Origin of the sequence: Paenibacillus sp. SORGH_AS_0306 (genome assembly GCF_030819345.1) — a bacterium.
GTDB classification, from domain to species: domain Bacteria; phylum Bacillota; class Bacilli; order Paenibacillales; family Paenibacillaceae; genus Saccharibacillus; species Saccharibacillus kyungheensis.
Genome location: NZ_JAUTBP010000001.1, coordinates 2,018,502 through 2,249,187, shown reverse-complemented (window position 1 = coordinate 2,249,187; position 230,686 = coordinate 2,018,502). Strand labels below are relative to the sequence as shown.

At 38.4% G+C, this 230,686-nt stretch carries 198 protein-coding genes and 3 pseudogenes (2 of these 201 only partly in view); 157 read left to right on the top strand and 44 right to left on the bottom strand.

Going from position 1 to position 230,686, the window contains the following annotated elements; all coding sequences use genetic code 11:
• Window positions 1-878, top strand: partial view of an ABC transporter substrate-binding protein gene (locus QE450_RS09660; RefSeq protein WP_307298877.1) — the 3' portion only. 85 nt of this gene lie to the left of the window's left edge; only the last 878 of its 963 coding nucleotides appear in the window; its start codon lies off the left edge, out of view; it ends in the stop codon at window positions 876-878.
• Window positions 879-1,020: 142 nt separating this feature from the next.
• On the top strand, window positions 1,021-1,833 hold the full coding sequence (locus QE450_RS09655) for a sulfotransferase family protein (RefSeq protein ID WP_307298874.1): 813 nt from the start codon (window positions 1,021-1,023) through the stop codon (window positions 1,831-1,833).
• Between the two features lie 62 nt (window positions 1,834-1,895).
• Here the strand turns inward: QE450_RS09655 and QE450_RS09650 are convergent, their stop codons facing one another.
• Entirely contained in the window at window positions 1,896-2,726 is an 831-nt protein-coding gene (locus tag QE450_RS09650) for a carbohydrate ABC transporter permease (RefSeq protein ID WP_273612601.1), read from the bottom strand.
• The gene (locus QE450_RS09645) at window positions 2,726-3,610 is read right to left on the bottom strand and encodes a carbohydrate ABC transporter permease (RefSeq protein ID WP_307298870.1); all 885 of its coding nucleotides are present in this window, start codon (window positions 3,608-3,610) and stop codon (window positions 2,726-2,728) included. Before QE450_RS09645 ends, QE450_RS09650 begins: the two co-directional genes overlap by 1 nt.
• A gap of 150 nt (window positions 3,611-3,760) precedes the next feature.
• On the opposite strand from QE450_RS09645, the gene QE450_RS09640 reads away from it, so the two are divergent.
• From QE450_RS09640 to QE450_RS09630, 3 genes are all read left to right on the top strand, one after another.
• The gene (locus QE450_RS09640; protein WP_307298867.1) at window positions 3,761-5,668 is read left to right on the top strand and encodes a sensor histidine kinase; all 1,908 of its coding nucleotides are present in this window, start codon (window positions 3,761-3,763) and stop codon (window positions 5,666-5,668) included.
• A gap of 1 nt (window position 5,669) precedes the next feature.
• A complete protein-coding gene (locus tag QE450_RS09635; protein WP_307298865.1) occupies window positions 5,670-7,322 on the top strand; it encodes a response regulator in 1,653 nt (550 codons plus the stop codon).
• Between the two features lie 154 nt (window positions 7,323-7,476).
• Entirely contained in the window at window positions 7,477-8,778 is a 1,302-nt protein-coding gene (locus tag QE450_RS09630) for an extracellular solute-binding protein (RefSeq protein WP_307298861.1), read from the top strand.
• Window positions 8,779-8,922: 144 nt separating this feature from the next.
• Here QE450_RS09630 and QE450_RS09625 read toward each other — a convergent pair whose 3' ends face one another.
• The 3 genes from QE450_RS09625 to QE450_RS09615 form a co-directional block, all read right to left on the bottom strand.
• Window positions 8,923-10,158, bottom strand: coding sequence for an MFS transporter (locus tag QE450_RS09625; RefSeq protein WP_273612597.1), 1,236 nt, complete (start codon window positions 10,156-10,158; stop codon window positions 8,923-8,925).
• A 129-nt stretch (window positions 10,159-10,287) separates the two neighbouring features.
• Window positions 10,288-11,394 carry a glycine-rich domain-containing protein gene (locus QE450_RS09620; protein WP_307298859.1) on the bottom strand — a complete coding sequence of 369 codons (1,107 nt, stop codon included), beginning with the start codon at window positions 11,392-11,394 and terminating at the stop codon, window positions 10,288-10,290.
• Between the two features lie 178 nt (window positions 11,395-11,572).
• Window positions 11,573-12,745, bottom strand: a complete 1,173-nt coding sequence (locus QE450_RS09615) for a M20 family metallopeptidase (protein ID WP_307302656.1) — start codon at window positions 12,743-12,745, stop codon at window positions 11,573-11,575.
• 235 nt (window positions 12,746-12,980) lie between these two features.
• Between QE450_RS09615 and QE450_RS09610 the strand changes: the two genes are divergently transcribed.
• The 11 genes and pseudogenes from QE450_RS09610 to QE450_RS09560 all read left to right on the top strand — a co-directional run bounded on the left by QE450_RS09610 (window position 12,981) and on the right by QE450_RS09560 (window position 24,486).
• The gene (locus tag QE450_RS09610) at window positions 12,981-14,471 is read left to right on the top strand and encodes an ABC transporter substrate-binding protein/permease (RefSeq protein ID WP_373461967.1); all 1,491 of its coding nucleotides are present in this window, start codon (window positions 12,981-12,983) and stop codon (window positions 14,469-14,471) included.
• Window positions 14,458-15,180: an amino acid ABC transporter ATP-binding protein gene (locus tag QE450_RS09605; RefSeq protein ID WP_307298857.1), complete on the top strand. Its 723-nt coding sequence runs from the start codon at window positions 14,458-14,460 to the stop codon at window positions 15,178-15,180. Before QE450_RS09610 ends, QE450_RS09605 begins: the two co-directional genes overlap by 14 nt.
• A gap of 292 nt (window positions 15,181-15,472) precedes the next feature.
• Window positions 15,473-16,501: an NADH:flavin oxidoreductase/NADH oxidase gene (locus tag QE450_RS09600; RefSeq protein WP_307298855.1), complete on the top strand. Its 1,029-nt coding sequence runs from the start codon at window positions 15,473-15,475 to the stop codon at window positions 16,499-16,501.
• A gap of 361 nt (window positions 16,502-16,862) precedes the next feature.
• Entirely contained in the window at window positions 16,863-18,539 is a 1,677-nt protein-coding gene (locus QE450_RS09595; RefSeq protein WP_307298853.1) for a copper amine oxidase N-terminal domain-containing protein, read from the top strand.
• A 370-nt stretch (window positions 18,540-18,909) separates the two neighbouring features.
• Window positions 18,910-19,582: pseudogene (locus tag QE450_RS09590) on the top strand (PspA/IM30 family protein).
• A gap of 205 nt (window positions 19,583-19,787) precedes the next feature.
• Window positions 19,788-20,192, top strand: coding sequence for a DUF350 domain-containing protein (locus tag QE450_RS09585; RefSeq protein WP_273612593.1), 405 nt, complete (start codon window positions 19,788-19,790; stop codon window positions 20,190-20,192).
• Window positions 20,193-20,216: 24 nt separating this feature from the next.
• Window positions 20,217-20,723 (top strand): DUF4178 domain-containing protein, encoded by a 507-nt coding sequence (locus tag QE450_RS09580; RefSeq protein WP_273612592.1) that lies wholly within the window; start codon window positions 20,217-20,219, stop codon window positions 20,721-20,723.
• A 12-nt stretch (window positions 20,724-20,735) separates the two neighbouring features.
• The gene (locus QE450_RS09575) at window positions 20,736-21,497 is read left to right on the top strand and encodes a DUF4247 domain-containing protein (protein WP_307298849.1); all 762 of its coding nucleotides are present in this window, start codon (window positions 20,736-20,738) and stop codon (window positions 21,495-21,497) included.
• 574 nt (window positions 21,498-22,071) lie between these two features.
• The gene (locus tag QE450_RS09570; protein WP_307298846.1) at window positions 22,072-23,379 is read left to right on the top strand and encodes a molybdopterin molybdotransferase MoeA; all 1,308 of its coding nucleotides are present in this window, start codon (window positions 22,072-22,074) and stop codon (window positions 23,377-23,379) included.
• A gap of 4 nt (window positions 23,380-23,383) precedes the next feature.
• Window positions 23,384-23,947 (top strand): molybdopterin-guanine dinucleotide biosynthesis protein B, encoded by a 564-nt coding sequence (mobB, locus tag QE450_RS09565; RefSeq protein WP_307298843.1) that lies wholly within the window; start codon window positions 23,384-23,386, stop codon window positions 23,945-23,947.
• Window positions 23,944-24,486, top strand: a complete 543-nt coding sequence (locus QE450_RS09560; RefSeq protein ID WP_273612588.1) for an NADPH-dependent FMN reductase — start codon at window positions 23,944-23,946, stop codon at window positions 24,484-24,486. The genes mobB and QE450_RS09560 overlap by 4 nt, the downstream gene beginning before the upstream one ends.
• 281 nt (window positions 24,487-24,767) lie before the next feature.
• Here the strand turns inward: QE450_RS09560 and xerS are convergent, their stop codons facing one another.
• Window positions 24,768-25,850 (bottom strand): tyrosine recombinase XerS, encoded by a 1,083-nt coding sequence (gene xerS / locus QE450_RS09555; protein ID WP_307298840.1) that lies wholly within the window; start codon window positions 25,848-25,850, stop codon window positions 24,768-24,770.
• A 167-nt stretch (window positions 25,851-26,017) separates the two neighbouring features.
• On the opposite strand from xerS, the gene QE450_RS09550 reads away from it, so the two are divergent.
• The 27 genes from QE450_RS09550 (at window position 26,018) to QE450_RS09420 (ending at window position 51,695) form a co-directional block, all read left to right on the top strand.
• Window positions 26,018-26,515 (top strand): GNAT family N-acetyltransferase, encoded by a 498-nt coding sequence (locus QE450_RS09550; protein ID WP_273612586.1) that lies wholly within the window; start codon window positions 26,018-26,020, stop codon window positions 26,513-26,515.
• 42 nt (window positions 26,516-26,557) lie between these two features.
• Window positions 26,558-27,331: an SDR family NAD(P)-dependent oxidoreductase gene (locus tag QE450_RS09545; protein ID WP_307298838.1), complete on the top strand. Its 774-nt coding sequence runs from the start codon at window positions 26,558-26,560 to the stop codon at window positions 27,329-27,331.
• Window positions 27,332-27,426: 95 nt separating this feature from the next.
• A complete protein-coding gene (locus QE450_RS09540) occupies window positions 27,427-27,723 on the top strand; it encodes an MbcA/ParS/Xre antitoxin family protein (RefSeq protein WP_307298835.1) in 297 nt (98 codons plus the stop codon).
• Between the two features lie 77 nt (window positions 27,724-27,800).
• Window positions 27,801-28,142, top strand: a complete 342-nt coding sequence (locus QE450_RS09535) for a hypothetical protein (protein ID WP_307298832.1) — start codon at window positions 27,801-27,803, stop codon at window positions 28,140-28,142.
• Between the two features lie 118 nt (window positions 28,143-28,260).
• Entirely contained in the window at window positions 28,261-29,157 is an 897-nt protein-coding gene (locus QE450_RS09530) for a GIY-YIG nuclease family protein (protein WP_301262467.1), read from the top strand.
• Between the two features lie 53 nt (window positions 29,158-29,210).
• The gene (locus QE450_RS09525) at window positions 29,211-29,873 is read left to right on the top strand and encodes a DUF2625 family protein (protein WP_307298829.1); all 663 of its coding nucleotides are present in this window, start codon (window positions 29,211-29,213) and stop codon (window positions 29,871-29,873) included.
• A gap of 240 nt (window positions 29,874-30,113) precedes the next feature.
• Window positions 30,114-31,175 carry a carbohydrate-binding family 9-like protein gene (locus QE450_RS09520; protein ID WP_307298826.1) on the top strand — a complete coding sequence of 354 codons (1,062 nt, stop codon included), beginning with the start codon at window positions 30,114-30,116 and terminating at the stop codon, window positions 31,173-31,175.
• An 86-nt stretch (window positions 31,176-31,261) separates the two neighbouring features.
• Window positions 31,262-33,928 (top strand): transglutaminase-like domain-containing protein, encoded by a 2,667-nt coding sequence (locus QE450_RS09515; RefSeq protein WP_307298823.1) that lies wholly within the window; start codon window positions 31,262-31,264, stop codon window positions 33,926-33,928.
• A 150-nt stretch (window positions 33,929-34,078) separates the two neighbouring features.
• On the top strand, window positions 34,079-34,315 hold the full coding sequence (locus QE450_RS09510) for a DUF3953 domain-containing protein (RefSeq protein WP_273612577.1): 237 nt from the start codon (window positions 34,079-34,081) through the stop codon (window positions 34,313-34,315).
• A 65-nt stretch (window positions 34,316-34,380) separates the two neighbouring features.
• Complete coding sequence (locus QE450_RS09505) at window positions 34,381-34,995, top strand: YdcF family protein (protein WP_307298818.1); 615 nt, start codon at window positions 34,381-34,383, stop codon at window positions 34,993-34,995.
• A 30-nt stretch (window positions 34,996-35,025) separates the two neighbouring features.
• A complete protein-coding gene (locus QE450_RS09500; protein ID WP_307298816.1) occupies window positions 35,026-35,667 on the top strand; it encodes a hypothetical protein in 642 nt (213 codons plus the stop codon).
• A gap of 6 nt (window positions 35,668-35,673) precedes the next feature.
• Window positions 35,674-36,336 carry a hypothetical protein gene (locus QE450_RS09495; protein WP_307298813.1) on the top strand — a complete coding sequence of 221 codons (663 nt, stop codon included), beginning with the start codon at window positions 35,674-35,676 and terminating at the stop codon, window positions 36,334-36,336.
• A 61-nt stretch (window positions 36,337-36,397) separates the two neighbouring features.
• Entirely contained in the window at window positions 36,398-37,294 is an 897-nt protein-coding gene (locus tag QE450_RS09490; RefSeq protein ID WP_307298809.1) for an aldo/keto reductase, read from the top strand.
• Between the two features lie 354 nt (window positions 37,295-37,648).
• Window positions 37,649-38,626, top strand: a complete 978-nt coding sequence (locus QE450_RS09485; RefSeq protein ID WP_307298806.1) for a LacI family DNA-binding transcriptional regulator — start codon at window positions 37,649-37,651, stop codon at window positions 38,624-38,626.
• Window positions 38,627-38,737: 111 nt separating this feature from the next.
• Window positions 38,738-39,643, top strand: coding sequence for a ribokinase (gene rbsK / locus QE450_RS09480; protein ID WP_307298804.1), 906 nt, complete (start codon window positions 38,738-38,740; stop codon window positions 39,641-39,643).
• Window positions 39,643-40,053 (top strand): D-ribose pyranase, encoded by a 411-nt coding sequence (gene rbsD / locus QE450_RS09475; RefSeq protein ID WP_307298801.1) that lies wholly within the window; start codon window positions 39,643-39,645, stop codon window positions 40,051-40,053. The genes rbsK and rbsD overlap by 1 nt, the downstream gene beginning before the upstream one ends.
• Before the next feature lie 58 nt (window positions 40,054-40,111).
• Window positions 40,112-41,593 carry a sugar ABC transporter ATP-binding protein gene (locus QE450_RS09470; protein WP_273612569.1) on the top strand — a complete coding sequence of 494 codons (1,482 nt, stop codon included), beginning with the start codon at window positions 40,112-40,114 and terminating at the stop codon, window positions 41,591-41,593.
• 1 nt (window position 41,594) lies between these two features.
• Window positions 41,595-42,563: an ABC transporter permease subunit gene (gene rbsC / locus QE450_RS09465; RefSeq protein WP_204823919.1), complete on the top strand. Its 969-nt coding sequence runs from the start codon at window positions 41,595-41,597 to the stop codon at window positions 42,561-42,563.
• A 34-nt stretch (window positions 42,564-42,597) separates the two neighbouring features.
• Window positions 42,598-43,524, top strand: a complete 927-nt coding sequence (gene rbsB, locus QE450_RS09460; RefSeq protein ID WP_307298798.1) for a ribose ABC transporter substrate-binding protein RbsB — start codon at window positions 42,598-42,600, stop codon at window positions 43,522-43,524.
• Window positions 43,525-43,715: 191 nt separating this feature from the next.
• Window positions 43,716-44,066, top strand: a complete 351-nt coding sequence (locus QE450_RS09455) for a MerR family transcriptional regulator (RefSeq protein ID WP_307298795.1) — start codon at window positions 43,716-43,718, stop codon at window positions 44,064-44,066.
• 2 nt (window positions 44,067-44,068) lie between these two features.
• On the top strand, window positions 44,069-44,779 hold the full coding sequence (locus tag QE450_RS09450) for an SDR family oxidoreductase (RefSeq protein ID WP_274172759.1): 711 nt from the start codon (window positions 44,069-44,071) through the stop codon (window positions 44,777-44,779).
• A gap of 144 nt (window positions 44,780-44,923) precedes the next feature.
• Window positions 44,924-46,063: an SLAC1 family transporter gene (locus QE450_RS09445; RefSeq protein WP_307298791.1), complete on the top strand. Its 1,140-nt coding sequence runs from the start codon at window positions 44,924-44,926 to the stop codon at window positions 46,061-46,063.
• Between the two features lie 190 nt (window positions 46,064-46,253).
• Window positions 46,254-46,700: a hypothetical protein gene (locus QE450_RS09440; RefSeq protein ID WP_307298789.1), complete on the top strand. Its 447-nt coding sequence runs from the start codon at window positions 46,254-46,256 to the stop codon at window positions 46,698-46,700.
• A complete protein-coding gene (locus QE450_RS09435; protein WP_307298787.1) occupies window positions 46,697-49,123 on the top strand; it encodes a molybdopterin-dependent oxidoreductase in 2,427 nt (808 codons plus the stop codon). The genes QE450_RS09440 and QE450_RS09435 overlap by 4 nt, the downstream gene beginning before the upstream one ends.
• Before the next feature lie 94 nt (window positions 49,124-49,217).
• On the top strand, window positions 49,218-50,327 hold the full coding sequence (locus QE450_RS09430; RefSeq protein ID WP_307298785.1) for an SLAC1 family transporter: 1,110 nt from the start codon (window positions 49,218-49,220) through the stop codon (window positions 50,325-50,327).
• A gap of 160 nt (window positions 50,328-50,487) precedes the next feature.
• On the top strand, window positions 50,488-51,216 hold the full coding sequence (locus QE450_RS09425; protein WP_273612565.1) for an SDR family oxidoreductase: 729 nt from the start codon (window positions 50,488-50,490) through the stop codon (window positions 51,214-51,216).
• Window positions 51,217-51,245: 29 nt separating this feature from the next.
• Window positions 51,246-51,695 carry a MerR family transcriptional regulator gene (locus QE450_RS09420; RefSeq protein WP_307298783.1) on the top strand — a complete coding sequence of 150 codons (450 nt, stop codon included), beginning with the start codon at window positions 51,246-51,248 and terminating at the stop codon, window positions 51,693-51,695.
• A 167-nt stretch (window positions 51,696-51,862) separates the two neighbouring features.
• On the opposite strand, the gene QE450_RS09415 is transcribed toward QE450_RS09420, so the two are convergent.
• The 3 genes from QE450_RS09415 to licT all read right to left on the bottom strand — a co-directional run bounded on the left by QE450_RS09415 (window position 51,863) and on the right by licT (window position 56,579).
• Complete coding sequence (locus QE450_RS09415; protein WP_307298781.1) at window positions 51,863-53,323, bottom strand: glycoside hydrolase family 1 protein; 1,461 nt, start codon at window positions 53,321-53,323, stop codon at window positions 51,863-51,865.
• 253 nt (window positions 53,324-53,576) lie between these two features.
• A complete protein-coding gene (locus QE450_RS09410; RefSeq protein ID WP_274172761.1) occupies window positions 53,577-55,463 on the bottom strand; it encodes a beta-glucoside-specific PTS transporter subunit IIABC in 1,887 nt (628 codons plus the stop codon).
• Window positions 55,464-55,721: 258 nt separating this feature from the next.
• Window positions 55,722-56,579: a BglG family transcription antiterminator LicT gene (licT, locus tag QE450_RS09405; RefSeq protein WP_273612562.1), complete on the bottom strand. Its 858-nt coding sequence runs from the start codon at window positions 56,577-56,579 to the stop codon at window positions 55,722-55,724.
• 354 nt (window positions 56,580-56,933) lie between these two features.
• Between licT and QE450_RS09400 the strand changes: the two genes are divergently transcribed.
• From QE450_RS09400 to QE450_RS09360, 9 genes are all read left to right on the top strand, one after another.
• Window positions 56,934-57,278, top strand: a complete 345-nt coding sequence (locus tag QE450_RS09400; RefSeq protein ID WP_273612561.1) for a hypothetical protein — start codon at window positions 56,934-56,936, stop codon at window positions 57,276-57,278.
• Complete coding sequence (gene yidC / locus QE450_RS09395; protein WP_301262455.1) at window positions 57,221-58,150, top strand: membrane protein insertase YidC; 930 nt, start codon at window positions 57,221-57,223, stop codon at window positions 58,148-58,150. Before QE450_RS09400 ends, yidC begins: the two co-directional genes overlap by 58 nt.
• Before the next feature lie 171 nt (window positions 58,151-58,321).
• Window positions 58,322-58,756 carry a CidA/LrgA family protein gene (locus QE450_RS09390; RefSeq protein WP_307298776.1) on the top strand — a complete coding sequence of 145 codons (435 nt, stop codon included), beginning with the start codon at window positions 58,322-58,324 and terminating at the stop codon, window positions 58,754-58,756.
• Window positions 58,753-59,442 carry an LrgB family protein gene (locus tag QE450_RS09385; protein WP_273612558.1) on the top strand — a complete coding sequence of 230 codons (690 nt, stop codon included), beginning with the start codon at window positions 58,753-58,755 and terminating at the stop codon, window positions 59,440-59,442. Before QE450_RS09390 ends, QE450_RS09385 begins: the two co-directional genes overlap by 4 nt.
• A 216-nt stretch (window positions 59,443-59,658) precedes the next feature.
• On the top strand, window positions 59,659-61,071 hold the full coding sequence (locus QE450_RS09380) for a cytochrome ubiquinol oxidase subunit I (protein ID WP_307298774.1): 1,413 nt from the start codon (window positions 59,659-59,661) through the stop codon (window positions 61,069-61,071).
• Window positions 61,058-62,074 (top strand): cytochrome d ubiquinol oxidase subunit II, encoded by a 1,017-nt coding sequence (gene cydB / locus QE450_RS09375; protein WP_307298773.1) that lies wholly within the window; start codon window positions 61,058-61,060, stop codon window positions 62,072-62,074. Before QE450_RS09380 ends, cydB begins: the two co-directional genes overlap by 14 nt.
• Before the next feature lie 2 nt (window positions 62,075-62,076).
• On the top strand, window positions 62,077-63,828 hold the full coding sequence (gene cydD, locus QE450_RS09370) for a thiol reductant ABC exporter subunit CydD (RefSeq protein ID WP_307298770.1): 1,752 nt from the start codon (window positions 62,077-62,079) through the stop codon (window positions 63,826-63,828).
• Window positions 63,825-65,648 carry a thiol reductant ABC exporter subunit CydC gene (cydC, locus tag QE450_RS09365; RefSeq protein ID WP_307298768.1) on the top strand — a complete coding sequence of 608 codons (1,824 nt, stop codon included), beginning with the start codon at window positions 63,825-63,827 and terminating at the stop codon, window positions 65,646-65,648. Before cydD ends, cydC begins: the two co-directional genes overlap by 4 nt.
• A 204-nt stretch (window positions 65,649-65,852) precedes the next feature.
• A complete protein-coding gene (locus tag QE450_RS09360; protein ID WP_307298766.1) occupies window positions 65,853-66,719 on the top strand; it encodes an alpha/beta fold hydrolase in 867 nt (288 codons plus the stop codon).
• Between the two features lie 49 nt (window positions 66,720-66,768).
• Here QE450_RS09360 and QE450_RS09355 read toward each other — a convergent pair whose 3' ends face one another.
• Window positions 66,769-67,509 carry an SDR family NAD(P)-dependent oxidoreductase gene (locus QE450_RS09355; RefSeq protein ID WP_307298763.1) on the bottom strand — a complete coding sequence of 247 codons (741 nt, stop codon included), beginning with the start codon at window positions 67,507-67,509 and terminating at the stop codon, window positions 66,769-66,771.
• A gap of 170 nt (window positions 67,510-67,679) precedes the next feature.
• On the opposite strand from QE450_RS09355, the gene QE450_RS09350 reads away from it, so the two are divergent.
• Window positions 67,680-68,546: a LysR family transcriptional regulator gene (locus tag QE450_RS09350; RefSeq protein WP_307298762.1), complete on the top strand. Its 867-nt coding sequence runs from the start codon at window positions 67,680-67,682 to the stop codon at window positions 68,544-68,546.
• A gap of 142 nt (window positions 68,547-68,688) precedes the next feature.
• Window positions 68,689-69,699, top strand: coding sequence for a cation diffusion facilitator family transporter (locus QE450_RS09345; protein WP_274172770.1), 1,011 nt, complete (start codon window positions 68,689-68,691; stop codon window positions 69,697-69,699).
• A gap of 145 nt (window positions 69,700-69,844) precedes the next feature.
• Here QE450_RS09345 and QE450_RS09340 read toward each other — a convergent pair whose 3' ends face one another.
• Window positions 69,845-70,156, bottom strand: coding sequence for an ArsR/SmtB family transcription factor (locus tag QE450_RS09340; protein WP_273616311.1), 312 nt, complete (start codon window positions 70,154-70,156; stop codon window positions 69,845-69,847).
• A 297-nt stretch (window positions 70,157-70,453) separates the two neighbouring features.
• Here QE450_RS09340 and QE450_RS09335 point away from each other — a divergent pair, with 297 nt between their 5' ends.
• The 3 genes from QE450_RS09335 to QE450_RS09325 all read left to right on the top strand — a co-directional run bounded on the left by QE450_RS09335 (window position 70,454) and on the right by QE450_RS09325 (window position 73,848).
• Window positions 70,454-70,843, top strand: a complete 390-nt coding sequence (locus QE450_RS09335) for an ArsR/SmtB family transcription factor (protein WP_373461966.1) — start codon at window positions 70,454-70,456, stop codon at window positions 70,841-70,843.
• The gene (locus tag QE450_RS09330; RefSeq protein ID WP_307298759.1) at window positions 70,833-73,064 is read left to right on the top strand and encodes a heavy metal translocating P-type ATPase; all 2,232 of its coding nucleotides are present in this window, start codon (window positions 70,833-70,835) and stop codon (window positions 73,062-73,064) included. The genes QE450_RS09335 and QE450_RS09330 overlap by 11 nt, the downstream gene beginning before the upstream one ends.
• Before the next feature lie 313 nt (window positions 73,065-73,377).
• Window positions 73,378-73,848, top strand: coding sequence for a C40 family peptidase (locus QE450_RS09325; RefSeq protein WP_273612548.1), 471 nt, complete (start codon window positions 73,378-73,380; stop codon window positions 73,846-73,848).
• 116 nt (window positions 73,849-73,964) lie between these two features.
• Here the strand turns inward: QE450_RS09325 and QE450_RS09320 are convergent, their stop codons facing one another.
• Window positions 73,965-74,456, bottom strand: coding sequence for a DinB family protein (locus QE450_RS09320; protein ID WP_273612547.1), 492 nt, complete (start codon window positions 74,454-74,456; stop codon window positions 73,965-73,967).
• A 157-nt stretch (window positions 74,457-74,613) separates the two neighbouring features.
• On the opposite strand from QE450_RS09320, the gene QE450_RS09315 reads away from it, so the two are divergent.
• Both QE450_RS09315 and QE450_RS09310 read left to right on the top strand, forming a co-directional pair.
• Window positions 74,614-75,171, top strand: a complete 558-nt coding sequence (locus tag QE450_RS09315) for a CGNR zinc finger domain-containing protein (protein WP_307298754.1) — start codon at window positions 74,614-74,616, stop codon at window positions 75,169-75,171.
• 111 nt (window positions 75,172-75,282) lie between these two features.
• Window positions 75,283-76,218, top strand: coding sequence for a class I SAM-dependent methyltransferase (locus tag QE450_RS09310; protein WP_307298752.1), 936 nt, complete (start codon window positions 75,283-75,285; stop codon window positions 76,216-76,218).
• A 62-nt stretch (window positions 76,219-76,280) separates the two neighbouring features.
• Here the strand turns inward: QE450_RS09310 and QE450_RS09305 are convergent, their stop codons facing one another.
• Entirely contained in the window at window positions 76,281-77,168 is an 888-nt protein-coding gene (locus QE450_RS09305; RefSeq protein ID WP_274172774.1) for a LysR family transcriptional regulator, read from the bottom strand.
• A gap of 293 nt (window positions 77,169-77,461) precedes the next feature.
• On the opposite strand from QE450_RS09305, the gene QE450_RS09300 reads away from it, so the two are divergent.
• From QE450_RS09300 to QE450_RS09290, 3 genes are all read left to right on the top strand, one after another.
• Window positions 77,462-78,910: an HlyD family secretion protein gene (locus QE450_RS09300; RefSeq protein WP_307298751.1), complete on the top strand. Its 1,449-nt coding sequence runs from the start codon at window positions 77,462-77,464 to the stop codon at window positions 78,908-78,910.
• Between the two features lies 1 nt (window position 78,911).
• The gene (locus tag QE450_RS09295) at window positions 78,912-80,123 is read left to right on the top strand and encodes an ABC transporter permease (protein WP_307298749.1); all 1,212 of its coding nucleotides are present in this window, start codon (window positions 78,912-78,914) and stop codon (window positions 80,121-80,123) included.
• Between the two features lie 599 nt (window positions 80,124-80,722).
• Window positions 80,723-80,950, top strand: a complete 228-nt coding sequence (locus QE450_RS09290; protein WP_273612541.1) for a DUF896 domain-containing protein — start codon at window positions 80,723-80,725, stop codon at window positions 80,948-80,950.
• Window positions 80,951-81,047: 97 nt separating this feature from the next.
• Here the strand turns inward: QE450_RS09290 and QE450_RS09285 are convergent, their stop codons facing one another.
• Complete coding sequence (locus QE450_RS09285; protein ID WP_307298747.1) at window positions 81,048-81,944, bottom strand: hypothetical protein; 897 nt, start codon at window positions 81,942-81,944, stop codon at window positions 81,048-81,050.
• Window positions 81,945-82,107: 163 nt separating this feature from the next.
• Entirely contained in the window at window positions 82,108-82,926 is an 819-nt protein-coding gene (locus QE450_RS09280) for an SDR family NAD(P)-dependent oxidoreductase (RefSeq protein ID WP_273612539.1), read from the bottom strand.
• A gap of 221 nt (window positions 82,927-83,147) precedes the next feature.
• On the opposite strand from QE450_RS09280, the gene QE450_RS09275 reads away from it, so the two are divergent.
• From QE450_RS09275 to QE450_RS09250, 6 genes are all read left to right on the top strand, one after another.
• Window positions 83,148-83,420: a hypothetical protein gene (locus QE450_RS09275; RefSeq protein WP_274172779.1), complete on the top strand. Its 273-nt coding sequence runs from the start codon at window positions 83,148-83,150 to the stop codon at window positions 83,418-83,420.
• Window positions 83,421-83,432: 12 nt separating this feature from the next.
• Entirely contained in the window at window positions 83,433-84,242 is an 810-nt protein-coding gene (locus QE450_RS09270) for a prolipoprotein diacylglyceryl transferase (protein ID WP_307298743.1), read from the top strand.
• A gap of 165 nt (window positions 84,243-84,407) precedes the next feature.
• The gene (locus QE450_RS09265; protein WP_204823946.1) at window positions 84,408-85,820 is read left to right on the top strand and encodes a radical SAM protein; all 1,413 of its coding nucleotides are present in this window, start codon (window positions 84,408-84,410) and stop codon (window positions 85,818-85,820) included.
• Between the two features lie 218 nt (window positions 85,821-86,038).
• Window positions 86,039-86,773: a DUF7832 domain-containing protein gene (locus QE450_RS09260; protein ID WP_307298740.1), complete on the top strand. Its 735-nt coding sequence runs from the start codon at window positions 86,039-86,041 to the stop codon at window positions 86,771-86,773.
• 67 nt (window positions 86,774-86,840) lie between these two features.
• Window positions 86,841-87,479 carry an NAD(P)-dependent oxidoreductase gene (locus QE450_RS09255; protein WP_307298739.1) on the top strand — a complete coding sequence of 213 codons (639 nt, stop codon included), beginning with the start codon at window positions 86,841-86,843 and terminating at the stop codon, window positions 87,477-87,479.
• A gap of 337 nt (window positions 87,480-87,816) precedes the next feature.
• Window positions 87,817-89,811, top strand: a complete 1,995-nt coding sequence (locus tag QE450_RS09250; protein ID WP_307298737.1) for a stalk domain-containing protein — start codon at window positions 87,817-87,819, stop codon at window positions 89,809-89,811.
• Window positions 89,812-89,887: 76 nt separating this feature from the next.
• Here QE450_RS09250 and QE450_RS09245 read toward each other — a convergent pair whose 3' ends face one another.
• A complete protein-coding gene (locus tag QE450_RS09245) occupies window positions 89,888-90,364 on the bottom strand; it encodes a DUF5301 domain-containing protein (RefSeq protein WP_307298736.1) in 477 nt (158 codons plus the stop codon).
• Window positions 90,365-90,453: 89 nt separating this feature from the next.
• Here QE450_RS09245 and QE450_RS09240 point away from each other — a divergent pair, with 89 nt between their 5' ends.
• The 5 genes from QE450_RS09240 (at window position 90,454) to QE450_RS09220 (ending at window position 95,216) form a co-directional block, all read left to right on the top strand.
• Window positions 90,454-90,915 carry a hypothetical protein gene (locus QE450_RS09240; RefSeq protein WP_307298734.1) on the top strand — a complete coding sequence of 154 codons (462 nt, stop codon included), beginning with the start codon at window positions 90,454-90,456 and terminating at the stop codon, window positions 90,913-90,915.
• A 30-nt stretch (window positions 90,916-90,945) separates the two neighbouring features.
• Entirely contained in the window at window positions 90,946-91,473 is a 528-nt protein-coding gene (locus QE450_RS09235; protein WP_307298733.1) for an SMI1/KNR4 family protein, read from the top strand.
• Window positions 91,474-91,566: 93 nt separating this feature from the next.
• Window positions 91,567-92,346 carry a hypothetical protein gene (locus QE450_RS09230; RefSeq protein ID WP_307298731.1) on the top strand — a complete coding sequence of 260 codons (780 nt, stop codon included), beginning with the start codon at window positions 91,567-91,569 and terminating at the stop codon, window positions 92,344-92,346.
• 138 nt (window positions 92,347-92,484) lie between these two features.
• The gene (dhaK, locus tag QE450_RS09225; RefSeq protein ID WP_307298729.1) at window positions 92,485-94,248 is read left to right on the top strand and encodes a dihydroxyacetone kinase subunit DhaK; all 1,764 of its coding nucleotides are present in this window, start codon (window positions 92,485-92,487) and stop codon (window positions 94,246-94,248) included.
• A 338-nt stretch (window positions 94,249-94,586) separates the two neighbouring features.
• Window positions 94,587-95,216: a flavin reductase family protein gene (locus QE450_RS09220; RefSeq protein ID WP_307298727.1), complete on the top strand. Its 630-nt coding sequence runs from the start codon at window positions 94,587-94,589 to the stop codon at window positions 95,214-95,216.
• Window positions 95,217-95,379: 163 nt separating this feature from the next.
• Here QE450_RS09220 and QE450_RS09215 read toward each other — a convergent pair.
• Window positions 95,380-97,095 (bottom strand): annotated as a pseudogene (locus tag QE450_RS09215) (alpha-amylase family glycosyl hydrolase); the annotation flags it as partial.
• 503 nt (window positions 97,096-97,598) lie between these two features.
• Between QE450_RS09215 and QE450_RS09210 the strand changes: the two are divergent.
• Window positions 97,599-97,727: a hypothetical protein gene (locus tag QE450_RS09210; protein ID WP_307298726.1), complete on the top strand. Its 129-nt coding sequence runs from the start codon at window positions 97,599-97,601 to the stop codon at window positions 97,725-97,727.
• A 120-nt stretch (window positions 97,728-97,847) separates the two neighbouring features.
• A complete protein-coding gene (locus tag QE450_RS09205; RefSeq protein ID WP_307298723.1) occupies window positions 97,848-98,768 on the top strand; it encodes an NAD(P)/FAD-dependent oxidoreductase in 921 nt (306 codons plus the stop codon).
• A 100-nt stretch (window positions 98,769-98,868) separates the two neighbouring features.
• Here the strand turns inward: QE450_RS09205 and QE450_RS09200 are convergent, their stop codons facing one another.
• The gene (locus QE450_RS09200) at window positions 98,869-99,747 is read right to left on the bottom strand and encodes a LysR family transcriptional regulator (RefSeq protein WP_273612524.1); all 879 of its coding nucleotides are present in this window, start codon (window positions 99,745-99,747) and stop codon (window positions 98,869-98,871) included.
• 359 nt (window positions 99,748-100,106) lie between these two features.
• Here QE450_RS09200 and QE450_RS09195 point away from each other — a divergent pair, with 359 nt between their 5' ends.
• The 13 genes from QE450_RS09195 (at window position 100,107) to QE450_RS09135 (ending at window position 114,971) form a co-directional block, all read left to right on the top strand.
• Window positions 100,107-101,822, top strand: coding sequence for an NAD-dependent malic enzyme (locus tag QE450_RS09195; protein WP_307298720.1), 1,716 nt, complete (start codon window positions 100,107-100,109; stop codon window positions 101,820-101,822).
• A gap of 108 nt (window positions 101,823-101,930) precedes the next feature.
• Entirely contained in the window at window positions 101,931-102,893 is a 963-nt protein-coding gene (locus QE450_RS09190; protein WP_137221734.1) for an AEC family transporter, read from the top strand.
• A gap of 178 nt (window positions 102,894-103,071) precedes the next feature.
• Window positions 103,072-103,416 carry a hypothetical protein gene (locus QE450_RS09185; RefSeq protein WP_307298717.1) on the top strand — a complete coding sequence of 115 codons (345 nt, stop codon included), beginning with the start codon at window positions 103,072-103,074 and terminating at the stop codon, window positions 103,414-103,416.
• Window positions 103,413-103,916 (top strand): GNAT family N-acetyltransferase, encoded by a 504-nt coding sequence (locus QE450_RS09180; RefSeq protein WP_307298715.1) that lies wholly within the window; start codon window positions 103,413-103,415, stop codon window positions 103,914-103,916. The genes QE450_RS09185 and QE450_RS09180 overlap by 4 nt, the downstream gene beginning before the upstream one ends.
• Before the next feature lie 19 nt (window positions 103,917-103,935).
• On the top strand, window positions 103,936-104,589 hold the full coding sequence (locus tag QE450_RS09175) for a hypothetical protein (protein WP_307298714.1): 654 nt from the start codon (window positions 103,936-103,938) through the stop codon (window positions 104,587-104,589).
• On the top strand, window positions 104,590-105,420 hold the full coding sequence (locus QE450_RS09170) for a S66 peptidase family protein (RefSeq protein WP_307298712.1): 831 nt from the start codon (window positions 104,590-104,592) through the stop codon (window positions 105,418-105,420).
• Between the two features lie 332 nt (window positions 105,421-105,752).
• The gene (locus QE450_RS09165) at window positions 105,753-106,268 is read left to right on the top strand and encodes a hypothetical protein (RefSeq protein WP_273612518.1); all 516 of its coding nucleotides are present in this window, start codon (window positions 105,753-105,755) and stop codon (window positions 106,266-106,268) included.
• 135 nt (window positions 106,269-106,403) lie between these two features.
• Window positions 106,404-107,330, top strand: a complete 927-nt coding sequence (locus tag QE450_RS09160; protein WP_273612517.1) for an aromatic alcohol reductase — start codon at window positions 106,404-106,406, stop codon at window positions 107,328-107,330.
• A gap of 106 nt (window positions 107,331-107,436) precedes the next feature.
• Window positions 107,437-108,627: a sensor histidine kinase gene (locus QE450_RS09155; RefSeq protein ID WP_307298709.1), complete on the top strand. Its 1,191-nt coding sequence runs from the start codon at window positions 107,437-107,439 to the stop codon at window positions 108,625-108,627.
• Complete coding sequence (locus QE450_RS09150) at window positions 108,617-109,270, top strand: response regulator (RefSeq protein ID WP_273612515.1); 654 nt, start codon at window positions 108,617-108,619, stop codon at window positions 109,268-109,270. Before QE450_RS09155 ends, QE450_RS09150 begins: the two co-directional genes overlap by 11 nt.
• Before the next feature lie 179 nt (window positions 109,271-109,449).
• The gene (locus QE450_RS09145; protein ID WP_307298705.1) at window positions 109,450-111,018 is read left to right on the top strand and encodes an efflux RND transporter periplasmic adaptor subunit; all 1,569 of its coding nucleotides are present in this window, start codon (window positions 109,450-109,452) and stop codon (window positions 111,016-111,018) included.
• Entirely contained in the window at window positions 111,011-114,124 is a 3,114-nt protein-coding gene (locus tag QE450_RS09140; RefSeq protein ID WP_307298704.1) for an efflux RND transporter permease subunit, read from the top strand. Before QE450_RS09145 ends, QE450_RS09140 begins: the two co-directional genes overlap by 8 nt.
• A 109-nt stretch (window positions 114,125-114,233) precedes the next feature.
• Window positions 114,234-114,971 (top strand): TetR/AcrR family transcriptional regulator, encoded by a 738-nt coding sequence (locus QE450_RS09135; RefSeq protein ID WP_307298701.1) that lies wholly within the window; start codon window positions 114,234-114,236, stop codon window positions 114,969-114,971.
• Between the two features lie 116 nt (window positions 114,972-115,087).
• Here the strand turns inward: QE450_RS09135 and QE450_RS09130 are convergent, their stop codons facing one another.
• Entirely contained in the window at window positions 115,088-115,933 is an 846-nt protein-coding gene (locus QE450_RS09130) for an AraC family transcriptional regulator (protein ID WP_307298699.1), read from the bottom strand.
• Between the two features lie 174 nt (window positions 115,934-116,107).
• Here QE450_RS09130 and QE450_RS09125 point away from each other — a divergent pair, with 174 nt between their 5' ends.
• The 3 genes from QE450_RS09125 to QE450_RS09115 all read left to right on the top strand — a co-directional run bounded on the left by QE450_RS09125 (window position 116,108) and on the right by QE450_RS09115 (window position 122,393).
• Window positions 116,108-118,156 carry a beta-galactosidase gene (locus QE450_RS09125; RefSeq protein WP_307298697.1) on the top strand — a complete coding sequence of 683 codons (2,049 nt, stop codon included), beginning with the start codon at window positions 116,108-116,110 and terminating at the stop codon, window positions 118,154-118,156.
• Window positions 118,157-118,380: 224 nt separating this feature from the next.
• Window positions 118,381-121,506: a GNAT family N-acetyltransferase gene (locus QE450_RS09120; RefSeq protein ID WP_307298695.1), complete on the top strand. Its 3,126-nt coding sequence runs from the start codon at window positions 118,381-118,383 to the stop codon at window positions 121,504-121,506.
• Window positions 121,507-121,520: 14 nt separating this feature from the next.
• Complete coding sequence (locus tag QE450_RS09115; RefSeq protein ID WP_307298693.1) at window positions 121,521-122,393, top strand: amidohydrolase family protein; 873 nt, start codon at window positions 121,521-121,523, stop codon at window positions 122,391-122,393.
• A 165-nt stretch (window positions 122,394-122,558) separates the two neighbouring features.
• Here QE450_RS09115 and QE450_RS09110 read toward each other — a convergent pair whose 3' ends face one another.
• From QE450_RS09110 to QE450_RS09100, 3 genes are all read right to left on the bottom strand, one after another.
• The gene (locus tag QE450_RS09110) at window positions 122,559-123,134 is read right to left on the bottom strand and encodes a YdeI/OmpD-associated family protein (RefSeq protein ID WP_307298691.1); all 576 of its coding nucleotides are present in this window, start codon (window positions 123,132-123,134) and stop codon (window positions 122,559-122,561) included.
• 22 nt (window positions 123,135-123,156) lie between these two features.
• Window positions 123,157-123,672: a DinB family protein gene (locus tag QE450_RS09105; RefSeq protein ID WP_307298689.1), complete on the bottom strand. Its 516-nt coding sequence runs from the start codon at window positions 123,670-123,672 to the stop codon at window positions 123,157-123,159.
• Window positions 123,673-123,749: 77 nt separating this feature from the next.
• Window positions 123,750-124,667: a helix-turn-helix transcriptional regulator gene (locus QE450_RS09100; protein ID WP_307298687.1), complete on the bottom strand. Its 918-nt coding sequence runs from the start codon at window positions 124,665-124,667 to the stop codon at window positions 123,750-123,752.
• A gap of 372 nt (window positions 124,668-125,039) precedes the next feature.
• Between QE450_RS09100 and QE450_RS09095 the strand changes: the two genes are divergently transcribed.
• Window positions 125,040-125,780 carry a sulfite exporter TauE/SafE family protein gene (locus QE450_RS09095; RefSeq protein ID WP_307298685.1) on the top strand — a complete coding sequence of 247 codons (741 nt, stop codon included), beginning with the start codon at window positions 125,040-125,042 and terminating at the stop codon, window positions 125,778-125,780.
• A 116-nt stretch (window positions 125,781-125,896) separates the two neighbouring features.
• Here QE450_RS09095 and QE450_RS09090 read toward each other — a convergent pair whose 3' ends face one another.
• Window positions 125,897-126,940 (bottom strand): SIS domain-containing protein, encoded by a 1,044-nt coding sequence (locus QE450_RS09090; RefSeq protein ID WP_307298684.1) that lies wholly within the window; start codon window positions 126,938-126,940, stop codon window positions 125,897-125,899.
• 281 nt (window positions 126,941-127,221) lie between these two features.
• Here QE450_RS09090 and fba point away from each other — a divergent pair, with 281 nt between their 5' ends.
• From fba to QE450_RS09045, 9 genes are all read left to right on the top strand, one after another.
• Complete coding sequence (gene fba, locus QE450_RS09085; RefSeq protein WP_307298682.1) at window positions 127,222-128,088, top strand: class II fructose-1,6-bisphosphate aldolase; 867 nt, start codon at window positions 127,222-127,224, stop codon at window positions 128,086-128,088.
• A complete protein-coding gene (locus QE450_RS09080; protein WP_307298680.1) occupies window positions 128,085-129,017 on the top strand; it encodes a 1-phosphofructokinase family hexose kinase in 933 nt (310 codons plus the stop codon). Before fba ends, QE450_RS09080 begins: the two co-directional genes overlap by 4 nt.
• 118 nt (window positions 129,018-129,135) lie before the next feature.
• A complete protein-coding gene (locus QE450_RS09075) occupies window positions 129,136-129,915 on the top strand; it encodes a DeoR/GlpR family DNA-binding transcription regulator (protein ID WP_307298678.1) in 780 nt (259 codons plus the stop codon).
• Between the two features lie 146 nt (window positions 129,916-130,061).
• A complete protein-coding gene (locus QE450_RS09070) occupies window positions 130,062-131,339 on the top strand; it encodes an ABC transporter substrate-binding protein (protein WP_307298676.1) in 1,278 nt (425 codons plus the stop codon).
• Window positions 131,340-131,355: 16 nt separating this feature from the next.
• Window positions 131,356-132,294, top strand: coding sequence for a carbohydrate ABC transporter permease (locus tag QE450_RS09065; RefSeq protein ID WP_273612498.1), 939 nt, complete (start codon window positions 131,356-131,358; stop codon window positions 132,292-132,294).
• Between the two features lie 15 nt (window positions 132,295-132,309).
• On the top strand, window positions 132,310-133,134 hold the full coding sequence (locus QE450_RS09060; protein ID WP_307298674.1) for a carbohydrate ABC transporter permease: 825 nt from the start codon (window positions 132,310-132,312) through the stop codon (window positions 133,132-133,134).
• A 42-nt stretch (window positions 133,135-133,176) separates the two neighbouring features.
• A complete protein-coding gene (gene melA, locus QE450_RS09055) occupies window positions 133,177-134,478 on the top strand; it encodes an alpha-galactosidase (RefSeq protein WP_307298673.1) in 1,302 nt (433 codons plus the stop codon).
• A gap of 2 nt (window positions 134,479-134,480) precedes the next feature.
• Window positions 134,481-135,437 carry a carbohydrate kinase family protein gene (locus tag QE450_RS09050; RefSeq protein WP_307298671.1) on the top strand — a complete coding sequence of 319 codons (957 nt, stop codon included), beginning with the start codon at window positions 134,481-134,483 and terminating at the stop codon, window positions 135,435-135,437.
• Between the two features lie 150 nt (window positions 135,438-135,587).
• Window positions 135,588-137,099 (top strand): right-handed parallel beta-helix repeat-containing protein, encoded by a 1,512-nt coding sequence (locus QE450_RS09045; protein WP_307302649.1) that lies wholly within the window; start codon window positions 135,588-135,590, stop codon window positions 137,097-137,099.
• Window positions 137,100-137,350: 251 nt separating this feature from the next.
• Here the strand turns inward: QE450_RS09045 and QE450_RS09040 are convergent, their stop codons facing one another.
• Complete coding sequence (locus QE450_RS09040; protein ID WP_307298669.1) at window positions 137,351-138,847, bottom strand: DUF4179 domain-containing protein; 1,497 nt, start codon at window positions 138,845-138,847, stop codon at window positions 137,351-137,353.
• Window positions 138,837-139,367 (bottom strand): sigma-70 family RNA polymerase sigma factor, encoded by a 531-nt coding sequence (locus QE450_RS09035; RefSeq protein ID WP_307298667.1) that lies wholly within the window; start codon window positions 139,365-139,367, stop codon window positions 138,837-138,839. The genes QE450_RS09040 and QE450_RS09035 overlap by 11 nt, the downstream gene beginning before the upstream one ends.
• Before the next feature lie 858 nt (window positions 139,368-140,225).
• Between QE450_RS09035 and QE450_RS09030 the strand changes: the two genes are divergently transcribed.
• From QE450_RS09030 to QE450_RS09005, 6 genes are all read left to right on the top strand, one after another.
• On the top strand, window positions 140,226-140,441 hold the full coding sequence (locus QE450_RS09030; RefSeq protein WP_273612490.1) for a hypothetical protein: 216 nt from the start codon (window positions 140,226-140,228) through the stop codon (window positions 140,439-140,441).
• Window positions 140,442-140,738: 297 nt separating this feature from the next.
• On the top strand, window positions 140,739-141,098 hold the full coding sequence (locus QE450_RS09025; RefSeq protein WP_273612489.1) for a hypothetical protein: 360 nt from the start codon (window positions 140,739-140,741) through the stop codon (window positions 141,096-141,098).
• Between the two features lie 339 nt (window positions 141,099-141,437).
• Window positions 141,438-143,042 carry a PucR family transcriptional regulator gene (locus QE450_RS09020; protein WP_307298665.1) on the top strand — a complete coding sequence of 535 codons (1,605 nt, stop codon included), beginning with the start codon at window positions 141,438-141,440 and terminating at the stop codon, window positions 143,040-143,042.
• A gap of 205 nt (window positions 143,043-143,247) precedes the next feature.
• The gene (locus QE450_RS09015; protein ID WP_307298663.1) at window positions 143,248-144,555 is read left to right on the top strand and encodes a purine-cytosine permease family protein; all 1,308 of its coding nucleotides are present in this window, start codon (window positions 143,248-143,250) and stop codon (window positions 144,553-144,555) included.
• A gap of 33 nt (window positions 144,556-144,588) precedes the next feature.
• The gene (locus tag QE450_RS09010; RefSeq protein ID WP_307298661.1) at window positions 144,589-145,773 is read left to right on the top strand and encodes an S-methyl thiohydantoin desulfurase family protein; all 1,185 of its coding nucleotides are present in this window, start codon (window positions 144,589-144,591) and stop codon (window positions 145,771-145,773) included.
• Window positions 145,701-147,287 carry a hydantoinase/oxoprolinase family protein gene (locus tag QE450_RS09005; protein WP_307298659.1) on the top strand — a complete coding sequence of 529 codons (1,587 nt, stop codon included), beginning with the start codon at window positions 145,701-145,703 and terminating at the stop codon, window positions 147,285-147,287. Before QE450_RS09010 ends, QE450_RS09005 begins: the two co-directional genes overlap by 73 nt.
• Window positions 147,288-147,513: 226 nt before the next feature.
• Here QE450_RS09005 and QE450_RS09000 read toward each other — a convergent pair whose 3' ends face one another.
• A complete protein-coding gene (locus QE450_RS09000) occupies window positions 147,514-148,467 on the bottom strand; it encodes an alpha/beta hydrolase (protein WP_274172825.1) in 954 nt (317 codons plus the stop codon).
• Between the two features lie 248 nt (window positions 148,468-148,715).
• Here QE450_RS09000 and QE450_RS08995 point away from each other — a divergent pair, with 248 nt between their 5' ends.
• Window positions 148,716-149,660, top strand: coding sequence for a tyrosine-type recombinase/integrase (locus QE450_RS08995; RefSeq protein ID WP_307298657.1), 945 nt, complete (start codon window positions 148,716-148,718; stop codon window positions 149,658-149,660).
• 121 nt (window positions 149,661-149,781) lie between these two features.
• On the opposite strand, the gene QE450_RS08990 is transcribed toward QE450_RS08995, so the two are convergent.
• A complete protein-coding gene (locus QE450_RS08990; RefSeq protein WP_307298655.1) occupies window positions 149,782-150,759 on the bottom strand; it encodes an arsenic resistance protein in 978 nt (325 codons plus the stop codon).
• A 281-nt stretch (window positions 150,760-151,040) separates the two neighbouring features.
• Here QE450_RS08990 and bcaP point away from each other — a divergent pair, with 281 nt between their 5' ends.
• From bcaP to QE450_RS08970, 4 genes are all read left to right on the top strand, one after another.
• Window positions 151,041-152,447, top strand: coding sequence for a branched-chain amino acid transporter BcaP (bcaP, locus tag QE450_RS08985; protein ID WP_273612481.1), 1,407 nt, complete (start codon window positions 151,041-151,043; stop codon window positions 152,445-152,447).
• 151 nt (window positions 152,448-152,598) lie between these two features.
• A complete protein-coding gene (locus QE450_RS08980; RefSeq protein ID WP_307302647.1) occupies window positions 152,599-153,291 on the top strand; it encodes a GntR family transcriptional regulator in 693 nt (230 codons plus the stop codon).
• Window positions 153,288-154,268, top strand: a complete 981-nt coding sequence (locus QE450_RS08975; protein WP_307298652.1) for a DMT family transporter — start codon at window positions 153,288-153,290, stop codon at window positions 154,266-154,268. The genes QE450_RS08980 and QE450_RS08975 overlap by 4 nt, the downstream gene beginning before the upstream one ends.
• A gap of 92 nt (window positions 154,269-154,360) precedes the next feature.
• The gene (locus tag QE450_RS08970) at window positions 154,361-155,461 is read left to right on the top strand and encodes a DUF3900 domain-containing protein (protein WP_307298650.1); all 1,101 of its coding nucleotides are present in this window, start codon (window positions 154,361-154,363) and stop codon (window positions 155,459-155,461) included.
• A gap of 161 nt (window positions 155,462-155,622) precedes the next feature.
• Here QE450_RS08970 and QE450_RS08965 read toward each other — a convergent pair whose 3' ends face one another.
• Window positions 155,623-156,558, bottom strand: coding sequence for an L-lactate dehydrogenase (locus QE450_RS08965; RefSeq protein WP_273612478.1), 936 nt, complete (start codon window positions 156,556-156,558; stop codon window positions 155,623-155,625).
• A 248-nt stretch (window positions 156,559-156,806) separates the two neighbouring features.
• Between QE450_RS08965 and QE450_RS08960 the strand changes: the two genes are divergently transcribed.
• The 3 genes from QE450_RS08960 to QE450_RS08950 all read left to right on the top strand — a co-directional run bounded on the left by QE450_RS08960 (window position 156,807) and on the right by QE450_RS08950 (window position 159,481).
• Window positions 156,807-158,123: a WD40/YVTN/BNR-like repeat-containing protein gene (locus QE450_RS08960; protein ID WP_273612477.1), complete on the top strand. Its 1,317-nt coding sequence runs from the start codon at window positions 156,807-156,809 to the stop codon at window positions 158,121-158,123.
• Window positions 158,124-158,327: 204 nt separating this feature from the next.
• The gene (locus QE450_RS08955; protein ID WP_273612476.1) at window positions 158,328-158,504 is read left to right on the top strand and encodes a hypothetical protein; all 177 of its coding nucleotides are present in this window, start codon (window positions 158,328-158,330) and stop codon (window positions 158,502-158,504) included.
• Window positions 158,505-158,734: 230 nt separating this feature from the next.
• Entirely contained in the window at window positions 158,735-159,481 is a 747-nt protein-coding gene (locus QE450_RS08950) for an SDR family NAD(P)-dependent oxidoreductase (RefSeq protein WP_273612475.1), read from the top strand.
• Window positions 159,482-159,651: 170 nt separating this feature from the next.
• Here QE450_RS08950 and QE450_RS08945 read toward each other — a convergent pair whose 3' ends face one another.
• Entirely contained in the window at window positions 159,652-160,845 is a 1,194-nt protein-coding gene (locus tag QE450_RS08945; RefSeq protein WP_273612474.1) for an LLM class flavin-dependent oxidoreductase, read from the bottom strand.
• 250 nt (window positions 160,846-161,095) lie between these two features.
• On the opposite strand from QE450_RS08945, the gene QE450_RS08940 reads away from it, so the two are divergent.
• The 3 genes from QE450_RS08940 (at window position 161,096) to QE450_RS08930 (ending at window position 163,246) form a co-directional block, all read left to right on the top strand.
• Complete coding sequence (locus tag QE450_RS08940; protein WP_273612473.1) at window positions 161,096-161,560, top strand: MerR family transcriptional regulator; 465 nt, start codon at window positions 161,096-161,098, stop codon at window positions 161,558-161,560.
• A gap of 104 nt (window positions 161,561-161,664) precedes the next feature.
• Complete coding sequence (locus tag QE450_RS08935; protein ID WP_307298645.1) at window positions 161,665-162,636, top strand: SDR family NAD(P)-dependent oxidoreductase; 972 nt, start codon at window positions 161,665-161,667, stop codon at window positions 162,634-162,636.
• 199 nt (window positions 162,637-162,835) lie between these two features.
• Window positions 162,836-163,246, top strand: a complete 411-nt coding sequence (locus QE450_RS08930) for a spore coat protein GerQ (protein ID WP_273612471.1) — start codon at window positions 162,836-162,838, stop codon at window positions 163,244-163,246.
• Between the two features lie 141 nt (window positions 163,247-163,387).
• On the opposite strand, the gene QE450_RS08925 is transcribed toward QE450_RS08930, so the two are convergent.
• From QE450_RS08925 to QE450_RS08915, 3 genes are read right to left on the bottom strand one after another with little or no spacing between them, the layout of a single operon-like run.
• On the bottom strand, window positions 163,388-164,776 hold the full coding sequence (locus tag QE450_RS08925) for an ABC transporter substrate-binding protein (RefSeq protein ID WP_273612470.1): 1,389 nt from the start codon (window positions 164,774-164,776) through the stop codon (window positions 163,388-163,390).
• Between the two features lie 54 nt (window positions 164,777-164,830).
• Complete coding sequence (locus tag QE450_RS08920; RefSeq protein WP_301262390.1) at window positions 164,831-165,655, bottom strand: carbohydrate ABC transporter permease; 825 nt, start codon at window positions 165,653-165,655, stop codon at window positions 164,831-164,833.
• Window positions 165,652-166,602, bottom strand: a complete 951-nt coding sequence (locus QE450_RS08915; protein WP_373461965.1) for a carbohydrate ABC transporter permease — start codon at window positions 166,600-166,602, stop codon at window positions 165,652-165,654. The genes QE450_RS08920 and QE450_RS08915 overlap by 4 nt, the downstream gene beginning before the upstream one ends.
• 317 nt (window positions 166,603-166,919) lie before the next feature.
• Between QE450_RS08915 and QE450_RS08910 the strand changes: the two genes are divergently transcribed.
• The gene (locus QE450_RS08910; protein ID WP_307298641.1) at window positions 166,920-168,245 is read left to right on the top strand and encodes a hemolysin family protein; all 1,326 of its coding nucleotides are present in this window, start codon (window positions 166,920-166,922) and stop codon (window positions 168,243-168,245) included.
• Window positions 168,246-168,609: 364 nt separating this feature from the next.
• A complete protein-coding gene (locus QE450_RS08905; RefSeq protein ID WP_307298639.1) occupies window positions 168,610-169,962 on the top strand; it encodes an MATE family efflux transporter in 1,353 nt (450 codons plus the stop codon).
• A gap of 215 nt (window positions 169,963-170,177) precedes the next feature.
• On the opposite strand, the gene QE450_RS08900 is transcribed toward QE450_RS08905, so the two are convergent.
• Entirely contained in the window at window positions 170,178-170,957 is a 780-nt protein-coding gene (locus QE450_RS08900; RefSeq protein ID WP_307298637.1) for a TraR/DksA C4-type zinc finger protein, read from the bottom strand.
• 173 nt (window positions 170,958-171,130) lie between these two features.
• Here QE450_RS08900 and QE450_RS08895 point away from each other — a divergent pair, with 173 nt between their 5' ends.
• Window positions 171,131-172,273: a zinc-dependent alcohol dehydrogenase gene (locus tag QE450_RS08895; RefSeq protein ID WP_273612464.1), complete on the top strand. Its 1,143-nt coding sequence runs from the start codon at window positions 171,131-171,133 to the stop codon at window positions 172,271-172,273.
• A gap of 219 nt (window positions 172,274-172,492) precedes the next feature.
• The gene (locus QE450_RS08890) at window positions 172,493-173,344 is read left to right on the top strand and encodes a hypothetical protein (protein ID WP_274172836.1); all 852 of its coding nucleotides are present in this window, start codon (window positions 172,493-172,495) and stop codon (window positions 173,342-173,344) included.
• Window positions 173,345-173,378: 34 nt separating this feature from the next.
• Here the strand turns inward: QE450_RS08890 and QE450_RS08885 are convergent, their stop codons facing one another.
• Entirely contained in the window at window positions 173,379-173,966 is a 588-nt protein-coding gene (locus QE450_RS08885; protein WP_307298632.1) for an imm11 family protein, read from the bottom strand.
• A gap of 169 nt (window positions 173,967-174,135) precedes the next feature.
• Window positions 174,136-175,368, bottom strand: a complete 1,233-nt coding sequence (locus QE450_RS08880) for an aminopeptidase (RefSeq protein ID WP_273612461.1) — start codon at window positions 175,366-175,368, stop codon at window positions 174,136-174,138.
• Between the two features lie 236 nt (window positions 175,369-175,604).
• Between QE450_RS08880 and QE450_RS08875 the strand changes: the two genes are divergently transcribed.
• Window positions 175,605-176,285 (top strand): serine/threonine protein kinase, encoded by a 681-nt coding sequence (locus tag QE450_RS08875; protein WP_069328818.1) that lies wholly within the window; start codon window positions 175,605-175,607, stop codon window positions 176,283-176,285.
• 103 nt (window positions 176,286-176,388) lie between these two features.
• Here QE450_RS08875 and QE450_RS08870 read toward each other — a convergent pair whose 3' ends face one another.
• A complete protein-coding gene (locus tag QE450_RS08870) occupies window positions 176,389-178,089 on the bottom strand; it encodes a methyl-accepting chemotaxis protein (protein ID WP_273612460.1) in 1,701 nt (566 codons plus the stop codon).
• Window positions 178,090-178,115: 26 nt separating this feature from the next.
• A complete protein-coding gene (locus QE450_RS08865) occupies window positions 178,116-179,819 on the bottom strand; it encodes a methyl-accepting chemotaxis protein (RefSeq protein WP_307298622.1) in 1,704 nt (567 codons plus the stop codon).
• Window positions 179,820-180,260: 441 nt separating this feature from the next.
• On the opposite strand from QE450_RS08865, the gene QE450_RS08860 reads away from it, so the two are divergent.
• The 17 genes and pseudogenes from QE450_RS08860 (at window position 180,261) to QE450_RS08775 (ending at window position 204,364) form a co-directional block, all read left to right on the top strand.
• A complete protein-coding gene (locus tag QE450_RS08860; RefSeq protein ID WP_307298618.1) occupies window positions 180,261-181,682 on the top strand; it encodes an aldehyde dehydrogenase family protein in 1,422 nt (473 codons plus the stop codon).
• 525 nt (window positions 181,683-182,207) lie between these two features.
• Window positions 182,208-183,806 carry a M4 family metallopeptidase gene (locus QE450_RS08855; RefSeq protein WP_273612458.1) on the top strand — a complete coding sequence of 533 codons (1,599 nt, stop codon included), beginning with the start codon at window positions 182,208-182,210 and terminating at the stop codon, window positions 183,804-183,806.
• A 324-nt stretch (window positions 183,807-184,130) separates the two neighbouring features.
• Window positions 184,131-185,201: a class II fructose-bisphosphatase gene (gene glpX, locus QE450_RS08850; RefSeq protein ID WP_273612457.1), complete on the top strand. Its 1,071-nt coding sequence runs from the start codon at window positions 184,131-184,133 to the stop codon at window positions 185,199-185,201.
• Between the two features lie 138 nt (window positions 185,202-185,339).
• A complete protein-coding gene (locus QE450_RS08845) occupies window positions 185,340-186,140 on the top strand; it encodes a (2Fe-2S)-binding protein (RefSeq protein ID WP_307298614.1) in 801 nt (266 codons plus the stop codon).
• Window positions 186,141-186,638 (top strand): metallophosphoesterase family protein, encoded by a 498-nt coding sequence (locus tag QE450_RS08840; RefSeq protein ID WP_274172841.1) that lies wholly within the window; start codon window positions 186,141-186,143, stop codon window positions 186,636-186,638.
• Between the two features lie 349 nt (window positions 186,639-186,987).
• The gene (locus QE450_RS08835) at window positions 186,988-187,632 is read left to right on the top strand and encodes a pectate lyase (RefSeq protein WP_273616306.1); all 645 of its coding nucleotides are present in this window, start codon (window positions 186,988-186,990) and stop codon (window positions 187,630-187,632) included.
• Window positions 187,633-187,955: 323 nt separating this feature from the next.
• On the top strand, window positions 187,956-190,166 hold the full coding sequence (locus QE450_RS08830) for an ArnT family glycosyltransferase (protein ID WP_307298610.1): 2,211 nt from the start codon (window positions 187,956-187,958) through the stop codon (window positions 190,164-190,166).
• 267 nt (window positions 190,167-190,433) lie between these two features.
• A complete protein-coding gene (locus QE450_RS08825; RefSeq protein ID WP_273612453.1) occupies window positions 190,434-191,384 on the top strand; it encodes an NAD(P)/FAD-dependent oxidoreductase in 951 nt (316 codons plus the stop codon).
• 124 nt (window positions 191,385-191,508) lie between these two features.
• Window positions 191,509-193,131 carry a sensor domain-containing diguanylate cyclase gene (locus QE450_RS08820; protein WP_273612452.1) on the top strand — a complete coding sequence of 541 codons (1,623 nt, stop codon included), beginning with the start codon at window positions 191,509-191,511 and terminating at the stop codon, window positions 193,129-193,131.
• A 241-nt stretch (window positions 193,132-193,372) separates the two neighbouring features.
• On the top strand, window positions 193,373-193,705 hold the full coding sequence (locus QE450_RS08815) for a M20/M25/M40 family metallo-hydrolase (RefSeq protein ID WP_307298604.1): 333 nt from the start codon (window positions 193,373-193,375) through the stop codon (window positions 193,703-193,705).
• Window positions 193,689-194,588, top strand: a complete 900-nt coding sequence (locus tag QE450_RS08810) for a M20 metallopeptidase family protein (protein ID WP_307298601.1) — start codon at window positions 193,689-193,691, stop codon at window positions 194,586-194,588. Before QE450_RS08815 ends, QE450_RS08810 begins: the two co-directional genes overlap by 17 nt.
• Window positions 194,589-194,676: 88 nt before the next feature.
• Window positions 194,677-196,323: an ABC transporter substrate-binding protein gene (locus QE450_RS08805; protein ID WP_307298598.1), complete on the top strand. Its 1,647-nt coding sequence runs from the start codon at window positions 194,677-194,679 to the stop codon at window positions 196,321-196,323.
• A gap of 11 nt (window positions 196,324-196,334) precedes the next feature.
• Window positions 196,335-197,264: an ABC transporter permease gene (locus QE450_RS08800; protein WP_273612449.1), complete on the top strand. Its 930-nt coding sequence runs from the start codon at window positions 196,335-196,337 to the stop codon at window positions 197,262-197,264.
• A gap of 33 nt (window positions 197,265-197,297) precedes the next feature.
• Window positions 197,298-198,209, top strand: a complete 912-nt coding sequence (locus QE450_RS08795; RefSeq protein WP_307298596.1) for an ABC transporter permease — start codon at window positions 197,298-197,300, stop codon at window positions 198,207-198,209.
• Between the two features lie 193 nt (window positions 198,210-198,402).
• Window positions 198,403-200,434 (top strand): annotated as a pseudogene (locus QE450_RS08790) (Na+/H+ antiporter).
• A 368-nt stretch (window positions 200,435-200,802) separates the two neighbouring features.
• Window positions 200,803-201,765: a hypothetical protein gene (locus QE450_RS08780; protein WP_307298592.1), complete on the top strand. Its 963-nt coding sequence runs from the start codon at window positions 200,803-200,805 to the stop codon at window positions 201,763-201,765.
• Between the two features lie 466 nt (window positions 201,766-202,231).
• The gene (locus QE450_RS08775; RefSeq protein WP_307302645.1) at window positions 202,232-204,364 is read left to right on the top strand and encodes a glycoside hydrolase family 6 protein; all 2,133 of its coding nucleotides are present in this window, start codon (window positions 202,232-202,234) and stop codon (window positions 204,362-204,364) included.
• Window positions 204,365-204,479: 115 nt separating this feature from the next.
• Here QE450_RS08775 and QE450_RS08770 read toward each other — a convergent pair whose 3' ends face one another.
• Entirely contained in the window at window positions 204,480-206,147 is a 1,668-nt protein-coding gene (locus QE450_RS08770; protein WP_307298590.1) for a GGDEF domain-containing phosphodiesterase, read from the bottom strand.
• Between the two features lie 206 nt (window positions 206,148-206,353).
• Here QE450_RS08770 and QE450_RS08765 point away from each other — a divergent pair, with 206 nt between their 5' ends.
• Window positions 206,354-207,118 (top strand): SDR family NAD(P)-dependent oxidoreductase, encoded by a 765-nt coding sequence (locus tag QE450_RS08765; protein WP_273612444.1) that lies wholly within the window; start codon window positions 206,354-206,356, stop codon window positions 207,116-207,118.
• Window positions 207,119-207,230: 112 nt separating this feature from the next.
• Here QE450_RS08765 and QE450_RS08760 read toward each other — a convergent pair whose 3' ends face one another.
• The gene (locus tag QE450_RS08760) at window positions 207,231-208,562 is read right to left on the bottom strand and encodes an MATE family efflux transporter (protein WP_307298587.1); all 1,332 of its coding nucleotides are present in this window, start codon (window positions 208,560-208,562) and stop codon (window positions 207,231-207,233) included.
• A 203-nt stretch (window positions 208,563-208,765) separates the two neighbouring features.
• Between QE450_RS08760 and QE450_RS08755 the strand changes: the two genes are divergently transcribed.
• The 8 genes from QE450_RS08755 to bshB2 all read left to right on the top strand — a co-directional run bounded on the left by QE450_RS08755 (window position 208,766) and on the right by bshB2 (window position 216,224).
• Window positions 208,766-210,724 (top strand): glycoside hydrolase family 127 protein, encoded by a 1,959-nt coding sequence (locus QE450_RS08755; protein ID WP_307298585.1) that lies wholly within the window; start codon window positions 208,766-208,768, stop codon window positions 210,722-210,724.
• Window positions 210,725-210,906: 182 nt separating this feature from the next.
• The gene (locus tag QE450_RS08750) at window positions 210,907-211,158 is read left to right on the top strand and encodes a YolD-like family protein (protein WP_204824052.1); all 252 of its coding nucleotides are present in this window, start codon (window positions 210,907-210,909) and stop codon (window positions 211,156-211,158) included.
• Between the two features lie 88 nt (window positions 211,159-211,246).
• Entirely contained in the window at window positions 211,247-211,678 is a 432-nt protein-coding gene (locus QE450_RS08745; protein WP_273612441.1) for a MarR family winged helix-turn-helix transcriptional regulator, read from the top strand.
• Window positions 211,679-211,776: 98 nt separating this feature from the next.
• Window positions 211,777-212,868 carry a YhgE/Pip domain-containing protein gene (locus QE450_RS08740; protein WP_307298581.1) on the top strand — a complete coding sequence of 364 codons (1,092 nt, stop codon included), beginning with the start codon at window positions 211,777-211,779 and terminating at the stop codon, window positions 212,866-212,868.
• A gap of 171 nt (window positions 212,869-213,039) precedes the next feature.
• On the top strand, window positions 213,040-213,468 hold the full coding sequence (locus QE450_RS08735) for a universal stress protein (RefSeq protein ID WP_274169905.1): 429 nt from the start codon (window positions 213,040-213,042) through the stop codon (window positions 213,466-213,468).
• Window positions 213,469-213,719: 251 nt separating this feature from the next.
• Window positions 213,720-214,886 (top strand): rhamnogalacturonan acetylesterase, encoded by a 1,167-nt coding sequence (locus tag QE450_RS08730; RefSeq protein ID WP_373461964.1) that lies wholly within the window; start codon window positions 213,720-213,722, stop codon window positions 214,884-214,886.
• A gap of 301 nt (window positions 214,887-215,187) precedes the next feature.
• Window positions 215,188-215,532 carry a YojF family protein gene (locus tag QE450_RS08725; protein ID WP_204824056.1) on the top strand — a complete coding sequence of 115 codons (345 nt, stop codon included), beginning with the start codon at window positions 215,188-215,190 and terminating at the stop codon, window positions 215,530-215,532.
• The gene (gene bshB2, locus QE450_RS08720; RefSeq protein ID WP_273612437.1) at window positions 215,532-216,224 is read left to right on the top strand and encodes a bacillithiol biosynthesis deacetylase BshB2; all 693 of its coding nucleotides are present in this window, start codon (window positions 215,532-215,534) and stop codon (window positions 216,222-216,224) included. The genes QE450_RS08725 and bshB2 overlap by 1 nt, the downstream gene beginning before the upstream one ends.
• Before the next feature lie 75 nt (window positions 216,225-216,299).
• Here the strand turns inward: bshB2 and QE450_RS08715 are convergent, their stop codons facing one another.
• Genes QE450_RS08715 through QE450_RS08705 form a run of 3 tightly spaced genes read right to left on the bottom strand, consistent with a single transcriptional unit; the run spans window position 216,300 to window position 219,015 of the window.
• On the bottom strand, window positions 216,300-217,211 hold the full coding sequence (locus QE450_RS08715) for a glycine betaine ABC transporter substrate-binding protein (protein ID WP_307298576.1): 912 nt from the start codon (window positions 217,209-217,211) through the stop codon (window positions 216,300-216,302).
• 26 nt (window positions 217,212-217,237) lie between these two features.
• Window positions 217,238-217,891 carry an ABC transporter permease gene (locus QE450_RS08710; RefSeq protein WP_273612435.1) on the bottom strand — a complete coding sequence of 218 codons (654 nt, stop codon included), beginning with the start codon at window positions 217,889-217,891 and terminating at the stop codon, window positions 217,238-217,240.
• Complete coding sequence (locus QE450_RS08705) at window positions 217,891-219,015, bottom strand: ABC transporter ATP-binding protein (protein WP_273612434.1); 1,125 nt, start codon at window positions 219,013-219,015, stop codon at window positions 217,891-217,893. The genes QE450_RS08710 and QE450_RS08705 overlap by 1 nt, the downstream gene beginning before the upstream one ends.
• Window positions 219,016-219,422: 407 nt before the next feature.
• On the opposite strand from QE450_RS08705, the gene QE450_RS08700 reads away from it, so the two are divergent.
• The 7 genes from QE450_RS08700 to QE450_RS08670 all read left to right on the top strand — a co-directional run bounded on the left by QE450_RS08700 (window position 219,423) and on the right by QE450_RS08670 (window position 228,368).
• The gene (locus QE450_RS08700; RefSeq protein ID WP_301262373.1) at window positions 219,423-219,734 is read left to right on the top strand and encodes an L-rhamnose mutarotase; all 312 of its coding nucleotides are present in this window, start codon (window positions 219,423-219,425) and stop codon (window positions 219,732-219,734) included.
• Window positions 219,735-219,817: 83 nt separating this feature from the next.
• Window positions 219,818-220,711 (top strand): fumarylacetoacetate hydrolase family protein, encoded by an 894-nt coding sequence (locus tag QE450_RS08695; protein WP_307298572.1) that lies wholly within the window; start codon window positions 219,818-219,820, stop codon window positions 220,709-220,711.
• Window positions 220,712-220,749: 38 nt separating this feature from the next.
• Window positions 220,750-221,547, top strand: a complete 798-nt coding sequence (locus QE450_RS08690) for a helix-turn-helix transcriptional regulator (protein WP_307298570.1) — start codon at window positions 220,750-220,752, stop codon at window positions 221,545-221,547.
• Between the two features lie 186 nt (window positions 221,548-221,733).
• On the top strand, window positions 221,734-222,786 hold the full coding sequence (locus QE450_RS08685) for an aldo/keto reductase (RefSeq protein WP_307298569.1): 1,053 nt from the start codon (window positions 221,734-221,736) through the stop codon (window positions 222,784-222,786).
• A gap of 154 nt (window positions 222,787-222,940) precedes the next feature.
• Window positions 222,941-223,954 (top strand): AI-2E family transporter, encoded by a 1,014-nt coding sequence (locus QE450_RS08680; RefSeq protein WP_273612429.1) that lies wholly within the window; start codon window positions 222,941-222,943, stop codon window positions 223,952-223,954.
• Window positions 223,955-224,149: 195 nt separating this feature from the next.
• Window positions 224,150-225,262: an NADH:flavin oxidoreductase gene (locus tag QE450_RS08675; RefSeq protein WP_307298566.1), complete on the top strand. Its 1,113-nt coding sequence runs from the start codon at window positions 224,150-224,152 to the stop codon at window positions 225,260-225,262.
• A gap of 265 nt (window positions 225,263-225,527) precedes the next feature.
• A complete protein-coding gene (locus tag QE450_RS08670) occupies window positions 225,528-228,368 on the top strand; it encodes a chitinase N-terminal domain-containing protein (protein ID WP_373461963.1) in 2,841 nt (946 codons plus the stop codon).
• 139 nt (window positions 228,369-228,507) lie between these two features.
• Here QE450_RS08670 and QE450_RS08665 read toward each other — a convergent pair whose 3' ends face one another.
• Window positions 228,508-228,876 carry a DUF423 domain-containing protein gene (locus QE450_RS08665; RefSeq protein ID WP_273612427.1) on the bottom strand — a complete coding sequence of 123 codons (369 nt, stop codon included), beginning with the start codon at window positions 228,874-228,876 and terminating at the stop codon, window positions 228,508-228,510.
• A gap of 36 nt (window positions 228,877-228,912) precedes the next feature.
• On the bottom strand, window positions 228,913-229,842 hold the full coding sequence (gene coaA, locus QE450_RS08660; RefSeq protein ID WP_273612426.1) for a type I pantothenate kinase: 930 nt from the start codon (window positions 229,840-229,842) through the stop codon (window positions 228,913-228,915).
• 391 nt (window positions 229,843-230,233) lie between these two features.
• Between coaA and QE450_RS08655 the strand changes: the two genes are divergently transcribed.
• Window positions 230,234-230,686, top strand: the start of a protein-coding gene (locus tag QE450_RS08655; RefSeq protein ID WP_273612425.1) for a GGDEF domain-containing protein. The gene runs 1,215 nt beyond the window's last position; only the first 453 of its 1,668 coding nucleotides appear in the window; it begins with the start codon at window positions 230,234-230,236; the stop codon falls past the right edge of the window.

Sequence of the window (230,686 nt, the reverse complement as noted above, 5' to 3'; positions counted from 1 at the left end):
CTAATCAAGCGGCTACGACTAGTATGAATACCGCCAACGCGATTACAATTCAAGATACAGTCGGTACAACGACTTTGCCAGCACCTGCACAAAAAGTTGTTGCACTGGAATGGTCATTTGCAGACGATCTATTGGCACTTGGGATAACACCTGTAGGGATTGCTGATGATGATAAGCCAGAAGCGATGACCAAATTAGCAGGTAAAGCATTTGAATATATGCCTTTAGGTAAACGTGAGACCCCTCATTTGGAAAAGATTACTGAAGCTTCGCCTGATCTAATTATTGCAGATAGCGACCGCCATACCAAAATTAAAGATCAATTGGATCAGATCGCACCTACGATTGTATTGAATAGCCGTAAAGGTTCTTATGCTGAAAGTATTGATGATTTCAAAGTCATTGCCAAAGCTGTTGGTAAGGAAAAAGAAGCAGAAGCACGTGTCAAACAGCATGATCAAATAATGGCTGATCTCAAAAAACAAGTAGAAGCGATGGGAAGTAAAAAAGTATTAATTGGTGTTGCACGTAAAGACGGATTTGATGTACATACATCTGATTCTTATGCAGGTCAGGTCATGACAGAAATGGGCTTCCAAAATGCTATCTCTAATACTGACGAACCTTATGTAGAGCTAAGCTTAGAGACGCTTACTACGCTTGATCCAGATGTGATCTTTATAGCAACGGATGATTCTGAAGCAATCACGAATAAGTGGAAAGAAACACCAGTCTGGAAAAACTTGAAAGCTGCTAAAAACAACCAAGTCTTTATGGTAGATCGTGATATCTGGACTCGATTCCGTGGCATCACACCTGCTGAGAAAATTGGACAAAATGCATTGGACTTTATCAATGGTAAAGTGAAAAGCCAATAATTGAAGTGATTGAGCTAATCACAGCAACAAAAGCTATACTTGACAGAACCCTGTTGAGTGTAGCTTTTTTGTATTATAATACTATTACAGTTAAAGGTATTTTTAGACGGTACAAATTATATATATTGGGGAGGAAAAATAAGTGGGTTTTACTGGTAAAGTTCCTTTGTTTAGAGAAGGTCATATTTTAACTAATGATAACCAATATACACTACCTTCTTTTCTAATTATAGGAGCACAAAAAGCAGGTACTACCTCTTTATATCATTATTTGATTCAGCATCCTCAGATTGAACCCGCTATTGTAAAAGAAGTTCATTATTTTGATGAACAATGGCGAAATGGAGTAGAATGGTACCAATCTCATTTTCCTTATCTGAAATTTACAGAAAGTATAACTGGTGAAGCTACACCTTATTATTTATTTCATCCTCAAGCCCCTAAGCGTGTATATCATATGCTACCAGACGTCAAACTTATTATTTTATTACGTAATCCTATAGATCGTGCGTATTCTCATTATCAAATGATGGTAAGACGTGGAATAGAAAATTTATCTTTTGAAGAAGCGGTAGCATCAGAATTGGAACGAACTGAATTAATTTATTTACAAATGATGGCAGACTCTAATTATCATAATGGTGATCTAGCAAGCTACTCGTATGTACGCCGAGGGCAATATATAGAACAAATTCGTCGTTGGTTAAAATGGTTTTCTATGGATCAGATGTGCTTTATAAATAGTGAAGAATTATTTACTAATCCTGAACAAACGTATCAAAAAGTCACTCGGTTTTTAGAACTCCCGGATGTTCAACTCGAACAGTATGAGCATTTACATGAAGGTGGTTATGACCATAAAGAAAATGAAGCTATTCGTCATACTCTTCAGCAACATTTTAAACCGTACAATGAAAGATTGTTTGAGTATTTAAATGTTTCTTATCCTTGGTAAAAAAGAGTATTCCGTATAATAACTTACGGAATACTCTTTCTTTATTTGGTATAGAAAAGATATTATCCTTTCACAGCACCAGCTACAACACCTCTAACAATATACTTTTGCAACAGAACAAATACGATAATCGAAGGCATAACTGCCATGACCATAGCCGTCATCGCATATTGCCAATCCGAGGTATACTGCCCGACAAATGTATAAGCAGCAAGCGTTAATGTTTTGGTGGCAGGTGAACCATTTACCATCAATAATGGCAATAGAAAGTCGTTCCAGATCCACATTACATCAATAATAATGATCGTAGTAGTTACCGATTGAAGTAGAGGGAAGATAACTAAGAAAAATAGTTTGAAGCCAGAAGCACCATCAATGGTAGCACTCTCATCTATTTCCCGCGGAATTCCTTTCACAAATCCATGATAAATAAATACCGCTAGTGGTGCACCGAATCCCCAATACAAAATGCCTAATCCCCATGTGCTATCTGACAAATGAAGATTTTTAGCTAATTGCAATACCGTTAACATAATCGACTGAAATGGGATTAACATCGGTATAATACAGAGCAAATAGATCATATTGCTCCACTTGGACTGGGTACGAGATAATTTGTAAGCCGCAACGGATGAAAATAAAATAATCCCAATCAGACCAATCAAAGTAATAATCGTATTATTGATAAATAAACGCGGATAATTGATATATTTCCATACATACGCATAGTTATCGAAATTAAACTGTTGGGGCATCGCAATCACATCACTCATCACTTCGGAAAAGCTTTTAAAAGAGTTGATAATTGCCAGAATAAGCGGATATAAAAACAAAAGCGACAGAATAATCATCACTATTTCTAGAATCAAGCGACCTGTTTTGGCGGATGTCATCAGGCTTCAACCTCCCTGCGTTTAAAGATACCAAGTTGAATAAATGTAATTACAAGTACCGCTATAAATAACACAAGTGCTTTGGCAGTTCCATAGCCGTATAAGTTGTTCTGGAACGTATCACGATAAATATCATAAGCGACACTGTAGGTTGTTCCACCCGGTCCACCACCGGTAAGTGATAGAATCACATCGAACACTTTGATCGAGTTCGTGAGCGCCATAAAGACCGAGATCGTAATCGATGGAGCGAGTAGAGGTAAAGTAATACTGAAAAATTTGCGAAATGCGCCTGCACCATCCACAGTAGCGGCTTCTTTGAGATCTTCAGGTACAGCCTGCAATCCTGCGATATAGATCACCATATAAAATCCAACCGATTGCCAGACCGACACACCTAGAATCGAGATAAAAGCAAGCCCGGGTTCACCTAACCAGCTCATCGCAAATATCCCCCAGCCTGTAGTGGCTCCCAGCGATTCAAATCCTTGCATAAAAATAAATTTCCAGATAAAGCCCACAATAACAAGACTCAGAATATAAGGGACAAAAAATGCCGCTCGTAGCCATGTAGTAGAACGTAACTTCATATCCAAAATCAATGCCAGTACAATCGCCAGCACATTGACCAGTACAATATACAGCACCATATATTTGATCGTGAACCATGCGGCGCTACTGAAATTCGCATCCCCTGTAAAAATTTGATGGAAATTATCCAGCCCTACAAATTTGGGATGCTTGGCGATTCCATTCCATTTGGTCAATGAATAACGTACAGTCATCACAAATGGAATATAAAAAGCAACCGCAATACAGATCAGCACCGGTAAAGTAAATATGCCAAATTGCAATCGATCAGACCATTTTCGCCCCATTTTCATTAGTTATACCTCTTTCCCGAAAATAATATCCGATATCATATTCTAGAATAAAGCGGTTACATAAAATGTATAGCTTTTTCTGATACTTGTATTATAGAATGGCGTTACGCTCTTCAAAATGGATTTAAGAAAACAGTTAAGGGTAAAAAGGTGAACAGCAAAAGAAATATCATTACAGGAGATGAACAGCAAATGGGGAGAAAAGGGAATCGTCTGCCGGTCACGAAACATCCCTATTTGGGTAGATATGTAAAGGTTACAAAGTTAAAAATAACAGCGATCTGGCATGTCTTATCCAGTCGCTTGTTGTATAAGCTAGTGATCTTATTCACATCTATTATTATTTTGGTGGTCACTTCTTTGACAGTAATCTCTTATCAGATGATTCGCAAAGAATCAGTTAAGCATAGTATTGAGAGTACAGCGAATAATCTACTGCTGGTCAATCGCAATTTACAAGATTATATGGATGGAATCGCTCAATATTCTTTGCCACAACTACAATATGATGATCTGATTCATGCGATTATGAATGAGAAGCAAGAGTATGCTTCACGTATGTATCTGGAAAATTATTTACGACGACTGTATTTTGGTCGCAGTGATCTGGATGGTATTTCTCTATATATTGTGCAAGAACAGAAGTATTATTCAGTTAGTCGTGAATCGTATAATATTGCTTCTCGTTCTGGATATGATCGAGATATTGCCAATCAACCGTGGTATAACACAGTGCTTCATCGAACCGATAATCAATACTTTCAATCCCTAGCTTTGACTCCAGCAGACAATAATCATTTGGCTCAGCCCGATAGTTTTATGGCATATCATCGTGTATTACGCTCTATCGCTTCTCGTCAACCACAAGCGATCTTAACCTTCTATGTCAATCCTTCTGCGCGAGATACGATTTTGCAAGATACTTCGATAGATGCAGGTGAACATCTTATTTTTACCGATGCCAATCATATTCCTTTTTATGTAGACGATCCTCTTTTTTATCAATCTATGTTAGCAAGTGGACTGATCAAGCAATTGCAATACCAGACTAGTGACCCTTTAACATGGACGATAGATCAGCAACGGTATATGGTCATGTACAATACATCGACTTCTAATCAATGGACATTAATGAAGCCTATTTTATATAGCCAGATTTATGAAGTGGCTAATACTACCCGTAATCTCAGTTACTTGATCGGTGCAGGATTTTTGCTACTTTCATTTGCATTAGTGACTGTATTAGCGAATGAAATCACTCGACCTTTGGGGCATTTGTCCAAGCAAATGAACCGATTTAGCAGTGGAGAATTTGAGATTGAAGCTACTGTAAAAGGACAAGACGAGATTGCTCATCTCACCAAACATTTTAACGATATGGTGCGCAATACCAATGAATTAATCAATGAGCGTTATCGAATGAAATTAGTCGAGCAAAATGCAATTTTGAAAGCGCTTGAAGCAGAGCTTAATCCTCATTTTCTGTATAATGCGTTGCAAGCAATTTCAACCAAAGCACTGCGTAGTGGCAGACTGGATATAGCGGATATGGTTGATAATCTAGCGCAGACGCTTCGTTATTGTATCGGTGGCAAAGACATTGTTATGGCAAGCGAAGAACTCAAACATATAGAACGTTATCTATCTTTGCAAAAAGCACGCTTCGGCAGTCGTTTACAGATGACAGTTCATTGGGATGATTCGTTACTTCAATTACCTATTCCCAAATTATCGATTCAATCTTTGGTCGAAAATTCAATCAAGCATGCAGTCGAACAAGTATCCGAGCCGGTTATGATTACAATTACAGCCCATTTAACAGATCAAGATGTGTTGATTACTGTACGCGATAATGGACCCGGTATTTCGCCAGATCGGTTGGAGCAGGTATTGGCATCATTTAAACAAACATTTATTGAGCGTGAAGGCAGTCATATCGGTCTTCAAAATCTGCATACCCGATTACAAATTTTATATGGTGAACAAGCGGGTTTACTGATTGCTAGCGATAAGACAGGTACCGAGTTAAGTATGCATATACCACAAGGGGGAAAGTAACATGTATCACATTTTAATTCTGGATGATGAAGAACCGTTGCGTGAAGCGATTCGTATCCTGGGAGAATGGGACAATCTGAAGATTAGTGAGATCTATGAAGCAATTAATGGACAAGAGGGATTGTCTATTTTACGCGAACATCATATTGATCTTATTATGGTCGATATGAAGATGCCAGGAATGAACGGTGTTGAATTTTTGAAAAAAGTGAAGCAGGAATATCCTGATATGCTGACCATTGTGATTAGTGGATATAACGATTTCGAATATACACATCAAGCGATTCGCTCGAACGTATTAGATTATTTGCTCAAACCTGTCAATCGACATGAATTAAACGATACATTACGCAAAGCGGTTCATCTATTGCAAGAACGTCAGCAACAGCATCAGCAGAAGATTCAACAACACCGTGCACTGCATGTGTCTTTACCCAAATTAAAAGAAAATATCTATCAATCATTAATCGACAAACGATTCAAAAAGCAAGGCAATGAAGATATGCTCGCTATGATTGGAGCAGAAGATGATACTTGTTATCATGGAGCTGTTGTTTTACGTATTCTTAATATAGAGCAAGTGCGCCGTCAGCGCTTTTATGGAGATACCAGTCTGTTATACTTTGCTATCGCTAATGTGCTGAATGAATGTACAGAAGATGATATTCAATATTTTTGTTTTGCTAATCAGCGCTTAGAACGTGAAATGATTCTGATCTATCATGCAAGACATCGTTATCCACAAGAACTTGGTTTTGCTGTACAACAACGGGTACGAAGCTTGATTCAGACTTTAGAGCATTTATTAGATCTCTATATTATAGCAGGATCAGGCACACCTTCGAATGATATTCAACAATTAGCGACAGCGTATGAGCAAGGTAAACATATGATTGAGCAAATGAATATCCTGGAGCTGAATCGCTCAATGATTATCCCTTACGAACAGCGTAATGCTATCGCAGAATCTCATAGTCTCTGTTCACGTATGCCACAGATACGCACTTTACTTGAAAATGGACATTTCCCGCAAATCCACCGCATAGCAGATGAGTTGATCGCGATGATTAAGCAGTCTCCTTATTTGAGTATGCATATGGCTGAATACAGTCTGCATGATTTTGAAGGTCAATTATATGAGATCACCAGAGAATTAGATCAGCGATTATTAGCAGATGAACCAGCTATTACGAATGCTAGAAAAGAGCGAATACAGATTCATACTCTGGATATGATGAATATTGCGCAGTGGGAGCAACATGTACACGATATTATTACGTATTATGCAGAAATGGTACGGAAATCAGGAGGGAGTCGCCAATCTTTTCATATCAGTGATATTCGAGCTTATATCGATCAGCATTACTTTGAAGAAATCAAAATTTCGATGTTCACCGATAAATATTATCTTAGTCGTGAATACCTGATGAAGTTATTTAAGCAAGAGTATCAGATGGGGATTCATGAATATGTACAGCAACTGCGAATGGACAAAGCCAAAATATTACTGAATGAAGAAGGACTCAAAATACAGGAAATTTCAGAGATGCTAGGGTATAAAGATAAAAATTATTTTAGCAAAGCTTTTCGCAATTATTATCAATTATCGCCTTCTGAATATAGAGCGCAACGATCAGCAATATCAAATAAGTAAGCGTATTCATAAATTCACTTTTTTACCCTTAATAGATTACTTATCTACATTTTTATCTGAACCGAGTTTCACTAGAATAAGATTATACAGTATAGCAGAGGCATTGGTTGATCAATGCTTGGGGCTGACTAATTTGAAATATGGGGGCATATACATGTTCAAAAAGATGATGGTCTTACCCATTACGCTTGTGCTGAGCTTATCCATGTTAGCAGCTTGTGGTAACAGTACAGATACAACAGACAAGAGCGCTTCTTCAGGTGGAAGTACAGATGGTGCTGTAACAATCAATATGTTTACCGCTTCTCCAGAGTATACAGATGCATTCAATGCTTATATCGAAGAATACAAAAAAGTAAAACCGAATGTCACGATTAATCTTGAAATTATGCAGGCTGATTACAATACAATTCTTAAATCTCGGATCGCTGCTGGAAGTACACCGGATGTGTTCCAGACTACAGCAGGAGGAGATATTGATACGTATGCTGATTACAGCGCAGACTTGACCAATGAACCGCTAGCAGCAGCTATGACAGATGCTGTGCGCACGAATATGACGTCTACAGATGGTAAAGTATTAGGCTTGCCAGTTAAAGGGAATCTATTTGCACTGATTTATAATAAAGAGTTATTTGCCAAAGCAGGCATTACCGAACCGCCTAAAACGATTGCTGAAATGGATGAAGCTATCAAAAAGCTAGAAGCTAAAGGAATCAAACCTTTTGCGAACGCTTACAAAGAGTGGTGGGTATGGAAACATATTTTCCAACATTATGTAGATGCAGCTGCACTTGATGCAGGTATGAGTTCCAAAGACTTGGTGAACAAATTTATCGCAGGTGAAACAACGATTAAAGAATATCCTGCACTATACAATAACTTCTTTGCTTTTATCGATACAACCGTACAATATGGTACAGACAAGCCGTTAGAACGTGATAGCAATGCTGAAGTAAGTGATTTTGCTTCTGGTAAAGCTGCTATGATGACAGGTAAAGGGGCTTGGGATGAAGAAGCGATTATCAAGATCAATCCTGATTTCAAAATGGGAATTATGGGTTACCCTGTGAGTGATAAAGCCGATCAATCGATGATTATTACTGGCGCAGATCAAGCATTACGTATTAACGCGGACTCTCCTGTAGCCAAAGAAACAATCGAATTTTTCAACTGGTTGTATACATCAGATTACGGTAAAAGTTGGTTCTCTCAAGTAGCAAAAGTCATTCCACCGATCAAAGACGCTCCACTTCCAGACTTGCAAATGCCTAAAGAAATGGAAGAAATCTTAAAAACCGAAAAATCTGGCGATCTATCTGTTAACTACTCATTAGATACATTCCACCAGAAATTCGGCGAGATCATGCAAGCCTATATCGGTAAAAGCAAAACCAAAGATCAAGCTGTCGAAGAAATTCAACAAGCATGGATTCAGTTAGGATCAGCCCAGTAATATAGATTGAAAAAAAGCATCTTCTTTCTCTGTTATTAATATGCAGAGGAGAAGATGCTTTTTGTAGTGGAAATAAGGTGCTTTTAGTACGTGTAAGCAAAAAGATATTTTGTATATCTAATCAAGTCCCTTTGTAATACATATTTATACTGCACGTATACGCTTAACACTTTGACGATACATTAAAATTAACAAATACGAACCGACAAAAGCACCGGTAATGAGCCAGATTGGAATACGTGGATCAAGTGTATACGCCCAACCACCGATAATGCCAGCAGGTGAAGTGAAAAGTAGGATCAATACAGACAACATAGAGAAAATTTTAGCACGTTTTTCATCATCAATCGCATTGGCTACAGCCGTTTCTAGATAAGGCGAGCTAATCATCATACCAACGGCTGCTAGAATCGTACTGATTCCAATCCAGAGTAGACTGTGCACAGGGCCGAAGACAAGCATAATATTGGAAACAACAGACAATGCAAAACCAGCCATCATCGACCGATACACAGCACCTTCCGGTATACGCGGAGTCAATAACCATAAAGTCAGCAACATAATCAATGACGAAATAGCAGGGACGAGCGAGATAATACCATCGTCAATATGTAAATAATCGGCTAGATATAGGGAAAGATATGTCGTTTTCAATGTCGTCTGAAAGTTAAACAAAATATATACGCTAAAAATCAATAACAATCCTTTACTTTGCAAAATATCATGAATCGCACCACTGTAGTCAACCAGACTTTGCTTGAGTCCCAGTTCACGTGTTTCTTTCATTTTGCGATAACCCATCTCTGTCTCACGTGTAGTTAGATGGCGACCAATAAATTGAAAAGTCATTAACACAAAAGCGATGACGTACATAATTCGCATTCCTGGAACTAATCCATATTCATATACCAACAGACCGCCCAAAGGAGCAAACAACCCGCCAATTACACCGATAATCTGAAGTAATGTAAAAATGTATGTTCGATCTTGAGGTTTCGTATCTTCGACGAGTAAGCAATAAAAAGAAGTCGCAGGAACCCGCTGAAATCCATTAATAATTGCAGCGACAAGGAAAAACCAAAAGTTTTGCGATACTGCCCATACTAGAGTAGCTACACTCCAACTAAATATATCGAAATAGAGCAGTGCTTTTTTACGCCCCATACGATCTGTCAAATAACCGCTAATAAATGAAGAAAATACTTGAAATACCAGACTGATTGTCGTGATCCAACCAATATTGGTTTCACTGATGCCTAGCTGATACATATATAATGTCGCATACGTAGCAAACATACTATAAGGAATCAGAAAAAAAGGTTCAAAGGCAAGACAGCCGCGGCTGTTGCCTTCCAAGCGTGAAAAAAAAGAACGAGCCATACAATAATCCTCCACCATATCATCTGTTTATTTTTTATTTTCTACAAATGTTTTATAAAGCGCTCTCACAAATAAAGATACAGACCCAGTCTGTATGCAACGTATGGCTCACACCCAAGATCAATGTAATTAATCTCCTCCGCCACCGCCACAACTACTTCCAGAACTATCACTACTGCAAGAACTACTGCTTGAATCGTTTCCGCTATGACTGTGAGAAGAATCATAAGAATCGCTTCCATGACTGTGATGCCCTGATCGTCCTGAACCAGAGTCTGTAGACATATATCCTGTACCACAAGAAGAACTAGCATTATACGATTGCAACGTCTGCACATCTGCTGGCAAATACTGATTCACTGCCGGGCAGAAGTGTTGTACATCATTTTGCGAATAATATACAGCAGCACAACCGGACAGACCCAGACCATAATTATCACTTGGCGAAGTGTAATTTCCGTTATCGTAGGTATGATGTTTACTTTGTTTGTTATACCGCGCCGGTGGTGTTTTTTGCAATGCTTGTTGATTGTGATCCTGAAATTGTTTGCTCAAATATAAAATGGCTGTTTTGGCTTCAGGAATATAGTTAAATGTATGACGGTTAAACAGACTATGATCGATACGATACTCATTAAAAGAATATAAGTTATTCATCGTTGAAAGTGCCAACGGATAATTGAAAAATCCATTCCACAATCTAGAGTTGGGACGAGTAATTGGGAACAGTTGCGAATACGCCCAGTCAAATAAAGCCCGTTGATCTGGCTGTGATACCGATTGTCCATGTGGAGAATGATGCAACATATATCCAAAAAAGCGATCACAGAACTGCTGATACTCACGCGTAAACATCAACATTTCATGCCAGATATCATCGACTTTACTGCTGAACATCGGCATTTGATTGAAAAGCGCACAGATCAAAAAGTAACGACGCATTTCGACCCAGCGCCAATTCCATTCTTCCTCTGTCATATCAGGATGTTCTGTCATCACACGCTGTCTTAATTGATGAGCATAATCAGCAGGCAAAGCATTTTCTAATCTAAGAACTAACGGTACACAAGGATGACCAGCAGGCACAATCGATGTAGGTGCCGCAACAGCAGACCGGAAAAAGCGCTGATTCGCTTTGATTGACCAAGAATCGCCTTGATGTCTACGAGCGATTCTACGGAACATAACAATAAACACAATAATAAAAGCTATTAATAATAAAAGATCAAAGGACATTTACAACCACTCCTGTCTTTTACAATCAGCCGATTATAAAGTTATTTTGTAGAAAACGATCTCTATAAGAAAATCATTTTTGCATTACAGTTAAGCAGACAGATACCTAGTATTATCTCTAAATGAATAAAATAATAGCTAATTACAATGTTAGAGTCCGACTGGAAATGATTACATCTTAACGTGCTGCAAATTCTTGCTTAATCTGTTGTAATAGTTCAGGTTGACTTATCACATCATACGCCGTTCCAGCCAAAATCTTGCCTCCGAATATCATCGCATCTAAAGCTTCAGGTTGCTGGGCACGATCACGGAATCCGATACTGTGCAATTCATGCTTTTCTGTAGTGACTTGAATATAAGGATGAATCGCAGGGCAGTGTGTAGATACATTTCCCAGATCAAGTGACCCAGCGTCTTTGCCACTATGAATATCAGAGCGTGCTACTCCATGCGAGACGAGATTATTAGTAAATACCTCGGATAACGTAGTGTTGGTAATTAATTCATCATACGAATATTCATAATTCGACACTTTTAAAGTACATCCTGTTTGCAAAGCAGATCCTTCAGCAATACGTTTTACTTTTTCTACAAGTTCATTGGTATATTCACGACTAGCAGAACGAACATAAAATTGAGCAGAAGCGTAGTCCGGTATAATATTAGCAGCTACTCCGCCTTGATTAATAATGCCATGAATCCGCGTGTCACTTCGTGTCTGTTGACGAAGAGCATTGATTCCATTAAACAATTGCAAAACACTATCTAGTGCATTGATACCGTGTTGTGGGCTAGCTGCGGCGTGAGCAGATTTGCCAAAGTATTCAAATTGCAAAGCATCCATCGCTAAAGAAATGCCTGATTCTTCATAGGCATAATAAGGATGTGCCATCATCGCAAAATCACAATCATCGAACAAGCCAGCTTCTGCCATCGGCACTTTAGCACCACGTGTTTCTTCTGCTGGTGTACCATAGACTCGAATCGTGCCACCGTACTCATCAACCACAGCTTTTAATCCTACTGCTGCACTGACACTCATCATACAGATGAGATGATGACCGCAAGCGTGTCCAATTTCAGGTAACGCATCATATTCGCATAACAATGCGACAACAGGTCCTGACTTTTGAGCAGTGTAAGTAGCAATAAATGCAGTCTCGATCCCTAATATAGGCGCTTCAATAGTAAAGTTATGGAATAGCAATTCTTCTTTTAATCTGGCAGATGCTTTGAACTCTTCATTACCTAGTTCAGGATTATCTCCTATATATGTAGAAACTGCTTTGAAACGTTCGGCATGTTGGTCAATCGTTGTTGCTATTTGTGATTTGAGGTTGGATGTAATAGACAATAGTATCGTCTCCTTTAGAAGTTATCATATAATGTTTCGACCAAAGTAGTATATCATAAAGTGGAACTAAACTTACGATAAAATGATTGAATAATCATACATATTCATTTATAATAACCCGGTTAGACTTTTTAATAAGGTTTCTGTAATGGATATGATTGTAGGTCAACTTACTTCGATCCGGTAGACTGGTCAAGTCTACGTGTATAATATGGAAGGGGATAAAAAATTGAAAGTATGTAAATCGTTATTTGCGGTTTGCTTTAGTGTGCTGATTGTATTTTTAGCAGTAGCACCGATAGCATCGGCTGCACAAGACACAGGTAAAAAAGTAGTTGTAGGTTTAAGTGCAGATTTTGCACCTTATGAATTTCGTAAAAATATAAATGGTAAAGATGAGATTGTAGGATCAGATATTGAGATCGCTAAGCGAGTCGCTGCTGCCGATATGGGAGCAGAACTGCAAATTCAAGATATTGCGTTTGACAGTTTGTTACCCGCGCTAGATAGCGGACGGATTGATATGATTATTTCAGGGATGACACCTACAGACGAACGTCGTCAAAATGTAGATTTCTCAGATACGTATTATATTTCTCGTCAAGTGATTGTAACTCGTGCAGAAGACAAAACGAAATATAAAACGATGGATAGTCTGAAAGGGGCTGCGATCGGTGTACAAAGAGGTTCGATTCAACAAGATATCGCAGAAGGTATTCAAGGAGCTAAATTATCTCCAGTTGATAAAGTATCTGATATTATGTTGCAGTTGGAATCGAATCGTGTAGATGCAGCAGTGATGGAAGGCCCTGTAGCAGAAGGTCAGGTGCTCAATCATCCTGATCTTGCAATCACCGATATTCAAATTCCAGATAGCGATACACCAATGGCGATTGCTGTACAAAAAGGAAATACTGAATTATTAGGTCAAATTAACAAAACATTAGCAGAACTCAAAGCTAATGATGAAATTGATAAATTCGTAGAAGCAGCTTTCAAGCTTAATTCAGGTGAAACTGATGGTGAAACAGCAGAGCAAATCAAAGATAAACCGAAGCCGAATATTTTCCAGATTTTCTGGGATTATCGTAGTTACTACTGGCAAGGCATTCAATACACATTGTTCTTATCAGCGATGGGTGTATTGTTCGGATTTATTATTGGATTGATTGTATCATTGTTACGTTTATCACAAATCTCTGTATTCCGTTGGTTAGCAATGACCTATATTGAGATTTTGCGTGGTACACCGATGCTTGTTCAATTGTTAATTATTCACTACGGTATCGCACAAGCCTTTAATATTAACTTTACCGTCTTAGAATCTGGTATTATCACATTATCCATTAATAGTTCTGCTTATCTAGCTGAAATTTTCCGTGCAGGTATTCAAGGCGTGGATCGTGGACAGACAGAAGCAGCACGTTCACTAGGTATGTCTTATGGTGCAACGATGCGTCATATTATTATTCCACAAGCGATCAAAAGTGTATTGCCAGCGATCGGTAATGAATTTGTCGTCATTATCAAAGAATCATCAATCGTTTCCTTTATCGGAGTAGCTGACTTGATGTTCCAGGCACAAGCAGTTCGTAGTATTACGTATTCTGCATTGAGCCCGTTGATTATTGCGGCAGCGATTTACTTTGTTATGACATTTATATTGTCCAAACTACTAGGTATTGTAGAACGGAGGTTGAGTGCAAGTGATCAACGTTAAAGGTCTTAAAAAGTCATACGGTAAAAATGAAGTATTAACTGGCATCGATATGGATATCGCTCAAGGTGAAGTGGTTGTTATTATTGGACCGAGTGGATCGGGTAAAAGTACATTTTTACGCTGTCTCAACTTGTTAGAGCAACCGACCGCAGGCGAGATTCATTTTGAAAATGAATTAATTACAGCGCGTAAGCATGATATTGATAATACTCGTAAAAAAATGGGAATGGTGTTCCAGCACTTTAACCTTTTTCCACATAAAACGGTATTGCAAAATCTAACGATCGCACCGATCAAAGTGAAAAAAATGAATACCAATGCGGCTAATAAAATCGCAGAAGATCTGTTACACACGGTAGGGTTAGCAGATAAATACAATGCTTACCCAAGTCAGTTATCCGGTGGACAAAAGCAACGTATTGCGATTGCGCGTGCACTGGCGATGCAACCTCATGTGATGTTGTTCGATGAACCTACATCAGCCCTTGATCCTGAGATGGTTGGTGAAGTGCTAGAAGTAATGCAGAAGCTTGCTCATGAAGGTATGACAATGGTCATAGTTACCCATGAAATGAACTTTGCGCGTGAAGTGGGCGACCGTATTATTTTTATGGATGCAGGGCAAATTGTAGAGCAAGGTACACCGGAAGAAGTATTCAGAGCTCCAAGTCATCCACGTACCCAAGACTTTTTGAGCAAAGTATTATAAATCAATAACTGTAACCTTATAAGTAAGGTGAAAATAAGCAAATGAGAAAGAGCTGATATATTTATCAGCTCTTTTTTCTGTTCATCATAGAAATAAGAAATACAGAAACTTCTCGTAAGAATGATATCAATTATTTGTTGGAACAACTTTATGAAGATTTAGTGAAAATAGCTAATATTAGTTTTGCGATGTTTTGTTGTGTTCATTTTAGTATATAATAATAAGTATGTTATTATTTATTACGATAAATTTGGCATAATACAGATCATCATATACTGTTGGAGGGAAAATAATGACTAATCTATTTACACCATACACATTCAAAAATTTAGAGCTTAAAAATCGGGTAGTTATGCCACCGATGTGTCAATATTCTGTAGATACTAAAGATGGCATGCCAAATGATTGGCATAACGTTCACTATATTAGCCGCGCTGTAGGCGGTACAGGACTTATTATTGTTGAAATGACTGCTGTACATCCAGACGGACGAATTACAGACAACGATACAGGGATCTGGGACGATTCTTTTATTCCTGCTTATCGCAAAATTGTTGATGGAGTACATCAATATGGAGCGAAGATCGGTATTCAATTAGGTCATGCTGGTCGCAAAGCAGAAGATGCTAATCCACCTGTGGCACCTTCGGCTGTTCGTTATGATGGAGATGGTTACAAAACACCTCATGAACTGACAACAGCAGAAGTTGAAGACATGATCGAAGCGTATCGTCAAGGTGCACGTCGTGCTGTAGAAGCTGGATTTGATACTGTTGAAGTGCATGGAGCACATGGTTATTTGATTCATCAATTCCATTCTCCACTTGTCAATCAACGTCAAGACGAATACGGTCAAGATCTTGCATTGTTCGGTGTACGTGTAGTAGAAGCGATTCGTGAAGTTATTCCTGCTGAGATGGCTGTAATTATGCGTGTATCTGCACGTGAATACGTTGATGGTGGATACGGTATCGATTATATTACTGACGTTTGCCGTCGTTACCAAGAAGCAGGAGTAGATATGATGCATATTTCTTCTGGTGGTGAAGGCCCTGTCGGTTCTGGTGGTATGCAAGTAGGTCCGGGATATCAAGTAGAATTAGCAACTCATATCAAAAAAGCGTTAAATATGCCTGTGATTGCGGTAGGTCTTTTGGATGAGTATGAAGTTGCTGAAAAAGTGATCGAAAACGATCAAGCTGATCTTGTAGCGGTAGGTCGAGCTATGTTACGTGATCCATACTGGGCAACACATGCTGCCAAAGAACTTCAATTAGAAGTAGAAGTTCCGGTACAATATGCACGTGGATATCATAGATAATTATACTTAAATATGTATATTTACCAAAATATTGATTATCATGTCATTGTATTTTTTGAACAATAATAAAAATTTTTTGACGCTAGATAACTGTTATGTAGAAAAAGAATAACGAATTATAAGTCATCATTTTAAAAAGCCTGTACCCTTTGTACATCAAGGGATACAGGCTCTTTTTTTGCTTAAAAGTAATAGCGGAATGCATCGTACATAGGCTGACATTCGATTATTGAAACGCTCTATTTTTGAAATCTATTTCTAAAAATTAAAATAACAAAGTGATCCAAAAATGAATCTCTTCCGTTCATCTGTGTAAGGACGACAACAAAAACTAAAACAAACACATAAAGGAGTTTTGATGATGAAAATGAAAAAATTAATAGTGCCGGTACTTAGCTTATCTTTGTTAGTTCCCACTACAGGTGCTTTTGCCGCAGATGCGACTTCAGCATCAATGCCAACTGTAAGCACCAAAGCAGCAGACCTTCGTTCGGATCTTGATTATCTATTATCTGAACATTTTGCGCTAGCTGTTGTAGCGATGACCAAAGCATATGAAGGTGCTCCTGATGCTGCACAAGCGTTAGACGCATTGGATAAAAATGCATTAGATATGCAACCTGCTATTGAGTCTTTGTATGGTAAAGAAGGCGCAGCTGAATTCGAAAGAATCTTCCGCGCTCATAATCAATACACCGATGAATTGGTAAAAGCGACCAAAATGAAAAATGAAGATGCAATCAAAGCCGCAGAAGCAAAAGTACAAGGATTTGTAGATGAATTTGCCAAATTCTTATCTACAGCAACAGGCGGTAAATTACCTGAACAAACCGCTGAAAATGCTCTTCGTCTCCATGAAGATCAAGTACAAGATGTATTTGAAAAATATGTAGCCGGTGATTATACAGGTGCTTACACCGAATATCGTGAAGGTTTGGAAACGATGTTTACCGTAAGTAAAGCGTTATCCGGTGCGATTGTAACTCAATTCCCTGCTAAATTCGATAACACTTCTGTCGACACACCAGCAGCAGATTTGCGTTCAGCACTTAATCATCTAGCAGCAGAACACTTTGCATTATCTGTACTACAAATGCAAAAACAATATAACGGTGAACCTGATTCTGATGCATTAATCGCAGCTGAAGCAGGCAATACAGCAGACTTTAAAGCAGCTATCTCATCAATCTATGGTGCAGAAGGTGCTAACCAATTTGAAAAAATTTGGGTGACCAATCATATCAAAGCACAAAGCGATTATGTAGATGCACTCAAATCAAATAACCAAACTTCTTTACAAGCTGTCAAAGATCGTATTACTGACTTCACTAAAGAATTCTCTACATTTTTAGGTACAGCTACAGCAAACAACTTGCCAGCAGATGCAGCATTAGCAGCATTACGTACACATGAAGATCAAGTGCAATCTGTGATCGATCAATATGCAGCTAAAAACTATGCAGGTGCATATACAGCAGATCGTGAAGGATACAAAACGATGTTCGGTATTGGTAAAGCATTGGGTGGTGCGATCGTAGCGCAATATCCAGATAAATTTAAAACAGCAGCAACAACACCTATGCCTACAGCGCCAACCACACAAACACCTGCACCAACACAACCAACAACAACTGCTCCTACAACATCGAATGATTCAATGATGATGGTATGGATGAAGTTGAATAGCAAACAGCTCAAAATTGGTGACAAAACAACGATGATGGATACAGCTCCAGTCGTTAAAAATGGCACAACGTATATCCCACTTCGTTACCTGGGTGAAGGAATCGGTGCTAAAGTAAGCTGGAATAAATCTGCCGGTCAAGTAACGGTAATGGCAGGCAGTGATACAATGAAATTCTGGATTAATAACAAAAAAGTAGATGTAAATGGAACTACTAAAATGTTAAGTGCAAATGCTATGGTGAATAGCGATGGCAGAACACTAGTACCTTTACGTTCGATTACTGAATTATTAGGTTGGGACGTAAAATGGAACAAAGCAGATGGTTCGATTACGTTAACAAAATCGATGTAAGATAGCGTTCACTACTAGTGAGATATTCGGTTATGCCCATAGCCAACCCATCTCGGTGTGATTGACGCCTATATAAATAAAAACACTCTTGGTCTTATCGACCGAGAGTGTTTTTTTAGTTTCAAATATGTTTAATTTTATATGTATAGATTGCAATGAGCAGGGTGATATAGACGAAAGACCCATAATCCCGTAAAATAGGTAGTATAAGGAACCTATTGGTGTTTATATGCAGTCATATAGTCAGAATATAGAACGATGAATAGCGGTCAAATTACAAATTATTGAAACGTTAAATATCATGCTTCGTATTATGATCTATCATTGACACGACAATAGTGATCAATTATTAAATTGGAGGTAATTATTTATGTCTATTTTCAAAAGATTACGTGATCTAACTTTATCCAATGTGTTTGCTTTGATTGAGAAGGCAGAAGATCCTATTAAAATGACAGATCAATATATTCGTGATATGTCTGCTGACCTTGAAGATGCAGAGAAAGCTGTTGCATCACAGATCGCTATTGAGAAACGTTTCAAACAATCGTATGAAGAGCAAGAAGCATTGGTCAAAAAACGTGAAGAGCAAGCACATATGGCTGCTCAAGCGCAAAATATTGATCTGGCTCGTCGTGCACTAGAAGAAAAGAAAAAACGCTGAAGCCAAACGTGATGAGTTCAAAGCGAACTATGAGCAAAACAAAGCTTCTGCTGATAATCTTCGTGCCAAATTAAATGAAATGCGTAAGCAATTGACTGAAATGAAAAACAAACGTGATACATTAATCGCTCGTTATCAAGCAGCCAAAGCGCAAAAAGAAATCAATCATGCAATGAGCGAATTTAGCTCTGACTCTGCAACATCTGGCTTGAAACGTATGGAAGAAAAAATGCTACAAATGGAAGCTCAAGCACAAGCGAGTGAAGAAGTGAATGGTCAGAACAAATCACTAGATGATGAGTTCGCATCGCTTGGTAAAGACAAAGCTGTTGAAGATGAATTAGCAGCATTGATGAAACAATACGAAAACAAATCTTAATTTCATCCCAATATAAATTAGGCTATTCTTATATCTTATTACAAAGCGAAGGTCGGAACGATACAGCTTGTTCTCCTTCGCTTTTTGTATGGATTTTTGATGAATCGTGATTGGTTGATGATGTTAATTGATATGCCGAAAATAGTACACGCTTTAATACGCTACAAATAGTTTTACAATGTTGAATATGTGGAGGATGTCTAGTATGAGTTGGAACATTTTAGGGTCAATCGCGGTATGGACAGCAGTAGGAGCAGTACTTTTATTTGTTTTGATGTATGTCGATTCCTTATTTACCAAGTACAAAGATATTGCAGAAATTAAAGCAGGAAATAATGCAGTCGCAACTCGTTTGGTTATGAAGTTATTTGCTCAAGGGTATATCTTATCGGTAGCGATCGGTACATCATGGAGTCTTGGCGAAGCTGTTCTTGTGTCTGTGGTATCATTTGTAATCTTATTAATCTTAGAATTAATCGTACGCTTCTTATTGAAACAAATGATGGGTCTTGATCTAGATGAAGGCACTAAGCAAGGTCAAATCGGTTACGGTTTACTTGGCGGAGCATTGCAAATTGTAGGTGCATTGATTATTTCAGCTTCATTATAAAAGATCACGAAAGGAAGAGTGACGATGGGATTGTGGAAAAGACTTACAAACCTCGTATCAAAGCCTGAACCGGCTAAAGTTGAAAAAAGCCCGATGGACTTGAGTGTTGGGGATATTTGTGAAGTATCATTGGTTACATATGAAGTTAAAGGAAGCGTTCGTAACCGCGCTCGTAATGCAGTGGTTCTTACGATACAAGATGGCAATGCGATTGCTTATCTGCATATCGAAGAGCGAGAAACGGTACGCTATGCTCTGTATTATCCAATTGATGGCGGTCTTGAAGATTCAAGTCAAGTACCTAGCCATATTGAAATGGATGATACCGATTATTACTTAGAAGAACAATATGAAGGAACAGTGATATCTACAGGCAGAACACCAGCGTTACAAAGTGGAGATCAATCGGTATGGCAATATCAATCAGATGATCGTAAATTACTTCGTGTCGAATGGCAAGCTGGACGTTTTACTTTGTATGAAGGAGAATTCGTACTTAACGGAGACGTTCATGTTATCCGTGCTAGTTAGGAGCGAAGAAGAATGAAACAACGTGCATCATGGTTGCTCAAAATCGCAATAATGCTTGCCTTATTAACTTCATTATTATCAGGCTGTGGTAATTCCAAAGTTGAAGTCAATTATCCACTGGAATCTGTAAGTAGAGATGGCGATTCGACTTCATACGTATACCGGGCAGCAGGAGAGACCGTTCCTGTAGTTGCAGAGCAATTATCGGATCAACGCACACCGCAAGAGATGAGTGTACAAGATCCTGAGCGGATGTTTTTGGTCTATGATAATGAATTGATCCAAGTTCAACAAGACCCTGAGAAAAAAGAAGATACTTTGATAGAAGTCGATTCGGACAAATATGTTGCTCGAAATTATGATTCTAGCTTTTTACAAGGGTATCTTACAGCGAGTATTATCAGTAATTTATTTAACTCATTCGGTGGATATCATTATGGTGGCAGTTATCGTGGATATACAACGTACAACACCTATAAGCCCACGATCCAATACAAAAAACCAACCGCTCAAGATATCAAACAAGCTCCACCTTTAACAGTGAACAAATCAGGTTCTATCTTCAAGCGTGGCACATCTTCTAGTTCCAAGCGTTCTAAAGATAGCGGTAGTATTTTCAATCGTGGTTCCTCTTCTTCCAATGGATCAAGTGGAACAATCAATCGAGGCAGCCGCTCAGATTCGTCAGGTGGTGGATTCTTTTCTCCTTCACGTAGCAGTAAACCGAAGACCAGCTCAGGATCAGGCAAAATACGCAAGCGAGGTCGAAGGTAGTCTGTCAAACGTATAAGTGTAGAAATAGGATGATCGATACAAGCTCCACCTTTTATATTATTGTATATTTCATCTGCTAAAAGACCGTATCCATATTATGGGGTACGGTTTTTTTGACTTTTTTGACTTTATTGAATGACTGTATAGCTATCCTATTGTAGGTAAACTATCTATAATCTTCAACTAGATAAATCTACAGGTAAATCTAAATAAAGATTATTTTAGTAGGGGTATATGATTTGGTAGTATTAAATGACTTATTTTTTATACGGAATGATAAAATAAAATATCATTACATGAAAAATTCATAATAATAAATCAAAAAAAGATCTCAACCCCAACCCTATAAACCTTAAATGCCAAACCAAGTTCTCGTATCAAAGGATTTCTATATAAAATAAATATCTACTATAAATGATTCAATAAATAACGTGGAGTGAATATACATAATAGCTCTATTGATCTGCTTTTAAATGAACAACAAAACTTGCATGATCTTTGATGTTAGTCTATAAAAGAAAAGAATAGAAAAGTATATACATGCCAAATAGCTACATACAGGAGGAACATCGATATGAAGGAACCACAATCATCGTTATTCGATAAACAGGAAAGTTCAAATCCTGTTGACCATAATCCAGCTAAATTTAACCGTAAGCCTATTACTCCAGCAACTGCACAACAAAAGATTGCTGATTATGTACGTATAATCGATACAGAAAAAGTATCAATTTATACAGCAGGCGGGCGATTTTTGGCGGAAGATGTACAAGCTCCTCATCCATATCCGCATTTTCGACGTTCAGGGATGGATGGGTATGCAGTGATTGCTAGTGATATTGCTCAAGCTTCAAGTGACCATCTAATCTGGTTACAAGTGATCGATAATATTCCTTGCGGACAGACACCATCGGTGCAATTAGTACAGGGCACAGCCGCACGTATTATGACTGGAGCGATGGTTCCAGACGAAGCAGATACAGTTGTAATGTTAGAAATGACAGAGACAAAACAAGCAGAAGGGCAAGAGTGGGTAGGCTTTAAGCGCTCGGTGGAGCAGGGGCGTAATATTACGCCGATTGGACTTGAAATCGAAGCAGGAGATATTTTATTAACCAAAGGTGCACAGATTAGCGCAGGAGAAATTTCGGTATTAGCTACATTTGGTGTGCATGAAGTTAAAGTGTATCGCCGTCCGCAAGTCGCTATTTTTTCAACAGGTACAGAATTATTATCTGTAGAAGAACCTATTGAACCTGGCAAAATTCGCAATAGTAATTCATACATGTTAGCTGAACAAGTCAAAGCAGCAGGCGGAGAGCCACATGTACTAGGTGCTATTATGGATGATCTGGAACTGGCACGCACTACAATGTTACATGCTTTATCTTCTTACGATATTGTGATCTCAAGTGGTGGTGTGTCTGTAGGCGATTATGATGTTATGGGTGATCTGGTACGTAGTGATGAAGTAGAGATGTTATTTAACAAAATATCTATGCGTCCGGGTAGTGTCACTACGGGTGCAGTCAAAGACGGCAAGTTATTATTTGCCTTATCGGGTAATCCAGGCGCTTGTTTTGTGGGTTGCGAATTACTGGTACGTCCAACGATTCGTCAAATGATGAACTCCAAGCAAGATTATTTACCAGAATGGACAGCAACATTAGGGCACGATTATCATAAAATCAATAGCTTTACCCGTTATGTACGTGGAACTATAGCTGTAGAAGAAGGTAAGATTGTTGCTTATCCGGCTAGTTTAGATGAATCAAGTGTAATGGTCACGATCAAAGATAGTGATTGCTTAATCGTCATTCCACCTACGAGCGAAGTACTGCCAGCAGGAACGACGGTATCTGTATTACGTCTGAGTCGTTGATATTATGACAGATACTATGTTCTCATCTAATGATCATTCTGTACGTTTGCCGATAGTTATTCAAATTGTAGGTTACAAAAATTCGGGCAAAACTACATTAATCGGAGCACTGTTGCAACACTGGTCTACGCAAGGAAAAAAAATTGCTGTTATCAAACATGATGCTCATGAATTTGACATGGATCATGCAGGTACAGATACGTATGCTCATACCCAATCAGGCGCCGCAGCGATAGCGATTAGTTCAGCTACACGAACAGCAATCATAGAGCAACAACCTTCATCATTAGAACAATTAATCGCTAGATTTGCTGTTGGATATGACTTGATTCTGGTAGAAGGATTCAAGCAAGCTCATTATCCCAAAATTGTGATTGTTGCCGATCAAGAAGGCATTTCTTTACCTGCTGAATTATCGCATGTGAAATGGGTTTACAATCGGTATGATTCATTTATATCTTCAAATTTGAAAGAAATGACTTTTATAGATGCTAAAAAAGATGGTATTATAACGATAATCCATGAATTGGAAAATTACATTGAAGCTCAGGGGGAACATCAGAAATGAAAATCACACTTATCGCCGGCAGTAATCGTCCGGACGCATCAACTACTTTACTTAGCCAGTATATTGCCCGTCTGCTTCAAGAGCATGGACATGAAGCAGAAGTATTTAATTTGTACGAACACCAATTGCCGTTATACGGACCAGGTGAAGCGTATGGACATGAAGAAGTACAGAAGCTTGCACAAGCTGCGAAGTCTGCGGATGCTCTTGTATTAGCGACACCTGAATATCATGGTTCGATTTCAGGCGTACTCAAAAATGCATTAGACTTCTTGGGTAGCGATTATTTTAATAATAAAGCTGTGTTATCTGCGAACTCAGCAGGTGGATTGATCGGTACAGCTTCTTTGTTACATTTACAGACTATTGTTCGTAATGTACATGGTATTAACTGTCCGGAATGGATCTCGATTGGTGGATCACAGCGTGAATTTAATGAAAACGGAGAACCGATCGATGAAGGAACAGAACTGCGTATTCGCAAAGCAGTTGAAAACTTTATTGAGCTAGCATCCAAATTAAGTAGTGCGTCTGCATAAGCTGATTTTAGTATAGCTGTACTATTTTGACCATATACTTATACAGAATGAAATAGATTGTAAAGCAATATTAAGTTTGCTGTTTGGATACACAAGCATAAGTATTGTATTCAACAACGCATTGAAATAACAAAATCCCCTTACTAACAGCATGGAACTTACTCCTATAGTGAGTATTCGCTGACATAGTAAGGGGATTTTGCTATAGATATTATTTGTTGCTAATTTATAAGATTGTTATACAGTGTGATAAGAATGGGCATATAGTTACAATCTGAACACTACAAATCTGTTCTTTTTTCGATCGCTTCGGACATCGTTTTATCGGTAAGATGCGCATAAATTTCTGTTGTTTCGGTAGAAGCATGACCTAACTGTTCTTTTGTTTTGTAAATATCATTCTGTAAATAATAATCGGTTGCAAACGAATGACGTAATTTGTGCACCGTAAGATAAGGCTTGCCAAAGCTTTTAGCATATTTCATAATCATCGCTTGAATCGCCCGCTTGGTCATTCGTTTGCCAGAAGACTGTCCATTGGGACGGGCGACAAATAAGGCCGTTTCTTTTTTCGGTGTGCGATAACGAGTCTCACGTAATTGTAGATAGGTTTGAATCTCGTCTTTGGCTTGCTCACGAAAATAGATAGGCGTTTTAAATGTCTCGTCGTTGTTCCCTTTACGCGATACATACATTAATTTCTGATTGAGATCAAGATCGATTAAGTTAAGGTTGACCACTTCTGATACACGCAAGCCTGAGTTCAAAATTAAGCTCGTAATACAAGCATCTCGCTCACGATTAAGTTCATATGAATACAGTGCTTGTTTGTTAGTAGCAATATCTTCACGATATCCTTCCAGAATATAACCGACAAATTCCAGCAGTTCTTCATCTTCCAAAATCTTACCTTTTAATTTGGCGGCAGTATCTTTGGGTTTGTGCATCCGTTTCACTTCAACTTTTGCCATAATATTACGTCTAAGCAAAGGATAAAAATCATCATCTTCAGCAATCTGGCTCAAATAATGAAATAGCGAGCGAAGAGAAGATAATTTACGAGATACAGTTACCCGCGTATTGGTGCCTTCGGTTCGAGTCGTTAAATGAAGACGATAATTCGTAATATCTTCCATCCGTAACGTTTCCAATTCTAGTAATTGAATTTGTTTGTAATCAGCGGCTGTAGATAATCCTTCTACGATCATCCAACCGAAAAAAGACTCGTAATCTCGTATGTACTCCAGCAATGTAGATGGAGAAAGATCAGGTAATTTATAATTGATAAATTGCTCTACAAACCATGGCATAGAAGGCAATTTTTCGTCTAATTTCAATCGATCTGCTATTTTTTGTACACTCATGTTGATATTCACCTCTTATCCGATTGTAGCACAAATAGGAGTAGATCATCTGTTTCTTCAATTGGAAATGATTTGCTTCTTTTAGAGAGAAAAGTATATAGTAAAAGGAAAAGAAAAACGTACATGTGCAACGCTAAACGACCTGACTTCGGTGATGGAGGTTCATCATGAGATTAAAGCTTGAGCAAGTGCCACGTAGTCGCAGACGTGTAATCCGGGAAATGATGCAATTGTATCTTTATGATTTTACATATTATTTGAGTATTGATCTTGATGAGAAAGGTCGCTTTCCAGAATACCCGGGGTTAAATCAATATTGGAGTCAACCTGGTAAAAAGTTTCCATTTTTAATTTATGTCGATTCGTATATTGCTGGCTTCGCTCTGGTCGATCGGTTGAAAGATCCTTTAGAAGCAGATTATTATATGACCGAATTTTTTGTGTTAAAAAAATACAGGCGTACAGGAGTCGGTAAGTGGGCTGCTCATCAATTGTTCTCACGATATGCAGGCACATGGAAAGTAACTCAAGTCCAGACTAATCGTCCGGCACAGCTATTTTGGCGTCAGGTGATTGGAGAGTATACAAAAGAGCAGTATCGGGAAGTGGTTCATCCACACTATGGAAATCCCAGTCAGTATTTTGATACACAACAAGCTGAATAATATCATTTGCACCTAATCACAGCATAGAGAGGAAGACACATTATGTATTTACCATCATTTTCATTATCTAATAAAAAAGCTATCGTAACCGGAGCAGGCAAAGGCATCGGGCAAGCTCTGGCTGTTGGACTTGCTCAAGCTGGAGCAGATGTAGGATTGATCGCTAGAACAGGATCAGATCTAGAAGTGACCAAGCAATTAATTGAAAAGCATAGCAGTCGCAAAGCGATCTGTATCACTGCTGATGTAACAGATCGTGAGCAAATGCAAGCTGCTTTTGATCGGTTTGAGTTGGCTTTTGGCGCACCAGATATTTTAGTTAATAATGCAGGGATGAATATTCGTTCCAAAGCGCTGGATGTCACTGACAGTGAATGGCATACGATTGTAGAAACGAATTTACATTCAGCGCTAATCGCTTCACAAATAGCTGCACATTTAATGAAAGAACATGGTGGAGGCAAAATTATTAATATTGCTTCTGTCGGTGGGCATACTGCTTTGCGTACAGGTGTGGTCTATGGCGCAACCAAAGCAGGTCTCATCCATATGACCAAAATTCTAGCTATGGAATGGGCACAATACGGCATCCAAGTCAATGGTGTAGGCCCCTGGTATTTCCGTACTCCTCTTACCGAGACGATCTTAGCAGATAAACAGTACATGCAAGACATTCTGGATCGCACTCCTATGAAACGTGTAGGTAATCTAGAAGAAGTCGTAGGGCCGGTAGTCTTTTTAGCTTCGGAAGCGGCAGGGTATATTACAGGACAAACGATTATGGTAGATGGTGGAATGTCTGTATTTGGATTTTAGAGAACTTGTTATTAACTATCATTCTTAATACACTAAGTATACATGCTTAGTGTATTTTGGTATGTTATACATTTTACTTTATAAGGAGAACAGATATGTCTGATATATACGATATTTATGGTGAAGAATACAATAAAGACAGTTGGCAAAAATTTGTGGAAATTCATCAAGAGTTATATGATCCTATTGATCCTTTATTAAAAACAAAAATGAGCCAGACTACTCTTCCAAAAGATATTCAAATCGTATTGCTTGCTAAGTTAGGTGAATATACATTTCAATGGATTGAACGGACTATCCCAGCGTTAGATCACAAAACACCGCTGTCTTATTTGCAAACTGAACAAGGCACGAATGCACTTAGAGCAGCTATCATGCGCATGCCTAATTAATAGACCGCAAAAATTTTCTCTGCAAGGTATTTACGAACAGAGATTCAGTAGTGAATATAATTAAAGAGAGTTAGATAATGGGATACAATATCTATATTACCAGAGCAGAAGATATCTATGAAAATGAAGATTCTCGAATTTCATTAAAAGAATGGAAGGATATTATTCGTGCAGATAATGAGTTAGAAGCTATAGACAAATTAGAGACAACTTTACCTAATGGATTGATATTGTCTCAAGAACAAGAAGGAATGGCAATTTGGGAATATACAATTGAAAACGAAAAACAAAAAATATATCTACTTTATAGTGATGGTAATATTTTTTCTAAGTATGGCGATATGATGATTAACAAAATGAAAAAAATAGCAATTAAATTACAAGCAAAAGTTATTGGAGAAGAAGGAGAAGTATATTAATTTATAGATAAAATACTGAGTATATAATTGTTATTAGATTTGATTATGTGTTTGAGTTATTTCAAAAACAATAATTAATAAATATAGAATATGAGCGGATTGAATTCAGGGGGCTGTTATGAGAGGGAGAACCATTAAACTCTATACAATGAGTGAACAATATAAAAATTTGCAAATAGCTGAGTTAGGCAATTGGACAGGAAAAGTATACATTGGAGAAAGAAAACATGTACAACTTTTGAAAAAGTTTGAAGAATTATTTGCGCCTGGTATATATTTTTTAATATCTGATATTGAAGAATCATACTTGAAACGTATATATATAGGAGAAGCAGATGAGGTAAACCAAAGATTACAAGATCATTATAAGTCTAAAGAGTGGTGGAGTACATTTGCTATTTTTATTAGTAAAGATAATAATCTGACCAAAGCACATGTACGCTATTTAGAAAAAGAATTATATATTGTAGCTAAAAATAATACAACTACTGTAAAAGTAGATAATACAAATATACCTACTGGTTCTAAAATGCCTCAATCAGATCGAGAAGATATGGATGAATTTAGTGAGAATATAACATTTGTTTTAAAAAATTTAAGAATTATGGATTTTACTAAAACAAGTAGTACAGATATTAATAATTTAGAACATTCTAATTTAAATCGATTACCTGTATCAGATAGTCCCATTTTTAAAATAAATATAGCTAAAAAACAAGCTAAACTTCAAATTGTAAATGGAATATATAAGTTATTAAAGGGCTCTTATATTAGAAAAGAACATAATCGAGGATTTATATCACATAACTATTCTAAATTACGTAAACAATTAGAAGATGAACACTATTTTACAGTATCAGAAGATACTGACTTTTATATATTGTTAAAAGATATTGATTTTAAATCACCATCTGCTGCAGGAGCTATTGTAAGAAATAGTTCAACGAATGGAAGAAAGGACTGGAAGTTAGACAATGGAACTAGTTTAGATGACTATGAAAATAATTTACCATAAAAGAAAATAACTATAACATCTATTTTACTTTGACAATAGAGAGGAAGCTCAATATGAAATCAATTGAACAATTGGTCAATACACAGGAACATGCTTGGCAAGAAATACAGGATGTTTTGAATCAAGGGGAAACGCCGTATACTATTTTGCCCAAACAAGATCTACAAGCACAATCGACATTGTTGCAGATGCAAATTACAACGAAATCGTATCTTGGTTGTATTGCATATGAAACTGGCGGCATTTTATTTGATCAAGGTTGGATTAAGCTATTAGGTTCAGGTAACGAACGAATTTATGGAGATTTGTTATCATGGAATGGACAATCTCAAGCCGAACAGTCTAATACAATACAACCGATCGCCAAAGCCTTAGTAGTAGCTTACGATGTGGTAGGAGGATTTTTTGCTTTAAATGGTGGAGGATTAGGTGAGGAACCTACTATCTATTATTTTGCTCCAGACACATTAGAATGGGAAGATACCGAGTTATCTTATTCTGAATTTGTGATCTGGTTAGCTTCTGGACGATTATCTCAATTTTATGAAACGATGCGCTGGAACAGTTGGCAAGAAGATATCTCGAACTTAGCGCCTGATTGTGCGATTCATTTTTATCCACCTCTTTGGACGCAAGAAGGATCGTCTGATCAAAGTAGTAAAAAAGCTGTTCCGATCGCCGAGTTTTGGAATATGCATATCAGTCCTTCTCAATAAAATAAAGCAACACAAGCATAAAGCTTCAGTATACGCTATCCACGTATACCGGAGTTTTTTTGCTATTGTTTGTAAGCATCTTTGACTATTATCTGTACAAATAACGCTGTTTTATACTATTTTAGTCATCATAAAGACAAATACGACATATATTGAAGTGTATAAATGCCATATTTACGAACATTATGATCTATTTTAGAATAAATGTAAGAATTGCTGACAAACAAAGGAGATGACATCGTGCATAAGCTATCTACGGTTCCTGAACCTCATATTCAATACCAACCCAAACATTATGTATGTAAACAAGCAGAAGGACAAAGCGACTGGAGTGGGAAATTAGACCAGCCTTTTTGGGAGCAAACCAGTTGGACAGATTCATTTGTAGATATTGAAGGCGACTTGAAGCCATTACCTTCCAAGCAGACACGTGTCAAAATGCTTTGGGATGATGATTATTTTTATATAGGTGCAGAATTAGAAGACAATGAAATATGGGCAACACAGACAGAGCGAGATTCTGTTATTTTTTATGATAATGATTTTGAAGTTTTTATCGATCCTGATGGAGATACACATCAGTATTATGAGTTTGAAATCAATGCGCTTAATACAGTCTGGGATTTGTTGCTGGTGAAGCCGTATCGAGATGAAGGGCCTGCAATAAATGGATGGGATATGAGCGGACTACGGACAGCCGTTTATATTGATGGAGAGTTGAACAATCCGCTAGCTACCAATCGTAAATGGAGTGTAGAGATTGCCATGCCATGGTCGATTTTGAAAGAGTGTTCGCTACATAAACGTGCTCCGATAGCTGGTGAGCACTGGCGTGTTAATTTCTCACGTGTACAATGGCAAGTAGATATTATAGATGATCAATATGTCAAAAGAATTGATCCAGCGACAGGTCGTTCTTTTCCAGAAGACAACTGGGTATGGAGTCCAATGGGAATTGTAAATATGCACTATCCTGAGCTATGGGGATATGTAATCTTTACAGATGAGCAGAACGTCAATCATACCGAACACCAACTGCATCTGACTACGGTTGAACAGTACAAATGGTTATTACGACAGCTCTATTATCGTCAGCGTCAGTATGCAAGTGAACATCAACAGTATTGTGATCAACTGGCAACGATATATCAGACTTTACCTCAAGACATTCAAAGTATTGCAGACATAGAACAACTTCAATTGGAGACGACAAGTAGTATGTTCCAGATTTCTATCAAAATACCTGATGAGCAGACTCGCCTCTGTATTCGTCAAGATGGATGGGTATGGCAAGAAGCTTGATTAGTATTGGGAATGAATATTGCTAAATAAGGAAAATACTACAATCATAATGGTACAGTGATCATTATGAATCGGGAGGTATATTCATGACAGTCAATACAGCTTATGGACTCAATATGGATGTAATCGAAGAAAAGTTTGCTTGGAAAAAAGAACAAGCTCAAGGACGCGAGGAATCATTATTTGCTGTATTTGAACAAGACCTTTCAGAGCAGGAAAAGCAGTTGCTTCAATTTCTATATGCGTATATGCCATTACATGATCTGGCTGATTATGATGGTGCTTTTTTTCTAAACCATATTCGGCAAGTGCTACAAGTACAAGCAGATATGCCTTGGGGCGCACGTATCCCTGATGAAATTTTTGTAAATTATGTTTTGCCTTATCGAGTAAATAACGAGAATATCGATCACAGTCGGTCAGTGATTTACGAGGAATTAGCAGAGCGGGTACAGCATTTATCTATGACGGATGCTATATTGGAAACGAATTATTGGTGTCATGAGCGTGCAACTTATATTGGAACAGATATACGCACTGTTTCTCCGCTTACAATCATGAGGACTGCACTCGGCCGTTGCGGGGAGCAATCGACCTTGACTGTAACTGCACTGCGTAGTATTGGAATTCCTGCTCGTCAATGTTATACACCACGCTGGGCACATTGCGATTCTAATCATGCATGGGTAGAAGCATGGGCAGATGGAGAATGGCACTTTCTAGGAGCGTGTGAACCGGAACCTGTACTTGACGAAGGATGGTTTCGCTTACCTGCTAAGCGTGCAATGTTAGTACACACACGTGTATTTGCAGATTACAATGGCCCTGAAGAAGTAACAACAACACATCCCTGGTATACCGAAATTAATTTGTTGGCTCATTATGCAGATGTCAAAACGATTCATATTCATGTAACCGATGAAGCAGGAAAGCCTATAATAGCCGAAGTTCAATTTCAATTGTACAACTCGGCTGAATTTTATCCTTTGACTTCGTTAATGACCGATGATCAAGGACATGCTTCGTTAACAACAGGATATGGTGACTTGTTTATTCATGCGTATACATCTTCTGTATGGGGAACAGTTTTTCTAAATACGAATACATCATCTGAAATAACATTAGTATTAAAAAGGTATAACACTTCTGTATATGCAGAACAGACTACCACTAATACAAGTCCAACGGTTGTAAGAGAAGAATGGAAAATGACTCCACCTGTTGCTCCTGTTATTGATAGTGGAACGAAAGTAGACGAATCTACTGCTCATCAACATGTACAAAGAATCAAAGCAGGCACAGCGATTCGTACTGCTTTTGAACACACATTTATAGATCAAGAACAAGCGCGTCAATATGCAAAAGAATGGCAGTTACCGCCAGATCGGGTGTGGAATATACTGCAAACAGCGAAAGGAAACGGAGAGGAGATTGCTGCTTTTCTTGGCGAATGTACTCTGGCTGAACGTGCATTAGGGTTGCGTTTATTAGAATCGTTACGTCCTAAAGATCTAACAGATACGTTCCGACCAGTATTACACGATCATCTGCAAGGTGTTATATCATTAGACGAAGCATCTCATATCTATTCAAGTGATTGGGATCAATACGTTCTATGTCCACGAGTCCATTTTGAAATGCTTACACCGTATCGTAACTATTTCGCTGATCAATGGAATACAGAGCAACAACAGGCATTCCGCTCTGATCCTATGCTATTAGCTACTGTACTGGAACAAGAGATCGCAGTTAATAATCATATAGATCGTTATACAGGAATGGCAACACCTGCGGCGGCTCATCAATTAGGAGTGACTGATTCGGTAAGTCGTGATATTGCTTTTGTAGCGGCTGCACGTAGTCTTGGTATTGCGGCGCGTTTAGAACCACTAAATGCTATTCCCCAATATCAGTTACAAGGTACATGGCATTCAGTTAAATGGAAGCAAGAGCAATCTACATTTGTTGAGGATAGTGTATTGGCTTCGGCTACGGGTCAAATACAATTTGTACGTGCTTCAGATGATGTAGAAGTGGTTGCAGAATATCAGCATAATTTTACGGTCGCTATTTTTGAAAATGGTATTTATCGCACATTGGATATTCCTTATGGCGAAAAAGAGGTGTACCAGCAACCGTATGATGTATTAGCAGGGGATTATCGTTTGACAACAGGAACCCGTCTTGAAGATGGGAGTGTGTTAGGTACCTTTGCTTACTTTAATGTACAACCTGATCAGCAAATAGAAGTAGAGTTAGTATTCGGTACAGAACAGCAACAGATACCTGTTCTTTTGGAAACATTGCCAGAACCTTTACAACATCATATTTATTCGTTGCAACCAAACGATGAAAAAGAGGATAGAAAAGAAGGTCATATTCTAGCATGGCTAGAGCCTGAACGTGAACCGACCAAGCATTTATTACGTGAATTGGCAGAACTGCGAGCAGAATTGGAAATATGGGCGGGTGATATTCAGTTATTGATTGCAGATGAGCAAGAATATGGAGCGGTTATTTTAGATCCTTTGCCAGCTCAGTCTCAGATTGCAATCGATTCAAACTACCAATTTCTAGAACAATGGTCAGAGTGCCTCACTTCATTAGGAGGAGATCAACTACCTGTTGTGATCGTTGTAGATGCACAACAACGAGTTCGATACTGCTTGCAAGGATACAAGTTAGGTACAGGGAAAGAATTATTACGTATTGTAAATGGTATGAACAAAGAAATACATCAAGAAAAGAACTAAACAAGTACAAGAATTGCTTTGTCAAAGACTCCACTGTTGCTCAAGTAGCAGTGGAGTCTTTTTGATAGTTTTGATTTGCTGTACATTTAGCATACATTTCGCAAACATCTGTAATGATGTTATAATTTTAAAAAAGAAAGGAGGGATATGATGTTACGTAATAAATTATCTTTTAAAATCATTACTATTGTTTTGGTAGTATTAGTTATTGGTCTTTCTATTTGGGAATTTGTCACAAAAAAATATACTGGCTATACTTATTTGTTTCTTGGATTGATGATGATTTCTGCAGGGATATCTCTTTTTAAAGAACAACGAAAATCTTTAGCCTATATGTATTGGGTAACAGCCATACTTATTTTGATTGCTTTTGCAGTAGGAATTTAAAAAATTAAAAAATAGAGTAGATCATCGGTTCAATAGCAATTCGCTTGTACATAAGGAGAACAATCATGTTAAAACGTTTGAAAAAGATAGGCAGTCATGACATATTCAAAAGAATGATCGTTACAGTAATTTTTGTAGTTGTACTTTCATTTGCAATTATTGAATCTATGATCATATCTGGTTTTAAAATCAATGATACACAAGCTTCTCATGTAGATTATATGATTATTTTGGGTTCAGGGCTGAAAGGTTCACAGTTATCGATTATTTTGCAACAGCGAGTTGATACAGGGATTGTTTATTTGAAGCAACACCCTCATATGCCTGTTATCGTATCCGGTGGTCAAGGCCCGGGGGAAGATATTACAGAAGCGGAAGCAATGAGTCGCTATCTGGTTAGTCAAGGCATTGATCAGACTCGTATTATTCAAGAAAATCGTTCGACTAGCACTTTTGAAAATTTGAAGTTTTCTCAAGATATTTTGCAAGCACGAGGTATCCATCAACCTTCGAATATGATCGTGACGAGCAATTATCATCTGTATCGTGCAGAAATGATCGCTTCTACACTTGGCTTCAAAGTGCATGGTATAGCAAGCCCGTCACTAGGGTATTTATTGCCTCAAAATATGTTGCGTGAATACCTAGCCATGATCAAAGCCATGTTACAGCTTCCATAAAAAAGTTCTAATACAATAAGGAGTTGCCTAATGAGTGAATATACGATTGGACATTTGATTCAGCGCAAACATAGTGAGTTATTGGAAGATTTTAATCCTCTTTTTACAGGTCATCTTAATGAACATTGGACTTTGTTTTTTATGAAAGATACCAGTTTTAAGAAAAAAGTTCCTGACTCTATTTATCAGATTTCCAATACGGTACCTGTGCTCCATTTTGATCATGCAGAAGATCATGGATGGAGTTATGAAATTATATCGAACGGCATATCAAAAGCTCACTTTGATTATAATTACGAATTAGAAGAAATATCTTTGCATCAAATGGCACTGGATCGTTACCCTGAAGAAGATCCAGTAGAGCTGTTATATACTAATCCTGATTTTGAAGGAGTTCGTTCACAATTGCTGACTGAATTACATCAGAATCCGGCATACCAAGAACAACTCCAACAGCTATTTCAAAATTGTCATGTAGAGCAATTTACTCTATTTGAAGTGAGTCCAGAACAGATTGAGCAATTAAAGCAGATTATGACTCAAAAGCATCTAGATCAGTTAGATTTTATGCATGATTTGGTGGATCAATTTAAAGAAATACTGAATCTTCAAAAAATGAGCTGGATCAGTCCAGAACGTTTAGAAGATGATGAATTTGATTTGGAGTTATGAACAATTATGCCTGAATACTCTCAAGTTCAACTGTATATAGAATGTGCTGAAACAGACTTTAAAGAGGTCAGAGATCGTTTTATACGATGTTTATCTGAATATGGATTTGAACATAGTTATCTACAAACGTATTTTGGTACGATTGAATGGGAGCTATCTGATAATTTTTTTATGTATACAGGTTGTAATGCAGAACGTACTTCTCTTTTAAAAAATAATACATGGGTAAGCGTTTGGCCTGCTTTGATAGGATTAACACCGTATGTTTTTACAGAACTTCAAAAGAATGTCGTCGAACTTGCTTTATTTTTTGAGAGTGATCATATTATAGATGATTATATAAATGCTCATTTAAAAAAAGAATGGCAACCGTTAATTTGGGACGTTATATGTCTTTTTCATAAACATTTTAGTGAGACGGCGATATATTTTACGGATGAAGCTACAGATGGACAACCTTGGGAAGCACTGATCAGTAAGCAAATTCAAAGCAATTACTGGTCATTTGATGCAGCTATTATACCGAATCAATTGGATATGGATAATATACAACCTCCGCAATCTACGTTTTATACTGAAACTAGAATAGATCACACTGTATTTGCACGAAAAGTAGTCTGGGATCAACCTCCTTGGAATCATCCAAATCAATATTTTCCAATAAAGTGATTACGCTTACAGCTGAAGGGTAATAAATTAGCGAATCAAGATGACCAGGGAGGCTACAATCATGGAGAAGCGCAAGTATGGTAAAACAGATATGGAAGTCAGTGTACTGGGATTTGGTGGTTCTGAAATAGGCAGTGGAGTCAGCGAAAGTGATGTTAAACAATTACTGAATAGCGCATTAGATGCTGGCTTAAATGTAATTGATACTGCTGAATGTTATGGAAAAAGTGAAGAATTAATTGGAAATACACTGTCTCATCGTCGGGATGATTATTATTTATTTACTAAATGTGGTCATGCCGCAGATTTTGATGCACCAGACTGGGACCCTGTGATGTTAAAGCAAAGTATCGATCGCAGTCTGAAGCGACTCAAAACAGATTATGTAGATGTTATACATTTACATAGTTGCTCTGAAGAAGTGCTTCGTCGTGGCGAAGTGATTGAAGTACTACAACGTGCCAAACAAGCAGGCAAAACGCGCTATATCGGTTATAGTGGTGATCATACTAATGCCCTGTATGCTATCAATACAGGTGTATTTGATAGTCTTGAAACATCTGTTAATATTGCTGACCAAGAAGCGATCGCTCTTACTATTCCAGAAGCACGCAAGCAAGGAATGGGTATTGTTGCCAAGCGTCCTATTGCTAATGCTGCATGGACATTTGAAACGGTCGGTGCGCAAGAATATCCATTTGTATATTGGAATCGATTGCGTGATCTGAATTATGGATTTTTGCAAGATGAAGAAGTGCAAAAAAGTATCGAACGTGCACTACGTTTTACATTGAGTATTGAAGGAATAGATACAGCGATTGTTGGAACAACAAAGCCAAGTCGTTGGACAGAAAATGCTGCTTTATTAAAAGAAGGAGCGCTATCCAAAGAACATTTCGAAGCAATACGCAGTCGCTGGCAAGAAATTGCGGAACCAGAATGGGTAGGACAAACGTAATATAGATTCGATTGATATAATAAACACATCTATTTTCATCATAAATAGGAGCTATCTTCTTAGAAATTATAGAAGGTAGCTTTTTTGTGCGATAAGGTTAGTACAATATAGCCTTTATCAACTCTATTTTACTAAATTTCATCATATGAAAAATTCATAATAATAAAATAAAAAATATACTTTGCTACTACACATATCATCCATACTTCTAAGGTATCCAAATGCAAAATGTAAAAAGGAAGAGGTGACTCCATTATCCCCATCAACATATAAAATCTAAAATAATAGTTGTCAAAACGAAAAACATATGATAATTTATACCTGTAACCGGTTACACATCGAGGTGAAAAGAAAATGACAACGATAAAAGATGTAGCACGCCATGCAGGTGTATCTGTTGCTACTGTTTCACGAGTGATCAATGAAACAGGTTATGTGCATGAAGATACGCGGCGTAAAGTAGAAGAATCTGTTCAACAATTGAACTATACACCTAATGAAGTAGCACGTTCTTTATATAAACGTAAATCCAGATTAATTGGTCTGTTGCTACCTGATATTACGAACCCTTACTTTCCTCAATTAGCTCGTGGGGTAGAAGATCGGATGCAGGAAAGTGGATTCCGCTTAATTTTTGGCAATAGTGACGAAAGTCAAAAGAAAGAGCAAGATTACATACAGACTTTTGTCCAAAACAATGTTGTCGGTGTGATCTCATCTACCAATGATCCAGGTACAGCTTCATATCGTTCACTCAAAATTCCGGTCGTTTTTTTGGATCGTATATCTAGTGATCGTCCTGCTGTATATGCAGATGGTCGAGAAGGTGGACGACTTGCAGCCCAGCAAATGATTCAGCGTGGAAGCCATCATATTACAGTGATGCAAGGACCTATTCATATTCGCCCTGCACAAGATCGTTTTCAAGGAGCGATAGAAGTGTTACAAGATATGGGGATCGATTATCATACGACACAGACTTCATCTTTTTCATTTACCGATGCAGATCGCTGGGCAAAAGAGCTGTTTGAACAATATCCTAATACAGATGGTGTGATTGCAAGTAATGATATTGTAGCGACAGCAGTAATACAAGAAGCCTATCGTTTGGGCAAAAAAGTACCGCAAGATGTGCAGATTATCGGATTTGATGATATTCCTTTAAGTAGTCTGTTATCGCCAGCATTATCTACAATTCGTCAACCAGCCTATGATATGGGCAGAGCGGCGGCAGATTTATTAATTCAATTGATTGAAGGTACAGCAGGGGAACAACGAACGATTCAGATGCCTGTTCAATTTATAGAACGCGAGACAACACGTAAGCTGTAATCTATTATTTTTGTATAAGATATCATTGTTAAGTACAGTTAATTGATACTAAATATAAAATAGCATGTCTTGATTGCCCAATAAAAAGAAGTAGAAAGGTGGAAATTTAATATGTCTCAATCTCAGCATCATTCTTCTAAAGCTAAAATTTGTGTTATTGGTAGTTGTTCGATGGATTTAGTAGTTACTTCTGAGAAGCGCCCGGGTGCAGGAGAAACCGTTCTTGGAGAAAGTTTCAAAACGGTTCCCGGTGGAAAAGGAGCTAATCAAGCTGTAGCCGCCGCACGATTAGGAGCAGAAGTGATTATGATCGGTCGTGTGGGTGATGATTATTTGGGAACAACGATTTTACAAAACTTCAAAGACAATAATGTAAATGTAGACTATGTGGAACCGGTTACAGATATGGAGAGCGGTACAGCACATATTATTTTAGCTGAAGGAGATAACAGTATTATTTTCGTGAAAGCAGCTAATGATCATGTAACTCCAGCGTATGTAGCTCAAGCGATTGATGTGATTAAAGCTTCCGATATTGTAATGATTCAGCAAGAAATTCCAGAAGAAACGGTAACGTATGTTAGCCAAATATGCGCTGATGCTAATGTGCCTTTATTGTTAAATCCAGCACCGGCTCGTCATGTTAACGAGACTGTGATCAACAATCTTTCTTATATTACGCCGAATGAACATGAAGCAGGAATTGTGTTTGAAGGGCTGACATTAGAAGAAGCATTACGTCAACATCCCAACCGTTTGTTCATAACCGAAGGTAGTAACGGTGTTCGTTATTATGATGGGCAACAAGAAGTCGTTGTGCCGACGTACAAAGTAGACGCTGTAGATACAACAGGTGCAGGAGATACGTTCAATGCGGCTTTTGGGGTGGCATTAGCAGAAGGTCAGTCTTTGCAAGATGCACTACGTTTTGGCAATCGCGCAGCTTCTCTTTCAGTCACTAAATTTGGTGCACAAGGCGGAATGCCTACACGTCAAGAAGTAGAGGAACAATTGTAATGAAGAAAAGTGGAATTTTGAATAGTCATATTGCTAAAGTATTGGCTGATCTTGGACATACGGATTATATTGTGATTGCTGATATAGGATTACCTGTACCGGATGGAGTGCCTAAAATTGATCTTGCTCTTACGTATGGAGTGCCTAGCTTCCGCGATGTCGTTCATGTGATCTCAGAAGATATGGAGATCGAACAGATTACAATCGCAGAAGAGATGGTACAGCAGAATGAAGATACATTTTTATATATGCAAGATAAGTTCGCAAGTATTCCATTGTCCAGATGTAGTCATGAAGAGTTCAAGCGTTACTGTCAAAAAGCAAAAGTAATTATTCGTACGGGTGAATCCAGACCCTATGCTAATTGCATTTTGCATGCAGGTGTTCATTTTGGAGCAACACAGCAGTAAAAGAACAGCATGAGCAGCAAGCATAAATAGCATAACAGATTTAAAGGAGGCATTGTCTATGCAGATTCAAATGAATGGTATTTACAAATCCTTCGGTACAAACCAAGTCTTGAGCGGAGTCGATTTTGATCTCCGCGCAGGCGAAGTTCATGCACTGATGGGTGAAAATGGAGCTGGCAAGTCAACATTAATGAATATTTTGATTGGTCTGCATGAGCGCGATCAAGGCACAATTGTAATAGATGGACAGGAAACCTATTTTGATAATCCCAAAGTCGCTGAACAAAAAGGGATCGCTTTTATCCATCAAGAGCTTAATATCTGGCGTGATATGACCGTACTTGAAAATTTATTTATCGGTAAAGAGATGACATCCAAATGGGGTTTACTCAATACCAAACAAATGAAAACGCTAGCAAAAGAGCAATTCCGCAAATTAGCAGTCGATTTACCTTTGCAAGGTGAAGCAGGAGATTGTTCTGTAGGACAACAACAAATGATTGAGATCGCCAAAGCTTTAATGACAGATGCGAAAGTAATCGTTATGGATGAACCAACTGCTGCACTAACCGAGCGTGAAATTCAAAAGTTATTTGAAGTGATTATGGCGCTCAAAAAAGAAGGTGTGTCGATTGTATACATTTCGCACAGAATGGAAGAAATATTTGCGATTTGTGATCGAATTACAATTATGCGTGATGGCAAAACAGTCGATACCAAAGAAATTCCACATACTCATTTCGATGAAGTAGTCAAAAAAATGGTAGGTCGTGAATTGACAGAACGTTATCCTGCCCGTACACCGCAACCTGGTGAAGTGATTTTGGAAGTGAAAAATGCTAGCAAAAAAGGTCAATTCCAGAATGTGAGTTTTACGGTTCATGCAGGAGAAATTGTAGGTTTCTCCGGATTGATGGGTTCGGGACGCACAGAGATTATGCGTACGTTGTTTGGACTAGATACGCTCGATAGCGGAGAAATCTGGATACGTGGTAAAAAAGTAAATATTCGCAGACCGGATGATGCAGTGAAGCATGGTATAGGCTTTATTACCGAAGATCGTAAAGACGAAGGATTAGTACTTGATTTTTCAATTCGTGAAAATATGGCGCTACCTAACTTATTTAGTTTCTCTTCGAAAGGATTTATTTCTAGTAAAAAAGAAGCGGAGTTTGTAGATACATTAATCAAACGATTGCAAGTAAAAACTCAATCTGCGGAGACACCTGCACGTAGCCTTTCCGGTGGTAATCAGCAAAAAGTCGTAATTGCGAAATGGATTGGTATTGGCCCAAGCGTATTGATTTTGGACGAACCGACACGCGGGGTAGATGTAGGAGCGAAGCGTGAAATTTATCAATTGATGAATGAACTTACCGATCGTGGTGTAGCGATTATTATGGTGTCCTCTGAATTGCCAGAAGTACTTGGAATGAGTGACCGTATTGTAGTTGTCCATGAAGGTAAGATTAGCGGAGAATTATCCAGTCAAGAAGCTACGCAAGAAAATATTATGACGTTAGCTACAGGAGGACAGTAATATGACAACCATAACGAAAGAAAAACCAGAGAAAAATTTCAAATTATCGAATGTAACACAAAAGCTCGGTCCGTTGCTTGGATTTATTATTCTAGTCATTATTGTATCGGTATTGAATCCAGACTTTTTGGAACCGCTTAATATTTTGAATCTGTTGCGCCAGGTGGCGATTAATGCGTTAATTGCATTTGGTATGACTTTTGTTATTTTGACAGGTGGTATTGATCTATCGGTTGGTTCGATTCTGGCTTTGTCCAGTGCATTTGTAGCGAATCTGATGTTAGCAGGGGTTGATCCGATCTTAGCAATTATTATCGGATGTGCAGCAGGTGGCGTTATGGGTATGGTCAATGGACTGATGATCACCAAAGGTAAAATGGCTCCATTTATTGCTACACTAGCGACAATGACTATATTCCGTGGACTCACTCTCGTATATACCAATGGTAATCCTATCACAGGGCTTGGCGACAGTATGGCATTTCAATTATTCGGACGTGGATATTTCTTAGGGATTCCTGTACCGGCGATTACGATGGCAATTACATTTATCGTACTATGGGTGATCTTGCACAAAACACCATTTGGTCGTAAAACATATGCGATTGGTGGTAATGAGAAAGCAGCTATCGTATCCGGTATTAAAGTACCACGCGTTAAAATTATGATTTACTCTTTAGCAGGTGCATTATCTGCATTAGCAGGCGCAATCTTAACATCTCGTCTTAATTCTGCGCAACCAACAGCAGGTACATCATATGAGCTGGATGCTATTGCAGCAGTCGTACTAGGCGGAACCAGTCTTTCGGGTGGACGTGGACGTATTGTAGGTACACTGATTGGTGCATTGATTATTGGTACATTGAATAACGGTCTGAATTTGCTAGGGGTATCTTCTTTCTATCAGATGGTTGTAAAAGGGATCGTTATTGTTATAGCGGTATTGATTGATCGTAAAAAATCTGCATAATACATTGATTTTAAAAGGAAAAGAGGAATCCAGTATGAAAAAAGGTATATCGCTACTTGCAGTTATAATGACTGTGATCCTATTAGCAGGATGTTCACTTCAACCTCCAGCATGGGCCAAATCCAAAAAATCAGCAAATGCAGGCGAGATTAAGATTGGTCTCTCTGTATCTACTTTAAATAATCCATTTTTCGTATCACTCAAAGACGGAGTCGTGAAAGAAGCGAAAAAGCTAAATATCCAAGTGATCGTTGTTGATGCTCAAAATGACTCTGCCAAACAAAGTAATGATGTGGATGATTTGATTCAGCAAGGGGTAGACGCACTGTTAATCAACCCGACTGATTCAGCAGCGATCTCTGCGGCGGTTCAATCTGCAAATACACTAGATATTCCTGTTGTGACGTTAGATCGTTCTGCGGACAAAGGAGATGTCAAAGCATTGGTCGCTTCCGATAATGCTAAAGGTGGTAAAATGGCGGCTGAATATATTGTCAAACAATTAGGCAAAGATGCTAAAGTGATCGAATTACAAGGCGTACCTGGTGCATCTGCTACTCGTGAACGTGGTAAAGGTTTTCATGATATCGCAGATAAAGAATTAGATGTAGTCGCTAGTCAGGCAGCAGATTTTGACCGTACTAAAGGTCTAACCGTTATGGAAAATCTACTTCAAGGAAATCCAGATGTACAAGCGGTATTCGCTCATAACGATGAAATGGCACTCGGTGCGATAGAAGCGATCCAAAGTTCAGGTAAAGACATTCCTGTGATCGGCTTCGATGGTAATGAGGATGCGCTCAATTCGATCAAAGACGGCAAATTGACAGCTACAGTCGCTCAACAACCTGAATTGATCGGACAAATGGCAGTCGATGCTGCTCGTGATGTATTGCAAGGGAAAACGGTCGAGAAATCTATTCCAGCTCCTCTGAAATTAGTCACAAAAGAAGATCAATAATTATAAAGTTCAAAAGTGGAATAAAAGAAATAAGCAAAAGGAGACCATTTATAATGGATCTCCTTTTTTTATGTTTGATATGTATTTTATCTGGATTAATTTACATTATACAAAATTAAAAATAGAAGCTTGACCCGGAGTGAACTCAGGGCTGTAGTATACATATGTAGAGAAAAGAAGGTGGTGATAAGATGCATACAATGAATACTTTGAAACAAACTTCAGATATGACTGGGATAGGAAAAGATACTATTCTTTATTATGAAAAAATCGGACTGATTCCACCAGTTATGCGTAATGACATTGGTTATCGAATATATAATTCAGAATTTGTGGATATGCTCAACGTCATAGCTTGTCTAAAAAAAACGGGAATGTCATTAGAAAATATAAAAAAATACATGCAACTAGATACATCTGAAAGCAGATATAACATGCTTCAAGATCATCAGACAACACTAGAGCAACAAATGATAGAACTTCAAAATATAATTACGATCAAACTTAAAAAAATTAAACCTGCGAAAAAAATGGAGGAGTAAAAATGGAATCTAAAACAGTTGCGCTTGTTACAGGTGCTAATAAAGGAATCGGAAAAGCTATTGTAAAAGGTCTGGCGAAAAAAGGGATCACTGTACTACTGGGATCTAGAAATGTAGAACGTGGACTAGAAGCTGTAAATGATCTGAAAAATGATGGAGATATTCATCTACTAGAAATTGATGTGACTAATGCTGATTCTATCAAAGCAGCCTATCAAAAAATAGAGAGTATGTATGGGCATTTGGATATTCTAATTAATAATGCAGGAGTTGCAGCATCTAGAACTAAACCAGGAGAAGCAGATGTCAATGAATTTAGAACTATTTATGAAACAAATATATTTGGAGTTGTTGCGGTCACAAATGAAATGTTACCTTTAATTAGGAAATCGTTGTCTGGACGAATTGTGAATATATCTAGTTTGAGAGGATCGCTTGGTAATGAAGGAGCTTTTGTTGGACAGCCTTCGATCTCATACTCTTCTTCAAAAACTGCACTGAACGCACTAACGGTCCATTATGCTAGAGAGCTAGAAAACGAAGGCATCAAAGTAAACTCAGCAGCACCTGGTCATGTAGCAACAGATTTTAATGATTTCAAAGGTAAACGTACACCTGAACAAGGAGCTGATATTGCTATTCATCTAGCAACTCTTGATAATACAGGACCTAATGGTGGATTTTTTGATGATAATGGCATGATAGAATGGTAACTAAGTAGAAAGACATTTTTAATATATATGCCATTATGATTATTATCGAAATCTGTATAATTGAAGTGATTAACCAATTTTGATGCTAAATGAAGTATAATGATTAGTAATATATAGCAAATAGTAAAAAGGAGATCAATAGAGATGCTGATTATTTTGATGCTCGCTTGCATCATTGTAGGCTTAATGACTACACATACGTATAGGCGAAAGTCTGATATGCCTACTGCTGCAGGAAGTATACTGATGGTCGGAGGTATTTTTATACAAGGAGCATGGAGTGAAATTACAGGATTATCTGTGTATTCTTATGCGACTTCTATCTTTGTAATCATATTGATTGCTATTTGGATTTACTTATTACTGGGTTATATTACTTCTATTCGTAAAGATGAATTTTTTAATATACATTTGGCTGATCCAGTCGGACGCTTTGCGATAGGGACATGGATTGCAGGAACATCAATTTTGTTGATTACGATTTATACTTCGTTTCCATCTTCATGGGTATATGAGACCGTGTTGATCTTAGCAGTAATGACGATAGGATTATGGGTCTTTTTTATGTATTGGGTTGGTAAAAGCATGATTGATATCGCTCGAATGCAAGGTGGACGACATGTGCACGGGATTGTATTGCTCGCAACAGTAGCTACTCAATCGATTGCGATGTTGTTGTATGATATTTTTGGACATAGTGAAGCGATGTTGATCATTTGCCGTTTGTTGATTGGTTGGGGATTGATTCTATATGTCGTATTAGCCAGCTTAATGATCTATCGTTATGTACGGTATGCCTGGAATACAGCAGATCAGTCACAAAGTAACAATGTGATGATGTATGGAGCATTGGCGATTACAGGTGTAGCTGTTATTGAAACGTCCAGTTGGACATTGGGTACTGTATCTGTATTATGGTGGGTGACATTCGCTATTTTACTTGTCGTGGAATGTATTGAAATGATTCGTGCTGTAATGAGAATCAGACGAAATGGCTGGAAAACAGCGGTTGGTACGTATGATGTGACCCAGTGGAGTCGAATATTTACACTGGGAATATTCAATCTATTTACATGGCGTCTGGTTATGATCGATGTAAGTACGTTTGTTCATCAGTCGGCATTGTCTCTACAGAATGGAATAGTGATTATCACAGCATGGATTACCGTATTATTATTGCTCTGGCAGTGTGTGCTATCGATCGAAGCTTATAGACATCGTTCTATAGTAGTAGAAGTGCCTGTTCAACGAATACCTCATGTACATTCTCGAAAAGTAAAATAATTGCAAAAAGCGTATCGACTCTTTTCTAACGAAGGGGATCGATACGCTTTTTTTATATTTAGATCAAATTATTTATAAAAATTTACATATAGATCGGAAGATAGATCAATGATTGTGGGTAATAATAAAGAAATTAAGCAAATATTATTTTAAAAAGGCAAGCAAAGCCATATCATGATGGAGGGAAATAATGAACTTTTTAACAATACATCTAGAAAAAATATCTGAAGATATTGATCAAATATTAGCCAAAACAGAATCTATGCAACATCCACTTATCGAATTGATTCGCTATACAACTAATGAACAGCGAGAAGCAATGGATAAGTTAATAGCAATACAACAGAAAGATGATGCATCTGATAATTTATCCCATCCACCTGAATTAGACGAAATTCGTCCTCATTTAGCTATTATTTATCAAAATAATGAAGTGAGTGAGCCGACGATGCGGGCTTGGGTGCGAGCGGTAGAATGGATGCCTTCTTTTGAGACTGAATATGTTGAAGAGATTGAATCGTTATATCGTAGTATTCGAGAACAGCTTAACAAGATAGCCGATCTGATGAAACAACATTACGGTGAAGCGGCTATTAAATATCTGATTCCATCTTTTTATCTGGGGGTGCAAGCATGAGCTGGCAAGGCGAACGTATAGATATGAATGTATATTCGCAAGGCGAAATTGATCGTTGGGTATACAGTACATGTAATATTTGCTCGATTGGTTGTGGCTGTCATGTCGCTGTCAAAGACAATCAGATTGTCGGTATCAAAGGTAATGGTAATCATCCCATTAATCGTGGAAGATTAGGACCTAAAGGTGAAAATCAGTGGTATGCCAATAATAGTACAGACCGATTATTAACACCATTGATTCGCAATAGCGATGGACAATTGGAACCAGCAAGCTGGGAAGAAGCGATGGAACTCATCGTTGCCAAAGCACGTCAATCGATAGCAGATCAAGGTGGTAATAGTATAGCGATTTATTCAACCGGTCAAGGATATCTAGAAGATTACTATACAATTGCCAAAATGGGTCGTGCAGGACTGCATACTCATCTGTTAGATGCGAACACACGTCTTTGTACAGCAACAACAGAATTTTGTTTGTTGCAATCTTTTGGAGCAGATGGGACACCAGCTTCTTTTGACGATGTAGATATAACAGAGACATTGATGTTATTCGGACATAATGTTGCTGAGACTGGCACCGTCTTGCATGAACGTATTATGCAACGTAAAGAGCGTGAAGGTAATCCTTATATTATCGTTGTTGATCCACGTCTTACATTAACAGCTCGTAATGCTGATTTGCATTTACAACTTCGCCCCGGTACCAATGTAGCATTATTAAATGGACTAACCCATATATTGATTCGAGACGGTTATGTAGATCGTTCATTTATTGATCAATACACTATCGGTTATGATGAGATGGCAGCGGCAGTTCAAGATTGGACACCGGAACGTGCTTCTGAAGTCACAGGTATTCCTGTAGAGCAACTAGAAGAAGCTGGGCGTGTGATTGGTCAGACTTCATCTATGGTAACAACAACATTGCAAGGTACTTTTCAAAGTGCAGATGCAACGACTGCTTGTGTAGCTATTAACAATATGCACTTGCTTCGCGGGCTTATTGGTAAGCCTGGCTGTGGTCCTTTACATATGGCAGGACAGCCAAGTTCATCTGCGAATCGAACTGCTGGTGGTGTAGGTACTTATCCTGCGCAACGTAATCCTATGAATCCCAAGCATATTGAAGAAATGGCGGACTTATGGAATGTAGAACCACATACATTACCAACAGGGCCGGAAAAAGGAATAGAAGAGCAGATCGATATGATCGAGCAGGGGAAAGTTACATTTTTTTGGAATATAGGTACTAATCCGATGGTGTCACTGCCGAACCGTCGTCGTGCACGTCAAGCATTAGAAAAAATCTTTGTAGTAGTACAAGATCCTTTTTTGACAGAAACAGCTAAAGTAGCAGACGTTATTTTACCTGTAGCCTTATGGGGAGAAAAAGAAGGCACGATGGAAAATGCTGATCGTACTATTAATATTTTGCGTAAAGCCGTCGAACCACCTAAAGGGGTCAAAAGCGATCTAGAGATTTTGTTGGATTTTGCCCGGCGGATGGAATTAAAAGATAAAGACGGTCAGCCGTTAATTGGTTACTCTACACCTGAAGAGTGTTTTGAAGAATGGAAAAAAGTATCGAGCGGTCGTCCATGTGATATGACAGGGATGACTTACGATAAGCTAGAACAACATAACGGATTACGCTGGCCTACCAATGACCAACATCCAGAAGGAACACCGCGATTATATAGTGATTACAAGTTCCCGACTTATGCAGATTATGCTCAAAGCTATACGAAAGACCAGTTCAGTGGTCGTCCGTTGTCTCATGATGAATTTGTCAAAAAAGAAGCTAATGGTCGTGCTATTCTGCATGCGACGCGCTATCTACCACCAACAGAACAGCCCAATAAAGATTATCCAATGTGGCTGACAACAGGGCGATTAGTCTGGCACTGGCATACCCGTACCAAAACAGCTCGTGCTCCACATTTACAAATGGCTGCTCCCCATGGTTATGTAGAAATACATGAAGAAGATGCCAAAGCGATGTCTATTGTGCAAGGAGAAGTAGTTCGGATTCAATCCCCTCGTGGATGGATTGAAGTGCCTGCACGTATTGGGAAATCTGTACAAAAAGGATTAGTCTTTGTTCCGTTTCATTATGGGAGTTGGGAAGGCAATCAGGCTGCTAACGAACTAACGGCTGATTTTACCGATCCTTTATCCAAACAGCCTACATTTAAGCAAGCTGCTTGTCGGATAGAGAAGTTGCGCAAAGAGCATATTGTAATAGGAGAAGAATCGGCTGATTATATTGCAGAACAATACAATATGACAGTAGAGCATCTGTTACAAGCGAACCGTCTTACTACCCCTTATGATATTCAGATGGGGCAGAGATTAGAAGTACCAATCTCAGTGTTAAATACACCGATTCCACCGTATATTCCGCAACGAGGTCGAGCATAACTACGTTATGTTAATAGTGAATAGCGTTTTGATATTGGATGAATATCGAACAAGGAATATGAATACATGGAATAATCGATAAAGGAGATTCATTATGGTTATTATTTTGCTACTGTGCTGTATGGTTGTAGCTTCGATTGCATGGAGTAGCAAAAGGACACTACCTGTCGCTCCAACTGCGGCAGGTAGCATTGTTATGGCGCTTGGTATTTTTATACAAGGAGTATGGCATGATCTATCAGGACAAAGTCCAGATAGTCTATCGACACGTTGCTTCGTCATTATAACTGCCTGTATATGGATCTATTTATTCATACATTATATTCGCTCCATTCGTCGTGGTCGCTTTGTTCAAGAGCATCTGGCTGATCCTGTTATGCGCTTTGCGATGGGAACATGGGTAGCAGCAACATCTACCTTATTGATTGCAATTCATGCATCCTTTGATATATCTTGGGTACAAGCAAGTATTCGTATAATGGCTATATTCAATATAGGATTGTGGTTGTTGGTATTATATGTAATGTGTCTAGGATGGTATCAAATCATACATCAATCTCAGATCAAACGTGTACATGGTACAATATTATTATCTACCGTATCCACCCAGTCTATTGTACTCATGTTAAATCAAGTCTATGCAACAAGCGATATACCATCATGGATTAATCAGATCATGATTATACTAGGGTTAATCTTTTACCTATTCAGTCTGGTATTGATTGTATACCGATACTGGTATCATCGTGATCATATGGTTCAAGATTGGACAGATACTAATTGTATTTTGTATGGAGCACTGGCTATTACAGGTGTAGCTGTTCAAGCGAGTCATATCTGGTCTACTACAGCTCTTATCTTTTTGTGGTGGATTACATTTACGATATTACTAGTAGTCGAAGTGATCGAATTGATTCGTGCGGTGCAGCGTATTGTAGACAAAGGTTGGCGTTATGGTATAGGTATTTACAATATAGTACAGTGGACGCGCTTGTTTACATTGGGTATGTTCTATTTGTTCACTATGCGTTTGAGTATGTTGGATCATCCCTATACACAACTGGAGTGGGTGATAAAGCTTCATCATTGGATTTTGAATAGCGGAGTATGGATTATAAGTGTATTGCTAGTTATTGAAGTGATATTCTGGGTGCGAGCTATGCTAAATCGTCGTTCAGCCAGCGAAAAATCTGCTAAAGTATAAACGGTAAAACGAGAACAGAAGATTCATCAATATCTAATTTTCTTTTTCTAATAGGCTTTAAAATATTCATTTTCCAAAAGATATGATTGACTTGGAGTATACTCCAAGTTGTACAGTAGATGTAGCACAATTAATCTAAATCAGAAAAGAGGCTACATTCATGAGTCATGCTAAAACAGTTTTAATTACAGGAGCTAATAAAGGAATTGGTTATGAGACGGCACAACAATTAGGTCGTCAAGGGTATATTGTATTTATAGGAGCTCGTGATGAGTCTCGTGGACAGACGGCTGTGGATCAATTGTTACAACAAGGAATAGAAGCCCATTTTGTATTATTAGATGTTACTGATTCTTCAACAATCCAATCTGCTGTTCATCAGATCGAACAACAATCAGGATCATTAGATGTATTGATAAATAATGCAGGTGTGTCAATCGACGAGATGTCGCCACCTAGTCAATATAAAGTAGAAAATATGCGCAAGGTGTACGATACTAACGTATTCGCCGTCGTTGAATTAACACAACAATTGTTGCCTTTATTACAAAAATCTTCAGCAGGACGTATCGTCAATGTATCCAGTGGACTGGGCTCACTGACTCAGAACAGCGATCCTAATTATGAATATGCAGCGTTTAACGGACTCGCTTATTCTAGTTCCAAAGCAAGTTTGAACGCAGTAACTGTGATGTTTGCCAAAGAATTTAAAGATACCGCACTCAAAATCAATGCTGCTGATCCAGGATATACGGCTACTGACTTTAATGGTAATACAGGGCCTCGTTCGGTAGAGCAAGCAGCTACGATTATTGTAAAACTTGCTACATTAGATGAAAATGGACCAACAGGACAATTTTTTGATGAAAATGGAATTGTTCCTTGGTAATATCCAATCTACATCAAGGAGATCACAATATGAGTACAATCGATAATACTGAACAATATACAACGATTAAACAGGCTTCTGAATTAACAGGTCTAAGCGAAGACACGATTCGGTATTACGAAAAATTGGGGTTATTGCCTTATGCAGATCGTCAGCCGAATGGACATCGAACGTATAATAAGCAGCAAATTCAAGGGATTATCTTTTTGACCCGCTTGAAAGCAACAGGGATGACGTTAGAACAGATGAAGCAGTATCGGGAATTAGCAGTCACCGGTGACAGTACATTAGATACAAGATTACAGATACTTAAAGAACATCATCTTAAAGTACAGGACAGTATTACGCAATTACTGGAAACCCAGCGTTTTTTGGAATATACGATTGAACATTATATGGAAACAGCGCAAAATCCCGATCGCAATAGTCATGAATGTGATGCGGTCGTTAGCGAACGAATGTTAGCCCGTCACACGTAAAAGTATATTTGCATATAAAAAAAGACGTATCCTCTATGCAGAGAAGATACGTCTTTTTTATGACTTTGTCACACTCTTTCTTGTTAGTTACCTGAAGATTGATGATCTAGTCAGCTAATCGCTCAGAAAGAGTGCAATCATAGTACCATATGAAGTGTGTTGCTGTTTTACAGTTCTGCTCCATTCGTAGCAATTACATTTTTGTACCACTCGAAAGAATCTTTTTTGGAACGTTTGAGTGTACCATTACCATCGTCATCTTGATCAACATAGATAAATCCATAACGTTTAGACATTTCAGAAGTAGACATACTTACAAGGTCGATAGGGCCCCAGCTTGTGTAACCCATCAATTCTACACCGTCGGCAATTGCTTCACGCATTTGCTCGATATGTTTGCGCAAGTATTCGATACGATACGTATCATGGATAGAACCATCTTCTTCTACTTTATCAAATGCACCCAGACCATTTTCAACGATAAATAATGGTTTTTGGTAACGATCATAGAAGTTGTTCAATGTTACACGTAGACCGATTGGGTCGATCTGCCATCCCCAATCTGAAGCTTCCAAATAAGGATTTTTTACACCGCCGAATAAGTTACCAGCCGCTTTGTCACCATCTGCTCCTGTAGTTACAGTGATCGACATGTAGTAGCTAAAGGAAATATAATCGACAGTATATTTTTTAAGAATTTCATCATCGCCATCTTCTTTTTGAATCACGATATTATTTTCAGCAAAATAACGGTTCATGAATCTTGGATATTCACCACGTGCATGAACATCAGTGAAGAATAGGTTCATCTGGTTATCATGTTGTGCCTGGCGAATATCTGCTGGATTACTGCTGAACGGATATGTCTCCATACGAGCTAACATACAACCGATTTGAGAACCCGGAATAATTTCGTGACACAATTTAGTAGCGATAGAACTAGCTACAAATTGGTGATGCAACGCTTGATACATTGCTTGTAGTTTGTTTTCTTCGCGATCGATAACAACGCCGCCGCCTGTAAAAGCACTGATCGTCAATACGTTGATTTCGTTAAACGTTAACCAGTATTTTACTTTGTCTTTATAACGAGTAAATACCGTTTCTGCATAACGAGCAAAATGATCAACGACTTCACGATTTACCCAACCGTTATACTTTTCAGTTAAACCGAGTGGAGTCTCATAGTGAGAAAGAGTTACCAAAGGCTCTATATTATATTTACGCAACTCATCGAATACATTGTCATAGAATTGAAGACCTGCTTCATTCGGTTGCTCATCATAACCATTAGGGAAAATACGTGACCAATGAATCGAAAGGCGGAACACTTTGAAGCCCATTTCTGCAAACAAAGCAATATCTTCTTTGTAACGGTGATAAAAGTCGATCCCGTCACGTTTAGGGAAGCGTGCTTCAAATTCACCACTTAGAATTTGTGCAATACGTTCTGAAGAAACTTCCATAGCATGGTTGGTAATTCCGCGTTCTTCTTTTGGAATATAAGCGATCATATCCGCACTGGATAGACCTTTACCATCTACATTATATGCGCCTTCTAGTTGGTTCGCTGCGGTTGCTCCGCCCCATAAGAAGTCTTTAGGAAATCCTTGTTGTACATTCGTCATGTTCATTACCTCTTTCGTCATAGAGTATAAAATTATAATTGAGAATTATGATGATCAGGCGAAAATACCCTATAAAACAACAAAAACCTAAACAGAAAATGAAAGGAAGTCTCCACGTAAGAGTACCTTTACATCATCCATTTAGGTTTTGCCTGCATGACCAGTCACAATCCTGAGTTATTTATTTATCTTTTCTTATTGTAATACACAAGAATAGCGTTTTCAAGCACCTGCCATAAATCTAACGTGAATCTTAGACAACAGCGGTTAATAGATAGTCTTGATTGTTGACTTCGGATTCAGATGTTTTGAGTACATCTAGATAACTAGCTGCATTGGTGACAATAACAGGTGTAGACAGAACATAACCAGCGGCGCGAATCTGCTCAATATCGAATTTGAGCAACAATTGTCCTTGCTCTACGATATCGCCTTCTTTGACCATTTTCTCAAAAAATTGACCTTTCAAACGAACGGTATTCATACCGACATGAATTAACATTTCAGCGCCATCGTTAGATGTGATACCTATCGCATGTCCGGTAGGGAAAACAGTCGTTACTGTACCATTTACAGGTGAAGTCAGTAGACCTGAAGTAGGTTCTATCGCAATACCTTTACCCATAGCACCGGAAGAAAAAGCTGGATCTTCAAGTGACTCTAGTGGCATTGTTGTTCCTTGTAATGGGCTAATAATAACTTCTTTCGCAATAACAGAAGCGGTTGTTGCAGTAGTCGTAGCTGCATTTCCTGTTGGAGCAGGAGCATCATTGGCTGTAACGACTGTAGCTTCTTCTTTGAATCCAAGAATATATACCAACAGAGCAGCTAGAACAAAAGCAACTAGCAGTCCAATCACAACAGCGGCAAATCCTGTACCGATATACGTAGGAAGAGCAAGCAAACCAGGTAGAGCAAAAGCAATCGCTCTTGAGCCACCAGCACCGATAATTGCGCCACCTACAGCACCAGCGATACAAGCATAAATAAATGGTTTTTTCAATTTCAATGTAATCCCGTAAATCGTTGGTTCAGTGATCCCGAAGATTGCAGCAAGTGTAGAAGAACCGGCTAATGCTTTGGTATCTTTATTTCTTGATTTGAAAAATACACCTAAAGTTGCACCCGCTTGAGCCATAACCGCAGCTGTTAACATCGGCAACATTGGATCAAATCCATTAGCTGCAATATTTCCAAGCATAATCGGAACAAAGCCCCAGTGGACGCCGAAAATAACAAATACTTGCCAGAATGCCCCTGCGATACCACCTGCTAGAATAGGGCTCAAATTATAAATCCATGTGAATCCTGATGCTAATCCTTGACTCACTAAATGACCTACAGGACCGAATACAAGGAATGTTAGAGGAATAACAACTAACAAAGCCACCATAGGCACCAAAATATTTTTAACAGATTCATGAATAAATTTGCTTGCAAATCGTTCTACATACGATTGTACCCATACTGCCAAAATAATCGGAATAACGCTGGATGTATAGTTAACCAGTACAATCGGAATATTCAGAAAGCTTAAACTGATCCCACTATCTAATGCTGTCAAAATCGTAGGATAGACTAACGCGCCTGCAATTGCAATCGATACAAACTGATTGGTTTTGAACTTACGCGCAGATGTAACCGCTAGGAAGATCGGTAAGAAATAAAATACACTATCTGATGCTGCATTCAGAACAAGATAGGTGCCTGATGTGTTATCTAGCCAGTGAAGTGCTAGAAATAAAGCAACTAATCCTTTTAATACCCCTGCACCTGCCAAAGCTCCAAGTAGAGGAGAGAAAATACTAGAAATAATATCGACTGCTTTACCTAGTATATTGGTATCTTTATCTGTAGCCGTCGTTGACGCTTCAGTCGATTTCTCTACATCTTGCAAATTCGTTTCCGCCATAATTTTATCGTACACCTGACTAACAGAGTTGCCGATAACGACTTGAAATTGTCCGCTATTTTCGACGACTGTAATCACACCCGGTGTTTTTTCGAGCGTTGCTTTATCTGCTTTACTGGAATCTTTTAAGCTGAAGCGTAGACGTGTTGCACAATGGAATACCGAATTGACATTCGATTCTCCGCCGACCAGATTAATAATTTGTTTGGATAAATCTTGATTACTCATGATTGATAGCTCCTTTATGAATAAATACATCGATTAGTACAAGATCCTCACGACATGTTGGCCGACATGGGTGAAAGGAAAGCTTTACTGTCAATAAAAGAACAAAGAGAAATTGCCGGCACTCTTTATTTTCTTTTATAAACAAGAAAAACCTAAACTCGTGGTGAAATAGACAGCGAACTAGCGCGTCCTTTTCACCATCAGTTTAGGTTTTGCCTGCATAACCAGTCACAATCCTAATGGATGGAATGTATTTAATTATGATTGTTCTTCTTCAATCGTTGTTCGTTCGGTTACCCGGTGAATATGAATAGTGAGATAGACATATTCATCTTTACTCAATGATTGATCATACGTTTTTTCTAAATAATCATTGATTTTGGAGACACATTCAAATGCTTTACTATATGCTGTTTTGACTTGATTATAAAGGAATTCTTCTCCACTATAATGAATCTCTTTGCGTAACAACCGCATCGCAAAATATTGCAGATGAGTAACAAAGCGAGAATAGTTAAGTGACGATTCATCCAATACAATTCCATAATGATAAGTCACGATATTGAGTACATGCTGTACGATCTCTGTCATTTTGATCGTAGCTTGCATTTCATTACCATCCATACGAGCATTTACAATATGAAGAGTGATAAACCCAGCTTCGTCTTCGCCTAATGAAATACCAGTACTGTCTTTGATCATCTGTAAAGCATCTTGACCGACACTGTATTCCTTTTTGTAAAAGCGTTGAATTTCAAAAAGTAACGCATTTTTGATATGAAGTTGTTTCTCATAACGCTCTAATGCAAAATGAATATGATCTGTCAGTGTCAAATAAATATTATCGCTCAATGTTGTGCCTAGCACCGCATTGGCATGATTTACAATTTGATTGACTAGTTCTAGATGGGAGACAGGAATCTCATTCAACAACTCGGTTAACTTGGCTGTGAATTCGTTCTCATTTAACATAAAGATTTTATCTATTTTGGTATCATCTACCGGATCACCAATCACTTTATTAAAAGAAATACCTCGACCCATTACAATAATTTCTTTGCCTTTTTGATTTTTGGTCAGTAGTACATTATTATTTAATATTTTCTCTATAATCATAATCTTCCACCTACAATTCTAAAATGAACGGGGGTTATTTTATAGAAAATATACAGCAATACATGTATATAAATATAAAAAATGCCCGAAATCATTCCAATACCATTTTTCTACAAAATGATATTACAATAATCTCAGGCATTGCCCGCTTAACCGGTCACAATCCTTTAACTAACTTTATTGTAGTATATAATAAAAGCGATTACAAGAGTGATTTGCAGATTTTTTCTAATGTTTATCCATTATTCGTCAAATCATATTATAATTGTCGTAATTTGTCTTATGTAAAAAGGATCGAGTAGTGTTATAATTAACATATTAACTATCTTATGATAGTCAGAGGGGGTGAATACCTTGTTTGAAATGCATGATTGGATACCGTATTTATTTTCGATTGGTCTGTTAATTACAGTGAGTTATGGATATATTGCTCATTTGTATTGCGGAATCACCGAATTTTGGATCAGTAACCGGCAACTTCGTGGACATTATGATCTACCTTTGATCATTTTCAAAACGATACATCATACACCGATAACACTGGCACGAATCATACGCCGTAAAGAAGCTCCTGATGAAGATGCAGGAGATTGCCTATCCTCGTTGAGCCATAAGCAACAACATCAACGAGGAGGAACAACATGCAATTATTCAAGGGATTCACTTTTACGGGAAAACAAGGTCGTATTTACGGTTTAATACTAGGTTTAATGATGATGGTATTATTAGCAGGATGCGGTACCTCATCTGTACAAGAAGTCAATTCATCCACACCCGGCTTTTTTACTCATTACGTTGTCTTTCCATTAACCTATAGTATGCAGCATATTGCAACTTGGTTCGGTGGAAGTTACGGGCTGGCTATTATTACTTTGACACTGGCAGTACGGTTTGCTTTATTCCCATTGATGATGCGTCAAGCTAAAGGTCAACAAGGCATGAAGCGTAAAATGAGCATTATGCAACCTGAACTTGATCAGCTCAAAAAGAAATATGAGAATAAAACCAGTACCGAAGACAAACAAAAGCAACAACAAGAAATGATGGAGATCTACAAAAAGCATAGCTTTAATCCATTAAATATCGGTTGTCTGCCTATTTTGATTCAATTGCCTATTTTATCAGGTATGTATACAGCGATTCGTGCTACACCGGAACTGGCTTCTCATTCATTTTTGTGGTTCAAATTAGGAGAGCCTAACTGGATTATGGCGATTATTGTAGCATTACTGTATATGCTTCAAGCCAAAGTCTCACAGTATAATATGACACCTGAGCAACAAAAACAATTTGCAATTATGGGGTATTTGTCTCCAATTATGATGGCATTTTTCTCATTTAGTGCACCGGCAGCGATGCCTTTATACTGGATGGTGAGTGGATCGTTCTTATTAGTACAGACTTTATTATTCCGCAAAATGTATCCGAATAGTATTCCTGTTCAGACCGCACTTGAAATTGAAGTCGAACCTGAACCTGAAACGTTAGAGCCTGTAGCCATAAGTAACACAAAAGCCAAAAAGCTGGCTCGCCAAGCCAATCAAAGTAAAAATAAGTCTGCAAAAGCATAACGCTTATATGTGTCAGGTAAGATAAGATTTTACATCACAAAAGATCATCACTCTTAAAAAGAAGAGGATGATCTTTTTGATGTGATCTTGCTATAAGGGTAAAACTTGGAGAGGTTTTACACCAAAAGAGATATAGAGATAGAGAGTGAAAGACAAAGGAGAGCTATACGTATGAAGATTATTAAAATGGTGCTTCAAATTGCTGTATTATACCTATTTTACATAATTGGAACGTTAATTCAGCAATATTTTCATTTGTTTATACCGGGCAGTGTGCTAGGAATGTTGTTGTTATTTGCTTTATTAATGTTAAATGTTTTTCCTGAAAAGTGGATTCAGACAGGAGCCAATACTTTGCTGTTCTATTTACCGTTGTTTTTTATCCCGGCGACAGTAGGAGTTATAGAGCATCTCGATTTATTTGCAGGTAAAGGACTATTATTGATTCTAATTGTTGTTATTAGTACATTGTTTACGATCGGCATTACAGGTTTTGTAGCGCAGTGGTTTATTACACTGGCTGATCGATCCAAATCTAATGCACAATCGCCTGCTCTTATACCTGAACACAAATTGATCTATGAAAGTAGAGATCAGCACAAATGAATATAGGTATAGCTTTATTAATGATTGTGATGACGTTGGCGTTATATGTTGTAGCTAGTCTATTGTACAAACATGTACGGATATCAATTCTAATTCCTGTACTAACAACCACTTTTATGATTGTTGTTATTTTACTACTTACGCATACTTCGTATTCTACTTATATGATCGGTGGAGAATGGATCAGTAAATTAATGGGGCCTGCTGTGGTAGCTTTAGCTTATCCGCTGTATCGACAACGACATTTGTTCAAGCAGTACGGGTTATCTATTCTGGGAAGTTCATTAATTGGTGTTGTCGTAGGAATGCTGAGCGGAGTGGGGATGGCTTTGGTATTGGGATTCAGTGAACCTTATATTATTTCTATTATTCCTAAGTCTGTTACGACACCTGTCGCTCTTCAAATTTCGAATAATTTAGGTGGAGAAGCTTCGCTTACTTCTGTCTTTGTAATGATTGCTGGCTTTACAGGGGTTATTTTGGGGCTTGGTTGCCTGAAATTATTTCGGGTTAAAAATGCGATTAGTGTCGGCATTGCGCTAGGTGTCTCATCCCATGCACTGGGAACAGCTAAAGCGTTAGAACATGGAGAAATCGCGGTCTCGATGGGATCATTAGCATTAACAATCAGTGCGATTGTGTCTTCTTTTATCGGGCCATTAATATTAGTAGCGATCTATCATTAAGTTGTTATCATGTAAATAAATAATATAAAAGTAGTGATCTCAAAGTCGATGAATTTCATCGGCTTTTTTTATTTTGTGATCTCAATCACATTTTGTCACTTTTTGTTACATTTTTAAAGAAAATTTGTGATTTTAATCACAATCGTATCTATGACTTTTTGACTACAATGTATTTAGTTTTTTAATCAATTTTCAGAAAAGAAAGGAAGTTATCGGATGGATGTTCTTATGCTATCCCGGATTCAGTACGCGCTAACGACCGTATTTCACTTTTTCTTTGTACCGGTATCGATTGGGCTCGTATTGTTGGTAGCTATTATGGAAACGATGTATGTTATCACTAAAAAAGATCAGTACAAAGTAATGACCAAGTTTTGGGGCAAGCTGTTTTTGATCAACTTTGCTGTTGGAGTGGTTACAGGGATTTTTCAAGAATTTCAATTTGGCATGAATTGGTCTAATTATTCACGTTTTGTAGGTGATGTGTTTGGTGCACCACTTGCAGTAGAAGCTTTATTTGCCTTTTTTCTGGAGTCTACGTTTATTGGATTATGGATCTTTGGTTGGGAACGCTTGTCTGCCAAAGTACATTTACTCTGTATATGGTTAGTAGCGTTCGGAACAACATTATCTGCATTCTGGATATTAACAGCGAACTCATTTATGCAACATCCTGTCGGATTCACGATCAATAATGGACGTGCCGAAATGAATGACTTTTTTGCTCTTATTACCAATGGTCAAGTGTTGGTTGAATTTCCACATACCGTATTTGGTGCTTTTGTTACTTCAGCCTTTCTTATGGCAGGAATCAGCGCATATAAAATGCTGCGGCGTGAAGATATTGAAGTATTCCGCAAGTCATTTCAAATTGCGATTATTGTAGGCATCGTATCATCGTTAGGAGTAGCTTTTAGCGGTCACTCTCAAGCTCAATATCTAGTAGAAACGCAACCAATGAAAATGGCTGCTGCTGAAGGGGTATGGAACACTACTGCTGAAAAAGCACCCTGGATGTTAGTAGGTGGAATTGATACCAAGATGCAACAAAATACATTCGAGATTAACTTTCCACTTAAAGGATTACTCAGTTATCTATCATATGGAAAATTCACAGGTTCTGTGACAGGGATGAAAGAACTTCAAGCTCAGTATGAGCAAAAATATGGCGAAGGCAATTACATACCACCTGTCAAAACAACATTTTGGAGTTTCCGTATTATGGTAGCTAGCGGCATGTTAATGATCGCTTTATCTGCTTATGGTGTGTATCTAATGTTCCGACGCAAAGTAGAACAAGCACCGAAATGGTATTGGTATGCGATGATGTATGGGATTGCGTTACCTTTTATCGGCAATACATCCGGTTGGATTATGACAGAAGTGGGTCGTCAACCATGGACAGTATTTGGACTCATGACTACCGCAGATAGTGTATCACCAAGTGTATCCGCAGGTTCTGTGTTATTTTCGACGATTACGTTTACTCTGGTCTATACCGTTCTTGGAGCAATCACAGTGGTTTTATTTGTTCGTGAAATAAAAAAAGGCCCAGGTGATGAACATTCGCATGACGATCATTCCAATGATCCGTTTGAAATGGAGGAGTTGAAACATGCTATCTCTTAATGAAGTATGGTTTGTATTGATCGCTGTATTGTTTGTTGGTTTTTTCTTTTTAGAAGGTTTTGATTTTGGTATCGGTATGTCTACGCAGTTGTTAGCTCGTAATGATATGGAACGTCGTATGCTAATTAACTCAATTGGGCCTTTCTGGGATGGTAATGAAGTATGGTTAATTACAGCAGGCGGAGCGATGTTCGCGGCATTTCCGAACTGGTATGCGACAATGTTTAGTGGCTTTTATCTTCCTTTTGTAGCCTTATTGCTGGCTTTGATCGCTCGTGGTGTTGCTTTTGAATTTCGTGGTAAAGTCGGTCATTCTGCATGGAGCAAGACGTGGGATATGTGTATCTTTTTCGGTAGTTTGTTACCGCCTTTGTTATTCGGTGTGGCTTTTGCAACGATGCTCAAAGGATTACCAATAGGAGCAGATATGGAGATGCATGCAGGGTTTGGAGATATTATTAATCCTTATTCTCTTGTAGCAGGTGTAACAACGGTTATGCTCTGTATCGTGCATGGTTTAATGTTCGCTGCACTACGCACTACAGGCGATATTCGAGTACGAGCAAGTGTAATGGCACGTAAATTGCTGATCCCACTTGCAGGATTGTTGGTCTTACTTGCTATCTTGACCTCTGTATATACAGATGTTTTTACTGTACGTGGTCCGATTCTAATCGCTATAGCAGTCGTAGGTGTGATTGTATTTATACTTGCAGGATATTTTATGAAACAAAAGCGCGAAGGATGGGCGTTCGGTATGACAGGCGGATTGATTATTTTATCGATTGCTTCTGTTTTTATCGGCTTGTTCCCGCGTGTAATGGTCAGCTCGCTAGGAGCCATGTATGATCTGACTTTATACAATACAGCTTCCGGGCATTATTCGTTAAAAGTAATGACGATTGTAGCCTGTACATTATTACCGTTTGTACTTGGTTATCAAATCTGGACATATTTTGTGTTTCACAAACGTCTACACGAAAAAACACATTTGGAGTATTAATCATGGGTAAAGGGCTAATCCAACTACAAGGCATCAAACCGATTATGGCATTAACAGGTCTATTCACATTCGTGCAGACAATCGTTATTATTATGCAGTCGTTATGGTTGGCAGAAGCGGTCTCCGGTTTATTTACCGGGGATTCTCTTCATCATCAGCTTGGTCATGTCTTCGGATTCGTAGGTGCTCTGGTTGTTCGACAATTATTATCAGTAATCATGCAAAAAATAGCATATGATTTCGCAGAGCGGACAGGCAGAAGTATGCGCAAGCTGATGATGGATCAATTATTTGAACTTGGACCTACATTTGCAATGGGACAGGGGACAGGTAATCTTGTAACACTTGTGCGTGAAGGTGTATCCAAGTATAGAACATATCTGGAGCTGATTATTCCGCGTATGATGTCTAATAGTCTCACTCCGTTATTGATTGGGATTTTTATTTTAAAGTTAGATTGGATCTCGGCACTGATTCTGGGAGCTGTATTTCCGTTATTGATTATTTTTATGATTTTACTTGGCTTGGCTGCGCAAAAACAAATGGATAAGCAATGGGCAACATATCGCGTATTATCTAATCATTTTGTCGATTCATTAAGAGGGCTTGAGACTTTACGCTTTCTCGGTCGGAGTCGTGCGCATGAAGAAACGATAGGACGCACCAGTGAACGTTATCGTAAAGCAACGATTTCTTCGATGCGTGTTGCTTTTTTATCTTCATTTGCTTTGGATTTCTTTACGATGTTATCTGTTGCTTGTGTAGCGGTGAGTCTGGGGCTTCGCCTTGTCCATGGCACTATTATTTTAGAACCGGCGTTAACGATTTTGATACTTGCACCTGAATTTTTTGTACCTATTCGTTCATTAGGAGCGGACTATCATGCCACGATGGATGGCAAAGAAGCTGGTGAAGATATTCAGCGTATTATCCATACCTCTACCACGATCGGTACAGTAGATGCACAGAACACTAGCGATATGCATCGTTCTAAGCCTGTATGGTCAGCTTCCAGTCAGATGGTATTGAATCAGCTTTCTGTACAGCATGATGCAGAAAGTAACTTCTCTCTTGAACAGCTTAATCTTCGTATTGGAGGTTATTGCAAAATTGGTATTATTGGTGAAAGTGGAGCAGGCAAATCAACACTGATCGATGTATTAAGTGGGTTTCTTACACCTACACAAGGAGAAATCCTATGGAAGGATAGTCTAGGAGAAAGTTATCCGCTCAATTCTAATGTCTGGCGTCAACAAACGACATATATTCCACAGCATCCTTATCTATTCAGTGGCACATTAGCAGATAATCTTAGATTGTATGAACCTGAAGCAACCGATGAGCAATTATGGCAAGTCATTCGTGATACAGGATTATATGATCTGGTCAGCCAATTGCCTCAAGGTATCGAAGAACCGGTTGGAGGAGCTGGACGCACACTCAGTGGAGGTCAAGAACAACGTGTTGCGCTTGCACGCGCTTTGTTAGGGCAACGGCAGATTATGTTATTAGATGAGCCGACAGCACATTTAGATATAGAAACAGAGTATGAATTAAAGCAGACTATGTTAGAGCTTTTTAATAATCGATTTGTGATTCTAGCTACTCATCGCATGCACTGGATGGTGGATATGGATTGGATTATTGTATTAGAACATGGACAGATTGTAGAGCAAGGCACTCATGAACAATTACTAGCACGTCAAGGTGCTTATTGTCGTCTGATTGATAGTCAATGGGGGGAGAGCGCATGAGCAGTCAGGGATGGGTAATGTCTTATATGCGTGTTCATGCGTTTCGATTTGCAGGTATTATTGCTATTGGCGCATTGACGCTACTGTCAGCAGGGATGTTGACTTTTACATCAGGATTTTTAATTTCCAAAGCAGCCTTATGTCCAGAAAATATACTGATGTTATATGTACCGATTGTAGGAGTACGCGCATTTGGGATAGGCAGATCGGTGTTGCGCTATGTAGAACGTCTGCAAGCTCATGATGCGGTACTGCGTGTATTATCCAAAATGAGAGTGCGTCTATATCGAACGTTGGAGCCTCAAGCATTACAACTGAAGTCACGTCATCAGACAGGCGATCTATTAGGCATGATGTCTGACGATATCGAATCTCTGCAAAATATGTATGTTCGTACTATTTTTCCAGGTATCACTGCACTGATTATGTATGGAGCGGTTGTCTGTGCGCTCGGTTGGTTTGATATGTCTTTTGCAATGTTGATTGCTGTGTATATTTTGATTCTGATTGTGATTGTACCGATCTTTTCGCTTCTGATGACACGTACATTTCAGAAAAGACTTAAAAGTAACCAATCTGCGCTCTACCGTCACTTAACCGATGCTGTACTTGGACTAAGCGATCTGATGATTAGTGGACGAGCAAGTGAATTTGTGAATCAGTATGAAGAGAGTGAACGTCAGGCAGCCGTATATGAACGTAAATTAAGCCGTCACAAACGTTATATCGGTCTAATTACTCAGACAGTTATAGGATTGATTGTCGCACAGATGGCAATCTGGGCAACGTCACAAGTAGGCGAAAATGGAATGGATGCGACATTATTAGCTGCTTTTATTCTAGTCGTTATTCCACTTGCAGATGCGTTTATCCCTGTGACTGATGCGGTGCAGCGTATTCCTGTATATCAAGAATCACTTCAACGTTTAGCACAGATCGAACAATCAACAGTTTATCCCAATAAAGAACATGCTCAATCTTCTCAAAACTTCACATATCTTGCTAGCATCAATGATTTTTCCAATGATGATCAATTCTTTATTGAGAAAGCTACTAGACCACCTGCTATTACATTAAAAGAGATTTGTTATAGTTATCATGAGCCAAATGAGTATGCAGTCAACAATATAAGTATAGAAGTAAAGTCCGGTCAAAAAATAGCTATTATCGGTCGCAGTGGAGCAGGCAAGTCGACCTTGCTTAAATTAATACAGGGCGCTTATCTTCCTCAGCAAGGGCAGATTTATATTCAAGGTAAAACGATAGCAGAGTGGGGCGATCAGATTACAGAACAAGTATCTGTACTGAATCAGAAACCTTATCTCTTTGATACCAGCCTACTAAATAATATTCGTCTTGGTCGTCCAACAGCGACAGAAGAGGAAGTCAGACAGGTGATAGAGCAAGCACAATTAAGCGAGCTGATTGCTTCTTTACCAGAAGGAGATCAGACTCCAATGCGTGAAGCCGGTCAGCGCTTCTCAGGAGGAGAACGTCAGCGTATTGCTCTTGCACGTGTATTGTTGCAAAATACGCCGATTGTGATTCTGGATGAGCCTACAGTCGGTCTAGATCCACGTACGGAACGTGAACTTATTCGTACGATACTGCAAAGTTTACAGGGCAAAACATTGATCTGGGTTACCCATCATCTGCTTGAAGTACAACAGATGGATCATATTATATTTATGGATCAAGGAAAGATTGCGATGCAAGGGACTCATGAATACTTAATTGATTCTTCTGAGCGTTATCACAGATTATATCAATTAGATCATCCCCAGTGGCGACAACGTACACTAGAGAAAGTATACACATAATATAAGTAAGATATAAAGTTTTTAAATGATGATGCACCATAATAAAAAGCAAAAAGGCTGTCTACTGATCTATTCGGTAAACAGTCTTTTTGCTATGTATTGTAGAATGTGTCTCATTATTGGGTAATGCTTAAAGAGATATGTTGAAAAAGATATATTAGCAAACATCACAGTAATATATACCGCTAAGGAGGCAAATTAGATATGGCTCATCAAGTAGAAAATGTTATCGAACATCGATTTGCTGAAGTGAATGGAGTGAAATTGCATTATGTGATCGGTGGAGAAGGTCCTACGGTTATGTTATTGCACGGATTCCCGGATTTCTGGTATACATGGAAAGAACAGATTCCAATGTTAATAGAAGCGGGTTATCGTGTGGTGGCTCCTGATCTGCGTGGATACAATCTTTCTTCCAAGCCAGAAGGTGTCGATCATTACAGTATCGATACATTATGTGCAGATGTCAATGGATTAATTGAGCATTTAGGCGAAGAGCAAGTGTTTCTGACAGGGCATGATTGGGGTGGCAATATCTCGTGGTATTTTACAATGATGTATCCGCATCGTGTGCGCCGTTTGGCGATACTCAATATGCTCCATCCTGAGCGTTTGCAGACAGGATTGCGTACATTACCGCAACTGCGTAGAAGCTGGTATATGTTCTTTTTCCAGATTCCCAAGTTGCCTGAGAAAGCTCTAGCACGAGATAACAATCATATGTTACGAACTATTTTCAAAAAAGAACCGAAAGAGCCTTTTTCCGATCAAGAAGTGCAAGTGTATCTCAAAGCTTTTGAGCAAAAAGAAACGCTTAGTGCGGCTATTAATTATTACCGGGCTATGTTCCGCCGTTCAGCAGAAACCAAAAAAGCACAGATGCGGAAAATTGAGCAACCTGTACTTATTTTATTTGGCGATCTTGATCCACATTTATCTAAAGACCTTGCTGATCCACTACCGGAATGGGTACCAAATACCGAGATTCATCATTATGACGATGCAACACACTGGATACAGCATGATAAGCCAGCAGAAGTAGGCAATCGATTGATACAATTTTTTAGATAACGTTTTGCAAATCATACTTAAATAAAAAGAAATCTTTTATATAGACAACTTATAACGTTTGCCCATTATCGACAGTCACTAGCTGACCGGTCATTGATTCTTGTTGTAAAATAGCACAGATTAATGAAGCAATATCAGCAGGAGTCGATATTCGTTCTAACAATAACTGTGTTGTCAAACGTTTCATTTTGTCTTCATTTCCAATCCACCAACGTGTATCTACTGCACCTGGAATAATGCAATTAACGCGTATATGTGGAGAAAGTGCTCTTGCTAACGATTTGGTTAACGTATGAACAGCACCTTTGGAGACAGCATAAGGAAGCGAAGAACCGTAGCCTGTACTGCCTGCAATACTACCTAGATTGATAATAGATCCTTGCTGTGCCTTTTTCATCCATGGGGCTACCGCTTGAGCACAATAAAACATTCCTTTGACATTAATATTGTATAGCTCATCCCAGATATCATCAGTGATCTGTTCCAAATCAGCAAAAGGCAGTTGTCTGGTTATACTGGCGTTATTCACCAAGCCATCGATTCTACCATACGTATGGATAACTTCTGTAATCATATCTTGTACTTGATGTTGCCTAGATACATCAGCTTGAATCGTGATAGCTTGTCCACCATTTTGTGTAATTTGTAGAGCAGTTTCTTCTGCTTGTAGTTGTGAACGGGAGTAATTGATAACTACTTTTGCTCCTTGTTCAGCAAGTTGTAAGCATGTTGCCTGTCCTATTCCTGTACCCCCGCCTGTAACGATAACGACTTTGTCAATCCAGTCCATGTTTAGCGCTCCTTTAGCTTTATACTCGTTTGTTATTTCTTTGTATAGTGTAAAAGAAGATAAAAGGTCTGTATAATAGTTAGAAATGATACTGGGTATTAAAAATAATGATATCCAAATGAACTGTGTTATACATATAAGAAAAATAGTAAAGAAAGGTGGCAATGGGTTTGGAAAGTAGTGATTTGCGTATTTTTCGGATTGTAGCTCAAGAGCAGTCTATTTCCAAAGCAGCACTGAAAATGGGATATGTACAGTCGAATGTTACATTACGTATTCAGAAGTTGGAAAAAGAACTGGGTCAATCTCTATTCGATCGTAGTAATAAAGGCATAACAATTACAGAAGCAGGGCAACAATTGTGGAGCTATGCTGATCAGATTGTAGATTTATTAGATGAAGCTACTCGCGTTTTGAAAGTAAAGTTGCCGTCATATCAATTACAATTAGGAGCGACACCGACTGTGGCGGCTTCCAGATTACCGCAGTGGTTACTTGCTTATTATGAAGAAAATAGGGATGTAGACGTATCTATTCAAACGCATGGACAGATTGAACTAATGAATCAAGTTGTTAATCATAAGTTGGATGGAGCTTTTATTAGCAGTCAATACCATCATCAAGATATTCAATCGGTCTTTGAATACAATGAACAATTAGTTATTGTATCTGCTGATCATATTCATACCGAATCAGAATTACTCCAACAACGGTTAATCGTTAATACATTTCCTGATTGTCCGTATCGAAAATGTTTAGAAGAGTGGTATCACACTAAGAGTAAAAGTCATTCCCTTCAACAACTACCTCGTGTAATAGAAGTAGATACAGTAGAAGCTATTATTCGTGGAGTCACTGACGGACTAGGTATATCCTTATTGCCAGAGCGGATCGTTCGTTCTTATCCACAACTTCATAGTCATACGTTACCAATACCGTTGCAACAAGCGCGTATTCAATTTGTGGTTTCGAAGCAGACCCCACTTTCTATAACGTTATCTGCATTTATCAATCTGCTAATCCATAGTGAACATTAATTGATGATTTAGTGAAATAATGTCCTATTCACTTTGCAGAACTTGCAGATTAGATGTAGGTAAACTATAATATATGAATAAGTGCTCATATGTTATTTTAATCAATATAATATCTATTAATAAAGAATAGAGGTGCAGGTCAATGAGTAGTAAAAGTCATACCCATGAAGAACATACTGCATGCGACCACGATCATGAAGATCATCAACATTCTAAAGGGAAAAAGCATAGTCATTCGCACAGTCATGGACATTCCCATGGACACGGACATTCACACTCCCATGGACATGGTGCTAACAAAAATGCGTTGAAATTATCGTTCTTTCTGATTGCAAGTTATATGATCGTCGAAGTTATCGGTGGACTTATGACTAACAGTCTTGCTTTGTTATCGGATGCAGGGCATATGCTTAGTGATGCAGCGGCTCTTGGACTGAGTTATCTAGCGATGACATGGGGTCAGAAACAAGCGAGTAAATCCAAAACGTTCGGTTACAAACGATTCGAAGTGTTAGCTGCTTTTATTAACGGTCTAGCTTTGTCAGTGATTTCTATTTATATTTTCTGGGAAGCTTTTCAACGGTTTGCGAATCCTCCAGGGGTTATGAGTGGGGGGATGTTAACGATTGCTGTTATTGGATTGCTGGTTAATATCGCAGCGGCATTTATATTAATGAAAGGCGATACTTCGGAAAACTTGAATGTACGCAGTGCTTTTCTACATGTGTTAGGAGATCTACTGGGGTCAGTCGGGGCGATTGTTGCCGCTTTGTTAATTATGTTCTTTGGTTGGAATCTAGCTGATCCGATTGCAAGTGTAATTGTAGCAGTATTGGTAGTGCTTAGTGCGTATCGTGTGACCCGCGATTCGATCCATATTCTAATGGAAGGTACACCTGTTACTATCAACACCGATGAGTTAGAACAGTCTTTGCTTCGTATAGACCATGTTGTAGAAGTACATGATCTGCATGTATGGGCGTTATCTTCAGATATTATATTGTTGAGCTGTCATATCGTTACTGAAGATCAGGCTTATCATAGTGTCGTTATGCAGCAAGCACAGAAATTAATTAAAGAAGATTATGAAATTAAGCATATTACTATCCAGATGGATACACCAGGTATTCAGTGTAATATTGCGCATCAATAGCCGATGAACATCAAAAAGGGATCTACACTGTCATGGTGTAGATCCCTTTTTTGTATAGTGATAATCGTAAGCTATAAAGTAAGCCGAAATATCAAAACTTCTATTTCAGTCGCTTACATTAGCTTGTGTATACATCAAATTGCTTTTATTTATGGGTTAAATGTTCATGGGTCTGTAGAAAGATTTCTTCTACATGATAATCATCTAATGAATAAAAAACCGTTTTACCAACTTTGCGTCGCTTCACAATACGCATATTACGTAAATAACGCAATTGATGCGAAATAGCAGACTGAGTCATATCTAATACACTGCACAGATCATGAACACATAACTCTTTTTGCGACAGAGCATAGATTAATCTAATGCGTGTTGGATCTCCTAATGCTTTGAACAATTCAGCCATATCGACAGCAGTTGTACCGTCAATAAGCTCATCTTTTATTTGTGCAAGCATCTGTTGTGAAGCTTCACTGCTATGGTTACACTCGTCTATAATAGCATCCGACTCCAATATGCTCACCTTCCTAACACGAAGTAATAAAGTTGTATAGAATCTTTTTCGTACATCTAGTATACCAAAGATCGTTGAGATTACGAATAGCATAATATTTATAATAAATAGCAGAGTAAGAAGATGGGTGAAAAATAGAACGTATCACAAAAAATAACCTTCTATTATCAAACGTATTAGTCTATACTAATATATAACGTATCAGTGTAGACTAATATGATAATGAAAGGATGTACAATAATGGAAACTAAAATGGAAAATAACAATTGTATCGAAACCAAAACATCGCTAGATACTCGCACTAAATTTATACGTGGATTTTCAGATAAAACACGTCTGCAAATACTAGATTGCTTATTGGAAGAAGAAAAAACAGTAAGCCAAATTGTAAATGCTATTCAGGGAAATCAATCAAATATTTCTCAACATTTATCTTGCCTTAAAGGATGCGGCATTATTACAGGGCGACAAGAAGGAAAATACGTCTATTATCAGCTAGCAAATCAAAAAATCAAATTATTATTGGCTATGTTCGACGAAGCCTTAGAAGAAGTTGAATCTAAAGTAGCTTGCTGTGAACAAAATGAAACATTGCTTCCTACACAGGGCGGTGTAGAGCATGGAGCATAAAGAAGAAACCAAGTCATGTTGTTCTACAGCGTCTACGTGTTCAAGCAAGATCAGTGCTACAGATCAAGAGCGTGCTAATGATACTGTGTCTCTCAGTGCATCTCCTCCTTCTTTTCTAACGGTAAATGGAATACCGTCTACTGAATATGCTATTCAAGGTATGGATTGTCCTTCTTGTGCAATGACGATTGAGAAAAGCCTTAAAAAATTAAAAGGCGTGCAATCGGTTCAAGTTCATTTCTCTACAGGCAAAATGAATATTGCGGCGACTACTGAACCTGATCGAATCATGCGTGAAGTGAAGCGAGTAGGCTTTGGTATAGCTCCTACAGCAGAAGACCAGATATCGAATCAGCCTACATTTTGGCAAAGTTGGCTACCTACATTATTATCTGGAGGATTGCTAATTATTGCTTTTATCTGTACATGGTTATCGGTTTTACCGATGATCGCAACGATATTATATGGTGCTGTTCTTGTGATCGGTGGATACAAACCGGTTAAAAGTGCTTTTTTTGCAATCAAAAGTGGATCGCTTGATATGAACGTATTAATGTCGGTAGCCGCGCTAGGTGCTGTATGTATTGGACAGTGGGGCGAAGGGGCAACAGTGGTCTTTTTGTTTGCACTAGGAAACACGTTGCAGCAGAGGTCATTAGAACGTACCCGTCATTCTGTCAAAGGATTACTAAATCTGGTTCCTGCCTCTGTATGGATCATGCAAGGGGAGAAGATGATCCAACGTTCTGTAGACGATATAGCGATCGGTGAGACCATTATCGTCAAAGCAGGCGACAAAATTCCTTTAGACGGAATTGTTACTACAGGAGAGTCGCATGTAAATCAAGCACCGATTACAGGAGAATCACAGCCGGTAATCATGCAAAATGGAGATATTGTATATGCAGGTACATTAAATGAAGAAGGATTGTTAACGATTCAGGTGACCACTACGGTCAAAGATACTGTAGTAGCGCGTATGATTCATATGGTTGAAGAAGCACAAGCTAACAAATCTCCACTACAAGCACTGGTAGATCGATTTGCCAATAGATATACACCGATCGTTTTTGGATTAGCGATTATTGTGTCGGTTGTGCCACCTTTAGTATGGAATGCCAGTTGGTCAGAATGGTTTTATCGCGGATTGGAATTGTTAGTGATTGCATGTCCTTGTGCATTAGTGATCTCAACCCCGGTTGCGATTGTATCGGCGATAGGAGTTGCAGCCAAGCAGGGAGTGTTAATCAAAGGTGGCTCTGCGTTGGAAGCGATAGCAGGCTTGCAGATGATAGCCCTGGACAAAACAGGCACATTAACAGAAGGCAGACCTCATGTAGTGAACACGTATCCTCCTGTAGCCGTTACAGAAGCAGAATTATGGAGTATTGCCAGTTCGATCGAACAGCAATCGTCTCATCCTATTGCTCTGGCGATTACATCGTATGCAGAACAACATCATATTCCGCAATTACCTGTAACTTCTGTACAGACTATCGCAGGAAAAGGTGTACAAGCTTGTATAGATCATCAGACGTATTATGTAGGACATTACGGATGGTTAGAAGAGATAGGCGCCCCGGTACAATATATTACAGAGCACATGCAACAACTTCATGATAAAGGTGTATCTATTATGGTTGTTGGTTCTATCGAACGTATTCTAGGTATTATTACTGTTGCTGATCAAGTTCGCTCTACAGCGTCAGAGACATTGCAACAATTAAAATCAGCAGGAATCGAATCAACAGTAATGTTAACAGGAGATCATGAACATATTGCTTATCAAGTGGCTAGTGCAACAGGAGTAGATCAATATTTTGCTCATTTACTACCCGCCGATAAAATGAATCATATCAAAAGCTGGCAACAAACAGGTAAAAAAGTAGCGATGGTAGGCGATGGAATCAATGATGCGCCTGCACTCGCAACAGCTGATATCGGTATAGCGATGGGCGGAGCAGGAGCAGATACAGCGATTGAGACGGCGGATATCGTACTGATGGCAGATCATTTAGAAAAATTACCTTATGCAATCAATCTAAGTCGTCAGACATTACGTATTATCAAACAAAATATTTGGTTTTCGATAACGATCAAATGTATAGCTTTATTATTTATTTTTCCCGGTTGGCTCACATTATGGGTAGCTGTATTAAGTGATACAGGGGCAGCATTATTAGTGATTTTAAACAGTTTAAGAGTACTCAAAAGTAAGTAAAAAGAACAGGAGCCTTCGAAGTTAGATGAAGGCTTTTTGATTTTGAAACAGTTTTTTGTAAAATAATTGATGACAATAAATTTACTATTGTCATCTTTTTTATTGTAAGACTGTCACCTTAAAAACTGGCGAAAATCACGAAATATACACATTTTTAGCGAAAAACAAGCAAAAAAGTTTGTTATAAAGTTTGACAAGATACATCCTTATGCCTTAAAGTGGTCAATAGTTACAAAATATTAATATTTGCCGAGTTTCAAATTTGAATTCCAAATTGATTTACTCTATAGGCATCGAAGGGAGAATTTTTTTAGTGAAGAAAGTCGTATTATCGCTACTTGGCGCTGCAATCATTTTCTCAGCTCAGCCAACAAATACTTTTGCTAGCACATCTAATCTTGATCAAGCCGTTAGCGGTGTAATGGGAACACCTTACGTTTGGGGAGGTACAACAACCAACGGATTCGATTGTTCCGGTTTTACACGCTACGTTTTTAATAAATTCGACATAGAATTACCGCGCACAGCTAGTGTGCAAGCGAAAATGGGTACATACGTATCAAAAAGTAATTTAAGTGCTGGTGATCTTGTTTTCTTTAATACAAGTGGACGTGGAATATCTCATGTAGGCGTTATGGTAGATGGTAGAAATTTTGCACATGCTTCAACAAGTCATGGTGTAACGATCAGCAGTCTGTCTGAAGCTTATTTCCAAAATCGTTATGTAACGGCAAGACATGTTGTAAGTCAATGGGCATATCAAAGTATGATGGAAGAAAAATAAAAAAAGACCGCGATTATGATCGCAATCCTTTTGAACGTTATACGTATATTTATCACATAAGCTGTGAATATTCCAAATCCCTTGGTCATCATAAGGGATTTTTATTTTGTCTATGATTAGATTCTCCAGCTTCCTTGCAATCTGCGGATAAGTACAATTTGACCGGCATGATAAGCATCATGAGGAAGCCAACGCGCAATAGCTTGTCCCCACGTCTGATCGCCAGCAGGGCGAATCTCCTGTAATTTTATTTCATCCCATTTGGCAAGTTCTAACTCAATCGCTCTGGCAAGTCGTCTGATCTCTTGAAGAGCTTGTTGCCATTGTTCTTCATGGTCTGCACTATCATGGTACTCAAAAGTTTTATTGTTATTTTCGGCACGAGGGCCTGGATCAATATTTTGCATATGACATAATAATTCATGATTGTAATAATTCATATGATGTACCAATTGCCAGATACTATTGCCGCCACCAGGTGGAATCCATGCGGCTTGTTCACTTGTAAGACCTTCTAACGCTACAGATAAAGGAACAATCCAATCTTCGTGTTCCCAAATATCTTTTTTCTGCAAAAGAAGTAGATCTAACATGTTCGTATTCGTCATAAGATCCTCCTAATTGCCAGTAGATGTAACTGGCTAATGATATACTAAAGCGTTACAATACATATACCACAAAACAAAGCAATGTAACCATCTTTTTGTGATAAAGGTCGTTACTGATTATCGAACATCAAGAAAAAGGCAAAAGGAGTACAGGTCAATGGATACTTTATGGACAGATTTTATCAACAGCGATTGGCATGATTTTCGAGAAAGTGGTAAGCATGAAGATAGATTGGTACTGACTTCATGGCAACAACGTTTTGTAGAGGATTGGAAATTAACAGCATCTGTTCCGGCATCCACAAGCGAGTTACAGTCATTACACTCACTGCGAAAATTACTGCATGATTATGCAATAGCGCTTGCCAACGGTTCGTCAGCAGATCAGATCAACTGGGATCAATTGAATAAGATTATGGCACAAGTTCCTGTGATTAGACAGTGGAATAATAGTGATGGAAGCAGACAGTTAGCCTATGTACCGTTAACTGGGGATTGGAATAGCGTGATGGCTGATATTGTATCGGATTTCGTGCATACTGTGCTAGATCAAGATATTCATCGTATTCGTATCTGTGATAATCCAGACTGTCGCTGGGTCTTTTATGATGATACACGTAGTCGTACCAAGCGTTATTGTGAAGATAAAACATGTGGGAATTTAATGAAAGTTAGACGATTCCGCGCCAAAAAAGGCTCTCAAGCACCCAAATAAAGTCATATTTTTACATTCAAATCATTATAATCATTGACAAAAGCATCTATTACATACATTATAGATATTATATATCTGTAATAGACTTTGAATAATGAAAGAGGGATATCAATGACAAACGATATATCAAATGATTTATTTCATCCGTTAGTATGGGAGCAAGCATGGGCGAATGATTCGTTTACAGCGGTGAAACAAATGAAAGCAGCAGGCATAGACCCTGCTCATTCCTTTGATACCAAAGCAGTCTCATTTAACAAAGACGTATTCTCAGCAGAAGGTCAACAAAGAACTACACGAATCCTAAATTGGATTCAAGGACAAGGCGTTCCATTTGAAAATGCTTCTATTCTTGATATTGGAGCAGCATCTGGTGGATTTTCGATTCCGTTTGCTCAGCGAGGTGGAATTGTTACATCGGTTGAACCTTGTGTTCCTTTACAACAATTGTTACAAGAAAATGCAGATCGTATGGCTTCAGGTAAAGTCACGATTGTGCCAGAAGAATTTCAAGATATTGATGTTGCAGCTAAAGGGTGGAATCAAGCTTTTGATCTAGTATTTGTCTCGATGTGTCCGGTCATCTATGATTGGCCAAGTGTAGAGAAAGTACTACAATGTGCTAGTCAATTCTGTTATATTAGTTCAACTGCCGGGCCAAGAGAAAACAGTCTGGTGAATGAAGTGTTACCGCTGGTCAGTGAAGATAACCAACCGATACAACATCATGGCTCAGATATGGGGTATTTACTTCATTTGTTATATCTAAAAGGGTATGCATACGAGTCAATTGTTACGCATGAAATGAAAACAGTTGAAATGTCCAAGCACGATGCGTTACAACATGTGATGATGATACTTCATTTACATCAGGTCAATATACGTGCAGATGCTAAGCAATTGATCTCCGATTATTTAGATCAACAATATCCTTCAGGTATCGTATCGATTCAAGAAGGCGGACGTTTTGGCAAAGTATTGATACGACTGCAAGATCGCAGCATGTATACGATGGAAGTCCCAGCAAATATATCTACTCAATCATAACTTTAAAAGAATGATCCTTCATTAATAAAGGGATCATTCTTTTTGTATTGCAGAGTATCTACTTAAAGGAGTAATAGATTTTTGACTCTTTTGACAAATAGCTGCTCTGCTTCAGACGCTGTATTATTACGCGAGGTGACAGACCATAGATAAGAAGGGTCTTCCGCTGATATTTCAAAAGGTATTGTGACAATCCCTCGATTTTGAGACATCGTATATCCGCGAAACGAATAATCGGTACCGATCGTTACTGCTATATCTTCTTTGACGGCTTTGAGAATAGCTTCTACGTTATTACTTTGAAATAAAATATCTGGCTTATCTAACGTATTAACAAAAGCGATAATATATGGATCGTTATATAGTACAAACGGATAGTCTTTCAAATCTTGCAAAGTAACTGAGGATTGGTTGGAGAGAGGACTGTGTACACTAACACCCAGCACCATATTATCTTTCATTAACGGCTCAAATATCAGATCTGATGTAGCCGGTAAATGATGTTCTTTTAAAAGAAAAAAGCCGATATCACTACGTTCATGCTCCACATCATCAATTACAGCATCTGTACTATTTTCTTTAATTTCTATACGGCTATTTGGAAATTCTTTTTTGAGTTCAGTGATTACATCTATTAATAAAGAGATCGGTCCGGGAATCGTAGAAATGCGTAATTTGGCATTATTCATTTCTCGATAACTTTGCGCTTCTGATTTGAGTTCTTCGATTTGCTTGAGAATTCGACTCGCTTTGGTAATGATGCTTTGTCCTTCAGGAGTCACAGTAGTTCCCGAGCGAGAACGTATAAATATTCGCATACCGATTTCTTGTTCAAATAAAGAGATCGCACGACTGACTCCGGTTACTGTAATATGACAATTTTCAGCGGCTTTGGTTAATGATCCGCATTTGGCTACTTCAATAATATATTCCATTTGCTCTATATTCATATGTAATCCTCTCTTTTTTCGGCTTCCATATTGTTGATGACTGTTAATAATAATAGTTGATAATCATTAGCTTAATTTTAAGTGAACTAAAAGATTATACAAGTCTACTTATGGTAGATATAGTGTACTACAAGTATATGTTATATTGAGACTACATAGCTATTCTTTTCGTTATTCGTTGGAATCTAGATCCCTATACAAGCGAATAATCCTAACCAACCTATGCGTACACAGGTTGGTTTATTTACGAGTTAACCTTAATTTACAACTACAATCTACAGGAGGAGTCTTACATGAAATTTAAAAAATACGCTATATACAGTGTGATTGTGATCGCAATCTTGCTTTGCTTTTATGCGGTGTTTACATGGGGAAAACAAGGTCATTTATTAAATGCAGAAGCATCGACTTCTACACCAACTGCTTATGTCGAATCAGATGTCATTAATGCTAGCTTCAAAGTAGCTGGTAGAGTGGATCAATTGTTAGTACAAGAAGGACAGCAAGTGAAAAAAGGGCAGATTATTGCTCGTCTTGAAAGTAAAGAATTGCAGAATAAAGTAGCGCAAGCTCAAGCTGCGGTTGAGACAGCCAATGCTAATGTGTCTCAAGCCCAAGCCGGTGTTGAACAAGCTCAAGCTGGAGTAACTCAGGCACAAGCAGGCAAAGTACAAGCGAGTGCAAGTGTGACCGAAGCCCAAGCCGCAGTGAATGCTGCACAGGTGAAAAAAAGTCAGGGCGAAATGACAGTTGATGTGACAGCGAATACCGCTTCTAGTAAATTACAAGAAGCTCAAGCTGCTGCCAAAGCCGCTAAAGCCAAATGGGAAGCGCTCAAAAGTGGAGCCAGACCTGAAGAGATTCAACAAGCGAAAGTGAATATGCAAATAACTAAAGAAGCACTGGCAACTGTGAATAAAAGTCTCAAACGTGTGCAGCAATTACATACCAACGGGTTAGCTACCGAAGCCGCACTCGATCAAGCCACTATTGAACAAAAACAAGCACAGGCGAAATATGATGCGGCAGTCCAACAACTCCAATTAGTACAAAAAGGAAGTCGTCCACAAGAAATTGCGGCGGCGCAAGCGCAATATGAACAAGCATTAGCAAGTATAAAAGAAGCGGAAGCCGGACAAGGGCAAGTGGCTTTGCAACAAGAAGGAGTCAAAGCGGCAACAGCAGGCATTGATCAAGCGCAAGGCGCTGTAGCTCAAGCTCAAGGTGCTGTTGCTCAAGCCCAAGGCGCTATCGAACAAGCAACAGCTACACTCACCCAAGCCAAATCCAAAGTCAAAGCAGCCCGTTCACAAGTGAGTCAGGCGAAAGCCGCTTTGCAAGAAGCCCAAACATATTTTAGCTATACCGTATTGCGTGCTTCTGTCGATGGAGTAATACAATCCAAGTCATTAAATGTTGGTGAAATGGCAAGTGCAGGCTTCCCGGTCTATGCACTGGAGACTACTAGCCAACGCTGGGCGAAATTTTACGTAACCGAAACCGATCTGAATGGACTGCGAGTAGGTGATCCTGTTCAAGTGACTTTACTTTCTGGAAATACAGTCGTTAAAGGAAAAGTAAGTGTCATTGATGCCGCGGCTGACTTTGCGATTCAAAAACCAAGTCAAACTTCTGGTGATACAGATATCCGTTCATTCGGAGTCAAAGTAGAATTGCTCAATCTGCCTGCTACAGTACCTACAGGTTCGACGGTTATTTTCCATGGTAAAGGAGTTCAGTAATATGGAACGGCTTACGATAGGAAAAGTATTCCGCGAAGAATTGGGATTGATGCTTAAAGACAAAAAGCTGATTATTATTTTATTAATTACACCGATTTTATATTCTGTATTATTTGGATTTTTATATTCACATGAACGGATTACAGAAATTCCGATCGTTGTCTATGATGGCGACAATTCGCAATTAAGCCGGCAAATTATTCAAGCATTCGATGCTACTGATACCTTTGCGGTTACCAAGCAAAGCTGGAATCAAGATGATATTGTCCAGCAAGTCGAAGAAGGGCAATTTAAAGTAGGATTGATTATACCTAATGACTTTTCAGCGTCACTCAAGCATGGTGAAAATGTTCCGATACTGACAGTGATTGATGGTAGTAATCTAATGTACTCCAACAGCGCTAGTCGAATTGCAAATCAGGTCATTAGTAGTGTGAGTGCAGGGGCATCAATGAAAGCATTGGAGCAAAAAGGAATGAATAGCGATCAAGCCAATTCTGTTTTTAGCACGATTCCTTTTCGTTCACGTGTATTATACAATCCGGTGTATAATTACAAATTATTTATGCCGATCGGTGTTATCTCTACAGCGCTTCAGCAATGTTTATTGTTAGGTATTGCTTTATCATGTACAAGAGATAAAGAGCTTGGCACATGGAGTCGGTTTTACCACTGGCGACATACCCCGTGGAGACTTGCGATTGCGAAGCTTACACCTTATTTTCTAGCCGGAATGGTCAATGTGATCACCGTATTCAGCATAGCGGCGTTTGCATTTCATATTCCATTCAAAGGACAGTTGTTGCCTTTTCTTCTCATTTCGATTGCTTTTAATCTAGCCTTATGTGGATTAGGATTTTTGTTCAGTCTGTTCTCACGTACCAAAGTCGATGCTACCCAGACATTGATGCTTATCGCTGTACCTTCCTTTATGTTATCTGGTTATACATGGCCGTTAGAAGCGATGCCTACGTTTTTGCAAATGGTTGCTAAAGCGTTACCGTTAACTTATTATCTGGACGCAGTACGAGCTATTACGCTAAAAGGTCAGGGCATGTCCGCTATTGTGCAAGATATATTGGCACTTAGCTTGATAGGATTGATCAGCTTATTGATTGCCCTTATTGCTTATCCATTAGCATTCAAAAAGTCTGAACAACAAGCAGGAGAAGTTATCCAAGTAGAGCAGACAACTGTAGAATCAAAATACTAATAGTATTTGCTCCATAAATATAGACATGGTAGAATAAGAAAAATTCAATATGACCAAACGCGAAGCACGCGCCATCCTTAACAGGGTAGCGCGTGTTTTTTTTTGTTTGGGAAATACAAAGGAGAATAATAATATGTTAGAACAGAGTGTAACCAGAGAGTATCCCAGGTTGGTAGTATGGAGAGTGATAGCTATCCAGGCTTTTGCCAATCTTATTGGATTTTATATGGTATATATGCCTATTATGTTGGGGTTTGTTATGGCTAGGAATCAATTATTTAGCGTTCTATAGTAATCAAAAACAGTTTAAAGTTTACAAAGATCATAAAAATCAGAAATACTTCAATACGATTGTATGTATAAGCGGTATCTTGATCAGCTTTTGTATGTGTTCTTATGTAATCCTTAATCACTTCTAAGCAAAAACTTGTATTAGCAACAAATATATAGTATATTATATTTATCTTAACATTAAGATAAAAGGTTATCGTTAATATCAAGAGAATCAGATACTTCCAATAGATATACAATTATACAATTTCGCTAATCACATGTGTTTGTGTATAATAGGAACAAGGAAGTGAAAGGAGAGAGTACAAATGATAGTAAGTTTGAATCGTATTAATGAATTGGCTAAAAAACAGCGTGAAGAAGGTCTGACTGCTGAAGAGAAAGCGGAACAGCAAGTCTTGCGTAAAGAATATTTAAGCGAAATCCGTGGACAGGTACTGAGTACTTTCTCAGGTTTGACTGTTGTGGATGAATTAGGAAATGATGTTACACCCGATAAAATTCGCATGGAAAAAGAACAAGGTAAACATCAATAAGATATGATTGGCTTTATTTATAATAAATATTCTACTGGTTAACAAAAGAACCTGCCTACTTTAGAGAGTGGCAGGTTTTTTTCTGTATTTATTCTTTTTATAAATAAGCTCCGAATAATAGACGTGCTTGATCCCAATTGACTCCTAATTTGCCTTCCCAAGCTGCCCAGGGCATCTCCATATCGGAACGACCTTTGGTATTGTTGAGATTCACCTCAGGATCTACCATATCTTCAAATGAAGTCCATGTTAACGGGTCAAGTGATATCTGTGAATTAGGTAGAATCCCTGCGATTGCTAACGTTTGTAAAATATCTCGCCTTGTGCCTGCATTTCCTTTGATTAATTTGGTAGCAGTAAGACGCTTTTCATATGAACTAGGAGTCTCATCTTCATGGGCTTGATCCAAATGATGGAGTAGATTGCGAAAAACATTGATATCTTCTTCTGTAGGCGAGACAGCAGGTAAGGTGAGCCTTTCTTGTAGATCGGTATAAACACCGATTACGGAATGGTACAGTCTACCTTGATACAACGAGTTCCGTATAGAAGCAATATTACTCCAATGTCCATCATGCGGTGTTGCATTGGAAGTTGAAAATCCACACACTCCACATGCTATCAGGCGACGTGCTGGTTGATAATCATGCTCAGGTACGGTTTGTGCAAAAAGTGTACTATGTAAAGTGGTCATTCCACGAGGGTAACTGCCACCTACAGCCGCTATAAATTCAGCGCTAGCACGTTCTAGCGATAACTGTTCATCTTGTCCCCAGACTCTAATAGATTCAATAAGCGTATTATGATCGATCGATATAATCTCGTTAATTTTCCAGTGATCTTGTTGCAATCGTTCACGTTCATCTGGTGTTAATGCTTCTTCACGATAAATAATGACCTGACGTGTAGCATCATAATCACTGTTTTGATAATGATATAACTTTTTCAATATTGTTAGTTTTTGTTTGTACAATTTGTTGTTATTCGTAGTCATTGTATAATCCTTTCTACTTCAAATGAGCTGTATATTACATTTACTATAGCTATTTTATAGAGTCACTTCAATATAAAAAGACGATCTTCTATACACAGAAGATCGTCTTTTTTGAATAACATAAGTACTGGTATTACACTTTATAGAAAACAGTAAGTATCGATTACACTTGATCTTTGGATTGGTATGGTTGGTCTTTTTGCTTGATCGAAGCATAGACAATAACACCAAGACCTGCAACAGCAAGAGAAGATAAAATAGGGTGTTTGCTTTCTTTTACATACACAGGAATATCTTCTTTAGGATTTTGAGCGGCATAGATAATATTTTCAGCAACAGAACCTGCTGGATAGACCATAACTTTATGTTTTTTCATCGTTTCGTTATATGGAGTTACTGCTTTGCCCGGATGAAGAAGCGTAATAGATACAGGAACTTTATCTTTAGCAACCTCTGCTCTTAGATTATCTGTCCATTCTTTTACAGAAAAATTAGAAGCGGAAGAAGGAACAGGAATCACTGTACCACGATCACTCCAGACAGCACTCATATTGATCAATGCGCCAGGAACGCCACGTTCTTTGAAATGATTGATAGCAATCTTCGAACTATAAATAATTCCGCGATAATTCATATTGAACATACGCTTGATATCGTCTTGAGTTGCTTCTGTAGAATCGCCAAGTAAAGAGACATCAGAGCTGTTCACCCAAGTATCAAACCGTCCAAATGTACGAATAGCGGCATCGGCAATCTTGTGAACATCTTCTTCTCTTCCAATATCTGCGGGAACCCATGTTGCTGGATATCCTTTAGCACGAAGTTCTGTAGCTAATTGGAGGAGCGCATCTTCATTTTTAGAAGTAAGTAGAACTTTTGCGCCTTTAGCTGCTGCCATTTTAGCTGTAGCAATACCAACTTTACTTGAAGCACCTGTAATAACGATAACTTGATCTTTTAATTTTTTAAGTGAAATAGACATAACGATGGTTCCTCCTTGAAATAGTCTCATTACCATTTTACCCTATCAACCGTATCGGCAATCATTTTGTTAGGAATGAATCATTTATATAGAAGCTAAATACATACTAATACTACACCAAATCAATAAAAATTAGAAATTTAGCGAGTCTATAAGGTTTTTGATGGCTCAATTAAGTATCAACGCTTACAATAGAAATAAATGACAAGGGAGGTGCTCAAATGGAAGAATTTCATTGTATGAATCATCCAGATCGTGCAGCGGTTCATCAATGTACAAGGTGTGGAAAGCCATTATGTGATGAATGTTATAACCCTGAGATGCAGACCTGTCGTGCGTATTGCAATAAACCTGCTACCGCAAGCACTGTAGAACCTCAACAACCTCAACCTAAAAATACATTCTGGCAAATTGTTGTAGCTTTACTGGCGATTGTGGGAGCATTGGCTTTACTGTTAGCAGCGATCTGTGGAGCGATGATCTATTCTTACTAAAGGAGTGCTTGAATGGAGTTTCCTGTCTATTTTTATTTAGGGTCATGGCGTATTCATCCCCATGTGTTGTTTGAATCGTTAGGTTATTTTTTAGGATTTCGTCTCTATTTGTGGACACGTCGACCTAGTGAAATGTCCAAGCTGATGAGTCTGCAAATATTAGCAGGTACGATTCTCGGAGCGGCGTTAGGTGCTAAATTATTATTCTGGTTCGAAAATCCAGTAGCAACATGGGAACAATTACGTCAGTTTCACTTGTTGCGGGGTGGCAAAACGATTGTCGGAGGATTGTTAGGAGGGCTGATCGGTGTAGAATTGACCAAGCGCTGGATCGGTTGGAAAAGCTCTACAGGAGACGATTTTGTCTATCCGCTAATACTTGGTCTGGCGCTAGGGCGAATAGGATGCTTTTTGACCGGATTGGATGATCATACGTATGGGATAGCAACAACATGGATAACAGGTGTAAATTTTGGTGATGGAGTTATGCGTCATCCGACGCAATTATACGAGATTGCTTTTCTAATTATACTGGCAGTCTGCTTGATTCCGTTATATCGTCAAAGTCGTCTATTATCTGTATTATCGTCTGAAGGTCAGACATCCACATCGTACACTTCCTATGTATCCGGTCGAATGTTCCAGTGGTTTATGGCAAGTTATCTGTTATTTCGATTTGTAATTGAATATATCAAGCCTACTTTGCATCCTTACTGGGGACATAATAATATTCAGTTGGCTTGTGTGGCTGGATTAATTTATTATAGCTGGCTGATCTGGGGCAAACGTAGAAATAATTCTCAACAGGTAAAAGCAATATAGTGCAATATTTGATCAATATATTGAAAGCAAATTAATCATTATCCTTACACTTACATTCTACTAAGCTCTACATATTATGATTACAACCAACCTATCAGACAATGCTGTATATACTTGTTACGTCAATATATTTTAGGATCTCTACCATAAAAGGAGCGATATATTATGCCTAAAAATCGACCGTATCTATATCATGAATTGACAAATAGTATCTGTACGACTTGTTACCGCAAAGTCGAAGCCAAAATTATTGAAGAAGATGGACGAATATATATGCTCAAGCGTTGTCTTGTACATGGGCCTGAAAAAGTACTTATTTCTACAGATGTAGAGTATTATCATCGCACACGAGAATTTATTAAGCCTTCAGAAATGCCTTTAGTCTGGAACACACCGATTAAGTACGGTTGTCCTTATGATTGCGGGTTATGCCCGGATCATGAGCAACATAGCTGTCTTACTTTACTAGAGATTACTGATCATTGTAATCTGCAATGCCCTATTTGCTTTGCTGAATCTTCACCTCATCGTACTTCTTATCGTTCGTTAGAACAGATTGCATTTATGTTAGATCGGATTGTAGAAAATGAAGGCGAACCGGATATCGTACAGATTAGTGGAGGAGAGCCGACAACGCATCCACAATTTTTTGAAATTTTAGATATGTGCAAAAGCCGTCCAATTCAACATATTATGCTCAATACAAATGGGATTCGGATTGCGCAAGATCGTGAGTTCACCAAGCGATTAGCTTCGTATATGCCAGGCTTTGAAATCTATTTGCAATTTGATAGCTTTGAAGCTGATGTATTGAAAGAACTACGTGGTGCTGATCTTAGGCGTATACGAGAAGATGCGATTCGTCATCTCAATAAATATAATTTGTCGACCACTCTGGTAGTGACGCTAAAAAAAGGATTAAACGATACAGAAATCGGTAAAATTATTCAATATGGACTCAAACAAAAAGCTGTTCGTGGTGTCACTATTCAACCGATTCAAGCAGCAGGACGCTTAGAAGGATATGATCCGGCGACAGATCGCTTAACCGTAAGTGAAGTCAGACAAATGATTATCGATCAATCAGAAGTATTTCAAGAAGATGATATTTTACCGGTTCCTTGTCATCCTGATTGTCTGGCAATGGGTTATGCACTCAAATTAGGACGTGAAGTGTTACCATTAACACGTATGATTGAGCCTTCAATCTTGTTAGAAGGGGATAGCAATACGATTGTATTTGAACAAGATCCGGTGATTCGTGGTAAATTATTTGAGCTATTATCGACGGGTCACTCACCGATTTCTTCGGCACTATCGCTCAAAAGTCTGTTATGCTGTCTACCTCTTGCAGCAGTACCGAAAGAAATTAACTATGATAATGTATTCCGCGTCATTATTATGCAGTTTTTAGATGCTTATAACTTTGATGTTCGGTCTGTCAAAAAATCATGTGTGCATATTGTCCATCCAGATGGGCGCATTATTCCTTTTGATACGTACAATCTATTTTATCGTGATGACAAAGAAAAGCTGTTAGAAGAACGAAAACAAGAGATTGCTACAGCTTGGGATTAATATGATTTGTAATTAGAACTATGATCATTGCTCAAAAAGGTCCGTTATATCATTGATGGGAAAACCTAGAGTTACTATGAGTGTGTATGGCACTGGTAGTGAGTCTAGGTTTTTTATTTGGAAATAGTGATAACGAAGTAGAAGAGAAGGGTGTAGATATCAAAAATAAATAAAAAAGAGTATGCTATACAAAAAGGTATTATGGAGTGAATAAGCTTATGGAATATAAAACAGAACTCGAAAATTTTCTGACTAAAAGTGGTGAGAAATCGACCCAATATATGCATTTGAGATTAGAAAGATTGTCTTATCAAAGTATTCTCTATATTGTAAAAGGGCGTATGCTTGAACGAATAAGAACAAAGAGAGAAAACATTGAACAGTATAAGGATTTTAAAGAAGCACAAGTTCGTGTAGACGAATTGATTGAACAGCTAATAAAAGAAGGATTTACAAAACAAGATACGAAAATTTTACAAGATACAGATATAAAATATGCTAATTTAAGTAGAAGAGAAAAAGCTTATGTATATGACAAAGCGAAATGGCACTATGATGGGGACTATCCCAAAACATTATTGCCTTTCCAAGCTTATATACATACTGGAATGTTTGTCACTTGGCTTATAATAAATAATCTACTGACTCAGAAAATTGTAGATCAATATCAAACAAGTATAAATCTAGTAAAGCAGGGTGAAATGAGCGGTGCACATTTTTTTGGGGAATATCTTGATGGTTCACTTAGTTCAAATGATCTATTAGAAGAAGGAAATGCATTTGCACGTCAATATCTAAATAAAGATGATAATCTATATTTAGCAGATTATATCGATTGTTTGGCAAGTTCGTTACCTAGTGAATACCATGTGCAGGATTCTTTAGAGAATTATAAGAAATTAGAACCTATGATCAACCAACGATACAGTAAATTTAAAAATTTCAACATATGAAAAATTCACAATAGTGAAACCTAAAAAATAAATACAAAATGAATACCATTCTAAAGGAGTGAGATCAATGAATATTATCATTTTTGGAGCCACAGGCAAAACAGGTCTTGAACTGGTGAAGCAGTCGTTAGAGCATGGGCATCAAGTCACTGCATTGGTACGTCATCCGGAAAAACTAACTATTAGTGATCCTAAGCTGATCATCGAAAAAGGGGACTTATCCCATTATGATGATATTGATCGAGTTATGAGAGCACATCCATATGACGCTGTTTTCTCAGCTTTAGGAGCGAAGACTCCTTTTCAAAGAGATCCTGTACTTACCGAAGCGACCAAAAACATTATCAAAGCAGCTCAAGCCAATCAGATAAGCAAATTTATTCATGTTTCCTTTATAGGTGTTCGCAAAGAATCGTCTCAATTAGGAGCACTATACAAATATATCGTCCCACTAGCGATGAAGAACTTAATCGCAGATCACCGAGAAAAAGAAGCTTTTCTCGCCAGCAGTGGGCTGGACTGGATATCAGTTCAACCTCCGATTCTAACATCAGGAGCGAAAACAGGAACTTATATCCATGAGCCACACATCAATAAAGGCACTTCCAGTAAGAAAAAGCTATCTCGTGCTAATCTAGCTGATTTTATGATTGATCAACTGCATACTTCTGTATACCATCAACAAGGTGTTTTTGTAACCGAATAATAAGTAAAAACATAATAAGTAACAACGAAAAGGATCCTATTTTGGTCCTTTTTTTGTGCCCAAAATAGCGAGGGAAGCGGCAACAAATATTTCATATTTCTATAACCATACTATCACTAAAATTAAAATTTCAACATATGAAAAATTCACAATAATAACATCAAAATCATGAAAAAAGAAAATTATAAACATCTCAACCCCTTTGTCAAATAAAATATGGCGCATGTATTTCAAACAAAATTACAAATTATTCACTGATATGCCGATATAAAGAAGGGCTTACATTAGATATAGGCTTTATACAACACATCAAATACATAGAAAAAGGGGTTATAACATGCTTGAGAAAAAAATTCCATTGGCTAAATGGGTAATATCATCAACGCTAGTAGTAGGAATATCTTTAGGAAGTAATGCACCATTGTTTTCTCCTATATTAAAGGTATCGGCAGCAGAAACTAATCATTCGAATCTTCAAATTGTAAGCGTTATTGATAAAGATCATTACTTATTATCTGATGGTTCAATGTGGGCGATGTCTATGAAAGGACCCTGGCATTCTGAATATCAATTTGAAGGGATTAGCGTAGGATCGAATCATCAATATTATGGTTGGACGACAAGTGGACAAGCTATGGGATGGGATGATATCACTCAACAAATCGAAGTGATTGCAGGAATGAATAATGTTGCTCACATCTCAGGGAATGGAATTGTATTACATAAAGATGGCAAAGTGGATATGATCGGATCAGGCAAACCAGATACTTTACCGAACAGCGTGAAGTTACTTGATGCATTTAATGATTCGTATGCCATACTCAAGCAATCTGGAGATATTTTATATTATAACAATTATCAAAATGGTCTAGGTCGTAAAATTGGATCTTATCCTGATGCTGTATCGATAAAACAAGATGAAATAGCAATAGCTGTTCTACGTAGTGATGGTAGCGTGACTTTGCTTGATCTGTTATCTGGTGATGCGCCTCAAGTCATTGCAAATGATGCAACATCTATAGAATGGCAAGGATCTAAACGTTCATTACTGGTAGTGAAAAAAGATGGATCGGTATGGTCATATAGTCGTTCTAATGGCTTTGCCCCTCAACAGATCAGCGAACTCGCCAATATTGCGAAAGTGGTCTATTCACCTAACGGAATATATGCTCAAACCAAAAATGGCGATTGGGTAGAAGATGCTAACAAAACAGTAACTCCACTTCAAGCACCATCTATTAGCGAGTTGAAATTGATTTTATCCAAAACCAACGCTTCAGTAGGAGATAAAATAAATGCACAGATTCAAGAAGTGTATTCTAACGGCTCTATAAATACTCGTCCGGCTAGTGCCAATGAATTGAGTGTAGCTCCGTCTCCTATTGCGGAAATATTAAGCGATGGTACGATCAAAGTAAAAGCGATCGGGAATGCTACGATTACTTTAACAACAGATACATTAACAGCTCAATCTCCATTAAATGGAACAACAGAAGAAGCTTTAACAGGCGCAGTAATGATCGATGGTTCAGTCTATCTACCTTTACAGACTGTATTCAAAGCGATGGGTAGTACGATTCTAGTCGATGGCAATCAATTCAAAGTTAACTGGGGAACTACTAGCATAGTATTAAATAAAAATAGTGCAGTTGCTCAAGTTAACAATCAAGCAGTGAAGATGAAAGGTAAAGTTCAAACTTCTGGAAATCAGACTGTATTTCCAGCCACCTTATTATCAAGCATTTCCAAAGACGCTAAAGTTAATTGGGATACGAAATATCAACAGGCTCTGGTACAAGTAAATGGTTCAACGATTGCGATTCAATCAGATAAAACTTTAAAGTTAATCAAACAAGAAGAGATTGGCAATTTAACAAGGCTACTTGGTAAGTCATACTGGGTAAATTATTATCATAAAGCTGGTGAGCGATTTAGCAAAGTAACGATCAAAGATATTAACGCAGAAAAAGATGCTTATAATAGAACACGATTTGTGATCCAATTTGGCGATCGTAAAGGTAAAGAATATTTATCTGACCGATTAACCGGTGCAGAGATTACAAGCTTATTATCAGATACAGAGCAATTTTTTAATTACGATATTCGCAGTAAATACAACTGGTCACAAGCAACATGGAATCGCATTATTAATGCTGAAGTTGTAGAGGGAATGACTAGCAGACAAGTATTATTATCCTGGGGAAATCCTGATAAAAAGACAGTCACTAAAGATAATGGACATACGATCGAAATCTGGTCTTATATCGGTGAAAATTATCTGAATATGCTAGGTATTGGTGACGGCGTTGTATATGAAATATTTAGTATTTAAATAAAAGAAGTATATAGTTTCGATATAAAAACAAGCCAACACATTAGACTTAATCTCGTGTTGGCTTGTTTTTTTCTTATGTATTATGGGATAGAGCTGCATACAAATGATCAATCTGTTGTATAGAATAAGGAGACTTTATTTGATAGGTTAATCCGTTATATTTATCGTTGCGTTCAAAATCATAAATACTGATATAATTGTTACTATACAAAATAAGACCGTACCGTGCCCGACTATGCTGGTTATCTCCGACTTTAAGATGAATATAATAAGAATAGGTACCTTGTAGATGGGGTGACTGGACTTTGACTAATTCCGTTGTAGATAAGTTATCCATAATCTGATGAATCTGAACAGGATCTTTGATTTTTATCTGCTTCTCACTTGATGATTTTGTAAGAGAGAGGGATACAACAGGTTCGCTAGCTGTCATTCGTTCGGTTACTAATTCTGCAAACGTATGATTACGATTAGCTACATATACAATTAAAGGGATAACGATCAGAGCTGTTACAATCGACAAGAACAAATACTTTTCCCATTTCTTCATCTGCTTCTCCTTTCTTACATAATAGCAATACCAGCTTTTTAGTCTACTATAAAATGTATTATTTTGTAAACGAAAGGATATTATTAGATATGAATACATTACAAGTTAACATACAAGAAAGTATATATATCAATCTACCTCATCCATGTATTTTGATTGATGGATTAGAACTAGATGTATGGTTAGATAGACTTTATCCTGATCAAAATTATCTTGGACTTATTCCTTTTATCTATGATTGGATCAGTACAGAGGCAGAACAACAATTAGTCCTTCAACGATATAGAGATAAGCAAGAAATAGTGATACTGCCCATACTAATGTGTCCAGACGATTGTGATCTGTGGTGTACTGTTGTTGTAGCAGAAGTGATTATACAAGAAAATGAAATTTGGTGGAATCGTATAGGTATAGACACTAGTGATATTTTATATAGTTATCATAATATTGGTGATACAGTACAATGGTTTGAAGAGATACCTACACTTCAATTTGATAAGTACAGTTATTATAATGAATTAGATCGTATTTATTTAGCTACATCATCTTAAATCTATCAACTAATAGACAAGGAGAATAGTATGGAGACTCAAGCGCAAAAATTATGGGAGCAGATTATTGCGAAAGGATCAGTCGATGATCATCAATTTGAAACTAAACTTCATTTACAGTCTGGGGCTACAGATCAAGACATCGCCGGGTTGGAAGATGCTCTTGGTGTAGTAATACCTGAACAGATTAAAGCTTTTTATCGCATACATAATGGTCAACAAGAACAGATAGAAACGACATGCTTTGTGCGAAATCTTACTTTATCTCCTATACCTGAAATCATTGAAAATTGGACTTTCTTGCAAGAAGAATTTGACCCTGAAGATTGGGAAGTAGATGCACAGCCAGGTGTCCAACCGTTAGCATGGAATTCCAAATGGATTCCGATTGCTAGTAATGGTGGAGGCGATTATTTGTGTATAGATACAGATCCGACAGAAGAGGGTACGATAGGGCAAGTGTTATATTTCTGGCATGATTGGGAATATCGTTCTGTCGAAGCTAGCGATTTTTTTAAATTCGTAGAGATCGCTCTGCAAGAGGAAGAAACCGAGTAAGCTAACAGTTCGTAATACTTTCGCCCTGTTGCCCTATCTTTATATGTGTCAGTATAAAGATAGAATTTTTTGAGAAAGTAGGGAGACAATCTAATGGTTAATCATATGACATCGATCGGATTTAACGTTTCAAATGAGCAAGAATTTGATGAAGCGATTCAACTGGCTTGTACAGAGAACAATCGAATCCAAGTAAAAGATGGTTATTATTTTGCATTGAAAGATATAAGTGGTAGTGAATTATGGGTACAGGTAAATAAGAAAAATGAATGTATAGGAATGAACCCTCATTTTAGCGGCAAATCCAATATGTATACTTTATTAAATGCATCGGTAAATCGTCCAGACAGTATTTTGGATGGAGCTTTACATGCGTGGGCAGAGCCAGAAGGAACGATAGAACAATCGGGTTTATATCCTTTTGTATTTGATCTACCGAATAGTAATCTGTATCCTGATATCGTATTACCCCAACTACTACATATACAACTGGCGGCTTTTACCCATGAGTTGAACGTTTATCAGAATGAAGAAGATTACTTTGCACAACAAGACGGAGAAGTGAAGTTTGCCGCTCAATCTTTTATTCCGACAGGTCTTTTTGGAGATAGTGAAGTGGCGCAAGCTACAGCTATGTTTACAGGCAATGTATTAGAAACAAAACGGATGAAAAATACAATAACAGGTGAATTTTTCAACTGGTCATTGATCGAAACACTAGGCGGGACGATAGATATGGTGACAGATGAACAGTTACTATTACAACCTATCGAGGTAGGGAATATTGTAAAGGGTTCTTTCTGGTTAAGCGGTACTTTGATCGATACTCCTGAACTTGCCAAAAAATCATTATTTCAGCGATTATTTAAATAATCGAATACTTTGTTTGTCATGTATGTAAAAAGCTATGCAGAGTCAGTGATCTGTATAGCTTTTTTTGAAATGTAAGGTTTAGGGTAATGATACATAAGAAGTTACACTGAACAATAGAAAGACAAGGAGGACAAATATATGAAAAAAGTAATGAACAAAGCAGAAGATATGGTACTGGAAATGGCAAAAGGAATGGTGCTGGCTCACCCTGAACTTGAGCTCATTTCAAAATATAAAGTCATTAAAAAGAAACAGCTCAATCCGCAAAAAGTATCTTTGATCAGTGGTGGAGGTAGCGGACATGAACCGGCTCATGCAGGATACATAGGGAAAGGCATGCTAGATGCAGCTGTATGCGGAGATATTTTCGCTTCTCCTTCTCAGATTCAAGTCTATCAGGCAATCAAAGCAACTGCCGGTGAAAAAGGTACTTTGATGATTATCAAAAACTATAGCGGCGATATGATGAATTTTAAAAATGCCGCTTATTTATGTGAAGAAGATGGGATCAAAGTCGATTATGTACGGGTAGAAGATGATATTGCTGTCGAAGATAGCCTGTATACAGTCGGGCGACGCGGAGTAGCGGGTACAGTTCTGGTACATAAGATTGCAGGTGCGGCGGCAGAAGAAGGACGCGATCTAGCAGGTGTCAAAGCTGTTGCAGAAAAAGCGGCTGCTAATGTACGCAGTATCGGATTTGCATTAACCTCTTGCACCGTTCCAGCCAAAGGTAGCCCGACATTTGAATTAGGTGACAATGAGATCGAGTACGGCGTAGGGATTCATGGCGAGCCAGGTATCAAGCGCGAAGAGATGGCATCAGCAGATACACTTGCTAAGCGTATGGTCGATGATCTGATGCGAGATATGAAAATAGAAGATGGACATGCAGACGAGATCGCATTACTGATCAATGGATTTGGAGGAACTCCTTTACAAGAGTTATATCTATTCAACCATGCGGTCACACGTGAATTGTCTAATCGTCGTATCCAGATCAATCGTGAATTTGTCGGTAACTACATGACCAGTATAGATATGGATGGTATTTCAGTGACGATTATGAAATTAGACGAAGAACTCAAAACATTACTTTCTCAAGAAAGTGATACCCCTGCTTTTAAAGTATCCGGTGCTGTAGCACCTGTTCATTATGAAGCGGCGGCAGTAGAAGACGTTCCAGATGAGCCGGTATCTTATCAAGTGCAGACAGATCCAGGTTATGCACAACTGCAAGGCAATACACTTACCTTGAATAATATGATCTATCTTGTAGACAAAATGAGTGAGATCATTATCGAAAATGAAGTTCCTTTCTGTGATCTGGATTCTCATGCAGGTGATGGTGACTTCGGGATGAGTATTGCTAAAGGATTCCGTGAACTCAAACATGAATGGAGTATAATTCTAGCAGAAGATGATCTGACAATCGGTCGTTTTCTAGATCACTCCTCACTGGTCATTATGGAAGCTTGCGGTGGAGCATCAGGTCCAATCTGGGGTTCAGCTTTCCGGGCGGCAGGCAAAAGTGTTGGAGATAAGAAAGAGATCACTGTAGCAGAATTTGCAGAAATGATGCAAGCTGCGGTGAAAGGGATTCAGGCGACAGGTGAACGTTCATTTGGACGTGGAGCTGTTGTCGGTGATAAAACGTTAATTGATGCCCTTGTACCTTGCGCAGATGCATGGACAGCCAGTGCGCAAGCAGGAGATGACTTGCATACGGCTCTAACAAAAGGTGCAGAAGCCGCAGTGCAAGGGGCAGAAAGCACAAAAAATATTGTGGCACGTATGGGACGAGCAGGCACCGTAGGCGAGCGTAGTATTGGCTACCCTGATGCAGGTGCACATGCACTTGGTGTTATTTTTACAGAGCTAGCTCAAAGTCTCCATTCTTAAATGTACAGTGAAGTCGCTAGTCATATGGACGAGTGGTGGATTCAGCTTTAATGTCAAAAGATATCATATAAGCATTTATGATAAAAATAGATTACATCCCATAAATACTCAAGAAATAGTCTGTGATATATATAGATTTGTTTCTTGAGTTATTTTTATAATTTGTTGTCCATTATTGATGCTATCTTACTAGATCATGTACTACATAAGGAGTAAAAGATTCGAATAAGAGCGCAATACATCGAAAGTTTTGCATAGGTACTTCTTTTATAATAAGCATATCACCTGATCTTATGTATCGTTCCTGTGATCCTCAAATTTTATAAAGGAAGTGACGCATGCACAAAATTGTCCACCCTAAAGTATTTTATTTTGGAACGCCTGTAGTTCTTATTAGTACGATAAATCCAGATGGTTCTCCTAATCTAGCACCGATGTCTTCGGCATGGTGGGTTAATCAATCTTGTATGTTAGGAATGAGCTATCAATCACAGACGGTACAGAATCTAATTAGAGAGAAAAGTTGCGTACTTAATCTTCCTTCTGCTCAGTTAGTCAACCATATTGATCGATTAGCGCTAACAACTGGAAAAGAAGACGTTCCTGTATACAAAGCTACTATGGGCTATCACTATGAACCTCATAAATTTGAATGTGCAGGGCTAACAGCTATTCCAGCAGATCTCGTCCAAGCGCCATTGGTGCAAGAGTGTCCGATTCAATTAGAAGCTAGTGTAGAACAGATTTCTCCTTTTAGTGAAACAGGTACAATTGCGGCAATAGAACTACGGATGATACGCGTGCATGTAGAAGAAAGTATTTTACTTCATCCTGATCAAGATTATATTGATCCTGAAAAGTGGCATCCATTGATTATGAATTACTGTGAATTTTTTGGACTAAGTGCCAAGTTACAACCTTCCCGATTAGCAGAACCTTTTATGGCTCAATACAATCAAAAAAGTTAATAGCATTATAGGTGTACCTGTAGCTTTCACGTATCCATAACTTTTAAAAGTAGATCCTCGTATAGACTCATATGTATAACCCCAAAGTCATCTGATAGCTTTTGCAGAAATCAGACTGCTTTGGGGTATTTTACAGAATAATCATTTTACTTGTATGAGAATGTTATTTCGTTAAAATCTTCACTTCTTTTGGAGCTAGTGTGATAGTGATCGAACCACCATTAACAGTTACAGAATCAGTCCCCATTTGATTGCGTAACACTGTACCATTGGAGAAGTTATCCAAGTTCGGAATAGTACGTGTTTGGCTTTCCCATGAGTTGTTGATTAATACAACGGCTTCGTCACCACTATTAGAACGTTGGAATCCGTAGAAATTGGTATCGACCCATTTTTCTTTTTGAGTACCATTTTGTAGCGCAGGGTGACTATTACGAATAGCGTTCAATTTCGCAATATATTTGTACAGCTCATTATTAGTATTAAATGTCATATCTTCACGATTGGCAGGATCATCTCCGCCACTAAATCCTTGTTCTGTTCCTTGATACACAATCGGAATACCACGAGAAGTCAGCATAAATCCAAGTGCCGCTTTCAATTGTGGCCATTTGTCTGATGCATTGCCAGGCTTACCAGAAGCATCATTTAAGAAACGTTTAACATCATGATTGTCTAAAAAAGTTCCATTGAAATTAGTATTTTTGTAACGATAGTCTTGGCTATAACGATCTTTGATCTGGTTCATTGAACCGTCATGTCCAAACACATTTTGAATCGTATAGTACATAGGGAAATCAAGCACTGCATCGGAATAATTAGAATAATCAGCGACATAAGCAGGATCACCGTTAAATACTTCACCGATAGTAAATGTATTAACAGCCGTATCAAAATCTTTCAAAAACCATTTCGGTACATGTTTCGCTGTATCGACACGTAGACCATCTACACCAGATTGAGCGATAATCCATTTACCCCAGTTTTTCAACTCTGTAGCCACTGCTGTATTTTCTTGCTTAAGATCATCTAGGCTAGCAACATCACCATTTTCAATACGAGATTGATTATTAGTATTGTAATCGTTTTGTGTAATATCTCCAGCATTATGATACCAATCTGGATTATCAAAAGGAGCTTTGGCTGTTCCATTGGTAGGACGGAAATCTCCAGTATGATTGACAACAACATCTAGCATGACTGCGATGTTTTTGCTATGTGCTGTTTTCACCAATTCCTGGAATTTAGCCATAGTTCCTAAATGACCATCGACGGAATAGAAATCATACGTATGATAACCATGATACGCATTTACACTTTTTTGCATCGTTACAGGAGTGATCCAGATTGCGGTAAATCCAAGATTTTTGATATAGTCGAGGTTGTTAATAATCCCCTGAAAATCTCCACCATGCCATTGCGAAGGATTACTTTTGTTAGAAGCGAAGCCACCATAATTATTGTTGGTCGTGTCTCCATCGCTGAATCGATCTGTCATAATAAAGTAAATACTACGTTTACTCCAATCTACCGGGCCAAAATTATCTGGAGTCGGTGTAGGATTGGTAGGTGTGGTTGTTCCACCGGGTGCACCTGTCGTAATCGTACCTACTGTATTGCTAGAATTAGGTGTAAACGTGGATGTACCTGGATTAAATAAGTAATTTTTGGAATTGTTATTGTCCCAAGTTCCGTTACCATTATTGAATACAGCTTCTAATTGTGTAGCTGAACCGATATTAACAGTGATTTTGGTATAACCACTAACTTCAGAATCAGCCATTTTAGTACCTGGAGCCGTAGTCCAATTGCCATCTGCTTGACGATAATGAATATAAGGCGTAGTGAACCCTTTTTTGTAATACACAGTCACTGAATTGTCTGCTGCATGACTAGTGGTATACGAACCACTGAACAGCAACGGAAATAAAAGTAATACCCCGAATAAAATTAAAATAATCTTTTTAAAATGCGGTTTACCCGATGCCAATATAACCATTCCTCCTGTACATATATTTTGTGCAAACGTTTACGCAACTTATTATAAGATAGCGCTTACAAAAAAGAAATAGGCATTTATATAAAATAATAGAAGAATATGTATTTTAAAATAATAGTATAAAATGACCTAGTAAAATGCTGGTGATCCACATTTATTCATCTGATAAAAAGCACAAAAACGATCATAACTTGACTTCTAAAATGGATTAAGTATATTATAGACAAATAAAGTCTCTAATTATCAAATAAAAGATTATATAGTTTAAAGATACGCTCTCACACGTAGTTCTATTCATTTTTTTATAATAATTAGAGATAATATAAGTCTTTAAAGTCTCTGATTATAAATAACCTTTTTATTAGAAATGAGGGGTAAACTAGATGAAGATTTTTATAACAGGTGTCACTGGTTATATTGGCAGTGCTGTGGCTGTACATGCTCGTCATCTACTAGGTTGGAACCCGCAAGGGATACCGATGCCAGCTTGGATTGCTCAATTTGTCCAATAATGTAGAATCTATACCGACTTATTCAAATAAAATCTTTACGCTTAAAATGCTAGATAGATAAGTGAACATATAACAATATAGAAATTTACCTTAAAACCAATGATAAAGGAGCTTATGAATATGGAACAATTAGTAGATGTAATTATTGTTGGCGGCGGACCTGCGGGATTGAATGCAGCTCTTGTTTTAGGAAGAGCGCGAAAAAAGGTGCTGGTGATTGATGAAGAACTTCCACGTAATCGAGTGACTAAGGAGTCGCATGGATTTTTAACCAGAGATGGAGTTACACCTGCTACATTTCGCCAGATAGCTAGAGAACAGATTAGTGTCTATTCTTCAGTACAGTTTGTAAAAGATACGGTTATCCGCGCAACCGGTCAAGATGGAGATTTCGAGATGACAACGATACAAGGCAATACATACAGAGGCAAAAAGATACTATTTGCTACTGGAATGAAAGATCGTCCTCTTGCTATTGCTGGTCTACAAGAAGTCTATGGTAAAAGCGCATTCGTCTGTCCGTATTGCGATGGTTGGGAATTGCGAGATCAGCCATTAGCTTTAATCGTCAGCGGAGCGATGGCACTGCATCTTGCCAAAACAATCTCTGGATGGACAGACCAGTTCACGATTTGTACCCATGGAACAGAGGATTGGAGTGAAGAAGAAAAAGAAGAGTTGGAACAACGTCATATCCCGATAGTAACGTCACCGATTCAGCAAATACAATCAGACGCAGGTATGGTCAAGCAGATTGTATTTGAAGATGGTACATCACTTTCGTGTACAGGAATATTTTTTGCACCTGAATTGGAAGCAGGATCAGAGGTGCCTCAGATGTTAGGATGCGAACTAGCAGATACCGGAATGGTCATTGTAGATGAGTTTGGTAAAACCAATATCGCTGGTGTCTACAGTGCAGGAGATTCGGCTTCACGTAAATATCAGGTGGTCGCTGCTGCGTCAATGGGTTCGATGGCGGCAATAAGTATAAACAGTGAGTTATTAGAGAAAGCATGGCAAAGTAAAGTGATCCGTTAAAAAAGGAATCATTAAGGAACAGTAGATGACAGTTAATATAGAGGAAAGTAAAAGAAGGGTAAGCTTGTTATATGCTTATCCTTCTTTTTTTGTTGTATCGTTACATTTTTAAATGCTTCTCGATCATCTTCATAAATTCTAAAGCCGCTACACCAAGATACTTATCCGTACGATGCATAATACCAATCTGACGGGTAGGCGGGAAATCTGCTATTTTAATCAGACGCAATGTCGGATCATTAAGAGAAGCGGATAATGAATAAGGCTGAATACATGCTGCTACATTCGATTTGACAAAGCCATACAATGAAGAAGCTGTAGAAGTCTCTATAATAATATTTAAGTTTAATCCATGTTCTTTGCAATGACGCTCGATTAATTCCCGTCCTTTGAACCCTTTAGGATAAAGTACCAACGGAATAGAAGGTAAAGCGGCAAGTGAAATCGACTCTTGATCCGCCAGCTCATGATTCTCGGAGACAACCAGAACAAATTCTTCTGTATAGAGTGGGGTTGTAACTAATCTAGGATCTGTAAATTCAATTAATGTAATACCAATATCGACTACATTATTGATAACCATCTCTGCTACCTCAATCGCAGAAGAGATTTTAAGATGAATATTAGGGAATTGATGATGAAAATCAATCAAGATCGGTGTAATTCGATAATCCAACTCTGCTGCCATTACCCCTACGACCAGATTCCCGCCTGTATATTCGCGTAATCCATTAATCTCATCGAAAGCATCTTGCAACTTTAACAAAATACTTCGTGCCTGACGTAATAAAATAAATCCTGCTTCAGTAAGAGTAATCTTTTTGCCGATCCGATCAAAAAGGAGTGTACCTACTTCTTCTTCCATCGTTCGAATTTGTATACTAAGTGTAGGTTGAGTAATCCCCAATCGCTCTGCGGCTTTGGTAAAATGTAATTCCTCACAAACGGCTACAAAATATTCAAGTTGTCTAATTTCCATAAGCATTCCTTTCTTAAATCTTATGATTAACGGTAAAATAATAGATTTATTTTTCTTTTTATCATTGTTTTTAACTATGATAAATCATTCTACCATTATTATTGATTATGTACATAATATATCATTTTTATCATAATAGACAACAATGAAAACGTATTTATGCATATATAATTTTTCTGAAAATTAATTTAAAATATGTAATAAATAATTTAATCATAGTTTTTAACAATGATTAGATTATTTATCATAGAAAATGACCTTTACAATATGTCAATATGATACTATTATTAATAAGGTAATCACTATTTAGACACAGAAAAAACACATATATGACAATATTACGAAAGAAGGAATTAAACATGAACGCATTTTATTTGGATAATGACGGCTCTATTAAAACGATTCTTAAAGGAAAAGAAATTTTAGCTAACCCTATTTTGAATAAAGGGGTTGCTTTTACAGCAGAAGAAAGAACAGATTTGGAACTGAACGGAATTTTGCCTCCTATGATCTTAACGATTGAAGAACAAGTTAATCGTGTATATGACCAGATCAGTACTGAACCGAATAACCTTCGCAAAAATACAATGTTAAACGATTTATATAATCGTAATGTTGTTTTATACTATCGTCTACTGAGCGAACACCTGAGCGAATTTCTTCCAATTGTATATACACCAACAGTAGGACAAGCAATTCAAGAATACAGTCAGCAATACCACAAACCAGGCGGTGTGTATCTTTCAATCGATAATATGGATGGGATTGAAGAAGCTTTCCGTAATACAGGCGTACAACCTGGAGATATCGACCTAATCGTAGCTACCGACTCTGAAAGTATTCTAGGAATTGGTGACTGGGGTGTAGGTGGTATTAATATCGCTATTGGTAAACTAGCAGTATATACTGCTGCTGTAGGTATTGATCCTAGTCGTGTACTTGCAGTTGTACTTGATGCCGGAACGAACAATCAGAAATTATTGAATGATCCATTATATATCGGTAATCGTCATGAAAGAGTTCGCGGTGACAAATACGATGAGTTCGTAGATCGTTATGTACAAACAGCGATGAAATTATTCCCTAACGCATTATTGCACTGGGAAGATCTTGGAAATGTGAATGCACGTAATATCATTGAAAAATACGGCGATCAAATTTTGACATTCAACGATGATATTCAAGGTACAGGCGCAGTAACACTTGCAGCTGTGATGTCCGGTCTACAAGTTAGCGGTACATCACTGAAAGATCAACGTGTACTTGTATTTGGACCGGGTGCGGCTGGAATTGGTAATGCCGATCAGATTCGAGATGCGATGATGAAAGAAGGATTGTCAGAAGAAGAAGCAGAAGATCGCTTCTGGGCATACGATTATCGTGGTCTACTTACTGAAGAAACAGAAAATGTGTTTGCTTTCCAAAAACCATATCTTCGCCAAATGTCTGAAATTGCAGATTGGGCAACAGATGAAAATGGCAAAGTAAGTCTTTTGGAAGTCGTTAAACAAGTAAAACCTACTATTATGATCGGTACTTCTGGTGTAACAGGTGCTTTTACAGAAGAGATCATTAAAGAAATGGCTAAACATGTAGAACGTCCAATGATTATGCCAATGTCTAACCCAACATCACTTGCTGAAGCTGTACCGGCTGACTTGATCAAATGGACAGATGGCAAAGCATTGATCGCTACCGGTAGCCCGTTTGAACCTATCGAATATCAAGGAACCACATTTGAATTTGGTCAATCTAACAATGCTTTTGTATTCCCCGGACTTGGTCTTGGAGCGATTGTTGCCAAAGCTAATGTATTTACCAAAGGAATGTTTACAGCGGCAGCCGATGCTGTTGCTCATGCTGTAGATTCTTCAGATCTAGGAGCTCCACTATTACCTAGAGTAAAAAATCTACAAGCAGTATCATTTAATGTTGCTGTAGCTGTTGCCAAAGCCGCTATTCAAGATGGCGTTGCACAAAATACTCCAACCGATATCGAACAAGCTGTCAAAGACGCAATGTGGCATCCCGTATATAGAACCGTTAAATCTACAGAGATGACGCCATTAAGCTAAATAACGCTTTATTACTAAATCGCATCACTCTCAGATTGTCTATCTATAGCAGATAGGCAGTCTGCCCTTTACAGGGTAGATTTGAAAATATAATGGAGGTCCTACAACATGTCAGTCGGTCATATTTTTATTATTTTAATACCTATTTTCTTTGTTATTATTCTTGGCTTTTTGGGCGGTCATTTTAAAGTATTCAATTCCGCATCGTCTAAAGGTTTAAATACATTAGTTACCAAATTTGCACTACCTGCTCACCTTTTTATCGGAATTACTACAACAAGTAAACAAACGTTAATCGATAAATGGCCTTTTTTTATCACAATGTTTTTAGGGATTATCGGGTTTTATGTAATTTTGCTGTTAATCCTAAGACTTGTGTTCAAAAAGGATTTAAATAGATCATCTATTTTCTCCTTAAATGCGACTCAACCTTCTTTCGCTTTTATGGGTATACCTGTACTTGGAAGTTTGTTTGGAGCTGCTGAAGTTGCTATTCCGATTGCGATTACAGGTATTGTTGTTAATGCGTTACTTGATCCAATCGCAACTATTGTCAGTTCTGTAGGTAAAAAAACACAAGCAGGGCAAAAAGATGGACATCCTGAAAACTTGCTCAAACTGACTGTTCATTCGATTTTACATGGTCTTAGAGAACCTTTAGCTTGTGTTCCTTTATTAGGGGTTGTGCTTACGATGTTTGGATTCCATTCTCCTGAATTGCTGCAAAGTTCACTTGATCAAATTGGTAGTATTACATCCGGTGCGGCATTATTTGCAATTGGTGTAACTATTGGTCTGAATCGTATTCAATTTAGTGCGAATGCTATCAGTATTTCGGTATTAAAAGTAGTCGGATTGCCTATTTTAACGTATGTATTAGCTTTAGCATTTGGATTATCTTCAAAAGATATTACGATGGCTGTATTGTTGGTATCTTTCCCAGGATCAGCAGTCGCCGCAATGATTGCGTCTCGCTTTGAAACGCTTGAAGTTGAAACAGCTTCTTCTTTTGTTATTAGTTCGGTATTATCCTTAATTTCTTTACCTATCTTAATCTCGATTTTATTGTAAAATGTGTTTTTTTAGATCATACATTTTAATTTTAAAATAAATTTTAAATCAAAGTCGTTCGCTGAAAGATTTCCGGTGAATGGCTTTTTGTTTTGCATATTGATAATTGAACGTTGAATTTATAGACTATTCATATGAAAATAGAACAATAACGAAATGATATTGCGAGGGAGCAAATATGAATCAACGACAAGCTCAAAAAGTCATTCCTGCTACATGGATTATGATCGAAAAACAAAATAACTCTACATCTGATTACATATTATATGCGATAGATTGGAAACGCAAAGCTAGATGGAGCTGGGAAGGTTGGTACGATTTAGCGGATCTGTTGCAATTTAATATTCCTGTCCGAAGAAAGTTAGGCAGTCCAAACTATTCTTCACAACCCTGTGCTAAAATTGCTAAAAAAGCTATAGTTCTACGTATGAATGAACAACAATATGATGGGTTTGAGACGTTGTTGTATAAACCTTTTTCCAAAAAGAAATGGAATTCTTTCCTAAAGGAGTATCGCCAATGAATTCATCGCTAAGTATTCGAAATTACGCAGATAGTGATCAAGAACAAGTAGTACAGCTTATTCTCCATATTCAGCAACAAGAATACAATATACCGATTACTAAGGAAGATCAGCCAGACCTGTTATCCATTCAATCTTTTTATCAAAAAGGGAACGGTAACTTCTGGGTGGCTTGTGATGGTGATCAAGTAGTGGGTACGATTGCTTTGTTAGATATAGGGAATCAACAGGTCGCTCTTCGCAAAATGTTTGTCCATTCTGATTATCGAGGAAAAGTGTGGAATACAGCTACATTATTGTTACAACAAGCCGTCTCGTGGGCAACCCAACAGCAATTGACGCATATATATTTAGGCACAACTCTACAATTTATAGCCGCCCATCGATTTTATGAGAAAAATAGCTTTCAAGAAATAGAAGTAACCCAACTACCTGCTTCTTTTCCAGTAATGCAAGTGGATAAAAAGTTTTATCAGTTATCCGTCACAGCGAATTCGTAATAAGAAAAAGGAGATAGCTATGGATAGATTGCAAGGTGGTCCTTTTTTAGAAATTAGCTTTCTAATGTTTGAATCTGAATCTATTCAAGTCATATTAGATAAATTGTGCGATCTTCCAATAAAGATAGAAATGCACATGACTACTGACCTTTTGCAAGCTTTCCATAAAGGATATCTATATGATGAACAAGACTCTAATAGTAGAAGAATTCATCAAATATGTGTTCCTCTTAATGTTCATACATCTAGAACTCGTCGAAGTGACCTTTATATTCAACGTATTGCTAACAATAGTTTATGTTTTTCAATGTGTTTTTATGGTAGCTCAACAGATGTGTCTGAATGGAACCAAATTGGTATTAAATATTCCGAATTAGATGAGTTTACAGCCTTACTTGTACAAATCTTTGAAAAATTAGAGTTTGTAGCTGGAGGGGTCGCCATAGAACAGGATGCTACCTTTATGTTTGATTCTAATCTAGAATATCCACATCAAGAGTATGAGTTAACACAATTAACCATACAATCTGTTTTACGTAATATGAATTCCTTTTATAGTATAGTGGTGAATAAAGATATCAGTAAAGATTACAACAGTAAACAAGTAGAACTATTGAACAAAGGAATACTTATACGTGATTCTTTACACTCAACAGAGAGGAGCAATACATAAATGACACTGCAACTGAAATCAGGAGATACAGTAGCACTTATTGCTTGTTCAGACCCTATTTCACAGGATCGGCGAGTACAGATTAATGAACTGATCGGGCATTTACAACAATGGGGGCTTCAAGTGGTAGAAGCTAGCACATTGATTGATGCTCATACGGCACAAGAAAAAGCAAACGAATTGAATCGGTTGTTTGCTGATCCACAAATCAAAGCGATTTTTGATATTTCTGGTGGCGATCTGGCGAATGGAATACTTCCGTATCTAAACTATGCGCAGATCCGCACAGCTCAAACGGCATTTTTTGGTATGAGTGATCTAACAGTAGTCTTAAATGCAATTGTACAGCAATCACAGATTCAGACGTACCATTATCAGATCATGAATATAATTAAAGAACATGGAGCCGAGCAACGGCAACAATTTTATCGTACCTTTTTTGAAGGTGGTTCAGATTTATATCAATTTGATTTTGACTTTATACAAGGTGAAAATCTGAATGGTGATGTGATTGGAGGCAATATTCGTTGCTTTTTGAAATTGGTCGGTACTCCTTATTTTCCAGATGTATCGGGTAAAGTTATTTTGTTAGAATCATGGAGTGGACGTGCAGCACGCATAATGTCTATGCTGGATCAGCTACATCAAATCGGTGTGTTTTCTACCTGTTCGGGGATACTGTTAGGTACATTTACCGAAATAGAACAACACCATGAATGGCATCAGATTCAGCAATATCTGTTACAACTGACTGCACAGCGTCCTATTCCTATCGTAAAATCCAAAGGAATCGGTCATAATAGTGATAGCAAGTGTATTATTATTAGTTAAAATGTAACAATCGTCCTGAATGTGGCAAGAACAAGGAAAAATGAAATTTCTTTGTTCTTTTTCGTCTTTTTCGTTATAGGTCTTAGTGCATAATTTGTCTAATATTCGCATTTATACATAACTTTTTCTTTGTTTTAAGCCGATTATTGTAAATAAGAGTCTATTTTTGAGTGGAACATGCTAACAATGTACTTAAAATGGTTAAGTTATAAAAAAATACTTAAAATATTGCGTATCTTCTTACTAAGACTCTTGTTCATAATGATGTTAACAACGATATACTTTGTTTAGCTATTTTAGTAAACGTATTCAGTAACCTAAAGGAGACAACAATGATCTATTTCGTGAGAAAAAACCAAGTAGAGAAATTACCAGAAGGTGATGCCGAACTGAATTATTGCTTAAAACAGTTGTTAGAACAAAATGAAGCAATTCTAATTGATCGGATGCCTGAAGATTTACAAATGCAAAGTATGCAATTGCTGTTGAGTAATCCCGCTTTTGTAATGGTTAATGTTCAAGATCAAGTGCAGGAGCGATTTATTCGTTCTCCGCTCAAAGGATTTTCTAGCGACGTATACGAAGAATCGTTATTGCTCATTACTTCGTATGTTAAAGATTTGCAATTAGAAATAGAAAAAGGTGCGAATGCGCTAGCCAGTTATCAGCAAGGTGAGCAACAAGGGATGGTACGAGATGGATTGCGCAAAGCATTGATTGATCTGGGAGAACGCAGAGAAATCATGTCGATTATGCTTCAAGAGATTCGTTATCGTCTTAGTGAACAAGCCAAGCAAGAACACGCTAGAGCTACAGAACGCTTTTCTGGAGATGAATGGAATAGTTAAATAGAATCGTTTATACGTTCAAGCTTATGCTATATATCTGCATAAGCTTTTTTTGTAGTGCATCATTTAAGCGATTTGGTGTTATAGATAATAGAGTCGTAGAATGTAGACCTAGATTAAAAGGAGGACATCTCATTGATATCACAACACAAAACCGTTCTAATTGCAGGCAGTACAGGTGATCTAGGAGGACGAATTGCTAGAGCACTTGTCGATGAAGGAGCAACTGTACGAGCTTTAATCCGTCGGGGCACACCTTTAGACAAAATAGTCCCGTTAGAACAGCTAGGAATACACATTGTAGAAGTCGATTATCATAACGCTACTGAAATGAAAGAAGCATGTCTCGATGTATCTTGTGTAGTGTCAGCTCTTAGTGGATTGGACGAAGTAATTATAGAAACGCAGACTTTGTTATTAGAAGCGGCTGTAGCAGCAGGTGTTCCTCGCTTTATTCCTTCTGATTATTCTATGGATTATACCAAATTGCCTGTAGGATCGAATCGCAATTTAGAGTTACGTCGTGACTTTATGAAAATACTGGATCAGGCTCCGATCACAGCAACATCGGTTTTAAATGGAGCATTTGCAGATATGCTAACCGGTATGGCGCCGATTGTTTTGTTTTCTCACAAACGAATCCTGTATTGGGACGATGCCGATCAACCGATGGATTTTACCACCAAAGACAATGTCGCTACCTTTACAGCCAAAATTGCTCTGGATGATCATACTCCACGCTTTGTCTATATTGCAGGAGATCAGATCAGCGCACGTCAATTAGCGGTGTTGATGAGCTCGCTAACCGGTCAGCGCTTCCGTTTGTTCAAAGCAGGAAGCCGTAACTTTTTAGAGACATTGATTAAGATTGCACGTACCTGCTCGAAGTCAACCGATGATCTATATCCTGCTTGGCAAGGTATGCAGTATGTTCATGGTATGTTCAGCGGATTAGGAAAGTTAGAACAAATTAATAATAATCGCTATTCTGGCATACAGTGGACATCTGCTAAGCAAATCCTTACAAATCATATTCGCTTTTCGAAAGAATCAGCGAGTTAAGCTTTAACCGTTTTATTGCTATATTTTGAAACGTACATGCCCGAAAGTACAATATCCTTTCACAAGCAACTGATATACTATAAGAAGCTTGTGAAAGGAGGGCATTATGCAAAAAAAGCATTTGATTGAGATTGCTAGAGAATTGCGTAAACCTGTCATGATATGGATTATTATTGCACATATAGGGATCACATTATTAGAAGTATTGAATCATAATCGTGTTCTTCATATCATTATTAGTAATATAAGTATTTTTTGTTTTATATTTTTAAATTGGCATTTCTCACGTTTTATTGAGAAAAGGACATGGATGTATTTTATATTACAAAGTGGTATTTTAATCATAGCTGCTTATTTTATGACTTCCGGTTATTATTTGGTGATGATCGGACTTTATCCGATTATGATTGGACAGATGTTATATTCCCCTTACTCCAAAGTAAAGATCATATCATTTGTTATTATTAGTTATATTATATGTATTTTTTATATGTGGTATATTGATTCCGTCTATATTAGTATCCTGTTTATCTGTTTATTCACATTGATGAATATCATGGTGGCTGGAATTATTCGATTAACTTTACGCCAATTTTCAGCGCGTTTGCGGACACAGCATTTTTTGAACGAATTAGAGATTGCTCATTATCAAGTAGAAGAATTAACCGTAGCGAATGAGCGTCAGCGGATGGCAAGAGATTTGCATGATACACTGGCACAGGGCTTAGCGGGTCTAGTCATGCAATTAGAAGCAGTCGATGCTCATTTGTCAGTAAATAATATCAAAAGGGCGCATGAAATCGTTCATTTATCTATGAATGGTGCTCGTCATACATTAGCAGAAGCCCGTAATGCTATTGATGATTTGCGTGTGCAGGGGCTACAGATTGATTTTACCGAATCTGTTGAAAAAGAAATACAACATTTTATTGAATCTACAGGTATACCGATAGAGTATAAGATTGTAGCTCCTATAGAAGTATCACAGCTTATTCATGAACATAGTATTCAGATTATGCGCGAATGTTTAACCAATATTATTAAGCATGCTCAGGCGACACAAGTGGAGTTAACGATTAGCAGTAATCCATATGATCTGATTATCGATATCTGTGATAATGGTAAAGGATTTGATACTCGCCAGATTGGTAAGCTAAGTGGGCATTATGGGCTGATCGGTATGCAAGAACGGACACGTATTATACATGGAACACTAACGATTACTAACCGTATTCCTCAAGGAACTTCAATTCATCTGAAGATTCCCTGGAGAGCAGGAGAATATAATGAAACATAACGTATTGATAGTCGATGATCACTTTGTGGTAAGAGAAGGGCTTAAGCTTATTTTGGAGACAAGCGAAGAGTATCAGGTGATAGGCGAAGCGGAAAATGGTCAAGTGGCTCTACAGCGGATAGAAGAACTCAAGCCTGATATTATTTTGATGGATCTTAATATGCCTGTTATGAATGGGATCGAAGCGATAGAAAAATTACAAGAACAACACAGCTCTATCCCTATCGTTATCCTGACTACCTACAATGAAGATGATCTTATGATCAAAGGACTTACCATAGGAGCAAAAGGTTATTTGCTCAAAGATACCAAACGCGAGCATTTATTTCGTACACTCGATTCCGCTATTCGAGGCGAGACATTATTACAACCCGAGATTATGGAGATCGTTTTTCAAGCCAAGCGTCAGGCGACACCGAAGAAACAGAGTACTTCTAATTCGTTCCCTTCTTTATCGGAAAAAGAAAAAATTGTGCTACAAGCAGCAGCTTACGGGCATCGGAGTAAAGAAATTGCTTTTGATATGGGGATAGCCGAACGAACCGTCAAAGCACATTTGACTAATATTTATAATAAACTAGGTGTAGATTCAAGAGCACAAGCTGTTGCGATAGCAGTAGAACAAGGATTAGTGCATATCTAGCCAAACAACATAAAGAACACATCACATAATTATAGTGGTGTGTTCTTTTTTTGCGTACATGCCCGAAAGGGCAATAGCTGGATGTACGGATGGACGATTCGCTAGAGCGCAAGCTTTGGTAGGATCAAAGCAGAGAAAAGAACACTATATTGGATAGAGATAAGAAAGGAATATGATCTATGAACCCAAAACGTTCTTCCATTGTGATAGCGCTCTTGCTGATGGTTAGTCTAACAGCTTGCTCGACAGAACCATCGACTGCTGCTGTGCAGACAACAAGCAACAATGTCACATTTACAACAATTAAGCAACAAGCGTTAGATGTAAATTACGATCTATCCGGCACATTAACAGCGTATAACGAAACGCCTGTTACTTTCCGAACAGCTGGAACAGTCACTTCTGTAAAAGGCGAAATTGGACAGCAAGTCAATAAAGGTGCGGTATTAGCTACTCTGGATACTGCTGATCTACAACTGTCGTTAGCAGATGCGAATCAGTCAGTCGCTGCTGCTCAAGCAGATCTGTCCAGTGCAAATGCTTCTTTAAAAGATGCTCAAGCAGCTAAACAAAATTCATTAGCTACCGTCTCTTCGGCTAACGCGCAACTAGAAAGTGCTCAAGCCAAAATTGAAAGTGCTCGTGTGAGTCAACAAAGTGTGCTATCTGGAGCACGCTCGCAAGAAAAAGCACAAGCGCAAAATGCAGTAAACAAAGCACAAACTGCATATAATCAGGCAAAAGCAGAAGCAACTCGTTCGCAGACACTAGCTAGTAATGGATTGCTAACGCAACAAGAAAATGAGCAAGCACAAACTGCACTAGCAGATGCAACTGATAGTCTCAAAGATGCTCAAGCCAAGCTTTCTTTAATCGTAGAAGGTGCAAGTGCTTCAGAGCGTGCCAGTGCAGCATCGACAGTGAAAGAAGCGCAGACAGGCATTGCGAATGCACAGGCAACGATAGAACAAGCCAAAGCCGGTGTAGCTCAAGCTGAAGCAGGTATTGCACAATCTCAAGCAAACATACAAAAGTCGCAAGCAAGTTACGATCAAGCCGTTATTGCTAAAAATAAAATCGTATTGAGCCTATCGTATACAACACTCAAAGCCCAAGCATCTGGAGTGATTTTAGAAAAAAATGTATCTGTAGGGCAAACTGTCAGTGCAGGTTCAAGTGGTGGCGGAGCAATGGGTGGTTCATCTGATCCATTCGTGATTGGAGAAACAACACGCTTAAAAGTTCTACTTCCAATCGCTGATAGTGAAATCAATCAGTGGAAAGTAGGGCAACAAGTGAGCGTCAGTCTGTATGATGATGTGCGTACAGGTAAAGTAACCAAATTGTATCCGCAAACCAATGAAAGTACGGGTTCTATCAATGCGGAAGTAACTGTCAGCAATCCGAAGCAAGATTGGAAGCCCGGTCAAGTGATCAAAGCTTCCCGCCAGGCAACTACTCAAAAAGGAATTTTATTACCTGTAGAAGCAGTCATTAGTACAGGAGATAAACCTTATGTATTTAGAAATAACAAAGGCAAAGCGGTTCAGACGTTTGTCACTATAGGTGAATCGTATAACAATCAATATTTGATTAAAAGCGGGCTTCAAGTCGGAGATCAAGTCGTTGTACAAGGGGCAGACCGTTTGTTCAATGGAGATGCTCTTGCTACCCCAGCCAATAGTTCTACGGCTAAGACAAATCAAAGTACTACAAAGAATCAACAAGAGGTAACTGCACATGATTGAATTTTTTATCAAAAAACGTAAAGTTACGCTATTATTTTTTGTATTGTTGATTGCGTATGGTGTCTATTCCGGTCTAGGATTACCACGACAATTACAACCTGATGTTGTCGTCAAAACTGCGGTAATCACTACCACATATGCTGGTGCTTCACCAGAACTGATGGAACAGACAGTTACCGAAGTGTTAGAGCAAAAGATCAAAGAAGTGACTGATCTCAAAACAATATCATCTACGTCAGGCAACGGCATCTCTACGATTGTTGTGCAAGCGGAAGATAAAGCAGATGCAGAAAGTGTATGGAATGAAATTAGACGTAAAGTAGAAGATGCTCAGTCGAGCTTACCTGCTGATGCAGATGTGCCGATCGTTAACGATAATCTGGCACAAAGCTTTGTACAGTCTTTTGCGATCTATGGCAAAACCAAAGAAGATATCTATGCTCTAAATGATCTGATGAACACATGGAGCAAGCAACTTCGTGCTATTCCAGGGATCACTGAAGTATCTATCAAAGGTCTACCTCAGCAGGAGATCAGTATTGAAGCAGATACTACTAAGTTAAAGCAATACAATATTACCTGGGAGACGGTAATGCAAGCGATTCAATCTGAAAATGACCGCATACCTGTCGGAAATCTGACCTATGAAAATCGTACGTATCAGCTCAAAGTCGATAAATCAGACGACTTTCAGACGATAAATGATATTCTGATCGCTCAGACAGAAGCCGGTATTCCTGTCTATCTCAAAGATGTAGCAGATGTAAAAATGGTTCCTACTACCGCATCTTATCTGAGTTACTACAATGGAGTACCATCTATCACGATGGATATTAGTAGTCAAGCCGGTTCAGATGTTATCAATATGAATAAAGCGTTATCTACTAAAATAGCTTCTTTAGAAAAAACATTACCTTCTAATCTAAAAATAGATTCTTTATTTGCACAAAATGATGAAGTACAGCGAATCTTTAACGATTTGATACGAGAAATGGCTATCGCTATTATTGCTGTTATTCTGATCTGTACGTTAGGCATGAATTTACTGACAGCAGGTTTTGTAGCTCTTTCGATTCCAATCTCTATTGCGCTAGCCTTAATTGTATTACCGCAAGCAGGCATCACATTGAACCAGATCACTATTGTGGGTCTTATTATTGTATTAGGGATTCTGGTGGATGATGCTGTAGTAGTCAATGATAATATCGAGCGAAGGCTATCCACACTTGGAGAAAATCCCAAAGAAGCTTCTGTACGAGGGACGAAAGAAGTAGCCGTTTCGATTATTACAGCAACACTTGCTACAATTGCTGCTTTTGTACCGTTAATGTTGCTACCCGGGGATATGGGTTCGTTTATCCGACCGATTCCAGTGATTATTTCATTATGTATGCTAGCTTCTATGATTATGTCATTAACGATTATTCCTATTTTCCGAGAATGGTATGAAAATAGACAAATTGAAAAAGGCAAACGTCATATTGATAAGCCAGCAGGTCTATTAGGAAAACAAATTCAGAAATTAACAAATGGATATGCTTTCCGTTTAATGCCAGGTATACTTAAACGTCCATTGATCGTTGCTTTAACAGGGTTAGTGATCAGTACAGCAGTGTATAGCCTTGTTTTGGCAACACCTGTGGAGCTGTTCGGAACATCAGAAGAACCGCAAATTTCTGTTGATGTTAACTTGCCTTCAGGAACATCACTGGCAGAAACTAATCGAGTTACAGAAAATATTGCTAGTTGGGTGAAAAAGCAACCTGATATTGATAAGTTAGCTTATGCTGTAGGCGGAGCAGCTCCCAAGCTATTCAATAGTACTTCTGAATCTGGAAGTGGAGCAAATTCCGGTCAGATTTTGGTTACAGGAAAACATGGTATGAATGTCGATTCTATAGTAGAGCTATGGTCACAATCATTAAAAGCAGAATATCCTGGTACTCAAATCTCTGTAAAAGGTGCTGCACTTGGGATTCCAGTCGGAAAGCCTATCTCGATCCGTGTAACAGGTGATCAATTACCAGAACTGCGTCATCTGAGCGATCAGATCAAGCAGATTATTTCAGAGTCTCCAGGTACGTATGGGATTACAGATAGTACCGGAAATGATAGTTATACATTAGATTTTGCTGTCAACAAACAAGCGATGGATCGCTATCAAGTCACATACAAAAATTTAACTCAAACATTGCTGATGATGGGTAGCGGATTTAGTGTAGGTGATTTTGATAATGGTAGTGATTTGATTGATCTCAAGTTATATATCAAAGATTCACGTAACAGCAGTCCAAATACATTATTGCAACAGGTAAATATCACCAATGCGGCTGGTATACAGATTCCATTATCTCAAATTGTCGATATCAAGCCTGTATTTTCAATTCAACAGATCAACCATTATGATCTCAAGCGTGTGAATACAATAGAAGCAGAACTCAGTGGACCTACAGCAACAGAAGCGATGCAAGATATTAGACCTAAGCTTGAGCAAATTCAGCTTCCAGAAGGATATGCATGGGAAGTTGGCGGAGAAACATCCAGCCAGACAGATACCTTTACAGATTTGGGTGCATTATTTTTAGTCGCTGTATTTATTATCTTTATCCTGATTACGATGCAATTCTATTCGTTATTGATTCCGTTTATTATTATGACAACTGTATATTTAGCGGCCGCAGGTGGAGTGTTAGGACTATTTGTCACTCAGACGCCGATTGGATTTATGGCGGTAATGGGAATTATTGCACTCGCAGGCATTGTGGTGCGTAACGGTATCGTATTGATCGAATTTATAGAAGATGCCAGACATGAAGGCATAGAATTAACGGAAGCAATTATTCTGGCGGCATCCGCACGTTTCCGTCCGATTATTTTGACATCATTAACAGCTATAGTAGGGATGATTCCAATTGCTACAGTGGGTGAACTGTTATTCCGTCCATTAGGTGTTGTTATTATTTTCGGCCTGGTATTCTCAACGGTCTTAACATTATTTGTTGTACCTTCGCTCTATATGGTTATGGCACGGTATACCGATAAACGGATGACTTCCAAGTTAGCACGTAAAAACAAACGGTTAGCCAAACATCAACAACCGATGTAATAGAGTAGTTCGTCATTATAATTGCTTCTCCAAGCAAAGTTATTATACGTAGATAGTAATAACGATGTATGTTGTTGCTATCTATGTCATTGTGCCAAGGAGGTACTGGATGAATAACACCTATCCGATGATTGAACAAATCAAATTATTGTTTGTTACCAAGGGATATGAAGATACTTCAGCACAAGATATTATGCAAATATGTCATCTAACAGAAGCCGATTTTGCTAATCAGTTGAAAAGTAAAGATCATGCGTATTGCTTGGTTTTGGATACAATCGGTCAGGACATTGATGATCTTATTTTCTACAATTATGCCGATCAACATATCACGCCAGAACAAAAAATAATCGCCTATATACAAAACTATATGCAGCATATGATGCTTGTTTATCCGCATGTATCTCAAAACAGTGTGATCGACAAAAATAAATGGCATAATTCCATAATTTATTATGCTTATCAACGACTGGAATATAAGTTGAGTGCTTTACTTCTAGAAATCATGAATACTGTGTTATATGAGCTAGATAGTGTTAATTTGTTAGGATGGAATACAGATTATTTGCGCCAACAGATCAAGCAGTCCAATAGTCTTACATTATCCCGAGCATTAGATATTCAACACAATCTGTATCATTCAAAAATAAGGGTGCATGGTGATAATGCAACTATAGATACCAAACGCAATAAATGGCTTGAAATACAACAGGTAGAACAGGAAATAATGAACACCACAGAACGATGTAAACTGGTGAAGACATTGCTTCACTGTATAGAACAATATCCGATCATTATGCTTGATCCTGTGGGAGTTACAGAACAAAGACGATACGAATTGCATTGAAAATGTGTGGATATAACTTTAAATATCAAAAAAATCAATCCCGATCATAGTATATGGTTGTTTCGGATTGGTTTTTTTGTTGTAGAATGGCACTGGAATTTAATACTAATGATCTATCAAGAATCCCAACTCACTCTGAATTGTTCTGGTGTCATAGCAACGACTTTTTTGAAGCAGTGAATAAAATAGCTACTTTGCGAAAATCCTGAATCTAAGGCGATATCTTGAATAGTCTTATTTGTAGAAAGAAGAAGCTTTTTCGCATATAAAATACGTGATTCCAGTAAATAAGCAGTTGGTGTTACTCCCATAGACTGGTGAAATTTACGCGTAAAATAAGGTACGCTGTATCCTGTAAATTGAGCGATCTCTTTGATTGATAATGGTTCTGTACAGTGCTCACGCATATAATTAGCGGCTGCATGAATACCTGGAAGGGCAGGATCTTTGGGCAAATGAAGAGATACTGCATCTTTGGTAATATGTAATAACATCTTATAAAGTACAGTCGAAGCGCGTATTTCTTGCTTGAGATCAAAGTTACGACCTAAAGCTAACAGTTCTTCCATACATATATTCAATGTCTGCATAGAGTGTAGTTCAAATAACCATACTTCGCTAATTCCACGTTTACCTAATAACGATTCCAGACCAGAAGCGGAAAAGTGAATCCAACGGATATCCCATGGATCATAAGAATCTGCTTCATAACGTTCTGCTAACTCGGGGCCATATAAGAATCCATGACCAGTACTCAACTCATACCTGGTTCCTTGACTGTATACATAACCTTTTCCTTTCAAAATAAAGTGTAGGTTATACAAGCGATTTAATTTGAAATCACTACTGTTTGCCGGACGATCGACGGTATGAGAAGAATGGTTCTGATAACCTCCTATAAAGTCTGGATAACAACTATAATGTGGAAATGACGGATTGGGGAAGAAAATATGTTCTCTCATCTCAGTACTCCTTTCAGATGAAATTTATACTATACTACAGTCTATGTTATAGCAATACCAGCTATATATTGAAATGTTCATCGCAAAATATTGTTATCAGGATAATTACTCGTTATATACGTAAACATGACATAGCTTTAAAATAAAGATATCCAAACATTAGAGGTGATTGTCATGAACAAATCGATTCAACTTGATTCTTTACAATTAGGAGTATGTTATTATCCTGAACAATGGTCTGATTCGCTCTGGGAAGATGATTTCAAACGTATGAAAGATATGAATCTGTCTCATATTCGAATTGGTGAATTTGCTTGGAGTATTTTTGAACCGCAAGAGGGAGTATACGACTTTGATCTGTTTGACCGCGTATTAGACTTAGCGCACCAATATGGTCTGAAAGTGATTATGGGAACACCTACTGCTACACCACCAGCATGGTTAACACAGAAATATCCTGAAGTATTGAATGCAACGATCGAAGGTTTTACATATCAGCATGGTATGCGGAGACATTACAATTATAGTAGCCCTAAATATCAGGAACTATGTGCAAATATTACGCGCCAAATGGCAAATCATTTTAAAGATCATCCAGCTATTATCGGATGGCAGATTGATAATGAACTGAATTGTGAAGTCAGTGAATTCTATGCAGAAGCTGACCATATTGCTTTCCGTCAATGGGTACAAGAACGTTACCATACTTTGGAAGCGCTTAATCAAGCATGGGGGACTGTATTCTGGAGTCAGACTTACACAGATTGGAATCAAGTGTATTTGCCACGTCTTACTACAGCACATTCTCCTAATCCGCATCTGGTGTTAGATGAGAAACGATTTATTTCTGACAATACTATCGCTTTTGCTCGTATTCAAGCAGATATTTTAAGAGAGATCGCTCCTCATCATTGGATTACAACGAATGGTCTGTTTGGACATTTAGATAGTCATACGTTAACAGAAGAAATGCTCGACTTTTTCTCCTATGATTCATATCCGCAATTTTCAACCATCTTTGGCAGTGACGAACCTAAGCCATTGTTGGATCGTAAATGGAGTCAGAATCTGAGCGTTGTCCGTAATATCTCTAACAATTTCTGTATTATGGAACAGCAAGCCGGGCCAGGTGGATGGGTGAATCGAATGAATATGCCTGCTCCACGTCCGGGGCAATTAAGATTATGGACATACCAATCGGTATTACATGGCGCTGATCTGGTAATGTATTTCCGCTGGCGCACGGCTACATTTGGTACAGAAATCTACTGGCATGGCTTAAATGATTACCATAATCAACCGAACCGTCGTATTCAAGAAGCATCTCAAGTAGGGCAAGAATTTGTGGCGATCGGGGACAAGATTGCAGGTACAACTTATCAAGCAGATATAGCTATCGTCAAAGATTATGATAACGATTGGGATGGCGAATACGATATATGGCATGGCCCTTTAACAGGTAAAAGTATCAACGCATGGTTCAAGCAACTTCAATATCAGCATATCCCAACAGATATTATTTATTTACGTAAGCAGACACTCGCAGAATTACAACAATATAAAGTGCTTATTTATCCGCATGCCGCAATCATGTCTGATCAGACAGCGACTTTATTGACTCAGTATGTAGAAGCAGGTGGAACACTAATTTTCGGTGCACGCACAGGATACAAAGAGTTATCCGGTCATTGCCGAATGGCGCCTATGCCGGGCCCTGTCGCTTCCTTATGCGGAATCTCTGTAGCGGATTTCACTTCGATTACTGGTAATGCTCAAGTGCCAGGACTTCGCTGGCAACATAACCATCATCATATGGCGCAAGTAGCGGAGTTATTTAACGATATTTTGCAAGTAAATGAAGACGATGTAGAAGTATTAGCAACTTACACCTCCGCTTACTATGAAGATGCTCCTGCATTAACGCAGCGAATATACGGCAAAGGTAAAGTGTTATATTATGGGGCAGCTTTTCATGAAGATGTTGTCGATGAATTATTGTCGATCTTAGAGATATCCTCCCCTGTAACTGATTGGTTAGAAGTGCCGGAACAGGTGGAGATAGGGATTCGTCAGAATGAGCAACACCAATACATCTTTTTGCTCAATTATAGCGATCAAGAGGCTTCTATTCAGATCAAACAGCAACGTACAGATGTGTTAACAGATACTGTAATTGAAGGAACAACGACGATACCGGCTTATGGTGTAATGATTTTACAATAATGATGCAAGACAGATAGAAAACCTCCTGCTAGTAAGGAGGTTTTTTACTTATGATATCTGTTCCTTTTTGCGATATACACATAATGGTTGTTACACTTTGATTATCGTTCAAACACATAGTATGATAAGAGACAATACGATAGAAAGGAGCGACAATTGTATCTTACTTGCATAATTAGTGACACCAATATAGATATTCTATCTACATAAGAGGAGCCACGACAATGACCCAATTGGATACTATTCAAATTGTAACCTACGAGCCACGTTTTGCTGCATCGATTGCAGAGATGTGGAATGCCAGTCATGAGAGTTGGGGCGGTGATAATACGGTCCAGACCGAAGAAATGATTTTGAAAGAGCACCATAATCATACACATATTGATGTTTTTCTAGCTGTAAAAGACGATGAAGTGGTTGGATACTGTAGCTTTTCTCATTATAAAGAAGACACAGGAGCACTTTATATTCCATTACTGAATGTACGTCCAGATTATCATGGATACAAAATTGGAAAAAGATTAGTATTACGAGCAGTCGAAGAAACATTACAACGAGGTTGGCCAAGATTGGATTTATATACATGGCCGGGTAATATCAAAGCTGTACCTACGTATAAAAAAGCAGGATTTTTCTGGGAACGACGTGACGATACAACACATCTTATTAATTTGATTCCAGCAGTGTTACAGACACCAGCAGTACAGTCTTATTTTGAACAGATTGACTGGTATACCGATAGCACGCGTGAGATTGTAACCGAACCTGATGGACGACAGGAATACGGGTTTGATTATTTCACATATCAGTGGAGCAAAGATGATCTACAACTCAAAATGGAATATGAACGAACCGGTCGTGGCCTACGATTGATTGAAACGAATGATTATCTGATTCAGGCTACGATTCCTGTTGCTCATCAATTGCCATTTGGAACCGATTATCCAATCGTCTATGAAGTGATTAACAAAACAGGTAAGCCATTATCGCTTGAGATTAAGTCTATTGGTAATGATGATATTGCTTTTGAATTGCAAGAATCCAGAATAGTAGAATCACAAGCTACGATTGAAGGGCATTTTCAGATTAAGCCGATTGAAGAAGAGCAAGATCCGTTTCAGACACATCCTGTTGTAGAAGCAGAATTAATCATCAACGGGCAATCTGCTATATTCAAAATTGGTGTTGAACCCAAGTTCCCGGTACGCTTAAAAGTAGAAGCTCCTCACCGTACGTTAATAGTAGGGGAAGAGGTCGCACTAGAATTAACAGTCGAAAATGAGTACGATCAACAGATGACTTATTACCTGCAATGCCCTAACGATAATATTTTGTCATTTCAAGATACAAGGGTAGCTATTGAAGTACCTGCTCGATCACGTCGCTGTGTTACGCTTACAGCCACATTACTTCAATACGGGATCTGGCATCACGCTATTCCAATCTATACACAGCCAGAATGTACTGAAGAGAGTCGCATACTGGAGCAACACATAAGTCTTGTATTTCCAGGCATACAATCCGCATTCGGAGGCGAGACTGCTAAAGATTGGGTGATAGCCAATGGTAAATACAGCGTATATTTAAATAAAATCAATAATAATTTTACGATCTATGAAGGTACAGAAGAAGCTGCTCGTCTATTTTATCCTAAATTTGGACTGCCTTATAAAAATGAATTTCAAAAAAATCGTGCGTCTCAAGTCACGTTCCGTCATGAAGATGCTATGATCATGGAAGCAAGGTACGATGTAGACCATATCGGGGTTGTTTTAACAACGATCGTTACATTGTATGCGAACGGTGTGATAAGCCGTTATTACACTATAGAGAATCAACATGAGCAGGAACGTAGTGAGCCGCTATTTTTGAAAGAGCATTTTCGTTTCCCGTTAGAAAATAGCATTATTCCTTACCGTAATCAGTATATTGATACAGCTAAAAGTTCAGACGCTTCTGCAATAGATTACTGGCAAGCTAGCGATATTACAGAAAATTGGTTGTTTTCCTATACTTCTGATTCCACATACGGTGTAATATGGTCAAAAGATATAACATTAACGACCGATCATTGGCTGTATGGATTAGAACATCCATTGTCTTTAAGCAATGCAGGAGATAAAGTCAAAACACCTGCACTTCTGTTCGCTATCGGTACATGGAATGATTGGCAAGATTTTAGAAAATTTGCGGTACAGAATAGTTCAGATCACAATCTAACAACGACTGCGCCTCTTGAATGTAAATTAAATCAAGGCAATCCATTCGTCCAGCAATCAGTAGATGTACAGATTATAGAACACAAAAATGCAATATTAGATGGAACACTCTCAATTTCATCTCAGTTGGGTAGTGTGGAACAGACTCAATATGAATTATCCAAAACCTTAGAATCACATGATTTTCAGGTGCAACTTCCTCTACAGACATCTTCTACAATAGATGTACTTACATTACAACTGGATATGGACTCGTATGTATTGGAAGAGAAGCGTTTGGTATTTCCAGTATCTGAACAGGCAATTATTCAAGAAGTGATTTCAACAGAACATGGAGATATTCATACGGTGCGTAACGGTGTGTTGGAATTTCAAGCTAGTCAATCTTTTGCACCGACTTTATTTTCACTTAAATATGATGGATTAGAATGGTTAGATTCTTCATTTCCACAACCGATTGCCAGATCATGGTGGAATCCGTGGATTGGCGGTATTTCATTAGAAGTGCATGGTTTGTCGCAGCGAACATTATTGGAAGAAAAACGATCTGTAGAATTTACAGAAATCAAAGATAATCTAGGAAATACATGGTCAGGCATCTGTATTACTATTGATATTGAGAACAATGCCAAGTTAAAAGGATTATCGATTCAGCAGTATTATGTCACGCTTCCGGGTGTTCCAGTGCTTTGTCACTTTATTAAGCTTGATCAACAAACAGGAACAACATTAGCACCATTTGGAGCGAATCATTTTAGCTTTTACAAAGTGAGTGAAGAGATCACCGATGCTAAAGCATATGTTACAAATACAGCAAAAGAAAATATCATCTATAAAGCGGGTAGAGTTCAATATGAAGCAGAAGTGAAAGATAAAGTTATTCGCTTTGGTTCTCATGAACGGAAGTCACAATTAATCGTTGTCGATCATCCAGATAATGAGACTTGCGCTGTTTTTGTAAATACACATCTGATCGCATCTGTCGTTATTCAGAAAATCTTTGCTAATCATCAGCAACAGGTATGGGGTAAACCACAGTTTTATATGATTTCGGATACGGATATTCCGGATTCAACGTTAACGGATCTGTTTAATATTCAATTCGATTTCAATGCTGTAACAGCGGATTAAGAAGGGAGTACACCATGAAAATCATAGATGCACATATCCATTTTTCCGAAATTGATTCTTTTTACGATACTGCTCAGTCGTTAGCCTCTATTGATTATACTGAAAAAGGGCTATTGGATGAATTTGCACGTTCCGAAGTAGTAGCAGCTGTCGGTATGGGAGTCACCGAAACGTCTGCTGGAGGTTTCCCCGATACTGCGGTACGCAATCCGATGTTGTTGGATTTGAAGGGGCATATGCCAGATAATCTTTTTACATGTATAGGTATTAATCCGGTGACTCTTCGTGAAGAAGGGCAATTAGAAGCCGTCGAGCAATCTTTACAATGGGATCATGTGGTCGGCATTAAGTTATATGCCGGATATTATCATTATAATGTAGGCGATGCTATCTATGCTCCGGTGTATGAGCTTGCTCGCAAGTATCAGCTGCCTATCGTTATTCATGGTGGACTGACCTATTCAGATCATGGGCTACTCAAATACTCTCATCCTTTATCAATGGAAGAAACGTTTCTCAAGCATCGGGATATTACTTTTATGTTATGTCATCTAGGTGATCCATGGGTGATGGATACAGCAGCTTTGCTTGAAAAAAATCCGAATCTGTATGCTGATCTATCCGGTTGGATCGTTGGTGATAGCTCCAAAGTATATCGTCTCATGGGGGAACAAACGTATGTTGATCATTTTAAGCGAGCTATCGTATTCGCAGAGAAGTATGATCGACTGGTCTTTGGAACCGATTGGCCATTAGTACCTTTAGATGCTTATATTGCTTTTATCAAAAATCTTATACCTGAAGCACAGTGGGAAAATGTATTTTATCATAATGCGCTTCAAGTCTTTCCCAAATTGAAAAGTTGGATAGATTCCCAATCGATCTAGTACAATCCTATTCTCATATAGGTTGAAATGATCGTATAACAGTCAGCTCCCTTATCGTAAAATCAAAACGTGTACTTTTATGTCAGACATCGACATGGAAGTACACGTTTTTGTAGTTAGAACTTTATGGTTAGTTAAGACAAGTAAATGATGATTTATAAACAATCAGGATTCATCTAATAAGCGTCCATTGTCATGCCATTGACCATACATTTTGTTTGCTTTGGTGTTAGTTATCAATTTCTGAAGTCTGCGATAGAATATTTCAGGTTGATGATACGTACTCTGAATCGTATCTATTCGTATTCTTTGATAGGGCTCGGGAAACGCTAGAAAGTGAGTGTATACTTCAGAATCTTCTTGTAAAGCTTGTAGAATATGTGGATGTATCACAAAAGCATCTTCGTTCATATCAGGTAATACGTTTCTACCTGCATCTGTCATATAGCCTAGCTTTTCTAGCCGGCGAACACGCTCTTTATTCAGTTCAGTCCATGAACTTTTGGAACGACGAGGAGATAATCGTTGTGCTAATTGGGTATCAGATATTTTCTTTTTGACCCCATCAATCCAGCCAAAGCATAAACATTCTTCGACCACATCTAGATAGAGTAGAATATCGGGAACAGGTGTAATACTCACAATTACCCAACAATAGGGCATATCATTACTATGCTGTTGTAACCATGCTCTTAATTCTATTCTGGAATGTATAGTGATAAGATGGTCAATGTTATTCAATGTATCATGTTCCTTTCGATCATTAGATAGATGATGCCGATTCCTGATACCAGAATAATAGATAATCATTCATTACAGAAGCATGACCTAATTGACGAAGCATAGTAGAAATATTTCCTCGATGATATGTCCCATGGTTTACGACATGGAGTACGATTTCTGCTAAGCGCGTCTGTCTTGGGCCGACATAAGGATTGTTCAGTAGAAGAGATTGTTCTAAATCTATTCCACTTTGTAGCCATTGTTGATACTGATCCGTTAATACTGCAAAACGAGTGATATACTCATCGATAGAAGTCAGTGTGGTCTGATTCAAAGCCATACATTCTTGTAGGGCTTCCGGCATTTCTTCACCTTGTAACACTTGATAAAACATTCGATCCACTGCATACATATGACTTAACGCATGCGCTATCGTTGGGAAAGAGCTATTCACCTCCTGATGTAGTACAGAGTCAGGAAGTTCTTGAATTCTTTCCATAATAATACGACTTGCCCAGATGTGGTACTTGAACATTTCTACAGGATGATTAGACATCAATAACAGCTCCTTTGGAATGATAATGAATGGTATTACAGTTCTCATCATAGCCAAAGAAGTATGACAGCAGTATGTCATACTTCTTTATAAAGGTGGAGTGCTTGTTCAAGTTGTTGTTTTAATATGACTCGTAACTCGGCAGGTTCTAACACTTCAGCACCACTCCCAAAGCTAAGCAAAATCGACCATAACCATTTGGCTTCAAGAGGTTTATAGATAGGAATACGCATGATCATACTTCCATCAGACTGAAATGTTTTGTCTGCTTGCTGAAATTGATCCAGAGCTTCTGCTAAAGATTGAGGAGCTACTCGAATCACAATCTCTTTTAATTGCTTTCCCCATTCTGGCTCAGTCTGTAAAATGTTCTGTGGAGTACATAGATGAGGCTGAAAATCTTCGGTCGTTAACTGTACATTCATCATTCGAGATAAGCGGAACTCTCGATAATCCTGTTTACTCTGGCAAAATCCATGTACATACCATGTACTGTATTTGAAATGAAGCCAGAGCGGTTCGATCTTCCGATGAGTATGTTCATTATTGGCGTTAATATAATCAAAATGGACTACTTTGGTATCTGTAATCCCTTGACGTAGATAAACAAGAGCATAAGGTTCTGTTCGGTATGTATCGAAATTGATTGCTAGATTAGAATTGTGATGTTCAGGTGCAATGGTCTGTAGACGTTCAATTGTACTTTGCGCACGTTCATCTTGAAAGACAGTGGAAAGGCTGGTTAGCACAGTAATTAATGAATCGACGTCATATGCACCAAGCAGACTTTTGTCCATTTTATATCCATCTATAATTCCGTATCCACCACTACTTCCTTGATACGATACAATCGGTAATCCAGCCGCACAGAGTACATCAATATCCCGATAAATCGTTCGTTGCGACACCTCAAACTGCTCAGCCAATACAGAAGCAGATAGCACTTCATGATTAAGCAATTTGTAGATCATCGCAATCAATCGCTCTAATTTCATAGCATTATCCCGCCTATTGTTATGATTTATTTGGATCATAGTGAGTTGTTTTATTCCTTAATCTATAACAGTATACCTTAGAATATAATCAAAGATGTTGGTGGATTTAGACAAAGGACAGTTAGATTTTAAAAAAGTAAGCATGCATACTATAAGCGGTATAATATAAGCAAGTTGTATAATCATATACGTTGCATCATAATCCTGCTGTTCAAAAATCTTCTGCTGAAGCATTGCGACAATTGGAGCAAATGAAAAACTGATATTTTAAAAGAAAAAATCGCTCAAATTATCGTTATGTATTTAGGGATCATCATTATCGAAAAAGTAAGTTGTGAACCTGTAGAATCTAGTTGTTATAAAGGAGTATACATGATTACTATAAATGCTTTATTGATCGGGGCAGGGATTATCCTTATTGCAAGCTTTGTGCAAGGATTAACAAGTTTTGGATTTGCTTTAATTGCGTTGCCGTTACTTAGTTTATTGCTACCGATTCAGCGTGTCGTACCGATGATTGTCATATTAAGTATGCTGATTTGCTTGTTGGTTTTGTGCTCTGTCTATAAGGATACCAATATACGTAAAATAGGATTATTGATTATTGCAAGTGTGGTTATGGCTCCGGTTGGAACGTTGTTTCTGCTTATTATTAGTGGAAGTACTCTTAAAATTATAACAGGTATACTGATCACTTTATTTGCTGTATTTTTGATGAGTGGACGAATTATTCCGATTGCTAATGAAAAAGTCGCTTATGTCTTAGCAGGAGCTATCAGCGGATTACTAAGTGGAAGCATATCTGTGAGTGGGCCTCCGATGGCATTGATGTTGTCTAATCAAGGCATGTCCAAGCAGATGTTTCGAGCGAATTTAGCATTAGTCGGTGTGATATTAAATGGAGTGACGATTATTACCTTTGTATATAGTGGATTGATCGATCAGAAGATGAGCCTATATCTAGGTTGGATGTTACCGGTGATGCTAATTGGTACATGGGTAGGAGTCAAAGCCGTTAAGTATTTGAATGAACAGAAATTTAAAAAGTATTCGCTTGGTTTGATCATTTTATCGGGAATTTGGACGTTATTAGCAGGTCTGGGTGTGATATGAAATAAATAAACTACATGCAAAATAGTAAAATCAAAAAGAGAACATATCCTTATACAGGACTGTTCTCTTTTTGATTTTATTGTATATAAGACATTATAGCTATCAAAAATCGATCTTTACAACTTGACCCATGCTTCTAATCCATCCGGTTGATCAGGATTAATATTCTGACGCTCTGCACTGGCTAATGCTACTATTTGTGGGATGAAAATAAAAGGAATCCCTTGAGCTGCTGGATGCAAAGGTTGTTCTAAAACAATGCCTAGATTTACCGATGCGTCTGGAATCCGATTGGAGTGATCTGCTAACGCAATAATTCGTGCTCCACGAGCATGGATATCTTGAATAAGATTGTGTTGATACGATGTGCCTTCTCCAGTTAGTGCTGCAATCACCAAAGTATCTTGATCAATAGTTACCATTGGACCATGGCGAACATCTAATAAGTGAAAAGCATGAGCTTCTGCTTGAGCAATTTCAGTGATAGCAATTGCACCTTCATTAGCTAATCCTTGTAATTCACCATCTGCTAATAAAATGACACGTTTCCATGCGAAATCAGCTACTTCTCGAATCGAAGCTTCTACTTTTTCCATATAAGCTTCGCCCATTTGAATGGCACTTTGAATATCCTCAATTAATTTCTCGTTATTACTCCAAAAAGCATTAATCAATAGATTAGCTACATACAAATTCGTCACTGTACGAGTCTGGCATACACTATGATCAAACGCCCATGGTAATTCTAACGATAAATCAGCTTCTGTAGATAAAGGAGAACTGGATACACAAGATAGAGAAAGAACAGAAAGAGGTTGTTGTTTACGTACACGTTGAATAGCTTCTATAATTTCGCTTGTACTCCCTGAGCGTGAGGGAGCGACCAATAATGTATTTGCCAAAAGGGGAGCATATCGCTCTGCATTTAGCATGAGATCGCCCCCTGCTAATGCGGATGCAGGCATATTAGTATACAAACGAGTAGAAAAAGCAGCCGATTCACTTAAACAGTAACTAGAACCGCAACCTACAAAGGTAATAGAAGTAGGATGAAGTTGTTGGAGTAAGTCTTGAATAGCTTGACGATGTTCTAGCATATAATCGAATGTCTGATGTAGGGCTGTATATTGCTTTTTCACTTCCTGATACGTTAAGTTCATGAATTGACCTCCATATAGTCTATTTTGCAAGATAATCATTACAATGGTACTTACCATATAGTATATTTCTTTAATATGATTTTTTCAATCATTATTATGACGTAATAAATCAAATAAATATATTTTAGACTTATTTTTTATATTTTTAATCAAAAAATAAATAAATTAACAAAAAATAATAAAAAAAGATTGTTTTGATCATTAATTAAGAGTATTATAATTAAAAAATGATCTAAAGAATCAATTTAAATGATTTATTCAATCATTAAGGAGATGCTAATATGCCAATTATTTCATCAACTGTCATGCTCCAAAAGGCAAGAGAACATCACTATGCTGTAGCTGCTTTCAATGTACATACTTTGGAAATGCTACAGGCTGTTGTAGATGCTGCTACAGAAATGGAATCTCCACTTATTATCCAATCGACAGTAGGTACTGTTCGTCATTTAGGTGCGAAGTATCTAGTCGAAGCAGCTACAGTTGCTGCGAATCAATCTTCTATTCCTATTGCACTTCATTTGGATCACTGTACAGAATTCAATCTTATTATTGAGTGTATACGAGCAGGCTATACCTCAGTCATGATTGATGCTTCAATGCATCCTTATGAAGATAATGTAGCCATCACTAGCAAAGTCATGGAAATAGCAACTGCTGCTGGTGTGAATGTAGAAGCAGAACTTGGCAAAGTAGGAGGGGTAGAAGACGATATCGTTGTCGATGAACAAGATGCTTTATTAGCAGATCCTGAAGAATGTCTACAATTTGTCAAACAAACAGGAGTACTCACATTAGCACCTGCGATCGGAACAGCTCATGGTATTTACAAAGGCGATCCTCATATTGATTTTGAACGAATCGAGAAAATTGCAGCATTGGTCGATATTCCACTGGTTCTTCACGGAGGTTCAGGTATTCCGGCAGAACAAGTGAAGCGAGCGGTTGCTCTAGGCATGTCCAAAATGAATGTAGCTACTGAATTACGTATCGCTTTCTCAGATGCGATTAAACACATTTTTGATGAAAATCCTTCCGAAAATGATCCACGTAAATATATGATTCCTGCTAAAGAAGCTGTTAAACAATTAGCGATGCAAAAAATTGGACTATGCGGATCGGCAGGTAAAGCAGGCGTTTTACAATGATTACTACGGTGACCTTAAATGCAGCAGTAGATAAAACCTATTATATGGATTCATTTGCTACACATCAGGTCAATCGGGTTAGACGTGTACTTACAGAACCAGGTGGTAAAGGAAATAACGTAGCAAAAATCATCAAATTATTAGGTGGCGAAGTGACTGCTTCTGGTTGTATAGGAGGAGACAATGGAAAGATAATAGACCATTTGCTACAAAAACGAAAAATAAGCACAGATTTTGTTATGACATCGGGTGAATCTAGAATATGTCTCAATATTATTGATGAATCCAATCAACATGCTTCTACTGAATTGTTAGAACCGGGGCTTATCATTTCTTCATCGCAATGGATAGCTATCAAACAGAAAATACAGCAACTTGCACAGATGTCTACGATTATTGTTTTTTCAGGAAGCTTGCCTCAAGGAGTGGCGACGAATGGATATGCTGAACTCATCGAAATTGTACAGCAGGCAGGCGCACATGCTTTTTTGGATACAAGCGGAGCTGCTTTTACAGATTCGATCCAAGCTAAGCCTTATTTTATCAAACCGAATCAACAAGAGTTAGAGCAATGGACCAATACTTCGCTGACTACGGATCAACAATACATTGACGCCGCTTGGCTTCTAATTGATCGTGGTATAGAGAAAGTTTGCATTACCCGAGGAAGTCAGGGGTCTATTGCGATTATCAATAAGCAAGTGTATCAAGTGATATCTCCATCTATTCAAGCCATTAATACGGTGGGGTGCGGTGATGCTTTTGTAGCAGGGATGGCATTTGCAACATCAAAACAGTATGAACCTATACAACAGTTAAAGTTAGCTTCTGCTGTTGCCACTGCAAATGCATTATCTGAAAAAGCAGGCGATATGGATTATGCGACTTACCTGGAGTTAGAATCTGCTGTTCAGGTCATTCCCTTATGAAGGTGAACAAAATTATCCTATAATAGATGCTTGCAATTCATTCTGTAATCATACAAAATGATTAAAAAGAGCAAAATTATATTAATAATGCTCATAAAAATCAAAGGAGATTGCAGAAATGGAGTATTCTAAAAGTGAATTACGACGTACAAAAATTATGGATATGATCAAAAAGAATGGCAAAATATCTGTTCAAGAAATTACTGGAGTTATTGGTTGCTCTGAAGCTACAGCTAGACGTGATCTCGACCTCATGGAGAAAGAAGGACAGCTTATTCGTACCATTGGTGGAGCCGTCTACGAAGGTGGAAGCAAAATCAATCAAGATGAAGTTCCATTTGTCGATAAACAGTTGGCTCAGCAACCAGATAAGCAAAAAATTGCAGAAGCTGCTGCTGCATTAGTCGTTGATGGTGATGTTATTGGACTTACAGGTGGTACAACTACTTTTTTGATAGCAATGGCATTAAAGCATCATAAAAATATTACTGTGGTTACCAATGCCGTCAATATTGCTTTTGAATTGGCAGATGCAGAAGGGATTCAAGTGGTTCTAACTGGTGGCGTAATGCGCTCACAAAGTTATGAATTAATCGGTCCTTTAGCTGAAAGTGTTATTCAGAAGATTAATTTGAGCAAAATGTTCCTGGGTGTAGATGGTGTCGCATCTGAACGAGGATTTACGATGCATTCTGAATTAGAAGTACGGATTGCTCAGCAATTAAGTGAACGTGCTGGTGAAGTGTATGCGGTATTCGACCAAAGTAAACTTGAAAAAACAGCTTTATTTACGATTATGCCTTTAAAAGAAGTGACCGGCATTATCACTAATGTACATGCTGACTCCTGGTTACAGCAATTATGTGAGAAAGAACATGTTCAACTGCAATTAGTCTAATGATCGGGATATCTATATGATGATATAGCTGTTTATACGTATAGACAAGGTTGTTTATATCGAATATCCAACTTTGGTCTATACGTTATATGTAATAGCAATAGAGCATGTAAGACTACTGAATTTGAAAGGGGGAATTCATTGATATGCTTACTAAGGTTTTGAACTATCTCATCTTACTAGTCTTGATTACTGTAATGCTAGCAGGGTGTGCATCAAATTCTAAAAATGTAGGTTCCTCCGGTAAAACTAAAATCGTATTTTGGGCACATCAAGAAAGTGCAATGAATGATGCATATCACAAGCTGATCCAAGCCTATGAAGCCAAACACCCCGATATCGAAATTGATTTTCAGACTTTTCCTTATGATGTGTATAATCAAAAACTTAAAGCTTCTTTTTCTGCACAAAACCCTCCTGATGTAGCTGAGATGTTTGGTACATGGGTTCCTGAGTATAGCAAAAATGGAGCACTGACCGAAGTTCCTAATATCGATAAGATCAGCAAAGAGTATTATCCTGCACCATTAGGAGCTTATCAATACAATGGAAAGTTGTATGGCTTACCACTTGAATACAACCTCGAAAACGGAGGTATGTTAATCCATCCTGAAATGTTCAAAAACAAAGGACTCGAGTACCCACCCAAAACATGGGACGATTTAGTCGAAAATGCCAAAATATTAACAGTACGTAATGATAACGGTATCCAAATCAAAGGATTTGATTTTATTTCTTTAGACAATATTACGTTTACCTTTCTTTCTATGATTTTGCAGCAGAATGGAAAGTACTGGGGAACCGATAACCATGTAAACTTTCAAACTCCAGAAGCTATCCAAGCAATGAATACGCTTACTTCTTTAGTGAGTGTAGATAAAGTGACTGATCTCTCTGTATTTGGCGGTCAATTGGATAGCTCAGACTACTTTTTCCGTGGCAATTCTGCTATGACTTATCGTGGGCCTTGGACGGTTGCTTCTGGATTGGATAACTATAAGGTAAAAGACTTTGAGTATGTACCTGTTCCTTCATTTACGAATGAGAATCCTTATTTTGCAGCAGAATCAGGATGGGGTGTAGTAGTAGCCAGTAAAAGTGAAATACAGAAGCAAGCTTTGAATTTTATTCAATTCCTAAGCGAAAATGAAAATCTGCTTCAATGGAATATAAGTACATTTACGGTACCTCCTAAAAAAGAAGTCGCAAATAACCCTAAATTTCTGAAGGAAAATCCGTACATGAAAGCACCGCTTGATATTTTGAAGTATGGTCAATGGATTGGCCCTGTTGCAGATCGAGATTATTTTTTCAAACAGATTAATGATAACTTTCAGTTGATTGTAAGCGGACAGATCACCGTCGAAACGGGTCTAAGTAATATAGAACAATCTATCAATTCAAGTCAAGACCAACACAAGTAGTCGAGGTGAATAGCGAATGAATAAAAGTATCGAAGCTGGAAATACCAGTAAAAGAACATTCGATAAAGGAACCACTCGTTCATATCAAAATGAGAAATGGTTTGTGCGTATTGCTCTAGCCCCGATTCTGCTTCTTTTTGGAGTATTTGCTTTTCTACCGATTGCTTGGAGTTTGTTGTTATCTTTTTATGATTATAGTCCGCTCAGTAATCATGCTGTTTTTACAGGAATGAAAAATTATACATTGTTACTTCAAGATGCAGTCTTTTTAAAATCGCTCTGGGTCACTTTTAAGTTCGTTGGTATTACTGTGATCAGCAATATTGTGATTACATTAATTATTGCAAGTGCGATCTATGCAATACGAATACAATGGCTTAAAAATTTGTTTCGTACCTTGTTCTTTTTACCAGCTATTGCTCCACTAGCGGGGACAGCTATTGTTTGGACAACTATTTTGAATTATGACAGTGGATTGTTCAACGTGATTCTCGGTCAGCTACATATTGCTCCTGTTCACTGGTTAAGTGATCCCAAGTATGCCTTGTTATCCGTTATTATGATGACGCTATGGGCAGATATTGGCTATAATATTGTGCTATTTATAGCAGGCAGAGAGTCTATTGCTGATATGTATTATGAAGCGGCTATTCTGGATGGAGCTAATCGCTGGCATTTGTTCTTTTTTGTGACGTTGCCATTATTGCGTAGAACTATGTTATTTGTAACGATCACTACAGTGATTTCATATTTTCAAGCATTTCCACAATTCCAGATTATGACCAAAGGAGAACCATTTAACGAAACAAGGGTCTTAGCACTTAATATTTACGACCAAGCTTTTTCCAATTCCAATATGGGCTATGCTTCTGCAATGGCAACGATATTCCTGATCATTATTTTAATCGTAACGTTAATTCAGTTCCGATTAGGACGTGCTAGCTGGGAACAATAAGAGGGGGAGATACAGATGCAACGAAAAAGCCCATGGTTGGATTCGATCGTATTGGTTTTTCTAATCGTGACAGCGGTGGCAATGATGATTCCTTATCTATGGATGGTAGTATCTTCTTTCAAAAGCAATATGGACATCATGTCAGGTCAGGGAAGTTTCTTTCCCAATCATCCAACATTAGAAGGATATTTCACTGTTTTTGAAGATGCTCCCTTTGTGAAATGGATGTGGAATAGCGCTATTTCAGCAGTTATTATCACCATTATTACACTATTTACAAGTGCACTTGCAGGTTACGTTTTTGCTAAGCATCAATTTAAAGGTAAACGCATCTTATTTATGTTGATTCTGGCAACCATGATGATTCCTTTTCAAGTGATTATGATTCCCACATATCTGATCACTGCAAGACTTGGATTGATTGATCATTTAGCCGCTATTATTTTGCCTAATCTCGTTAGTTCTTATGGAGTGTTCTTAGCCAAACAGTTTATTGAAGATATCCCGCAAGACTTGCTAGATGCTGCACGAATAGATGGCGCTGGTGAATTACGATTGATGATTCGAATTATTGCTCCTCTTATTTTGCCGATGCTATCAGCGCTTGGTATCTTTACATTTATGAATGCGTGGAATAATTATCTATGGCCGTTAATCGTACTGAATGATACCGATCATATGACTGTACCTCTAGCACTTGTGTATTTTAACGGAACTCATGTGGTCAATTACAATGTTGTGATGTCTGCTGCCGTCTTAATTACTTTACCTGTCATGATTGTTTTTCTTATTTTCCAAAAGCAATTTATCAAAGGCTTAACCATGACAGGTATGAAATAACAATATTCCATCATCATAAACATGCAGAGAGGAAGAATTATAATGACAAAAATATCTATTATTGGTGCAGGTAGTGCTTTTACACAAGATATCACTACAGATATTCTAAAAATCGAAGGAATCGATGGAGGCACGATCGCTTTGGTCGATCTTGATGCAAAGCGTCTAGATATTGCTCGTCGTATGGTCGAAAAGTTGGTCGAAATGACAGGCAATCGTTGGAAAGTTATCGCTTCTACAGATCGACGTGAAGTCATTGGCGGCTCTCAATTTGTTATTAATCAGATTGAAGTCGGTGGACTGCAAAATGTAAGGTACGAGTATGAGATTCCTCTTAAATATAATGTAAATCAGTGTATAGGAGATACGCTTGGACCAGGCGGTTTGTTCAAAACGTTGCGGACACTCCCAAGCTGGATTGATATTGTGAGAGATATTGAAGACCTTGCTCCTCATGCTACCATTTTAAATTATACGAATCCGATGTCAGCAGTCACCTTACTGACTTCACGGATTACAGAACTTCCGGTAGTCGGTCTGTGTCACTCGATTCAGAACACATCCAGTCAATTAGCAGAGTATGCAGGTGTACCTTACAACGAATTAGAATGGCGAGCAGGTGGTATTAACCATATGTCATGGTTCGTTGAACTCAAGCATAAAGGTCAAGACTTGTACCCTGTATTACTTGAAAAAATAAAAGACGAAGAGTTACTGAGTCAAGATCCTGTGCGCTTAGACGCAATGAAGTATTTAGGTGCTTTTGTATCGGAATCCAGCGGACACTTTTCGGAATATATTCCTTATTATCGTAAACGTCAGGAGTTAATAGATCAGCATTGTAATACAGGATATAACGGTGCAACAGGATTTTATGCAGACAACTGGCCTATCTGGAGAAAAGAAAATGATGAGCGCATCTTGCAACAATTAGAAGGTACTTTACCTATCGAATTGAAAAATAGTAATGAGTATGCCGCAGTTATTATAGAAGCGATGCTAAAAAACGAACCTAAAGTGATCTATGGTAATGTACCTAATCAAGGGCTTATTCATAATTTACCGCAAAATGGTGTGGTCGAAGTAGCTTGTATGATTGATGGTAATGGAATTAACCCTTGTCAGTTCGGTAGTCTACCAGAACATTTAGCTGCGTTGTGTCGCTCGAATATGGCATTTTTTGAACTAGCTGTAGGTGCTGTACTCGGTAATGATAAAGAAATGGCACGTCATGCATTGATGTCTGATCCATTAACAGCAGCCGTATGTTCACTTGAAGAAATCAGCAATATGTTTGATGAATTATATGAAGTGGAACGGGAATTTATCCCGAATATGAAATAATGATGAATACTCAAGCATCACATACACCTGTTGCTAGTATTGTTGTCGTTGGTGAATTGAATGTCGATATGATTCTAACTGGAGAAGATATTGTACCCGAATGGAATCGAGAAAAGGTAGCCAATCAATTCGAAATCGTTTTGGGGTCATCTTCAGCGATTACGGCTTGTGCACTTGTTAGTCTGGGCGTTGAAGTGAAATTTGTAAGTGTAGTGGGAGCAGATTATTTCGGAGAGTTTTGTATACAAGAATTACAGCGAATGGGTGTAAATACAGACCATATTCACATACGTTCCGATATCAAAACAGGTGTTACATTATCATTTTCCACTTCATCTGATCGTGGTCTTGTCACCTATCCGGGAAGTATTCCGTGTGTTACACCTGATATGGTAACTGAATCATTACTTCGTGAGGCAGACCATCTACACTTTGGTTCCTACTATCTACAAGATCAGATGAGAGAACATTGGTCAACCTTGTTTGCACAGGCACAGCGACTAGGCGTAAGCACTTCTTTTGATACCGGATGGGATATTCGTAATCTATGGGATCGTTCAGGAATCGAACAATTGTTAACATACACTAACTTGTTTATTCCAAGTGAAGAAGAGATTTTGCATATTTATAACACGTCACATATGGAAGAGGTTATTACGCAATTACCTAATCTTGTAGGAAATATGATCGTAAAATTAGGTTCTCAAGGTTCGTTACTTGTTGATGCAACCAAGCAACCACTTACGATTCGCTCTTATCCGGTAACACCTATTGATACGACAGGAGCAGGAGACTGCTTCAATGCTGGGATCATTTATGGATATTTGCAAGGTTATCGAAGAGCCACTTTGTTAGAATTCGCCAATGCTTGTGGTGCTTTATCTACTCAAGGCATAGGTGGTACAGGAGCTTTACCAACTTTACAACAGATAGACCATATACAGATGAGTCATTCTTAATGTGTTTATTTTTTAAAGGGGGTGAGCTTGTAATACTTATGCTGCTATACAAGGGGTAAGCAACAACGTTAATGTATCGCAATTCACTATTTCAGAGGAGCTGATGATGAAGTGTTTAAGTCCATCAAAAAAGTAGTGCTAGGCGCAAGTATGGTGTTGTTAGTAACTACAGGTATTCAGTGGAATACTTCTCAAGCGGTAGCTGCAGAAACGCAATATTATGTATCCACCAGTGGTAGTGATTCTAATGCAGGAACATTGAATGCTCCTTGGAAAACACTGCAACATGCAGCAGATGTAGCTACAGCAGGAAGTACGGTCTATATTCGTGGAGGCACGTATAATCAGAAGCTAAAAATTACTAAATCAGGCTCTTCTACAGGAGCGATCACGTTTAGCAACTATGCTTCTGAAAAACCTATCATTGATGGAACGGGATTAAGTGTTACAGGATTAGAAGGATTAATTGATATTCAAAATGCCGATTACATTACTATTCAAGGGTTAGAACTTAGCAATTATAAAACAGCGACTAAAGATTTGCTACCAATTGGTATCTATGTCCATGGCAAAGGAAGCAATATTAAGATCCTCAATAATAAGATCCATGATATCAAAAGTACAGCTACACCTACCTCTACATCAAGTGGAGACATCTGGTTAGGACGGGATGCTCATGGTATCGCTGTCTATGGAACCCAAGCTCCAGCTTCCATCAATAATCTGACAATTAGCGGAAATGAATTGTATAATTTAGTATTGGGTACAAGTGAAGCATTAGTTGTAAACGGGAATGTAGATACATTTTCAATTCTCAATAATACGATCCATGATGCCGACAACATTGGGATTGATGTGATTGGATTCGAAGGCAAGTCTCCAACCGTTGCTTACGATCAAGCTCGTAATGGATTGATTCAAGGTAATAAAGTGTATAATATTACGTCTAATAATAATGTATCTTATGGCCCTGTACCGAATAATACCAATTCCGCAGATGGTATTTATGTAGATGGTGGAAAAGATACGATTATTGAGCGTAACTATAGTTACAATAACGATATCGGTATCGAAATTGCTTCTGAGCATGCAGGCAAAGCAACTGACAACATTACAGTTCGTAGCAATATGGTCTACAAAAACCGCTTAACAGGTATTGCGATGGGTGGATATGATACAGGTCGTGGTTCAACCACTAACTCCAAAATCGTGAATAACACGCTGTACAAAAACGATACCTTAGGTGACGATAATGGACAATTATTAGTACAATACGATACTTCTAATAACGTTATCAAAAACAATATTATGGTAGCTGGTTCTTCGAATGCTTTGATCACAAATCCATATACCAAAAATTCAGGCAACGTAGTCGACTACAATTTGTACTTTGCTTCAGGTAGTAGTGATTCTACATTTTGGATTTGGAAAAACAAAGAGTACAATGGATTTGCGGCTTACAAGTCAGGATCAGGTAATGATGCTCATTCCATCTTCGCAGATCCTAAGTTTGTAGATGTAAGTGCAGATAATTATCATATTCAGACAACTTCACCTGCTGTAGATAAAGGATCAACGGATACAGCGATTATCGGAACTGCTGATATTGATGGGCAAAATCGAGTATCTGGCAGTGCAGTGAATATTGGAGCCGATGAGTAATTAGTATACCCAATATCTATGATGTATCAATAGCATAAAAGCGACTATCCGATATAAAGAATATATACGGATAGTCGCTTTTTTTAATAATCGTTATAAGTGATAACAATTATTTATTTTGCTTTGAAATACACTTCTTATATGTAAACTATAAAATATATAATTAAAAAAGAACACAGAGGAGACAGATTATTAGCAACTGTCTTCTCTGTGTTCTTTTTTAGTATTGTTGCATATAGATGTACATTTACTTATTGATTGATGAGGTTCATATGAATCGGTTCCAGATAGCGCATTTTATTCACTGAATAGTAAAGCTGATCATCTATTTTTAATTTGCTTTTCTCAAAGGATACAAGGAATTGCCCCCTATGTTCAGGATCAGGAATAACTTCAGTTGGATACGTCTCATGTTTATCTTGATCTAGCTGACCATACCAGAATGAGTAAGCTATCATATAAGTTTGATATACTTTTTGAGGTTGAATATGCAAAATATACTTTTCTGGTGTTGATTCTATTTCCAATACATTAACCTTTCCTGTCTGTCCCATATCAATGAGTGCAGGTGAAGTATTTAAATTGGATTCTTTAGAAAAATGGTAATTTTTCAATACAGGTTCTTCATTAAATGTCCAAGGAATCAATGTCACTTCTTTTGTTGATTTGGGAAGGGCATCATACTCTAAAGTCTCATTGGTAAGATCTCCTGTTCTTGAGTGCGTTCGATATACATTGTTCATAGAATCAGACAAAATATAATCAATACTACCAGGATAATGACCATATTGCCGATAGTATTGATCTCTCCATTTTTCAATACCTGACGCTTTTAGCGCAATAAAAGTTGATACAGATGTGCCAGTAGCTGTAACTTGATTATACGTAATTCCTTCTTTCATTTTGATCGGCTCTTTTAATAGATAAGTCTGCGGAATATCACGTTGTACATGAACATTAAATATAAAGGGCTGATCAGGCATGTCCTGTAACTGTATATTTAGTTGCACATCTAGCTCTTGTAGAAAATCAGAATTTGATCTCTTTTTTTCGAGAGAATCAGAAGTGCTAGACTGTGCGGGTAGCATTTCAGAAGTGAGGTCTTTTTGCCAACTGAGATCGGATGTCTTTTTTTCTTTGTCTTCTGACCATTGCAAATTAGTATCGGTATTGTCGGCAGAAGTTAATAACTTACCATCAACTGATAAATGAATAGCTTGATAACTATAGAGTTCTGTCTTCGATTGTTGCTGAACATGAACATATATTTTCTTACCATCATATACAACATAGCTAAGAGTTAGAGTAACCCCTTCTTGTGTAACACTTGGCTGAGAGGTAAAAGACTGCAAATCATCGGCAGGAATCCATCCAAATTTGGAAGTAAATTGATATATTTGATTTGTTCCTGGTATTTTTTTTGCTAGATAAGCCATATTCGATGATACATAACCTGAACCTATAATACCGCCTATGCCTATAATTAATGTTGCTGCTACAGTAGCGCTATAACGTCTTATTGTATTATTTCTCGTACGTACAGGTGATGGAGTCATCTTTTCTGTAGTTTGTTGCATATCAGAAGATAAGGGAAGTATTTCTCTAATTTGCTGTGCAGATTGTCTTTGTTCTATAGCTTGATATATATCTTGAAGCTTCAATTCTACTTCTTTAGGGATCTGATTCATTTCTAAAGATTCTTGTTGTTTAGCATGATTTAACATCTGTTCTAATTTATCATTTTTCATGTATATGACCTCCTTCCTCGTGATCGTTTATCCAACGTGATAATAATTTTCGTGTTCGGTGTAATCTAGTTTTGGCTGTGCTTTCTGTTATGTTCATCATTTCTGCTACTTGTTTTAAAGGGATGTCTTGAAAGTAATGCAAAATAATCAATTGTCTTTTTTCTTCTTCAAGTTGATCAACTACTTCACGAATATCGACAGCATCATACACTTGTGTATTTAAATGAATAGTTCTAATTTCTTCAAAAGGAATAACCTTGTTACGCTTGCTAAGAATTGTATTACATTCGTTGATCAGAATCCGAATAATCCACGTCTCGAAATATCGACTTTCTCGTAGTTGAGGTAAAGCTTCATAAGCTTTTAAAATCGTTTCTTGCATAGCATCCACGATATCTTCTTTTTTCTTTACGATAGAATGAGCAATTCGATAAAGTCGTAATTCGATTCCTTTCATGAGTTCTACAAAAGCTTGATGATCTCCATCCTGTGCACGTTCGACTTGCTGCTGTATATCCAATCTGAAATTCACCTTCTTGTATTTGGCATTATTAGTTATGTGTTTTTCTAACGTAATCCATTTGCAATTTTATATGCTATTTATTTTTTTGTATTCATTAGATTAGATCATGTAGAGAAGGGGAAGGTTACACCTATGTATAACTATTTTTTTGTATATGATATCAAAAATTAAGACCTTACATAAAAGCGTATATTTCTTTAAAGCGTATATTTCTTTCAGATTGTAGCATATATTTTCTGATGATCAGTACGCATAATACATATAGAACAGTTTAGTTTTATACAGAATTAATTGAAATCGCTCTATATTAGTGGAAATAATGGTGGCTAATCTCAATAGCAGAGAGGGAGACAGCTTTAAAAACCTACATATTTGGTATGAAAAAATCTTTTAAAAAAACAGCGTATAATATAAATTATACGCTGTTTTTGTTAGAATCTATTAAAATTAATCTAGTCGACCACTATTGTGTATTTAATCTCGTGATTTTTTTGTTTTATTTAACATTAAATTCCATATGAGAAATACCTAAAAAACTCTATAAATTTATAAGAATCCATAATTATTATTATGTAAACTAATAATCTGAACTACATTTACACTTTACAGACGACTAATTTCAATCACATTCATTATCTCTTTTTTAGGATCATTTCAACAAAGAAGATTGCAAAAATTAACTCCATCTAGAGGATGATATTTTGTAGTTCATAATTCATCCTCTGAGCCGATTTGAAAAAGAGGGGATTGTATTATGATATAAAAAAGAAAAAAACTATTTTGCTGGATCTTCTTATAAGAATGTTGTTTTGTGTCGACATAAATATAAAGCGTGCAGAAGGAGATGGATAGACAATGAGTCATATCTATAATGCAGAGAATCAATATAACGATCAACAACAAGAGATATCGGATAAAATCATCTGGTTATTTACCCCTTTGATGAATAATGAATTTGCAGAGGTAGAAGAGTTCAGTAATCAAGAAGATATGGATTCGGAAGAAAAGCAACGAGTAGAAGAAGAATTGGAGTATTTGAACTCATGGGAGCGCGTTTTGGAAATTATATAATCATTACAACTAAATGAATAACAGGAAACGCGAAATCTTATACACATAAACGTTATTTATTTAGCTGTCTCTATTAGCTTTTGTTTTTTGCATATTAGTTTACATAACAAATAATACGTAAACTAATAGAGATATTGCTATTTTACATATTACTGCACTTCATATGATTCATCAATCACAAGCTATAGATTAGGGTAATAAGCAAGAAGACATACTTCATTATTGTCTGTTTTTACACATTCATACAATCTAGCTGTAAAAGCTAATCAAATGATATTTTTAAAGGAGGATATAATTATGGGATTTAATTTAGGTGGAATGGGCGATCTTAAAGGAATGATTGAAAAAGCGAAAACACCAGGTGGTTTGATGGAAATAGCTAAAAATTTACCATTAGATCAAATTGTACAAAAACTTCCATTGGACAAATTACTTACTCCTGAATTTATGCAAAAGCATACTCCATTTCAATCGATTGGAGAATTGTTGCAAAAAGCAGGCGTTGGATCTCCTACAGATTCAGCAGATAAAGTAAAAGAAGTACCGCAAGGTCAACTAGATAATCAGGTGAAAGAAAGTACTTCTTTCGGTTCGATGCAACAATTGATTCAAAAAGCAGTGGAATTTTATAATTCTCGTCAAGCCGGTGGGAAGTAAGTAGTAAATATAACATGCGACCAAAAAATTTCATTTATGATGTAGTAGGAGAATGTGAAATATAAACATTCTCTTTTTTTGTGATTAATAGTTTACATAATTATTATTATGTTAATTTATAAAAAAATTATAAAATCGTATTTACGCTATTAATTAAAATAATATATGCAAGTTTATTTTAAAATAACAAATCAATACGTATCATATCCATATGTACAATATCTATATTTATAAATAAATTCTTTATACTTCACTACCGAAATGGAGAGAATTACCATGCCTATTTTTGCGATAACATCATATAATAGACCACAAGCTTAATGATAAAGGGAAGTTGTTATGAAAGAGGTGATTGTTGTGAGTCATATTACAGTAGAAGAAGCGATGACTGTAGGAGCTTTAACTCGTGCAACAATAATTGCCGGGCAAAGCGGTATACGTAATCCTATTGAACATGTCACTGTGCTTGAAATACCAGATGCTGAAGAATGGTTTAAAGGAAATGAACTTATTATTACTGCTTTTTATCATATTAAAGATGATGAACAATTGCAGCTTTCTTTATTAGAGAAAATGAAGCATACTCATGCGTCTGCGCTAGCGCTTTGCTATCCAGGATTACATTATAGAGAGCTCTCTGAAAAAGTGCTTCAACGTGCTGATGAATTACAAATTCCTATTATCGAGATTCCTCGTGATGTACCATATATTGATATTATTTCTCCTGTTGTTCAAGAAATTCAAAAAAATCGTTCACAAGAAATTAAACAAATGCTCGAAATTCAAAATCGTTTGACTGAATGGTTAGCGCTCCAATTCGATTATCATACGATTATTTACAATATCGGTGAAATTTTAGATGACTCTTTGCTGTTACTTGATAATAATTTCAAACAATTAGCGAGTTATCACACAGATTTATTTTATAGCGAAAAAGAACTTCAATCTGCGCTAGAATCAGCTTTTGCGCGCCAACAACAATCAGTCCATTCTTCCAATTCTTTTGTACTTTCCGAAACAGAACAGTATACCCATATCGTAGAAACGATTTATTCAACTCATAAAGTATATGGTTATTTATGTGTGTTAAGCCAAGAAAGATTACCCCCTTTTAAAGAGATGCTGTATCATTCTGTAGCAGTTAGTCTAGCTTTATATTTCTCACAAGAAGAAGCTATTCAAAATGTGACCAAAAACTATCAGCAGACGATGATTATTAACTGGTTAAATGGACAAGATATTTCTCCGGGACATCTCGAAAAAAATAGCAAAGAAACAGGATACGATCTATCACAAATGGGTGGTATTGCTGTAGTCGCTGCTGTTGATCATACAGATCATCATATGCTTATATATGAAATAGAACGTAATTACGCTTCTTCTAAACAACATGGTGTGATGATTATTCCTGACGGATATCAGTGTATTTTGCTATTACCTCGATGTACAGATCACAAGCAATTTCAAGAACAATACTATCAGTTATTTCAGAAATGGCGTCAATCAAGTTCGGTTCCTCTTTATATAGCCTATCATCAAGCACAAAAAAGTATTTTGGAAGAAGTAGTATCTTTGTACAAAGAATTACGGCATATTTTGCATTTTAAAGAAAAAATGCCGGCTTTACCGTATATACTATATGCTCCTTATTTGCCTTTATTCACTCTGATACGTTCTGAAAATATACAGAATATGTTCGATTCACTAACACGCTTATTAGAACCTTTGGTGGAATATGATTGTAAAGTAAATGCTGATTTTTTGATTACATTGGAATACTTTTTATTTTATCCTGACCAACAAGCATTACCAGATATTTTGCATATTCACCGTAATACGCTAAATTATCGGAAACAACGTATTATAGAAATTTTACAAGTAAATCCTTTTGAGAATCCATATCGCTTACAATTTGAGCTCGCTATTTTACTTTATAAAATGTAAACAACAGATGATTTGACTATAAATAAAATAAATAAATTATAAAAACTACCGCAATTGTGGTAGTTTTTTTGTCATGTATATACCAAATTGGTCAGTTGAACAATAAAATAAGCATTATTTTGGTGAACCTCATTATTCGCAATAGAGAATGAATACATTAAGATATGAGAATACCCGGAAGTTACCGGATAAAGGGGGTTTCAATATGAGTCAAAGTGAAGCAATAGATGATTACTCATTATCCCGTGTGCCCCAGGATCAACGCCAATCTATGTTTAGCATTTTGTTGGTTCGGATCGGAGCACTCACATGTATCTCACAATTTCTGCTTGGAGCGGCATTAGGTTATGGAATGACGTTATGGGATGCTTTTTTAGCAACGATGTTCGGTAGCATTATTTTGCAAGTGGTTGCTTGTGTTCTCGGAATTGCGGGTGCAAAAGAGGGTATGTCGACAAGCTTATTGGCACGATGGTCAGGGTTTGGACGTTATGGATCAAGCATTATTGGATTAGTATTTGCTATCTCTTTAACAGGTTGGTTTGGTGTACAAAATTCTGTTTTTGCAGAAGGAATAGACGCCGTTACTGGAGGTAAGCTTGGTTTTGTAATAGCTTCTATTATTACAGGATTAGCGACTACTTTACTCGTATATTTCGGATTCAAATGGATTACATGGACTGCGAAAATTACAGTTCCTCTTTTTCTAATTGTTATGGGGATTGGAGTATATCAAGTACTCAAAAATCATTCATTAGCTACATTAGCAACGATGGAACCTCCCGGCCCTTTATTAACAATTGGAGCAGCGACCACGATGGTAGCAGGTGGATTTATTGTTGGATGTGTAACCACACCTGATATGACTAGATTTGCTAAATCCACTAAAGATGTAATCTGGATTACGGTGATAGGTACATTTTTGGGCGAATTAGGAGTCAATCTGATTGCCGTATTAATGGCACATGCTATCGGAAGTTCAGATGTGATGGCAATTGTTATGCAATTAACTGGTCTGATGGGTGGAGCGATTGTTGCTTTTGCTACAATCAAAATTAATGATATTAATTTATACTCTTCATCACTCGGAATCACCAATTTTTTAAGTACTATTTTCAAAGTACAAATGAATCGCGGTGTGCTTACATTGATCTTAGGGGTGATAGGTACCGTTCTTTCAATTATGGGTATCTTGGATAAATTTATTACGTTTCTGACTATTTTAGGCGTGGCTATTCCACCGATTGCAGGGATTATGGCGATTGATTATTTTATACTCAAACGTTATCGCAGTGAATTGGATGCTAGTCGTGCAAAAGGTACATTGCCAGAATATTGCGAAAAGATTAATTGGATAGCTATTTTTGCATGGATCATTGGATTTGCCTCAGGTCTATTGATTACCTGGGGTGTACAAGCATTAACTTCTATTATAGTGAGCACTCTATTTTATTATATAGGAATGAAAGTTATGGTTCCCCAAAAGGTAATCACTCTTAGCGAAAGTGAGTAATCCGTATATACATCTAAGGAGGTTTTACTGCATATGAGATGGATAGATGAAGAAGATATAGAAGATTTGGCTATTGGAGCAGCGTTACTGGGAACTGGTGGTGGTGGCGATCCTTATCTGGGCAAGTTAATGGTTCAGAAATGTATTCGTGACAATGGCCCGATTCAGATGATAGATGTTACAGAGGTTCCTGATGAAGCATGGGTGATTCCAACCGCTATGATGGGCGCTCCAACAATCATGATGGAAAAGATTCCGAATGGAGACGAAGCGCTCAAGTCAATGCGTATGTTAGAAAAACAAACAGGGATCAGCGCTTATGCCACAATGCCTATTGAGTGTGGAGGATTAAATTCAACAGTTCCATTTGTAGTGGCATCCAAAGCAGGCATTCCTTTAGTGGATGGAGATGGTATGGGACGTGCTTTTCCTGAATTGCAAATGGAAACATTCCATATCTATGGTATTAGTGGTACCCCGATGGTATTACACAATGAACGTGGTGATCGGGTACTGTTAGAGACGCTAGATAATTATATGTTAGAACATATTTCGCGTGGTATTGCTGTACGTATGGGTGGTGCAGCCCATGTAGCTGAATATATGATGACAGGAGCAGATGTCAAAAGAACAGCTATTCATGGCACGATGACTTTATGTATGGCACTTGGTCAATCTATTCGTCATGCTCAAAAAACCAAACGTAATCCTATAGAAGCAATTCAAGAAGTAACACGTAACTCGATTTATGGAGAAGCAATCGTTGTATTTCGCGGTAAAGTGACAGATATTGAACGTCAATCTACGGATGGATTTGTACGGGGTAAAGCATTAGTTACGGGATTAGGAGAATATGAAGGAAAAGAGTTAAAAGTAGATTTTCAAAATGAGAATTTATTTGCAACAGTAGATGGTCAAGCTATAGCAATGGTACCTGACTTAATTACGTTCCTAGATCAAGAAACAGGAATGCCTATCACCACTGAGAGTATTAAATATGGCTTTCGGGTGATTTGTCTAGCCATCCCGACACCGGATATTATGCGTACTCCTGAAGCATTAGAAGTATGGGGTCCCCGTTATTTTGGTTATGATACCGATTATGAATCCGTTGAGATCATTCAACAGAGACGAGGTACACAAACATGTATAAAATTGGGATTGATGTTGGGGGTACCAATACAGATGCTGTTATTTTGGATGAACATCATCAGGTGATTGCAAAAGTAAAAGCACCTACCAGTTCAGATGTAGAATCAGGAATCTATGAAGCGTTAGAACGTATATTACAAGAAACTGATATTCCGGCTAGTCGAATATCTTCTGTTATGCTAGGTACCACTCATGCAACCAATGCGATTATCGAACGCAATCGTTTAGCCAAAATCGCTTGTGTACGTATTTGCTTGCCTGCTGGAACATCTGTCGAACCGATGTTCACATGGGATCAATCGTTACGAGATGCCGCTGGAGATACGTACTATTATATTCATGGTGGTTGTGAGTCTAATGGTCGTCCGTTGGCTCAGGCCACATTGGATCGTGCTGAGTGTGAGCAAGTACTGTATGATATTCAAGCCAAAGAGATTGAGTCAATTGCCGTGACTTCGATCTTTTCACCCGTATTGTCTGGATATGAAAAGCAATTTGCAGAATGGACTTATGAAATATTAGGTGCTAATTTTCCAGTTACTTTATCTTCTGAGATCGGTAGTCTAGGATTGTTAGAGCGTGAAAATTCAGCTGCATTGAATGCGGCATTAGTACAAGTGGCTTCTGCGGTATCCAATGGTTTAGAAATGGCGTTAAAACGTTATGGGATAGAAGCACAAATCTTTTTTGCTCAAAATGACGGTACATTGATGACGTTAGAATATGCCAAAAAGTATCCTATTTTAACGATTGGTTCCGGCCCAACCAATAGTATCCGCGGAGCAGCAGAATTAAGTGGATTAAAAGAGTGTATTATTTGTGATATTGGAGGTACCACCACAGACATCGGTATATTAGTTAATGGATTTCCGCGCGAATCAAGTGTAGCGGTGTCTATAGGTGGAGTACGAACGAACTTTCGAATGCCTGATATTATTTCAATTGGTATTGGAGGAGGGAGTATTGTTCGTCAGACTGAAAATGGTATTACTGTAGGACCAGATAGTGTGGGTTATCATATTGTACGTGAAAGTATCGCTTTTGGTGGGGATACGTTAACTGCAACAGATTGTTTGTTAGCTTCAGGAAAGGCAAAGATAGACCATCCTGATTGTGATCGTACTCGATTAGCCCAGATCCCTGAGCAAGTATGGCAACAGGCGATAGATATCATTAATAATAAAATTCAGATCGCGGTTGACCAGATCAAAACAAGCGCGCATGATATGCCTGTTGTTCTAGTGGGCGGTGGTGCTATTCTGATCCCTGGAGAAATGGATGGAGCTTCTGAAGTGATTCGTCCTGAACATTCCGGTTGTGCCAATGCGCTTGGAGCGGCAATAGCGCAAGTCAGTGGTGATATTGATAAAATGTTTTCTATGGCAGGACGTCATCGTCAAGATGTGCTAGAAGAAGCCAAGCAAGAAGCTATTCAAAAAGCGATTATAGCAGGGGCTGATCCAGATACTGTAGAATTAATTGATTTGGAAGAATTACCTATGGCGTATGTAACTTCAGAGTTTGTACGAATCAAAGCCAAAGCAGCAGGTCAAATGAAAAAAATGATAAACACTTTGTAAATTGAATGATCGTATCAGATTGAATCAGTATGATTCATATTTCTGTATTTTATTAACATAATATAAGTTATGTAAACTATAGAAAATAATCTAAAACTATCAATGTTGAACATTAAATGTCTACCTATATTAAGCATATGTATTTGCATCACATTCTACAAAGAAAAAAGAGACTTTCTTTTAAAAGAAAGTCTCTCTTTATTTATATTTTTCGAAAAGAAAAGTCTTAGAATCCTTCGCGCAAGAATGTAGTTGCTAATTTGATAGCACCTTTTTTAGCATTAGTATCTGCTAAGACATTCAGCATAACAAAGTCATGGATAATTCCCTGGAAACGAACGGCTGTAACTGGCACGCCAGCTTCACGCAATTTATTAGCATAAGCTTCGCCTTCATCACGCAGTACATCAGCTTCACCTGTGATTACCAATGCTTCTGGTAGACCACTCAATTGTTCTGTTGTTGCACGAAGAGGGGAGGCTGTAATTTGAGCACGTTCATTAGGATCTGTAGTGTATTGATCCCAGAACCATTTCATACCATCGCGTTGCAAGAAGTAACCTTCTGCAAATTGTTGATACGATTCAGTGTCAAAAGAAGCATCTGTTACTGGGTAGAATAACAATTGTTTTTGGATAGTAGGGCCGCTGCGTTCTTTAGACATTAATGTAATCGCCGCAGTCATATTACCACCAACACTATCGCCACCTACATATAGTTTGGACGCATCCAGACCTTTAGTGGAACCTTCTTTAGCAATCCATTCCACAACAGCATAGATTTCTTCAATTGCTGTAGGGTATTTATGCTCAGGAGAAAGGCTATAATTAACGAATACAACAGCTAATTCAGCACCTGTTGCCAGTTCGCGACTTAGACGATCATGAGTATGGGAATTACCGAATACCCAACCTGCACCATGAATATAGACTAAGACAGGCAACGTTTCAGGAGCATTTTTAGGACGTAAAATACGAACCGATACTTCTCCAGATGGCCCGCCTGCAATAGATAGTTCTTCAATATCTACTTCTGGTTTGTACACTTCACCAGATTGCACTTCATCTACTGTTTCGCGACCTTTTTCTGGACCCAAGTCAGGTAGAAATGGAGGCTTAGAATTGTCATCTGCAAATTTTTGAGCAGCAGGTTCAAGATAAACTTTTTTGAATTCGGTCATCGTAGAATCTCCTTTTTATAAATAAGTATTTTGTTTAAAATCGTATCTAAATTAATTTTGCAAAATAAAATTTTACACTGTTTGTTTCTATATAAGTTATACTCTATTTTACCCGTTTTGAAACGTTCAAACGCTATTATCTGCACTTTTCTGTATTTTTATTTCCGATAGAGAAATAACAACACCGTTATTAGGCTGTTGTATAATAGAAGAAAGCAAGCTTATATAGAAAGGATGACTTTGGTCTGATGGCTAATTATTACGACTCTGAAGAAGAGGATTTTATATATCATGAAGAGATTGAAGCTTTTACCGATTGGATGAAAGATGCAGGTTACACCCGTTATACACAGAAGTCTTATTTGAGCGATGTGTACGAATTTCTCCATTCTCATGCTATTCGGAATAAACCGCTAGATGAGATGAAAAAAAGACATGTGCTTTCTTTTCTCAGTAGTGCACGTACACGCGGGGTAAGTGATTCTACAAGAAACCGTAAGCATGCCGCAGTCAGTTGTTTTTTCAAAGCATTAATAGAACTTGAAATGGCTGAACATAACCCTGCATTTGGGATCAAAAAAGCTAAAACAGAACATAACAAAGCTCCGGTTTACTTGGATGAGAGCAAGATTACTGAATTTATGCAGTCCGTAGAAGGGAAATATCGGACTCGGAATTTGACCATCTTTTTGTTTATGGCTTATATGGGATTAAGGGTAGGCGAAGTGCATGGTCTGAATCTTAACGATTACAATCCTGAACGGGGAACTTTGCAAGTATTGGGAAAAGGACGTAAATGGCGTACGTTACCTGTTCCAAATGCAGTAGCTACTATCCTCAACCAAGCGATCGAAGAACGATTAGCCCCATGGAGAGATGGAGAGACGGCTCTATTTATTTCGCAAAAAGGGACACGATTATCGATTCGCAATATTCAACAGATCGCTACTGATACATTTGATCGTTTTCAAAGTCATATCGAACCTGAACAACGGCTTCCGTATTCCAGTCATAAATTACGACATTCCTTTGCCACTATGTTGTTACGTCAAGGTACCGACTTACGCACTGTGCAAGAATTGCTAGGTCACTCTTCGATCCAGACGACGACTATCTATACGCATGTTAGTAATCGAGAGAAAGAAGAAGCAATCTCCAAATTGGATGTACAGCTTCCTTTCGAAATGAAATAAAATAAGGATAGATCGATTACAGTTACTGTCGATCTATCCTTATTTTTTATACATATATTTCAACCTAATAAGATTATACATTATAACTATTCTCATTCATCGTATAGATAGCCAAATCCCATTATGCTCTATCACGCAAAACCAATTGAGGAATGATACGAATATAAATCAGTTCACCAACCAGCTCCACCATCGTCTGGGTCACAATAATAGCAGCCACTACAGTGCTCCATTGATCCGGCAAAGATAAAGCAAGCGGAAGAACGACCAAAGAATTACGTGTGCCTGCACTAAAAATAACAGCTCGTCCTGAGGCAATATCTAACTGAAACCATCTCACAATCCATTTTGTTATCCAGGGCATCAGACATAGAAAAGCGATATAGATCGGAATTACATAAATAATAATATGACTATACATCGATAACTTACTTATTTGAGACGATACTATTATAAATAGAGTGAGCGCCATAAATGGGACAGGTATCCATGCTGATCCTTCTACTAACCATTGACCACGTGAAGCTACCTTTCTGACCAAAAGTTGAATACCGATCGCGAGTATAAGTGGCAATACGATAATCATAAGAAAAGATTCAATAAAAGGAGCAGGATTCACTATGTCGGCTGCTTGCTTCCCCATAAATAGCCACAAATACAATGGTAATAACATCATTTGAGTTATAAAAAGAATAGGGGTGGCTAGTAAGATTGCTTTTTCATTTCCACGTCCTAGATGTGTAAACACAATAACATAATCAATACATGGCGTGAGGAGCACTAGATATACTCCTAATAATATAGGCGCTTGCTGTGGCAATAACTGAGATAATCCCCAGACGACAATCGGTACAGCAATATAATTAGCGACTAACAAAGCCATTATAAAACGTCGATCACCAAAAGAATGCTTTAGCTGTAAAAAAGGGATTTGGGTAAACATACCAAACATTAAGATAGCAATTACTATAGAAATTAAGATCTGATGATCTAATACAGACATTAGAGTAGGAGCGCTTAATCCTAATATAGCAGCTATACTTAACACAACGATATAAATCCAAATCTGATATTGCTCCAACTGTTCTCGTGTAATCATAGATTGCATGACTCCTTTACTATTCAACACTCTGATATATGAGGATGTTATTTGTATGTTAGATAGATCAATAGATCGTTTTTCATAGTTTATCATGAAATAAGGATAAACTTTTTACCAAATTGGAGCCAATGAAAGCTTTTATCTCATAATTTATTGATTATTCGTAAATAAATTTATTAATTCAACGCATCACAGTGTAGTATTATGTAGTTTTTTATAGGTGTCCTTTAATATTATAAAAAAATGTCATAATACCTCACAGTGAAAGGATTTTGTGTATGAATAGTAATAAAGAACAGACTTCTTTATTCAGACGTAAACCTATAGCAGAATCGGAAGAAAAAGGGCTTAAAAGAGTATTAGGTGCTCTTGATCTAACGACGCTCGGAGTTGGGGCTATTATTGGAACAGGGATTTTCGTATTAACAGGGGTGGCTGCTGCTAAGTATGCAGGTCCTGGATTGGTACTATCTTTCCTATTAGCAGGTATTATCTGTGCGTTTGCAGCATTATGTTATTCTGAATTTGCTTCAACTGTACCGGCTTCAGGAAGTGCGTATACATACAGTTATACAGCTTTCGGCGAAGTGATTGCTTGGATTCTAGGATGGGACTTGATTCTGGAATACGGCTTCGCGAGTGCGGCGGTAGCTAGTGGATGGTCTGGATACTTCCAGAGTCTACTATCCGGATTTGGATTAGAACTCCCACATGCGCTGACCAGTGCGTTTAGTCCGGAAAAAGGGACATACTTTGATGTGATTGCTTCGGCGATTACACTGATTATCGCATTCTTGTTAACACGCGGAGTGAAAGAAGCAGCGCGTGCAAACGGAATTATGGTTGCTATCAAATTGATCGTTGTATTGATCTTTATTGGTGTAGGTGTATTTTATGTACAACCTGAGAACTGGCATCCATTCTTGCCTTTCGGTATGGCAGGTGTAACGACAGGGGCAGCAACAGTATTTTTTGCTTATATCGGATTTGATGCAGTATCTACAGCGGCAGAGGAAGTTAAGCGTCCACAACGTGACTTGCCGATCGGTATTATTGCTTCGTTAGCAATCTGTACTGTTTTGTATATTATTGTTTCGTTAATTTTGACAGGGATTGTACCTTACCAAATGTTGAATGTTAGTGATCCTGTAGCATTTGCTTTTGAATTTGTAAACTTGAATGGTCTCGCTTGGATTGTGTCTCTCGGAGCGATTACAGGGATCACTACAGTATTGCTTGTTATGATGTATGGACAAAGTCGTCTATTGTACTCGATGTCTCGTGATGGACTATTGTCTCCAGTCTTTTCGAAAATTAGTGGCAAAGGGCAGACACCAGCTAAAGGAACATGGATTGCAAGTATCATTATCGCTATTTTCGCTGGTTTTATCCCATTGGGGGATCTAGCTGAATTGACCAATATCGGTACATTGTTTGCTTTTGCTGTAGTAAGTCTAGGGATTATTGTGCTTCGTCGTAATCATCCTAATCTGAAAAAAGGATTCCGCGTGCCATTGGTTCCTTGGATTCCAATCATTAGTGCGCTAGGTTGTGTATACTTAATGACTCGCCTTGCACCATTAACTTGGATCGTATTCTTTATCTGGTTGTTTGTTGGATTATTGATTTACTTCGCATATGGACGTAATCATAGTCTACTGAATCCAAACCGCAAAAATCGTTAATCTTATAACAGTATTGTAATTCTAAACAAAATCCTCTGAACTGTGGTTGATATCTCAGTTTGGAGGATTTTTTGCTTATATTGCAGGATATTGATCAACAGATAAGGCTAAAATTATTGAGATTATATCCAATATGCAATATATTGGTTTTATGAAAAATAATCTTATACAAAAAATAAGTCGACCGACGCTACGTGATCAAGTCTACGATACGCTCAAACAAGGCATTGTCACTTTAGAATTATTGCCCGAGCAAAAATTAAACGATACAGAATTAGCAGAGCAATTCGGGATAAGCCGTACTCCGGTACGTGAAGCACTCAAACGATTGGAGGATGAAGGGTTAATCGAGTCTTTTCCAGGAGCTGTTACGCGGGTTGCTCCTTTATATGAACAATCAGCAGTACATGCTTTTACAGTGGCGGCAGTATTACATAGTTTGGCGGCACGCTTATCTATTCCTTACTTGGATACCTCACATTATGATATGCTAAAACAGTTCAATCAAGAGTTGATTACTGCTCTTCAACAGCAGAATGCTTCTGCTGCTATTCAAGCAGATGATCAATTTCATGATGTATTCGTACAACAAGCCCATAATCCCGAGATTATAGCCGCATTAAGCCGGGTTATGCCAAAGATTAGACGATTAGAATACGCCAAATTCAGCAGTATTGATCATACGCATTCCCCGGAAGACCATCGACTGATTATAGAAGCTTGTGAAGCAAAAGACAGTCTATTAACTGCGGAACGAATAGAACAGAATTGGATGAGTCTGGGCAATTGGTTAGCTTCTTCTGCTGATCATGCCCAATCTGCTACCGATCAAGGTGAACGATGAAAGCTGTTCTGATTGGTGTCGCGGCGGCATTCTTTTTTGCTTTTACATTTGTACTGAATCGATCGATGGAAGTTAGTGGAGGAAGCTGGTTATGGAGTGCATCGCTTCGCTACTTTTTTATGATCCCTTTACTGGCTATACTGGTTATTCTACGTGGTAATCTACAATCGTTATGGCTTGAAATGAAGAAATCTCCTATCCAGTGGTTGATATGGAGTATTATCGGTTTTGGTTTGTTTTATGCACCGCTGTGTGCGGCGGCTATCTATTCACCAGGTTGGTTAACCGCAGCGGCTTTTGAAATGACGATTGTTGCGGGTATGATTATGTCGCCATTATTTCTATTTATCCGGTATACACCTGAAGGCCCGATCAAAGAACGGGGTAAGATACCGAGAGCAGGGATGTTAGCAGCATTAATTATTTTGACAGGAATCGCATTAATGCAATGGGAGCAAATTAGACAACATACAGAAGGTGCTAGCTGGCAAGGCATTGTCCTTATCACTATTGCTGCTTTTGCTTATCCGTTAGGCAATCGTAAAATGATGGAAGTCTGTGATGGACGATTGGATGCTTTTCAGCGAACACTGGGAATGAGTATTGCCAGTCTTCCCGTATGGATCATTTTGGCTTGGATTGGTTATATGCACTCGGGACTGCCTTCTACTGCACAGACAGGACAGACATTTCTAGTAGCGCTATTCTCCGGCGTTGTAGCTACCGTGTTATTCTTCGGGGCTACCGATCAAGTAAGGCACCATCCTGCTCGTCTAGCAACTGTAGAAGCAACCCAAGCGTTAGAAGTCGTATTCACTTTACTGGGAGAATGGTTGCTTCTGGGTGTAATGCTATCCTCTATAGGAATGTGGGTAGGATTGATACTGGTGATCGGTGGCATGGGCGTTAACGCATGGTTATCGATTCGTGAACCAGGTATCACTCGTAAGCGAAAATCCAATCATTCGGTGATGTAATGTTTTTCGGATATAATCTACAATTCGGTCATGATCAGATTATTATCATTGATCATTATGCGAATAATTGAGCGATATTAAAGGAGTTTATTATGCGATTTGATATTCAATTTTTATCTTTTTTTGTACTGCAAGTTGAAGGCAAAGAAGGGCAGACAAACAAAAATTATAAACATTATCAGACATTAGATGACGATGAGTATGAAGAAAGTGAAATCAAAAAGTTTCTTCATGCTGAATTTACCCGTACCGCTAAGCGCAAAGTAGAAAAAAATCCAGGCACAGAACAACCGCCTACCAAAATAGGTACATTTTTAGTAGAACCGGGACATGAATTGACCAGTAATCCCAACTTCAATTTATTTACTCGCCTTAGAGCTGTTGATAACAAAGAAGATTTCAAAAATGCTTGCGACGATCTGGTACGTAGCTATCTAGAAACAAGCTCTGTACGTGGAGGAGCATTGATTATTACACAAGCAAAGCTGGATACCCATTTTGATGATCCATTTATTTTTGTAATGAAATGTGATTTTGAACAGCGGATTGCACGTATCTCTGATGAACGTAGTCTGATTAGCGAAGTCGAAATGGCGATCAGTGCTCGGAATATGAAATCGATCCAATACCCTCATATGCCAGAAGAAGGCATGATTGAAGAATGGGAGCTCAAAATTCATCAATCGTCCCATGCGCGATACTTTGAAGACTTTTTGAAATATATTACGTATGAACAATCTATTCCTGAGATTGTAAATGAACGTGTGATGGATTATGTACAGACTTATGTGGAAGAAAAGTGGCCGGATGCGACTAACCTGGAACGTCAACAAGAAGAGCATGATCTAGAATTATGGGCAGCCAGTGAAAAGCGGGATATTCAAGAAAAATGGGAACCTCAACATGTGATCGAAGCGGCAGAGCGTATCGTAGAGATCAAGCCAGAGATTGAGATCAAAATGAAGCTAGGGGATACCAGTATTCGTGGACTACTAGCTGATTACGGATACCGACTGCATATTGCCAAATTAGGCGATCATTATGCAATGGTGATTGAAGGCGATGCGTTTACATTTGATAAAGGATTTTCCCCGGTCGAACTGTTACAGCCGGAGTCTTTTGAAGTGGTCGCTAGACGATTAGTAGATCGCGCCAATGAAGCACCTGAACGTGATGATGATATTCCTTATTGATCAGATAACAGCAAAATTTGATCTATACAATCAAAAAAAGTGGATTCAGGGTTTTACACCTAAATCCACTTTTTTTATACTGAGAAGTCATTCTATAGATATAGATGAATTAGAGATTTGTCATATGAATAGAAGATAGTCTATAGTTATCTATATACGACTTAAATATCTAGCTGTGCAATCTGATCTTTCAGTTTTTTCGCAGAATCACGTAGTAATTGTTCTTCATGCTCATTCATAGGAATCGGTAGTTTTGCCTGAATACCATCTCGACCGACAATAGCAGGTACACCGAGATATACATCAGAGATTCCATGATAATCTTCAAGTAGAGAAGATACATTCAATACAGCGTGTTCATTTTGTAAAATAGCGGCTACAATGCGGTCTAGAGCGAGTGCTATTGCATACGATGTAGAGCCTTTAGCATTGATAATTTCGTAAGCGGCATTTTTCGTATTTTCAAAGATTTCGTTTTGTTTGTCTTCTTCAAAATCCAGTGGAGCTCCTGCAATATTAGACAGACTCCATACCGGCAACTCGGAATCACCATGTTCACCAATAATATGAGCATGAATACTACGAGGATCAATGCCTTTTTCTTTACCAATTAAATAACGGAAGCGTGCGCTATCGAGTAATGTACCGGAACCAATCACTCGATTAGATGGCCAACCGCTTTTTTTCCAGGATACATAACTGAGTATATCTACTGGATTAGTAGCGATCAGTAGAATACCACTATTATTATATTTCGTAATATTCGAAATAATCTCTTCGAAGATGGCTGAGTTCCGATTTAACAAATCAATCCGGGTTTCGCCTGGACGTTGATTTGAACCGGCAGCGATAATGATAATATCTGCGTCTTTGCAATCCGAATAATCACCTGCCCATAGTTTGACGCCGCCGACAAATGGGAGTCCGTGGTTCATATCGAGTGCTTCGCCAAGAGCTTTGTTGTGATTCGCATCAATAAAGACGAGTTCAGACATTCTCTTGTGGAGTAGAAGGGTGTAAGCGGTTGTGGAGCCTACGGCTCCTGTGCCAATAACAACGACACGGTGGGGCTTGGATACAGATTCAGATACTGTCATTTTTTATCATCTCCTTAATTGATCTTTGTTACAGATTCGCTACTATTGTAACGGAAAGCGCGACCAATGTAAAAAGGATCACACATCAGCAAATGTACAAAGTCGCTGAAAACCCTGCTAAAACGGCGAAATCTGTAATCGCTTGTAACTTTTCTGTAAACAACCTATGTTCATTTTAGTTTACTCTTATAAGGGTCATGAATAATTGAAATACGATAGCTTTATGTAAGTGCGGAAGGAGCGAAGGAATGAAGTTAACTATGCGCAAAGCGCTTTTTATATGGATTACACTTGTGTTTGTACTTAGTGCTTGTCAATCTTCTACAAGTGATTATGATCCAGCAGCAGACAAAGCATCAACTCAAGAACTCAAAAAAATGCAAACTGAAGATCAGGGGCAGACACTTACCCTTAACCATACAGCAACATCCGATACGAAGCAGGGGGGATCTTCTGCTGAAAGAGGATATAAGATTCAGACAAGACTGACAGACTTTCAACTACTAAGTGCTAGTGCAGGGCTTGCGTGGGGTGTAACCCGTAACGAATTACGTATATATGTTACACAGGATAGTGGAGACACATGGGATAATGTATCTCCTGCACAAACGGTCACTTTTTCAGAACCACCTACGTATGGCAAAGATATCTTTTTCCTGAATCAAAATAACGGCTGGGTGATTCGCAATGCGTCAGGTGTAGGAGAAACATTGATTCTGCATACTACCGATGGCGGGCAAAATTGGAACTTTGCTACATTAAATGATGAAGCTACTGTATTGGGCATTTATTTTATTGATAGTAGCAATGGTTGGGTAATGACTTCTTTGGATTCATCAAAAGATTCAGCAGATATGCAAGAGAAAGCATTATATACCACTACCGATGGTGGTAACACATGGAAAAAAATTATGCAAAACACAGGCGTATTTGTAACTGAAGGTTCAACCGCTCAAGCGATCCCGCAATTAGGTAAGCTTGTAGGAATGTCTTTTCGAGATCGTAACAATGGATTTGTAACCCTGGAACAACATGGTACACCTCATTTATATATTACAAGTAATGGGGGCAAAACCTGGAAAACAGGGCCAGACTTTGATAAAAATAAAAAATTGCCAGCTTGTCATTCTTTCACCACAGGCAAACCTCAATTTTTTGGTGATAGCAAAACAGCAGGTTGGATGAATATTGGTTGTGTGAAAGATAGCCAGACTAGCTATAACGGATACTTTACTCACGATGCAGGGAAGACATGGAACTTTGCTCCATTTGCTCTACAAGCGCAGACCGGAGTCAATCAATCGATGGGACCTACTTTTTTAAATGATAAAATCGGTTGGTCTGTAGTCAATGGCATCGTGTACCGTACAGCTAATCAAGGCAAAACATGGAAAGCTTTACCTATTAATAACACATTGCAGAACACATTGAATAAATATCCTGAATTGGTTAAATTGCAATTTTTCTCTGCGGATGTAGGCTGGTTATTAGTTGCCAAAAATGAAGAACGACGTTCTTTATTAATGCAGACGACAGACGGTGGCAAAACATGGCATGTACTATAAAAAAATAACAGCAGATAAGTAAAAAAGATCGATGACGTACGCCATTATGGGGTTGTGTCATCGATCTTTTGTGTATCACAATAGCTTCTTTTTAGAACATCAAAAAATAATTTAAAATTCTTTGTTGATTGTGAAATAAATCACATTAATGTGCTTTTAAATCAGTTATGCTTGGGATGTAGAAAAAACAAGGAGATGATTAAGATGAGAAACAATACTAATGAAAATCTTACTAACTTTTACATGAACCTTTGCTACACTTGTCTAGATGCTAATGAATGTCGTGAAGAAGAAGCTTGCAAAGCATGTTGGGCAGATCAAGGTGTATTGGATGCCGCTAAAGATGATACTCAGGAGCTTTTACAAGCGTATTATGCATAATCGATCAGCAAGTTTATTTACAGGTCAGACTAGACATTCCAAAGGATTATATACCGGCACTTCATAAAGGAACACACTTCACAGATGCATAAGAAGTGTGTTCCTTTGTTGATTTTTAGACTACCAGATTACATATGAGCTAGACAGGTATGTTTCGTAATGCTCTTAATCGTTGAAATAAGCAGTATAGAACCATCGTACTTATAGACGAACTCCAAAGGGGATACATTATGAAATATGCTTCTAAAACAGTTATCGTAACCGGTGCAGCCAAAGGAATCGGTAAAGCCGTAGCCGAAAGTTATGCCGCAGAAGGAGCTACTGTATTTTTAACAGATACGTTAGAGCCAGAAGGTGCTTCAGCTGCCGCGACTATTCGTGAAAGTGGTGGACAGGCTCATTTTCTACCGTGTGATGTACGTCGTGAACAAGATGTAATCGATACGATTCAAGAAATTGTAAATACGACCGGACAGATAGATATAGTAATCAACAATGCTGGGGTATCCCGCTGGAAATCTCCTTATGAATTAAGTCTAGATGAGTGGGACGATGTGATGAATACCAATGTAAGAGCATGCTTTCTGGTATCACGTGAAGCGGCCAAAGTCATGCGTGATCATGAAGGTGGTTCGATCGTCAATATTTCCTCAACACGTGCTCATATGTCTGAGCCTCACTCTGAAGCTTATGCTGCTTCTAAAGGCGGTATTACAGCGATTACGCATGCTTTGTCTGTATCGCTAGGCCCTGATCATATTACTGTTAACGCCATTAGCCCCGGCTGGATCGAGACAGGTGATTATAGTGCATTGAAGAAAGAAGACCATGAGCAACATCCTGCTGGACGTGTAGGTACACCTCAAGATGTTGCAAGAACCTGTTTATTTTTGACCGATCCAGAAAATTCTTTTATTACAGGTGCAGAATTAATCGTAGATGGTGGAATGACACGCAAAATGATCTATGTAGAGTAGAACAGAGTATAATGCACATAACAAAAAGAGATGCGATATAGTCGCACCTCTTTTTTTGTATATACATGCAATCTGTTGAATTTGTATCGTAGTGTATCTATTGGTAAGCATATATAAATTTAGCTTCAAATATAACTCAAGCCCAATTCCAATAGAATGATCACATGCTATTAATTAGAAGTCACTAGGCGCTTACTCCATTTTTCTTTAAATAATGGCAATGTGCTTTCACCAAAAATCTGTGCTTCTTCTAAATGAGGGTAGCTGGATAGAATAAAAGATGTGATGCCAATCTCTGCATATTCGATCAGACGATCTGAGACTTGATCTGGTGTACCGACAAACATCAAAGCTCCACCTGAACGAAGATTCGATAATCCTGCCCAAAGGTTAGGGCCAACTACAAAGTCGTTTTGAGCGGCTGCATCGCGAATCTGATTTTGACGCGTCTGACCTGTAGCACCTGTCTGACTAAAGGAAGCTTTGGCACGTTCAATCGTTTCTGGATCGATATCTTTGATCAGATCACGTGCGGCTTGCCATGCTTCTTCTTCAGTATCACGAACCAGAACTTGAGCACGCATACCAATACGAAGAGGACGCACTTCGCCATGTTCTTGCGCATAGTCTGCTTGAGCTTGCTTGAGTTCTTCGACTTGCTCTCGAATCATTTCAAGAGGTTCGCCCCACATTAGAAATACGTCTGAATATGCTGCACCGACAGATTTTGCCATTGCAGAACTACCGCCGAAGTAGATCGGAAGTGTAGGCTTTTGAACAGTCGCCGGACGGCTTGTACCGCCTTTTAATTCATAGTATTCTCCTTTAAAATCCACTTTGTGATTGGATACAGAAGAATGATTATTACTGCCAAACTCTGTTGAAGAAAGACCAGCAGCTTGTTCCCACACACTTTTCATAATATGCACATATTCACGAGTACGGGCATATTTCTCATCATGAGCACGAGCAAGTGGATCGCCTAATTCTTCTAGATCATCAGGAGAACTGCCAGTTACGATATTAATACGTGCTCGTCCACCGGATAAGTTATCTAGCCCTGCTGCCATACGTGCGGCTAATACAGGAGCAATCAACCCCGGGCGAAGAGCCACAAGAGGTTTGAGTGTAGTCGTTGCACCGATAATCGCTGATCCAACTACCCATGAATCCAGACAAGCACCACCTGTAGGAATCAAAGCAAATTCAAATCCTGCTTTTTCAGCCGTCTGAGCAACATTTGTTAAATAGTCAAGTGTGGGTGGACGCTCCGATTCTTGTCCAAAACGTGTTCCATCTCCCATTGTAGGTAAAAACCAGCCAAATTCTACTTCATCCCGTTGAATATGATCAGATGTTGACATAGTAATATCTCCTTTAAAAAATCATCTATATTTTAAATATATCATTTGTCATGGCAATTAATAAACTAATCCGACAAGCATACTTGGTATAAATGATACTAGCATTTCCGTTATAGTGTGTCAAATCATTTTGGGTCATATTATATGTAAGTCTAGTGGTGAAAGAGTGTCGCTTGCGTTAAGATAGAAATCAAAGTATTCGGCAAATTGAGTAGCATTTTATCTATAGCATAATAAAGGAGATCTAACGATGAGTACTGATATCCAACAGCAAAATAAGTTAAGTATCGGAGAAGTAGCAGAACGTTCAGGATTGAGTGTGCATTCTCTTCGATTTTATGAACGAGAAGGGTTATTGCTATCTACACGCATTGCAAGAGATGAAGGCGGACGGAGACGTTATAGTGAAGTAGATGTAGAATGGTTATATATTTGTACACGACTGCGTGCGTCAGGTATGCCGATTGCTCAGATTCGTCGTTTTGCTGAGCTTGTACGTACAGGCCCTGGCAATGAGCATGAACGGTTGGATATTTTGAAAGAACATCAACAGCGTGTAGTGAGTCAGATGGAACATTTAAATGACTGCTTGGAAGTCATTACACTCAAAACGAATGTGTATGAGAACTATTTGAATCGTAATGAACCAGAACAGACGTGGGAAAATAAATCTTTGACTTCTACAAACACAGACAATGATAAATTATGTCAGTAATAGGCGTTACGAATCAAATGATATTTTCGAAAAAATCGGGCTTGACCTAGAGTGAACTCTAGATTGTACAGTAATAGTATTCCAATGAAAAGGAGAGAAATAATATGGAACATGCTTATACGCAAACACCACAACACAACATCAATTCTGGATTTGGACATGACAGTACAGCTAGTGAGGTATTACAAGGAATCGACCTTACAGGTAAATTAGCCCTAGTAACAGGTGGATATTCGGGTCTGGGACTTGAGACAACACGTGCGCTTGTACAAGCAGGTGCTCACGTTATCGTTCCCGCTCGTCGCCCTGATGTAGCACGCGAAGCTTTGAAAGGGTTAGAACATGTAGAAGTGGATGAGCTTGATCTGTCTGATCTGGATAGTGTACGTGCATTTGCAGGTCGCCTTGTTGAGAGTGGACGCAGTATTGATCTAGCTATTCTAAATGCAGGTGTAATGGCTTGCCCCGAGACTAGAGTAGGTCCGGGATGGGAATTACAATTTGCAACGAATCATTTGGGACACTTTACATTGATTAATTTGATCTGGTCTGCACTTACAGCAGGTGAAGGAGCAAGAGTGGTTGCGACTTCATCCGCAGGACATCATATTTCTCCAATCCGTTGGGACAATATTAACTTCGATGGAAATTATCAGAAATTCGAAGCTTATGGACAAGCCAAAACAGCTAATGCACTATTTGCAGTTGAATTGGATCGACGTGGTAGCGAGCAGGGAGTACGTGCTTTTTCTGTTCATCCAGGCGGAATCTTAACACCATTACAACGTCATTTACCTAAAGAAGAAATGGTAGCTTTGAAATGGATCGATGAAGATGGAAATGCAATCAACTCTGCTTTCAAAACGCCAGAACAAGGCGCAGCGACTCAACTATGGGCAGCCACTTCTCCTCAGTTAGAAGGCAAAGGCGGCGTATACTGTGAAGATTGCGATATTGCTGAACCGGCTGTCGAAGGTGTACCTTCTGTCGGTGTCAAAGAATATGCAGTTGATCCTGAACAAGCCAAACGTCTGTGGGACTTATCGGTTAAACTAACCGGAGCATCAATTTCATAATATAAAAGTAAACAAAAATAATAGAAGTATAGAAGAAGGTATATCGCTGAGATGGATTCAGAGATATACCTTTTTTCGATGTCTATCCAAACATAATATAATGGTATCAAGCGAAATAAACGATTGGAGCTATACATAAAAGGGTAATATTAAGAGTTAGCATGTCTAACAATTTTCTAAAATTGGGAGGAATGTAATCATGTTGACTCAACCTTATCGTCCGGTCGCTTATCGAACTGAGCACAGCTTTGCTGGCATGGAACCTATTCCGACTCAAATGAACAATCCAACACTACCAACTTATCGTGAACCTAATCGTTTAAATACTCGTACTACTGATTTGTCATTGCATCAGAAATTACAAAATAATCTTGGTAAAAACGGAATGTTCTATATGATTCCTAGTCGTGAGGTTATCCATAGTGATTATCGTGGTCTATTAGAAGCTACAGGAGAAGATCATATTGTTATTCGTGATCTCAATACAGGGCTTCGACATGTATTGCCGTTGACTTCACTGGATTATGCCGTATTTACAGAACCGAATGGTGCATATACCCATATTTCCGGACAGAATCCTTCTATTCATGCACCATCGACACGTATGTAATCGTAGCTGAATAACATAAACTGTATTTATGATAAAAGAAGCGCCAGTTCAGTGGTTGAATCCAACCGTTGAACTGGCGCTTTTTATCTATTTGTCGCTTTATATCTACTTATCATTCTTTGTTAACAGACAAGCTATAATTTAAGGATTAACGCTATCGTTATAATCTTTCAATTTCTGTGTGATTTGCGCTGCTGCATCACTTAGAGCAGCTTGAGGTTCTTTGGAACCGTTAAGAGCTTCTTCAATCGCTGTCTCTGTTAATTGACGTGCTTCTGTGAAAATACCCATTACAGCACCTTGAGTCGCTGGATCGATTTTGGTATTATGCAATTGATCTACAGCAGTCTCGAATTGTGGATATTTCTTCATGTTTTCTTTGACCAAATCTTCATTATAAGCAGCTTTGGTAATAGGGAAATAGCCTGTATTTACATGCCAGTAAGCTTGTTGTTCTGGTTCTGCTAAGAACTTGATAAATTTCCAAGCCGCTTGTTGTTCTGCTGCGGGCTTGTCATTCATAATCCAAAGACTTGCACCACCGATAACTACGCCACCTTTACCGATATCACTAGAAGATACTTTAGGCAATGGAGCTGTTCCGACTTCAAATTTACCTTCTGTCGAGCTAATCAATCCACGAAGAGAAGCTGTACTATCCATCGTTACGGCAACCTGACCCGCAGCAAATGCTTTTTTCGTATCATCTGTTTTACGACCTAGATTGAGCATATATTTCTCATCAATTAACTTTTTCCACCATGTTAAAAATTTCACACCAGGCTCAGTACCTAATTGAGATTCAGTTGCAAGTGCTGTACGACCATTATCATTATTTAATAATGTAGCATCCTGGCTTGCAAACATTTGCTCCATTAACCACCCGTAGATCGGCAATGACATTCCTGTTTGTCCATCTTTGGTTAAAGCTTTAGCTGCTTTTTCCCATTCATCTAATGTTTTAGGAGGATTTTCTGGATCTAGACCTGCTTTTTTGAAAGCATCTTTGTTATAGTAGAAAATCGGATTAGATGTGTTAAAAGGCATAGAGTACAACTGATTATCAAATGTATAATATTTCAAAATATTCGGTTCGAATTGAGAAGTATCAAATTTATCTGCATCGATAAATTGTTGCATCGGTGTGATCGCTTGAGAATCGATCATATAACGTGTACCTACATCGTACGTTTGAATCATTGTAGGGCCGCTACCTGATCCCATCGATGTTTTGAATTTGTTGATACTTGCGTCATAATCCCCTTGGAAAATAGCTTCGACTTGAACATCTTTTTGAGAATCATTGAACTTTTTAACTAACTCATCAACTACTTTATTCAAATCGCCACTCATCGAATGCCACCAGACTATTTTTACAGGACCGGAAGAAGTCTCGCTAGCTGCATCAGCAGTTGTACCTGTAGATGCTGTAGAACCTGTTGTACTTTGACCTCCACCACAAGCTGCCAGGAATAAAAATAGGCATAAACTAAGCAAACTCCATGTTTGACGCGAACGATTGATTTTCATTTCTTTTCGTATTCTCCTTTTGGTTGACAAAATTTTGAATAGATAATCTATGAGTTAGCCCTTCAGTGCACCTGCTGTTAGACCGCCTACAAGACGACCCAGACCTACAGCAAGAAGAACAAGAGAAGGGAGCATCACCAACACAATACCAGCCATAACGACATTCCACGCAGTAACATCGGCAAATTGCAACATACTAATACCGATCTGTACTGTACGCATACTTTCACTATTCGTAATTAGTAGTGGCCACAGATACATATTCCAATGATTTAGGAAAGAATAGATACCCAGTGTAGCTAGCCCTGGCATTGATAAAGGCACAGCCAGTGAAGCAAAAATACGAATATGACCACAACCATCAATACGAGCAGCTTCCATTAATTCTTTAGGCAATTGTAGGAAGAACTGACGCATCAGAAATGTACCAAAAGCAGTCGCTAGAAAAGGAACCGTTAATCCTTGATAGGAATCTAACCAGCCCCAGCTACGAACAGTTAGATAGTTGGGAATTACAGTCACTTCCCACGGGATCATCATTGTAGCCATAAATAGACCGAACAAAATTTTACGACCCGGAAATCGTAGAAATGCAAATGCGTAAGCCGCCATACAGGAAGTAATCAAATTTCCGACCGTAATGATACTGCTTGTCAAAAAGCTATTTACAATAAAGCGAATAATCGGAATATTGTTCATTACCGTTATAAAGTTATCGATATTGATACCTGATGGCAAAAAGCGCGGCGGATATGTAGCTGATTCAGATTCAGTCATAAATGAATTGGAAACGGCAATCCAAAAAGGTAAAAGAATAAGCACCGCAGCTACAATCATAAAGAAATAAGCCATTCCTGTGCGCATTAGACCTTGTCTCATTGGTAATGCACCTTCTTTTCACCGAATTTGAATTGAATCAGAGTTAAAATCAAGATCATAACGAATAATACCAATGCTTGAGCACTCCCTGTCCCAAAGCGGAAATTCATAAAAGCATCTTGATACAGATTGTAGACAATGACATTGGTACTGTTCATAGGTCCACCTTTAGTTAGAATATTAATCTGTCCAAACGCTTGAAATGCACCAATCATCGACGTCACACTAGCAAAGAAAATGGTAGGCGAGATGAGTGGTAAAGTAAGTTGAACAAAAGTACGAATAGGGCTTGCTCCGTCCATACGTGCACTTTCATAAATATCTTCAGGTACACCTTCCATACCACCGAGTAGAAGGATAAATAAGAAGCCTAGATTCATCCAGATCGTCATTATAGAAATTGAGATTAACGCCCAGTTCGGATCGGTTAACCAGTTAATCGTTGGTAATCCCGCAACACTCAGAAAATAATTTAACGTTCCAAGCGTAGGATGAAAAAGAACCATCCAGATCACTGAACCCGTACTTACCGATATAGCGAGAGGTAGAGCAAAAATAAAGCGGAAGATGCGACTACCTTTTATACGGCTTCGGCAAAATGCAGCTAAGATCAATGCTAGGATTAATGTTGTCGGTACCGTAAACAACATAAATTGAGTAGTTACCCACAAACTGCTGAGAAATGTATCGGAAGTAAATAAATTTGTGAAGTTTTTAAACCCTACAAATTTGGCAACATCTCCACGTGGTGTAGTGGAATGAAGACTGAGATACACCGATTTGATCAGTGGATAAAAAAGAAATATACCAAACAGTAATATAGAAGGAGCTAGAAACAAAGCTGCAAGTATATATTCACTGTAACGGCGGGTCTGACGGGGATAACGCACGATAGAACGAGTTTTTCGAATCGAACGTTTCGTTGAAAATACTGACGTTTTATCCAAGTTAACACTTACCTCACTTTCATCATTTGCTTCCTTTTTGATCATCTTGCTACGTGGTTCAGTATAAATACAGGATGTTAAGAGAAATGATTATCTATGTAAAAGATTTGTAATCGGATGAATAGAGCATTTGACGGGAGGGTTTGAGACGATATAATAAAGTAAGGAACATGTATAATCATACATAACTAAAAGAAGGGAGTGAGGACACTTGGGAAAATGACGGTGCATGTGATGTGGCGGCAAATTCAAAAAACAAATATACGAAGGAGGTGAACCCGTAACTGTCTATCAATTTGACAGTACGGGATATACACTTGACTGACCCCTTACCCAGTTTACTTAATTTAGTTTTGGTGGCATTTCTGGTGATGCTCAATGGATTTTTTGTATCGGCTGAATTCGCAATGGTTAAAATTCGCAGTAGTCGATTAGAAACATTAGTCGATGGTGGTAGTAAAAGAGCGCGCTTTGCGCAAACGATCGTAAACAATCTGGATGCTTACCTTTCTGCTTGTCAGTTAGGGATTACACTGGCATCGCTTGGATTGGGGTGGATTGGTGAACCAGCAATTGCTGACCTGATCAGACCTATATTTACGGCATTTGGCTGGAATAATGATGTAGCTGTACACACTGTTTCTATTGTGATTGCTTTTGTTGTAATCACGGTATTGCATATTGTACTTGGAGAGCTTGCTCCGAAGTCTCTGGCGATCCGCAAAGCGGAAATCGTGAGCTTATGGACAGCAGCACCGATGCTCTTATTCCATAAAATCATGTATCCCTTTATCTGGGTGTTGAACGGCATGGCGAACGCTTTACTCAAAATGTTTGGCATTGCTCCGGTCTCTGAAGAAGATTCCGCTCACACAGAAGAGGAAATACGTATACTTATGAAGGAAAGCAACAAGAGCGGACTGATCGATAATACCGAACTGGCGCTGGTTGATAATATATTCGAATTTGCTGATACAACCGCCCATGAGATCATGATCCCACGTACAGAAATGATCTGTCTGAGTCTACACGGTTCCAAAGAAGAAAATTTGGAACTGGCTTTTGAAGGAATGCGTACTCGTTATCCTGTATGCGATGGCGACAAAGATCATATTGTCGGATTTGTGCATATTAAAGATTTGATGCGTTATCAAAGTGTAGATTCAGCCAAATTGATCCGTCCCATTATAGCTGTACCTGAATCAATCAAAATTAGTGAACTGATGAAGCTCATGCAACGTGGCAAAACACAGATTGCAATTTTGATTGATGAATATGGTGGTACAGCGGGTCTAGTAACTCTTGAAGACATTATGGAAGAAATTGTCGGCGAAATTCAGGATGAATTCGACCATGAGCGTCCAGCTGTAGAGCCTATTGATGATATGACTTACTCCATTGATGGAATGATGTTAATTGAGGAGATCAACACACGGTTCTCATTGGATTTGGATTCGACAGAATACGATACCATTGGTGGTTGGCTGTATTCCCGAGTGGAGTCTTTACCTCCGCAAACCGGGCAAAGTGTGGCACATGAAGGACATCTGTTTGTGATCGAAGAGACGGAACAGAAGCGTATTTCAAGGGTGAAATTAGTCATTACGCAATTCGCAACAACTCATAATCAGGCAGGAGCCTGAACATCTTGCAAGTAAAACAAAGAGCAAATGACTGATCACTTCAGTCATTTGCTCTTTTATTACATATACACCTCAAAGACATAAGCGAGCATTTTCGTTTATGTCTTTTTTTATACTCGGAGGCTATAAAGGTAGTTTTTGCAGATAAAAAATATACTTTAATTCTTTTTATCTAACAGTGTAAGTTTTTTCTTTACAGATGCCGATATAGATGATATCATCTAACACTGTAAGAGATAATCTAACGGTGTTAGATATAATTAGATAAATAATCTCTCTTCTGCCTTGTAGCTATTGAGCTATACATAAAGTTGTAGCGAATAGTCTAGTTGCTAATAAATAATAAAAGAAAGTAGTGATTGATATGGATGCAAAAAACTTGTATTACTTTGAAGAAGCGCCTATTGCAAAGTCTGTAGCTCATTTTGCTGTGCCGATGATGTTAGGAATGTCGATGAGTGTAATCTATTCGATTTTAAATGCGTATTTTATTGGTACACTCCACAATACAGCGATGTTAACTGCATTAGCATTAACATTACCTTTATTTGCGGTGATTATGGCGTTGGGCAATTTGCTAGGGATAGGGAGCGGAGCATTTATCTCTCGTTTATTAGGGGAGAAAAGATATAACGATGTCAAACATGTATCTTCATTTGCTTTTTATAGTAGTCTAATACTGGGCTTACTGGTGGTAGTATTCGGACTTCCTTTGCTTGATCCCATCGTGCATTTTTTAGGAGCTAATTCAGAATCATTTGCGTTTACCAAAGACTATGTCATGATTATGCTTGCTGGTTCACCATTTATTTTATTATTTTTTATGCTTGAAAATATTGTACGTGCTGAAGGTGCAGCTACTACTTCGATGATGGGTATGATTTTGAATGTGATCGTAAATATTATTCTGGATATGGTAGTCATTTTCGTTTTTCATTGGGGTATTATTGGAGTGGCTTCTGCTACAGTTATTTCTAATTTGGTAGCAAGTGCGTATTATATTTTTCATATCAGATACAGTAGTCAATTTTTGACGGTTTCAATCAAAGCGTTCAAAATCAATACAGAAATAGTAAGCAATGTATTCAAAATTGGAGTACCGGTGTTTATTATGAGTCTTTTTATGGGAGCCATGTCTTTGATTTTTAATCGTTTTCTGATCGAATATGGGGAACAAGCTGTAGCTGGATTTGGAATTTCATCACGTTTGCTACAATTTCCTGAATTTATTTTGATGGGATTATGTGAAGGTATTGTACCTATGATTGCTTTTAATTTTGCAGCAAATAAAGAACGGATGAAACAAACGATTACATTTACGATTAAAATGATTGTGATATTAGCGACTGTATTCGGTGCTGTTGTTTACTTGATTTCAGATCATTTAATAGGGTTATTTACACAAGATATACAATTGATCGAAATGGGAAGTTATATTCTACACGTAACGTTTTTATCTTTATTTATCAATGGAATCACTGTGTTATTTACAGGTATTTTTCAAGCAACCGCACAAGGAACTGCGGCATTTGTGATGTCTATTATTCAGGGGATAACATTGATCCCTGTATTGTATATCGCTAATCAAATGAATGGATTTCACGGAGTGATCTGGTCGTTGGTTATTTCGGATGTCGTGGCATTTCTGGTAGGAGCTATCATGCTGTATATATTGCGTAACAAATTACAGCCTGATTTGGAAAGTATCGTAGCCTAAAAGAAATCAGATAAAGAATAGAAAAGTTGATATGTTAATATAAAATGATAACAACGTATAGAATAGAAGAGTAAAAGAATAAAAGTAAACACCAAAAGAGCCACAACGCTCTTAACAGAAATAGAAGAGAGTTGTGGCTATTTTTTATATTTATATACTTAAAAATGAAGTATATAATTCATTATAACGATGTAACGATGTAACGATGTAACGACTTAGCGACGGCGATCTGCATCTTCGCTTTCAGCGTCGATTTCTTCGTCCTCTTCCGTTACCTGTAATTCAGTATCGCCTTCATCATCAGCTACATAACGGTCTAAATCTTCACCACGCTGTATATGACGTTGACCGCCTTCAATATCGTTACCAGCAAACTTCTCGATATCTTCTACAGTGCCAGTGTCTTTATTTTCTCCACCTTCAGCAAGTTCGTTGTAGCTTTCTACATCACGTTGTGTAGACATTGCAGGTGAATCAGCTACACCATATTCTTCGACAGCTTGCCATGCGCCAGCATCATCGAATTTACCGGTATGGCTTTGACGGTTTTCACCAGCACCTTTAGCAGCAGGTGTAATCAAATCTTCCTCGATAGGACGGTAATCATTCACACCGCCGCCTTCTTCAGCACTTTCACCGACTAACATAGTCGTATAAGGCAGTGCTTGTAGACGTTCGAAAGGAATTTGCTCACCGCTAATTTCACTGACTCCATATGTGCCATCTTCGATACGTTGTAGTGCAGCATTGACTTGATCTAGCTTATCATCCATGTTGTCGTCGATAGCCATATCACGTTCACGCTCATATGTTTCTGTACCCAAATCAGCAGGGTGGTTATCTACAGAAGACAATTCACCCGTAGAATCAAGCTCAGATTCAACTTGGCCATCAGTTGTATCATTTTCCATATTAAAATGGCGTTCAAGTGCCTCTTTATCTTCTAAAAGACTATTTTTCAATTCCTCAATTTGTGCAGATGTTAAATGTTTCATTGGATATTGCCCCTTTCAAAACGAGTTATCGTCAAGTTATTAAGTATATGTTAGTTTGTATAATCTATTCTCCAATTACCCTACTACACTCAAAATCAATCGCTTGTTAATAAAAGGGAAAGTTTGGTTAATACAAAACTAGCAACATTAAAATTTGAAAGGGGAGAATTAATGTGAAAGCACTAACATACCAAGGTAAGCGTAAAGTTAAAGTCAAAGAGGTAGAAGATGCGAAGTTACAAAAACAAGATGATGTTCTAATCCGTATTACATCTACAGCAATTTGCGGATCTGATTTGCATATATTTAATGGTAATATCCCGGGTATGGATGGAGATTATGTTATCGGGCATGAGCCGATGGGAATCGTAGAAGAAGTAGGACCAGAAGTTACCAAAGTGAAAAAAGGCGATCGTGTTATTATTCCTTTTAACGTATCTTGTGGCGAATGTTTCTTCTGTAAAAACGAAATGGAAAGCCAATGTGATAATGCAAATGAGAATCCTGAAAAAGATACAGGCGCAATGTTCGGTTATTCCAATACTTATGGCGGATTCGCTGGTGGACAAGCAGAATACTTACGTGTACCATATGGTAACTTCTTACCATTTGTTATTCCAGATAGTTTGGAAGTTCCTGATGAAGACGTGCTATTCTTGTCTGACGTTATCCCAACAGCGTACTGGAGTGTTGAAAGCGCTGGCGTGAAAAAAGGCGATACGGTTATCGTACTTGGTTGCGGTCCAATCGGCTTAATCACTCAAAAATTCGCTTGGCAAAAAGGAGCAAAACGCGTTATCGCTGTCGACCATATCGATTACCGTCTAGCTCATGCGAAGCGTACTAATAATGTAGAAACGGTTAACTTCAAAGATGTAGGCGATGCAGATCAATATCTGATTGAACTTACAAGCGGTGGAGCAGACGTTGTTATCGACTGTGTAGGTCTAGATGCAGAGAAATCAACGATCGAGAAAGTAGAAACAGCTTTGAAAATTCAAGGTGGTTCACTAGGAGCTTTTCAATTAGCAAGTAATGTAGTACGCAAATTCGGTACGATTCAATTAACAGGGGTATATGGATTGAACTATAACCAATTCCCACTAGGTCACTTATTTGAACGTAATATTCAGTTGAAAATGGGTCAAGCGCCTGTAGTTCACTATATGCCAGAGTTGTTCAAACAAATTCAAACAGGACAGTTCAGCGCTGCTGATATTATCACTCATCGTCTTTCTTTGGATGAAGCAGAGCATGGTTACCATGTATTTGATAGCAAAGAAGAGAACTGTATCAAAGTCGTACTGAAACCATAATAGGTTATTAATCAGTAGACTAGCCGTTAAGAATATGTATCTTATCGATCATAAAAAGTGTAGATTCCTCGCGGAGTCTGCACTTTTTTTGTGCTCTGATCTTGCAAAAGCGATATGTTCATCTTATAATTTGATAATGATAATCATTTTCAATTAGAGAAAGAAAATCAAATATGATTATCGCTATTCGAATTATTATTTCTGAAAGGAAGCGTTGAAATGAATATCTCTCTTCCCGCATTTCACCATGCGTTTTATACATTATCTTTGCGCAAGCCTGAACAACCAGACAGTATTATTCGAATAGGAGAAGTACAGTTTGGTGGTGGGCGCTTTGTAGCGATTGTGTCGACAGAAGCAGAATCAAGAATCGAAATGGAGCAAGATGCCGCTGCGATTAGTCGTTCAGGAGCACAAATCATCGCCGGTCATTGGAAAGAGCAGAATGAAGGCATTCCATTTCGTAAAATGAGTACATTACAACGTGTAGCCAATCAATATGGACTACTGACAATGCTCGAAGTAACAGCTCATGAACAATTGAAAATATGTGAAGAATATGCGGACTTGATTGCTATTGATATTCGTTTATTACGTAATCAATTATTATTACGCCGATTAAGTAGTGTGAAGCGCCCGATTATTTTGAAGCGTAGTCATCAAGATTCGTATGAAGATTTGTTAGGAGCCGCTGAATATTTATTATCTCATGGTAATCCCAATATTATTTTATGTGAAGGAAGTATGTGTCCTTTTGAAAATATACAATATAACTCGCTAGATATAGCTGCGATTCCAGAATTGCGCCAATTAACTCATCTACCGGTTATTGCTTATCCTGTACATTGTATCTCTAATGGAAATACGCTTAACTCACTGACCAAAGCCTGTGTAGCAGCAGGAGCTGATGGATTATTATTAGAATTGAAGTCTACGGCTGAAAATAATCAAGCCAGCACCTATCCTACACCGACTCAAGCTTTATCAACAGAAGAATATGCCGCATTAATGCATGATGTACGGATGCTTGCACTGGTATGTGGACGACGAATGAGCCGGATGAAGAATTAACAAATATTGATAAGTATTGAGTATTATCGAAAAGTTAAGGTCTGAACTGCTCAATCGGTGTTGCATGAATTTTTAATTTGTGTTTTTTGATCTGTTGATATAGCTTCTCAGAAATGATCGGATTCGAAATGTATGTATATTCTAGTGTGAAAAATTCATCTTGTTTGATTTTTTGTTCATCTAATATAATCTGCTCAAACCCTTTGGTTATACGGCGTGGTGGTTGCTCGATAGAGCGTAGAACCAGTTTCTTGCCAGCATATTGAGATTGTTCGTAATCGACACAATCAAGAGACTTTAATCGATGAGCAATCCAGTATGTTCCTGGTACAGGCTCCTGATTATAATAGTATATCTGTGCAGGAATAAACTGTGCGACTACATTCCATTGTTCTAGCAGTTGCTTCCATGCATCGGATACAACAGTAGCTCTATTACCCGTATAGAAAAAATCAACATCCATTTTTCTCAAGTTAGAATCCAGAATGACTTCAGCAGTCGTATGTGTCGGTAATTCTGTGTGGTCTGGATCGTAATATTGATCCAGTGCAGGCAGGAATGTTGCTCCTCCTGAAATAAATCCTTTGCGTGGATACTGATATTCCAAAACATAATATTGCATAGCGTGTATTCATTCCTTTCGACTCTAAAAATATCTTCGGTTCTATGTATTGTGAAAAAAATGAGCTGAAATAATTATAATAAAAGACCTGTCATATCACAAATGACAGGTCTTTTATCGTTATTCATATGAATGAACACACTACAGATAGATAATCAAAGAAATACGATTAAAATGCCCATTCGCCTTGACGGAATACAGGTTCTTTTTCGCCGTCTTTAGTGATACCATAGATATCCATTTCACCGGAACCAATCATAAAGTCGACATGAGTAAGGCTGTTATTCAGTCCACGTTCATTCAATTCATCACGAGACAATTCTTTACCACCGATCAAGTTAAATGCATATGCACTACCGATCGCAAGGTGATTCGAAGCGTTCTCATCAAACAATGTATTGTAATAAAGAATATTGGACTCAGAGATCGGTGATTTGTGAGGCACTAATGCAACTTCACCAAGATAGTGAGAACCTTCATCCATACTTACCAGACGCTCTAATGTATCTTGTCCTTGCTGTGCTTCTATACCTACAATACGACCGTCTTTGAATGTTAATTTGAAGTTGTCGATAATGTTACCACCATAACTTAATGGCTTAGTGCTACTTACATAGCCATTAACATCACTTTTCAGTGGAGCTGTAAATACTTCTTCTGTTGGCATATTTGCCATAAATGTAAATCCACGTTCGCTTGTACTTTCTGCTGCTGCCCATAGATGACCTTCAGGAAGTCCAATCGTTAAGTCTGTTCCAGGTGCAACATAATGCAATTGTTTGTATGCTTTATCGTTTAGATATTTGGATTTGGTATTTAATAATTCAACATGTTTTTCCCATGCTTCGATCGCATCGCCATTACCTACACGTACTGCTTTGAGGATCGCATCCCACATAGCAGATACTTGTTCTTCTTTAGCTACATCCGGGAATACTTTAGCTGCCCAAGCTTCTGAAGGTACAGCAACAATCGACCAGCTTAATTTTTCAGATTGTACGTATTCACGATATTTAGCTAATGCTTTATTTGCAGTCATTTGATAGGTAGAAATGCGTTCTGGATTAACTCCTTTGAGCAAGTCAGGATCATCTGAAACGACATGCAAAATCGCTCCGCCATCTACTGCAAGTTCTTCCATTTCAGCAGCATACCATTTTGGACCAATTTCAAATGATTCATCTGGAGCCAAATCATAACGCATACGTGCGATTTGATCGTCACTCCAATTGACTTTAACAAGAACAGCACCAGCTTCATATGCTTTTTTGGTCACTACACGTACAAATTCAACAGCATCAATCGAAGCATTGATCACCAAACGCTGACCTGGCTGTATATTAACACCGACACGTACCGCAAGTTCGGCGTACTGTTCTAATTTGCTCTGAAAATCTGACATTGATAAATTCCTCCATTTCAAATACAAAAATGTGTCAAAGAATCATTTTATGATCCGTCTTATCTATTTTACAGGAATCTATTCACAAAGAAAACAAAATGTATAAATGTATAAATTTCCATATCCAAAAATAAAATTTGGTTTCTTTAAAAAAATGGTCTAGAATACTGTATAAATTGATATATTTATTATGAATCCGTTATCGGTTGATGTGAGGTAAGAGAGGGGCAATCTGGATGGTATCCGATTGGAGAGTAGCAGAAGAAGCATTACGCCGCATAGGTGTCAGTGGTAGTGATGATAATGATCCGGTAGTTATATCTGGTTATGCAGATGGAGCACGATGTATAGGGATAGGAACAGATGCGGCTGTATTTACGTATGATCAAGTTCCTGAGTATGCCTTTAAGCTGTTTACACCGGAAGCGATTGATAAAATTCAATCTGAAGTATTTGTATATGAGCGATTAGCAGGTTCACCTTATTTTCCGACCTGTTATGGTAGAGGTACGAACTATCTGGTAATGAGTTATGAAGAAGGGCCGACACTACAAGATTGTTTGTTACAAGGGATTGAAGTTCCCGAGCAAGTCATTTTGGATGTAGAAGCTGCTAGAGAGTATGTACGTAGCATTGGTCTGAATCCGCGGGATATTCATTTAAAAAATGTAATTGTACAAAATGGACATGCTAAAGTAATCGATGTATCTGAATATATTCAAAAAGGTGATGATAAGCGCTGGGATCATCTCGTATGGGCATATTATCAATTTTATAGTCGGATATCCGGGAAAAGTATTCCGTCATGGGTACTCGATACGGTCAAAAATTGGTATTCACGTCTAGGTAAAACGAATATCGATCTTGAAGAATTTGCAAAAAGAGCAGGCGAACTGTTCTCTAAATATATGAAATAAAAAAAGAAAGGAAGTTCTCTACATCATCTTGTAGAGAGCTTCCTTTTTATAATAAAGCAGACAGTTAAAAAGAAATCAAAGCGTAACTAAAGCAAGTTGCAAATTAAAGTTTGAATCCAGCTAATAGTTGTTGAAGATCTTCAGCAAGTGAAGAAAGGTAACGAGCAGATTCAGATACTTCTTCCATAGTTGATAATTGTTCTTCACTCGCAGCATTCATTTCTTGAATACCTGCAGAGCCTTGTTCAGATAGAGCACTTAAATGTTCCATCGCTTCAGAGATTTGTTGAGATTGTACAGTGATAGATCCAACCATCAAACGTGTGCCACCGATTTGTTCTACAGTATCTGCAACCGCTTGACGAATCGCTTCAAACGCTACATTCACGCGTTCACTGCTTTGAACCCCGGCTTGTACATTACTTACAGACGTATGAACTTGTTCTACTGCTTTTTGACTTTCTGATTGTACGTCTGAGATCAATGCTGTAATTTGCGTAGAAGATTGTGCTGCACCTTCTGCAAGTTTGCGAATCTCATCCGCAACGACTGCAAATCCACGTCCAGATTCACCTGCACGAGCCGCTTCAATTGAAGCATTTAGAGCAAGCAAGTTGGTTTGTTTGGCAATTTGTTGAATCGCTTGTGAAGCCAATCCAATCTCATCTGATTTTTGGTTCAAGCTAGTCAATACATTCAAGTTATCCTGAATATTACTTGCCAGATTATTGATCAAATGAGTAATTTCTTGCACTTCACTAATTCCATTACCAGCGGTTTCTTCCATATGATTCGTAAGAGCTTGAACATTTTTGTTGCTTGTTTGTAACTGTTTCATTTTATCGGTCATTTCATTTGTTGCATTCGTTACCTGATTAACCGTTTCGACTTGAGATTCGAATCCAGTTGATAATTCACCAGAAGAAGTAGCAATATGGGAAGAAGCTTTGGCTGTTTGTTCAGCACTAGCTGTTAATTGTTCCGATGAAGCAGAGAGAGTCATTGCACTTTCGTCTACTTTTTTCGTAATTTCACGAATACTCGATATCATAGTATTGAATCCAGCAGACAATTGACCAATCTCATCTCGGGATGCGTAATCGGAATGAACTGTAAGATCACCATCTGAAGCATTAGTCATTAATTGTGTTACATTGTTGAGAGGACGTACAATCAAGCGTACGATCCAACCACCTAGTAGTAGGGAGATAATCAATCCTATTACAAATAGAATACCTGTAATCCATTGGGACTGGCTATATTGTTGATCAGCAGCTACTTTGGCATTGCCTGCTTCATCAATAAGATTAGTACGCATAGCATTCAATACTTCGTTTAGTTGAGTACGTTGGCTATTAAGATTCGCATAGGCTTGAAAAGCTTGCTGATTCTGGTTAGCGGCTGCTAATGCGGCAATTTTATCGCGTTGTTCTGAAAATGCTGTTGCTAACGGAACCAGTTCAGCAGCTAACTTTTGATTAGAAGGACTCAGTGTCATTTGTCCCATCATTTCAAATTGTTCTTTATTATTGGCCGCAGTGACATTAATTTGATTCATCAAACTTTTATTAACGGTTGGATCAGTCGTCTGCATTAATTCAAGAAGGCTAGCGGCATTATCACCATAGTTCATAATAATTTGATCCATAATCGTAAGAGAGCGCATATTGACTTCGTACATATTTGAAGCGACTTTGGACATTTGATTAGTCATTAATGTGCCTGTAGCGCTTAACATCACTAAAACGAGTAGATTTACTACAATAAGCGTAATGATTTTAGTTCTAACTTTCCAATTTCTCATGCTGTTTTCTCCTGACTGAATATATATTATATTTTGAAGCGGGCAAGAGTTGTTTGTAAGTTCTCAGCTAAATCAGCCAAATAACGTGCTGCACTTGAGACTTCTTCCATTGTAGACAATTGCTCTTCACTTGCAGCGCCTGTCTGTTGAATACCCGCAGAACTTTCTTCTGATATTGCACTTACATGTCCCATAGCTTCTGCAATCGTCTCGGATTGCTTAGCAACTTCTTGAATCAAAGAACCTGTACGAATAATTTTCTCTGTTGTATTACTAACAGAATGTTGAATCGCTTCAAATGCTGTGTTTACACGAGTACTACTAGCTACTGTACTTTGAATACTATCTGACGACTTATGAACCTGTTCAACCGCCATATGACTATCATGTTGAATAGACTGAACCATATTAGAGATCAATGTAGAAGAATCCGCTGTACTGGAAGCAAGTTTACGAATTTCTTCAGCAACTACCGCAAATCCTCTACCTGCATCACCTGCACGAGCCGCTTCAATCGAAGCGTTAAGAGCAAGCAAATTCGTTTGTTGTGCAATCTGTTGAATTGCAGATGAAGCAATACTAATCTGATTGGATTTGTCATTCAAATTAGTCATAACGGCTAGATTATCTTGCATATCTTGAGCGATACCTTGAATTAACTGGGTAATCTCGGTAACTTCGCTTAGTCCATTTTTGGCATCAGCATTCATTTGTTCTGTCATTTGATTAACTTCGTTACTTATTGCTGCTACATGACCCATACGTTCATACATCAAGCCGATTGATTGGTTGACCTGGTTAACAGATTCGACTTGAGATTCGATTCCGGTAGACATTTCATTGGTAGCCACTGCAATATGTTCTGCTGCTTGGGCTGTCTGATCTGCACTTGCTGTTAATTCTTCTGAAGAAGCAGATAACGTCATCGCACTTTCATCGACTTTACGGATAATATCTCTTACATTAGTCATCATCGCATTAAATGAAGTAGTCACTTGTCCAATTTCATCACGAGATTGATAAGAACCGTTAACGGTAAGATCACCTTCACCAGCACTACCCATTAATTGTTGTAACTGTTTGAGAGGGCGACTGATTATACGGCTAATCCAAAGACCTGCAAGAGCAGAGATTAGAGCGCCAGCAACAAATACAATAATCAATACTAATTTGGCAACAGATGCTAGATGTATAGCTTGTTCATTATTGTTTTGTGCTTCTTTTTTCAGTAAAGCGTTTAGTTCTTTGGTTGTATCATTCATACTAACGCGTAATGGTTCGACATCGGTTTGGAAGATACGGTAAGCTTCAGTGTTATTATTTTGTGATGCATTTTGGAGTACTTCTTCAATTTTGGAAGTGTAATCTGTAAGTGACTTGCTGTAAGTATCATAAAGCTTGGTTGCTTCTGGAGTAAGAGTGATCGTACTCATATCTGTATATAAAGTTTGATTTTGGGTCAAACGTTCTTTGATCGAAGAGTCTAATGCTGCATTGCGATCTTTATCTGTAGTAATAATAAATTCAAGTAATGCTGCTTCAATTGTTCTATTATCAATAATGATCTGACTTACATCACTAATGGCTCGGACATTCTGGTTATACATTTCATTGGATTCGGTAGACATAAGATCCGTTGTTTTGTAACCTGCAAATCCAACGATAATCATAAACAAAGCACTGAGTAACGTTAAGCTTATAATTTTGGTTTGTACTTTTAAATGTTTCATCAGCTTCATCTCATTCCATTAATAATTAGTAGTTAATAAGTCTTGGTTTTTAAGTAATGTAAATATCTCACATTTTGTCGAATATGTCGATAGATTTTTAAACATTTTTTCATTAAATGTATTTTAATGTATTTTTAAGCAAACATTAATATTAAAATGGTAACTAGAAAAAAACCTATAAATCCCTGAATAAAAGCATTTATTAACATTTTATTGTTGTAACAAATTATATTTCGGCAAATTTTTTAAAAAATGTATAGTTATCTAAAAAATAAATAAACAAATATTAATTGTCGAATATAGTCGTAATTTATTTAGTATAAAAGACCCTATTTTGCTGAATATAAAATAAATAAACATACTTTGTTGTAAAAAAGGGTATTGAGTAGGAGCGCTTATTTCCAGCGTAGCTTTATTTTGAATGAAGAAAGGAAGAACATTATGGATAAAAAACATTTATATATTAACGGGGAGTGGGTTACAGCTCAGTCCTATACGCCTTTATATTCTCCATACAATCGTTCCCTTATTGCGGAAGTTGCCGAAGCTAATGAGGAAGAAACTAAGCAGGCTATAGCGGCTGCTTATGAAGCTAGAGCAACGATGCGTGCTATGCCAGCACACCAACGCGCATCTATTTTGGAAAATCTAGCACGGCTGTTAGAACAACGTTCAGAAGAAGCAGCACAATTGATAGCACTTGAAGGTGCTAAACCGCTACAAGCTGCTCGAACAGAAATAGGACGTACAGTAGAAACGTATAAATTTGCCGCAGAAGAAGCCAAACGGATTCATGGAGAAACGATTCCACTGGATGCTTCTGTAAGTGGAGAAGGACGAATCGCTTATACAGTCAAAGAGCCTGTAGGTGTAGTAGGAGCGATCACTCCATTTAACTTCCCTATGAATCTGGTTGCACATAAAGTAGGACCCGCTCTTGCTGCCGGAAATACAGTGGTATTGAAACCTGCGGAGCAGACTCCATTATCTTCTTTCTTATTAGCAGAATTATTACAAGAAGCTGGTCTACCTGCGGGAGCGCTAAATGTAGTAACAGGGGATGGCAAAGTGGTAGGTGATGCTATCGTAACCGATGAACGTGTCAAAGCATTGTCATTCACAGGTAGCCCGGCAGTAGGCATCTCGATTCGATCCAAAGCAGGTCTTAAAAAGGTAACATTAGAGCTAGGTTCTAACTCGGGACTAATTATTGACCGTGATACCGATATTCCTGCAATGATTCAGCGTGCCGTCTCCGGTGCATTTGGCAATCAGGGACAAGTCTGTATTTCTATTCAGCGTATTTATGTACATCAAGACATCTTTGAAGATTTTGTAGATCAATTTGTCCAAGCAACGCGTCAACTGAAGCTAGGTGATCCGATGAATGAAGATACTGATGTGTCTGCTATGATCGCACCCAAAGAACAGACAAGAGCAATAGAATGGATAGAAGAAGCTGTATCTCAAGGAGCAGAGATTGCGTATGGAGGTACAATAGAAGAAGATCTTCTTTTACCTACTGTCTTGTTACGAGTGAATCCCGAGGTACGTGTCGCTTGTCAGGAAGTATTCGCTCCTATTGTGATGATCAATCCTGTAGCAGATATGGAAGAAGGGATTCGTGAAGTCAATCGTTCTAATTATGGATTACAAGCAGGGATCTACACACAACAACTGTCAACAGCATTTCAAGCGGCTGAGAAATTAGAAGTAGGTGGAGTGATCGTTAATGATATCCCTTCGTTCCGTGTTGATCATATGCCATATGGTGGAGTAAAACAAAGTGGAATAGGTCGTGAAGGAATTAAGTATGCGTTAGAAGAAATGTTAGAGACTAAGTTAGTAGTCTTTAAAAAATAAGCCAGTACACCAAAATAATTTCCAGTTAAATTGATAAAAATCTGTTTATGAGCGCCCTGATTCTTATAACCTTTTTTCTCTTTTTATGAATCTGAATTTAATTAAGACTTAATTACTGCTGAAAAGTAGAATTAAGTCTTTTTTACGTGCGAAAAGTAAGGTAGTTTTCTCCAAATGATACTAAACTGTACAGCTCATGTCAGATAAATCAGCTATTTTCATCTTTTTCCATATTTTTATCTAAAAAGGTATTTATTTTTTTTAGGAATCATGATACGATTCCTTTCAGACGCAAGAAGAAATCCACAAAATGATTTATTTGGTAAAATATGAGCGTCCAAAAGGAGGGGTACCGGTTACTGATTGTTGTTGTAGATGTTGCCCGCAGTTTGTAGCTGGCGCTTGAGCGTTCGATACGAATGCTATCATTGAATTTTGGCAAAGGCTCACAGGTACTTAGAAGAAAAAGCACAAAAAGTTGTTATTAGGCAATACCAAAAAACCAAGTGAACAGGGGAGAATACTTTGAAAAAGACGTTTGGATTTATACTTGCCGGTAGTTTGTTGATTGGTGCTCAGGCTCCAGCTTTTGCTGCTTCTGCTAATGAAGTAACACCACTAGGAGATTACACTCCACAAGTAATTACACAATCTACTTTGGTAACAAGCGGATTGGCTGGTGATGCAAAAGTATGGAAATTCTTGGACAGACAAAAACGTACAATTGCCGGAGATCAACAAGCAACTGCACAACAAGTTTTTGATATTACTAAACGTCAAGCAGATTCCTCTACAGGTACAGAACATTATCGCATCAACCAAATCTACGAAGGCGTTCCAGTATACGGTGCAGAACAAACATTGCACTTTGATAAAACAGGAAATGTATCTTTGTACTTGGGTAGCGTAGTTGAAGATGTCTACGGTAAATTAAGCGATGCTAAAGATGCAAAAGCAGCTGTAACTCCAAAAATTAGCGCTTCTGAAGCAATCAAAATTGCTGAAAAAGATGCTGCTTCTAAAATTGGTTCATTAGGTGAAGCTCAAAAAGCACCAAGTGCTAAATTGTATGTATATGCTCCAGAAGATAAAGCTAGCTTAGCTTATGTAACTGAAGTAAACGTACTTACTCCTGAACCACTTCGTACACGTTACTTTATCGATGCTAAAGATGGTTCAATCTTGTTCCAATATGACTTGATTGAGCATGCTACAGGAACAGGTAAAGGGGTATTGGGCGATACGAAGTCGTTCACAACAACTGTATCTGGTTCTAGCAACTTGTTAATCGATAGTACACGTGGAAAAGGTGTACAAACATATACGGCAGCTAACCGTAGTACTTTGCCAGGATCAACAGTATCCAGCACAAGCAGTACATTTAATGATCCTGCTGCTGTAGATGCTCATACTTACGCAGAAAGAGTATATGATTTCTACAAATCTAACTTTGGACGTAACAGTATTGATGGTAATGGTCTAGCTCTTAAATCTACCGTTCATTACTCTACTAACTACAACAATGCATTCTGGAACGGAACGCAAATGGTCTATGGAGATGGCGACGGTTCTACATTCGTTCCATTGTCTGGTGACTTGGATGTTGTAGGTCATGAATTGACTCACGGTGTAACTGAGTATACAGCTAACCTTGAATACTATGGTCAATCCGGTGCTTTGAATGAAGCAATCTCTGATATGTTCGGTAACACGATCGAAGGTAAAAACTGGTTGATCGGTGATGCAATCTATACTCCAGGTACTTCTGGTGATGCTCTTCGTTACATGGATAACCCTGCTAAAGGTGGACAACCAGCTTCAATGTCTGCTTATGTAAATACATCCAGTGATAACGGTGGCGTACACACAAACAGTGGTATTCCGAACAAAGCATACTACTTGTTAGCGCAAGGTGGAACATTTGGTGGAGTAAATACAACAGGTATCGGTCGTTCACAAGCGATCCAAATCGTATACCGTGCATTGAACTACTACTTGACTTCTAGCTCTAACTTCTCTGCTTACCGTTCTGCAATGATACAAGCATCTACAGATTTGTATGGTGCAAACTCTGCTCAAACAACAGCTGTTAAAAACTCTTTGAGCGCTGTTGGTATCAACTAATCTCCAATCGTCGTAAATAAAGAAGCAGTAAATGATCTCTTAGAGATTGTTTGCTGTTTCTTTTTTTTGGTTTCATTCGTGAAAATGTGGTTATGTATATAAAATGAAATTAAAAACACAGATTTAATTTCTGTATTCAAGAAATATGTTGTTTATCAGTTATACTGTACTTTAAAAACCTTTATAATATTTATTTATCAAACATATAAATTTGTTTTAGAAGATTATTTTCGTTAAAAACAACATTTTTGTTTGAAATAGTGATATTATATGCTCTAGTAAACAACATTTATCTTTGAAATCCCAATTAAAGGAGTGGAAGACATGGAACGCGAGATGGCATTGGAAATTGTAAGAGTAACAGAAGTCGCGGCATTGGCTTCGGCTCCCTGGATGGGACGTGGTGACAAGAACAGCGCAGACGAGGCGGCTACACTAGCAATGCGTGCGATGTTCGACTCTGTATCGATTAACGGTACTGTTGTAATCGGTGAGGGTGAGATGGATGAAGCTCCGATGTTGTATATCGGAGAAAAAGTGGGAAACACAGATTCACCAGAAGTAGATGTAGCAGTAGACCCGTTAGAAGGAACAGCCATTGTGGCGAAGGGGTTGAATAATGCACTTTCGGTTATTGCTGTAGCCGATAAAGGTAACCTTCTGCATGCTCCTGATATGTATATGGAGAAATTAGCTGTAGGCCCTGCATTAGTAGGCAAGCTCAGTATTGAAGATCCTGTCGATGTGACTTTGCATAAAGCATCCAAAGCACTCGGTAAAAATATGGCGGATATCACGGTTATGATATTAGATCGTGATCGTCATGAAAGTATTATCAAAACATTGCGTAAAGTAGGCGTTCGGATCAAATTTATCAGCGATGGCGATGTAGCAGGCGCTATGGCTCCTGCTTTCCCCGAAGCAGGGATTGATCTTTACTTAGGATCAGGAGGCGCACCGGAAGGTGTACTGGCTGCTGCTGCACTATCCTGCCTTGGTGGTGAACTACAAGGTAGATTGATGCCAGCCAATGCAGCGGAGTTTGAACGCTGTCAGGCAATGGGTATCGAAAATCCGTACCAGATTCTTACAATGCAGGATATGATCGGCACCGACGATGTTATTTTTGCCGCAACAGGTGTAACGCCTGGTGAAATCCTGGGTGGTGTTCGTTATCTGGCGGATGATCGTGCAGAGACGCATTCAATCGTTATGCGTGCCAAAACCAAAACGATCCGTTATATCAAATCTCTTCATTACTTACCGAACAAAGAAGTACTTCACAAAGTCAGAAAAATTCAAGCAACCGGACAGCCTGAAGATCGCCGTATAGCGGCTGTAGAATCTGTTGTAAGCACCAAAAAGCAACCGGTTGAATCGAAATCTTCTTCTTAATCAAATCATAGTTATACCTTCCGTTATGTGGCAGTCCTTTATTCAAGGGCTGTCTTTTTTTATGTTGATTTGAAGAATCGAAGAGATTGGTATAGGATAAATGATAATGAATCTTAATAAAGGAAGGGTTTGGGAAGTATGGAGCTTAGCTTGGATCGTGATATGTTAAAAGCTAAATTTTATCTCATAATGGAACCACATCCGGATGCCATATATAGCGCTTCTTTTGCAGAATTGAGTACAGTAGAAGGCATGAAGAAGTTTTTACAGTTCTATGCTCCTTTGCTGAAAGCACCGGATACAGAGCCAGCAGGAACTTTTTTCTGTTCTTGGTTAGGTCGCATCGCTTTGGCAGAGCAATATTATCTTTCCTTTTATAATAGAAGTATCGCATTAGACTTAGAAAATCTAACGATGGATATGTATGAAAGTAATGGATATTGTCAGTTTGCATTTCGGATTCAGCAGTGGAGTGAAGAGCAAGGGCCCGGTGCTTCTGCGGAGCGAGAATTATTTCGCCAGACTCATCTCAAACAGTTGTATCAACAAACGCTTCGTCCTTTGATCGAAGCAATATCGGCGGTCACAGGCGCTCATGCCCGTGTATTCTGGCGGCAATTCCCAAGTCAGTTTAATTATTTTATTCAAGCATGGCAAGAAGAAGCTTCATCGACAACTATTGTAGAGCAGATTAAAGAAGATCATCACTATGTGACAACACGAATGGAAGCGGAAACGTTTGGCTTATCACGCAATCCGCTCCATATACCCACTCGTTATACGACCAGTATTCAAGGAAATCAATCAATTCCGTTAAAAAGCGCTTGTTGCTTGTATCATCGTATGGATGACGGAGATTATTGTTTCTCTTGTCCTAAGCTTAGTGAAACCGATCGAGATGAACGTCGTCTCGCTTATCAGAGTAAGGAGGGGAACTAATTGATTATTGGCATTGTATCCGATACACATATATCTAGTCGTAATCGTTATCTGCCAGCTCATTTATTAGAAGGTTTGCAAGGGGTAGACCTTATTGTACATGCAGGAGATTTCTGTGATTGGTGGGTGTACGAGAAGTTATCTGAATTGGCTCCTGTCGAAGCAGTGGCAGGTAACAATGATGGAGACGATATTGTAGAACGACTTGGATTGCAGAAAATAATAGAGGTTGCTGGCAAGCGAATTGGTCTGGTTCATGGAGATGGATGGAGAGGTACAACGCCGGATCGAGCGTTTAACACTTTTCCTAATGAAGCTGTCGATATCATCGTATTCGGGCATTCTCATACGCCTTTGTCTGAGATACGGGAAGATATCCTCTTATTCAATCCAGGGTCACCGACAGACAAGCGTCGTGAACCAAGATACTCTTACGGTAAAATTACGATCGAAGGCGATCAAGTATCAGCCGAACATTTCTTTTTTGATAAAGAATAATAACACCAAAAAAAGAGAAGCCTTATATTCCAAGGTTTCTCTTTTTTTGGGTACAACAAGTTATTGAGCTAAAGTATAGTTTACAATATGGTATTAAAAGGAATTTTCTATTGATTTTTCTAAATATTATATAGGGAAGAAGCTGTATGTATTGTTGGATAATTTTTCGATATTTTGCATATTATTTTCAAAAAGGTTTCGTTATATTCATATGGAAAAATTATACTCTAAATGATATTGTTAACTTAAACCTGATAAATTACATTTTAAGTAACAGGTTTAAAAAAATGTATTCAAAAGGAGCGATTTTTGGATGAAAAAATGGGTAACAACGGTATTAGCGGCTACGATGTTAGCATCAGTTGTAACAATTGTGCCGACAACTGCTGTACCAACAACTACAGTAGAAGCAGCCGGTGTCACTAACACTACAATCGTTGTCAAAGCAGGCGAAGTGTATGATGGCAAAGGAGCACGCTTCATCGCAGGAAGTGCTCTTGGAGATGGCAGTCAAAAAGAAGGTCAAAAACCTATTTTCCGCGTTGAAAATGGAGGTACATTGAAAAATGTAGTACTTGGTTATCCAGCGGCTGATGGCGTACATACTTATGGGAACGCTACTCTGGAGAACATCGTCTGGGAAGATATCGGTGAAGATGCAATGACGATCAAAGAAAGTGGAACAGTTACTCTTAAAGGTGGTTCGGCTACCAATGGTGATGATAAAATGTTCCAGATCAATGCAGCTTCTACGTTCAAAGTAAGCAACTTTAAAGGTTCTAAAGCAGGTAAATTTATTCGTCAATTGGGCGGAAGTACATTTAAAGTAAATGTAACGATCGACAATTGCGATATTTCTGATATGAAAGAAGCGATTTTCCGTACAGATAGTTCTACCAGTACAGTGAAAATGACTAATACTCGTTACCATAATGTAGGCACTAAATTTATCGGTGTGAAAAACATTACGGAAAGTGGTAACACTCAATACTAATGAATATTAATGCTTGGCTAGCTCAAGCATTTGCGCATATGTTTGCCCAACACTAACCCTTATTTGTCCTTGTTCTTAGCAAATCCCCCCTTGCTATAAATACAACATTTAACCTCCAACTCACATCGTAGTGAGTATGGAGGTTCTTTTTTGTGCATAACAATGTAAACAGTAAACGTATATTTTCAGATGCCAGATGTATCAGAAATTGCATATTTAATCTTTTTTTAAGTAATTCATGATCTAAATTTAAGGTTAATGCGCCAAAATGAAATCTACATAAAAAGTATATCTGAATGATGGATGATTGGGGAGGAATACCTATGGAAGTAAGAGCAAGCAGTTTATCAAAATCACGATCAAGAATAGATATTCCGCTGATTTTGATTTTAATCCTTTCTGCTTTTCTAAATGTGTGGAAGATTTGGGAAAATGGAAACGCCAATGCCTACTATACAGCGGCAGTAACAAGTATGCTTCAAAGTTTTCACAACTTTTTCTATGCATCGTTCGATCCCGGTGGATTTGTGACGATTGATAAGCCTCCTGTAGCGTTCTGGGTGCAGACATTATTTGCATCTATTTTTGGAGTGCATGGATGGAGCGTTACGTTGCCTATGGCACTTGCAGGTGTAGGCTCGGTTGGATTGATCTATCTGATTGTTAAGCCTACTTTTGGAGTAAATACAGCACGGCTTGCAGCGCTAATGATGGCGGTTACTCCTGTAGCGATAGCAGTACAACGTTCCAACAATGTAGATAGTCTATTGGTATTCTTTTTACTATTAGCGACATGGATGCTACTTAAAGGTGTAAAGCAACAGAAAGCACTGTGGATTATCGCTGGTTTCTCTATGGTTGGTGTTGCTTTTAATGTGAAAATGCTACAAGCGTATATGATTCTGCCTGCTTTATATGTATTTTATCTACTGGCTTATCAAGTGAATTGGAAGCAAAAACTATCGGTGCTTGCGATAGGAACAGTATTACTCGCAGGGATCTCGGTCTCATGGGCAATGATTGTCGATAGTGTACCTGCAAGTGAACGACCTTATGAAGGAAGTAGTCTGACGAACTCTGTCATGGAACTGGCTTTTGGGTATAACGGTCTTAATCGCTTAACAGGGCAGACGTCTGTACTATCACCAGAAGAGAATACAGCGCAAGTTACAGCTCCCCCGACTACCAGTAATAGCAACAACCAGATAACAGGCATGACCAATAGCCAAATGTCTCCTCCGACAGGGAATCGAAATACAGGAAAAATGTTCAATATTGGAGATGCTGGCCTACTTCGGTTATTTCAATCCAGTCTATCCGGTCAAGCAAGTCTATTATTGCCGTTTGCCATTGTATCGTTAATTGCTTTATTTGCAGGAGTACGCCGAAATACATGGCGCCGTCCAGAGTACCTTGATAGTATATTCTGGGTAATGTGGTTACTGCCTGTAGCTGGATTTTTTAGTATTGCAGGATTTTTCCATCAATATTATCTGATTATGTTAGCCCCACCTGTAGCTGTACTTGCTGCAACAGGTTTTATGGCTCAATGGAGATATTATCGTGAAGGGCGTGGATGGTTATCGTGGCTGTTACCTATTAACGTGGCTGTCACTACAGCTTTTCAAATGTATGTCATCTATCCATTTAATGCGACTATCGGTTCTGCATGGTTTTATATTATTGGTGGTGTAGGACTGGTACTAACGATAGGCTTACTGATTGGTAAAAAAGATTCTATTCTTCAAGCGAACAAGTTATATCTAGCTTCTGGAGCGATCATATTACTGATGTTGACTCCATTATACTGGTCTTCTTTTTCGATTGTTAATGCTTCTGGCAATGTAGCAATACCAGCTGGCGGCCCTGAAGTTAAGGAAGGGTTCGGTAGATTCGGTGGCAATCCTCCTAATATGATAGGTGAAGGAGGCAGTAATGCTTCTATAAGACCTACTAACCCGGATACTACGATGACACCTACCGAAAATACTTTGCCTTCAGAGAATACTAATACAGCACCTGCAAGAACACCTAATCGCGGTGGAATGTATCAAACAGCCAACGAAAAATTATTGCAATATGTAACTCAACACAATACAGGTGAAAAATATCTATTTGCTGTATCGAATGCCAGTTCAGCCGCTCCATATATTATTCAGACCGGTAAGCCTGTTATGGCAATGGGTGGATTCGGTGGAAGTGATCCGATTCTGACAGTCGATTCTTTGAAAGCATTGATTAGTAAAGGAGAAATAAAATACTTTATGATTAATGGGATCGGTGGTCGTGGTGGAGAATCGAATGAGATCATCACATGGATCAAAGAACATGGTACCGAAATTCCAACAGAAGAGTGGCAGGATACTACAAGTACGGTGTTGCAAAACAGCCTTTCCGGTGCAAATAATGCTAAAGTGCCTACTGCTACGATGAACAGCCCGATGAATGGGATGAACCGCACGAACAATAGCGGTGGATTCGGTGGTATGATGAGCGGTTCTTTATATGAGATAACACCAGCAGATCTTAATTAATACGATAGTACAAATCAAATCCTCTTTTTCTTGTAGACATTAGGCTACAGAAGAAGAGGATTTTTTGTAATATGTAGTCGATTGCGTTTCATAATATATAAGAGGTTTACATATTATCTTATACAATCTTTTTAATCGTAAGTAAGTATCAAACATTTATTAACATACTCTTATCTATCCATCTAGCCTTGTTATGAACAGAAATAAGTGGTCGTTAACGATAAAAAAGTGATCAAATGCAACATCAATTCAAGGAGGTCAACAACGATGATTAGTGATAATACTTTATACGATTGCATTATTGTAGGAGGAGGAATAGCAGGATTACAAGCAGCTATTCAGCTAGGAAGATATTCTGCTCATGAGGTACTGGTCATCGATGCAGGGCATGGACGTTCAACATTATGCCAGAACTATGGAAATATTCTTGGCTTTCCTGATGGAATCTCAGGAGAGGAATTACGCAAAATTGGACGGGAACATGCTGAGCCATTAGGCGTACAATTTCATGAAGATCGCATTTTGGAAGCGAAAAAAGAAGAAGATCATTTCTTGCTTAAAGGAGCACAAGGAGAAAGTTATAAAGCTAGAACCTTATTGCTAGCGACAGGCTTGATCGATCGATTCCCACGCTTACCCGGGTTGGTCGAAACATTAGGGTATAGTGTATATGTATGCCCGGACTGCGATGGATATGAGATCGAAGATCGCCGTACTGTCGTGATCGGTGCAGGTGAAGCAGGCGCTCAAATGGCTTTGATTTTATCAGAGCGTACTTCAGACCTTATCTATATCAATCATGAATCCAAGCCATTCCGTCCAGAAACGATGGAACGTCTACAAGAAAAAGAAATATCGTATATTGAATCGGCTGTAGATATGGTCAATTATCACGAAGGTGGTATTATCCATAGTGTAGAGTTAGAAGGCGGTCAGGTGATAGAAGCAGAGCGTGGTTTTATAGCTTTTGGAGGCAATCATGTGAATTCAGAACTTGCAGAGCAATTAGGTGTAGAGACTATTCATAATCATCATATCGAGACAGATCCTCGTTCCAAAATGAGCAATATTGAAAATGTCTGGATTGCTGGAGATCTGGGTGCACATTCAGAGCAAGCTAATATTGCAATGGGTGAAGGCGCACAGGCAGCTATTTGGATCAATAAAACGTTATCTAAAATGAAAACGAGCCGTAAAGAACAAACAGTACGGTCGTAATCTTCTTTTTATAATATTCTAGAAAGCAAAAGACGATTTAAAGTGTCTTTTGCTTTCTTTTGTGAAAAAGGTTGTGTTAAAATTAAAGTTGATTAATATTTGATTTGTCAGGTGGGGTGTCCGATTGCGTTTATATCCTAAAAAAGGATTCAGGCTTGTCACCATTGTAAGCACTATCATTGTTTTCTCTATTTTACTTACGATGATTATCTCGATTTATTCGGCCTATATCGTTAGTAAGCAAGCCCTGATTAATAATTATTTAGATAATAATTACCAGCATGCCACTGAACTTGCAAATGCGGCAGGTAATATATTAGGTACGATGCAAGAAAGTATAGATGCATTGGCTACAATATGGCAACGTGAAAATAAAATCGATCAAGATTTGTTAGAAGATTTGTATACGAATAACAAAAATTATTTTAATTCGATTGTTATTGTAAATAAAGATTTGATCGTAAACAATACAGTACCCGCAACATCAGGCGTCAAAGCAGGGCAACAATTGAGTGGACCTATTAACAATACGCTACTAGAAATTCAGATCCCTCATATTACCGAACCTTTTATGAGCAAAGACGGTAGATGGATTGTATTAGTGACCAGCCCGTTGTTTGACAAACAAGAACGGTATTACGGTTATATTGCCGGAACGATTTATTTACAGAAGTCTAATGTATTACAAGGTATTCTGGAGCAAGATTATTCATCAGATGGTTCTTATGTATATGCAGTCGGTCCGAAAGGCAATATTATTTTCCATCCTAATCTAAAATTAGTAGGATCGAATAAAGCTGCCGATGAAGCTGTATGGAAAGTGATGGCTGGCTTAGCTGGTAAGATTGAATTTACAGATCAGCAGAATCAGACCTTTTATACAGGATATGCTTATAATATGAAAAGCAGTTGGGGTGTGATTGTACAGACACCTGCATCGGTGATAAGTGTTCCGCTGCGAGAATTACTTCAAAAAAGTATTTTGTTATCGTTACCTTTGTTATTGATTACGTTAGCTGCGGGTTGGATTATTACGTATCTAGCTGTGCGTCCTTTGCAGGTATTAGCAGATTACTCCAACCGTATGGTAGATGATTGGAAAAGTGAAGCGTTACCGCCTATTCGCTCGGGGACATATGAAGTGAAAGTACTGTATCAAAGTATTCGTTTTACGACCAGACAACTACAGAAGTATATTGTGAAATTAAAAAATGAGACTGCACTTGATGGTCTAACCGGTCTTGCTAATCGGCGTAATTTTGATTCTACTCTAGAAACATGGTGTATCGGGGATGAACCTTTTGCTATGGTGATGTTAGATATCGATCATTTCAAACGAGTCAATGATACGTATGGTCATCTCACCGGAGATCGAGTCATGCAATTTCTAGCCGTCACGATGCGTAATGTCTCTCGCGAAGGAGATGTATGCTTTCGCTATGGTGGAGAAGAATTCGGAATCTTATTACGTGGATGTAATGTGACCCGCGCCTATATTGTGGCTGAACGATTACGTGAATTGCTTCATGGTACTGTGAGTCCTTCAGGAGAATTGATCACTGTATCAAGTGGGGTAGTTGCTTTCCCTGAACATGGCAAAACACCAAATGATTTGATTAGTCATGCGGATGAAGCTATGTATACTTCCAAACGAGAAGGCCGAAATCGTACTACTATTTATCAAAAAGAAATAACCAAAGCAGATAACCAAAATGAAGTAAAATCAGCGGAAGAAATAAATGTATAAACGAAATACAGATATAGCCCAAGCTCGTTCACTGTATAAGGTGAACGGGCTTTTTTTATTTTCAAAAGAACTGTATCTCACTGGCTATAGCTATAAGATTGATATGTTCTATATCTATATCAATCTTATCTATAAGCGAATTCATTGACCTTGAGCCTGATTAAGTCTACATTTATGTAACAATACCAATTAAGTAGATAGGAATTAACAACATTAGAAAAAGAAAGGGAGGACATGGAGGATGAGTGAACTTGCTGTTGCTTTATCTTTGCCGGACACACTTGAGTCCGACCTTATTCGTATTCGTCGCGAGTTGCATGCTCACCCTGAAGTTCTTTTCGATGTCGATCATACAACCACACTGATTATTGGGCTGTTACGCAAATGGGGGCTAGAAGTACAAAGCGGAGTAGGCAAGCATTTTGGTCAAGGCGTAGTTGGTATTCTGCATGGAGCAGAAGATGGCGAGACGATCCTATTACGTGCTGATATTGACGCTTTGCCGATTCAAGAAGAACATGATTATGCGTATGCTTCCCGGCGTGAAGGTTATATGCATGCATGTGGGTCATGATGCTCATACTGCCATGTTGCTTGGAGCTGCTAAAGTATTGAGCGATCATCGGGAGCACTTTCGGGGAACGATCAAATTTGTTTTTCAACCTGCGGAAGAAGGGGCTCTTCGTTCTCCTTTAGATGATCGCTGGATTAGCGGAGGACGAGATATGATCGAAGATGGCATTTTACAAGGAGTGTCTCAATCTTTTGCGATGCATGTCTGGCCTGATCTTCCTGTAGGGAGTATCGGTATACACAAGGAGACAGCAATGGCGGCATCCTGCCATTTTGCAGTTCATTTTCAAGGGACTTCTGGTCATCATAGTGCGCCACATTTATCTTCAGATGCGATTATTATGGCAGCGCGATTTGTAAATGATATGCAGATTTTTATGACGACAGGGATCAATCCTACAGAAGCCAAAGTGTTATCGTTTGGAACATTACATGCGGGAACGGTCAAAAATGTGATTGCAGGCGAAAGTGAAGTGACTGGCACTTTTCGAGCCTTTCGCACAGAAACTGTCGAACGCATAACCAAAGCTATCGCTGATTATGCTCATAGTATTGCTTGTCTGCATGGTGGAAAAGCAACGATTACACAGCGTACAGGCACAGTGCTGAATAATGAAGCGTCCACAGTAGATCGAGCAATACAAGCGGCAGAACCTATTTTTGGTAAAGAAAATGTACTGGAATTAGAGCAACCTTTTCTTGCAGGTGAAGACTTTGCATTATATACCCAGCACCGCCCGGGTGTATTTGCTTTTATCGGGTGCCGTCCTCAGGAGGCAACATCTGCTTATCCGTTACATCATCCAAAGTTCGATATAGATGAGCGTGTATTGCTGTTAGGAGCTAAAATGCATATTCAATTTGCACTGGATGCGCTCGCTTAATCACTACGTATGTATTGATATCATCGCTTGATCTATACATTCTGAGGTTCTACAAATATCCCTGATACTATGGTGAAAGGAATAACTTATGACAGATACCCAAAGAAATCATACCCATCACCGATTATGGTTGACTGTAAGTGGTCTGCTAATCGCAATATCCCTGGTAGTATCCGGTTGTGGTGGAGTTGTAGAGAAAAGTAATGCACAAGGTAGCGTAGCTACTGCTAATGGAGGTACATTGACTTACGCATTAGCAACTTCACCGGATACACTTGATCCACATCGAAGTGGTCTAGCAGTATCGGTAAGGGTTATGCGTACCCTCTATGATAGTCTTGTTGTACAGACAGCCGATGGTTCAATTAAGCCTTGGCTTGCGGAGTCGTGGACTGTATCCAAAGATGGTAAAAAGTATACTTTCAAATTACGTAAAGATGTAAAATTCCATGATGGAACACCATTTAATGCGGAAGCGGTAAAATTCAACTTTGATCGTGTAATTGATCCAGCGACCAAAGCGGCAAATGCACTTGCACTGATTCGTCCGTATACATCGTCTAAAGTCATTGATGAGTATACTGTTCAAGTTAATCTGTCGACACCTTCAGAAGCTTTTCTAGGGAATATCAGTCAAGCAATGCTCGGGATAGTATCACCTACTGCCGCCAAACAAGAAGGCGAACAATTTGGCAAAAAACCAGTAGGTTCAGGGCCTTATCAATATGTCGATTGGAAAGATAATACTTCAATTGCTGTGAAAAAGAACCCTGATTATACATGGGCACCTGAAACTGTAAAAAATACAGGTGCGCCGCATATAGACGGAATAACATTTTCGATCATTCCAGAAGAAGCGACTCGAATCGGTAGTGTACAAAGTAAGCAGGTACTTGCCGCAGAGACTGTCCCTCCACAAAATATATTGGCATTAAAAAATAGCCCTGATCTACAATTGCTTCAGGCTAACACATTAGGGTTACCATATACATTATTTATTAATGAGCGTCATGCTCCATGGGATAATGTCAAAGCAAGACAAGCGCTCCAATCGGCTATTGATGTCAATGCGATTGTCAAAACGTTATATCTAGGGACGTATGAACGTGCATGGTCTGCTCTAACACCGGGCATTTTGGGATATGATGAATCATTAGAAAATACAAATCAACCTGATCTGACACATGCCAATAATCTACTCGATGAACTAGGATGGGTGAAAGGACAAGACGGTATACGTGTCAAAGACGGTCAACGTCTTACCCTGAAATATGTAGATGGCTCTCCTAATCGGGAAAAACGAAATGATATTGCAGCGATGATTCAACAGCAACTAAAAGCGGTCGGTATTGATGTACAAGTCAATATCACCAAAGATATTGCTACTGTTGTGTATCAAAATGGAGAATATGATCTGTATGGCAATAGTCAGGTGAACTCTGATCCGAATGCGTTATCAGCTTTCTATCATACTGCTGAGCCATCTGCACGCCCTACACTGCCAGGACTTTCTGATCCACAAATTGATCAATGGCTAGAACAAGGCGCTGTTGAAAAAGATAAAGATCAACGTGCCAACATCTATCACAACATACAACAACGTATTAACGAACTATCTGTGATTATTCCTGTCTATATTTTCCCGTATACGGTTGCGGCATCTCAGACTGTACAGGGCATTTCGTTTGATTATTTAGGCTATCCACTCTTTAATGATGTGCGTATTGGAGGATAAGGAGGATATACATGGTACAGACGATCATTACACGTACGATTTCATCGTTACTGGTTATTTTAGGATCATTAACACTGGTATTTGCAATCTTTTACCTGTTACCGGGCGATCCTGTTCTATCCATGATAGATCCAACATATGCCACTCCTGAAATGATAGAGAATTTACGTATCCAATTAGGATTAGATCAGCCGTTTTATATTCAATTTGGTCATTATCTAGCAGATATGTTACGTGGTGATTTTGGTGTATCTATGGTCAATTCTGATCCAGTACTACCCAAAATTATAGCGAATTTTCCTTCGACATTGATTTTAACTTTAGCGAGTACGTGTATAGCAGTGTTGATCGGTGTGATCCTCGGGATATTGTCAGCTGTTCATCGTAATGGGTGGATCGATATTCTGGCTCGTACTATTGGATTGTTTGGTATTTCGATGCCGACATTCTGGTCAGGGATTTTGCTAATCTTAATCTTTTCAATTCAACTGGGCTGGTTCCCGGCGATGGGTTCTGACGGTATATCTACTCTGGTGTTGCCGGCGATCACGCTAGGAATCGTTGGAGCAGGATTTGTGATTCGTATGGTTCGCAATAGTATGTTAGAAGTGCTAAGTGAACCTTTTATCACTACATTACGGGCAAAAGGAATCTCTCGTCATGTCATTTTGTATAAGCATGCACTGCGTAATGCTTTAATTCCTGTCGTGACTGTAGTCGGTATGCAGATAGGAGAAATGTTAGCAGGAACGGTAGTTATTGAGACTGTTTTTTCAAGGCAAGGAATAGGGCGTATTCTCGCGGATGCGATTATGGCGCGCGATATTCCGGTAGTACAGGGGGTTGTCTTTTTTACAGCTATTCTCTATGTCGTTATTAATCTACTTGTTGATATCTCGTATACCTATATTGATCCTCGTATTCGGCGGTCACTCACATAATTAATTTTAGATAAGATCGAAAGGAGGATATCGATGAAGCAGATCACACCATCCGCTACATTAACAGCAGACTGGGAAGCAGAGCAAGCTCAATCTAATGTCGTCCAGAAGTGGTCATGGCAAGCAGTTGCCAATCGTTATATGTGGTATGGCGCATTGCTAATTATTGCATTTATCATATTGTGCGCGCTTGTACCTCAGTGGATCGCTCCATACTCGCCTGTAGAAATGCTAGCTGATCGCATTTTACAAGCACCGAATATGATCAATTGGTTCGGAACAGATTATTTTGGCAGAGATGTATTCAGTCTAGTTGTGTATGGTGCCCGGGATTCGTTATTAATTGGATTCAGTTCAGTCGTCATAGGTGTACTTGTAGGCGTATTGCTAGGAACGCTAGCAGGGTATAGAGGTGGCATACTGGATACGATGATTATGAGATTGATCGATATTCTGATGACGATTCCGGGGGTATTATTAGCATTAGCGATCGCTGCTGCACTTGGTCCCGGGCTTATCAATATTATTATCGCTATCTCAGTATCAGCGATCCCGGGGTATGCACGCGTTATACGTGGACAAATGGTAAGTTTGCGTAGTCGTGGTTATGTAGAAGCTTCTCGTTCGCTGGGTGCTTCGGGTCTACGTATAGTCTGGAAGCATATCCTGCCTAATGCAGTCTCACCGATTCTCGTAATGGCTACGTTAGGTCTGGGTACATCGATTCTTACAGGGGCAGGGCTTAGCTTTCTGGGATTGGGAGTGATTCATGAGATTCCAGATTGGGGTGCATTGTTATCTCAAGGCAGAGGTTATCTTACTGTTGCATGGTGGATCTGCACATTCCCCGGTCTAGCGATTACTGTATTTGTACTGGCGATCAATATTATAGGAGATGATCTTAGAGATCGGTTAGATCCCAAAAGCTCTTATCTAAAATCCTAGACGATGCTTATGTCTATGCAATTATGCAGTATGCAAAATTAGAGCGTATACGCTACACCGAAGTCCATCAGAGGATACGGTTGTAGCGTATACGTTTGTTTGAGTTCAAAAATATTGTTTCTTTCTTGACTGTAAAGGGGAATAATGACAAGATTTATTGCATATCCAATAGAGCAAAAAGAGGGGGAAGGCTATGGAGTACTTTATCGCTGTACTTGTACTACTTTTAATGATTGGTATTTCTAATATTTTGAATCGTCTGGTTCCGCTGGTTCCAGTACCTTTATTCCAGATTGCACTCGGGATTATCGTCTCGATTGTAGGCGTAGAGTTACCTCTTGATCCTGAGCTGTTTCTTGTATTGTTTATTGCACCATTGCTATATAACGATGGACGACGAACACCAAGAGATGAATTATGGAATCTGCGGGTGCCGATTATCGCACTAGCATTTGGTCTTGTATTCGCGACGGTGTTGATTGCAGGTTATGCGATTCATAGTCTTATTCCAAGTATTCCTTTACCAGCGGCTTTTGCATTAGCGGCTATTTTGTCGCCGACAGATGCTGTTGCGGTAGGTTCACTTGCCAAGCGTGTACATTTACCACAATCGATTCATCGTCTATTAGAAGGTGAATCTTTACTTAATGATGCTTCTGGTCTGGTTGCTTTTAAATTTGCAGTCGTTGCTACTGTCACCGGTACTTTTTCATTATGGCAAGCTTCATTTAGCTTCATACTTGTAGCGCTTGGTGGACTGGCACTTGGAGCATTGATGTCTTTTATTCTTATTCGTTGTCAGGTGTGGTTGCGACGCTGGGGCATGGAAGATATTACAGTTCATGTATTATGGCAAATCTTAACTCCATTTGTTATCTACTTACTGGCGGAAGAAATTGGTGTATCCGGCATCTTGGCAGTTGTCGCTGGCGGTATTGTGCATGCAATGGAGCGGGATCGTGCTGAATCGGTACAACTCAAAATGCAACTGGTATCTACCAGTACATGGTCTGTGCTTGTATTTGTGCTAAATGGCTTGGTGTTTATGATACTGGGCGTACAGATTCCAGAAGTGATGGGTACGATATTCCAAAATGTTAATTTCAACAATGGGCGTGTACTAGGTTATGTAGTACTTATTACGTTACTTCTATATGTACTGCGCTTTATCTGGATTTATGCTTTCTGGAGTGTTCGTTATTTGTTACAGACACCTTCTGAATCGAATCGACCTAGTCTGAGAGGAATATTGTTAACTTCTTTATCTGGAGTTCGAGGAGCATTAACGTTAGCTGCTGCTTTCTCTATTCCCTATGTGCTTAATGATGGAACAGCATTTCCTGAGCGGGAATTGATCTTATTTATTGCAGCAGGTGTTATTTTGCTTAGTCTTATATTAGCGAGTATCTTCTTGCCATTATTATCTTCTGATCCTGAGCCTGTCGTCACACTGGCAGATAAAAAGAAAAAATCAGAAAAAGATATTCGTCTAAAAATTCTAGAAGCGGCTGTACAATCGGTTCATTCGAATATGAATGATTCCAATCAGGAAGCCGCCCGTAATTTGATCGCTGAAGTTAAAGGATATATGTCCAAAAGCGATGCGTTCCAAAAGCGTATTATGGAGATCAACGGCATGGGACCTCAAGAGATGGAAATTTATCTACACGGTATTCATGCAGAACGAACCGAAGTAAGACGATTACGTGATCGTGGTGAGATTACAGCAGAGATGGCTATGACTTTTGAATATCGATTAGATCGTCTGGAGACGGTACTTCGAGATCGATCAGATACAGGGATTGTAGAATGTCTGGACAAGTGGAAAGGCATGATCCCACTGAACAATGTAGAACATCCTGAATCACTCGAACCTCAAGACGAGGCCGCGCGAACGCATATGCTGAAAAAGTTAAAATTGCATACATCGATTGCTGCGATAGAATCTATTCAAAAACATATCAATCCAAGCAATCAACTAGCTTCAAATTAAAATTATCGCCCGCTATGAGAAAGTGATCCATGCTATTCAATATCAGACAGGGCAGGCGTTACCCGATATTACACTGGATAAAGGAAAGCTTGATCTGATTACAACGGCTATCCAGAATCAGCGCGATAAAGTACAAGAGCTGTATGAAAGTGGAGAAATTGATCGTCAACATGCTCGTAAAATGCGCCATTTTGTTCAAGATTTAGAGAAATGGATACTGATGGAAAATTGAAAATATGTCAAATTTAAGACAAAACAAAAATTTTACAATAAATGGTTATCAAATTCGGTTATCTTAATCCAGGGTTGGGTAAGTTATGAATAGGAAGTAGTCGATAGATACATCTTCTACATTACAGAAGATTAATACAAATGAAACGTTTATCCCGAAGCATGATCTAGTAATATTTAACGTTATGCTTGGGGATAAACGACCTATTCATTTGAAAATAGAGAGAATGAGAGCAGCAATTGTTCTACTATGGACTATACTGTGCTTATTTTGTGCACAGTTAAAAAGTGGATCGTTCTTTCTACACCTATGTCAATCGATTGTGTTCCTCATTTATTACTAACTATTATTCTACTGGAGGTAACATCATGAAAAAATCAACGACTTTTAAAAAACCTATTTTTGCTTTAGCTACATTTGCAATTAGCGCGTCTTTGCTTTTACCAGGTGCCGCTTCAGCAGCAGAGTCTTCTAACATGAATGACAGTTATAGTTTGGGAAGCAACGGATACTTAGCTAATACAGGTTGGGCGGGTATGAATACGACTAAAGATACAATGACAGGTGAGAATCAAGATTCTGCACAATCGATTTTCTATGATACCAATTCCTCTTTCGGTTATAACTGGGCTTATGCCAAAGATATGACAGGTACACAATATTCACCAGCGATCTCTTATGGTTGGAATTGGACACCAGGTTATGAGAACGCAGGTAATTTCCCTGTACAAATTTATAAAGATAATGAAAACAGACGTAACAACAATAGTTCAAGCTCTAGCTCTCGTCAAAGTCAAATGAAAGATATTGATACTTCTGTAAGTTATTCTACAGAAAACGCAACAGGGGATTACAGCACTGGTTACACTGTATTTATTCATAATACACAATGGGCTGGAGCAGAATCTAAACCATCTGCGATTGTAAAATTAGTAACATCTACTTCACAAAATGCTTCTACAGTCATGGAAAACAAAAACGATTCTACCGCAACTACCAATAAAGATATGACCACAACGACAGCAACATGGGGTGAATCTCTAGGTACAGTGAGTCTAGATGGCGCTAATTGGGATGTATACCGTAAAGGTATGAATAGCGATATGGAAGGTCAATCCAACTTTAATACGATGGATGGCAATGTGTACACATTTGTTAGAACAGAAAATGCAGATAGCGTAGACTTAAACATTTCTGACTTTATCAAAAACTTGCTAGATCGTAATGAATTGAAATCTTTTGATTATGTAAGTGGCGTGAAATTCGGTACAGATGTAATGAGTGGTAACGGTAAATTAACAGTATCGAACTGGTCAATCAACGCTCAATAACATACTTTTGATTCTAAAATAGAGTCTATATGTTAAAATAAAATGAAGTGCTTTTCTTGCCTGAGGGTAGGAAAAGCACTTTTTTTGTGCTGATAGAGTATATATTTATTAATGGAATTATATGGTAATTAGGAAGTAGAAAAGTAAGTCTATTCTAAAGGGATATAACTTATTCCGCATAAGCATTTATAAGTGTCATTATGATATATAAAAAAACCGATGAAAACGTTAACAATTTTGAAATTATAAACAATTAAAATCCATAATTACCAATTTACACCAGTAAAAACTTTAAGTATAATCAGCCCTGAGGAGGTGATTCAGAAGGGGAACAAGCAAGCTAATCCAGAAAAAAGATAACGCTTACTTTTGAAATGGGTAAACACTATCCAACCAAATTACTTGAGAAAGAAAGGTGAATTTTTTGAAATCCAAAAAAAGTATCTGGCAAACATTGAAATACACGATGGCCGTTTCACTATTAACTGGAAGTCTTTTACCTATCCTTTCTACACCGGCTGCTTATGCCGAAGCTCATGTCGATAATCCGTTTGTTGGCGCGACTGCGTATGTGAATCCTGATTATGCCAAAGAAGTTAATGCCTCAATTGCGAAAGTAAGTGATGCTTCACTCAAAGCAAAAATGGAAACCATAAAATCCTATCCTACATCGGTCTGGTTAGATCGGATTGACGCGATAGGCGGTGGTGCGAACAATGCAGGTCGTCTTAGCTTGGAAGGTCATCTGGATGCTGCGTTAGCACAGAAAAAAGGAAATACACCAATCACAGCAAGCTTTGTTATATATGATCTTCCTGGACGCGATTGTCATGCTTTAGCATCCAATGGGGAACTGCCTTTAACACCGGCAGGCTTAGAACGATACAAAACTGAATATATTGATGTGATTGCTGATATTTTCGCTAATCCTAAATATCAAGATATTCGTATCGTCAATGTAATTGAACCGGACAGCTTGCCGAATCTGGTAACCAACTTAAATGATGCACGTTGTGCTCAAGCAAGCTCGACAGGTATCTATGAAGCAGGCGTTAAATACGCATTAAACAAACTTCATGCAATTCCAAATGTATACAACTATCTAGATATCGGTCACTCTGGCTGGTTGGGTTGGGATAACAACCGTACAGCAACTATCTCTTTGTATACCAAAGTCGTTCAAAGTACTACAGCAGGTCTGGCAAGTGTAGATGGTTTTGTCACTAACACAGCGAATACTACACCGCTTAATGAGCCAAATCTGCCGAATCCTGATCTGAATGTCGGTGGACAACCGATCAAATCGGCTAAATTCTACGAATGGAATCCATACTTTGATGAGACCGACTTTACAGGCGCTTTGTATAACGGTTTTGTCGCTGCCGGCTGGCCAAGTAGTATTGGATTCTTGATTGATACTGGACGTAACGGATGGGGTGGCCCTAATCGCCCAACAGCCGCTATCGGAAATGATATCAATACGTACGTCAACTCTGGACGTGTCGACCGCCGCGATCATCGTGGGAACTGGTGTAATGCAAGTGGAGCAGGTCTTGGGGTAGCTCCAACTTCAGCTCCGGGCGCTCATTTGGATGCTTATGTATGGGTGAAACCTCCAGGAGAATCGGATGGTTCTAGCTCACTAATTCCGAACAATGAAGGTAAAGGATTTGACCGCATGTGTGATCCTACCTTTACTACAGCAGATGGCGTGTTAACAGGGGCTTTGCCTAACGCTCCAATCTCTGGTGCATGGTTCCATGATCAATTCGTTATGTTGATCAACAATGCTTATCCAGCTGTAGGTGGTTCTACTACAACGCCTACAACTCCTCCTGTAACTGCGCCAACGGCACCAACAGGTGTCAAAGCAACTGCTGAAGATAGTCAGGTCAAATTAAACTGGTCTTCTGTCACAGGAGCAACAAGTTATACTGTCAAAAGAGCAACCAGCGCTACAGGTGCTTTTACAACTGTAGGGGCTAATGTTACAACCACATTATACACAGACAAAGCCGTAACCAATGGCACAACGTATTACTATGCTATCACTGCAAATAACACAGTAGGTTCGAGTGTGAACTCGACTGTAGTGAGTGCTAAGCCACAAGCTACGACCACTACACCACCGACTCCTACAGATCCAACTACGCCAACACCTACACCTGTCGGTGATCTAGTCGTACAATATCGTGCAGGAGATACCAATGTTAATGATAGCCAGATCAAACCTTATTTTAATATCAAAAACAATGGTATGGCTGCTGTCAATCTTAGCGATCTCAAATTACGTTACTATTTCTCCAAAGATGGATCGGCTGATATGACAGCTTGGGTCGATTGGGCGCAAGTGGGTCAAAGTAATGTAACGACTACATTTACCCCTAATTATGTCGAAGTTGGATTCACTTCTGGAGCTGGAGCCCTTCAACCAGGATCGCAAACAGGAGATATCCAGCTTCGTATGGCTAAAAATGATTGGACTCCAATGGATGAAAGCAACGATTATTCATTCGATGCTACCAAAACAGCATATGCTGATTGGAACAAAGTAACACTATACAAAGGCGGTACATTAGCATGGGGAGTAGCACAATAATCAATCGTATTCACTCCTAATCATGCTTGAATTAACAGTATAATCAATAGCAAAAGACCTTACTCCTATAATGGATAAGGTCTTTTTTTACGCATATATAGAAGCATTCTAATTGTTATACATAATCGGTCGGTACAGACAACAGAAATTGAGGGAGATCTGGCAGGTTCTCAAGTGGCATCGGATAACTGATCCAATATCCTTGAAAATCGTTACAACCTAACTCTAACAACTTTCTCCATTGATCTTCTTCTTCAATACCTTCAGCAACCACATGCAACTCCAAAGCTTCTGCCATTGCCAGCAATGCTTTTAATACAGGAGGATTCATCTGAGCTACAAAAGAACGATCTATTTTGATATTATCGACCGGCAGGCGGGTTAATGTGCTCAATGAAGAATAACCGGTACCAAAATCATCTATCGAAATCGTATATCCTTGCTCACGTAACTGAAGTAGAGAAGAGCATTCACTAACGGTATCAATCATAGCCACACTTTCTGTAATTTCAAGATCAATATACTGAGGATCAACTTGTTCTTCTTGCAGAATCTGATTAATACGATCTATAAAATCAGGCTCACTTAACTGGATTCTAGAAATGTTAATCGCAATCTTAGTCTGTTGTCCATACTTGGCTTGAACGATAGCAAGATCATGACAAGCCTGACGAATCACCCATTCGCCTATAGGAATAATCAGACCTGTTTGCTCTGCTATCGGGATAAAGTCAGCAGGCGAGACCATATATTTATGATCTTTTTTCCAACGTAGTAATGCTTCTACAGCTACCACTTGTTTTTGTTTGTTCCCATAAATCGGCTGATACAGCAGTTGTAATTCTTCTTTTTCGAGACAACTATTTAATGCTAACTCATAATTAAAGCGAACAACCTGTTCATACTGCGTTTTTTCACAGAATAAATGATGTTTGTTACGACCGTTTGTTTTGGCATGAAAAAGCGCAATATCTGCACGTCGTAACGCAATAGAAATATTGATATCTTCTGAGAAATAAGCAATACCTACACTCACATTGATTTTGATCTGACGATTGTTAAAGGTGAACGGTTCATTCATTAAAGAAATAATAATCTGAGCCATCTGTTCAGGATGTTCTTGTTGACGATTAGACACCAGTATAAACTCATCCCCGCTAAGACGAATACTGATATATTCCGAACTGAAATTACGTTTAAGTCGACCTGCCACTTCGACCAATAGAGCATCGCCGCTTTCCATGCCAAGTGTATCATTTACATATTTGAGATTATCTATATCAAACATAAATAAATACGCAGGGTGAGTAACAAACTCATACAAAAAACGTCGATTTAATAATTGAGTCAATTCATCATGGAAAGCATAATACTGCATTTTTTCTTTGTACTGATGGCGTTCTTCATAGCTTCGAGTAATACAGACTAGATGAGTGATCGTCTGATTCTCATTGAAAATAGGCGAGATAATGCTATCTCCACTTAACGTTCCTGTAGGTAACAAATGACCTTCATCAAAACGTACACTTTGCGCTTGTACCAGTACTTTAGAATATTTGTTATGCAAATACTGAGCCATTTCATACTGATTGCGTTCACTATAAAGATCGAAAAAGTTTTTTCCGATATCCTTTTTCGAGATTCCACTGAACAATTCTGCTTTTCGATTAACATAACAATATACAAATTGTCGATTTTGGACAGCCATAATATACACTAGATCTTCCATAGCATCAAAAGCTAACTTAAGAAGCGGATGAATCAGTGAATCTTCGCTATTCATTTAGGTCCACTCCTTTACCATACTGATCATAATCTTAAAATTATTTTTAATATATACTAGGTTTAATCGGTATGTATAGAGCAGATATGAAGAAAAGGTTAACTTCTTTTTTTAAATGAATTGTTCCAAATTTGATTGTGTTCTTCTGAATAAGGGTATATTACTATAGATATGTGTATTTTAATCTGTATAAAGGAGTGTTATACATGGCACAAAAACTACAAGGAACAGTAGCATTAGTTACAGGAGCAAGTAGCGGAATAGGGGAAGCAACAGCTAAATCTCTAGCTGCACAAGGAGCAACTGTAGTCGTGGTAGCACGTCGTAAAGATCGTCTGGATCAATTAGCTACAGAAATTAGCGAACAAGGCGGTTCTGCTTTTGTTATTGAAGCAGACATTACAGATCAAGCCCAAGCTCAAAAAGCGATTGAACAAACCATTAGCAAATATAATCGTCTTGATATTGTAGTCAATAATGCAGGTGTGATGTTATTGGGGCCAGCAGAGAATGCTCCTGCTGAAGAATGGGAACGCATGGTATCTATTAATGTGAATGGATTACTGCATATCTCTCATGCTGCTTTACCACACTTACTCAAAGCCGCAGAGCAATCTGATCGTCAGGTCGCTGACTTGATCAATATTAGTTCAGTTGCAGGTCGTCGGGCTGGTGCAGGTTCTGCTGTATACAATATGACCAAATTTGGAGTCGTTGCATTTAGTGAAGCGTTACGTCAAGAAGTAACAGGTCGCGGTGTGCGTGTAGGATTGATCGAGCCAGGTGTAGTACAGACCGAGTTGTCTTCTCATGTACGTTCTGAAGTAATGGAAGATATGGGCAAACTATTTGGTAATATTACACCACTAGAAGCACAAGATATTGCAGATGCTATTGAATATGTGGTGACTCGTCCCAAACATGTGGCTATTAATGAAGTGTTGATTCGTCCGACACAGCAAGAATTTTAAAAATCTGTTAATAACATATATAATGTACCATATTTGTATAAAAATAGGCACCCTATTTATAAGGTGCCTATTTTTGCTATGTTGTTGTGCATTTCTTTTACAAAAAGATAGATTATTGATCAGGAATAGCTTGCAGTAATCGAGGCAGACGGATTAATAAAAATATACTTCGTCCCAGACCGAATGCGATAAAGGCTAACCATAATCCATGATTACCATATATCGGTACAGCTACCCAGAGAACTACTAGAAACAATACAAACGAAATGATCATCGAGTTGCGAATAGGAGCTGTTACAGATAGCCCTGTAAATAAACCATAGAATACCAGACCTGCACCTGTAACTAAAGGAAATAATAATAACCAGAAGCTATATTCATTCGCAAGTGCAATCGTGGCCGCTGAATCTGTAAATAATCCTAATAACGGTTCATGGAATATCCAGTAGAGTAGCACAATGAGTAGAGCGGGTAGAAATGAGCTGTACCACGACCACCGAATGGTCTGCCGTAACAGCAGTGGATTACGAGAACCTCCAGCTTGTCCAGCGTAGATACTACTGGCATTGGCAAAGCCATCGAAAAAGTAAGCCATAATATAATGGACTTGCAATAAGATCGCATTAGCTGCCAGCATTTCAGGTCCAAACGAAGTACTATTCGCTGTAAATATATTGAACATAGCCAATAAGCAGATTGTACGGATAAATAGATCACTATTTACACTAATCATACGCCGCAATGCTTCGCGATTAAACACGCCTGCTTGAGAGATCGATCCCCATTTAAAATAAGGCGAGCGCCAGATCAATACAATTCCGAACACCAGACCCGCTATCTCTGCAATCAATGTAGCAGAAGCTACACCTGCGACTTGCCAGTGGAACACATGTACAAATACAATCGCCAGAATCATATTAAGCACATTAATACCGATCTGCAAAAACAAAGTCTGCCTTACATGTGCCATACCAATAAGCCAGCCTAGAATAACATAATTAAGCAATGTAACCGGAGCGCCCCAGATACGAATATGAAAATAAATAGAAGCTTGCTCACGAATATCAGCACCCGGTCTGATCCATGCCAGTACTCCTTGCAAAATAGGATACTGCAACACAATAAAAAGGACACCAATAAGGATCGCAATAATAGTAGGGCGTACCAGTTCAGAAAAGCCCCGTTCTAATTGTCCGGCTCCTTTGGCTTGGGCTGCAAATCCAGAAGTACTTACTCTCAGAAAGCCAAATAGCCAGTATAACGTATTAAAAATAAGGGTACCAATCGCAACGCCACCTATGTAAATACTACTTGATAAATGACCAACAACAGCGGTATCTACAGCACCAAGTAAAGGAGTAGTAACTGTAGAAATAATTAACGGAATACTCAAAGCAAGATAACTACGATAATGTAATGGAGTAGAAGATTGTAATGGTTTCATACTTTTGTTATACCATAAATTAATCGAAATAACTACGATTAAACTATAACTCTATGTAGTGATCTAATTTATAGATGAAATGATTGTATATCGTTAACAAATGTGATATTAATTAATGATAACATAAACAATTATTTTGAAAGCGTACTCATTTTAAAGTGAAATCATATCCAATAGAACCTATCTAAAGGAGAGAATACTTAATGTCTACTGTAAATAAAGTGCTGAATACGGTTACACCTAAAGAAGTTCGTATCGTAGATGAATTTTGGACAAAATACAATGATCTGGTGCGTCAGGTAGTGATTCCTTATCAATATGATGCGCTGCATGACCGTATTGCTGATGCTGAACCTAGTTATGCTATTCAGAATTTTGAAATTGCTGCCGGTCGCAAAGAAGGGCAATTTAACGGCTTTGTTTTTCAAGATACAGATGTAGCAAAATGGATTGAAGCGGTTGGCTATTCGTTAATGACTCATCCTGATGTAGAGTTAGAGCGCTTGACCGATCAAGTGATTGATCTTGTTGCAGAAGCACAGGGTGAAGATGGCTATCTGAATACATATTTTACAATCAAAGAACCGGATAAGCGCTGGACCAATCTAGCCGATTGTCATGAACTATATACCGCCGGGCATATGATTGAAGCAGGAGTTGCTTATTATCAAGCAACAGGTAAAAAGAAACTGCTGGATGTGGTCTGCCGTCTAGCAGATTATATTGATACTGTATTTGGAACAGGTGAAGGTCAATTACGCGGATATGATGGTCATCAAGAGATCGAACTTGCGCTTGTTAAATTGTACCGTCTTACAGGAGAACAACGGTATTTGCAATTGAGTCAATTTTTTATTGATGAGCGTGGACAACAACCTAACTTTCTAGAACAAGAATGGGAGCAACGGGATCGGATTAACTTTTTTGTAGGTAAAACAAATGACATCAATCTTCAATACAGTCAGGCACATGTGCCGGTACGAGAGCAAAAAGAAGCAGTAGGGCATGCTGTTCGAGCGGTCTATATGTACACAGCGATGGCTGATCTTGCTGGATTAACAGGAGATACCCGTCTTTATCAAGCATGTCAGACTTTATGGAACAACATGGTACACAAGCAAATGTATGTGACTGGAGGGATTGGTTCTACTCATCATGGTGAAGCATTCACGATCGATTATGATCTGCCTAATGATAGTGGATATTCGGAGACTTGCGCTGCGGTAGGAATTGTCTTTTTTGCGCATCGGATGTTGCAGATTGAAGCCAAAGGCGAGTATGCTGATGTGTTAGAGCGTGCGCTTTATAATACAGTGATAGGCGGAATGGCACAGGATGGTAAACATTATTTCTATGTGAATCCATTGGAAGTATGGCCGTCTGCTTGTCATCATAACCCAGGCAAGCATCATGTGAAGCCTGTTCGTCAGAAATGGTTTGGTTGCTCTTGCTGTCCTCCTAATATTGCACGTCTTGTAAGTTCATTAGGGCAATACATCTACAGCACCAATCAAGATACGATCTATACACATCTTTATATTGGTGGCGAAGCAGAGTTAACAGTTGGTGAGCAATCGGTTGTGATCCAGCAAGAAAGTGGATATCCATGGAATGGGGCAACACGCTTTTCATTCCAATTGGAACAACCACAATCTTTTACATTGGCTTTACGTTTACCAGGTTGGTGCAAAAAAGCTTCGCTAACGATCAACGGTGAGTCTATTGAATATCAATCACTTGTACAGGATGGATATATCTATATTCAGCGAGAATGGTCGGTAGATGATCGTGTAGAGTGGAATATGGAGATGCATGTGCAAGTGATTCATAGCCATCCTAGATTGCGCGCTGCTTCTGGCAAAATTGCTTTACAACATGGGCCACTGGTCTACTGTCTGGAGCAAGCAGATAATGGAGAATTAATCTCTGCACTATCCATTGATCCAGCGCAATCATTAACGACACGATTTGATGCTGAATTATTAGGTGGAGCTGTGGTGATCGAAGGTACAGCGACTCGTGAGCTGACCAGTGATTGGGATGACCATTTGTACCAAGACAGTCCTCCTACCATTCAGGAACAGCCTTTTACAGCGATTCCTTACTTTCTCTGGGCGAATCGTGGTGAAGGCGATATGGCTGTCTGGATTCGTAAAAACTAACCACATAACCCAAGAGGTACGATATATTAATGTCGTGCCTCTTTATTTTGCAGAAAATTAGATGAAAAAATGTCAAATTATCAAAAAAAGCGAACGTTTGTGCTTATTTTTTAGTGTAAACTATTGTATCGATATCAAGTTAAATGTAAAATAGAATAGAGAAGTGTAAAGGGGGGTTTATTTTGGCTAAAGCAAAGGTAGCAAAACGTCCAACACGGGATGAATTTGCACTAGAAGAAATTGGTAATCAACTTACTGAAGCCTATCAAGAGAAATCGGAAATTTTGCTGACAGTGTGGGGTGCAGAAGAACCTGTACGCGGTCAGATTGTAAATATGGATCCACGTACAGGTCGAGTACATGTACAATATGAAGAAGAAGTAAACAAAGTGAAATTTATGGATATCATGGGTGTGAACTATCCAAGAGATTAAATAAATACCTTTGACAAATCCTTCATAACCAGAATATACTAGCATAGTCGATAGTCGGCTATGCTAGTATTTTTTCAGGAGGATAATCATGCCATTTAATCAAGAGCAGAACCCGTTAGGTTTGTTATTATCTCGAACCTATTTATCCTATAAGAAAAAAGCATCTCATTTATTACTTGATTATGATATTACTCCAGAGCAATTTGGTGTACTTAATAATCTGGTCAGTCATGATGGTATCTCACAGAAAGCATTAGCAGAGTTAAATTCCAAAGACCAGACCAGTATCGGCAAAACATTGGATCGTCTGGAAAATAAAAAATTGCTAACACGCACGGTTGATCCTTCAGATCGCCGGGCAGTATTACTACATTTAACAACAAAAGGGCACGAATTAATTCAGCAGACCAAGCCGATTATGCAAGAAGTGGATGATGAGATTAACGCATTGTTCACGCCGGAACAAACCAAGCAATTTATTGCGATGATCAATCAGACGTTTGAACATTTATCCCGCTGATTTTGTCAGCTGGATATTTTTTAACCTAATACATGCACAACCATTTATATCCTATGCATGTATTTTAAAAAAGAGAAAAGATAGTTGGAGGAAAACAAATGACTGTATTCAAAACGTTTAAAGATTTTTTAGGGATTACACAGACCAAAGTAGGGATTGTGTTTTCTATTTTTGTACCTTTGGTATTTTTATTATTTTGGATGACTGGATATCATGGAGCCACCGAACGAGTAGATCAACTGGTTGTTGGAATTGTTAATGAAGATGGACAACAAGGCGAACGCATTGCTCAAGCGATCACTACAGGTGTTCCCTATCAGACCCAATCTTATGATTCATTAACTACAGCACAGCAACAAATGGACAATGGTGATCTAACGATGATCATTTCGATTCCGGCTCATTTTACAGAAAATGTCGCATCGAACGGAACGACTCAAATGAATTATTATATCAATCAAGGTAATTCCGATATTGCCAAATCGATCGTTCAAAGTTCTGCTACGCAAATTTCCTCTACGATTGGAGAACATGCTTTTGCAGATGTTCATCAAGAAATCGTCACCACTAATATTGTCAAAACACATGATATTTCAAATTTTGCAATTTCGATGTTGCCGATGATTTTAGGTTTCGTCACATATGTTGGTGTAATGACCATGAATATCCAATTAAATATTGCATCTATGATGTTAAAGCGTGATCATAGTAAGTGGCAGATCTTTTGGGGCAGACAGATATTACTGCTTGTGATCTCTGTAGTCGCTTCATTCGTGATTACTACAGTAGCATCGCTATTTGCAGATACGGTTGCTTCGTTCTGGCAAATGTGGAGTTTTCATCTGTTGGTCTATATTTCCTGTATTGCTGTTACACAGATGGCATTCGCTTTATTCGGCAATGTCGCTCCATTATTCAATGTGGCGCTGATCCCGCTTCAGTTGATGACAGCCGGAAATATTATCCCTGCTGCTATGTTATCTCCTTTATATCGAAATATAGGATATTTTTTACCGGCTCCGAATGCTATACAGGGCTATTTAAGGTTAATTTATAGTGGGGCTTCTGTTTCCTCATTTGTGATTCACTTACTATGGATTGCTATTGTTACTTTTGGAATCACATGGATTCGTACAGCGCTGGTCAAGCCAGCTCCAAGCCCTATAAGTCATCCGGCAGGTAGCCACTAAGCTGAAGGGAAAGGCCAGTCTACAGCAAGACATTTGGTCAGATAGTTGCTTTGCAGGAATGCTCTATGATTTTTATCCAAAAAAAGCATCTATATTGCCAAATGTTACGACGCACTGAATAAGATTTTCGCGTATCAATGATCTGTACTATTCCAAAAGGAGGCGTTAACCATGTCATTATCACACATTCTCGTTCCTTATGATGGCTCAGAACACTCTCAAAAAGCGTTGGAAAAAGCAGTCGGTCTGGGAATAGAGCTCAACGCTCAAATTGAAGTATTGTATGTGGATTCGACTTCTACAGAAATCTTAGAACAGCCGTTAGTGATTCCTACTCATGAACTGGAATCTTATTTTGACCATGAAGAAGAGGATGTACGCCTTAATCTTCGCCGCTTGATCTCAACCATTCCGAATGCGCAAGCTACTGTTATTCAAGGAAGTGCCGGCAAAGGTATCGTTAAGTACGCTGATCGTATTGAAGCCGATCTTATTATTATGGGTAGTCGCGGATTAGGGACAGTGAGTGAATTCGTAATGGGTAGTGTTAGTCATTATGTAACGCAACGTGCCAAATCTCCAGTAATGATTGTGAAATAAACAAGTTAGATGCAATAACTGATGATTAATAAATAAAGATAGCCAATATCCTGTTCCTTTGGGAGAGCAGGATATTTGGCGTATCGTTTTACTTTGTAATCTTATGAGATTGTAGAGTATCTATATTCTTATACCGACTATTTCTAGATTTTGATAAATGATATTTTGATCGATATAAAGGATAACTTCTTTTGTCAGGCGAATAAGTAACACAGTAATGAAAACGTTAACATTTTAGAGGAGGATGGATAATGAAAAGCAAATTTCGAAGCAAATGGAGCACAATAAGCTGTATGTTGTTGGTAGGAGCACTACTAAGTACATGCTGGGGACAATCATCTTCTATACACGCTTCTGCAACCGCTTACAAATTTGATTTTGGCGCTAATGGTGTTACATCAGGATATACAGGCGTTCAAGCTTCGACTGCGTATAATGCTTCTACAGGATATGGATTCAATACACCTGCAAATATCAAAAATGTATCTGCTTCAGGAACAGGTATAGGTAGCGATGCTGTTCAATTTGTAACATTCGGAACGAAAAGTAATAATACATTTAATGTTGATTTGCCAAATGGATTGTATGAAGTGAAAGTAACGCTTGGCAATACTTCTCGTTCTAGTGTAGCAGCAGAAGGAGTATATCAGCTTATTAATATGACAGGTGATCTTGCCACCGATCAATTTCAGATTCCGATTACAGATGGTCAACTTAATCTGTTAGTAACAGAAGGCAAAGTAGGAGCAGCATTTACATTAAGCGCATTAGAGATTACTCAAGTCTCTACTAATCCTACAACACACCCTACGATCTATGTAGGCGGTGATTCGACAGTAGCTAACTACTATCCTTTAGCCAATAGTGTACAAGGTGGATTGGGGCAGATGTTATCTAAATTCATCAACCCAAATGATTACTTGGTACGTAATATGGCATCCGGTGGACAGATTGCACGTGGATTTCGTGATGATGGACAGCTTGAAGCAATTTTGAAATACATCAAACCGGGCGATTACTTTATAGTACAGCTTGGTATTAATGATACGAATGTCAAAAATAATACAACAGAAGCACAATTTAAAGAGATTATGCGCGATATGGTGAAGCAAGTCAAAGCCAAAGGAGCAACTGTTATCTTATCTACACCTCAAGGAAGAGCTACAGACTTCAATAGTTCAGGCGTTCATAATGCAGAAGGTCGTTGGTATCGAGCAGCTACCGTTGCACTAGCGCAAGAAGAGCAAGTGCCGTTAATCGATCTTAATGTACTCAGTTCTTCTTATTTCACTTCAATTGGTGCGAATGCAACACTTGCTCTGTATATGAATGGGGATACGTTGCATCCTAATTATGCAGGTGCTACGGAATTAGCTCGTATTGTAGTAGACAATATGAAAGCTCAAGGATTGTACTGATTGTGTAGTCGTCGTGTTGATTATTAGTGATAATGTATGATTCGATGATTGTATTTGCTATACATGACAATCATAAATAAAAAAAATCACCTGAACCTTCTTCGTTTGTTAACGTAAAAGGGTTTGGGTGATTTTTGGTGTAAGGATGTTGATACATAACTAAAGAAATTATAGTATAATACCTTAAGTATTGCTATGAAGTACTTTGAAAGGTAGACTATATACGATTAGCCTTTTAATGTTATGAATAACTTAATCCGATCTTTGGCTATAAAAGATCAGACCTGATGGAGGATATATTATGTTACTTATCGAACCAACTTTGATTCAACAACGAATCGACGATCTACAAGATCAAGATTTGTATATTCATTTGGAAATGACCACTGGAGCATATGCGGCTCATCTGGATAGTACGAAGCATCCAGCAGCAACCTTTATCAGCAATGCGACGTTACGTTATATTCATGGCTCTATCTCTGGTGAAGGTCCTTATCGTGTAGGGCTCAAAACAGAGCTAGGTTGGGTATATTCCGAAGGATTAACCCATTATGAAGAAACCGAGCAAGAGCGTCTTATTCTAGCCGGTCATGATACTCAAGGTAAATTAGTAGTTGCCTTGCAACTAAGTAAGGAGCCTTTCTAATGGACAATAATAAAAAAACAACATTCTCTCTTATTCCTGCTGATTCTCGTATCCTTGTCGTATTGCCACATCCTGATGATGAGGCATTCAGCTTATCCGGTACCCTTGCCAAACATATTGCTGGCGGAGGTCAAGTCACCTATGCTTGTCTAACTCTTGGTGAAATGGGACGTAATATGGGGATTCCTCCTTTTACAAACCGTATCGGATTGCCTACTATTCGTAAAGGCGAATTGGAAAAGTCTGCACAAGCGATCGGTATTCAAGATTTGCGTATGCTTGGTTTCCATGACAAAACGATTGAATTTGAAGTAAAAGAAGTACTAGATGGTACTATCTACGATATGATCGTTGAACTCAAGCCTGCATTGATCGTTACATTCTCTCCAGGGTATAGCGTTCATCCAGACCATGATGCTACAGGAGCGGCTGTTGTACGTGCAGTAGAACGTCTACCTCAAGCAGAACGTCCGTTATTGCATACGATGGCATTTTCTAAAAATTGCTATGCTGAGCTAGGGCAACCTGATATCGAAAATGATGTGAGTGATTATTTAGAAAATAAAATGAAATCGATCCAGGCACACCGTTCTCAATTTCAAGCGGTTGAAATGCTAGGTCAGAACCCATTAAAAGATAAAGAAATCAAAGAGCGTTTCGGTAAAGAACGCTTCTGGACACATCAGATTTAATATAGATCGTTAACATAAAAAAAGCAGTCATATTCCTTCCTATGCAAATAAGAAGGGGATGACTGCTTTTTATCGTTATTTAATTAATCCTTTAGAAACAAGAAATTCGTGAGCTACATCATCTTCGCGGTAACCTTGATCCACTTTAGCATTCATCATTTGCATATCTTGTTCAGTGATTTTGCCTTGTAATGCTTCTAAAGCGCCTTTGATTGCTGGATATTTCTCTAGTGTCTCGGAACGAACAGCTACACCTGCATCATAAGGTGGGAAAAAGTTCTTGTCGTCTTTAAGAACAAATAGATTATTGATTTTGATCTGACCATCGGTAGAGTAGACACTAACAACATCAGTATCATGTTGAGCAATCAAGCGGTACTTGATGCCTTGATCCATACCTCTAACATCTTTGAAGATCATATTGTATTTTTTCTTCAATCCAGGATACGTATCTGCACGATCAGTAAATTCAAATTCAGAAGCTAATTCGAGATTAGGCGATACTTTCGCTAGATCGCTAAACGTTTTTAAGTTGTATTTTTGCGCTGTTTCTTGATTAACAGCTAGAGAATACGTATTACTAAATCCAAACGGAGCAATAAATTGCAAATCGTCTTTTTTCATCAAACGTTTGGCACTTGCTAATGTTCCTTTGGAATCTGTCGTCTCTTGCTGATAATAATTAGCAACAATCGTTCCTGTATATTCAGGGTACAATTGAATATTGTTATTTTGAAGAGCTGTCCAGGCAACACTTGATCCGCCTAGATTCACTTTACGATTTACTTTAATACCGGTACGGTTTTCAATCATATCTGCCATTAGATAAGCCAGTACAATATTTTCGGTAAAGTTTTTGGAACCGATAGTGATTTCTCCACCGGTCGTTCCTTCAGTAGCTGCCGAGTTGCTACAGGCTGTCGTTAGCAGAGCAGTTGTCGTCAATATACAGATCAATAACATGCTCAGGCGTTTATTTAGCTTCATCACTATTCCTCCTGCGTTCAGATTCCTTATCTCAATCCTCGTGGCGTTGTCCAACGTTCTACCAATCCCAGCAAGTAATCAAATACCAATGCAAGGATTGCCGCAGGAATAGCACCTAACAGAATAAGGGCATCGATATTACGAGTAATACCAAGGAAGATAAAGTCTCCTAAACCACCTGCACCTATAAACGCAGCTAACGTCGCTGTACCTACGTTAATAACAGTAGCTGTACGGATTCCCGCCATAATCACAGACAATGCAAGCGGAAGCTGAACACGGAAAAGGATTTGACGACTGGTTAAGCCCATGCCTCTGGCTGCTTCAATAATCGCTGGATCTACGTCTTTGATTCCTGTAAATGTGTTACGAATAACAGGAAGTAGAGAATACAAGAATAATGCGGCTACGGCTGTAATCGTACCAATCCCGAAGATTGGAATCATAAAGCCGAGTAGAGCCAGACCGGGAATGGTCTGCAAAATGCTAGCTACGCCAATAATCGGTGTACGCAGACCTTTGATACGTGCGACAAGAATACCTGCGGGTACACCTACCACAATAGCGATTAACATCGAGATTAATACTAATTTAATATGAACGCCAGTCGCTCCAAGCAGCTCAGGGCCACGAAGATTGAACTGACGGATAAATTGCTCCCACAACGATATGTTTTCCATTATACTTCGCCTCCAGCCCAGTGATTAGCAAACATCGTCAGCAAAGTACCACGAGTCACTATACCTACCAATTTTCCTTGTTCATCTACGACAGGTAGAATGCCGTTTTTTGCTTCTACTACATTTAATAGCGCATCTTGCGCTGTATCTGTTGGTTTTAATATATGAAGTACTGGCTTAATAATTTCGCCAATTGTTGCTACAGTGTCGATGTTAGCAAGTACATCGTATGCAGATACGACTCCAAGTAAGATCCCTTGTGCATCGGTGATCAATAATGTATCTGTTTTGCGTTGACGCATGAAAGTAATTGCTTTGGCAGGTGTACGATCCGGAAGAGAAGTCGATGGATCTTTACGCATAAGATCCGTAACCGGAATATACTCTGGATTCTGGTACAATCTGTTTTTACCAATAAATTCTTCTACAAAACCATGAGATGGTTCACGCAACAACATATCAGGAGTATCAAGCTGTAACAATTCGCCATCTTTCATAACAGCAATGCGATCTCCTAATTTCAAAGCTTCATCCATATCATGAGTAACAAAAACGATTGTTTTCTTCAGATCACGTTGCAAACGTAGTAATTCATCTTGCAATTGTTCTCGTGTAATCGGATCAAGTGCTCCAAAAGGCTCATCCATCAGTACAATATCAGGGTCAGCTGCAAGCGCGCGGGCTACACCAACACGTTGTTGCTGTCCACCGGATAATTCTTTTGGATAGCGTTTCGCAAATAATTCAGGGTCAAGCCCAACCAGATTAAGCATTTCGATCACGCGAGCTTTTTTCTTCTGTTCATCCCAGCCTTTAAGCTCAGGCATTAGCGCGATATTTTGCTCAATCGTATAGTGGGGGAACAATCCAGCCTGTTGAATAACATAGCCCATTGTACGACGCAATTTCACTGCATCTTGCTTTTTGATGTCTTTACCATTTACAGACAAAGTACCTCCTGTATGAGAGACGAGACGGTTGATCATTTTCATCGTTGTTGTTTTACCACATCCACTCGGACCGATAAAGACTAGAAACTCACCATCACGGATTTCAAAATTAAGTGATTTTACAGCTTGAAAACCATCGGGATACGTTTTGCTTACATTTTCAAATTTAATCATAAATTGTACTCCTTTATCTTATTTCTTTTTTTGTTTACGTTACCTTATAGCTGCTTGAATGTAAGCTATAACTATCGTATGTACAACCATTGACATTCGAATAATGATTCTGATCGAAAAAGGGGTGGGTTGATCATTAGTATGCTATTTCATATCAAAATGAACATAGTATAGCGTCACACGAAGGATACATCTTGCGAACAGTTCATCATACATATAACAATTAACTGAGCTCCATGTATTTAGACCTAATTTATTAATTTGAAACAATATATAAAGTCATAAATTTATGAAAGTAGTCGAAAAATGTCTAAAATAAGTAGGAAAAGTCTTTTGATTATTAAATGGATAACGCTTACAATTTAAGAGTAGTAGATACAATAAATTATTGAGGAAGGATGTTGAATATGGAACGAGTTTCTTTTGTTTTACATATTGATCCGCAAGATCAAGCACAATACATTGAGCGTCATCAAGCCGTCTATCCAGAGCTACTGCAAGCGTTTGGTGAGGTAGGGATTCATACGTATAGTATTTTTCTACATGAAGGTACTTTATTTGCTTATATGGAAGTGGACAATTATCAAGAAGCTATGGATCAACTGGCAGTACATCCTGCCAATCAGCGCTGGCAGCAATTTATGGCTGATATGTTAATTCCTAATCAGCAAGGAACGACATCGGAAGTGATTCCTGAAGTATTTCATTATCATTCTTAACCTACATTTCTATTCATAGACGATAGACAATAGTTGAAAGAACGCCTTCAGCCTGTCATGATTAGTGTTGGAGGTGTTCTTATATGAAATATGTTCATTTTAGTTATCAACAACAGCCGCAGATTGGGATTGCATTGGATGATGTAATCGTACCTATGTCTGCACTACAACGTTTTGCTTCTTCCTCACTATCCCTTCCTGTTATCATTGACGATCTCTGGTCTCAACCTGAACTACATACTCAGATTCAACATATTCTAGAACAACACACCACAGAACTTATGAATCAAGCGATAGCGGAACAAGATATTGAATGGCTTCCTATTGTACCGAATCCCGGGAAAGTAATCTGTATTGGTCTAAATTATCGTCGTCATGCAGAGGAAACAAATGCACCTATTCCGCAAACACCTGTAGTATTTAGCAAATTCTCTGATGTAGTCGCAGGTCATCTGCAATCAGTGCCTTTGCCACAATCCAGTACACAAGTCGATTATGAAGCTGAATTATGTATCGTAATCGGTAAGCAAGCAAGTGGGGTAAGTACAGAAGATGCCCTCGATTATGTTTTTGGGTATTGTGCGGCTAATGATGTATCTGCTCGCGATCTACAGATGCTCACCAGTCAATGGTTACTTGGTAAAACCTGTCCTCGTTTTGCACCGATTGGCCCTTATCTTGTAACCGCAGATGAAGTAGGCGATCCTAACCAGTTACAGATCAGTGCTTATTTGAATGGAGAGCAAGTTCAACATTCTAATACATCCGATATGATCTTCGATTGTCGTTATATTATTCATTATCTATCTCAGCATATAGTACTTCATCCTGGTGATATTATTTTGACCGGTACACCAGAAGGAGTGATTTTGGGACAGCCGGAACAGGATAGAGTCTGGTTAACGTCAGGTGATCAGGTCACAATTGAGATTGAAAAGCTAGGCAGGTTGAGCAATACATTTGTATCTGCTGAATAGCATTAAAAGATATTTTGTAAGGCACAGGAGGGATCGCTATGATCCAAGAAAATACCAAACTGAGAACACTAGGAATGTTTCTCAAATCACGCCGTCATCAATTACAACCAGAACAAGCAGGATTCAGTCATTCTTATGGTCAACGTAGAACCCCCGGGCTACGCCGGGAAGAAGTCGCAGTGCTTGCCGGTGTCAGTGCTACTTATTATACGTGGTTAGAGCAGGGAAGAGATGTGACAGCTTCAAGGGATGTAATTGAGAATATAGCCAGAGCGCTACAATTAACTCCTGATGAAAGAATACATTTGCTTCAGCTCTGGAATCCGAATGAACCTAAGACTATCTCTGATGTAACAAAAGCTTTGAGTCCGGAGTGGCAATTGATTATTAATCAACTTCATTCTCCAGCGATTATTACTAATCATATGTCAGAGTTTGTTTTTTGGAATCCGGCGGCAAATACACTATTTTCGAATCTAGATGAGATGTCACCCGAAGAACGCTTTTTTATGCGAATGGTGTTTTTGAATAAAGATTTTCGGAGTCGTATTGGAAATTGGGAAGAATATGCTATCAATTGCGTAGCTGTATATCGTGGTTATTATGATCGGCATCCTGAAAGTCTTTTTTTTAGAGAATTTGTACAGCGTCTCTGTCTGGATAGCCCTGAATTTGAATCGATCTGGAATCTCCATCGTGTTCAAATTCAAAAAGCATGTCTGTTACACATTTACATGCCTGATGCTCAGAAATCTATTGCTTTTGATTCCAATTCGGTCTCTACACTGGATAACAATCCAAATTATCATATGTGCATCTATTCGCCAGTATCGTAACAGTCCGTCTATCCGTATAGTAACGCTATATCTTATTTCTATCTATTTTCCAAACCAACACGTAGCTTACATGTTGCCTGTTAGTTTTTTTACTAGTATAAGCGTACTCTGGTTGTGTATATCAATAGAGGATAGGATATAGAAGGTAACCAATCTATGTTATGAATTGAATAGGAGGAAATATATATGCGCTATAATCAATTAGGTCCTAGCGGGCTATTTGTATCTGAATTATGTTTTGGCACAATGACGTTCGGAGGAGGAGCAAATTTTGATGTAGTTGGTAAAGTGCAGCAAGAAGAAGCAGATACTTTACTAGCACGTGCTTTGGAAGCAGGAATTAACTTTATCGATACCGCAGATATTTACTCAGAAGGCAATTCAGAAAGAATTACCGGACAAGCATTACGCAACTTGGGCGTCAAACGAAAAGAAGTGGTGATTGCAACTAAAGTTTTCGGAGTGATGGGGTCTTCTCCTAATCAGAAAGGTTCTTCTCGCAATCATATTATGGATGGTGTCAAAAACAGTCTGGAACGTCTACAAATGGATCATATTGATCTGTATCAACTTCATGGATTCGATCCTGCAACTTCTATCGAAGAATCGTTACAAGCATTAACTGATCTTGTACGACAAGGATTAGTTCGATATATTGGTGTATCCAACTGGGCAGCATGGCAGATCGCTCAATCTATCGGTATTTCGAATCAACATCGACTTGAAAAGTTCGTCTCTACGCAAGCGTATTATACCCTTGCTGGTCGTGAGTTAGAACGCGAGATTATCCCGATGCTACATAGTCATAATGATATGGGATTGCTTGTATGGAGTCCACTTGCAGGAGGTTTGTTAAGCGGTAAGTTCACCCGTGAGCAACAAAATTCTGAAGGCAGTCGACGAAATGAGTTTGATTTCCCGCCTGTAGATAAAGATCGTGCGTATGATATTATTGATACTTTGATCGAGATGGCTAAGCAAAAAGAAGCATCGGTAGCTCAGCTTGCTCTAGCTTGGTTACTACATCAGCGTGCAGTGACCAGCGTTATTATAGGTACTAAGAAAATGCATCAATTAGAAGATAATCTAGGTGCAGTCGATATTGTATTTTCTGAAGAAGAATTGCAGACACTCGATAAGATCAGCCAGATTCCTAGTGAATACCCGGGTTGGATGATGGATATGGTAAGTCAGGTAAGAACAGAACAATTGCAACAGGTACGTCACCCTCGTTCGTGATATACATTACACTGAAAAAAGGAATCCCAAGGTAATATACTTGTGGGTTCCTTTTTTTGTATGCGATATGTTTTGTCTTGGATACTACGATGACAAGTAAGCAGAAAACCGTTATGATAAAAGGAGCGGACATAAATAGAGATGAGGTCTATGAATGAAGGTAAGGGAATGGATAAATCACGATGGAATCCGGCGAATTATTGTGCTTGCGATTCTGATTCTGGTGATTTTTGCAATGCAAAGTATGATGAATATTATTTTACTTACATTATTGCTGACGATATTAATCGGTAGTATGTATGATGGACTAATGAAGTTATTTCAAAAGTTTATTCCTAATGTCTCACGTTTTTTTGTATTACCATTGGTTTATCTGATTTTGCTCGCTGTGATTGGTTGGGGCGTATATCGAATGGTGCCTACAGTGATTATGCAGGTGACTCAGTTATATCAGATGATTATCGAAGCCTATCGCCATCCTCACGAGAGTGAATGGAACCCGTACATTATTAACTTTTTGAATACATTAAATGTACAGCGTTTTATAGAGCCAGGCTTTAATGTGATTTTAAAAATTAGTAAATTAGGTTCTCAATTACTTATAGCATTATTGCTTAGCTTATTCTTCTTATTAGATCGTACGCATATTACACGTTTTACAGCTTCTTTCCAAGAAAGTAAGCTGGGTTGGTTTTTTAAAGAAGTAGGATATTTCGGTAAAATGTTTTTAGATACATTTGGCAAAGTCATTGAAGCTCAATTATTGATTTCATTGATCAATTGTATTATTACGATTATAGCGCTCTGGTTTATGGGTTTCCCGAACTTGTTAGGGTTAGCACTAATTATCTTTATGTTAGGCTTAATACCGGTTGCAGGGGTGTTTATCTCGCTTGTGCCGTTGGGATTGATTGCATTTAGTATTGGTGGAGTCAAATATATTGTCTATCTGCTGATTCTGGTGGTTGTGATTCATGCGATTGAAGCATACTTCCTTAATCCGAAATTGATGTCCAGCAAAACCAATTTACCTGTTTTTTATACGTTTGTTATTCTTATTTTTTCCGAGCATTTTATTGGCCCATGGGGATTGATTATAGGTATTCCGTTATTTGTATTTTTCCTCGACTTGATCGGAGTGACGCGTAAAAAGAGAGGCACAGAATAAGCGATTTGTTCTTACAAATGATCGGATCGTTGTAGTATATTTAAAACGTTTATGCTGAATATAACAGCCATAAGCGTTTTTTATTTTTACAAAAATTTTACATATAGGATTAGCTTTTCATTATAGAGCATGATATCCTTATAAACATATCGATCTACTTAGGTATACAACTATTCATATTTGGAGGGATTTTATATGAGCGTCAATTCACCAAAAACATCAGAACTATTTACACCTTTTCATACAACTAACTTAGAATTGTCCAATCGGATCGTTATGGCTCCGATGACACGTAATTTTTCACCTAATGGTGTACCTGGAGCAGATGTAGCAACTTATTATCGACGTCGTGCTGAAAATGAAGTTGCGTTGATTATTACGGAAGGTACAGCGATCAATCATCCTGCGGCAGTCTCTTCTCCTGATATTCCTGTTTTTCATGGTGAGGAAGCGTTAAATGGTTGGGCAGAAGTCGTCAAACAAGTTCATGAAGTCGGTGGCAAAATCATGCCGCAAATCTGGCATGTAGGTATGGCACGTCCGGTCGGCTCACTACCGAATGTAGAAGCTCAACCGATTGGCCCATCCGGTCTTGATATCAACGGTGAGAAAGTAAATGAACCGTTAACAAAAGATGAGATTCAAGAAGTGATTCAAGCGTATGCTCAAGCGGCAGCTGATGCCAAAAGAGTAGGGTTTGATGGTATAGAGCTTCATGGAGCACATGGTTACTTAATCGATCAGTTCTTCTGGTCACAAACGAATCAACGTACCGATGAATATGGTGGCGATCTAGTAGCACGTACACGCTTTGGTGTAGAAGTGGTCAAAGCATGCCGCGCTGCTGTAGGGCCAGATTATCCAATCGTGTTCCGTTTCTCCCAATGGAAAATGAATCATTATGATGCTCGCCTTGTTGAGACAGCAGAAGAGTTAGCTCAATTTTCACAACCGCTGTCTGAAGCTGGCGTTGATATTTTCCACTGTTCGACTCGTCGCTTCTGGGAGCCTGAATTTGAAGGTTCTGACCTGAATCTTGCAGGTTGGACGAAAAAAATCACAGGTAAACCAACCATTACTGTTGGCTCTGTTGGACTAAATCAAGTCTTTTTGAGTAATAAAACAGAAGATGTATCTGAAAGTATTCGTCTGGAAGAATTGGATGAAAAATTAAATGCAGGTGAATTTGATCTCGTCGCTGTTGGTCGTGCATTGATTGGCGATGCAGCATGGGCTACCAAATTACATGAGCAACGTACCGATGATATCAAAACATTTGATCAAGAAGACTTGAAGTCTTTGAAATAAATAACGTTATCGAAAAAGAGCAACCTTGTTACTAAGGTTGTTCTTTTTTTATATAATATGCAAATACCACATTGAATAAACCCTCTTTTAGTATCCATAAGTCATTTTTATAATATGAATGTAAACTTAACTCCCTTACTGTGTAAAATCAGACTAAAATATTACCCATTTATTTTGCTTTTTTTACAAAATAGCTTACTTTTGAATATATTTCCATGATAATATGAGTGAGATATCTATTCTTTCAGTACATAGGAGGCAAAACATGGTAACACGTAGTGGAATGAAATCAAGATGGGTAAAGTATGCGTTGATGGTGGCAATTGCTTTACCTATGCAAACAGGATGGCTAGGCGGATTAACAGCTGTTCATGCAGAAGGCCCAACTGATCCCGCTCCATTTATCGCGGCTAAAGTGGTTAACGACAATGATGGTAAAAAAGTATTGTTCGATAATAGCCATGCTCAGACAGCAGGGGCGGCTGATTGGGTAATTGATGGAGGTTTTTCTGATTTTGCAAACGCATTAGCTAATGATGGTTACTATGTGAAAGAACTTCGCAAAAGTACACCAATCACTTATAGTGACTTGAGCGATTATGATGTATTTGTTATTGCAGAGCCTAATATTCCGTTCAAAACAACAGAACAAGCAGCAATGAAACAATATGTTGAAAGCGGTGGCAGTATTTTCTTTGTAGGCGATCATTACAATGCAGACCGTAACAAAAACCGTTGGGACGGATCAGAAGCTATTAACGGTTATCGTCGTGGTGCGTGGGAAGATCCAACAAAAGGCATGAGCACAGAAGAAAAAAATTCTGCGGCGATGCAAGGTGTAGTGAGTTCAGATTGGTTATCTGATAACTTCGGGATTCGCTTCCGTTACAATGCACTAGGAGATATTAATGCTAACCAGATCGTAGCTCCGAATCAAGCATTTGGTATCACAGAAGGTGTAAGTAGTGTAGCGATGCACGCTGGCTCGACACTTGCAATCACTGATCCTGCCAAAGCAAAAGGAATTGTATATTTGCCAGAAACGAATGCGTCTTGGGGAAATGCAGTGGATCAAGGGGTATACAACGGTGGCGGTATTGCTGAAGGCCCTTATGTAGCAGTTTCCAAATTAGGAGCAGGTAAAGCTGCATTTATCGGAGATTCTTCTCCTGTTGAAGATGCTTCGCCTAAATATCTACGTGAAGAAACAGGCACCAAAAAAACAACCTATGATGGATTTAAAGAAGTAGATGACGGCGTATTGCTTGTTAATACAATCAATTGGTTGTCAGACAAAGAAAACTATACGAACTTTAGTCAGGTAGATGGTCTGCAATTGGATCAACCGACAGCATTGTTGCCAATTGAGACTCCACAGACGTCTACAGAGCCTCAAGCAGAACCATGGGCAGCTCCAGCAGCAGGTTACAAATGGTGGGATTCTTCTACATTCAAACCAGGTTCATACGGTAGCGCCGTTTCGGTTACTACGCCAACGTATAGCTTAGTACACCAAGCTGAATTGCCAAATGCAGAACCTTTCCAAATTCGTATTGTAGCTGATAATTTAGCAGCGAACAGCACAGTGACCGGTTATAGCAGTGGTATTTACTTAACCGGTGGTACGCAGGTTGGTCAAGTACAGAATCCTGATGGTACATGGCCGACAGCATACGGCTACAGTTCGACGTATAGTCTAACAGCAGATAGCAAAGGTCATGCGTACAAAGATATTACAGTACGCGTCAAACCAGGTACAACAGGCACAGCAAGTCTGCGTTTACGACTAAATGGTAGCAACCTGATTACTACGCCGGTAACGATAGCCAATGTTCCTGCTGAGCCATTGCCTGAAGAAAATGGTGGAGAACAGCCTGCACCCGCATTAACAACGATTGCCAATGCTCGTACTCAAGCAGAAGGTAAACTGGTCACGATCGAAGGTGTAGTGACTACTGAACCGGGCGCTTTTGGTGGACAAGCTTTTTATTTACAAGATAAAACAGCAGGCATCTATGTATACCAGAATCAAGCTGGATTTCATCAAGGTGATGTGATCAAAGTAACGGCTCCACTAGCACTGTATAATACAGAGCTAGAGTTAACGGATCCGGTAACAATTGAGAAAACAGGAACAGCAGCATTGCCTGTGGCAACAACAGCAGTCGCTGTAGATACGTATAATCAAGGACAATTGGTACAATTAAAAAATGTACAGATCAGCAATATTGCTGCCGCTACACCTACAGGTTCTTTTGAATTTGATGTAACTGGCAATGTATATGGCGATCAACCTGTAACAACACATGCTCGTGTAGATGCACGTACAGGATTAACTCAAGCTGATTTTGCTTATCAAAATGGACAATTTGTAGATATCACTGGAGTAGCAGCTATTTTCAAAGGTGTATTCCAATTGAAACCAAGAAGTGCAGCAGATATTACAGCAGTTACGAGCACACCTCCTACAGATCCTACCGATCCAACTGAACCGACAGAACCACCTGTTACTGATCCATTAGCTACAGACGTACCGGGAACACCTGTATTAACGGATAATAACGGACACGATACAGGGCTTAGAGATGGTAACTACACGATCACTATGAATATGTGGTGGGGCAATAATGGTTCTACGTACAAATTGTATGAAGGTGATCAAGTGATTAGCAGTGGTAAGCTTGCCGATCAATCACCAAATGCACAGACTGTACAAGCTGATATCAAAGGGAAAGCTAACGGTTCTTACACGTATACGTTAGAATTAACCAATTCATTCGGTACAACAAAAAGCCAGCCTTTAGTTGTAAAAGTAACGGATGCTTCTCCTGCTCAACCTGTGTTGTCCAATGACAACTGGGATGGAGACGGTAACTATCAAGTAAGCATGAATCTATGGTGGGGAACAAATGCGACAGAATACCGTTTATATGAGAATGGTACACTAATCGATACTCAATCATTAAAAGAAGGTACTCCACAAGCACAACATGCAATCAGTGGAATCGCTAATCGTCCAGCAGGTACGTACGAGTATGTGACTGAATTGGTTAATGCTTCCGGTACAACAAAAAGTAATACGATGACAGTACAAGTTACGAAATAATACGATTTGATCTATTTTTCGCACAAATAAATGAACACAAAAAAGCCTTGAACGTTACGGTATGCATCTAGCATAACAGTGTACACGTTCAAGGCTTTTTCTATTAGCTAATACAGATGAATCTATACGCTTTACTGTATTATCCTTGTACAACAGCGACTAACAATACAATCCAACCCGCTATAAAGGCAAGTCCGCCTAGAGGAGTAATCGCCCCTAATTTACGAACACCTGTAAAGCTAAGGACGTACAAGCTGCCTGAGAATAAAATAATCCCTATACAAAGCAACCAACCGGCGGTTACTGCAAGAGTAGAGTGGGTTAGATTCTGTCCAAGTGTGCCTATCAACAACATTCCCAGTCCATGTGCAATATGGTATTGTACACCTGTTTCGTATACTTTCATCATATCAGCGTTGAGCTTCTTTTTGAGCGCATGTGCACCGAAAGCTCCAAGAGCTACAGCCAGAACCATCATGATACAACCGATGATCAGTATCGTTTGCATTTTATCCACCTCCAATAGACATCCCTATATCTTTATTTATAATTTACGTAAGTAAATATTTTGAATCGTATGATTGGCTTCCTTTTTCAAAATCAGCTGTGCGCGTCCTTTGGTAGGAAGAATATTTTCATGTAGATTTTTGGCGTTGATCGATTCCCATGTATGATGAGCCACTACAGTCGCTTCTTCTTCAGATAGATCAGCAAATCGAGAATGGAAGTACGAATCTGGATTCTGAAAAGCAGTCTGACGTAACAATTGGAAGCGCTCTACATACCAACGAGCAATATTTTTCTCTTCTGCATCAATAAAGATCGAGAAGTCGAAGAAGTCACTCACGAATAAGGGACTATCCTTTTTCACTTGTAGTACATTAATGCCTTCTACAATTAGAATATCAGGATGATCAATAACGCTTTCCTCATCAGGAAGAATATCATACGTTAAGTGTGAATATTTGGGTGCTTTTACTTTCGGTTTACCGGATTTCACTTCTCCAATAAACTGAATTAAGCGCTTAATATCATAGCTTTCAGGAAATCCTTTACGGTTCATAATCCCATTTTTCTCTAACACAGCATTTGGATATAGAAAGCCGTCCGTAGTGACCAGATCGACTTTGCGATGCGTATCCCAGCGAGTAAGAAGGGTCTGGATTAAGCGAGCAGTGGTGCTTTTTCCAACAGCTACACTACCAGCAATACCGATAATATAAGGCGTTTTGCGGGCTTTTTTCTGCAAAAAAGAAGTGGTTAACTGATGGAGCTGTTGAGAAGCACCCACGTAAAGATGAATCAGATGAGTCAGCGGTAAATAGACCTCTTCCACTTCTTGCAGAGAGACCTTTTCATTTAATCCGCGTAGCTTTTCTAATTCAACCTCGGTCAAAGATAATGGTGTATCGTGATCTTTTAAGGAAGCCCATTCCTTGCGATCAAATTCGATGTATGGCGAATATCGTTTCATGTGCTCTCACTTTCTGAGAATTTTTTTAATTCTAGTGTACCAAACTTTACAATGAAAAACCTCTAAAACGTTTATGACATGTTCTGTTGACCTTCCAAACAGTGAAGTTAGGCTAAGTTTAATGATAATACTAACAAATAGCTTACATCAATCTTGCTTCTTATATATTGAATAGACTAAGGTAGATAAAGACTAGATATAGAAATGAAGTATACTTACTTTCTTGATACTAAGATAATGTTCATTTCTCGATATACATAATGGTAATATAAGTATACATTGGTTTATTTATATTTATAAAAACGTACATTCAACCTATCCAATACAGATTCATTTTATAAAAAACTATGCATGATGATCTTATGATGACAGGCTATAAGGAGGAACTATTTTGTCCGAAAAATATAATCATTCCCATTTTTCCCATCAGGACAAATCTACATTCAATCTTGAATTGCATACCAAATCCTTATTAAGCGATACATCCGTTGTGCATACTCCTGCTTCTTTTGCCAACATGTTAGATACGCTTGAAATGATGCCTTACCGCAATATCAATCTTTCTGTATATGAAGTTCGTAAAAGTCTAGAAATTGCGAAATCTCTTGATGTAGAAGACCTGATTATTCGTACTCAGCTTATCCATGCCGATATTATGGGCAGACAAGGTAAAATTGCTGAAGGCGGACGCAAAATTCGTAAAATCAATAAATGGGCTTTGGATCATAACCATCATTATTTGTTAGCTCGCAGTCATCGATTACTGGCTGCTTTTTATAGACGTATTGGAGATAATGAAAGTGCATTAGAAAATGCTGTGATTGCTTTTAAATACTTGCCAGAG

Bases quoted from the DNA above. Each gene is read 5' to 3' on its own strand.
- QE450_RS09650 (WP_273612601.1), bottom strand. From the start codon at position 2,726: ATGACATCCGCCAAAACAGGTCGCTTGATTCTAGAAATAGTGATGATT.
- QE450_RS09645 (WP_307298870.1), bottom strand. From the start codon at position 3,610: ATGAAAATGGGGCGAAAATGGTCTGATCGATTGCAATTTGGCATATTT.
- QE450_RS09635 (WP_307298865.1), top strand. From the start codon at position 5,670: ATGTATCACATTTTAATTCTGGATGATGAAGAACCGTTGCGTGAAGCG.
- QE450_RS09630 (WP_307298861.1), top strand. From the start codon at position 7,477: ATGTTCAAAAAGATGATGGTCTTACCCATTACGCTTGTGCTGAGCTTA.
- QE450_RS09625 (WP_273612597.1), bottom strand. From the start codon at position 10,158: ATGGCTCGTTCTTTTTTTTCACGCTTGGAAGGCAACAGCCGCGGCTGT.
- QE450_RS09620 (WP_307298859.1), bottom strand. From the start codon at position 11,394: ATGTCCTTTGATCTTTTATTATTAATAGCTTTTATTATTGTGTTTATT.
- QE450_RS09600 (WP_307298855.1), top strand. From the start codon at position 15,473: ATGACTAATCTATTTACACCATACACATTCAAAAATTTAGAGCTTAAA.
- QE450_RS09595 (WP_307298853.1), top strand. From the start codon at position 16,863: ATGAAAATGAAAAAATTAATAGTGCCGGTACTTAGCTTATCTTTGTTA.
- QE450_RS09585 (WP_273612593.1), top strand. From the start codon at position 19,788: ATGAGTTGGAACATTTTAGGGTCAATCGCGGTATGGACAGCAGTAGGA.
- QE450_RS09580 (WP_273612592.1), top strand. From the start codon at position 20,217: ATGGGATTGTGGAAAAGACTTACAAACCTCGTATCAAAGCCTGAACCG.
- QE450_RS09575 (WP_307298849.1), top strand. From the start codon at position 20,736: ATGAAACAACGTGCATCATGGTTGCTCAAAATCGCAATAATGCTTGCC.
- QE450_RS09570 (WP_307298846.1), top strand. From the start codon at position 22,072: ATGAAGGAACCACAATCATCGTTATTCGATAAACAGGAAAGTTCAAAT.
- mobB (WP_307298843.1), top strand. From the start codon at position 23,384: ATGACAGATACTATGTTCTCATCTAATGATCATTCTGTACGTTTGCCG.
- QE450_RS09560 (WP_273612588.1), top strand. From the start codon at position 23,944: ATGAAAATCACACTTATCGCCGGCAGTAATCGTCCGGACGCATCAACT.
- xerS (WP_307298840.1), bottom strand. From the start codon at position 25,850: ATGAGTGTACAAAAAATAGCAGATCGATTGAAATTAGACGAAAAATTG.
- QE450_RS09550 (WP_273612586.1), top strand. From the start codon at position 26,018: ATGAGATTAAAGCTTGAGCAAGTGCCACGTAGTCGCAGACGTGTAATC.
- QE450_RS09545 (WP_307298838.1), top strand. From the start codon at position 26,558: ATGTATTTACCATCATTTTCATTATCTAATAAAAAAGCTATCGTAACC.
- QE450_RS09540 (WP_307298835.1), top strand. From the start codon at position 27,427: ATGTCTGATATATACGATATTTATGGTGAAGAATACAATAAAGACAGT.
- QE450_RS09535 (WP_307298832.1), top strand. From the start codon at position 27,801: ATGGGATACAATATCTATATTACCAGAGCAGAAGATATCTATGAAAAT.
- QE450_RS09530 (WP_301262467.1), top strand. From the start codon at position 28,261: ATGAGAGGGAGAACCATTAAACTCTATACAATGAGTGAACAATATAAA.
- QE450_RS09525 (WP_307298829.1), top strand. From the start codon at position 29,211: ATGAAATCAATTGAACAATTGGTCAATACACAGGAACATGCTTGGCAA.
- QE450_RS09515 (WP_307298823.1), top strand. From the start codon at position 31,262: ATGACAGTCAATACAGCTTATGGACTCAATATGGATGTAATCGAAGAA.
- QE450_RS09510 (WP_273612577.1), top strand. From the start codon at position 34,079: ATGTTACGTAATAAATTATCTTTTAAAATCATTACTATTGTTTTGGTA.
- QE450_RS09505 (WP_307298818.1), top strand. From the start codon at position 34,381: ATGTTAAAACGTTTGAAAAAGATAGGCAGTCATGACATATTCAAAAGA.
- QE450_RS09500 (WP_307298816.1), top strand. From the start codon at position 35,026: ATGAGTGAATATACGATTGGACATTTGATTCAGCGCAAACATAGTGAG.
- QE450_RS09495 (WP_307298813.1), top strand. From the start codon at position 35,674: ATGCCTGAATACTCTCAAGTTCAACTGTATATAGAATGTGCTGAAACA.
- QE450_RS09490 (WP_307298809.1), top strand. From the start codon at position 36,398: ATGGAGAAGCGCAAGTATGGTAAAACAGATATGGAAGTCAGTGTACTG.
- QE450_RS09485 (WP_307298806.1), top strand. From the start codon at position 37,649: ATGACAACGATAAAAGATGTAGCACGCCATGCAGGTGTATCTGTTGCT.
- rbsK (WP_307298804.1), top strand. From the start codon at position 38,738: ATGTCTCAATCTCAGCATCATTCTTCTAAAGCTAAAATTTGTGTTATT.
- rbsD (WP_307298801.1), top strand. From the start codon at position 39,643: ATGAAGAAAAGTGGAATTTTGAATAGTCATATTGCTAAAGTATTGGCT.
- QE450_RS09470 (WP_273612569.1), top strand. From the start codon at position 40,112: ATGCAGATTCAAATGAATGGTATTTACAAATCCTTCGGTACAAACCAA.
- rbsC (WP_204823919.1), top strand. From the start codon at position 41,595: ATGACAACCATAACGAAAGAAAAACCAGAGAAAAATTTCAAATTATCG.
- rbsB (WP_307298798.1), top strand. From the start codon at position 42,598: ATGAAAAAAGGTATATCGCTACTTGCAGTTATAATGACTGTGATCCTA.
- QE450_RS09455 (WP_307298795.1), top strand. From the start codon at position 43,716: ATGCATACAATGAATACTTTGAAACAAACTTCAGATATGACTGGGATA.
- QE450_RS09450 (WP_274172759.1), top strand. From the start codon at position 44,069: ATGGAATCTAAAACAGTTGCGCTTGTTACAGGTGCTAATAAAGGAATC.
- QE450_RS09445 (WP_307298791.1), top strand. From the start codon at position 44,924: ATGCTGATTATTTTGATGCTCGCTTGCATCATTGTAGGCTTAATGACT.
- QE450_RS09440 (WP_307298789.1), top strand. From the start codon at position 46,254: ATGAACTTTTTAACAATACATCTAGAAAAAATATCTGAAGATATTGAT.
- QE450_RS09435 (WP_307298787.1), top strand. From the start codon at position 46,697: ATGAGCTGGCAAGGCGAACGTATAGATATGAATGTATATTCGCAAGGC.
- QE450_RS09430 (WP_307298785.1), top strand. From the start codon at position 49,218: ATGGTTATTATTTTGCTACTGTGCTGTATGGTTGTAGCTTCGATTGCA.
- QE450_RS09425 (WP_273612565.1), top strand. From the start codon at position 50,488: ATGAGTCATGCTAAAACAGTTTTAATTACAGGAGCTAATAAAGGAATT.
- QE450_RS09420 (WP_307298783.1), top strand. From the start codon at position 51,246: ATGAGTACAATCGATAATACTGAACAATATACAACGATTAAACAGGCT.
- QE450_RS09415 (WP_307298781.1), bottom strand. From the start codon at position 53,323: ATGACGAATGTACAACAAGGATTTCCTAAAGACTTCTTATGGGGCGGA.
- QE450_RS09410 (WP_274172761.1), bottom strand. From the start codon at position 55,463: ATGAGTAATCAAGATTTATCCAAACAAATTATTAATCTGGTCGGCGGA.
- licT (WP_273612562.1), bottom strand. From the start codon at position 56,579: ATGATTATAGAGAAAATATTAAATAATAATGTACTACTGACCAAAAAT.
- yidC (WP_301262455.1), top strand. From the start codon at position 57,221: ATGCAATTATTCAAGGGATTCACTTTTACGGGAAAACAAGGTCGTATT.
- QE450_RS09390 (WP_307298776.1), top strand. From the start codon at position 58,322: ATGAAGATTATTAAAATGGTGCTTCAAATTGCTGTATTATACCTATTT.
- QE450_RS09385 (WP_273612558.1), top strand. From the start codon at position 58,753: ATGAATATAGGTATAGCTTTATTAATGATTGTGATGACGTTGGCGTTA.
- QE450_RS09380 (WP_307298774.1), top strand. From the start codon at position 59,659: ATGGATGTTCTTATGCTATCCCGGATTCAGTACGCGCTAACGACCGTA.
- cydB (WP_307298773.1), top strand. From the start codon at position 61,058: ATGCTATCTCTTAATGAAGTATGGTTTGTATTGATCGCTGTATTGTTT.
- cydD (WP_307298770.1), top strand. From the start codon at position 62,077: ATGGGTAAAGGGCTAATCCAACTACAAGGCATCAAACCGATTATGGCA.
- cydC (WP_307298768.1), top strand. From the start codon at position 63,825: ATGAGCAGTCAGGGATGGGTAATGTCTTATATGCGTGTTCATGCGTTT.
- QE450_RS09360 (WP_307298766.1), top strand. From the start codon at position 65,853: ATGGCTCATCAAGTAGAAAATGTTATCGAACATCGATTTGCTGAAGTG.
- QE450_RS09355 (WP_307298763.1), bottom strand. From the start codon at position 67,509: ATGGACTGGATTGACAAAGTCGTTATCGTTACAGGCGGGGGTACAGGA.
- QE450_RS09345 (WP_274172770.1), top strand. From the start codon at position 68,689: ATGAGTAGTAAAAGTCATACCCATGAAGAACATACTGCATGCGACCAC.
- QE450_RS09340 (WP_273616311.1), bottom strand. From the start codon at position 70,156: ATGCTTGCACAAATAAAAGATGAGCTTATTGACGGTACAACTGCTGTC.
- QE450_RS09335 (WP_373461966.1), top strand. From the start codon at position 70,454: ATGGAAACTAAAATGGAAAATAACAATTGTATCGAAACCAAAACATCG.
- QE450_RS09330 (WP_307298759.1), top strand. From the start codon at position 70,833: ATGGAGCATAAAGAAGAAACCAAGTCATGTTGTTCTACAGCGTCTACG.
- QE450_RS09320 (WP_273612547.1), bottom strand. From the start codon at position 74,456: ATGACGAATACGAACATGTTAGATCTACTTCTTTTGCAGAAAAAAGAT.
- QE450_RS09315 (WP_307298754.1), top strand. From the start codon at position 74,614: ATGGATACTTTATGGACAGATTTTATCAACAGCGATTGGCATGATTTT.
- QE450_RS09310 (WP_307298752.1), top strand. From the start codon at position 75,283: ATGACAAACGATATATCAAATGATTTATTTCATCCGTTAGTATGGGAG.
- QE450_RS09305 (WP_274172774.1), bottom strand. From the start codon at position 77,168: ATGAATATAGAGCAAATGGAATATATTATTGAAGTAGCCAAATGCGGA.
- QE450_RS09300 (WP_307298751.1), top strand. From the start codon at position 77,462: ATGAAATTTAAAAAATACGCTATATACAGTGTGATTGTGATCGCAATC.
- QE450_RS09295 (WP_307298749.1), top strand. From the start codon at position 78,912: ATGGAACGGCTTACGATAGGAAAAGTATTCCGCGAAGAATTGGGATTG.
- QE450_RS09290 (WP_273612541.1), top strand. From the start codon at position 80,723: ATGATAGTAAGTTTGAATCGTATTAATGAATTGGCTAAAAAACAGCGT.
- QE450_RS09285 (WP_307298747.1), bottom strand. From the start codon at position 81,944: ATGACTACGAATAACAACAAATTGTACAAACAAAAACTAACAATATTG.
- QE450_RS09280 (WP_273612539.1), bottom strand. From the start codon at position 82,926: ATGTCTATTTCACTTAAAAAATTAAAAGATCAAGTTATCGTTATTACA.
- QE450_RS09275 (WP_274172779.1), top strand. From the start codon at position 83,148: ATGGAAGAATTTCATTGTATGAATCATCCAGATCGTGCAGCGGTTCAT.
- QE450_RS09270 (WP_307298743.1), top strand. From the start codon at position 83,433: ATGGAGTTTCCTGTCTATTTTTATTTAGGGTCATGGCGTATTCATCCC.
- QE450_RS09265 (WP_204823946.1), top strand. From the start codon at position 84,408: ATGCCTAAAAATCGACCGTATCTATATCATGAATTGACAAATAGTATC.
- QE450_RS09260 (WP_307298740.1), top strand. From the start codon at position 86,039: ATGGAATATAAAACAGAACTCGAAAATTTTCTGACTAAAAGTGGTGAG.
- QE450_RS09255 (WP_307298739.1), top strand. From the start codon at position 86,841: ATGAATATTATCATTTTTGGAGCCACAGGCAAAACAGGTCTTGAACTG.
- QE450_RS09250 (WP_307298737.1), top strand. From the start codon at position 87,817: ATGCTTGAGAAAAAAATTCCATTGGCTAAATGGGTAATATCATCAACG.
- QE450_RS09245 (WP_307298736.1), bottom strand. From the start codon at position 90,364: ATGAAGAAATGGGAAAAGTATTTGTTCTTGTCGATTGTAACAGCTCTG.
- QE450_RS09240 (WP_307298734.1), top strand. From the start codon at position 90,454: ATGAATACATTACAAGTTAACATACAAGAAAGTATATATATCAATCTA.
- QE450_RS09235 (WP_307298733.1), top strand. From the start codon at position 90,946: ATGGAGACTCAAGCGCAAAAATTATGGGAGCAGATTATTGCGAAAGGA.
- QE450_RS09230 (WP_307298731.1), top strand. From the start codon at position 91,567: ATGGTTAATCATATGACATCGATCGGATTTAACGTTTCAAATGAGCAA.
- dhaK (WP_307298729.1), top strand. From the start codon at position 92,485: ATGAAAAAAGTAATGAACAAAGCAGAAGATATGGTACTGGAAATGGCA.
- QE450_RS09220 (WP_307298727.1), top strand. From the start codon at position 94,587: ATGCACAAAATTGTCCACCCTAAAGTATTTTATTTTGGAACGCCTGTA.
- QE450_RS09210 (WP_307298726.1), top strand. From the start codon at position 97,599: ATGAAGATTTTTATAACAGGTGTCACTGGTTATATTGGCAGTGCTGTG.
- QE450_RS09205 (WP_307298723.1), top strand. From the start codon at position 97,848: ATGGAACAATTAGTAGATGTAATTATTGTTGGCGGCGGACCTGCGGGA.
- QE450_RS09200 (WP_273612524.1), bottom strand. From the start codon at position 99,747: ATGGAAATTAGACAACTTGAATATTTTGTAGCCGTTTGTGAGGAATTA.
- QE450_RS09195 (WP_307298720.1), top strand. From the start codon at position 100,107: ATGAACGCATTTTATTTGGATAATGACGGCTCTATTAAAACGATTCTT.
- QE450_RS09190 (WP_137221734.1), top strand. From the start codon at position 101,931: ATGTCAGTCGGTCATATTTTTATTATTTTAATACCTATTTTCTTTGTT.
- QE450_RS09185 (WP_307298717.1), top strand. From the start codon at position 103,072: ATGAATCAACGACAAGCTCAAAAAGTCATTCCTGCTACATGGATTATG.
- QE450_RS09180 (WP_307298715.1), top strand. From the start codon at position 103,413: ATGAATTCATCGCTAAGTATTCGAAATTACGCAGATAGTGATCAAGAA.
- QE450_RS09175 (WP_307298714.1), top strand. From the start codon at position 103,936: ATGGATAGATTGCAAGGTGGTCCTTTTTTAGAAATTAGCTTTCTAATG.
- QE450_RS09170 (WP_307298712.1), top strand. From the start codon at position 104,590: ATGACACTGCAACTGAAATCAGGAGATACAGTAGCACTTATTGCTTGT.
- QE450_RS09165 (WP_273612518.1), top strand. From the start codon at position 105,753: ATGATCTATTTCGTGAGAAAAAACCAAGTAGAGAAATTACCAGAAGGT.
- QE450_RS09155 (WP_307298709.1), top strand. From the start codon at position 107,437: ATGCAAAAAAAGCATTTGATTGAGATTGCTAGAGAATTGCGTAAACCT.
- QE450_RS09150 (WP_273612515.1), top strand. From the start codon at position 108,617: ATGAAACATAACGTATTGATAGTCGATGATCACTTTGTGGTAAGAGAA.
- QE450_RS09145 (WP_307298705.1), top strand. From the start codon at position 109,450: ATGAACCCAAAACGTTCTTCCATTGTGATAGCGCTCTTGCTGATGGTT.
- QE450_RS09140 (WP_307298704.1), top strand. From the start codon at position 111,011: ATGATTGAATTTTTTATCAAAAAACGTAAAGTTACGCTATTATTTTTT.
- QE450_RS09135 (WP_307298701.1), top strand. From the start codon at position 114,234: ATGAATAACACCTATCCGATGATTGAACAAATCAAATTATTGTTTGTT.
- QE450_RS09130 (WP_307298699.1), bottom strand. From the start codon at position 115,933: ATGAGAGAACATATTTTCTTCCCCAATCCGTCATTTCCACATTATAGT.
- QE450_RS09125 (WP_307298697.1), top strand. From the start codon at position 116,108: ATGAACAAATCGATTCAACTTGATTCTTTACAATTAGGAGTATGTTAT.
- QE450_RS09120 (WP_307298695.1), top strand. From the start codon at position 118,381: ATGACCCAATTGGATACTATTCAAATTGTAACCTACGAGCCACGTTTT.
- QE450_RS09115 (WP_307298693.1), top strand. From the start codon at position 121,521: ATGAAAATCATAGATGCACATATCCATTTTTCCGAAATTGATTCTTTT.
- QE450_RS09105 (WP_307298689.1), bottom strand. From the start codon at position 123,672: ATGTCTAATCATCCTGTAGAAATGTTCAAGTACCACATCTGGGCAAGT.
- QE450_RS09100 (WP_307298687.1), bottom strand. From the start codon at position 124,667: ATGAAATTAGAGCGATTGATTGCGATGATCTACAAATTGCTTAATCAT.
- QE450_RS09095 (WP_307298685.1), top strand. From the start codon at position 125,040: ATGATTACTATAAATGCTTTATTGATCGGGGCAGGGATTATCCTTATT.
- QE450_RS09090 (WP_307298684.1), bottom strand. From the start codon at position 126,940: ATGAACTTAACGTATCAGGAAGTGAAAAAGCAATATACAGCCCTACAT.
- fba (WP_307298682.1), top strand. From the start codon at position 127,222: ATGCCAATTATTTCATCAACTGTCATGCTCCAAAAGGCAAGAGAACAT.
- QE450_RS09080 (WP_307298680.1), top strand. From the start codon at position 128,085: ATGATTACTACGGTGACCTTAAATGCAGCAGTAGATAAAACCTATTAT.
- QE450_RS09075 (WP_307298678.1), top strand. From the start codon at position 129,136: ATGGAGTATTCTAAAAGTGAATTACGACGTACAAAAATTATGGATATG.
- QE450_RS09070 (WP_307298676.1), top strand. From the start codon at position 130,062: ATGCTTACTAAGGTTTTGAACTATCTCATCTTACTAGTCTTGATTACT.
- QE450_RS09065 (WP_273612498.1), top strand. From the start codon at position 131,356: ATGAATAAAAGTATCGAAGCTGGAAATACCAGTAAAAGAACATTCGAT.
- QE450_RS09060 (WP_307298674.1), top strand. From the start codon at position 132,310: ATGCAACGAAAAAGCCCATGGTTGGATTCGATCGTATTGGTTTTTCTA.
- melA (WP_307298673.1), top strand. From the start codon at position 133,177: ATGACAAAAATATCTATTATTGGTGCAGGTAGTGCTTTTACACAAGAT.
- QE450_RS09050 (WP_307298671.1), top strand. From the start codon at position 134,481: ATGAATACTCAAGCATCACATACACCTGTTGCTAGTATTGTTGTCGTT.
- QE450_RS09045 (WP_307302649.1), top strand. From the start codon at position 135,588: ATGGTGTTGTTAGTAACTACAGGTATTCAGTGGAATACTTCTCAAGCG.
- QE450_RS09040 (WP_307298669.1), bottom strand. From the start codon at position 138,847: ATGAAAAATGATAAATTAGAACAGATGTTAAATCATGCTAAACAACAA.
- QE450_RS09030 (WP_273612490.1), top strand. From the start codon at position 140,226: ATGAGTCATATCTATAATGCAGAGAATCAATATAACGATCAACAACAA.
- QE450_RS09025 (WP_273612489.1), top strand. From the start codon at position 140,739: ATGGGATTTAATTTAGGTGGAATGGGCGATCTTAAAGGAATGATTGAA.
- QE450_RS09020 (WP_307298665.1), top strand. From the start codon at position 141,438: ATGAAAGAGGTGATTGTTGTGAGTCATATTACAGTAGAAGAAGCGATG.
- QE450_RS09015 (WP_307298663.1), top strand. From the start codon at position 143,248: ATGAGTCAAAGTGAAGCAATAGATGATTACTCATTATCCCGTGTGCCC.
- QE450_RS09010 (WP_307298661.1), top strand. From the start codon at position 144,589: ATGAGATGGATAGATGAAGAAGATATAGAAGATTTGGCTATTGGAGCA.
- QE450_RS09005 (WP_307298659.1), top strand. From the start codon at position 145,701: ATGTATAAAATTGGGATTGATGTTGGGGGTACCAATACAGATGCTGTT.
- QE450_RS09000 (WP_274172825.1), bottom strand. From the start codon at position 148,467: ATGACCGAATTCAAAAAAGTTTATCTTGAACCTGCTGCTCAAAAATTT.
- QE450_RS08995 (WP_307298657.1), top strand. From the start codon at position 148,716: ATGGCTAATTATTACGACTCTGAAGAAGAGGATTTTATATATCATGAA.
- QE450_RS08990 (WP_307298655.1), bottom strand. From the start codon at position 150,759: ATGATTACACGAGAACAGTTGGAGCAATATCAGATTTGGATTTATATC.
- bcaP (WP_273612481.1), top strand. From the start codon at position 151,041: ATGAATAGTAATAAAGAACAGACTTCTTTATTCAGACGTAAACCTATA.
- QE450_RS08980 (WP_307302647.1), top strand. From the start codon at position 152,599: ATGAAAAATAATCTTATACAAAAAATAAGTCGACCGACGCTACGTGAT.
- QE450_RS08975 (WP_307298652.1), top strand. From the start codon at position 153,288: ATGAAAGCTGTTCTGATTGGTGTCGCGGCGGCATTCTTTTTTGCTTTT.
- QE450_RS08970 (WP_307298650.1), top strand. From the start codon at position 154,361: ATGCGATTTGATATTCAATTTTTATCTTTTTTTGTACTGCAAGTTGAA.
- QE450_RS08965 (WP_273612478.1), bottom strand. From the start codon at position 156,558: ATGACAGTATCTGAATCTGTATCCAAGCCCCACCGTGTCGTTGTTATT.
- QE450_RS08960 (WP_273612477.1), top strand. From the start codon at position 156,807: ATGAAGTTAACTATGCGCAAAGCGCTTTTTATATGGATTACACTTGTG.
- QE450_RS08955 (WP_273612476.1), top strand. From the start codon at position 158,328: ATGAGAAACAATACTAATGAAAATCTTACTAACTTTTACATGAACCTT.
- QE450_RS08950 (WP_273612475.1), top strand. From the start codon at position 158,735: ATGAAATATGCTTCTAAAACAGTTATCGTAACCGGTGCAGCCAAAGGA.
- QE450_RS08945 (WP_273612474.1), bottom strand. From the start codon at position 160,845: ATGTCAACATCTGATCATATTCAACGGGATGAAGTAGAATTTGGCTGG.
- QE450_RS08940 (WP_273612473.1), top strand. From the start codon at position 161,096: ATGAGTACTGATATCCAACAGCAAAATAAGTTAAGTATCGGAGAAGTA.
- QE450_RS08935 (WP_307298645.1), top strand. From the start codon at position 161,665: ATGGAACATGCTTATACGCAAACACCACAACACAACATCAATTCTGGA.
- QE450_RS08930 (WP_273612471.1), top strand. From the start codon at position 162,836: ATGTTGACTCAACCTTATCGTCCGGTCGCTTATCGAACTGAGCACAGC.
- QE450_RS08925 (WP_273612470.1), bottom strand. From the start codon at position 164,776: ATGAAAATCAATCGTTCGCGTCAAACATGGAGTTTGCTTAGTTTATGC.
- QE450_RS08920 (WP_301262390.1), bottom strand. From the start codon at position 165,655: ATGAGACAAGGTCTAATGCGCACAGGAATGGCTTATTTCTTTATGATT.
- QE450_RS08905 (WP_307298639.1), top strand. From the start codon at position 168,610: ATGGATGCAAAAAACTTGTATTACTTTGAAGAAGCGCCTATTGCAAAG.
- QE450_RS08900 (WP_307298637.1), bottom strand. From the start codon at position 170,957: ATGAAACATTTAACATCTGCACAAATTGAGGAATTGAAAAATAGTCTT.
- QE450_RS08890 (WP_274172836.1), top strand. From the start codon at position 172,493: ATGAATATCTCTCTTCCCGCATTTCACCATGCGTTTTATACATTATCT.
- QE450_RS08885 (WP_307298632.1), bottom strand. From the start codon at position 173,966: ATGCAATATTATGTTTTGGAATATCAGTATCCACGCAAAGGATTTATT.
- QE450_RS08880 (WP_273612461.1), bottom strand. From the start codon at position 175,368: ATGTCAGATTTTCAGAGCAAATTAGAACAGTACGCCGAACTTGCGGTA.
- QE450_RS08875 (WP_069328818.1), top strand. From the start codon at position 175,605: ATGGTATCCGATTGGAGAGTAGCAGAAGAAGCATTACGCCGCATAGGT.
- QE450_RS08870 (WP_273612460.1), bottom strand. From the start codon at position 178,089: ATGAGAAATTGGAAAGTTAGAACTAAAATCATTACGCTTATTGTAGTA.
- QE450_RS08865 (WP_307298622.1), bottom strand. From the start codon at position 179,819: ATGAAACATTTAAAAGTACAAACCAAAATTATAAGCTTAACGTTACTC.
- QE450_RS08860 (WP_307298618.1), top strand. From the start codon at position 180,261: ATGGATAAAAAACATTTATATATTAACGGGGAGTGGGTTACAGCTCAG.
- glpX (WP_273612457.1), top strand. From the start codon at position 184,131: ATGGAACGCGAGATGGCATTGGAAATTGTAAGAGTAACAGAAGTCGCG.
- QE450_RS08845 (WP_307298614.1), top strand. From the start codon at position 185,340: ATGGAGCTTAGCTTGGATCGTGATATGTTAAAAGCTAAATTTTATCTC.
- QE450_RS08835 (WP_273616306.1), top strand. From the start codon at position 186,988: ATGTTAGCATCAGTTGTAACAATTGTGCCGACAACTGCTGTACCAACA.
- QE450_RS08830 (WP_307298610.1), top strand. From the start codon at position 187,956: ATGGAAGTAAGAGCAAGCAGTTTATCAAAATCACGATCAAGAATAGAT.
- QE450_RS08825 (WP_273612453.1), top strand. From the start codon at position 190,434: ATGATTAGTGATAATACTTTATACGATTGCATTATTGTAGGAGGAGGA.
- QE450_RS08815 (WP_307298604.1), top strand. From the start codon at position 193,373: ATGAGTGAACTTGCTGTTGCTTTATCTTTGCCGGACACACTTGAGTCC.
- QE450_RS08810 (WP_307298601.1), top strand. From the start codon at position 193,689: ATGCATGTGGGTCATGATGCTCATACTGCCATGTTGCTTGGAGCTGCT.
- QE450_RS08805 (WP_307298598.1), top strand. From the start codon at position 194,677: ATGACAGATACCCAAAGAAATCATACCCATCACCGATTATGGTTGACT.
- QE450_RS08800 (WP_273612449.1), top strand. From the start codon at position 196,335: ATGGTACAGACGATCATTACACGTACGATTTCATCGTTACTGGTTATT.
- QE450_RS08795 (WP_307298596.1), top strand. From the start codon at position 197,298: ATGAAGCAGATCACACCATCCGCTACATTAACAGCAGACTGGGAAGCA.
- QE450_RS08780 (WP_307298592.1), top strand. From the start codon at position 200,803: ATGAAAAAATCAACGACTTTTAAAAAACCTATTTTTGCTTTAGCTACA.
- QE450_RS08775 (WP_307302645.1), top strand. From the start codon at position 202,232: ATGGCCGTTTCACTATTAACTGGAAGTCTTTTACCTATCCTTTCTACA.
- QE450_RS08770 (WP_307298590.1), bottom strand. From the start codon at position 206,147: ATGAATAGCGAAGATTCACTGATTCATCCGCTTCTTAAGTTAGCTTTT.
- QE450_RS08765 (WP_273612444.1), top strand. From the start codon at position 206,354: ATGGCACAAAAACTACAAGGAACAGTAGCATTAGTTACAGGAGCAAGT.
- QE450_RS08760 (WP_307298587.1), bottom strand. From the start codon at position 208,562: ATGAAACCATTACAATCTTCTACTCCATTACATTATCGTAGTTATCTT.
- QE450_RS08755 (WP_307298585.1), top strand. From the start codon at position 208,766: ATGTCTACTGTAAATAAAGTGCTGAATACGGTTACACCTAAAGAAGTT.
- QE450_RS08745 (WP_273612441.1), top strand. From the start codon at position 211,247: ATGCCATTTAATCAAGAGCAGAACCCGTTAGGTTTGTTATTATCTCGA.
- QE450_RS08740 (WP_307298581.1), top strand. From the start codon at position 211,777: ATGACTGTATTCAAAACGTTTAAAGATTTTTTAGGGATTACACAGACC.
- QE450_RS08735 (WP_274169905.1), top strand. From the start codon at position 213,040: ATGTCATTATCACACATTCTCGTTCCTTATGATGGCTCAGAACACTCT.
- QE450_RS08730 (WP_373461964.1), top strand. From the start codon at position 213,720: ATGAAAAGCAAATTTCGAAGCAAATGGAGCACAATAAGCTGTATGTTG.
- QE450_RS08725 (WP_204824056.1), top strand. From the start codon at position 215,188: ATGTTACTTATCGAACCAACTTTGATTCAACAACGAATCGACGATCTA.
- bshB2 (WP_273612437.1), top strand. From the start codon at position 215,532: ATGGACAATAATAAAAAAACAACATTCTCTCTTATTCCTGCTGATTCT.
- QE450_RS08715 (WP_307298576.1), bottom strand. From the start codon at position 217,211: ATGAAGCTAAATAAACGCCTGAGCATGTTATTGATCTGTATATTGACG.
- QE450_RS08710 (WP_273612435.1), bottom strand. From the start codon at position 217,891: ATGGAAAACATATCGTTGTGGGAGCAATTTATCCGTCAGTTCAATCTT.
- QE450_RS08705 (WP_273612434.1), bottom strand. From the start codon at position 219,015: ATGATTAAATTTGAAAATGTAAGCAAAACGTATCCCGATGGTTTTCAA.
- QE450_RS08700 (WP_301262373.1), top strand. From the start codon at position 219,423: ATGGAACGAGTTTCTTTTGTTTTACATATTGATCCGCAAGATCAAGCA.
- QE450_RS08695 (WP_307298572.1), top strand. From the start codon at position 219,818: ATGAAATATGTTCATTTTAGTTATCAACAACAGCCGCAGATTGGGATT.
- QE450_RS08690 (WP_307298570.1), top strand. From the start codon at position 220,750: ATGATCCAAGAAAATACCAAACTGAGAACACTAGGAATGTTTCTCAAA.
- QE450_RS08685 (WP_307298569.1), top strand. From the start codon at position 221,734: ATGCGCTATAATCAATTAGGTCCTAGCGGGCTATTTGTATCTGAATTA.
- QE450_RS08680 (WP_273612429.1), top strand. From the start codon at position 222,941: ATGAAGGTAAGGGAATGGATAAATCACGATGGAATCCGGCGAATTATT.
- QE450_RS08675 (WP_307298566.1), top strand. From the start codon at position 224,150: ATGAGCGTCAATTCACCAAAAACATCAGAACTATTTACACCTTTTCAT.
- QE450_RS08670 (WP_373461963.1), top strand. From the start codon at position 225,528: ATGGTAACACGTAGTGGAATGAAATCAAGATGGGTAAAGTATGCGTTG.
- QE450_RS08665 (WP_273612427.1), bottom strand. From the start codon at position 228,876: ATGCAAACGATACTGATCATCGGTTGTATCATGATGGTTCTGGCTGTA.
- coaA (WP_273612426.1), bottom strand. From the start codon at position 229,842: ATGAAACGATATTCGCCATACATCGAATTTGATCGCAAGGAATGGGCT.